Genomic DNA, 182540 nt, shown 5'->3' on the forward strand with positions numbered 1-182540 from the left:
GACCTGTTTCGCGCAGCCGACGTGCTGGTCACCGGCGCGCTCTGGATCGTGGCGATCTGGATGCTGCGCCGGGTTTGCCGTCAGGTCGCCTCACATCGACCCTTCGCGCCGGACACGACCCGGGGGCTGACCCTTGCCGGCGTCCTGATCCTGCTGGTTCCGGCCTGGCAGGCCGTGCGCGCGCTGGTCTGGCAGGTCATCCTGTTCCCGCACGCGCCGGCAGAGACGACCCTGATCCACACATTCGCCCGCGTGCCGGAAGGCGGCGCCTTGCGCATGATGCCGGACATCGATGCCGGTCTCCTGGTCGCGGGTCTGGTCCTGCTTGTGGTCGCCCAGGCTTTCCGCGTCGGCGCCGAGGTGCAGCGCGACAGCGACGAGATCGTGTGATGCGGATTGTCGTGCGCATCGACGAGATGATGGCCCGCCGCAAGATGTCGCTGAACCAGCTGGCGGCCGAAGTCGGCGTATCGACCACCAATCTTTCCCTGCTCAAGAACGGGCACGTCCGTGGCGTGCGCTTCAACACGCTCCTGGGCATCTGCCGCGCGCTGGATTGCCGGCCCGGCGACATTCTGGATATCGAAGAGGACGAAGAATGAACCGCACGCCTTCCATATGGGCCATCCTGGCCGCCAGTGTTTGCGTCGCCTGCGCACCGGCGACCGCCGAGGACGCCGTCCCGCCGGCCGTGGCTGCCAGCCTCGAGGCGGCGGTCGAGCAAGGCGGGCGGCCCGGCGTCGTGCTCGGCTATGTCCGCGACGGGGAGAGCGTCTTTCTGGCATATGGCCGCACGGGCAATCCGGCGTCCTCCGCGATCGGTCCGGACACGGTTTTCGAGCTCGGCTCCGTCACCAAGCTCTTCACCGCCGAAACCCTTGCCGGCCTGGCTGTACAGGGCGAGGTGTCGCCGGACACGCCCCTCGCGGCCATCTGGCCGGACCGCCTGGCCGGAAATCCGGTGACGCTGGCCCAGCTGGCGACACACCGCGCCGGCCTGCCGCGGCAGGTGCCTGGCGAGGTTCTGTCTGCCAATGATGCCAACGCCCTGATCGAGTTCGCCCGGTCGGCTGCGCCGTCGGAAGCGCCGGCCTATTCCAATACGGGCATGGCCCTGCTCGCGCTTGCCCTGTCGGAAGCGACCGGCCGGAGCGTCGCCGGCAATCTGGCAATCGCGGTCACCGGGCCGTTCGGTCTGACGGATACCGGTTATGAACCCGGCCAGCCGGAGCGCCTGGCGCATCCCCATGCGGGCAGTCGCGATATTTCGGACAGCCGCCCGCAGACGGTGAGCGTCGCTCACGGCACGGGCGGCCTCTATTCGACGGCGCGGGATCTCGCGCGGCTGGTCGAAGCGCATCTGGCACCTGAAGGAGACGCTGCTGCGATCATCAATCTGGCGCTCGCCGGCACGGATGGCGTGCCGCTGGGCTGGCAGGTGCATGACAATGGCCGGCGCCAGGTCTTCCATCACAGCGGCGATGCCAATGGCTATCAGGTCTTTGTCGGCTTCCGCCAGGACACGGCGACCGGTGTGGTGCTGCTGAGCAATGCCTCGGCCGATGACGGGCTGCAGCAGATCGCCCTGCATCTGCTCGACCCGTCCGTCCCGCTGCCGGTCTTCGGCTCGGGTGACGCAGCAGAGGGGCTGGCGCAGTATGAAGGCGAATACCGCTTTGCCAGCGAGCCCGACGGCAACCGCATCCGGATCGAGGTGGACGGGGCAGACCTGATCTATGTCGAAACGGCGTCGGACGGCACGCTTGTCCGCCGCACCGGCCTTGTCGAGCGCGAGCCCGGCCTGTTCCAGATCCGCGGCATCCCCGCCGGAATCCGGTTCGGCGATGCGGGCGCTGCCGAACTTCTGGCCGGCGAAGACCGCTATGAACTGGTGCGGGTCGACTGAGCCCGGCCGCCCTGCGATGTCCGCATGCCGGACACCGCAGGGCAGGGCAATCAGATCGCCACCTCGCCGGCCGGTTCGCGCATGTTGTAGCTGGACGACATGACGCGGCCATAGGCGCCGCCATTGGCGATCAGCATGACATCGCCTTCCTGCGTTTCCGGCATCAGGCGCTGGGCGCCCAGACGGTCGGCGGTTTCGCAGATCGGACCCACGATATCGGCGATCCAGGCGGCGTCCTCGTCAAGCCGGGTGAGATTGACGATCTCGTGCCGGGCGCCGTAGAGCGCCGGCCGGATCAGCGAGTTCATGCCGGTATTCAGGCCGATGAAGCGCGCATCCGGGGTCTGTTTGAGCTGGGTCACCCGGGCGAGCAGCACGCCGGCTTCCGCCGAGATATAGCGGCCCGGCTCGATCCACAGCTGGTATTGCGGATGGGCGGTCTTGAGATCGCCCAGCACGGCATCCAGCGCGGCCATGTCGATACGGCGCACGCCCGAGGCCTCGTCGACCGACAGGCCGCCGCCCAGATCGAGGATCTCCACGTCCGGCATCGAGCGTGCCGTCTCCACCAGGAAGAGGCCGACCCGGCGCCAGTGATCCGGGTCGGAAATCCCCGAACCGGAATGCACGTGCAGACCGTTGACGATCGCGCCAGCCTGGGCGGCGAGGGTGCGGGCCTCGTCCAGCTCGTCGGCATGCAGGCCGAACTTGGCTTCCGGTCCGGCCGTGCGGACATGCTTGTGATGGCCTTCCGGGCGCTGCGGATTGATCCGCAGCGTGATCTTGCGGCCCTTGAAGATCTCCGGCCAGGCGCGCAGCGGGTGCAGCCCGTCCAGCGTGACATGCACGCCCAGTTCCAGCGCCTCGGCGTATTCGGCCTTCGGCGCGAAGTTCGGCGTGAACAGGATACGGTCGGCCTCCAGGCCCGGCACCGCCGCACGGGCGGCGCGGACCTCGTTGATCGAGACGCATTCCACGCCCAGGCCTGCAGCCACGGCCGTGCGGATCATGTCCGGATGGCCGTTCGCCTTCATCGCATACCAGCCGCGGTCGAGATGCTTCAGCCCGGAGACCGCTTCGGCGCGGGTGCGCACGGTCTCCAGATCGTAGACATAGACCGCGCCGTCGGCCGGGCAGAGATCGAGCAGGGCCTGGCGCTTGTTGCGCCACCAGGTGCCCGCGCCGGCCGGTGCCGCCCCGGTCAGGTTCTCGCCGATTTCCCGCCAGGACGGACCGAAAGTCTTGTCGCGCGGTTTGGGCTGGATCAGCTGGTCGTGCAGGCGGCGGCAGAGCGGCCGGCCCTGATCGCCATCCACCACGACAGTGAGGTTGAGATCATTGGCCGCCTGGGAGACCAGCCGCACCGGATAGTGGGCGAAGGCCTCCATCGCCGGGCCGAGCTGGGCGAGCAGGGCGCGCACGCCGCGGCCGACCATCGAAACGGCGGCACAATCCTCGATCAGCTTGACGCTGGCGATCTGCGACAGCTCGTCCTCCAGCGCACCGAGCACGTCCGGCGTCAGGCCCGGATCATCGTCCAGCGACACGGTGACCGAGGTCTCCGAGGTGGAGACGAGGTCGATCGACACGCCATGCCGCGAGAAAGGCTCGAAGGCCCGCGCCAGGAAGCCGGAGGCGCGCCACATGCCGTCGGTCTCCAGCGTGATCAGCCGCACGCCGTGCTTCACCGACACCGCTTTCATGCGCGGCGTGTCTTCGGACGGGGTGGCCGAGATCGTGGTGCCGGTCATTTCCGGCCGGTGCGTGCACAGCACCTGCATCTCGATCCCGGCGCGGCGCACCGGGCCGATGGCGCGCGGATGCAGCACGCCGGCGCCCATCGAGGCCAGTTCCTGGGCTTCTTCATAGGCCAGCGAGCGGATCTGGCGGGCGGCGCCGGTCAGACGCGGATCGGCCGAGAAGAAGCCGGGCACGTCGGTCCAGATCTCGATACGCTCGGCGCCCAGCTTGGCGGCGAAATAGCTCGCCGACGTATCCGAGCCGCCGCGGCCCAGAAGGGCGGTGTCGCCATCCTCGCGCCGGGCGATGAAGCCCTGGGTGACGATCACCGGCGGCAGGTCTGCCAGCGTGCGCTGCAGATGCGCGTCGGCATCGAAGGGGCAGTCGCAGGCCAGATAGCCGCGGGCACCGGAGGCGTGGGCGGCGCTCAGATGCTCGCGCGCATCCAGCCAGGCCGAGGCTACGCCTTCGCGGGCCAGCCAGGCCTGACCCAGCGTCGTCGCCATCAGCTCGCCCTGGGCCATGATGCGCGCCTTCAGGCGCGGCGACACATCGCCGGTCAGCGACAGGCCGGCGCGCAGCCGGTCCAGTTCGTCGAAATAGGGCGCCAGCAGGGCCTCGCCCTCGACACCCAGCTCGGTCGCCAGCTCCAGATGGCGCGCCTTGATCGCCGCAAGCTCGGCCTCGCCCTCGCCGGCGACCGCGCGGGTCACCAGCGTGTCGAGCAGGTCGGAGATCGTCGCGACGGCCGAGTGCACGACGAAGACCCGTTTGCCCTCCGCCCGCACATCGGCGATCCGTTTGGAGATAACACGCCAGTCTGCCAGCGATTTGACGCTGGTGCCGCCGAATTTCAGTACGACCCAGTTCTGCGTGTTGCTCATGGCTATCTCCATTACGCCGCAGGGCCGGCGTGGCCCTCGGGGCGCGGCGTGCATACAGGCCCTGTTGCGGCGCAACAACAGATAATTGCGCGAATCTCAGTCCGCAGGGCCGTTGTGCGCATTTTGCGTGCTGGCTAGTCCCCGAATTGTGGCGTGCGCTTGTCCAGATTGGCCATCACGGCCTCCACCTGGTTGGGCTTGCCGATGATTGCCTGCTGCAGGCGGGACTCGGCGGCCAGGATCTCGCCGGCATTGGCGTCGTCCAGCCCGTTGAGAAGCACTTTGCAGGCGCGGATGGCCGAAGGGCTGCGATTGGCGATCTGCTGTGCGATCTCCAGGGCGCGGGCCTGCGGATCGGGATGCACTTCGGTGACAAGACCGGCCTCGCGGGCCCGGGTGCCGTCGATGCGTTCGGCGGTATAGGTCAGCCGGCGCAGGACATCGTCGCGCACCAGGCGGCGCACGCGGGCCATGCCCGACATGTCCGGCACCAGGCCCCATTGCGTCTCGGCGATGGCGATCTTCGCGTCGGGCGCGGCGATACGGATATCGCCGCCCAGTGCGATCTGCAGCCCGCCGCCCAGTGCGCCGCCCTGGATCGCGACGATCACGGGCACCGGCGCCTCATGCCAGGCCCAGGCGGCGTATTGCGGCGTGTTGCACAGGCCGTGCGTGCGCGGCTCGAGCGAGGTCGATGCCGCCCCGTCCTCGCCTGCCATCGCGGCGAAACTGCCGAAATCCAGCCCGGCGCAGAACATCCGGCCCCGGCCGGACAGGATCGTCACCCGCGCATCGCGCTGCTCGCGCAGCCAGGCCGCGGCCTCGATCAGCGCGTCGAACATGGCCGGGTCGAGCGCGTTCAGCTTGTCCTCGCGGATCATCTCGATCCGGGCGATATGATCGTCGAGCGAAACCGCAACGCGGTCGTGGAAGGTCCGGGGCTGCGTCATGACGCCATCCTTTTGTGTCAGGCGTCCGTGCTTAAAGCCATTGGCGGCGTCCGCCAACGGCCTGCGGTACAGTCTACTCGCGGCGGCGCTGGGTGTGGACGACGACAGGCCGGCCTGAACTGGCGCCCATAATGACGGGCCAGCTGATCCCTGCCATCACGCTACGGCAGGGCGCATCGGCGTGACAGGCCGCGGCGAATTCGGCCGAGGTCTCCATGGTCTCCGGCGTCAGGTCCGCCATGCCGAGATGGCCGGCGATCCGGGCGGGCACATCGATGCCATAGCGGTTGCGGACCTCCCGCGCAGCCTCGGCCAGCGTATCGGTATCGGCGCCGCATTGCCGGTCGCCCAGCACGCATTCGGCGTGGAAGGCCAGCCAGTCGCCCTCGTCCTGCGCGGCCTCGATATAGCGGTCGAACAGGTCGGCCGGGCTGATGCTGTAGTCCATCAGCTCGATGGAGTCGTAGCGCCTGCGGGCCCGGGAGCCGAAATTGTGGTAGGGGCGTTCATCAAGCCTTGCACCGTCCGTGACGGCCCGGATCGCTTGCGGCAGGATGGGGCGGAAGGTGACGCATTCGTCGCGGCACACCGGATAGGGGTAGATCGCGTCCAGGCTCTCCACCCACAGCACATTGCGCGGCGAGCCGAACTCGACGGCATTGGTGCGCATATTGTGGCCGATCACCATGACGCAAACGGCCATGGCCAGGCTGGCGATACCCAGCAGGGTTGCCAGCTTCATCTGCTTCTTCATCAGGGCGAAGAAGAAGCCACCCACGAGAAGGACCAGGCCGGCGACCAGATACCAGCCGCTCGATGTGGCCAGATAGATGAGCGTCTGCAGGAACCAGAACGGGAAGACGATGAAAATCATCGCGAGGATGAGCAGCTGTACCAGGGTCAGGACCGCATTGCTCAGATCCTTGAAGCTGAAAACCAGAAACATCGACGCCCCCGTGCTTGTTCCAGCCTCCACGATGAAACGGCAGAGCTGAACGCTTTGTGAATAGGCTCGCCTGCCAGGCGAGCCGGGCCCGATGCCCGGACCCGGCACTGTCGCCGATATTTCGTGATCTGGGAGATTTACCCCCCGCAAGAATTGGGGCATGAGGTGCGCGATGACAGTCTTTACGGTTGCGAACAGCCCCGAGGAAGCGGTGGAGCAGCTCGATGCGCTCTACCAGGCTTCCGTTGAACGTCTCCAGACAGCCCTGAGAAGCTTCCTGACCGGCGGAAAGCCGCCATCGGACCAGGACCGCAAGTCCGGAGCCTTTGTTTATCCCGAGCTGCGGGTCACCTATCTGCCGGACGGTCCGCCGCCGCCGGTCAGCCGCGCTTTCGGCAAATTCACCGATACCGGCGTCTATTCATCCACGATCACGCATCCGATGCTGTATCGCGCCTATCTGATCGAACAGCTCACCCTGCTGGCCGACCAGTACGAGATCACGATCGAGACCGGCCCCTCGCAGGTGGAGATTCCCTTCTCCTACGTGCTCGACGGCGCCGACGATCTGGACATGAATGCGGTGACGCCGGCCGAGCTGGTGCGCCACTTCCCCTATGCCGACCTCTCGCGGATCGATGACGACCTGCCCAATGGCCAGCGCCCCTCGGTGCCGGGCGAGGTGAAACCGCTTTCGCTGTTCGAGGCGCCGCGGGTCGACTACTCCCTGCAGCGGTTGCGCCACTATACCGGCACGCCCTACGAGGACACCCAGCAGTTCATCCTGTTCACCAATTACCACCGCTATGTCGATGTCTTCACCGCCTGGGCCATTCGCCAGCTGAAGGAAGACAATCATTACGAGGCCTTCTCGGCGGCCGGCCATGTGCGCGTCGATGCCGACACGCCCAATGCCCACGCCCTGGTGGAAGGTGCGCCCTGGCGGCGTTTCCAGATGCCGGCCTATCACCTGATCGCGCCGGGCGGCCGCGGCATCACCCTGGTGAATATCGGTGTCGGTCCCTCGAATGCGAAGAACATCACCGACCACCTGGCCGTGCTGCGCCCGCAATGCTGGCTGATGATCGGCCATTGCGCGGGCCTGCGTCATTCCCAGCGCCTGGGCGACTACGTCCTGGCTCACGCCTATCTGCGCTATGACGCCGTGCTGGACGAGGCGCTGCCGATCGAGATCCCGATCCCGCCGATCGCGGAAATCCAGATCGCGCTGGAAGAGGCCGTCGCCAATGTCAGCGGTGACAGCGGCGACGCGCTGAAGGCGCGCCTGCGCACCGGCACCGTGGCCACCTATGCCGACCGCAACTGGGAACTCACCTATGCCGCCCAGTCGCGCCGCATCAACCAGTCGCGCGCCATCGCGCTGGACATGGAATCGGCCACCATCGCGGCCAACGGCCTGCGCATGCGGGTGCCCTACGGCACGCTGCTCTGCGTCTCCGACAAGCCGTTGCATGGCGAGCTGAAACTGCCCGGCGCCGCCAATCTCTTCTACCAGCGCTCGGTTTCCGAACACCTCGCCGCCGGTCTCGAGACGATCGAGATCCTCAAGCGCGACGAGGGCGCGGCCCTGCATTCGCGCAAGCTGCGCAGTTTCGACGAGCCGCCATTCCGGTGAAAAGAGGGACATGTACCTGCGGTACGTGTCCCGGTAAAAGCGTTGGGTGAGGACGGGGACACGTACCCGAGGTACATGTCCCCATGCTTGCAAGGGGGCGCTCCATGTCGAAGACTTCTTCCGTCCAGGCCTGGCTGGGCCGTGCGGTCATCGAGGCCGCACTCATCGTGTTCGCGGTGGTGCTCGGTTTCGTCGTCAATGAATGGCGCGAGGACGTCTCCGACCGGCGTGCGGCCGAAGCGGCGATGGATCGCGTGGTCGCCGAGATCGAGACCAATATCGCCCAGCTCGAAGCCGTGGTGGGTTATCACGAGAGCGTCGTCGCGCGGATCGACGAACGTCTCGCCGGGATCGCGGCGGCCGGCGAACCCGTCCGCGGCGTTCCCTTCGACGAGTTCGGCAACCTCATGCCGCGCGGTGTCAATGCGCCGGGCCTGTCCAGCTTCGCCTGGCAACACGCCCAGCAGCACGGCCGGCTGGACGTGCTGCCCTATGCCATCGTGGCCGGAACGGCGCGCGTCTACGGCATGCAGGCCAGCGGCGTGGAGGCGACCTGGCGGCAGATCGTCGAGCTTTTGTTCGCCGGGCCGCAGGTGATGCGCGAACAGGATCTCGAGGCCAGCCTGCGCTTCACCCAGATCGGTTTCAGCGAGCTGGCCTCACAGGAACGCTTCCTGATCGACCAGTACCGCCGCCTGCTCGAAGACCTGCGCGAAGCCGGTCTGGACCGGGGGTAGGTTGAAGCGGCATCCCGTGCCTTCAAGGATGGACGGGGGACGTGGATTGCCCCCCGGTGACAGCGAGCAGGGGCGAACCGCCGCCATACTAGTCGCGGCCGGCAACCAGATTCTGGATTTCCTCCAGATCGGGCGACGGGAGCGGTGCGTTCCTGTCTCCGGGCATCACGAAGGTGTCGAACCACCGCATCATGCGGAGTGCGTAATCGTAGCGGACCGCCGACCGGCTCAACCGGTGCCCTTGCCCGGGATAGGTCACGAGACGGACCGGAGACTGGCCGACCCGCCGAAGATATCCGTAGAGTTCCAGCGACTGGCTGACATTGACGCGGGAGTCGCTTTCGCCGTGCAATATGAGCGTCGGCGTTCTTGACTGCGCGGCATGGAAAACCGGGCTCTGGTTGAGATAAAGCGTCCAGTCTTCCTCCGGCGCCACGCCGTAATGGTTCACAACCGTCTCTTCGGGGATGTCCGTCGTTCCGTGCGAGCTGACGAGGTTGGTGACCGGTGCTGCGGCAACGGCGGCCGCAAAATGCCCGGTTTGCGCCGTTGCGCCCCAGGCAGCGGCATAACCGCCGTGGGATTGACCGGTAATGCCCACCCTGGACGGGTCGATCAGCCCGCTGGCGGCCAGAAAATCGACCCCGTCCAGAATGTCGTTGAACTCGGCGGCGGGTGCGTCGGCACGATCAAGCGCGGCGAACGCTTCTCCGCGTCCGGTCGAACCGCGGTAATTGGGCAGAAAGACAGCATACCCTCTGCCGGCGCCGAACTGCACCGGCCGGTCGAAGTCCGTCGCCCAGGCGTTGAAATAGTGGCTCTCCGGTCCCCCGTGCGCCAGAACGATCAAGGGCCAGCCCGTCTCGGGCCGCACACCTTCCGGCGTGACCAGTATTCCTTCGATTTCCACCCCGTCCCGGGCGCGATACCGGACGGCTTCCTGGTTGCCCAGCTGCCGGTCGGACAGCCAGGGATTGCCGTCGGTGCGGCGGGACATGTCCCGCCCGGTCGCCAGTTCGTGGGCGTAATGGGGCGCACTGATCACGCCAGCGATACCATGGCCGTTTCCGTCAAACCGGTGAACGACGAACCCGGTATGGGATATCGCGCCGCTCCGGCTCCCCTCGACCGTCATGTTGAAGAGGCCGGATTGCGTGCCGCGATGCTGAAGCACCGTGAGTTCGTCATCGGCAGACCAGAAAAAGTCGACCTCGTCGGCATCGTCTCCATCCGTCAGGAAACGCAAGGTTTCCGCTTGTACATCGAAAACGGCAATCGCGTGCGGAGCCGAGTCCGACCGCGCCGGAGCCGCCATGAGAGCGAGGTAGCGCCCGTCCGGAGAGAAAGCGATATCGCCTGTCTTGCCATCGGTCGGGACTGTCGATATCGGCGCTCCGGTCTCGCCATCGAAGATGACGGTACGACTGTTCAGCATGTAATCGTCTGATGACGAGCCTGGCGCCAGGCTGACCGCCAGGAGGCGCCCGTCCGGTGAGGCTGCGAGATCGGAGATATACCCTTCGATCGGCAATACCGATTCCGTGACGGCCGGCCGTTCGATATTCACGCGGACAACATGGGACACAGGCACCGGCCGGTCGGTCACATTGACCAGAAAACCCATCTCCGCGCCGTCTGGCCCCTCTTCCTCTTGACGGGTCGTCGAGTAGAACAGCGCCGAAGCGCCGGGGCTCGTATCGTACATATCAATCGCGGAATCAGAGTTGAAAAGCGCAAACGGCTCTGATTGCGGCGCGCTGACATCGATCCCGAAAATCGTGCTCCCGCCGTCTTCGAGCCGGCCTGAGCGGAACGTCAATTCATTGTCGCTCATCCAGTCGAAGCTGTAAGCGCCCACCCGCTCATCGAGAACCAGCCGGTTCGTTCCGTCCTGCATCCAGACCCGGGTTTCGGATACGGCACCCCCGTCCTGTTCGCCCCGGATGATGTTGGGCCGCCGCCAGCGCGTATAGACCGTGTGCACGGCGTCCGGCGCCACCGACACCGTGCCGACCGAGCTCACGTCGAAGAGGTCTTCAATCGTGAAGGGCGTGCCCGCCGGGTCGGGGGAGGGCGCGGGTTGAGCCCCTGCCGGAACCGCTGTGAAGCCCGACAGGCACAGTGCTGACAGCCCTGTGAGAAGACGCTCGCGGACATTTTTCCCGAACTGAAGGGCCGGTCTCGCTTCGACGCGCGACGTGAGTGACATCATGACTTCCTTGCTATGACAAAAAGAGTTGTGTCCATTCGGCGCCTCCATCGCGGGCGCGCTCAAAAGTCCCGAACCTGGCGGCGAGGCCCTACGGCTCGGAGGGAGCCGTACCGTCCTCGATCGTGAACTGCGCCCGGTAGGTTGACGGGGAAATGGCGAACCGGCGCTCGAATGCGCGGCGAAACGTGTCGACGTTGCGAAATCCGACCGCCGCGGCGACATCGCTGATCCGCACCTGGCTTTCCGCCAGAAGAGCCCGTGCCTGATCGACACGAAGCCGCTCCACGAACTGGGCCGGACTGGCGCCTGTCGCCTTGCGAAAGACGCGTGCGAACTGGCGCGGGCTCATCGATGCCCGCGCCGCCAGGCTTTCCACGTCGATCGGCGAGGCCAGATTGTCGGCAATCCAGGCGATCACGTCTGCCAGCCGCCCGGTGGTGCCGGACTGGGCAAGCAGTGACTCGGAGAACTGCATCTGATTGCCCGGCCGGCGCATGTAGACGACGAGCTGCCGTGCAACGCCCGCCGATGCTGCCGGGCCGGCATCTTCGGCAATCATCGCGAGCGCCATGTCGATGCCCGCGGTGACGCCGGCCGACGACCAGATCGGCCCGTCACGGGTAAAGATCGCACCGGGATCGACCGTGACGCCCTCGTTCATCTGCGCAAGCTCGGCCGCGTGGCGCCAGTGCGTCGTCACGCGGCACCCGTCCGCAATACCGAGCTGTGCGAGAATGAAGCTTCCCGTGCAGACCGCCGCGGTGCGCCGGGCGGCAGTCGACAGGCGTCGCAATTCGGCCTTTTGCGCACCGTTGAGCGTGAGCTGCCGTGGTCCGGTACCGCCGACCAGGACCAGCGTATCGAGCGTCGCGATCGTGTCGATCGGTACATCGACGACGATTTTGGCGCCGGTTTCGGTGAGCGTGGGACCGGCGGTGAAACCGGCAATCTGCAGCTCGTAGCGGGGACATGACAGCGCATTGGCCGCTGCAAACGCTTCCAGCGGCCCGAACAGATCAAGCGGCTGGAACCCATCCACGATAAAGAAGACGATACGTCGCGTGTCGGCCATCATGCTGCGACGCTAGCCGCCGGCCGCTTCGTGCGAAAGGACAATGATCCGACGTTTTGGGACATTCCCGTCCAGTGCCGCCTGCTCGAAGAACTTCGCGCAGAGAAGCCGGACCAGGGTTGTTTCACGATTGCGCAGGCCTGACGGTTCCGGTCCGCCACCCTTGCGCTAAACTGGCGCGAAACGTCCCGGGGGTCCCCAATGCTCGGTCAGTATGTGCCGCTTGATCTGTCAGCGCTGGACTTCCTGCAGATCGTGATCGGCGCGATGACGGCCGCTATTGCGGTCTTTTCCGCGCTCCTGCTCCTGTCCCGCGACCATGACGCCCGGATGCGGGCTCTGGGACTGGCGCTTTTCTTCCTGGCGACCGCGGTCTCGGAGCTCGACGAACTCTACATGCATGCAGGCGGATACGCGCTGCATCCCTGGAGCATTGCCTTGGCCTGGCCGCTTATCGTGATCATCGGTCCGGCCATCCTGCTCTATGTCCGCGACATGACCGCCGCCGGGCGCCCGCCGATGACGCCGGCGCGCCTTGCCCGCTACGCCTGGCCGGTCCCGGCCGGCTATCTGATCGCGCTGCCCTTCTTCCTGCGCCCGGGCGAGGAGAAGCTGGCCATCCTAGCAGGCGCCGACATGCCAGCAATGTTTGCATCGGCGGTCCCGGCCATTCTGGGCGTCCTCTTCCTGATAATCGCGCTGGCCTCTCTGATGCTCGCCTTCCGGGGCCTTCTCGCGCACATGCGCAGCCTGCGGAACCTGTTCGCCAATATCGAGGACAAGTCGCTGAACTGGGTGCGCGCGGTCCTGCTGGTCCTGTCGGCCGCCTGGATCTGGGGCGCCGCCAGCACGCTCTGGCGGCTCGACGACCAGGTGCCGCAATGGCAGGGACCGCTGGCCAGTATTCTGGAAATGGGATGGGTGTTTGCCTTCGCCTTCTTCGGCATCCGCCAGGGCGAGATCTTTCCCGGCCGCACCGGGCCGGCTCCGGCAGAGGCGGCGAAATACACCCGCTCGGCGCTGGACGCACAGCGCATGGACCGGATCGCCGCCCGGATCGAAACGGCCATGCGCGAGCAGCGTCTCTACCGCAATCCGGCGCTCTCGTTGCGGCAATTGTCCGACACGATCCGGGTCTCCCAGAACTATATCTCCCAGACGCTCAATGACCGGTTGGGCCGGAACTTCTTCGACTACGTCAATGCCTGGCGGATCGCCGAGGCTTGCCAGCGCCTGGGGCAGGGCGCGCGCGTTCTGGACGTGGCGCACGAGACCGGGTTCAACTCCCGCTCCACTTTCAACGCCGCCTTCCGCAAGCACACCGGCACCACGCCCAGCGCCTGGCGCCGCCAGCCCGCCGCGGACTGGCCGGACGGGCTGCCGCGGATCGAGGCTTCACCGGCAGAATAGATCTGCCGGCGGTGTCCGGGCGTGAGCGTCCGGACATTTCCGCGTCCCGGCGTGACCGTCCGGACGACCCGGCCGCGACGGCGCGGCACAAGACGGGCGGTCCGCCGCACCGTTCAGCTCTTCATCCCCAGCCTGGTGCAGCGGGCCATCCCCGAACTGTATAAGGTGTATCCGATCATGAAATCCGCTTGCTTCCCGGCCATGGCCCTCGCGGCCGGACTGGCTTTCCCTTGCCTGGCGGCTGTGGCCTCTGCCCAGGACGCCGAACCCCGGTGGACGGCCGGTCTGGGCGTTGTCGTCAACTCCAATCCCTATCTGGGCGCCGATGACGATGTCGAAGCCACGGCCATCCCCTACATCGCCTACGAGAATGACTGGCTCTCGGTAAGTCCCGAGGGAGCCGCCGTGGCGTTCTACCGCGGTGAGGCGTTCCGGCTGGAAGCGCTGGTTGCGCCGCGCTGGCAGTTCGCCGAGCCGGGCGATGTGAGCGGGCTGGAAGATATCGAGCGCGACATTGCCGTCGATGGCGGTTTTCGTGTGTCCGCCGCCAGCGGTCCGGTGACCTTATCCCTGGCCTATCTCGCAGACCTTTCCGGCAAGCATGAGGGGCAGGAGGTCACCCTGTCGGTCGCAGCGGAAACGGCGCTGACCTCCCGTTTCGCGATCTCGGCGGAGGCCGGGGCCTGTTGGCGCGACAGCGATCTGGGCACCTATATGTATGGCATCTATGCCGACGAGGTCCGGCCCGGCCGCGCCGCCTATAGCGCCGATGACAGTGTTGCGCCCTTCATGGCGGCCATGGGGCGCTATGCCTTGACCGAGCGCGTCGCGATTGTCGGCGCGATCGAGGTCGAGGCCATCCCGGATACCGGCCGTGACAGTTCGATCATCGACGCGGATGCCCGCTATGGCGCCTTTCTCGGGCTGATGGTCCGCTTCTGATCCGCCGGGGCGGGGCCGGTCTGCGACCGCCCCCGCGCCGCTGGAGCAGGATCTTGAGTGGTCGCGTGATCGACAGGTGAACCGGTTTCCACCTCACCTGATCACGCTCGACTTGAGCGGTCGCGTGATCGAACCGGTGAACCGGTACCCACTTCACCTGATCACGCTCGACTTGAGTGGTCGCGTGCTCGAACCGGTGAACCGGTACCCACTTCACCTGATCACGCTCTGTTCACCGGAGACATAAATGTCCGGACGTTCCCGCCGCTATGTGCTCATGCTCGTCTTTCTGTCGGCGCTGGCCGTGTGTGCCGTGTCGATGCGCTATTTCATGGCTTCGGCCGATGCTTACCCGTTCGAGGAACAGGCCGCCGTCTACGCGGCCAATCGCACGGCGCTGCTGGTGCATGTGGCGGGCGGCATGCTGGCGCTGCTGGCCGGGCCGGTCCAGTTCCTGCGCGGCCTGCGTGAACGCCGGCCCGTCCTGCATCGCATCAATGGCTGGGTCTATGCGCTCGCCGTCGTCAGCGCGTCTGCAAGCGGATTGGCGCTGTCCGGGCATGCTTTCGGCCCGCCATCCAACAAGGCGGCCTTCGCGATGCTTGCGGTGCTCTGGTTCATCGCGACGGCGACCGGCATCCGCGCTGTCATCGCCGGTGATCTCCTGCAGCACCGCCGCTGGATGATCCGCTCCTATGCACTCGCCTTCTCCGGCGTGACGCTGCGAGCAGAAACACTTCTTCTGGCCGTCGCGGCAGATATGGAATTCGCCGCCGCCTACGGCATCGCCGCCTGGCTGTGCTGGGTCGGCAATCTCCTGGTGGCGGAATGGCTGATCCTGCGCTGGCCGCCTGGCCGGCGCGGATTGCACGCCTGATGCCCCTCTTGCCGCGGCGGTGCGGATTGCGTACCTCCATGGCATGACACGGATTACACCGCTTGAAGGCGTCCATAACTTCCGCCATTTCCACGGCTATGACGCCGCCGATGGCGCGAAAGTGCGCGGGGGACTCTACCGCTCCGGCCATCACAGCCGCGCCACGGCAGCCGATCTGGAGATCATGCGCAAGCTGGGTATCCGCGTCGTCGCCGATCTGCGCAAGGCACGCGAACGCACCAACGAACCCTCGGCCTGGCCGGAAGACATGGCCGTGCGGGTGATCGCCTCGGATCTGGGCGATGCCGGCGAACCGCCGCATCTCGCCTTCATGCGCAAGGGCGTCCATACGCCCGAGGCCGTGCGCGACTACATGCTGTCGGCCTACCGCCGCATCCCCATGGAGGCGTGCAATCAGGAGGTTTACCGCGAAGGCTACCGGGCGCTGGCCTCGGGCGAGGCGGATGGCGGTTTCCTGGTTCACTGCGCTGCCGGCAAGGACCGGACGGGGATATTCTGCGCGCTGATCCTGGAGGAGCTCGGCGTCGACCGGGATACCGTCATGGCGGACTATCTGCTGACGAATGAGGCGGTGGATTTCGAAAGCCTGATCCCGCGCATCCAGGAGCGCTCCGTGCAGCAGTACGGCCAGGCGATGCCGGCGGAAATCATGCAGGTCTTCCTGGGCGTGGATGCCGACTATCTCGCCGAGGCCTTTCGCACGATGGGCGATACCGGCAGTTATGTGACCGGTCAGCTCGGGATTACCGAAGCCGAGCGTCAGGCGCTGCGCGAACGCTGGCTGACGTCCTGAGAGCGGCCATGGCGCGCATGACATGACGGGCCAATCGATCGACCTGCCCTGGCGGGACCCGCTGGCGGCCTTCGCGCCGCTGGCCGGCGAGCCGCACGCCCTGCTGCTGCATGACGGCCGCAACGGCCGGGCGCGGATCTTTGCGTTTCCGGACGCCGTCTTCGATGGCGAGGGCCGGGCCGGGTTCGACGCGCTGGCTGACTCCGCGCGAACGCGGGGCGGGCTTCACGCCGGGCTTCTCGGCTACGACCTCGCTGCCGCCTTCGAACGCCTGCCGCATCTCGATCCGCGCTGGCCGATGCTGGCCATGGCCCGCTATCCCGCCTGGGCCGAGTTCGACCGGGAAGCCGGGACCTGCCGGGTTCACGGCGAAACCGCCGGGGCGGTCGACCGGCTGGCCGGCGCGCTGGGGGAAGGCGAACTTGCCTTGCCCCCCTCTGTCACCGGCGGCCGGCTGGAGCCCCGCTGGAGCCGCGAGCGCTATCTCGACGCCGCCCGCCGGGCCCGCGACTATGTCCATGCCGGCGACGTGTTCCAGGTCAACCTGTCCCAGGCCTTCGATATCGAACTGGCGGAAGACGACACGCCCTGGGCGGTCTTCTGCCGCCTGTGCGCGGACAGTCCGGCGCCGCATGCGGCCTTTCTACGGCTCGACGCCGACCGGGTGGTTCTGACCAATTCGCCGGAACGTTTCCTGAAGGTCCGGGACCGCCGGGTCGAGGCGCGGCCGATCAAGGGCACCCGCCGCCGCGCGGCCGATCCGGACGCCGACGCCGCGCTCGCCGCCGAACTGTCCGCGAGTGCGAAAGACCGCGCCGAGAACCTGATGATTGTGGATCTGATGCGTAACGATATGTCACGCGTATGTCGGTCGGGCAGTGTCGTTGTGCCACACTTATGTGACCTGGAAAGCTACGCAAATGTGCACCATCTGGTGTCCGTCGTCGAAGGCGAGCTGGCCGCGGATCACGATGTCTTCGATCTTCTGGCCGCCAGCTTCCCGCCGGGCTCGATCACGGGCGCTCCCAAGGTCCGGGCCATGGAAATCATATCCGAACTCGAGGGCGAACCGCGCGGTCCCTATTGCGGTGCGCTCGGCTGGATCGACGGATCGGCGGCGCTCGATCTCAACGTCATGATCCGCACGGCGGCACTGCGCCGGTCCGGCGGGCGCTGGCGGGCCAGTGTGCGTTCGGGCGGCGGCATTGTCGCCGACAGCGATCCGCAGGCAGAATACGAGGAAACCCTGACCAAGGCCTCGGCCCTGCGCCGGGCTTTCGGCGTGGAGGCGGAATGAGCGGTATCGCATTCAAGGATGGCGACTGGATCGAGGAGACCCGCAAGGCCTGGGCGCTCAATGACCGGGGCGCGCTGCTGGGCGACGGGCTGATCGAGACCATGCGCGTCATGCGCGGCCGGGTGCTGCGCTTTGACCGTCACATGGAGAGGCTGTCGCGCAGCTGTGCAGATCTCGGCCTGCCCGGTCCGAAGGACCCGGAGGGCATTGCCGGTCTCATTGCCGAGCTCGTTGCCGAGAATGCCCTGAAGGATGCGGTGGTTCGGCTGACACTCACCGCCGGGCCGGGGCCACGCGGTCTGGACCGGCCGGACGAGATCATCCCGTCGCTGGCCCTGTCGGCGGCGCCTTTCACACCGCCGCCTGCGCAATACCGCCTGGCGCTGAGTGAGATCCGGCGGTCTCCCGCGAGTATTGCGGCACGTTACAAGACGCTGAGCTATATGGACAATCTGCAGGCGCGGCGGCAGGCCCGCGGCGCCGGCGCCGACATGGCGCTTCTGCTCGACACCCGGGGTAATCTCTCCGGCGGCGATTGTGCCAACCTGTTCTGGACGCGCGGGGAGGATGTCTTCACGCCGGATCTGCGTTGCGGTGTGCTGGCCGGAACCGTGCGGGCCGAGATCCTCGATTCCATTCCCGTCGAGGCGGGAAACTACGAGCCGGGCGAGCTGGTGCAGGCCGATGCCGTCTTCGTCACCAATGCCGCGATTGGCGCAGTGCCCGTGGTATCGCTGGACGGGGTGCCGCTGGGCAGCGGGGATTTGCCGCCGCGGATTGCCGCGCTATTCGCGTGACACGACGAGCGAACGCCGCGGACGCAGATAGAAAGCCTCATTCAGGTTGAAGCGCGACAGGCCGAGCTCGCTGAACAGCGTCTCGTGCTCGTAATTCACTTCGACCATGATGATGGAGCGGTTCGGCTGCAGGATGCCACCGGGTATCGCCACACCGGCTCCTTCCGAATAGGGCGACATGCCTCGTGCGTCCGACCATTGCACCTCGACGTCTCCGCCAGTGTCCATCATCACGCTGGACACGCGGATCTGCATGGGCGTCGGGTCAAAGGGCGCAAGAATGACAGCGCCCGCATTGAGAATTTCACCCATTTCGTCGTCGGTTATGATGTCGTCCTGGGCGACGAGATCGGCAAGGGCGCTGGCCGCGCTCGTGACTTTCCGGTCAATCGACAGCACCAGGCTGAGATCGACGGCGCCGAGATAGAGCAGGATCATCACCGGTGCGATCAGCGCAAACTCGACGGCGGAAAGGCCGCGGCAGTCACGCCAGAAGCGGTGCAGGCGGTGCGTCAGCGAACTAGTCATCGAAGGGCTCGTTGCGGAAAACGGTGGCCGCCGTGATCAGGTGCTGGTTTCCGCTCATATTCGCCAGGGCACCGGTAAAGCCCGGTGTCAGCAGTTGCCAGCGATAGAAAACGCGGACCAGGACGATGTCACCGGCATCGCCGGGATCGAAGCCGAAATCATCCGTGTTGATGGCGCCGTCCTCGATCGGGCTGGACTGGTCGACATTGTCGAAGTCTTCGAAGACCCGCACGTCGATCTCGACATTGTCGCAGGTGCCCAGCACCACAATGCGGTCGCATACGGCCGTACGGAACGCGGCCTGGGACATGCCGGAAGACTGGGCGCGGCCGGTCCGGATGTCGCGGGCGGTTTCCAGTACTGCGTTCTCAAGGACCGAGCCGAGAAAGAACACGACCGCAATCTCGATCATCGCGAACAGCAGGAAAAAGAAAGGGGCGGCGATCAACGCGAACTCGACCGCTGCGACGCCGGAGCGGTTTCGGGCAAACCTGCGCAGCAATGCGCGCGTGCGGCTTGCCGCAAAGCCGGAACAGGTCGGGTGGCCAGAACAGGTCATGCTGCGCCTCCGTTCTGCGGTGCCACTATTGCGGTTGGCCGCCGCCATCACCCAGCCCGGCCTCGGCCGTTCTGAGGCGGGCTTGCTGGGCCGCGGTCAGCTGGTTGAAGCGTTCGTCCGCGTCGCCGACGCGCGGGACGTTTTCACAGACATCGCCGCAGGAGAGTGTATGGCGATCCGTGCCGCGGAAATAAGCGACCTGACCCTCGACCGGATTGGTCACCACGATCTCGCGCGAGTAGATAATGCGGCCGACGCGATCCAGGGCGATGACATTGGTGCGGCCCTGCAGGCGTCCGGTCACGACCAGGGTGCGGCCGTCATGGACCAGGGCATCCGCGATCGAGGGATTGCCGATCACAATCGCAGACGCTTCACCGGGCAGACGTACGACCTGTGCATGCTCGACGGCGACGGAGATCTCGCTGGCAGCGGCCGGCATCGTGCAGGCGATGGCCAAGGTGAATGCGGCGGCGGTCCTGTAGAACATGATGGGCACTCCGTCCCGGTCAGCTGAACATGGCCTCCAGTCTCGCGCGCGCGTCTGAATCTTTTCTAAACGGCGCTGCGCGTATTTGTTTTTGAAATCGGACGGTATTGTTATTTCAATGTTAACTATAGCGAAGATTGGTGTTCGTACAGATTTTGTTAAGCACGTATTTTTACTGAACTGAAAGCGTTCTCGTGTTTGATGGGCCTCGTTCAGGAGGGGTCGGGACGGATCGGCTCCTGATGGTGAGGTACCTACACGGGAGTAGAACAATGAAACTCGTTTCTCGCTTTTTCAAAGACGAATCTGGCGCCACCGCGATCGAGTACGGCCTGATCGCCGCGCTCATCGCCGTTGTCATCATCGGCGCCGTGACCACGCTCGGTACGGGCATCAACACCGGCTTCACGACGGTGTCGGACGCGGTCAACTAAGACGCGTAAAAACTGCCCTGTGCAGTGGAAGGGCCGCCCCGAAAGGGCGGCCCTTTTTTTTTACTTGTCTGGCCGTGACTTGCGCGGCCCTGTCGTAATGCCAACCCGATATTAAGGCCTTTGCGGCAGCATCGCTCTCGTCCAGGAGGGAAACCATGCTGACCGATATCCTGCTGCTCGCCTTTGCCGGCCTGATGGTGGCCGCCGCGTTTTCCGACGCGGTCCGCTTTACAATTCCCAACTGGCTGTGCGGCCTCATCGCCGCCGGATTTCCGCTTGTTGCCCTGGCGGCCGGACTGGGCTGGGCCGATGCCGGCCTGCATGTCCTTGCCGGACTTGTCGCCCTCGTCTTCGGGTTCGCGCTCTTTGCGCCGGGCTGGATCGGCGGCGGTGACGCCAAGCTGATTGCTGCGGCCGCTCTCTGGATGGGGTGGACGGATCTGGCGGCCTTTGCCTTCCACACTGCGCTCGCCGGCGGTGTTCTGGTTCTGCTTCTGATCGGCATCCGCCGCATGGTTCCCGTTTTCGACCTTCCGGCCGGATGGGTTGCGCGAACCGCGATCGCGGAAGGCGCCCCGGTCCCCTATGGAATCGCGATCGCCGCGGGTGCCTTGTGGACCTTGCCGGGAAGCGCGCTGTTTGCGGCCGTCTGAGTGCCCGGGACCGGGGGGCTTAAACCTTGCCGTGCAAGCGAATCATCCGGAATTACCGGCACATGCTGAAAAATCCCGAGTTCAAACGGATTGTCCCGATAGCATTAACGCGACTTTGAGGAATTCGGCTTCTCCTGTGGGGCGTATTCGTGCGCCCAAGAGGTTCGAAGCGTCCCATGAACGCGGTCCGTATTGCCATTCTTGCCGCCGCCGCGATCGCAGCGATCGCCGTGGCCTTCTTCGTAAAGCAGGCCATGTCGGGGTCCGACGCTCCGCAGGTCGTGCAGGTTCAGGAAGAGCGCCCGGCTGTTCGCATCCTTGCAGCGCGCAACGACCTGGCGACGGGCGCCCGTGTGGGCGCGGCAGATTTTTACTGGCAGGCCTGGCCCGAAGAGGCCGTTTCCAACGGCTATATCGTCGAAGGACAGGGGCAGGGCATCGAGGATTTTGCCGGTTCCGTTGTTCGCGCACCGATTGCCCAGGGTGAACCGATAACCGGCCGCCGCCTGGTGCAGCCCGGCGATGCCGGCTTCATGGCGGCGGTCCTGTCGCCTGGAATGCGTGCCGTGGCCGTGCCGATCTCGGCCGAGCGCGGCGCAGGCGGTTTCATTCTTCCCAATGACCGCGTCGATGTCATCGTCTCTTTCGAGGATGACGGGGAAGGCGCCCGCGGCGGCCGCCGGGCCTTTGTCGCGCGCACCATCGTGGAAAATGCACGCGTGCTGGCCATCGATGAGATGTTCGGTGATGGCGAGGGCGAGGAAAATGTCGTCGGCGATACCGCCACGCTCGAGCTGACCCCGGACCAGGCCCGTGCCGTCGCCGTCGCGGTTGCGCGCGGCGAGGTGAGCCTCGTGCTGCGCAGCCTGACAGACAATGAAGGCGGTCCTGTCCTTGTGACAGGCGGCGAAGTGGCTGACGCCGATGGGATGACCGAAAGCCTGTCACCGCGCACGAACCAGGTGACGCTGATCCGTTACGGCCATGCCCAGCAAATCGCGCTGGCCGGAGACGAGTGAGGACTGACGCGATGATCCGCTCCCTGATCCTTCTCGCCGCGATGGCGGTTGCCGCTCCGGTCCAGGCCCAGGCGCCCGGTACCGAACGCGGCAACACCATGCAGGTCTACATCCGAGAGCCTGGCGATGGTCCGGTATCGCAGAATCTGGACCTGCCGCTGTCCAAGGCTGCAGTGGTCCATCTGCCGGTCGATGTTGCCGATGTGCTCGTGACCAATCCCGAAGTCGTTGACGCCGTCGTGCGCACACCGCGCCGTGCCTATCTGATGGGCATGGGCATCGGCCAGACGAATGCCTTCTTCTTCGACGCGGACGGTCAGCTGATCCTCGATCTCAACCTGCGCGTCGAGCGCGATCTGGCGCCGTTGCAGGACGCGCTGGAGCGCTTCCTGCCGAATGCGCGCGTCCAGGCCGAGGCCATGAATGACCATATTGTGCTGTCCGGCTCTGTGCCGAGCGCTTCAGACGCCGACGCCGCCCTGCGCATCGCCCAGCGCTGGGTCGACGATCCGGAAAACATTCTGTCCATGATCTCGGTCCAGGCGCGCGAGCAGGTGATGCTGAAAGTGCGCATCGTCGAGATGCGCCGGACCATCGTTCGCCAGCTGGGCGTCAATCTGACTGCGGGCGGCAATACCGGCGAATTCGGTTTCCAGGTCGAGACGGAGCCGCAATTTTCGCAGGTCGGGTCCTTTCTGGGCGGAATGGGTGCCCTGCTGGAATGGACCAGCGGGAACCCTACCGGCGTAACCGATGTCTCGACTCTCTTGCAGGCGATGGAACGAGTCGGTCTGGTCCGCACGCTGGCCGAACCCAATCTGACTGCGATCACGGGTGAATCGGCCAACTTCCTGGCGGGTGGCGAATTTCCGGTTCCGGTTGGCCGCGATCGCGACGGCAACGTCATCATCGAGTTCAAACCGTTTGGCGTGGGATTGGGCTTTACGCCTGTGGTCCTTTCGGAAGGGCGCATCAGTCTGCGCATTTCGACGGAGGTTTCCGAACTGACGACGCAGGGCGCCCTGACGGCCCAGGAAAGCCTGGTCGTGAACGATGCCGGCGAAGTAATCGGCACCGTGCCCGGCCTGACCATTCCCGCACTGAATGTGAACCGGGCCGAGACGACGGTGGAACTTCCCTCCGGCGGCAGCCTCGTGCTGGCCGGTCTTATCCAGGAAGAGACACGGCAGAATCTCGACGGGGTCCCGGGTGTCCGTAATCTGCCGGTCCTGGGCACGCTGTTCCGTTCGCGTGACTTTGAAAACCAGGAAACCGAACTGGTCGTGCTGGTCACGCCTTATCTGGTCGACCCGGCCAATCCGAACCAGCTGAATACCCCGGCCGATGGCTATCGCACGCCGCACGAGGCGACGGCCTTCCTCTTCAACCGGATCAACCAGGTTTATTCCGTGCCCGGCTCGGATACCGGAGACCAGTCCTGGTCCGGTCCGGTCGGCTATCTGTTCGAGTAGGTGGAGTTGGTCATGACGGCGTTCCGTACAAGTTTCGCAGCCCTGGCTTTGCTTGCCGCTCTCACGGCTTGCGCATCGACCCCGAGTGCCGATGTCGGTCTGCCGCGCGCGACCGCCGTCGCGGAGACATTCCGCAGCGAGATGATGATCGATCCGCGCGACAATGGTCTGACATGGCAGCAACGCAGCCAGCTGGCGGCGATCGCCAGCGAGTACAAGGCGCGTGGCCATGGCCCGCTCGTGATCAGCTATCCCCAGGGCGGCAGCAGCCAGGACGCTGCGATCGGCGCCATCGCCGAGGCGCGGACCTTCCTCTACGAACAGGGCATTGACTGGCGCCAGATCGCCGGCGGTGCGTATGAGGCCCGGGGAGGCATGGACGGGCAGGTAATCTTCTCCTTCCGCCGCTATGCAGCGGTCGCGCCTGAATGCGGAACCAGCTGGGATAACCTCGCTGTCGAGCGCGACAATCAGGGACACAGCAATTTCGGCTGCGCGATGGCCGCCAATCTCGCCGCCATGATCGCCGATCCGCGTGATCTGGTGGCGCCGAGAACCATGGGGGTGCCGGATACGGGCCGGCGGCAGACCGTGCTTGATGCGTATCGGGCCGGGGAATCGACCGCGAGCGAGCGCTCCGATCACGAGAGCGGCGCGGTCTCGGAAGTCAGCGAAAACTAGGGGGCGAAAGGCGCGAATGATGAACGACGCAAACAGAGCCCTCAAGGCCGATCCGATGCTGGATGACGGGGATGATCCGTTCCTGGAGGCCGAGGACGTTGAGCGCATGCTGCTCGGCGAGTCGGCCCCGGCGCGTCCTGCACCGGCCATGAATGCGCCCCAGGGCGGGTTCGGTTCAGCCTATGACGACGAAGGCGATGATCCGTTCCTCGAAGACGAGGACGACTTCGAGGATGGCGACTATCCGGCCAGCCCCGCACCGCGCGCGCCCTTCGATCCGAGCGCGGCCGAGTATGAGGGCATGTACGACGAAATCGCGCCTGTCGGGGCAAGCGGTGCCTTCTATGGCGAGGTCGATGGCGAAGTCTCCGACCAGCCGGTGCCGCGCATCACGGTCGCTGCCTTCTGCGAGCGTCCGGAGACCGGCGCCCTGGTTCACAATGCGGGCAATGACCGCCGTCTTGCGAAAGCGCATGTCACCGTCGAACTCGGCGGTCTGCCGGCTGCAATCGAACGCTATCACGATGAATCGACACCCAACCTGCTGATTGTCGAGAGCGGCATGCGCGGGCGGGGCCTGTTCGACCAGCTCGAGGAGCTGGCCGGCGTCTGCGATGCGGACACCAAGGTGATCATCGTCGGTGCCGCGAACGATATCGGTCTCTATCGCGAGCTGATGAAGCGCGGGGTGAGCGAGTATCTGGTGCCGCCGATGACGCCGCTGCACCTGATCCGCACGATCTCGGAGCTCTTCCTCGATCCCGATCAGCCCTTCGCCGGCAAGTCGATCGCCTTCATCGGATCCAAGGGCGGTGTGGGTTCGTCGACCGTCGCGCACAATTGCGCCTGGGCCCTGACCGAAGGCATCCAGACCGACGCTGTTCTGGTCGACCTGGACCTGTCGTTCGGAACGGCGGGCCTGGACTTCAACCAGGATCCGGCCCAGACGCTGGGTGATGCCCTGGCCGAGCCCGATCGCCTGGACGATGCCCTGCTCGATCGTCTGCTGGTGCGCTGTACGGAACGGCTCAGCCTGTTCTCGGCGCCGGCCACGCTGGACAAGGACTGGGAGTTCTCGCCGGCCGAGTACGAAATGGTGCTCGACAAGGTGCGCCGCCAGGCGCCGTTCATGGCGCTCGATCTGCCGCACATCTGGATGCCCTGGGTCAAGCAGACCCTGCTCAGTGCCGACCAGGTCGTGGTCACGGTGACGCCGGACCTGGCATCCCTGCGCAATGCGAAGAACCTGTTCGACCTGATCACCAGCGCGCGTCCGAATGACGAGCCGCCGAAGGTCGTGATCAACATGGCCGGCATGCCCAAGCGTCCGGAGATTCCGGTCAAGGACTTCGCCGAAGCGCTGGGCACCCAGCCGGCCCTCGTCCTGCCGTTCGAGCCGCAATTGTTCGGAAAGGCGGCAAATAACGGCCAGATGATCACCGAGCTCGATGCCAAGTCCAAGGCGGCGGAAGGCTTCACCCACCTGGCCGGTCTGGTCAGTGGCCGTGCGAGTACGCCGCAGCGTTCGCGTTCCCTGTTCGGAAAGATGTTCGGAGGCTAGTCAGCCATGTTCGGCAAGCGCGCCGGAGGTCCCACCACCCAATCGACGACACCGGCCCCGCCGCCTGCGGAGGTCAAGGAGGCGCCTCGCAGCGATGCAGGCGCCGAACGTCGTCGTGCGCCTGCTCCCGCGTCCAAACCTGCAGCCAAGACTGCGCCGAAACCGTCTGTACAGACCTTCCAGGCCCCCAAGCCTTCCAGGCCGGCGGCTGTGGCCGCTGCAGCCGCCCGGGCCCGCCCGCCCGCCGATAATGGCCGGTCGGAAGAGTACTACGCGATCAAGACGACGATCTTCAATGCGCTGATCGACACGATCGATCTGGGCCAGCTGGCCCGCCTCGACAACGAGACCGCGGCCGAGGAAATCCGCGACATCGTCACCGAGATCATCTCGATCAAGAATGTCGCCATGTCGATCGCGGAGCAGGAACAGCTGCTCCAGGACATCTGCAATGACGTGCTGGGCTTCGGCCCGCTCGAACCCCTGCTGGCGCGTGACGATATCGCCGATATCATGGTCAATGGCGCCGACGACGTCTTTATCGAAGTGAACGGCAAGGTCGAGCGGACCAATATCCGCTTCCGGGACAACGCCCAGCTGATGAATATCTGTCAGCGGATCGTCAGCCAGGTCGGCCGCCGGGTCGACGAGAGCTCGCCGATCTGCGATGCGCGCCTGATGGATGGTTCGCGTGTCAACGTCATCGCCCCGCCGCTGGCGCTGGACGGTCCCACGCTGACCATTCGTAAGTTCAAGAAAGACAAGCTGAAGATGAAGAACCTGGTGGAGTTCGGCTCCATCACGCCGGAAGGCGCCAAGGTTCTCGAAATCATCGGCGCCAGCCGCTGTAACGTGCTGATCTCCGGCGGTACCGGTTCGGGCAAGACGACGCTTCTGAACTGCATGACGGGCTTTATCGAGGAAGACGAGCGCGTGGTGACCTGTGAGGACGCCGCGGAACTGCAGCTGCAGCAGCCGCACGTCGTGCGCCTGGAAACGCGTCCGCCGAATCTGGAAGGCCAGGGGCAGGTGACGATGCGCGATCTGGTGAAAAACTGTCTGCGTATGCGTCCGGAACGCATCATCGTCGGCGAGGTGCGTGGCCCGGAAGCGTTCGACCTTCTGCAGGCCATGAACACCGGCCATGACGGTTCGATGGGCACCTTGCACGCCAACTCGCCGCGCGAGGCCCTGTCGCGGATCGAATCCATGATCACCATGGGGGGCTACAGCCTGCCGACGCGGACGATCCGAGAGATGATCGTCGGCTCGATCGACGTCGTTGTGCAGGCCGCGCGCCTTCGCGACGGCTCGCGTAAAATCACCCACATCACCGAAGTGGTCGGTATGGAAGGCGATGTCATCGTCACCCAGGACCTCTTCCTGTACGAGATCCAGGGTGAGGACGAGCACGGCCGGATCATCGGTCAGCACGCCTCGACCGGTATCGCCCGTCCGAAATTCTGGGACCGCGCCCGTTATTTCGGTCTGGAGCGCGAACTCGCCAACGCACTCGACGCAGCGGAGGCCTGACGCATGAATCCGGACATGGCCTTCTTGCTTGCAGCCGTTGCGGCCTTTGTCGCCGTCGGCGGTGTCGGCTGGGTCGCCGTCGGTTCGATGGGCGATGCCCAGTCGAAAAAGCGCATTACCCGGGCGGTGGGCGACGGCCAGCTCGTGCGGGGCAAGCGCCAGACGGCAGCGCTCGACCAGGCTGCCCAACGTAAACGCCAGGTCCAGGAATCCCTTAAGGACATGGAGCAGCGCCAGCGCGACCAGCGCAAGAAGTCGCTGACCATCAAGGCGCGCATCCGTCAGGCCGGTATGTCATTCTCGCCGAGCGTTTTCTGGATGATCTCGGCCGGGGCCGCGCTCACCGGTGCGTTGATCGCATTCATCACCGGCCAGAACCTGCTGGTTCTGGCGGCGATCACGCTGATCAGCGGTTTCGGCCTGCCGCGCTGGTGGCTGGGTTTCCTGTGCGGACGTCGCCAGAAGAAGTTCACGGCGGAGTTCGCCAACTCGCTCGACGTTATCACGCGCGGTGTGAAATCCGGCCTGCCACTGAACGAGTGTCTGAAAATCCTGGCGACCGAGTCGCCGGAACCGGTCCGCACGGAGTTCGAGAAGCTGGTCGAGGGCATTGCAGTCGGCGTGACACTGGCGGACGGACTTGATCGCATGTGCGAGCGCATGCCGCTGCCCGAGGTGAACTTCTTCCGCACGGTGCTGGTGATCCAGCAGAAGACCGGCGGCAATCTTGCCGAAACCCTGGGCAATCTCGCCACCGTGCTGCGGTCACGCAAGATGATGCGCGAGAAGATCAGCGCGCTCTCGTCCGAAGCCAAGTCGTCGGCCTTCATCATCGGCTCGCTGCCGCCGGGCGTTCTGGGCATCGTCTATGCGACGACGCCGTCCTATATGGGGCAGATGTTCCAGCACCCCACAGGCCAGCTGATGCTGCTGGGCGGTGCTTTCTGGATGTTCCTCGGCATTATGGTCATGCGCGGCATGATCAACTTCAAGATCTGAGGGCGGCATGTTCGGGCTCGACTTCGCCGATATCCGTGACTTCCTGATCTCGCCGGAAAATCTGGTGATGATGATCTCTGCCGTTCTCGTGTTCGCGACCATCGTCACGCTGGCGGCGCCGGCCATGAACACGAACTCGCTCGACAAGCGGATCAAGGGCGTGCGCAATCGCCGTGAGGAGCTGCGCCGCAAGAGCCGTGAGGCGATCGAGCAGTCCAGCCGCAACAGTTCGATCCGCGGAGCCGAAGCCAAGGGCCTGATGCGCAAGGTCGTGGATGCGCTGAACCTGCAGAAGGCCTTCGAGGACCCCGATCTGCAGGACAAGCTGCAGCAGGCGGGCCTGCGTGGCAACAAGCCCGCCGTCGCCTTCTACTTCTTCCGTCTGGCTTCGCCGATCATCCTGTTTGCGGGCACGGCGACCTACGTCTTCATGATCAATGATTTCGGCCTTCCGACGATCACCCGCTGGTGTCTGGCCTTCGGTCTGGGCCTGCTGGGCTACTACGCGCCGAACGTGTATCTGAGCAACGCCGCCCAGAAGCGGCAGCAATCCATCATGGGGGCCTTCCCGGACGCGCTCGATCTGCTTCTGATCTGTGTGGAGTCCGGGATGTCGATCGAGGCCGCCTTCCACAAGGTGTCGACCGAGGTTGGATCCCAGTCCATCGAACTCGCCGAGGAACTCTCTCTGACAACGGCCGAGCTGTCCTATCTCCAGGATCGGCGCTCCGCGTACGAGAATCTCGGCAAGCGCACAAACCATCCCGGTGTGCGTGCTGTGTGTACCTCCCTGATTCAGGCCGAACGATATGGTACACCGCTCGGACAGGCCCTGCGGGTCATGGCGAAGGAAAATCGCGATATGCGGCTGGCAACTGCCGAGAAAAAGGCCGCCTCGCTGCCGGCCAAGCTGACCGTGCCGATGATCGTGTTCTTCCTGCCGGTTCTGTTCGTTGTCATTCTCGGACCGGCGATTATCCGCTTTAACAGCCTGTGAAAATTCGTTCTGGCGCGTTATTTGAGTGACTCGCCGCACGCTGCACAGGTGGACACAGCCCATGTTTTCGGGCCGCAAGACGGAAGAAGCCATCCGCGAGGACATCCGCGCTGCCGACCGCGCCGTTGGCGAGGCCATGCAGGCCCTGTCGGCTGACGATGTCCAGTCTGCCCGCAAGGCGCTGTCTGCCGCGCCGAAGACCCACTATGCCGATATGGGCTGGAAGGTTGGTCTCGCGACCGCGATGATCGAGCTGAAAGCCGGCAAGCGCCGCGCGGGGCTGCAGCGCCTGGTCACGATATGCGGACGTCTCGACGACACATCCCTGTCGCGCGACGACAAGAACTATCTCAAGCTCTTTGCGCTCTATCGCGGAACCGAGGCCTCGAAGACCGGCCGGGCGCCGACAGAGCTGCGGGACATGGTGGAAGACTTCCGCTTCGATCACACGCTGGTTTCGCCCATCCTGCGCAAGGACTTTCCTCTCAAGCATGTCGAGGACAATGAGGACGGGCCGCCGCCTCCGCCCCCTCCGCCGCCTCTCAGCGTTGGCTGACACGTGAAGGCGAAGACCCAAAAGGCGAGCGTTCGGGCGCAGTCGATGTCCATCCGGCGCTTTCTCGGGTCGAAGCGGGCCGATTGGGTCGTCTTCGCGATTGCGCTCCTTCTGGTGGGCCGACAGGCGCTGTCCTACGCGTTCTGGGGCATTGTCGATATTGCGGTCCGCCTGGAGATCTGGCCGCCGGACCTCATCGCTTTCGACGCCTACGGGTATTACAGCCAGACCACCCTGCTGCACGAGGCCGTGTTCGTTGCGGCATGTGCCAGCTTCATTGCGGCTTTCACCGCGCTGGTCCTGCGGGCTCGCCTGGCGCTGCCGCTTCTCGTCTTCTGCCTGGTGCCGGGCATCGCAGACTGGGTGATGATGACCTCGATCCCGCAAATGGCGAACGATCTGAGCGGCTACATCCATCTCATCGGCCATCTTGTGGCGGTATGCGCGCTCGCCTATCTGCACCGGCGTGGCTTTCTGCGCTAGCGGACAGCCGGATCCGGGACAAACGAGGGAACCGATCGCATGAGCCGGGAACACGTCTACACAACCCGAATCGTCTGGACCGGTGACCGGGGCGAGGGAACGCGGACCTACAAGGGCTATGACCGGACCTGGAATGTCGAGACGCCCGGCAAGCCGGTCATCCATTGTTCCAACGATCCGCTGCTGGGTGGCGACCCAGGCCTCCCCAACCCGGAAGACATGCTCCTCGGCGCGCTGTCGGCGTGCCACATGCTCTGGTATCTGCATCTCGCCAGTTCGGCGGGGATTGTGGTGACCGGGTATGAGGACAACCCGGACGGGGTGGGCGAGACGATGCCCGACGGGTCGGGCCGTTTCCTGAGAGCAACGCTGCGGCCGCGAATTTCGGTGGAGCCTGGAACCGACACTGCAAAAGCCGACACGCTGCACAAGGAGGTGCACCGTTTCTGCTTCATCGCCCGGTCGGTCAACTTCCCGATCGAATACGACGCTGAGTATGTCGAAGGCTGAGGTCTAGTCGGCGCGCACGGCGTCGTAGCGCCGGCGCGATGTCAGCATCGAGCGGATATAGGCCATGTTGGCCTCGGCCATCTGCGGCGAGACATCGACGCGCGCCATCGTTTCGGCTTCCTCGAAACGGCCTTGCAGGGCCATGGCGAGGGCGAGATTCTGGCGGACCGTCGGATCGGCGCCCGGACGGATCATCGCTTCGCGCAGCATCCGCTCGGCAGTCTCGGTCTCGCCGGCTGCCATGTAGGACAGCGCGATATTCGACAGGATGGACGGGTTGCCCGGCTGCAGCTCGAGCGCGGCCTGGAAGCTGGCCCGGGCGGGGCCCGGCTGGCCGGCCTGCTCCTGCGCTATACCGAGGGCGTTGAGATACTGCCAGTTGCCGGGATCGATCTGCGTCGCCCGGCGCAGGGCCTCCATCGCGCCCGCACCGCGTCCTGCGGCGGCCATGGCACTGCCATAGGCGAATAATAGCGGTGCATTATCGGGATAAAGCGCGAGCGATTGCTGCGCCACTTCGGCTGCACGGCGGTGATTTCCCAGCTGGCGCAGCGTGCCCGAAAGCTCGGTTGCGGCTTCCAGGTCCGACGGGTTCAGTTCGTGAGCCTCGGCCCAGAATGCGGCCTGGGTCAGAAGATCCTGGCTGCGGATAGCGTCGCGTTCGGTCTGCGAGGCCGGCACGATCGTATTGGCGTTCATCGTGTCGATGACGGCCTGTTCCTGTTCGGTCGGCGCCGTGGTGGTGGCACAGGCCGAAACGGCAAGGAAGACGAGCGGGGCAAGGGCGTAAATCGGTCGCATGATACGAATCGGTCAACTGTGGGCGTCTCTTGAATCTGCGCCTGCCCGGTCAAGAATGGGTTAATCGCAGTTCGGCCGCATCGCGGCACACGGGAAAGGTTGATCATGACTTCGATATTCGCGTCCGGCGGGACGGCGCTCACCCTGCGGCTCGTAACGGCGGAGGCCAGTGCGGACATGGCCGCGGCCCTGCCGGAGGCGCTGCGTCCCCTGGCGGCCGGTTTCGAAGGCAAGCCGGGCCAGGTCGTACGCTTTCCCTCCGGCAGCGACAGCGACGCCTGGCTGGGCATCGGCCCGGGCAAGGATGTCTTTGCGATCGGCGCGGCTGCGAAGGCGCTCGCCGGTGGCGACTGGCAGATCGAAGCCCTGCCCGAAGGCTGGGACCCGACCCTGACAGCAACCGCCTGGGCGCTGGGCGGCTACAGTTTCACGCTCTACAAGCCCGCAGATCGCGAACCCGCGCGGCTGGTCCTGCCCGAGGGGGCCGACGCTGCGGAAGCAGAAGCCGTGGTGCGTGCGGTGACGTTGACCCGCGATCTGGTCAATACGCCGGCCGACCGGATGGGGCCTGAAGGCCTGGAGAATGCGTTCCGCTCGCTGGCCGAGCGCTTCGACGCGACGGTGCGGGTTGTGCGCGGTGACGATCTTCTCGCCCAGAACTATCCGATGATCCATGCGGTCGGCCGGGCGGCCGGCGAGGCGCCGCGCCTTCTCGAGCTGGAATGGGGTGAGGAAAGCCATCCGCGTGTTGCCGTCGTCGGCAAGGGCGTTTGCTTCGACAGCGGCGGTCTGGATCTCAAGGCAGCCCAGTTCATGCGCCTGATGAAGAAGGATATGGGCGGCGCGGCGAATGCGATGGGTCTGGCCAGCATGATCATGGCGGCGGGCCTGCCGGTCCGGCTGCACCTTCTGGTGCCGGCCGTCGAGAATGCTGTCGGTGCCGGTGCCTTCCGTCCGGGCGATATTCTCACATCGCGCAAGGGCATCACCGTCGAGGTCGACAATACTGACGCGGAAGGACGGCTTGTGCTCGCCGATGCGCTGACGCGGGCGACCGAGGAAAAGGTCGATCTGCTGCTCGACTTTGCGACGCTGACCGGCGCGGCGCGCGTTGCGCTGGGGCCGGAAGTGGCGCCGTTCTACACCGATCAGGACGATCTGGCTGCCGATCTGGCCGGGGCCGCGGTGAAAGTGTTCGACCCGGTCTGGCGCATGCCGCTGTGGGATGGCTATGAGGGTGATATCGACGGCGAGATTTCCGACATCGTGAACTCGACCGCCATGCCAATGGCGGGATCGATCACGGCGGGCCTGTTCCTGCGCCGGTTCGTCGGCGATGCGGCCTGGATGCATTTCGACATCTTTGCCTGGAATCCGAAGGAGCGTCCGGGACGTCCCAAGGGCGGCGACATGCATGCCGCACGCGCCGTTTACCAAATGCTCAAGGAGCGCTTTCAGGATTAGCCGCGACTCCTTCGGGAGATTCGCAGGCTGAACGGGAGCGTGCCGGATGGCATCCCAGGCGATGACGTCGCTTGAAATGATGCGCCGCGTGTCGGCGGATGCGCTGCAGGGCGAAACGGCGGACCTCACGGCCCGCCAGTTCGCGCTGCTATTGTCAATCTTCATGCAGCCGGGCCCTCACGCTGTGCGGGATCTGTCTCGCTCGCTGGGACTGCCCAAGCCGGCCGTGACACGCGCCCTGGACGTGCTCGAGCGGCAGGGCTTTGTCCGCCGCAAGCGCGACCGTGACGACAAGCGCGACGTCTCGGTGCACCGCACTGTCAAAGGCGCAGTCTTCCTGTACGATTATGGCGAACGTGTTGCCGTCCGCGCCGAGGAAACCCGCACATGTCCCACCTGGATCCCCGTCTCACGCCCGCCAGGCCCGACCTCGCCGCCGCCCATCTGAAGGGGCAGGTCGAAGCGGCGCGCTTCGTGGAACCCGTCGACTATCAGTCCGTGATTGCCGCGGCGCCGATCCGGCGGGCGCCCGCGCCCGACGGCGCCATGGACGATCAGGTGCTGGCTGGCGAGGTCTTTGCGGTTCTGGAAGCGCGCGATGGCTGGGGCTGGGGCTTTTCGCGCGCCGGCGGCTATGTCGGGTGGGTCGACCTTGCAGGCTTCTCCACGACGGTCCGTCAGCCTGACCGGCGCATCACCGCATTGCGCACCTACGCCTTTTCAAAGCCCGACATCAAATCGGCTCCGCGCCATCTGCTCAGCCTGAATGCGCTGGTTTCCACAGGCGCACGCGAGGGCCGCTTTATCGAGGCCGAGGGGCTGGGCTGGGTCGTCGAGCCCCATACCGGCGCTCCGGACGACCATGCCGGCGACTTCGTCGCTGTGGCCGAAAGCTTTCTTGCCGCGCCCTATCTCTGGGGCGGCAAGGAGAGCCTGGGGCTGGATTGTTCCGGTCTCGTGCAGATGGCGCTCCGCGCCGCGGGCATCGATGTGCCGCGGGATGCGGATCAGCAGGAGGCCGCGCTGAAGGCCGCCTGGCAGGACGTCACCGGTGACGAGGCACGCGAACGGGGCGATATCGTCTTCTGGCCGGGCCATGTCGGCATCATGGTCGATTCCGAACACCTGCTGCACGCCAATGCCGGCTTCATGGATGTCACGCTGGAGCTTTTCTCTGAAGCCGAAGCGCGGATCCGGGAAAAGGAAAATCCGGTCCGCACGATCGTTCGCCCGCTCTGACACGCAGCAGAACCAACTGGTGACAAAAAAGCCCGGGTCAGGTGACCCGGGCTTTTCTGTTCGTATCGAAAGCAGCCTAGTGGCCGCCTTCCTGGGGCTCTTCGCCCGCAGTGTCATCTTCTGCCGGTGCGGGTTCCTCACCCTCAGGCGCCATCTCTGCAGCCTGTTCGCCGGCTTCTTCTGCCATGTCGCCCATGGCTTCACCGGCCTGCTCGGCCATGTCGGAGACTTCTTCCGTCATTTCGCCCTCTTCCGGCAGCGGGTCCGGGAAAGGCAGCGGGTTGTCCGACAGGCTGTGCAGATAGGCGATCAGGTCGAAGCGCTGGGCTTCATCGCTGAGGCCGCGGAAGGACATCGCCGTACCCGGCGCGTAGGAGGCCGGGCTCTCGATGAAGTGGTTCAGGGCTTCGTAGGTCCACTCGCCTTCCAGCGCCTGCAGGGCGGCGGAGTAGGAGAAGCCGGCATGGGTCGCGATGTCCGCGCCCACAACACCCCAGAGATTCGGGCCGACGCCGTTGGCGCCGCCTTGCTCGAAAGTGTGGCAGGCCGCACAGCGGCGTGCGACACGCTCGCCGTTGGAGATGTCCGCATTGGCCAGCAGGAGGCCGTAATCGGTCGGGCCTTCCTCGACCGGTTCGGCCTCGCCGCCGCCCGATTCGATTGCGGCCCAGTCAACCGGATACGAGGTGTTCTCGTCGGTCAGTTCGTGCGCGCCGTGCGAGGGAACCAGCAGGTGCCCAAGCTCGGTAATGGCCATCACAGCCAGCACTGCGCCGATCAGGACACCGGCCACCTTGTTCCAGAAGAGATCGCCCATGGACGCCCCCAAAATTAGTCAGGTCGAAAATCGTGGCCGTGTTTGGCATGCGCTGCGCGGACAGGCAACAGTCCAGCGCGTTCTTGTGCATGCGTTAACACGACGCATGACCGCAGGCTTGCAGGATTTTCATGTAACGGAAAGACCAAAAATCACAGTTCGCGCGTTGTGACGGGGCGATCCGGCTGCAGCCGGGATTGTCTGACAGGCGGGCCATGACGGGGAGGGCATGGTGCGGGTCAGACGGTCTGCAGACGGACGGCTTGAAACCCCCGACGCCCGTTCCCAGCTCTGGGACGGGCTGGGAACCCGCAACTGGCGCAACGACGCCAAGTACAGAGTAAGGTTGATAAAATGCTGCGTACCCTTTCCCTTGCCTCCCTTTCCATCCTTGCGCTCACTGCCGGTGCAACGGCCCAGCAGGGTGAGTTCCGCCTTGGCGGCGGCTATGAGCGCTTCGACTTCGACGATGTCGATGTGGACACGGCCGTTGTTCGCGGTGGCTACGATTTCAATCGCTTTTTCGGCGTTGAAGGCCAGGCCAATATCGGCATCAACGACGAGTCCGTAACGGTGGCCGGCGTGACCGGCGATGTCGGTCTCGACTATTCGCTCGGCGGGTTCGGTGTCGTGCGTCCCTGGTCGAACGAACAGGCCAATGTCTTCCTGCGCGGCGGCTACACCACGACCGAGTTCGATGCGGAAGTCGCCGGTCTGAACTATGACGGCAGCGATGAAGCCTGGGCCTATGGCGTCGGCGGCGAATGGTTCTTCGCCGGCGATAACGGCGTCCGCCTCGACTATACCCGCTATGACTACGACGATGGCGGTGAAGCCGACACCTACGGCATTTCCTACGTCCGTCGCTTCGGCGGCTAGATAAAGCCTGGAAATATCTGAAGAATCGAAAGGCCGCGCCCGCCGGGTGCGGCCTTTTCTTCATTGCGGACACGTAATCGAGATGAACGCCGCGTTCAGCCCGGGCTCACCCAGCCGGCGGCAATTTCCACGTGCGAGGGCATCAAATGCGAGGAAATACAAAATGTTCAGAGTGCTGAGTGCGTGCGTGCTGGCATGGGCGGGTCTGGCTGCGGCCGGCCACGCGCAGACGGCTGACAATGGCTTCAACCTGTCGGCCGGCTACAGCCGTATCGATCTCGAGAATTTCGATCTCGGCGCAGCAACGATTCGCGGCGGCTATGATTTCAACCGCTATCTCGGCGTCGAGGCCCAGCTCGATATCGGCATTGATGGCGACGACGCCAATGCCTGCCCTGTGGATGCCGTGTGCATCGCCGCGATCTCGACGCTGGACCTGGAATACTCCGTCGGTGCGTTTGCCGTCGGACGTTTTCCCGTCACCGACAGTTTCAGCGTCTTCGGCCGTCTGGGTTATGTGACGACCGAGTTCGACGCCAATTTCGCCTATGGCGGTTCCACGGACGACCAGGCCATCGCCTGGGGTGTCGGGGCCCAGTATGAGGTGTGGGAGAATGGCGCAATCCGGTTCGACTACACCCGGACCGATTATGACGATTTCGGTGAGGCCGACAGTTTCGGCCTGTCCTATGTGCATCGCTTCGGCGGCTGACAGCCGGATCAGGAATGCTGCGAAAACGAACGGGAGCTGCGGTGCGGCTCCCGTTTTCTTTTGGCCGGTGTTCGAGGGAGGACTCGGCGCCTTGGTTCGGGTGTGATATGGTTGCCTTACGGCACCATAGGGGGTGCGTAACTGCCCCATAAGTGCCCCATGCGTGTGACGCCGTGCCGCCTGCGAGAGCCATGAGCCCGCCGGACGGGCGGCGCTCCGGGCCGAACGGGCCCGGATCTGTTCTGACAGTTCCGACCCACACCGCCCGGCGGCGGTCTGCCGGGCGTCGCACGAAAGGCGATGCAATGACACAGTTCACGATCTTCGACGAAACGTCCGCACCCGCCGACTCAAAGCCGATCCTGCGTTCGGTGAAGGCCCGGCTCGGCTTCATCCCCAACATCATGGGCGAGCTCGCCGCCTCGCCCTCGGCGCTGGATGCCTATGCGACCCTGTCGGCCGTTTTCGGACGCAGCGGCCTGACGCAGATCGAGCGCAATGTCGTCCTGCTGACGACTGATTTCGAGAATAATTGCGGGTATTGCATGGCGGCGGATTCGACGATCGCCCTGAATACCGGGCTCGACCGCGAAATCGTGGTGGCCATCCGCGAAGGGCGCGTGATCCAGAGCGATGCGCGGCTCGAAGCGCTGCACCAGTTCACGCGTGCCATGGTGCGCGAGCGCGGCCTGGTGGAGCGCCATGATATCGACGCCTTCCTGCGCGCCGGCTTCACCAAGGCCAATGTGCTCGACGTGGTGACCGGCGTGACGCTGAAAACCATGTCCAACTACACCAACCACATCGCCGAGACCGAGCTGGACGACAGTTTCGCGCCGATGGCCTGGTCCAAACCTCTCCTCCAGCATGCCGACTGATCAGACGGAAGCCCGATTGGCGGACACCTGCGGGGCCGGATTGCCGGCCCCGTCTTTTTGCCAATTCACCTTTTTGCCGGCCGGTCTTCTTGCAGGACCTCAGATTTTCCGCTCGACCCAGAGCTCGGCCAGGCGCCGGGCAATCGCGATCGAGGGCGGCATCGCGGCCTCGGGGTGCGTCCCGGCCAGCATGTCGCGGACATCGTCCCGCGAGAACCAGCGCGCGTCTTCCAGCTCGTGGGCGTCGATGTTCAGCGTGGCATCGAGCACCGGCGCGACCAGGCCTACCATAAGCGAGGACGGGAAGGGCCAGGGCTGGGCCATGACATAGCGGGTGGCGGCGATGTCGGCGGTCACGCCGGACTCTTCCTTCAGTTCGCGCGCGCAGGCCTCTTCCAGCGTCTCGGCCGGTTCGACAAAGCCGGCGAGGGCCGACCACATGCCTTCCGGCCAGCTGGCCTGCCGGCCCAGAAGACAGCGCTCGCCGTCGGTGGCGAGCATGATCACGACCGGGTCGACGCGCGGGAAATGTTCGGCGCCGCAGCCGTCGCAGCTGCGGCGATTGCCGCCCGAGCGCATGCGGGTCGGCTGGCCGCAATTGGCGCAGAAGCCGTGCCGGTCGTGCCAGGCCAGGATGGACTTGGCATAGCCGTAGATCGCGGCCTCGTCGGACGAGAGCCCCATGGCGGCGCGACGGGCGTCCAGGCGCATCGTGCCCGCCGGCTCCGGTGCATCGGTCTCCAGCTGGGCGGCAAAACAGGGCGAACCGCGATAATGGCCCAGGAAGACACGCGGTCCCGTTGCCGGCAGGGCGGCCAGCTCGTCCGGCCGGAACCAGAAGATGGCGCCCTCCGGCGACAGCAGCGGATCGCCCGCCTGCAACACCATCCACCAGCCCTCATCGCCATCCATCAGCGCATTCAGCCTTGCCTCGTCGCGTCTGAGGACTTCACCGCGGTCCAGCGGAGCGCCGGCAAAGACGAGCGGGGCGGCATCGGCGAGCAGGGTTCTGTCATTCATGGGGAAATGTCCGGTCAGCGGCCCTGCAGGCTTAGCCGCATGCGGCGCGGGCATCAATCGGGCAGTGCGGGTGCTGCCCCCGCTACAGGGCGACCCGTTCGCCGTGGTCGGGGATGTGGCAGTCCCAGCCCAGCTCGTGCTCGATCCGGTCGCGCAATGCCCGCGAGGCCTGCGGCTCGCCGTGCACGAGGAAGGTCCGGCGGGGCGGCTGTTCGAAGCGGCGAAGCCAGCTCATCAGCCCGTCGGCATCGGCATGGGCCGACAGCATGGGCAGATCCGCCACCTCGGCCTCGATCGGAACCGTACGGCCATGCAGCCGGATCTCGTCGGCCCCGGCGAGGATCGCCGCGCCGGGCGTGCCGGGCGCCTGGAAGCCCGAGAACAGGATCGTGTTGCGCCGGTGCGGCGCATAGGCCTTGAGGTGATGCTGGACCCGCCCGCCGGTCACCATCCCGCTGGCGGCGATGATGATCTTGGGCATGGGGTCGGCAGTCAGTTCCTTGGACCGTTCGGTGTCGCGGACATATTCGATCATCCGGCCCATGGCGCGGGCGTCGGCGGCGCTCAGCTTGTGTTCGCCGACATGGCGGTTGAGCAGGATGCTGGCATCGATGGCCATCGGGCTGTCCAGATAGACCGGGATCGAATCCAGCCGGCCGGCACATTTCAGCCGCCACAGATGCCAGGTCAGCAACTGGGCGCGTCCGACCGCAAAGGCCGGGATGATCACGGTGCCGCCGCGCCGGACGGTGCGCTCGACGACATCGTGCAGCAGGTCGGCGACGTCGCGGCGTTCGTGCAGCCGGTCGCCATAGGTGGTTTCCAGCAGGAGGAAATCGGCGCGGTCCACCGGGTCGGGATCGGGCAGCAGCGGATCGTCCTCGCGGCCCAGATCGCCGGAAAACACGACGCGCCGGCCTTGCCAGTCGAGCGTGACGGTCGCGGCGCCGAGGATGTGGCCGGCCCGGCGGAACACCAGCCGCGCTCCGGGAACCGGCTCGACCGTCTCGCCGAATTCGACACTGTCGAACTGTTCCATCGCGGCCTTGGCGTCTTCTTCGGTATAGAGCGGCAGGGCCGGGTCGTGGCGCGAGAAGCGCTTGCGATTGGCGTATTCGGCATCGCGCTCCTGGAGATAGCCGCTGTCGGTCAGCAGGATTTCGCACAGGTCCAGGGTCGGCGGGGTGCACAGGACGGGGCCGCGATAGCCGTCCTTGATGAGGCGGGGGATATAGCCGGAGTGATCGAGATGGGCGTGGGACATGGCGATGGCGTCGATCCGCGCGGGATCGATGCCGAAACCGGACCAGTTGCGGGTGCGGATGTCGCGCCGGCCCTGGAACATGCCGCAATCGAGCAGGATGTCCCGTCCCGCCGAACTGAGAAGATGCCGCGACCCGGTCACCGTACCGGCCGCGCCGAGAAAGGTCAGCTCGAGCTTTTCCATCCGCATCCTCCTTGAACCACCTTTCCGGGGAATGCCCGCAAAGGCAAGCGTGGCGACGCGCCGCAGGGCGCGGGCTCATTTGCCACTTGCTTTTGCGAATGAGTCGCAATTATTGTCGTGACAGGAGGTGTCGAAATGGATCCGAAATCACAAAGATCGTCAGCCCTGTGCGCCCATCACGCCCAGATGGCTGTGCGCGACTGGCTGGAGACCCAGGCGCGGGTGACGGGATACTGGCGTGACGTCCTGCTGTCCTCGGGCGGCAGCGAGGAACTCATCGCCGTGCTCGATCATCATGCCGATGTCCTCGCGGCGGCGGCCCGCCTGGACAGTGCCGAACCCGTCTTCGCACACTAGCGGGGCCCCGCTCGCAATGCCGGGAACCTGCGCGCGTCCTGCAACGTTCCATTGAGAACCAGGCAGAGGCGCGCTGCACGGCAGCGCTCGGTATCGTGGCAAAAGCCAGACGGACAGTTCTGATCGCCGGAATGATTGCGGCCGCGCTCGTCGCGACAGCGGCCGGAAGCCTGTGGTTCCTGTCGTCTGCAGACCGGGCAACCGGTTTCATCGAGGCCCGGCTGACGGGCGCAGCCGGACGGACGGTGGAGCTGGGTGAAGGCTGGCTGAGCCCGGGATGGCAGCCGGTGCTCCATCTGCGCGGCCTGGCTGTCGAGAATGCGGGCACGGCACAGACCGTCGACATGCGCCTCGATCCGGCCGGTCTTCTGCCGGGGCGTCCGCTGATCGTCCATGCCGGCATCGACGAAGCGTCCTTCACCTACCGCATGCGGGGCCGCGACGATGCAGGAGGAGGGCTGCCGGGCTATCTCTCCAATGTGCGCGATGTCGACATCACGCAATTGCGGCTGCGCATCCGGCGGCCGGGACGCGAGCCTGCACTGCTGATCATCACCGAAGCGCGCGGCGATCTCGCCAGCGGCGATTTCCGTCTCACCGCGGCAGGCGGTCGGTCGGTGCTGCATCTCAACGGGTCGGCCGAAGGCCTGTCGCTGGACGGATTTTCCGGCGAGATGGAGATGCACGGGCGCAACTTCGCCGAGCTGGCGGCGGTCTTCGGCCTGTCGGCACCGGATACGCCGCCCTTCTCGCTGTATGGCGATGTCTCGCATGCAGACGGTATCTGGACCTTCAGCCCCTTCAACGGCCTGGTCGGCGACTCCGATCTGGCCGGCACCATGTCCGCCGATTTCGGACGCCCGCGCCCGCGGCTGACGGCGGACCTTACCTCCGACAATCTCGATTTCGACGATCTGGGCGTGGTGATCGGCGCGCCGTCCGACATCGACCGGACCACCGCCAATGACGAGCAGGAAGCGGCCAACCGGGCCTATGCGTCCAGCGGACGGCTGATCCCGAATGCGCGTCTGGATACCACGCGCGTGCGCACCGCCGACGCCCGGGTGCGCTTTACCGCCCGCAATGTGCAGGCCGGTGCCGTTCCGCTGAGCGCGATGGAGATCGTTTTCGAACTGGACAATGGCGTGATGACGTTCGAGCCGCTGGCTTTCGAGACAGAGGATCGGGGCCGCCTGACCGCCCATGCGACGATCGATGCCCGCACAGACACGGTGCGCACGGAGGCCGAAGGCGAGCTGGACGGGTTCGAGCTGGCCTCGATCGGCAATGGACAGCTGGCCCGTGGCCGGATGCATGTCGCCTTCGCGCTGGCCATGACCGGTGCGGACCTGCGAAGCGCCTTTGCCTCGGCCGATGGCGAGATCACCGCGCAGGCGGCGCCGGGGACCCGGATCCGCCATCTCGCCGTCGAGGGCGCCGGCCTCGATGTCGGCGAGATCCTGCTCCTGCGGTTGTCGGAAGACGAGGCCGATCCCGGCTTCATTCCCGTGAACTGCGCGGGCGGCGTGTTCCGCGCCCGGAACGGCCGGCTTCAGGCGGAAAACGTCTTTGTCGATACGGATGACAGTGTCGTCGCGCTCGACGGCCAGGTCTCGCTGGAGACCGAAAGGCTGGCGCTCGCTGTTGCCGCGGAGGCGAAGGATGTCTCCTGGGGCAATCTGCTGGGCGGTGTTGCCGTGAACGGAACCCTGCGCAATCCCGAAATCGATGTCGATGCGGCACCGTCTGTGCTGCAGGGCGTGCTGGCGGGACTTCTGGGCAGCGCAGCGGGTCCGCTGGCGGTGCTTCCCTTCACCGAGCTGGGCCTGGGTGAGGCGGTGTCCTGCGAAGACCCGCCAGGCCCGGCCGCCGGCTAGAGCAATGCCGGAAAAAGGCTGCAGGCCGCGGCTTGCATGACGCTGTCCGGCGGGCGATATAGGGGGCGGAAGGCCGGCGGTGGACGGGCACCTCGCCAACCCGGTCAGGTCCGGAAGGAAGCAGCCGTAACGAGTTTCGTCCGGGTCGCTGTCCGGTCTTCCACGCGCAATCGCGCCGCCCGGATCGGGGGACGCCCCCGGCACAGGGTCTGTCAGCCGCAGCCAGAAGAGCCCTCATGGACGATACGCCGCTCCCAGCTGACGATACCGCAGCGGGCGAAGCGTTGATGCCGGGTCTCGACCTGCCGCAGACGGCGCCGGACCCCGGCTACCAGGTGCTGGCCCGCAAATACCGCCCGTCCAAGTTTGAAGACCTGATCGGCCAGGACGCCATGGTGCGCACCCTGACCAATGCCTTCGCGGCCGGCCGTATCGCCCATGCCTACATGCTCACCGGCGTGCGCGGTATCGGCAAGACGACGACGGCGCGCCTGATCGCCCGCGCCCTCAATTATGAAACCGATACGGCCGACGGACCGGCGATGACGCTGTCCGAACCGGGCCGCCATTGCGAGGCCATCGCGCGCTCCGCGCATGTCGATGTGATGGAGATGGACGCCGCCTCGCGGACCGGCGTCAACGATATCCGCGAAATCCTCGACGGTGTGCGTTATGCGCCGGTCTCCGCGCGCTACAAGGTCTACATCATCGACGAGGTCCACATGCTGTCGACCTCGGCCTTCAACGCGCTTTTGAAGACGCTCGAGGAACCGCCCGAGCACGCCAAGTTCATCTTCGCGACGACCGAGATCCGCAAGGTCCCCGTGACCGTGCTGTCGCGCTGCCAGCGTTTCGATCTCAAGCGGATCGACCGCGAGGTGCTGACCGATCATCTAGAACGCATCTGCGGCCTGGAAAACGCGTCGGTCGATCGCGAGGGCCTGTCCCTGATCGCGCGCGCCGCCGAGGGCTCGGTGCGCGACGCGTTGTCGCTGCTGGACCAGGCGATCGTGCAGGGCAGCGAGGAGACCGGCCCGGTCACCGCGCCGCAGGTGCGCGACATGCTGGGCCTGGCCGACCGCGCCCGTGTGCTCGACCTTCTCGAACAGGCCCTGTCGGGCAAGACGGCGGATGCGCTGGACGAGATCGGCGCGCTCTACGATGCCGGCGGCGATCCGGTGGTGATCACGCGCGATCTGCTCGACTATGTCCATGCCCTCTCGCGGGTGAAGGCGGCCGGTCCCGGCGCCGATCTCGGCGAGGCGGCGGATACCGTCCAGCGCATTGCCGGGCTGGCGGAAAAACAGTCCTTGGCCCAGCTGACCCGGCTCTGGAAAATCCTGCTGACGGGGCTCGACGATGTGCGCAATGCGCCGGACGCGCTGGCCGCGGCCGAGATGACGGTGCTGCGCCTCGCCGCTGCGGCCTCGCTGCCGCCGCCCGAAGAGGCCGCGCGCATCCTGGCCGGACATCCGCCTGCCGCGCGCAGCGAAACACCGGCCGCCCCGCCTGCTTCAGCGTCCGCCTCTTCGCCTGCCTCTTTAGCCGGGGAGGCGCCGGGAAAGCCTGAGCCGGCGTCACAAGCGCCGGCGCACGCTGCCCGCCCCGCTGCGCCGGTTGCGCCTGCCGAGGCCGAAAGCGAACTGCCCGGTCCCCGGACGTTCGAGGCGCTGATCGCGCTGTTGCGCGAAAAGCGCGACATTGCCCTGCAGTCGGATGTCGAGCGCTATGTGCGGCCCGGCGCCTTCCGCCCGGGCTCCTTCACCTTCCAGCCGGTCGAGGACTGTCCGCCGGACCTGGCGCAGCGGCTGGCCAAGCGGCTGCAGGAATGGACCGGCGCGCGCTGGGCCATCCTGGCCGATCATGAAGTGCGCGGCGGCGAGACCTGGTCGGAACGCCGCCAGCGCGAGGCCGAGGAAAAGCTGGAGCGCGCGCGGCAGGATCCCGCTGTCGCGGAGGCCTTGCGTCTCTTCCCGGGCGCAGAGATTGTCGCCGTGCGCGAGGCGCCGGCCGCCGACGGCGATGCAGACGAGAAGACAACGGAGAGACGGGCATGAAAGACCTGATGGGCCTGATGAAACAGGCGCAGGCCATGCAGCAGAAAATGGCCGAAGCCCAGGCCAGGCTCGACGAGGCTGAGGTAACCGGTGAGGCCGGTGCCGGCCTGATCGCGATGACGATGACCGCCAAGGGCGATCTGAAACGCGTCTCGATCGACAAGAGCCTGATCGATCCGGACGAGCCGGAAATCCTGGAAGACCTGATCCTGGCCGCCCACGCCGATGCGCGGCGCAAGGCCGAGGTGCGCCAGCAGGAGATTCTCAAGGACGCCGCCGGCGGGCTCGAGCTGCCGCCCGGCATGAATCTGCCGTTCTAGGCATGGCTTTTCCGGGGACACCTACCCAAGGTACATGTCCCTCACACAGATCGAGACCTTCTGATGCGCACCGCTTCTGCCGGCCCGGAAATCGAGCGCCTGATCACGCTGCTGGCCAAGCTGCCGGGGCTGGGGCCGCGTTCGGCGCGCCGGGCTGCGCTGCACCTTCTGGGCAAGCGCGATGCCGTGATGCGCCCGCTGGCGGACGCGCTGGCCGATGCCGCCGACAAGATCCGCGCCTGCTCGACCTGCGGCAATCTCGATGTCACCGATCCGTGCGCGGTCTGTGCCGCGCCCAACCGGGCGGAGAAAGAAATCTGCGTCGTCGAGACGGTCGGTGATCTGTGGGCGCTGGAGCGCGCCGGGGCCTTCAAGGGCCGTTACCATGTGCTCGGTGGCGTCCTGTCAGCCCTCGACGGCGTGCGGCCGGACGATCTCAACATCGCAAAGCTGATCGAGCGGGCGAGCGACGAGGCGGTGACCGAAATCGTGCTGGCGCTCAACGCCACGGTCGACGGACAAACCACCGCGCACTACCTGGCCGACAAGCTGGAACCGTGCGGTGTGTCGGTGACGTCGCTGGCGCGCGGTGTGCCGGTGGGCGGCGAGCTGGACTATCTCGACGACGGCACGCTGGCCGCGGCTTTCCGCAGCCGGTCGGCGGTCTGAGCGCGCGCTTTCCCGTCAAGACTAGGCAAAGCGGCAAATCGTCCTAAACTGCCACCGGACGGCCGGGGGCGGCATGGGCGATACCGACACTTTCAGCGGGATGAATCCCGAACGGGTTACGCGGAAGGCTTTCGTGCTGTTCTTCTGCACGGGCCTGTTCATGGTCTCGCTGGTGATGGCCGCGCTGACGGCAATCAAGGTGCAGGTCGTCCATCTCGGCCCGCTCGACGTGCTGGTGCCGGCCGGCACGCTGGCCTTCTGCTTCACCTATCTGGCGACCGATGTGATCAGCGAGGTATGGGGGCGCGGCTATGCGCTGTGCGTGGTGCTGACCGGCGTCGCGATGCGTTTCGTGATGGCCGTGCTCATCCTCTACGCCATGCATCTGGAAGACATTGCCGGCTTTGTCTCGGCCGCGCCCAGCTGGACGGCCGAGCGCCAGGCCGAGTTCGTCTCGGTCTTCTCGTCAGGCATCCGCACCAATTTTGCCGGACTGGTCGCCTTCTTCGTGAGTGCGCTCGCCGACGTGCTGATCTTCCACCATCTGCGCCAGCGCGATATGGGCCGCAACCGGCTGTGGCTGCGCAACAACCTGTCGACCATGGTGTCGCAGATCCTCAATTCGACGATCTTCATCGCCGTGGCCTTCGGCGGGATCGAGAGCTGGGCCGCGATCGGCAGCCTCATCCTCGGCCAGGTCGTGGTGAAACTGCTCGCCGCCGCGGTCGACACGCCGCTGGTCTATCTGTTGCGCAATATCGCCGAAGGCCGGCCGCTGACCGACATGCGGGGCTAGCCGGCCATCAGGGAATGACCGGGTCCAGCCGCAGCACGCTGCCTTCCAGGTCGTCGGTCAGCAGGTAGATATGCCCGTCCGGGCCGGACTGCACGTCGCGGATCCGGTCGCCGCGTTCGGTCAGCAGCTCTTCCTCGGAAATGATCCGGTCGCCCTCGACCTCGTAGCGCACCAGCATCGAGCCGGCGAGCGCGCCGACAAACAGATCGCCCTGCCACTCGGCAAACGCCGTGCCCTCGTAGAAGGCCATGCCCGACGGCGCGATCGACGGCACCCAGTACCACAGCGGCTGTTCCATGCCCTCGGCCGCGCGGGCGTCGGAGACGGGCGTGCCATTGTAGTTGATGCCGTAGGTGATGGCCGGCCAGCCATAATTCAGGCCGGGGCGGATATCATTGATCTCGTCGCCGCCGCGGGGGCCGTGCTCATGCGCCCAGATGGCGCCGGTCTGGGGGTTGCGGGCGATGCCCTGCACATTGCGGTGGCCATAGCTCCAGATTTCCGGCTGGGCACCATCGGCGCTGACATAGGGATTGTCGAAGGGGACGGAGCCGTCGTCATTCAGGCGCACGATCGTGCCCAGATGATTGTCCAGGTTCTGGGCTTCCTGGAAATACTGGGCGCCTTCGCCCAGGGTGAGCAGCAGGGTGCCGTCGTCCAGGAACAGGATGCGGCCGCCGAAATGATAGCCGCGCTGCTTGTCGAAATTGACGCGGAACAGGGGTTCCACGCCTTCCAGTGCGCTGCCGTCCTCGCTCAGCCGGCCGCGGGCGAGCGCGGTGTGATTGGCGCGGGATGTGCCTTCGGCGAACGAGAAATACACCCAGCGGTTCTCTTCAAAATCGGGATGCAGCGCCAGTCCGAGAAGCCCGCCCTGATTGTCGACCAGGATGTCCGGCAGCCCCTCGACCGGCGCCTCGCGCAGCGCGCCGTCATCGATATAGCGCAGGCGTCCCTCGCGCTCGGTGACCAGCATGTCGCCATCCGGCAGGAAGGCCATGGACCAGGGAAACTCGAGACCGGTCGCGACGGTCTCGACGCGGAAATCGGCCTGTTCGGTCTCGTGGATCGTGTCTTGCGCCATTGCCGGTCCACCAAGGACGGCAAGGGCGAGCCCGGCGGCAGCAACGCGCATGCTCATCTCCCTCATTGCCGGACCAATCTAGGGCGATGCGGCGCATGAATGAAGGGGCGGGCGGCGTGTTGTCCACCGCCCGCCGCACCGGATCAGGCCGCTTCCACCTCGGCCAGATAGCGCTGGATGTCCGCCTTGATGGAATTGCTCCGGCGCGACAGTTCCTCAGCCGTCGAGGCGACCTGGCTCGCCGCTGCCGAGGTGCTGCCGGCCGCCGTTTCCAGCATGCCGATCGAGCGCGTGACCTCTTCCGTGCCCGTTGCCGCTTCGGTGATGTTGCGGTTGATCTCGTTGGTGGCAGCGGTCTGCTGTTCGGCCGTCGTGGCGACGGCGGTCGAAATCTCGTTCACATCGTTCACGACACTGTGGATGCCCTGGACCGAGTCGACGACGGTCTGGGTGCGCTGCTGGATGGTGCGGATCTGCTCGGTGACACTGGCCGTGGCCTGTTCGGTCTGGTTTGCCAGCGTTTTCACCTCGCTGGCGACAACACCGAAGCCCTTGCCGGCCTCACCGGCGCGGGCAGCCTCGATCGTTGCGTTCAGCGCCAGCAGCTTGGTCTGTTCGGTGATGCCGGCGATCAGGACGAGAATATCCTCGATCTCGCGGGCTGCCGTGCTCAGCGCATCGATCTCGGTCAGCGCGCCTTGCGTACGCTCGGTCGCGGTGTCCGAGATTTCGGCCGTCCGGTCGATCTGGCGGGCAACTTCGGCAATCGCCGTCGCAAGCTCCTCGCTGGCTGCCGCGACTGTCTGGACATTGGCGGACGTCTGGGTGGTGACCGACGACACGCTCTGGGTCTGGGCGCTGGTCTCCTCGGCGGTGGAGGACATGGAGTTCGCCGTCGCCGCAAGTTCCTCGGCCGCGCTGGCGAGTGTCGCCATGGCCGCCTCGATCTCCTCCTCGAAGGCATCGGTGAGGGCTTTGACGCGGGCCGCACGCTCGGTCTTGCGGCGGGCATCGGCCTGCTCGCGCTCGATCTGCGCGCGTTGCGCCTGGGCCGCTTCGATGAAGTGCTGCAGGGCCTGGTTGAGATCGCCGATCTCGTCCTTGCGGTCGGCGCCGGAAATGTCGACCTCCAGATCGCCCTTGGCGACGCGCTTGAGATTGCGCACGACGCGGGTGAGCGGCTGGACAATGCTGGTCCGGCTCAGGAAGAAGGCCAGGACAAACCCGCCGATCGTGAGCGCGAGGCCGGCGACCACCTGCACGCCGCGTACGGTATTGGACAGGGCCGCGGCCTCGCCGACGAGCGTATTCCCCTTTTCGTCCGTGAAATTCACATAGTCCGCGATGGCGGCACGCAGGGTTTCCATGGTCTGGCGAGAGGTCTGGATGGCGTCCATCGCAGCCGCTTCAGCTTCGGTCAGTTCGGTCTGTTCCAGCCGTTCGATCGCATCGAACGCCGTGGTCATCTCCGCGATGTAGGTCTCGTATGTGGTTTCGACCTCGCCGAGGAGACGGGCCTGTTCGGGGCCGGCGAGGGCGGAGGCGCGCTCGAGACGGTCGCGGAACTCCGAGCGGCTGTCGTCGATCTGACGGCGGACCTGCGCGATGACGGCTGGGTTTGCCACAGCGCGGTACTCTGCCCGGCTGAGTTCGAGCGCGTCCTGGCCCATGCGGCCGCCGATACGGATTTCGTTCGAGACACGCTCGATCGCTTCGGACGAGGCCTTGAGCTTCGAGATGCTCGCGACGCCGATCGCCGCAAGCGCAATTGTGCCCGCAGACAGCAGGCCGGCCACGAGAAGAATTTTCAGGGAAATGGAGAGGTTTGAAAGCTGGATCATTTTGGGGTCTCTCGAAACAACAGCACACGGCCGCTTTCTCCCGGCCAGGGTTTCGAGAAACTGAACCCGTGATTGTTATATATGAATACCGGGCGCTGGGTTGGGGGCGGATATCGGCCGGGGCGCCCCTCAGGGCAGGGATATCGATACGCTTGCCGTCGTCCACCGGGCGGCCGCCCGGCGAATTTGTCGCAGGTGCCGATGGCCTACCGCGAAATCGATCCGGCAAAGCTGGCCAGGCGCGGCGCCAGCCGGGGCTGGAAGGCGCTGACCTGGGACCAGCGGCGGCGCAGGCGGGCCGGCATCTCGGCGATGGACCCCGGCATCACGCCGGCGGCCTTCTCGGCGATTTCCCAGCTGCGGATCGCGGTCGAGGCGAGGCCGGGCACGAGGACGCGGCCCTGGTCGAGCGGCACTTCATAGCTGGCATAGTATTTCTTGTAGTGCAGACCGCCGCGGCCGAGATCGAGGCGTTCGATGCCGTGTTCCTCTGCCTGTTCGAACAGGCCGTGTAGCAGGAGGAGGCCCGGCGAATAGCGGGCCAGGTCCGGATCATAGGCCGGGAACCAGGAGTGATAGACGCCGCCGGCCCTGAGGCCGAACTCGACAGCGGCCAGCCGGTCGCCGAACCAGAGCGAGGCGGTCAGCCCCGAGAAGTCCGCCGTATCGAGCGTGCGCAGATCGTTCAGGGTCTCGCGCACCCAGTCGATGCCGAACACGTTCAGCTTGCCGGTCGTCTCGTACTGGGCCTGTTTCCAGGCATCCAGCCGGGCAAAGGCGCTGCCATCGGCATCGCCGACGACGACCCGTACGGGGCCGACATCGCGCTCGGCCGCGCGCTGGCGCCGGGCGGTCTTGCGGAAATGGTCGCGGTATTCGGCGCGCCGGGTGGCAAAATAGGCGTCGGAACCACCGGTCAGGTCGACAATCACCGATCCGTCGCGGCCGCGGCGGGCGCGGTCGCAGCCACCCCGGGCGCAATGCCAGTTGTCGAACACCATGGCGGAGCCGCCACAGGCGCGCACGATCCGTTCCAGCGGGATCTGCACATCCGGCCGGGCGATCACGCCCTGGTAATCGCTCATCGGTGCACCGACGGGGCGGATGACGCCGTCATGGGCCACATGGTGCGGGAAGAAGCCGGCGATCTCGCCATCCTGTTCCACAACGGCAATGCGGACGTCGGAACGGGCGCGGGCGATCGCGGCGGTGAACTCGTAACGGAAATAGGGGCTGATCAGGCGTCCCCGCGGGGCCGCCCAGGCGTTCCATTTCGCGACCAGCTCGCCGGTCATGTCTCCGATTGAAACGATACGCACGTGCATGCACGCTCTCCTACATCCCGTGGCGGGCGGGATGCAGGATCGGGGCCGTTTTCCCCTCCTGCGCGAGCGCTGCGGGCGGCCGATGGATGTGACAGCTTCTGTCGCGGCGGGCCGGCATTGTGGCCGCACACGACCGACTCACGCAGAATGACGTGCAAAGACAAGGCGACCCCATGATGCTGACCGAAATCGCTCCGGAAACCTGGCTCCTGCTTGGCGGGCTGGCGCTCGTCATCCTGCTCTTGGCCGTATTGCTCTTCCGGCGGCCGAAGGCACAGGACGGGTTTGCCGCCGACCAGGCCGAAACCCTGCGGGCCGAGCGTGACCAGTGGCGCGAAACCGCGGAACAGCGCGCGGCCGAAGCCGTGGAGGCGCGCGAGAAGCTGGCGCGCCTGGAAAGCGTCCGCGAGGAGCGCGACCGCCTGCTCAAACAGTCCGAGGAGTTGCGGGCCGAGCGGGACCGGCTGGCGTCCGACTTTGCCAGCCTGAAATCCGAGCACGACGCCACGCAGCGCCATCACGGGGAAAAGCTCGCCGAGCTCGAAAAGGCGCGCGAGCGGCTGAGCGAACAATTCAAGCTCACCGCAAACGAGATCCTCAAGGCGTCGGGTGCCGAGCTGAACAAGCAGAGCACGGAAAACCTGCAGACCCTGCTCAACCCGCTGCGCGAGCAGCTGAAGGATTTCCGCGAGAAGGTCGAGAAGGATGCGACCGAGCGCTCCGGACATGCCGGCGAGATCAAGCAATTGATGGAAACGGTGCGCAAGGACGCGCATCAGATGTCCGAGGACGCCAAGAACCTGGCCAATGCGCTGCGCTCTTCGTCCAAGGTGCAGGGCGATTGGGGCGAGATGGTGCTGGCCACCATCCTGGAACGCGCCGGGCTGCGCGAGAACGAGCACTATTTCACCCAGCAGACCGAGCGGAATGATGACGGCGCGCTGCTGCGGCCGGACGTGATCGTGGAAATGCCGGGCGAACACCGTCTGGTGATCGACTCGAAAGTCTCGCTGGTCGCCTTCGAGCGCTGCGTCAATGAAGAGGACGAAACCGCGCGCAAGGCGGCTCTGAAGCAGCACATCGCCTCGGTGCGCGCCCACATCAAGGCGCTGGGCGAGAAGGATTATGCGCGTCTCTATGAGGGGGTGAACTTCACCCTCATGTTCGTGCCGCTGGAGGGCGCGGCCTCGCTGGCGCTGCAGAACGATCCGGAATTGTCCAGCTATGCCTGGGACCGCAATGTGATGATCGCCACGCCGACCACGCTGATGATGGCCATGCGCACGGTGGGCAATCTGTGGACGATCGACCGCCAGAATCGCCACGCCATCGATATCGCCGACCGGGCCGGCGCGCTCTACGACAAGTTCGAGGGCTTCGTGTCGGACCTGGAAACCGTCGGCAAGCGGATCGACGGCGCAAAGGATGCCTGGTCTGCCGCCAAGGGCAAGCTGGTCGAGGGGCGCGGCAATCTGGTGCGCCAGGCCGAGATGCTCAAGACGCTCGGGGCGAATGCCCGCAAGGCCCTGCCGAGCGAGTATCTCGACGCCGCCGGGCTGGACGAGGATGACGCGTCCGGCGGGGCGCCTGCCCTGTCTGCGCCGGAAGCGGCGTCAGAAGCGGCGAATTCTTGAACCGTCAAGCCGCTGCGACTATTTTAGGGGCATGGCTATACGTGACATTCTTACCGTCCCGGACCCGCGTCTGAAGGAAGTCTCCCAACCGGTCGACCGGGTGGATGACGAGCTCCGTGCGTTGATGGACGACATGCTGGACTCGATGTACGCGGCCGACGGCATCGGTCTCGCCGCGATCCAGATCGGTGTGCCCAAGCGCGTGATCGTGATGGATCTGGCCGGTTCCGGCGAGGAGCCGCAGCCGCGCTATTTCGTCAATCCGGTTCTGTCCGACCCGTCCGATACGCTGCGTCCCTATGAGGAGGGCTGCCTGTCGGTACCGGCCGTGTTCGACGAGGTCGAGCGTCCCGACCGTGTCCGCGTGCAATATCTCGACTATGACGGGAATGAGCGCGACGAGATCGCCGAGGGCATGTTCGCCGTGTGCATCCAGCACGAAATGGACCACCTGGAAGGCATTCTCTTCATCGACTACCTCTCGCGCCTGAAGCGGCAGCGGGCGGTGCAGAAGGTGAAGAAGGCCGAAAAAGACAAGTCCCGCGACGCGGCTTAGGGGCAGGTTCTTTTCCTCCCCATGGAATGGGGAGGGGGACCCGCGAAGCGGGGGAGGGGCCGCGGCCGCAGGCTGCGGAATGTCCGTGCCTAGCGTCGCTGTCCTCCGGCGCTTCGCGCCGCCCCTTCAACCCGATGCTGCGCATCGGCCCACTTCCCCACTCACGTGGGGAAGAAAGAGAGTGTGGCGCTTTCCCCGGATTCATTCCGGGGTCTGGCGGCGTTTCAGATACAGGCTCAGCCGGGCCCCGGAACGGGGGCCAGGGGAAGTGGAGTCTGGGTGGGGAAGAAAACCACCAGACTCACGCGCAGAAGAAAACCACAAGCACCTACCCCCGCCCGTGCGGCCTCTCCAGATCCAGCACGGGGCCCGCCGGGACGATGCCGGTCGGGTTCACGCTTTCATGGCTGGCATAGTAGTGCGTCTTGGCATGGTCGAAATTGCACGTGTCCGCGATGCCGGGCCACTGGTAGAGCTCGCGCATGTATCCCGACAGGTTGGGATAGTCCTCGATCCGCCGGATATTGCACTTGAAATGCCCGTGATAGACGAGGTCGAAGCGCAACAGGGTGGGCAATAGACGCCAGTCGGCCTCGCTCGGCGTGTCGCCGGTCAAAAAGCGCTTCTCCGCCAGGATGCCCTCGATCCAGTCCAGACTGTCGAAGAGCGGGCGCACGGCCTCTTCATAGGCGTCCTGTGTGGTTGCAAAGCCGGATTTGTAGACGCCGTTATTCACTGTCTCGTAGATGCGGTCGTTCAGCGCGTCGATCTCGTCGCGCCTGTCCTGCGGATACCAGTCGCCCGGTTTCGCACCGGCACCGTCGAAGGCGGAGTTGAGCATGCGGATGATCTCGGCGCTCTCGTTCGAGACGATGCGGCCGGTCTGCTTGTCCCACAGCACAGGCACGGTGACGCGGCCGGAATAATCCGGCTCGCTCTCCAGATAGACCTGGTAGAGGAAGTCCTTGCCGAAGAGATCGTCGCCGGCAATGCCGTCGCCACGATCCTTGAAGGTCCAGCCATTCTCGCCCATCAACCAGTCGACGACGGAGACCGAGATCATGTCTTCCAGTCCCTTCAGCGCGCGGTAGATCAGCGTGCGGTGCGCCCAGGGGCAGGCATAGGAGACATAGAGGTGATAGCGCCCGGGCTCGGCCCTGAAGCCGCCGCGGCCGGAGGGGCCGGGTTCGCCATCCGGCGTCACCCAGTTGCGCAATTGAGAGGCGGAGCGTTCGAAGCGTCCGCCGGTCTTGTCCGTATCATACCAGCGATCCTGCCACTGGCCGTCGACGAGGAGGCCCATCGGGTTCTCCTTTCCTGATGTTGCGTGTGTGCCGGGTACCGGACCCGCAACGCATGCTACGGGTCCGGCCGGTATCGGTTCCGCCTAGAAGCGGCCCGCCTGGAAGTCGCGCACCGCCTGGTGCAGCTCGGCTTCGGTATTCATCACGAAGGGACCGTAGCGCGCGACCGGCTCGTTGATCGGCTTGCCGGCAACCAGCAGCAGGCTGGCGCCTTCAGGGCCGGCGGTCAGCTCGATCGTGTCACCGTCTTCCAGCACGCCCAGATCGGGATCGCTCACCCGGCCTTCGCCGGACGAGACCATGCCCTTGTAGACCGCGATGAAGGCGGTGTGGTCCGCATCGATGCTTTCACGCAGCGTCGCACCCGGCTCCAGCACGATGTCGATCAGCGTCGGCTGGATCGAGACCGATTTCGCCGGGCCTTCAACACCCGAGGCACTCTTGCCGGCGAGCACGCGCAGGGTCGCCCCGTCGCGGGTTTCCACCGGGATCTCGTCCTTCCCGAACTCCTGATAGCCCGGATCGGTCATCTTCATGTGCGAAGGCAGGTTCACCCACAGCTGGAAGCCCCACAGGCGGCCATCCTCCTGCTCGGGAATCTCCGAGTGCACGATGCCGCGGCCGGCCGTCATCCACTGGATGCCGCCGCCCTCGATCACGCCGGAATGGCCCTTGTTGTCGCCATGGCGCATCCTGCCGTCCAGCATGATCGTCACGGTCTCGAAACCGCGATGCGGATGGTTCGGGAAGCCGGCCATATAGTCCGCACTGTCGTCGGAGCGGATCTGGTCCAGCATCAGGAAAGGGTCGAGATCCATCAGCCCGCGATGGCCGAGCATGCGGGTGAGTTTCACGCCGGCCCCGTCGGAGGTCGGCAGGCCGCGCGAGACCTTGGTGATCTTGCGCGGACGGGTCAGGGTATCGGTCGCAGTCATGGCGATGCGCTCCTTGTCTTGTCGGCCATTGAGGCCTTGGCTTGACCCCAAGATAGGCATGATCGGCCGCGCGACCCACCTCAGCGGACGAAAAGGATTGTTTCCACTGCGGCAAGGATCGGGCAGGGTAATTCGCGATTGGGGAGAGAGATTGCCAATGAAACACCTGATGACCGGCCTCGTGCCGCTGGCCCTGGCGGCCTGTTCGCAGCCTGCAGACCAGGCCGGCCTGTTCGATCGTCTCGGCGCCTATTGCGGCCAGGCGTTCGGGGGGCATGTCGCCAGCGACGATCCGCGCGATGCCGACTGGGCGTCGCAGCGTCTCGTGATGCATGTGCGGGAGTGTTCGGACACGGAAATCCGCATTCCGCTGCATGTCGGGGAGGACCGGTCGCGGACCTGGGTGATCACGCGCATGGATGATGGCCATCTGCGTCTCAAGCACGATCACCGTCATGAGGATGGCAGCGAGGATGTGCTGACCCGGTATGGCGGCGACACCGTTTCGCAGCCGTCGGACGGCCGGGCCGAGTTTCCCGCCGACGGCTTTTCGCGCGAACTGTTCGAGCGCGAGGGTATTCCGGCCTCGATGGAGAATGTCTGGTCGATCACGCTGACGGAGGACAGCTTCACCTATGCGCTCGACCGTCCGGAGCGGCATTTCGCGGCCGCGTTCGATCTGACCCGGCCCGTCGACGCTCCGCCCCCGCCCTGGGGCTTCGAATAGGGTTCAAGAACAAGCCCGAAAACAAGACGGGCCGGTCGTTGGGAAACCGGCCCGTCAGCTTCTCGATGTATAGAGGCGCCCGGAGCAGGATCGTTTCCTGCGAAATCGCTCCTGCCCCGGAATCCCGGGTGGTTGCGTGGTCGAACCGGTGAACCGGTTCCCACTTCACCTGACCACGCTCTAGTTATGCGGCTCTTCGTCGGTGTGGCATTCGCCAGAGGCGGCCACGTCCACGCCGGCGAGTTCGGCTTCGCAGGCATTGCCGTAGGTTTCGCCGTCGGAACCGCACACCGGAGCATACTCCTGGGTGCAGACCGCTTCGGCTTCCACCGCTTCGGCCGGGGTTTCAGCATCGACCGTCGCGTCGGCCGGCATGGTATCCGTACCGGTATCCTCGACGACCGTTTCGGCCGGGGTTTCGGTGACGGTTTCGCTCGCGACAGACGTGTCTTGCTGGGCAGCGTCCTGGGCTGCGGAGACGTCTTCGGGAGCCGTGCAGGCCATCAGAAGCGCGCCGCCCAGGAGGGCAGCGGAAATTTGCATGCGCATGTATGGTGTCCTTGACCCTCGTGCCATGATTGGCACGCGGGTGCGATTTACCATTATGCCCGTTATTGGGGTAGCGGGACGTTGATCGCCGGCCATCACGAATTATTGCGTGGCTGAAGCAAATCCCGTCCCGCCGTGATTGCTAGTCCGCGCGGCATTCGCCTTCGTGGACAACGCTGACGCCTGCCGAGGCGGCAGTGCAGGCATTGCCGTAGGTCTGGCCGTCGCAGCCGCAGACCGGGCGGTATTCCCGGGTGCACATCTGCGGCCTGGGCTGGCAGGTGCCGGGCGCGTCGGCCGCACCGCACATGGCGGCCTGTTCATAGCGGCAGTAACTGGCCTCCGGCGCACCGCCGCAGATCCGCTGGGGACGCGTGTTGCCGCCGCACATCTCGCCGATACCGACGACGACCGGGTCCGGACCGCCATGGCCGGGCGGCGGGCTGTCAGTGGCGGCGCAGGCGGCGAGCAGGGTCAGGGGCAGGACAAGCCAGGCGAGTTTCATGGGTGACGCTTCCTCTTGGCGTTTCATTGCCGGGGACGATATCACACCCCAAGCCCAACCTCAGATGAATGTTGATCGACAATGACGCTCCGCCTCGCCTTCATGGGAACGCCCGACTTCGCCGCCCGCTCGCTGGCCGAGATCGCTGCCGCCGGGCATGAGGTCGCCCGGGTCTATACCCAGCCGCCGCGTCGGCGCGGCCGCGGCCAGGCCGAGCAGAAGACCCCGGTCCATCAACTCGCCGAGGTGCTGGGCATCCCGGTCTCGACGCCGGAGAGTTTCCGCGACCCGCAGGTGATCGAGGAATTTGCCTCGCTCGATCTCGATGTCGCCGCCGTGGTGGCCTATGGCCAGATCCTGCCGCAGGCGGCGCTGGACGCGCCGCGCCTGGGCTGTCTCAACCTGCACGCCTCCCTGCTGCCGCGCTGGCGCGGGGCGGCGCCGATCCAGCGCGCCATCATGGCCGGCGACGCGACGACCGGCGTGCAGATCCAGCAGATGGAGGCGGGTCTGGATACCGGTCCGATCCTGCTGTCGGAAACCGTCGCCATCGCCCCCACCGATACCGCGGCCAGCCTGCACGGCAAGCTGATGGAGACGGGCGCGCTGATGTGGCCGCGCGCCCTGTCGGCGCTGGAGCGCGACAGCCTGGAAGCGGTGCCGCAGTCGGAAGAGGGCGTCACCTATGCAAAGAAGATCACCTCCGAGGAAGCGCGGCTCGACTGGACGCGCCCGGCGGATGAACTGGCCAATCATGTGCGCGGCCTCTCCCCCTTCCCGGGCGCCTGGTTCGAGCTGGATACCGGCAAGGAGGCCGTGCGGGTGAAGGTGCTGATGGCGAAGGCCGAGACAGGCTCGGGCGCGCCGGGCGAAGTGCTCGACGGCAATCTGCTGATCGCCTGCGGTGAAGGCGCGCTGCGTCTGGTCCGCCTGCAGCGGGCGGGCAAGGGCGCCATGGATGCCACCGACTTCCTGCGGGGCAACAGCGTCGAGCCCGGCACGGTGCTCGCCTGATGCCGCGCTACAAGATCACCATCGAGTATGACGGGACGCCCTTTGCCGGCTGGCAGCGCCAGGACAATGCCCCCTCCGTCCAGGCCTCGCTGGAACGGGCGGCGGAGCGGCTGGATGGCGCGCCGGTCCTGGTCTATGGCGCCGGCCGGACCGATAGCGGCGTGCATGCGCTGGGGCAGGTCGCGCATCTCGATCTCGTCAAGGATCTGGCCGCCGGCAAGGTGCGCGATGCGCTGAACTATCACCTCAAGCCCGACCCGGTGGCGGTGCTCGAGGCGGAACGTGTCGACGATGAATTCCATGCCCGCTTTTCGGCCACGAGCCGGCATTATCTCTACCGCATGATCGACCGCCGCCCGCCGCTCACCCTCGATCGCGGCCAGGTCTGGCGGGTGCCGCGGCGTCTCGATGCCGAGGCCATGCATCACGCCGCCCAGGCGCTGCTGGGCCAGCATGATTTCACGACGTTTCGCGATGCCCAGTGCCAGGCGGAAAGCCCTGTGAAGACGCTCGATGCGGTGCAGGTTTCCCGCTATGGCGAGGAAGTGCAGCTGACCTGTTCGGCCCGCTCCTTCCTGCACCGCCAGGTGCGCTCCATGGTGGGCTCGCTGGTCGAGGTCGGCACCGGCAAGTGGAGTGCGAAGGATTTCAAGGCGGCGCTGGACGCCGCCGATCGCAGCCGCTGCGGCCCGGTCGCGCCGCCGGACGGGCTCTACCTTGTTGCCGTGGACTACCCGCCGGACGCCTGAGGCGCGATCAGGGTGGCGAAGTAGACGGCGACCGCAATCTCGATTGCCAGCACCGGCACGGCGGCGGCCAGGGCCGAGGTGATGGTCGGCAGGCCCAGCGAGACATAGGCGATGCGCCAGTGCACGAGCACGCGCAGATAGGGATAGACGAACAGCGCTATCCGCATCAGCTCGACCGGCAGCAGCCCGGCGGTGAACACGGTCCAGAACACGAAGAGATAGGCATACAGCCACAGGACCGCCCAGTTGTGCACCACGATCCAGCGCACGAAGCCGGCGCGGGCACCGGTGACGTGGGCGGCTGCGGCGGCCGCAATCGGGAACAGCACCCAGGACAGGCCCTGGATCAGGAATTCGTCGGTCCAGCTCAGTTCGCGGCCGACGGCCTGACCGGCGACATGGATCATCAAGATCATCGGCACGGCGAAGAGAATCGCGGCGAAGGAGCGCCAGAACCCGCCCATCGACACATCGAATCCGGACTGCCAGTCCGGCCGGAAGGTGAAGATGCGCCAGCTCGCGCCCAGCGCGACCCAGGCTTCCGCGACCAGGCGCATCATTCCGGCGTATCCCTGAAATAGCGATCCAGGATGCGTGCATAGATGCGCGTCAGGCTCTCGATATCGCTGACGGGCACGCGCTCATTGACCTGGTGCATGGTCGCGCCGACGAGGCCGAACTCGGCGACGGGTGCATAGGCCTGGATGAAGCGGGCGTCGGAGGTTCCGCCGCCGGTGGTCAGGGCGGGCCGGCGCCCGGTTTCCGCTTCCACGCAATCCTGCAGCAGGCTGGTAAAGGCGCCGGCCGGCGTCAGGAAGGCTTCGCCGGTGACATGGATATCGGTCTTCACCTGCCCGTCGAAATGCAGGTTCACACCGGCCGCCTCGTCCTCGATCCAGCGGGTCAGACCGGCGCCGGTATGGGCGATGTTGAAGCGGATATTGAACCGCGCCCGGGCGGTGGCGGGAATGACATTGGTGGTCGGATTGCCGACATCCACCGTGGTGATTTCCAGATTGGACGGCTGGAAGTGCGGCACGCCGCTGTCCAGCGTCCGCGCACGCAGCCGCGCCAGCAGGTCGAGCAAAGGCGGGATCGGGTTCTCCGCCCGTTCCGGATAGGCGACATGCCCCTGGCGGCCGGTGACGGTGATCTCGCAGTTCAGCGATCCGCGCCGGCCCGACTTGATCGTGTCGCCCAGCGCATTGGGATTGGTGGGCTCGCCGACCAGGCAGTGGTCGAAGGTCTCGCCCTCCGCTTCCAGCGCCTTGAGCACGGCCTTGGTGCCATTGATCGCCGGACCTTCCTCATCGCCCGTGATCAGGAAGGCGATCGAGCCGTCCGGCGTGCCGGACGCGTCGAGATGGCGGCGCACGGCGGCGACCATGGCGGCGATCGCGCCCTTCATGTCGGCCGCGCCGCGTCCCCACAGAACCCCGTCCGCTTCCTCGGCGGCAAACGGTGCGCGCTGCCAGCCGGCCTCGTCGCCGGGCGGCACGACATCGGTGTGTCCGGCAAACAGGAAACAGGGCGAGGCCGTGCCGAGGCGGGCATAGAGATTGTCGACCTCGCCGAAAGGATAGCGCCGGCAGTCAAATCCCATCGCCTCCAGCATGCCCTGCAGCACGTCCAGCGCACCGGCATCGGCCGGGGTGATCGACGGCCGCCGGATCAGCGCCTGGGCGATCGGGACTGGATTGGCGAGATCGAAGCCGGTGTCAGAGGTCAACAATAAGATCCTTGCCGAACATCAGGCCGGCATGCCGGCAGGCGGTCTTGAGACGCGAAAGCTTTTGTTCCTTCGAGAGGTTCACATCGACATACCAGTCATCGATCAGCTTTTCAGCATGTTTGGCCAGCGCCGGCGATCGCGGATAGAGCGCGTCCGGGGAATGCGCGACAATCCGGCGGTTTCGCGTGCCGGCACGGGCGAGCGCGGCCAGCAGGCCCGGACGGGTTTTCTCCAGCCAGATCAGCCCCAGCCGGTAGGCGGCTTTCTGGCTGGAGGCGAAACAGGCTTTCTCCCCGAGCTGGACGAGATAATTGCCGGTTCGTCTTTCCGTCTCGTCATTCGGATCCTGCCAGTCGAGCGGCAATACCGAACTCATGCGATCCGGCGGCAAGGTCGAGCCCGTCCGGTCGAGCGGCGAAGTCGGGCTCAGGCGAGCCGGCGGCAAGGTTGGGCTCGTACGATACGGCGCGCCACCGCCGATATTCCCTTCCTCGTTTCCGGCAGGCGCACGCCGCTCCACAGGGCCTGCGGAAATTCCCTTATAAGTGCTATCAGCGCTTAGAAGGATGCGGCGCAAGATGTCCAGTGCGCTTTCGTCCAGCGATTGCCGGTGTGATTCCAGTGCCTTGTAGCACTCCAGGTCCAGTTCGATGGTGTTTTGTGCCGACATATCTGTCTCCGGAGGTCGCCTTATATTTTGTTATAAGAATTAAAAGGGGGGTGGCAACGCTCACGATGAGAGGGTGCGCGCGGTTCGTCTGAGGTGTCACTGCGGCGTTGCGGGCCGCCGGTGCCGGCCGCCGGTGCCGGCCGCCGGTGCTGAGATCGCGCAGGGCGTTGCAGAGGGAGACCGTCGCGGAGAGAGATCATAGCAGAGGGCATCGCGGAGAAGGGGGCAATGAAGGGGGCGGTGCAGGGAAAGGCCGGATCAGGGGCGGATGCAACGCGGTCGGCGCAGGGAGATCGGCGCAAGGAGATCGGCGCAGGGAGGCCGTCGCACAGACCGGTGCAGGGAAAGGTCGTCCGCACAGGGCGGTGTAAAGAGAGGCGGTGTAAAGAGAGACCGTCGCGCAGGCCGGTAGCGGGGCAGTGGAGGGCGGCTGATGCAGGAAGTCCGGCGCAGTTGGCGGCGCAAGGATGCCGGAGCCGGAAAGGCTGGTGGAGAGGGCGGTCCGACGAGGCCGGCGTAGCGAGAGGCCGTCGCGGAGACTGGTGCCAGGGCGGTGGAGGGAGGCCGGTGCAGGAGTCGCTGTAGGGGCTGGTGCAAGGCGGCTGATGCGGGTGGCGGTGCGGGGGCGCCGGAGCCGGAAACGGCCGGGGCTGAGGGACATCGTGTCGGGAAGTCGACAGCGCACGCCAGAGGGGGCTCTGCCGGCGCGCGTCGCGCCCGGACAATCCGATCATGCTGATCATGGGTGGGCCCGCTGCGCCGATGAGGCCTGAACAGGGCGGGAGAGACCGGCCGGCGCCGGCGTTCATTCGCGCCAGTATTGGTCACAAGGGATTGTCAGGCTGACCGGCTTGCGGTGGCGTACGGGCGCGCATGGGGGCGGTATCCCTGTCGCCAATATCGTCGAGGGCACCTATATCGGATGTCCTGGATCGGGTGCCGGACCGGAGAGGGAGATCATGGTGAAATTTGCTGTCGAGGATATCGGGGAGGCCACGGGTACGGGCTATCCCGCCGAGTATGCCGGCGTCGTGAAGGGCCGCCATGCGCGGCGACTGGGCATGGCGGCCGGGCTGACCGGCTTCGGCGTCAATCTCGTGCGCCTGGAGCCGGGGGCCTGGTCGTCGCAGCGCCACTGGCACACGCATGAGGACGAGTTCGTCATGATGATGGAGGGCGAGGCCGTCCTGGTCACCGATGAGGGCGAGACCGTGCTGCGCGCCGGCGATTGCGCGGGCTTTCCGGCCGGGGTCGAGAATGGTCACTGCCTGCAGAACCGGTCCGGCGCCGATTGCGTCTTCCTGGTCGCCGGCGGGCGTTCGGACGCAGATGCGGCCTTCTATCCCGACATCGATCTGGAGGCGAAGCCGGGCCGCTATTCCGACCCGGACTGTTTCCGCCGCAAGGACGGATCACGCTTCTAGCTTGAAAGCCGCTTCTCCATCGCGAACCGGTCGAGCTGTTCGCCGCGGACCTCGACCGTCTCGCGCTGTGTGATCGCGAATCCCATGGCCGAAAAGGCCGGCTGGGCCATCAGGCTGGCATGGACGATGAGGCGGGTCTGGCCCGTCTCGAGCGCCACTTCCTCGATCGCGGCGTAGAGCCGGCGGAACAGGCCCGAGCCCTGGAAGCCGGGGCGGATATAGGCGAAGTCGACATACTCCGGCGGTGCCAGCGACATGAAGCCGGCGGCATGACCGTCCTGCTCGGCGATGAAGATCACCTGTCCGGCCAGGCGCGTATTCCAGTCCTCCCCGCGGCGCGGTTCCGGCACCCAGGCCTGGCGCTGCTGCGGCGTGTAACGGCTGGGCGCATTGTGGACCGCGTCGAACATGATCTCGCCCAATAGCGCGAAGTCCGCCGGGGCGGCCCGGCGGATCATGACAGTGTCGCTCATGAGCGTGGCCAGCGGGCTAGTGCGAGCGCCCGTGCGTCTCGCGATAGCGTTCCATCGAGACCGAGATCTTGAAGGTTTCGCGGTATTTCGGCGAGCCGACCGGGCGGGGCGGGTGCTGCGAGGTGAGGGCCAGGATGCGTTCCAGCGTGTCGTGCGCCGCACCGGACTGGCCGGCGCCGATATAGGCGTGCAGCTCGACCAGCGCGTCGGACAGCGGATCGCCGCCACGGATGATGAAATAGGGCTCGTCCTTGCCCAGCTTGTTCAGCACGTCGAATTCCGACGGATTGTTGGCGGAACCGTAGGGTGCTGCCGGGTCGGCCACCGCCGGACGGTCTGTCTTGGTTTCGTCGCTCATGACGCGCCCCTTCCTGTTCGAACCGGCACATCCCATCAGATTCGAGCCGCAACGGGTAGCGGCACGTCAGCGCAGGGGCTGTTATAAACGGGGCAGCAGATCAGGGAGGCGCCGTCATGATCGGTGCGGCAAGGCTGGCAGGATTGGCAATGGCGATGGTGGTGACGACAGCAGCAGGCGCAGCCCAGGAGCGCGGGCCGGACCAGGTGCGGGCCCGCGAGATCGGTATTGCGCCCGGCGTGCTGACGCCCGGTCCGCTCAATGCGATCACCGATGTCGAGGGCGTGCGCGTCGGCCAGGTGACGCTGACCGACGCCGAGGCCGCGATCCGCACCGGCGTCACGGCCATCCTGCCGCATGGCGGCGATCTTTATGCCGACAAGGTTCCGGCCGCCCTCGCTGTCGGCAACGGATACGGCAAGCTGATGGGCGCGACCCAGATCCGCGAGCTCGGCGAGATCGAGACGCCGATCGTACTGACCAACACGCTGGCCGTGCCGCGGGCGGCGGACGGGATACTCGACTGGTCGCTGGCGCTGCCGGGTCATGAGGGCATCCGTTCGCTCAACATGGTGGTCGGCGAGACCAATGACAGCCGGCTCAACGATATCCGCGCCCGGATTGTCACACCGGAACATGCGGTGGAGGCCATCGAGAGCGCTTCGGACGGGCCCGTCGCCGAAGGCAATGTCGGTGCCGGCAATGGCACGGTGACCTTTGGCTGGAAGGGCGGGATCGGCACGTCCTCGCGCCGCCTGCCCGAAGCACTGGGCGGCTGGACGCTGGGCGTGCTGGTGCAGACCAATTATGGCGGCATCCTGCAGATGGACGGCCTGCCTGTGGGTGAGACGCTGGGGCAGTACTATCTCTCCGACCACGTTGCGGATGATCGCGCCGACGGGTCGATCATGATCGTCCTTGCCACCGATGCGCCCCTCTCCGACCGCAATCTGGAACGTCTTGCCCGGCGCACATTCGCCGGCTTGGCACGCACCGGAGCATCGATCACCAACGGCTCGGGCGATTATGCCCTTGCCTTCTCCACCCATCCCGATGTGCGCCGCACGCCGGAGCGCCGCTCGGACGTTGCGACGATCTCCGACCTGCCCAACGGCCAGATGTCGCCCCTCTTCCAGGCTGCGATCGAGGCAACCGAGGAAGCCATTTATAACGCCCTCCTGATGGCCGAGGATATCGACTACCCGGTTGCCGGCTCGGACGCCGTGGTGCACGCCCTGCCGGTCGAACGGGTACGCGCGATGGTGGAGCAACGCCATCCTCGCCCTTGATGGGCGAGGGGGACCGCTGCGGAGCAGCGGTGGAGTGGGTGGGAGCCAGGTGTTGGCCAGCTTGCCACCACCGGGGTTCACCCCATCCGGCCCGAGGCTTCGCCTCGGCCCACCTTCCCCATCAAGGGGAAGGATGACGCTTGTCTCGACCGCCTTGTCTGCTTGGCGGCATCCCCCGCTTCGCGCTACCACCCTGCCATGACCGCTTCCAGATCCATCGCCATTATCGGAGCCGGGCCGGCCGGGCTGATCGCTGCGGAGTATCTGTCCGCGGCGGGGTTCGGCGTGGATATCTTCGAGAAAATGCCGACGCCGGGGCGCAAATTCCTGATGGCCGGGCGCGGCGGTCTCAACCTGACCCATTCCGAACCGCTGCCGGCCTTTCTGGGCCGGTATCGCGCGGCGGCGGACTGGCTGGGACCGGTTATTCTCAAGCACGATCCGGCAGCGCTGCGGGCCTGGTGCGAGGGGCTGGGCCAGGCGGTGTTTACCGGCTCGTCGGGCCGGGTGTTTCCCGAGGCGATGAAGGCGTCGCCCTTGCTGAGAGCCTGGCGGAAACGGCTGGACGATCAGGGTGTTGCCCTGCATGTGAGACATTGCTGGACTGGCTGGGACGAAGAGGGTGCGCTGGTGTTCGATACGCCGGACGGAGCGGTCACGCACCGCGCCGACGCGACGCTTCTGGCGCTGGGCGGGGCGAGCTGGCCGAGGCTGGGATCGGACGGACATTGGGTGGACATTCTGTCACGTGAGGGCATCACAACAGCCCCGTTCATGCCCTCCAACTGCGGCATGGAAGTAACATTCAGTGACATCACGAAGGAGCGGTTCGCCGGCACGCCGCTGAAGACGATCGCGCTCGCCCTGGGCGGGGAGCGCGTCGCCGGCGAGGCGGTGATCGCCCGCTACGGTCTGGAAGGCGGCGCGGTCTATGCGCTCGCCGCACCCATCCGCGACGCGCTGGCGCAGGGACCGGTGACGCTGCATCTCGACCTGCGCCCCAACCAGACCGCCGAAGCCCTCGCGGCGATCCTGGCGCGGGCGAAAAAGGGCCAGTCCCTTGCCAACCGCCTGCGCAAGGCCGGCCTTGCGCCGGCCGCCATCTCCCTCCTGCGCGATGCGGTGGCGGACGTGCCGTCAGATCCGGCCGCGCTCGCGGCGCTGATCAAGGCCGTGCCGCTGAGTGTCACCGGCCAGCGCGGTCTCGATCGCGCGATTTCCTCGGTGGGCGGTATAACACGCGCGGCGGTGGGTGAGGATTTCATGCTGACGGCAAAGCCCGGCGTTTTCGCCGCCGGCGAGATGCTGGACTGGGATGCCCCGACCGGCGGCTACCTCCTGCAGGCCAGCTTCGCAACGGGGATAGCCGCCGCGAAAGGCGTGGAGGCCTGGCTGGGGAAGTAGGGGAATTGCACCATCCTCCCCCTTGATGGGGGAGGTGGGCCGAGGCGGAGCCTCGGCTCGGAGGGGGTGGGGGCGAGGTGTTGGCGAGCTCGCAGGCACCGGGATTCACCCCATCCACCACGCCTTCGGCGCGGTCCCCCTTCCCCATCAAGGGGAAGGATGGGAGGTAGCCCTACCGCAACAGCTCGTTGATCGCGGTCTTCGCCCGCGTCTGCGCATCCACGCGTTTCACGATGACGGCGCAGGCGAGCGAGGGGCCGCCCTTGGGGTCGGGCAGGGTGCCGGGCACGACGACGGCGTATTCGGGGACTTCGCCGCGGGTGATCTCGCCGGTAGCGCGGTCGACGATCCTGGTCGACTGGCCCAGGAAGACGCCCATGGAGATCACGGCGCCGGTGCGCACGATGACGCCCTCGGCCACTTCCGAGCGTGCGCCGATGAAGACATCGTCCTCGATGATCACCGGCCCCGCCTGCAGCGGTTCCAGCACGCCGCCGATCCCGACACCGCCGGAGATGTGGACGTTCTTGCCGATCTGGGCGCAGGAGCCGACCGTCGACCAGGTGTCGACCATCGTGCCCGCGTCCACATACGCCCCGATATTCACATAGGAGGGCATCAGCACCGTGCCCGGTGCGATATAGGCACCGCGGCGCACGGCGCAGGGCGGCACGGCGCGGAAGCCGGCAGCGGCGAAATCGGCCTCGTCCCAGCCCTCGAACTTGGAGGGCACCTTGTCCCACCATTTCGAGCCGGCGACGCCGCCCTCGACCAGACCCATCGGATTGAGCCGGAAGCCCAGCAGCACGGCCTTCTTGAGCCACTGGTTCACGACCCAGTCGCCATTGCCGGCGCGTTCGGCGACGCGGGCCTTGCCGGCATCGAGCAGGCCGATCGCCGTTTCCACCGCCTCGCGCACCTCGCCCTTCGTGTCGGCAGACACGCTGTCGCGATTGTCCCAGGCGGTCTCGATGGCGGATTGCAGGGCGTCGGTCATGGCTCGCTCGTCAGGCTGATACGGAGGAAGAGCGCGACTTAGCACCGGTGCGGGAGAGGGGGAAGTGCGCCGGTGCGGGCGGGGCCGGTTTTACGTTTTCGGTAAAGCCATCCGCGACGGGCCTGGAAATCCGCATTTTTTATCGTTTTCAATAAAATTCTTGTTCCCGGCGTCGAAATAAGGCATGATTTATTGAATTCGATAAAATGGAGTTCCTCATCAGCGATCAGCGCGACACATCTCTCGTTCAGCTCGGTGGACGCATTCGCAAGACCCGTGAGGCGCGCGGGCTCAGCCTGCACGAATTGGCGCGCCTCAGCGGCATAAGTGCGCCTGCCCTGTCCCTCATCGAAACCGGCAAGCGCGACCTGCGCGTGACCAGCCTCTACCGGATCGCCGGAGCCTTGCGCATTCCGGCCGGCGATCTGGTCGAGCCGCCATCCGAAGGGACGCCCGGCCGCGCGGCAGACGAGGGCTATGATCTCGGAGACTATGCGTGATCCAGCGGGTTCCGGTCTGGTTCGACACGCTGCGGGTCGGCGATATCGGTGTGGCGGACGATGGCGCGCTGAGTTTCGCCTACTCGCAGAAGTGGCTGGCGACCGACGGCGCCTTTCCCCTGTCGCTGACCTTGCCGCTTCAGGCGGAACATCATCCGTCAGTGGTGATTTCGCCCTGGCTGGCCAACCTCCTGCCGGAAGAGGACCAGCTTCTCGTCCTGACCCGATCTTTGGGTCTGGACCGGACGGATACGCTGGCCGTGCTGCGCGAGATCGGCGGCGACACGGCAGGCGCGCTCTCCTTCGAGACGCCGTCCGTGCCGGCGGACTGGCGCTGGACGCCGCTGACCGATTTCTACGAGGTCGATGATCCTGAAGCCGCACTCGAACGTCATTTCGAGGATCTGCAGCGGCGCCCCTTCCTGGCGGGCGAGGAGGGTGTGCGTGTCTCGCTCGCCGGCGGGCAGAGAAAGTCGGCGCTTGCTGTGCTGGACGCCGCGGGCAAGCCGGTGCTTCGCTTGCCGGGCGACGGCGACAGGCTCGCCGTTCCGCGAAACGGCGCGCCCTCGACAGTGATCGTGAAGCCGGACAATCCACGCCTGCCCGGCATCGTGGAGAACGAGGCCTATTGTCTGCATCTGGCAAGCGCAGCCGGGATCGCCGCGGCCGAAGTGTCCATCCTGCACGCCGGTACCCGCAAGGCGATCTGTGTGCTGCGCTACGACCGCCGGGTGGGCCGTACGGGGCGGCTGCAACGGATCCACCAGGAAGACTTCGCCCAGGCCAACGGTATCCCGCCGGGGCGCAAGTATGAGCGCGGCACCCGTCCCGGCCTGTCCCTGCCGCAGCTCCTGGGCACCGGGCGCCATCTGCCGCCGGCCGGTGCGCTGGCCCTGCTCGACCAGCTTATCTTCAATATTCTCGTCGCCAATACCGACGCGCACGCCAAGAACTACTCCGTTCTCCTGCCCATCGGCGGCGATCCGCAGCTGGCGCCGCTCTACGATGTCTCCAGCGTCCTGCCCTGGCCTGATGTGGCGCAATACTTTGCGCAGAACATCGCCGGCAGGAAGCGAAAGCCCGCCGATATCACCGCGGATCACTGGACCGCCATCGCCAAGGCCGGCGGCTACCGCGCCGGCGATGTCCGACTGCGGGTCCAGGAGATTGTCGACGCCCTCGTGGCGCACCGCGTCGCAGCCACGAACCATGTTGCGGCGCTTGCGGGCAGGAGTGCCGGATATGCCGAACAGGCCGCAGACCTGATCGAGCAAAACGCCCTGCGCATCGCGGGACGGCTGCGGGGGTAGGGGGCCGGACGGCCTGGGTTCAATTCGCGCTTTTGCGTTAACTTTTAATTTTGTCTGCCGCTCACAAAATCATTGATTGTATCCCGCGGCTGTGCCGTACTCGCCTTGAACGCGAAATTTTCGAGTCCCTGTCGCGTGAGGACGGGGGCGGTTCCGGCCCGCCGGCCGGCGCGTAGCGGAGGGACATATCATGCGAAAATTCTTGCTGGGCTCTGCCCTGACCGGGGCGCTGGGCGCTCTGGTCCTTCCGCTGGGCGCGGCCGCCGCCCAGGAAACCGTCACCTACACCTATGACGCCCAGGGGCGTGTGGTCGAGGTGCAGCACTCCGGCGGGCCCAATCACGGCGTGAAGCGCGAATACGAATACGACGACGCGGACAACCGCACGCGCAAGAAGACGACCGGCGCCTGACCGGCGCTTTTTCCTGCCCGCCTGACGTCTCTTCCAGGATCCGATTTCCGGAGTGTATCCATGCCGTTCGTCCGTCTGCTGTCCGCCGGCCTTGCCGCCTGTCTGCTTGCAATTTCAGCGTTTGCAGCGCCGTCCCTCGCGCAGGGCGGTGCGGCCCTGCCGCTGGTCTACCCCGCGGTCGACGGCAATGGCGTCAACCTGCCATCGGGCACGCCGGTGGTGAGTTCGCCGGGGATCAGTATCGGCGATCCGGCCAATGGCGGCCTGAGCTATTCCCAGAACTATGTCGGCAATGACTGGCACCACAGCGTGATGGGCGGGATCGCATCGAACGGCTCGACCGTCATTGTCACCCTGCACAGCTCGGCCGAGACATTCACCGTCTCCGGGACGACCTATACGCCGGAGACACCGTCCGGTTCGACCCTGGTGCAGAGCGGGACGACCTATACCTACACCACGGCGGACGGCACCGTGGTGACCTATCAGCACCAGGATATCGGGCATCAGGCCTTCTACGGTGCGGACAGGGCCGTCGTGCGGTCCATCGCCTTCCCGAACGGGGAGGAGTGGACCTATCACTATTCGGTCGCGTTCGAAAAAACCTATTGCGGCGGCCTTCCCTGCATCGATCCGGACCATGGCTATTCGCGCCTGCAGGCGGTAACGACCAATCGCGGCTATCAGCTGCACATCCGCTACGCCCTGGACGGCGGGTCGATCTTCCCCGCCGAAACCGTGTATTGGGCGCGCCCGCTCGAGGCCGTCCTGTTCAACATGGCGGAAGAATACTGCGCTCCGATCGCGTCCACCTGTTCCTTTTCCCAGGACTGGCCCTCGCTCTCCATCGGTCTGTCGGGCAATGACTGGCTCTACACCGACAGTGAAAGCCGGGTCACACGTTTCGTCCGCGACGGCTCCGGCCGCGTCACCGGGATCCGCTTTCCCGGCAGCGCCGCCAACGATATCACCTACAGCTATACGTCCGGCCGCGTCTCGTCGGTCACGGCCAATGGCCTGAGCACGTCCTACACCTATGCCGACAGCGGCGGGACACGCACGACGACGGTGAATGCGCCCGGCGCGGCCGGCAACACCAAGGTCGAATCCAGCCTGTCGACCGGGCAGATCACAGCGGTGGAACTGCCCTCCGGAGACCGCACCGAATACACCTATAATTCCAGCCGCCAGCTCACCCGGATCACGGCGCCGGAAGGCAATTATGTCAGTTATGGCTATGACAGCCGCGGCAATGTGACCTCGGTGGTCGAGCACGCCAAGAGCGGGTCGGCCACCGTCACGCGGATGACGGCATCCTACCCCGCCAGCTGCACCAACCGCTTGACCTGCAACCAGCCGAGCTGGGTCAAGGATGGCGCCGGCAACCAGACCGATTTCACCTATGACAGCACGCATGGCGGCGTGCTGACGGTGACGCAGCCGGCCCCGGCGGGCGGTCTCGCCCGGCCGCAGGTCCGGGTCACCTATGCCGGGCTTTATGCCTGGTATCACAAAGGCACCGGGTCGGTGCTCGCCGGTCCCGGCCCGATCTATCTGCCGACACAGGTTTCCACCTGCCGTCAGGGTTCCGGTCCCAGCTGCACCAGCTCATCCTATCGCATCGACACCACAATGGTGTACGGCGCGTCCGGTGTGGCCAATAATCTGCGCCTCACCGCGCAGACCGAGGCCGCCGGCAATGGCGCGCTCAGCGCGACCAGCACGATGCAATACGATGCGGTGGGCAATCTGGTCTCGCTCGACCCGCCCCTGCACGGCACGAATAATCGCACCGTCTTTGCCTATGACGCGCTGCGCCGGCCGACCGGCCAGATCGGGCCGGACCCGGACGCCGGCGGTCCGCTGACCCATTCCGCACAGCGCACCACCTATAATACGCGCGGCCAGGTGACCCAGGTCCAGTTCGGCACCATGCCCGGCTATACCAGTGCCTGGACGAGCTTCTCCGAGATCGAGCGCCAGACCGTCACCTATAATACCTCGCACCGCCTCTCGGCCTCGCGCCTGATCACCGGTTCGACCACGCATGCGCTGGTGCAGTATTCCTACGACAATGCCGGGCGGACCCAGTGCGTGGCCCAGCGGATGAACCCGGCCACCTTCGCCAGCCCGCCTTCCTCGGCCTGCACGCCGGCGACGGCCGGCAGTTACGGGCCCGACCGGATCACCCGCACCGATTACGACACGTCCAGCCGCCGCACCCAGGTGACGACGGCCTACAACACCTCCGCCGCCGCCGTGGAGGCGGCCTGGACCTATACCGCCAATGGCCGGGTCGCCAGCCTGACCGATGGCGAGAACAATCGTATGACCTATCACTACGATACGTTCGACCGGCTGCAATACACGCGCTATCCCTCCTCGACCCAGGGGGCGGGCACGTCCAACAGCGGCGATTACGAGCAGCTGACCTATGACAGCGTTGGCCGTATCTACCAGCGGCGTGTCCGGACCGGGCAGAATTTCATCTACACCTATGACAATCTCAACCGGATCACCAATGTCGATGCCCCGGCCGGCACGGCGGATACCAGCTATACCTATGACAATCACGGCCGCATCCTGACGGTCTCGAACGGGTCGCAGACGATCACCAACACCTATAACGGACGCGGCTGGCTGGCCTCGCAGAATGACGGGGCAAACGGCACGGTCAGCTATCTCTACAATGAGGCGGGCCAGCGCACGCGCATGACCTGGCCGGACAGTTATTACGTCACCTATGCCTATACGCGCGGCGGCCAGCTGGCCTCGATCTTCGAGAATGGCGACACGACGGGTCTCGAACGTCTGGCGGACTTCACCTATGACCAGCATGGCCGGCGCACCCTGCTGACGCGCGGCAACGGCGTGACGACGGATTATGATTACGACGCCGCCTCGCGGCTGGACGCGCTGGTGCAGAACCTGGCCGGCACATCCGACGACCGCACGCTGAGCTTCAGTCACAATCCGGCGGGCCAGATCACCAGCCGGACGGACAGCAATACCGGTTATGCCTGGACCGACTTCGTCAATTTCGACGAGACGGCGAGCTATAACGGTCTCAACCAGATGCTCTCGGTGACGGGCCAGTCGACGGCGCCGCAATATGATGGCCGGGGCAATATGACCCGGGATCACCAGGGCCAGACCTATCAATACGATCACTATAACCGGCTGAGCGGTGTCGGGACGTCGATCGATCTGGCCTATGACCCGGCCGGGCGCCTGCAGGAAACCTCGGGCACGGGGATCACCTTCCGCGAGATGCAGTATGACGGTCTCGACCTGATCGCGGAATACAATGGCTCCGGCACGCTGACGGCGCGGTATGTCCACGGGCCCGGGGCGGACGAGCCGCTGGTGCAATATGCCGGCGCCTCGGTGTCGACGCGGCAATGGCTGCTGGCGGACGAGCGGGGATCGATTGTTGCGGTGACCGACTGGTCGGGCGCGGCGATCCAGATCAACAGCTATGACGAATACGGCGCTCCGGCGCCGGGCAATGCCGGCCGCTTCGGCTATACCGGCCAGGTCTGGCTCCCCGAAACCGGCCTCTACCACTACAAGAACCGGGCGTATAATCCCGAGCTGGGACGGTTCATGCAGACGGATCCGATCGGGGTGAATGGCGGGATGAATCTCTATGCCTATGTAGGCGGGGACCCGGTGAACGCGACCGATCCGTTGGGGTTGGCTTCAATTTGTACACATTGGTGGACGTTCTGCGGCGGATGGAGCCGGGGAAGCACGGGTTGGCGGGGTGGAAACCTATGGGGCGATCCGGACCGTGGCGGACGGCCGCGCTCTGTCAATGAGGGCGCGGAGCAGGGCGGACGGACGGGCGATCGAAGGGAGCCCGAGGCCCCGACAGTGGCGTGCCCCACACAAAATGAAATTAATGACCAGGACTACGCTGACGACAACCGCTTCGCCGAAGAGTTCAACGGTGAGTTAGACGAAAGTTATTTCGTTCTTGGCTCAGCGGCGCTTTTTGGCGGATCTATGGGTGCGTCAGGCGAAGATACCGTCTCCTCAATGGGGGGTGGGTTGGGTGCATTTTTTGTCTGGGGACAGGCTCGCCACCCGCAAACGGCGCTAGAGAGAACCTATCACCACGGCGTCGGTTTTCGAGTGTGCACCCTCTTTTGTTGGGCTGTTCCTGAAATTGGTGGAGGCGATACGTCGTTTACGAGCGACGATTACTCCGAGCTTGTGTTGGGGTTTGGGGTGGCATACAATCAACCAGTATCCATAAACAGAAGAACGGATTGTTTCGATGGCGGCGGCGATCAGTAAAAAGCCGGTTTTCTGGGCTATATTTATAGGGCTGATTTTTTTGGTTTCATTGACAGCTGTGCCATTTTATATAAATGGTGTTGTGAATCTATATGTTGTTTTTTCAATATTTATGTGGTTTGTTTATTCTGTGTTAATTTTTGTTTTTTCATACCGATTTATTTTTCAAAAAATTGGAGTAAATTTTCTAGTATTCGGGTTTTCTTACATTTTGTTGTACTCAATTTTTATTTTTTGGAATGTGGCCTCTCTGTTGCTGGAATCTAGCTAGCCTGCCGCTTCGCCTCGTGATCGGACGACCGCACGCTGAGCTTCAGTCACAACCCGGCCGGTCAGATCACCAGCCGGACGGACAGCAATACCGGTTATGCCTGGACCGACTTCGTCAATTTCGACGAGACGGCGAGCTATAACGGTCTCAACCAGATGCTCTCGGTGACGGGCCAGTCGACGGCGCCGCAATATGACGGCCGGGGCAATATGACCCGGGATCACCAGGGCCAGACCTATGAATACGATCATTATAACCGGCTGAGCGGTGTCGGGACGTCGATCGATCTGGCCTACGACCCGGCCGGGCGCCTGCAGGAGACCTCGGGCACGGGGATCACCTTCCGCGAGATGCAGTATGACGGTCTCGACCTGATCGCGGAATACAACGGCTCCGGCACGCTGACGGCGCGCGTCGCCTGCCCCGGACCTGTTCCGGGGTCCATGGCCCCGGCGCGGACGAGCCGCTGGTGCAATATGCGGGCGCCTCGGTGTCGACGCGGCAATGGCTGCTGGCGGATGAGCGGGGCTCTATCGTCGCGGTGACCGACTGGTCGGGCGCGGCGATCCAGATCAACAGCTATGACGAATACGGCGCCCCGGCACCGGGCAATGCCGGCCGCTTCGGCTATACCGGCCAGGTCTGGCTCCCCGAAACCGGCCTCTACCACTACAAGAACCGGGCGTATAATCCGGAGCTTGGACGGTTCATGCAGACGGATCCCATCGGGGTGAGCGGGGGCATGAATCTCTACGCCTATGTGGGCGGGGATCCGGTGAACCTGGTGGATCCGTTGGGGTTGGAGTGGGTTCAGAGAGATCGACGCATAAGCGTGTGCTCTGTCTCCGACGGCGTAGAAACATGTACGCGGAGTACTATGTGGTATTGGGTGTGGGTTCCTGATCCGACCGACGGCACGCCGAGCGGGGGCGGGCGCTGGCTTATCAATCCAAATCAAATATTGGACCGCATGACTAGGGAGAGGAGTGAGGAAGAGACGTCTGACTGTATAGAGGGTCTGGTTAGAGCTGCGAATTTGATGGGTGCCGCCTCGGAGGTTGCTGGAGATACGAGTGATGCTCTTGGGGTGATCGGCACTGGTCTGGTCGTTGTGTCGCCGGCTACGGGTGCAGGTGCGCCAGAAGTCGCTGGGGCGGGCGGGACGCTTATCGCGGCTAGCGGCGGGTTCGGCTTGGTGTCTGTTAGCCTAGACGTTGGTGCGGAAGGGGCCGCTGCATATGCAACGGGTCGGTGGGGGGGAGTCTGGCGAGCTTTTGCTGTCACCACTGCCGGGCAGGCGTTTGATAGATTCCTACGGTTGTTCGATAGTAGGGTCCCGGGGGTCGCACGAGCCTACAATTACGCTAGCACGGTTGTGTCTTATCAACCTGCCGATAGGGCAAGTGAATACACTTGCAGCACCAACGAGGGCTGATATGTACATAAATGAAATCATTGTAACTACTATTATAATATTTGTCTTATCAATATCTTTTTTTGGTGCTATGATTGCAATTAGAAAAATTAATAAAATTGAACACGATACTACTGCGTATGAAATTATGCTTAGAAATGTTTGGATTATGGTCGTTGTGGCCTGTTCTTCATTTATAGTCGTTTCTGGGGTGTTTTTTTTATTGGTTGTTCATAGCATTTTTTTTGAATGAGGGTTTCGTAACCAGATGTATTTTCAGGATGTTTGGGGTGGTGCTAGGTTCGGCGGTGTTACGGTCCCACCGGGAGGTGTGATTACGACGCCGCCTCGCGGCTGGACGAGCTGGTGCAGAACCTGGCCGGCACGTCCGACGACCGCACCCTGACCTTCAGTCACAATCCGGCCGGCCAGATCACCAGCCGGACGGACAGCAATACCGGTTATGCCTGGACAGCAATACCGGCTATGCTTGGACAGACTTCGTCAATTTCGACGAGGCGGCGAGCTATAACGGTCTCAACCGGATGCTCTCGGTGACGGGCCAGTCGACGGCGCCCATCCGGGATGACAGGCATGGGCGGTCGCGGCGTTAGCTGCCCTTCACCCGCACACCCCCCAGAAACGTACTCAGACAATCCACCGCATAGTGGACATGCTCGGGGTGTTCGTCCGGGCCGGCGCTTTCCTCGTCCCGGGGGCCTTCCTTGGCGCGGACGAGGACGGTGGTGAAGCCCATTTCGTGGGCGGTCTTGAGGTTGCGCACCGAGTCCTCGAAGAAGACGGATTGTGCGGCGGGGACGTCGAAGCGGGCGGTGAAGCGGTCGAAGCCCGCGCGATGGGGTTTGGGCGTGAAGCCGGCGGCCTCGACATCGAAAATATCGTCGAACAGATGGGTCAGGCCGAGGCGGCCGAGAATATTCTCGGCATGGCGGCGCGAGCCGTTGGTGTAGACGAGGCGCGTGCCGGGCAGGGCGGCGATGCGGCCGGCCAGGGTGTGGTCGGGATCGATCACGCTGGCATCGATATCGTGCACGAAGTCGAGAAAGGCGCTGCGGTCGATCTCGTGATTGGCCATCAGCCCGTTCAGCGTGGTGCCATAGGTGCGCCAGTAGTGCTTCTGGACCTGGTAGGCCTCGTCCTCGGGCAGGGCGAGCAGCTGGGCGACGAATTGCGTCATCCGGCGGTCGACCTGGCTCATCACCGGCGCGCTGGAGGGGTAGAGCGTGTTGTCCAGGTCGAACACCCAATGGGTGGCGTGGGTGAGGTCGGCGCCTTGCGGCCCGTCTTCCTTGCCGTCTTCCTGGCCGTCCTGGATACCGGTCTGCGTTTCGCTCATTGCCGCAATCCCTGGAAATCGGCCTCGGTGAGGGTGACGCGCACGCCGCCGTTTTCCGGCTGCGGCACGCGGCGGAAGCCGGCGGCGGTATAGCCGCGCTCGGCGCACTCGGTGCGGCCTTCCGAGACGAATCGGGCCGGGGCGAGGCAGAAGCGCTCATTGCCGCCGCTCATCGGCCGGCGGCCCTGGCCCGAGACACGCTCGGCATAGACGAAGGCATTGTCGGTCTCCAGCCGGCTGGCGAGCAGGCGGGCGCATTCGCCCGCATGGATGCGCCACCAGCCGCGCGACTGCCAGATCTCGCCGGCGCGGTGACCGATCGCCGTGGCGATATCGCCGTCGGCCTCGTTGCACACGATCAGACCGGAACCGGCATTGCGCTCCAGGGCGCGTGCCTCGAGGGCGTCGATCAGGGCGGCATCGCCGGGATTGCCGGAAATGCCGGCCTCGGACTGGAAGCGCGCGACGGCACGGCGCGTGGAGCGGCCGTCATAGCCGTCGATGCCGGTCACGGCATAGCCGGCCGATTGCAGGAGGCGCTGGATGCCGGCGACCTGGGCGCGGCGGCCGAATTCGGACGGTTCGACCAGCACGGTGCGCTCGCGCGCATCGCCCTCGCGCATGAAGAAGTCGCGCGAGGCCAGGCCGAGGGCGGCGCAGCGCGTATTGGCGACAACCTGGAAATCCGTCTCGTCGACGCACAGCGGCACCGTGCCGCGCCATTCGCGCACGCCGCCGAGATAGGCCGTGGTGGACTTGGCGTAGAAGAAGAGGGGCTGGGTGCTGGCGTCCAGATCGACTTCCTGCGCCACCTCGGCGCATTCACCCGGGCGCACGCGCGTCCAGCCCTCGATGGCGACACCGCCCTCGACCGCCCAGGCCGCGGCGATATGCGTGACATAGCTGGTCTCGTTGCAGATCTCGGCGGCCCCGGCGCGCGGCGCCGCAAACGCGGCAAGGCCGAGGAGGGCGAGGCAGGCGGCGATCCGGACCGGCAGGCGCATCATCGCATCAGAACTCCGGCAGGAGGGCGGCGATCTCCGCCCGCAGCACATCGATCCCGTCGCCCTTGGCGCTGGTGGTGGCGACGACGCGCGGGAAGGCCGCCGGGCGTTTCATGATCGCCTGCAGCGTCTCCTCGGTGATGCGTTTCACCGCCGGCGGCTTGATCTTGTCGGTCTTGGTCAGGACGATCTGGTAGCTCACGGCCGCCTCGTCGAACACGTCCATGATCTTCTCGTCGACGGTCTTGAGACCGTGACGGCTGTCGATCAGGAGGTAGACGCGCTTGAGATTGACCCGGCCGCGCAGGAAATTGCGCGTCAGCCTGGTCCACTTCTCCACGACGTCCTTGGGCGCCTTGGCATAGCCATAGCCCGGCAGGTCGACGATGCGCAGATCGGTGTCGTCGACATTGAAGAAGTTCAGCTCGCGCGTGCGGCCGGGCTCGCCGGAGGCGCGCGCGAGATTGTTCTGCCGCGTCAGGGCATTGATCAGCGAGGACTTGCCGACATTGGAGCGTCCGGCAAAGGCGATCTCGGTGCGGTCGGGCTCGGGCAGCTGCTGCAGGCTGACCGCGCCCATGATGAAGGTGCAGGGCCGCGAGAAAAGCCGCCGCCCCGCTGCCAGATCGAGATCGTCGTCGCCCGTCAGGACTGGTCTCCCGAAGCCTTGCCCTGCAGCCGCTTGATCAGCTTGTCCAGCTGGGTCTCGTTCCCGTGGCGGCGCATGATGATGTATTGCTGGGCGACCGAGAGGAAGTTGTTCCACGCCCAGTAGATCACCAGGCCGGCCGCGAAGGGCGCCAGCACGAAGGTGAAGACGATCGGCAGCATGGCGAAGATGCGCGCCTGCATCGGGTCCGGCGGCGGCGGGTTCAGCGCCTGCTGGGCGGCCATGGTGATGCCCATGATGATCGGCCAGGCGCCGATGCCCAGAACCCCGCCGATCAGCCAGATGCCGGACGGGTCGTAGGGGATGAGACCGAACAGGTTCCACATATTCGTCGGATCGGGTGCCGACAGGTCGCGGATCCAGCCGAAGAAGGGCGCGTGGCGCATCTCGATGGCGTTGAACAGGGTCTGGTAGAGCGCGAAGAAGATCGGGATCTGCGGCAGGATCGGCAGACAGCCGGCCAGCGGATTGATCTTCTCCTTGCGGTACAGCTCCATCAGCGCCTGCTGCTGCTTCTGGGTATCCGCAGCATAGCGCTCCTTGAGCTCCTGCATTTTCGGCTGCACCGCCTTCATCTTCGCCATCGAGGCGTAGGCGCGGTTGGCCAGCGGGAACATCACCAGCTTGATGATCAGGGTGAGAGCGAGAATGGCCAGGCCGAAATGCCCGGTCACGCCTTCCAGCAGGTGCAGCAGCCAGACGAAGGGCCGGGTGAGGAACCACAGCCAGCCCCAGTTGATCGACATGTCGAAGCGTTCGATGCCGTAGTCTTCCTCGACCGCGTCGAGCACGTCCAGCTCCTTCGCGCCGGCGAAGACATAGGCCGTCGAGGTCATCGAGGCGCCCGGTGCAAGCTCGCGCGTCGCCTCGATATAGGTCGCCTCATAGGCGTCGACGGCGCCGCGCTCGCGGATGCGGAAATTGGCGGTGAAGGCGACGTCCTGGTCGGGAATGGCGGCGGCCATCCAGTAGCGCTGGGTGATGCCGACCCAGCCGCCGGTGCCGGAGACTTCTTCTTCGCCCTCGCCCTTTTCAAGGCGCTGGAAACTGGTGCGCGTCACGGCGCCGTCGACGACCGCCAGCGGGCCCTCGAACACGGCGATATTCTTCACCAGGTCTTCGGGAATGCCTTCATGGCGCACCAGGCCGTAGCGGGCCAGGTCGACCGGCTGGCCGGAATTGTTGGTCACCGTGTCGGCGATGGTGAACATGTAGTTCTCGTCCAGCGAGACGGTGCGTTCGAAGCGCAGGCCCGAGGCGGTCTCGTGGACCAGCACGACGGGCGTCTCCGGCGTCAGGCGGCTGCCCGAGGCCAGCGTCCATTCCGCCGCATTGCCCGGCAGGTCGGAAAAGCCCGGCGTGGCCGACTGCCAGCCGTCGCGGGCGTAGAAAGTGTGTTCGGTACCGATCGGGTTGAGCAGGGCGATCGGGGTGTCGTTGTCGACGGTGACCGTGTGGCGGCGCAGGCGGATATCGTCGAAGCGCGAACCGGTCAGCGACAGCGAGCCGAGTACGGCCGGACCCTCGATCTCCACGCGCTGCACATCGCCCAGCGCGTCGTCGCGCGTTTCATAGGCGGGCGCCGCTTCGGTGTCGGGCAATTGCAGGTCGGGATCGGCCTCGGCCAGCTCGCCGGCGGCTTCCAGGGCTTCCTGACGCTCGGCCTCGCGGGCTTCCTGGGCAGGGCGCAGGAAGAAGAACTCATAGCCCAGCATGATGGCCAGGATCAGACCCAGCGCGATAAACAGATTGCGTTGTTCTTCGCCCATGAAAACTCGGCCTTTCAGGCTGTTTGTCCCTTGCCACCCGGAGCCGCGTCTTCGGCGAGGCTCACCAGTGCGCTTTTGACATCCCCCATCAGACGCGGCCAGTCCCTTGCGGACGTGGACGCACGCGCGATGAATACATAGTCAAAGCCGGGCTGTCCGTGGAGGGGGAGTAGCAGCCTTGCGGCCTCGCGCAAACGGCGTTTGCAGCGATTGCGGACGACTGCGCCGCCGATCTTGCGCGTGGCGGTGAAGCCTGCGCCGACCGTATCGCACAAACAAGAAGAGCCGTCCCGTCTTCGCGCCTGGATAACGACGCTGGACCGGACGGCTTTCTTGCCTTGGGCGACGAACAGGAATTCGCGCCGCTTTTTCAGCCGATTAACGGCCAGCGGCTGCGTGTCCATCGGATTTAGGCGGACAGGCGCTTGCGGCCCTTGGCACGGCGGCGGGCCAGAACCTGACGGCCGTTTTTCGTCGCCATGCGCGCACGGAAGCCGTGCCGACGCTTGCGGACGAGCTTGGACGGTTGAAATGTGCGTTTCACGGTCGCGCTCCATCGGCGTTCAATTCGAGAGCGGCGGCTAATACGCGGCCCATCCGGCCACGTCAAGGGCGGGTGCCGCAGATTGCGCAGGCAAAAACGCTGTTTGCCAGCATGACCCAGGCAGGCCGGCCGCTCATCGCCTTCCGCTTGCCGCGCCCGGACGCCTAGGCTATTCGGCCTGCCAGCTCATGGTCAACGATCCGGACACCGATTCTTCCCGCCCGAGCGAGGAAGGCCAGCCGCCGCCCCGCCGGGGTGTCAGGCCGTTGATCGACAGCCTGCCCGGGCAGTTGCTGATGGTCACGCTGGGCCTGATCGCGGCGGGTGTGGCGCTGATCTATTTTCCCGCCGCCGCCGGCTTTCGCATGCAATGGATGAGCGACCGTGCCGAGGCGGCGCACCTGGCCGCGCTGGCGGCCGATGTGGCGCCGGGCGGGGCGCTGGGCGAGGACGAGGTGCGGGCGCTGCTGATGGGCGCCGATGCCGTCGCCGTGTCCCGTGTGCGCGACGGCATGAACGAGCTGGTGCTCTATTCCGGTCCGATCGGCGAGGGGCTGGTGGAGACGGATCTGCGCAAGGCCGGCTGGTTCACCCATCTTCGCGACACGGTCGATGTGCTGTTCGCCCCGCCGGGCCGGCTGCTGCGCATCCGCGCCGAGCCGATGGGGGCGCCAGGCGAGACGATCGACGTGATTGTGCGCGAAACGCCGCTGCGGGCAGAATTGCACGCCTTTTCGCGCTGGCTGCTGGTGTGGGCCAGTATCGGTGCCGCGATCGCCGGAGCGGTGATCTATGCCGCGCTCTTCTATCTCTTCGTGCGCCCGATGCGGCGGCTGGCGGCGGCCATGACGCATTTCAGCGCCGACCCGTCCGACCCGGCCCGGGCGATCCGGCCGTCCGGCGCGCGCACCGAGATCGGCCAGGCCGAAGCGGAGCTGGCGCGCATGCAGGCGGATATCCGCCAGGCGCTGCACCAGCGCGAACGCCTCGCCGCGCTCGGCGGGGCTGTCGCCAAGATCAATCACGATCTGCGCAATGTGCTGGCCAGCGCCCAGCTGGTCTCCGACCGTCTGGCGACCGAGAGCGACGGGCGGGTGCGCAAGATGGGCGAGCGGCTGGTGCGCGCCGTGGATCGCGGGATCCGCCTGTGCGAGGCGACGCTGCAATACGGCCGGGCCGAGGAAACACCGCCGGTGCGGGCTGCCGTGCCGGCGCGGGCACTGCTGGACGAGGTGGTGGCCGATGCCGGTCTGGCGGGCTCCGGCGTCAGCTGGGACAACCGGGTCGCGGACACGCTGCTGCTGGATGCCGATCCGGACCAGGCGCACCGCCTGTTTCTCAACCTGTGCCGCAACGCCATCCAGGCGATGCAGGAACAGGCCGGTGAGCGCGCGCTTGCCGCGACTTCAAGCCTTGTGGACGGCCAGGCCGTCATCGAGATCCGCGATACCGGCCCCGGCCTGCCGCCCAGGGCGCGCGAGCGGCTGTTCGAGGCTTTCTCCGGCTCGGTCCGCAAGGGCGGCACCGGTCTCGGCCTCTCCATCGCCCGCGAACTCGCCCGCGCCCATGGCGGCGATGTCGAACTTGTCGGGAGCGACGAGGCGGGAACGGTCTTCGCCGTGCGGCTGCCGGTGGTTTAGGGGGGCGTGGGCTACATGCACTCCAGCACCGTCATCCCACGGGCCCTGCGTCAGCAGGGATCCGGGGGACCTCGTCCATCACGTGAGCCATGATCCAACCGGCCGGCGTCACATTCAGGACGCCGGGTGGTTGAGGTCCCCCGGACAAGCCGGGGGATGACGATGGTCTTGGGGCGGTAGGGTCCCTAAACCCGCTCGGACACCCTGATCGCGATCCTGCACCCCGCCTGGATGGCGCGGGAGAGGAGGGCGTAGCCGGGGGCTTCCTTTGCACCTTCCCCGACGGCGAGGTCGCGGTGCTCGATCTCTTCCAGACGGAATTTCTCGAACAGCTCGGCCAGCTCGTCCTCGCCCATCGCCTTCAGCTCGGCGACCTGGCCGGCATAGTGGCGCTCGATGACGGTCTCGACGGCTTCGGTGCAGGCATGGGCCGCCTTCTCGCCCATCAGCGCGGTGACGGCGCCCAGAGCGTGGCCGGCGACGTCCCAGACGGGGGCCAGCGCGGTGGGGCGGGCGTCGTGTTCGAAGATCAGCCGGTCGAACGTGTCGAGATGGTGCTGTTCGTCGGCCTCCATCTCCTCCAGCTGGGCCGCGATGCGGGCCTTGTGCGGCAATTGTCCGAACACGGCGCGCTGGCCCTGGTAGATCGCCACGGCGCCGTATTCGCCGGCATGGTCGACGCGGACCATCTGCTCGATACGCGTCCGGTCGCGGCGGCGGCCGGGCAGGGGCGGGCGCGGTGCGCGTTGCGCGGTCATGATTTCAGCCCCCGGATGCCCACGGCGATCGACAGGCCGGCCATCGCCGCCGAGATCAGCGCGTTATAGCCTGCCATCGAGATGCCCAGCAGCGTCCAGGCGGCCTCGTCGCACATCACGACAGGGCGCTGGCCATCCAGCGCGGCAAGCACGTCGGAGACCGACACGCTGCCGCCGCCCGAGGCGGTGCAGGTTTCCGGACCGGCCCACCACTTGTACTCGATCCCCGCATGCCAGGCCGAAAAGCCCGCCGAGAACAGCAGCACGGCCGCGACGGCAAAGATCATGAAGGGCGCGAAACGGGCGAGGCCCGGCCGCGCGATCATCAGGCCGCCGAAGGCCAGGCCCAGCGCGATCACCGCCATGTGGATATGGCGCTGGTCGTAGCACAGGGCACAGGGGTCGTAGTGGCCGATATACTGGAAGCCCCAGGCGCCGAAGAGCAGCAGAAGCGAACCGCCTGCCATCAGCAGGGGCCAGCGCGAAAGGGGGAACTGGGTCAGAACAGGTGTCATGGTGTCCATTGTTGCAAGTACCGGGCAATCTAGCGGCCGGGCCCGAAACATGTACCGCGACCAATTCGCACAGACCTTCCGGCCCGCTAAACCAGGGACCGCAGGAAGTCCTTGGCTATATCAATCATGGCATAGCCGAAAACCAACAAAAGCGTGATCCACACCAGTCCCAGGATCAGGCCGGCGATGATCAGCAGCCCGTCGCGGGTAAGAAGGCCCAGCGCGGCGATGGCCAGCGCGATGCCCGGCGTGGTGTTGGTGGCCGGCAGCGGCACCAGGATCGAGGCGCAGAAGATCATGAAGATAACGCCGATCGCGCGCTCGGCGGACGGGCCGGAGAGAAAGCTCAGGCGCGGCCGGGCGAGCGCTTCCAGCCAGCCGAACCATTTGCGGCCACTGCGTGCCATGCGGTCAAGTCCGGCCTTGGACAGGCGCCGCGCCTTGAAGCGTGCCGGCAGCCAGGGCTCGTCGCGGCCCATCGCCATCTGGGCGGACAGCGCCATCATCGGCAGCGACATGATCTGCGGCACGCCATAGAGGAAGGGGATGGAGACAGGCAGGGCCATGGCGAACAGGATGATGCCGAAAGCGCGCTCGCCGAGGGCATCGACAAATTCGCCAAGCGTGCAACCCTCCTCGCCCGTGTCTGCGGCAATGGCCTCCAGGGCCGACAGGAGCCCCCGGTTTTCGGCTGCATCGGTCATGCGGATGGTGTCCTGACAAACGGTGTCGAGATACGCGGACACTAGCCAGCGCGGCCCGTCCCGTCGAGCGCAATGGCTTGTTGACTTGCCGGGGCTTCGCGGTCAGCTTGCGGCGCGCTCGGGCGGCGGCTCTCGCCCCGCCCCGAAAGCCCCTGTGGCGGAATTGGTAGACGCGACGGATTCAAAATCCGTTTCCGCAAGGAGTGTCAGTTCGAGTCTGACCAGGGGCACCACCCTTCGCCCTTCGGGCTTCGGGTGGCAAGCCACCCGCAGCGCGAATGCGAGCGACGCGAGCGGGCGAAGGCGGACTGCTCCTCACAAGCGCCATCCCCCCCCCTCACGCCATCCACCACCGCCAGCCAGCGCTTTCACGCTACCAATTGCAACTTTTGATCGGCGGACGTGTTCGCGGCCTCGTCAGATGCGGTCCGGAGTGCTAGCGTCCGGTCACGGCCAGCTGGACGGGGTGAGTTTGAGGAGGCGGGCCTTGCTGTCACCGGGTAGTGCGTTGATTTTCGCGCGTTTCGCGCTGGCGCTGACTTTCTTGTGGTTCGGCGCCATGGACTTCACAAGTGTCGGCACGGCGATCACGGCGGGCTGGCTCGACGGCCATGCCATGCTGCCGGACGTGTCCGACCAGGCCTCCTCCGCGGCGCGGGCGATCGGCGTGTACCAGATCGTCATGGCGGTGCTGATCGGCCTGCCCATCCCTTCCGGCGGTTTCCGGCGCATCGGCTTTGCGATGCTGGGCCTGTTCTGCGCCGGTGCGCTGACGCTGATCGCGACCAATCCGGTCTGGAGCGCGGCCGAGGGCGGCTTTCCGGCGATCGGCGCGGGGCAGGACATCATCAAGTATCTCGCCATTCTCGGTCTCGCCCTGTGGTGCGGCTCCTTCGACAATACCCGCATGTTCTCCAACCGGTATTCGCAGATGCGGGTGTGGGCGCAGCTGGTGATGTGGGCCGGGCTGGTGCTGGTGCTCGGCTGGATCGGCGCGATGAAATTCACCGCTACCGAGGCCGCCGGTATCGAGCCGCTCGTGCGCTCGCACCTCTTCTTCTACTGGATGCCCGGCCTGATCGGTGTGCAGGGCACCTCCTATGCGATCGGCGCGATCGAGCTGTTCACGGTCGCGGCGCTCGCCGGCTACTGGTTCTCGACCCGCGCCTACCGGACCGGTCTCTTCCTGGCCGCGGTGACCTTCTGTGTGACACTGTCCTTCCTGGTCACCTTCTCCGGATCCTGGGAGAGCCAGCTGGGCGGTTTCCCGGCGCTGGCGCCGGCGGGACATTTCCTCCTGAAAGACCTTCCGCTGCTGGCGGTCTGCCTTGCGCTCGCTGCTGAAACCGGCCGCGCCGGCACGCGCTACCGGCGCTGACCGGCCGGTTGACGCGGAAATTCCCGGACATGTTCTGAAACACGTTTCACACTTGCCGCCGCAGTCGTCCTGTTGTGCTTGACCGGGTGGGGGCCCTACCTACTCTGCTGGGCAAAACGGGAGGAAATCGATGGGCGTTTTCGGCGCGATCAAGCGCGAGTTCGACTATGTGTCGGGCATGCTTCGCGTGCTGCGCGAGATCCGCAAGGTGGGCTCGGGCTCCGGCGTGCGCGTGCCGGACAAGATCGAGGCGACCGTCGACCGCTATCCCGACCGGCCCATGGCCCTGCTGGACGATGGCGAGATCTCCTACCGCCAGTTCGACGCCTATGCGAACAGGGTCGCCCACTGGGCGCTGGACCGGGGCCTGAAGCCCGGCGACACGGTCGCCCTGTTCATGAGCAATCGCTGGGAATACATCGCGATCTGGTTCGGCCTGTCCAAGGTCGGCATCGTGATCTCGCTGATCAACAACCAGCTCACCGGTCATTCCCTTGCCCACTGCCTGACCATCGGCGAAACGAAGCATGCCATCGTCGAGGGCGAGCTGGCCGGCGCCTATGAGAGCGCCCGCGGCTGCGGTATCGGCGAGATCGGCGCCTGGGTGTTCGACGGCGAGCTTGACGGGGCGCAGTCCTTCGACGCGGCCCTGGCGGCGCAGTCGTCGGAACGGCCCGATCCCATCCTGCGCGACACGGTGAAGCCGGAAGACGCGGTGCTGAAAATGTTCACCAGCGGCACGACCGGCCTGCCCAAGGCGGCGCTGATGACGCATATCCGCGCGCTCTACTATCTCCACGTCTTCGCCATTGTCGCCAAGGCGCGAGAGACCGACCGCATGATGATGGTGCTGCCGCTGTATCACGCGACGGGCGGGCTGTGCGGTGTGGGCTGCGCGATCTGTTTCGGCGGGGCGCTGATCATCCGGCCGCGTTTCTCCGCGACGAATTTCTGGCCCGACGTACAGCGCTTCGGCGCCACCATGTTCATGTATGTCGGCGAGCTGTGCCGCTTCCTGGTCAACTCGCCCGAGACGCCCGAGGAAAAGCAGCACAAGCTGCGCGTCGCCATCGGCAACGGCATGCGCCGCGAGGTCTGGGAGGAGTTCCAGGACCGGTTCGATCTGCCCCAGATCGTCGAATTCTACGGCTCGACCGAGGGCAATGTCGGCCTGGTCAACACCGACAACACGCCCGGATCGATCGGCCGCGTGCCCGGCTATCTGAAATCCCGCTTCAATATCGATCTCGTCCGTTTCGACATGGAGGCGGAAAAACCGATGCGCGGCGAGGACGGGTTCTGTATCCAGTGTGCGCCCGGCGAGGTGGGCGAGGCGATCGGCAAGATCGACACCGACGACGCCCGCTTCCGCTTTGACGGCTATGGCAGCAAGGAAGACACCGAGAAGAAGATCCTGCGCAATGTCTATGAAGAGGGCGATGCCTGGTTCCGCACCGGCGATCTCATGACGCGCGACAAGCTGGGCTATTACTATTTCGTCGACCGGGTCGGCGACACCTTCCGCTGGAAGTCGGAAAACGTGGCGACCGGCGAGGTGGCCGAAGCGCTGAGCGTGGCGGGGGTCGAGCAGGCCAATGTCTATGGTGTCGAGGTCAACGGCCATTCCGGCCGCGCCGGCATGGCCGCGCTGGTCCTGTCGGATGGCGGGGTCGACTTCGACGCGCTGCACGCCCATGTGCACGCCGAGCTGCCGGCCTATGCCTGCCCGCTCTTCCTGCGCCTGCAGCCGCAGACCGACACGACCGGCACCTTCAAGTTCCGCAAGGTGGATCTGGTGAAGGAAGGCTTTGATCCGGCCGCGATTTCGGACACGATCCTGTTCGACCATCCCGGCGAGGGGCGCTATGTCACCCTGACCCCGGAGCTGTATGAGCAGATCCAGTCCGGAGCCCTTCGCGTATGAGCCTTTCCGAACCGACGCCGCAGGACATTATCGATTTCTGGTTCGAGGACGCCGGTCCGGCGAAATGGTATGCGGTCTCCGCCGCCTTCGACGCCGTGCTGCGCCGGCGCTTCGGCAAGACGATCGAGCGCGAGGCCGTGCGCTATCGCACAGGTTCCCATCCCTGGCTCGACGATGCCGAGGGTGCGCTGGCGCTGATCCTCTTGTTCGACCAGTTTCCGCGTAATGTCTGGCGCGGTTCGGGCAAGGCCTTCGAGTTCGACCCGCTGGCGCGCGATATCGCCGAGTCGATGATCGCCCGCGGTCTCGACTGGGCCATCGCCGAGGATCGCCGCGCCTTCGTCTATCTGCCCTTCATGCATTCCGAAGCCCTGGCCGATCAGGATCGCTGCATCGCGCTGGCGCAGGAGCGGCTGGAGACCGGCTCCACCCTGCACCATGCCCGCAAGCATCGCGAGGTGATCGAGCGGTTCGGGCGCTTCCCCTATCGCAATGAGGCGATGGGGCGGACCTCGACCGCGGAAGAAATCGCCTATCTCGACAGCGGCGGATACGCACCCGGTCGGAACGACTCGGCAAAATCGTCCGGAGGGCAGGGCTGACCCCCGGGCGGTTCGGGTGAATTTGATCTAACTATCAGATATTGTTATATGTAATCGGAGTTCCGATCTGGCCCCGCCCTTGCTCTTGTGTCTGGCAGACCCGTCCACAGGAGCCCGTTGCATGACCCCGCGCGTCCACATCACCGTCGAAGATATCCGCCAGATCGCCTGGACCATGGTCGATCTGCACGGCCCCCAGGCGATCGGCTATGCCGACGAGGCGGTGACGGATCTGGACGAGCAGGGCCAGCCCGAGGGCGCCGATGCCTGGCGCGCTTTGCGCTCGGTGATGGAAGACGCGCTGGCCGGCCGTCTTGCCCGTGAAGGCGATATCACGGTGCACTAAAATGGTTTGCGGGCGCACCGCTGCCGGTACGCCCGCACGGCTCTTCCCGCTCGCCTACTGGCAGACCTGCGCACTCGTATTGCTGCCGCTCATCACGCAGTGGGCATAGCGATAGCGGTCCCGTGTCGCAGCAGAGATATCCGCGGCGCTTGCCATCGGCGGCGGCGTGGAGCTCGCGCTGGACGATGTATAGGTCGGCGCGCTCGAGCCGTAGAGTTCGCGCCAGCGTGCATCGGCGGCGCCCGGCGAGTTGGTGCCGGTGCCGAAACGGCCCTCCAGCCCGGTTCCGCGCGCCGCGAGTTCCGCATCGGCGGCCTGGCGTACCGGGCCCGACGAGAACCACAGCGCAGCAGCATAAAGATCATTCGTCGCGATATCGCCCATCCGGCCGGCCTGCCGGGCGGCAAGGATGGCGCGCTCGGCCAGATCGCGCGAGCGGGCGGTATTGATCGCGGCCGACACGGCATCGCCATAGCGGCCCTGGGCCAGCGGCGCCTCGATCTGGGCGTTCAGTGCGGCCATATTGGCTTCATAGGCGGCCTGGTCGCGGAAATAGGTCTGCCACTGGCGGGCCATGTCGCAGGAATTGGCATGACCGTTCGAGCAGGCCCGCTCGTAATAGGTCGCGCCCAGCCGGTATTCGTCGATACTGACATACACGGCCGCCACATTGCGGCAGTCGCCGCCGCTCTGCTGCTCGTCGCAGCGGATCATGGAATAGCGCAGGCCCTTTTCCGGATCGAACGTCGCGGCTTCCGGATTGGCATAGACGCGGGCGGCGACGTCGCAGCCCTTGATGTCGCGGTAGCGGTCGCAGGCGCGTTCGGCGAACCAGGCGGCATTTTCCAGATTGATCATGTCCGGATGGTCACCGGAATCGCCGTCCCAGCTCCAGTCCAGCCCCCAAAGGCACGGATTCCGGACACCCGCCTCGCACCCGGCCCGGGCCGTGGCGACGGCGCGGCCGTAATTGCGTGCCGGAGAGCTGGCGCTGATGAAATGGCCCAGCGAGCGGCTGCAGCCATCCTCATGCCCCATCGTGCAGGCCTGTGCCATGTATTCCACGCCCAGTTCGACATTGCGCTCGAGATTGCCCTCGCCGACGCTCATCAGATAGCCGGCCGTGTTGCAGCCATCCGGCACACCCAGATTGCAGGCGCGCAGGAAGTAGTCGACCGCGCGCTGCTTGTTTTCCGGCACGCCCTGGCCCTGCGCGTATTCGGCGCCGGTATAGAAGCAGGCTTCGCCATCGCCGGCGGCACACGCGGCCTGGGATGGCGATTGCTGGGCCTGGACGGCCGGTGTGAACCCCAGGGCGAGCCCCAGGATGACAAGCGTTCTGAACATGTATTTCTCCCGTCCGATCATGGTCTTCGGGAAAACTAGGCCAAGCGCTGGACAATCGGTCTCCCCGGTTCAGGGGAGGCGCGGCCAGCGGCATCCCGCCACACCGCAGTTGCGCTGTCACGGGCCTGTGCTAACTGCACATCCATGGACACGACCCAATGGCCCGAGGCCCTCGTCAAATTCGGTATTGAAGACCCGTTCGAACCGGCCCGTACGGCGCCGCGCATGCGTCAGGCCCTGCGCAACGCCACGCCGCACATGGATGTGAAGGCGCCGGATCTCGAAGCGGTCGAGGACTTCGCCATTCCGGGGCCGGCGGGCGATATCCCGGTGCGTCTCTACATTCCCTTCGGGTCAGAGGGGCCGGCGCCGCTGACGCTCTACATGCATGGCGGCGGCTATGTGATCGGCGATCTGGACACGCATGACCGCGAATGCCGGCGGCTGGCCGCGCACAGCGGCGCACGCCTGATGGCGATCGATTACCGCCTGGCGCCGGAGCATCCCTTTCCCGCCGCGATCGAGGACACGCTGGCCGCCTTCGACTGGCTGGTCTCGGATGAGGGCCAGACGCGCGCCGGCGCCGACCCGCAGCGCATCGCCGTGGCCGGTGACAGTGCGGGCGGTGGCCTGGCCGCCATGCTCACCCAGGCGCGGCGCGAGCAGATCCGCTTCCAGCTGCTGATCTATCCGCTGCTGCAGCTGGTTGAACGGCGCAAGCCGCGGCTGAAGGCGCTGGAGGGCCACCTGCTGGCGGCCTTCACGCTGGAGAAGATCGCGCTGGCCTATCTGCCCGATCCGGAGCTGGCAAAGGATCCGCGGGTCTCGCCCCTGTTCGAGAGCGATCTGGCCGGCCTGCCGAAGACGCATATCTTTGCGGCAGAGCTCGACCCGCTGCTGGATGAGGGCAAGGCCTATCGCGACCGGCTGATCGCGCTGGGCCTGCCGGTCGACTACACGCTGGGCAAGGGATTGCCGCACGGCTATTTCAATCTCACGGCCGTGCTGCCGGGCGCCAAGGCGCTGGTCGATGCCGCCGCCGTGGCGCTGGGCGACGGGCTGCGCGGCTGATCCGTTTGCATTCGGGCGGGCAAGCGCCTAGCTCGGTAGCATGACCGTTTCCGCGACCTACCGCCCCGATCCGCGCTTCGCGGCCCTCGGCGAAGACTTCTCCGACCCGGTGCGTCCGGCCGGTTTCCCCGAGGCGCATCTGCGCTTCTGGAATGACCGCTGGTCCGGGCCTGTCGGCCTCGACGCGCTGGATGCGGCCGAACGCGCCGCGCATTTCCACCGCTTCGAACCCCTGCCGGACAACCAGCCGCAGCCGCGCGCCATGCGCTATCACGGCCACCAGTTCCGCACCTATAATCCCGATCTCGGCGACGGGCGCGGCTTCCTGTTTGCGCAATTGCGCGACGACCGGGACCGCCTGCTGGACCTGGCGACCAAGGGCTCGGGCACGACACCCTGGTCTCGGTCCGGCGACGGCCGGCTGACGCTGAAAGGCGCCATGCGCGAAGTGCTGGCGGCGGAGATGCTGGAGGCGCTGGGCGTCTACACCTCCAAGGCCTTTGCCGTGTTCGAGACGGGCGAGGCCCTGCAGCGCAATGATGAGCCCTCGCCGACACGCTCGGCCGTGCTCACCCGGCTCGGTCATTCCCACGTCCGTCTCGGCACGTTCCAGCGTCATGCCTTCGAACACGCGTCCGAGCGGGTCGAGGCCCTGATCGGGCATGTGATCGAGAGCTATTATCCCGGCCTCGCCGAGGCTGAAGACCGCCCTGCCGCGCTGCTGGAGGCGGTGATTGCCGCCAACGCCCGGATGACGGCGGGCTGGATGGCCGCCGGCTTCGTGCACGGCGTGCTCAATACCGACAATATCAATGTCACCGGCGAGAGTTTCGACTATGGCCCCTGGCGTTTCCTGCCGCACTACGAGCCCGGCTTCACGGCGGCCTATTTCGACCATTCCGGGCTCTATTGCTTCGCGCGTCAGCCGGAGGCCGTGTACTGGGCGCTGCAGCAGTTCGCCGGCGCATTGTCGCTGGTGGGCGACCGGTCCAACCTGGAGACCGCCCTGGCCGGCTTCCCCGCCATCTACCGCACAGCCCTGCTGGAGGCTTTCCTGGCCCGCTTCGGCCTGGCGTCGGCGGGAGAGGCGGCGGACGAGGCGCTGCTGCGGGCGTTTCTGGCCTTCATGGAGGGTTCGCAGTTGCCCTGGGAAGGCGTGATCTTCGACTGGTTCTGCGGCGAAGCCTCGGCAGAGCGGGCAATGTCGGGGCCGCGGGCCTCGGCCTATGCCGGCGACACATTCAACGCCTGGCGCGCAGCGATGGCGGCGCATGATCCGGTGCGTCCGGAACGGCTCGGCCATGCCGTGTTCGGGCAGGACGAGCCGGTCGCGATGACGATCGAGGTGGTCGAGGAGACCTGGTCGGCGATCGACGCGGCCGATGACTGGTCGCGCTTCGAGCAGCGCATCGCGGACATCCGGGCCGCCGGCGAGGGCTATGATCTGGGCCGGGGACGGCTAGGATTTCGTCCATGACGCTCGATCTGATTCGCATGCCGGTGCTCGACCGGCCCGGCATCGTCCACGCCTTCACCACGCGTACGGGCGGTGTCAGCGAGGGCCCCTATGCCTCGCTCAACCTCACCCGGTCGCGCGGCGACGATCCGGCGCATATCTCGCAAAACCGCGAGCGCGTGCGCGCGGCGTTGGGGCTGGATCATCTCGCCTTTGCCGTGCAGGTGCATGGCCGCGATGTCGTTGCTGTCGAGGGCTGGCCGAAGGGCGATCAGCCGGCGGGCGAGGGCGATGCGCTGATCACCGACAGGCCCGGCCTGGGTCTGGTCTGCCAGACAGCCGACTGCACGCCCATCCTGCTGTTCGATCCCGTGCGCCGTGCCGTCGCGGCGATCCATTCCGGCTGGCGCGGCACGGTGGTCAATGTCGCCGCCGCGACGATCGATGCCATGACGGATCGCTATGGCACGCGTCCCGCCGACCTGCTGGCCGCCATCGGCCCGTCGATATCGCCCGCGAATTACCGCGTCGGACCGGAAGTCGTGGCCGCGTTCGAGGCGGCGTTCGAAAATACCGGTGGCATCGTCTCGCCGCGCGATCCGGAAGGCGGCGCCCAGCTGGATGTCGCCGAGGCCTGCCGCCGCCAGCTGGTGCTGGCCGGTGTGCCGGAGGGCGCGATCGAACGCTCCCCCCTGTGCACCTATGGCGAAGAGGCCCGCCTGTTCTCCGCCCGCCGCGCCCACCATCGTGGCGAGAGCGGGCTGTTCGGCGGTCAGGCGGGCATTATCGCCCTGACCGGGGCTTGAGCCGTCAGGCGTTCTGGACGGCCCGCGGTTTCGGGAGCAGACGGCAGGCGAGATCGCCCGAGGCCGCGCTCCACACCCGCAGCGCCCATTCCAGGGGACCCTGTTTCGACACCGACAGCCACAGCCGGGCGAAGACGATCAGCGCGACGGCGCCCAGCAAGGCTGCGGCCGTGATGCCGTAGCGGTCGAACGGGCCCAGCGCCAGGCCGGCACCGGTGAAGACGAAGAGCGCGATCGCCGTGCCGCCCAGATAGAGCGTCAGGGCCAGGCGTCCGACCGGCGCCAGCGTCGCCATCAGCGCCGGGCGCAGGGCCGGGGCCCGCATCGCCAGCATGATCAGCGCGGCATGGCCCAGCACGATGAAGGGCTTGCCCAGCGTGGTCAGCGGATGGGATTTCACCACGATCTCGAACCCGCCGGCAGCCGCCATTGCGGCGACACCGCCGCACAGGGCGAAGCCGATGCCATAGCCCGCGGCCAGCAGGGCCGTCAGGCGTCCGGCCGGCCAGCCGGTGAAGGCGCCCAGACGGAACAGGCCCAGGCCCAGCAGCATGTAGCTGCCCGCTTCCAGACATTTCCAGACGATGCCCGTCGACAGGCTCCAGGACTGGAATTGCACCAGGGAGAGGCGGACATGATCGAGATAGGAACCGGCATGATAGGCCGCCGCGTCGGCCAGGCTGGCCCCGGTCACCGGCGCGGTGGTCAGTTCATTGGTGAATTCGTGCAGCGCGAGCAGGCCGAACCCGCCCAGACCGCCCAGCACCAGAAGGCGCGGATCCAGCCGCGACAGGGCCAGGGCGACGACACCGGCCAGCGCATAGACGTGCAGGATGTCGGAGGCTTCGGCCAGCAGGATCACGTGGAAGACCAGACCGAAGGCGAACAGCCCGGCGGTGCGGGCCAGGTAGCGCGTATAGGTCTCGGTGAGGGCGACGCCTTCGCGCGGCCGCGTCATCATCCACAGCGAGACGCCGAAAAGCAGGGCGAACAGGCCGCGCATCGCATCGTCGACCAGGACCGAATTGAGGAACCAGATCACCTGTTCCCCGATGGACCAGCCGAGAATGTCCGGGTGTTCGATTGCGAGAATGGATCCGCCCTTGGCCGGGAAGCGCGCAAACAGGAGACCGATCACGGCCAGGCCGCGCAGGACGTCGAGATGATCAAGCCGTTCGCGCTTGGCGACATGTTCGGCAGCGATGGATTGGGTCATGGCGCGCTGTCTCCTCCCGGGATTTCCCCTGCGAGGCGAGCAAGAAGAATGCCAGATCGGGCGTCCGCGCAGCGGACTGCCGTGAGATCGAAAGACTCTGGTGACCCCGGCGCGATTCGAACGCGCGACCTACGGATTAGGAATCCGTTGCTCTATCCTGCTGAGCTACGGGGCCGCCAGACGAGCGTCTTAGCCGGTTTTTCCGGACGGCTGAAGCCTGCGATGCGGGGATGGTGTGCGGACACAAAAAAACGGCGAGCCTGAGCCCGCCGCTTCTTTGCGTTCAACCTGGCGGATGCCTAGCCGATGGTCTGGCGCAGCGTGTTGAGCTGCTGGGCGACTTCCTGGGTTGCCTGGGTCATCTGGTCGACGGCGGCCTTGCCGCGGGCGACCGACTGGCCCGACCCGCGCACACCGTCGAGGATTTCCTTCACTTCGGTGTCCAGGGCGGCGATGCGCGAGGCAATGTCCTCGGTGGCCTTGGCGGTCTGGCCGGCCAGTGCCTTCACTTCGCCAGCGACAACGGCAAAGCCGCGGCCGGCTTCGCCGGCCCGGGCAGCCTCGATCGTCGCGTTGAGAGCGAGGAGGTTGGTCTGGCTGGCGATCGCCTCGATGGTCGACAGGATCGCATTGATGCGCTGGGACGCGTCGGTCAGTGCCTCGACGCGGCGCTCGAGAACCTGGCTGGACTCTTCCACCTGGTTCATGGCGTCGCGGGCGATCTGGGCTGCCTCGGCGCCCTGTGAGGCGCGGGCGGCCGTCTCGCCGACCGCTTCGGCGACCGCGCGGGAATTGCTGTCGGACGCGCCGGCCGGATGGGTCATCGCGTCGTCGGAATAGGCATAGGCGTTCATCGTGGGAGCGTCCCTGATTGTTGGCTGCCCGGATCATTACGCGCAGATGGTAAACGGATTGGTAAACACGCGGGACGCAAGCGGGGCTTGCAATGCAATTACAAGTAGTATAGCCATGGAGTGAACGGAAAGCCGGAAAGCGATGCGCGCGATCATGCCCCTCCTGTTTCTACTGGCCCTGGCGGCCTGCTCATTCGGTGCCGACCCTTTCACACCGGGTGAAAGCGGACAAGTCACTGAAGTTTCGGGTGCGTTGACGCTTGCCGTGGACACCGGCGACAACGTGCTGGAGGTGCGTCTGGCCGAGCTGGATGCGCCGGACGAAGCCTTGAGCCGCTCGTTGCTGGAAGCGGAAGCGGCGGGTCATGCGGTGCGTCTCGCCTATGCGGGTCAGGAGCGCGATCGCTATGGCCGGGCGCTGGCGCAGGTGCATGTCAGGAACGAGGGCGGGGCGGACTCCTGGCTGCAGGCGCGTCTGGTCGAATCGGGGGCCGCCCGCGTGCTCAGCCACGCAGACAACCGGGCGGCGGCGCGCGACCTTCTGGTGCTCGAAAGCTTTGCGCGGGACCAGCGGCGCGGGCTTTGGGCGGACCCGGCCCATGCCGTGCGCGACACCCATCCCGATGCGCTGGCCCAGGACATCGGATCGGTGCAGCTGGTCGAGGGCCGGGTGGTGGAGGCGACGCAATTACGCTCGGGCCGCATCTATCTCAACTTCGGGGCCGACTACCGCACCGATTTCACTGTCATGATCGAGGCGGAGGACGCGCCGGCCTTTCTCGAGGCCGGTCTGGGCCCGGATGCGCTGGAGACGCGCCGCATCCGGGTGCGTGGCTGGATCGAGGACGAGAACGGTCCGATGATCCGCATCGATCATCCCGAACGGATCGAGGTCCTGGTCGATTGAGCCGGCCGGCCGTGTGCGGCCTGTGAAAGACCAGCCGTCCGCCTGCCGTCTCCGGCAGGCGTGGCCGGGATCAAATCCGGGTTCAGTTCGGGATCAGTCCGCAGGCAGCCGGATCGCCGTGACGCTCGGTCAGGGCGCGGCGGATCTTGTCCAGCGCCGCATTCTCGATCTGGCGGACGCGCTCCTTGGAAATGCCCAGGCGGTCGCCCAGCATCTCCAGGGTCGAGCCCTCTTCGCTGAGACGGCGTTCACGGATGATCAGCTGTTCGCGCGGGTTCAGCGTGTCGATGGCCTGGCCCAGCCAGGCCTTGCGGCGCTCGCTGTCGGTCCGGTCCATCACCTCGTCCTCCGGCGCACAGGTCTCGTCCACCAGCAGGTCCTGCCACTGCATCTGGTCCTCTTCGCCGACCGGCGCATTGAGCGAACGGTCGACGGCGCTCAGGCGCGAGGCCATCATGTCCACATCCTCCTCGCGCACCTTCAGCTCCTCGGCGATCAGGCGGCGATTCTCCGGCGTCAGCCCGCCGCCATCGACATCGCCCGTGCGGGCCCGGATGCGGCGCAGGTTGAAAAAGAGGGATTTCTGGGCCGAGGTCGTGCCGGTGCGCACGATCGACCAGTTGCGCAGCACATAGTCCTGGATGCAGGAACGCACCCACCAGGTCACATAGGTGGAGAAGCGGACATCGCGGGAGGGATCGAACCGCTCCGCTGCTTTCATCAGGCCGATATTGCCTTCCTGGATCAGGTCGGAGAAGGGCAGGCCGTAGCGGCGGAAGCGGGCGGCCGTGGCGACGACGAGGCGCATATGAGCCTCGGTCAGCCGGTGCAGGGCGGCTTCGTCGCGATGCTCGGCCCAGCGGCGGGCGAGCTCCTGCTCCTCCTCGCGTGACAGGAGCGGCACCGCCATCGCGGCTTTGACAAAGCGCTGTTCGCCGGCATCGCGCTGGCGCGGGGCGGCGGTCGTCTCGGGGGCAGTCCGGGTTGCAGGCATCCTCACATCCTCCTCACCAGCTCATACGGCGGGCAGGGCGGAGCGGATCACCGGGCGGGGCAGGGGGCAGTGCTGCCGCAACGGATGCATAAAGAAAAACGCCCGGCCGGAGCCGGGCGTCTGTCTGGGCGTTGCAATGCGTGACGGATCAGGCGGCTTTCTTGGCCAGCGAGACCGACAGCATTTCACGCGCCTTGTCGTGCTCGATATTCTCGACGGCGGCCAGTTCGCGGACCATGCGGTCCAGCGCGGATTCATAGAGCTGACGTTCGGAATAGGACTGCTCGGGCTGGTCTTCTGCACGGTGCAGGTCGCGAACGACTTCGGCGATCATGATCAGGTCGCCCGAATTGATCTTCGCTTCGTATTCCTGTGCCCGGCGGCTCCACATGGTGCGCTTCACCTTGGCCTTGCCCTTCAGCGTCTTCATCGCGTCCTTCACGATACGATCGCTGGACAGCGGGCGCATGCCCGACGCGTCGGCCTTGGCGGTCGGCACGCGCAGCGTCATCTTATCCTGTTCGAACGTGACGACGTAGACTTCGATGTCGAAACCCGCGACTGTATCCTTCTCAACGCCCGTGACCTGACCGACACCGTGGGCCGGGTACACGATAAAGTCGCCTTGCTTGAAAGACTTGTTGTCGTTGGCGGTTTTTTTCGTCATGGATGCTCTCTGGTTGGGCCTTCCTCGCCGGTGGTACCCAATAGCGCGCAGATCGCTCCCGAAGTTGTTCCGGCACCCACCCGGCTCCGAGATCGACTAATCCTGCGTGCAAGCCACCGCACAGAAAAGCGGGCAGCGCCACATGCACTGCCCATCAATCCGTGGAACATATCACAAACTACGGAAATTTCCAAACGGTAGCGTTTGGTTAACCCGGCGCGGCTAGTCGCCCGATCCGGGTTTTTCTGAGAAGTACTTCTCGTACTTGCCGTCTTCCTCGGCCATGGCATCGGCATCGGCGGGCGGATCCTTGCGCACCGTGATGTTCGGCCAGATCTCGGCGAATTTCGAGTTCACGGCCAGCCACTTGCCGTCCGGATCGTCCTCGGTGTCCGGCTTGATCGCCTCGACCGGGCATTCCGGTTCGCAGACGCCGCAATCGATGCACTCGTCCGGATGGATGACGAGGAAATTCTCACCCTCGTAGAAGCAGTCGACGGGGCAGACTTCGACACAATCGGTATATTTGCAGCGCACGCAGGCGTCAGTGACGATATAGGTCATGGCAGCCGGATTTCTTGGACGGGGCAGGTATGCCGGCGGGACATGGGCCGCAGGCGCGGTTTTGTCAACGGGGCCGCATGTGCGCTTCTGCACGCGAGCGGGCGAAGACGCGCTCCCGGTCGCCGACGGCGAGCAGGGGCGTGATGCGCCGGATGAAGGCATCCTCGAAGGGCGATTTCTCGCCATCGGCCAGCGCGACGCGCCACAGCTGTTCCACCAGGGCGACGCGTTCCTGCTTGTCCAGACAGGCCTTCACCACCTTGGTGAAGCTGTGATGATCGACCGCTGTCTCGGCCAGGCTCTCGGCCTGTTCAAGCACGCGGGCCGCCTTCTCGTCGGACATGGAAAAGGCCGCCGACAGGATGGCGCGGATCTGGTCCTGTTCGCAGTCGGCATAGATGCCGTCAGCCAGTGCGGCCTCGACAAGCAGGGTCGTCGCCGCGACGTGCGGATCGAGTTCGGGATGGGATTCGCCCGTCTCGGCAGTGAAGAGACGCTTGATGGATTCGAACATGGCCGGGTCCTCTAAGGTCCGGGTTTATCGGCATATTTACGCGGCGGGCTCGGCCGGCTCCCCGGCCTCGTCGAGCCGGCGATAGAGCAGGCGGGCTTCCGCCGCCGGGCCGCGCCGTTCGCCCAGGCCCAGGATTTCGAGCCGGACAATCTGATTATTCAGGGGGAGCGTCAATGTGTCGCCCTCACGAACCAGCGCCGAAGCCTTGGTAATGCGGCGTGTTGTCCCGGCGGTCTCGATACGAATCTGCCCCTTCGTCACGATACGGGTGGCCAGGGTGCGGGTCTTGAACAGGCGGGCGTGCCATAGCCAGACATCCAGCCGCTGTGCGTTGCCCGCCTCGCTCACGGCTTGGAGGCCTTGCGGCTGCGCTTGCGGCCCGGCTTGCGGGCATTCCCGGCACCGGTGCCGGCGACATTCAGCGCGGCCAGTGCGGCAAACGGGCTGTCGGCGGGCGGCGGTACCGCCGCGGCCGGTTTCGGCCGGGGGCGGGCCTGGGGACGCCGCTTGCGCCGGTCCCAGCGCTCGCCTTCGGCCTTCTCCGGATCCGGGCCTTTCTGGATGCGCTTGTAACCCAGCGTGGTCAGCGTGCCGCGCAGATCCTCGACCGAACAGCCCAGCAGCGCCGTCATGTCGGCGGTCAGCGGAAAGCCGGGTTCCTGATCCGCCGCGCGGGCATCGCGCAGCGTGTCGGCGAGGCGTTCGAGCATGTCGAACCGCACGGCGCGCGGACCGCAGGGATAGAAGCCGACGGTCGCATAGTCGGCGCGCGAGCGGCCGCGGTCATTGGCGATCGAGGTCAGGCCGGGTGCCGGCAGCCAGCTGATATCGGTCGATCCGGCGGCGATCGCCTGCAGGAGGGCGTTCAGCCGTGCCGGGGCCGGTTTCACAAGTTCGGGCACATAGACCATGTGCTCGCCGATCCGCACGCCGACAGCGCGCAGGGCACGGCGCTCGTCCTGGGTGAGGGCACGCACTTCCTCGGAGATCGTCAGGCGGGCGAGGGCGCCGCCGGCCTCGTGCAGGCGCCAGGCGACGCCGCGCGCCGGGCCGGTCAGCTCGTCGGACTGGCCGGCCTCGCGCAGCTTGAACAGCGGCGCCAGAACTGTCTCGATATGCTCGCGCACGCGGGCTTCCAGCGTCGACTGGGCTGCCGCCTGGGCTTCCGTGGTGCCCAGATCGCCGCCGACCAGCTTGATCGCCGGCTTCAGCGGGCCGGGACCGGGGATCAGCTGGGCCACGGTCTCGCCGTTCCAGATGATCTGGCCATCATCGGTGAAGGTCAGGTCTGTCATGTCTGTCCTAGCCAGGGCGCCGAGGCGCCGGTTGATTTCGGGTCGCAACGCTCTGAGCGCCGCGGACTTCAGGGTGCGGGCGGCCAGCTCGCGGCCTTCTGCATCGGGCCTGAAGGTCAGTCCGTCAAGCCGTCCGACGAAATGACCCTCAACCGTCACCTCGCCCGTGTGCGATACGCCGGCCAGCAGGTCGCGCTCGTCGCGCAGGCCTTTTACCAGCGCGCTGGTGCGGCGATCGACGAAGCGTTGCATCAGCCGTTCATGCAGGGCGTCGGACAGGGCGTCCTCGATCTGGCGTGTGCGGCCGCGCCAGTGATCGGGGTCGTGTGTCCAGTCGGCGCGGTGTGCGGCATAGGCCCAGGTGCGCACATAGGCGAGCCGCGAGGCCAGCGCATCGACATCGCCGGACGTCTTGTTCAGCCGTTCCAGATGACCGGCCAGCCAGTCGTCGGGCAGGCGATTGCCGGGGCCGGTCAGGTGCAGGTAGATCGATTTCACCAGCCGGGCATGGGCGTCCAGCGTCGCCTTGCGGAAATCCGGCAGGCGGCAGGCATCCCACAGCCGGCTCACCCCGTCGCGGCCGGTCGCGCGCTCACGCACTTCGCGATCGGCAGCCAGCACGCCCAGGGCCCGCTCGTCCATCGCTTCGCCGACCCGCTCCAGCGCCGGGTGGCGCGAAGGTTTGCCGAGCGAGAATTGCAGCGCGTCCAGCGAGCTCTCGTCGAGATCGGGATTGCGCCAGCGCAGGCGTTCGACGGGTGCGAATGTGTGCGCTTCCACAGCCTCGACGACATCCGGTTCAAAAGGCCGGCAATCGGCGGTTTCGCCGAATGTGCCGTCGGAGCGGAAGCGGCCGGCCCGGCCGGCGATCTGGCCGAGCTCGGCCGGGGTCAGCCGGCGCCGGCGGCGGCCGTCGAACTTGCGGCTCTCGGCAAAGGCGACATGGTCGATATCCATGTTCAGCCCCATGCCGATGGCATCTGTGGCGACGAGGAAGTCCACTTCGCCGGACTGGTAGAGCTCGACCTGGGCGTTGCGGGTGCGCGGCGACAGACCGCCCATCACGACCGCAGCCCCGCCGCGCCGCCGGCGCAGGAGTTCCGCGATGGCGTAGACCGCCTCGGCCGAGAAGGCGACGACGGCCGAACGGCGCGGCAGGCGGGTCAGCTTGGCGGGGCCGGAATAGCTCAGCTGTGAGAAGCGCTCGCGATGCTCGGTATCGGCGCGCGGCACGAGTTCGCGGATCAGCCGGGTCATCGTGCCCGAGCCGAGGATCATGGTCTCTTCGGTGCCGCGGGCGCGCAGGAGGCGGTCGGTGAAGACATGACCGCGCTCCGGATCGGCAGCCAGCTGCACCTCGTCGATGGCGACGAAGGCGACACGTTTCTCCACCGGCATGGCTTCCGCGGTGCAGATGAAATAGCGCGCCGAGGCCGGCACGATCTTTTCCTCGCCGGTAATCAGCGCGACAGCGGCTGGACCCTTGGCTTTTACCACCCGGTCATAGACTTCGCGCGCGAGCAGGCGCAGGGGCAGGCCGATCATCCCGGAGGACCGGCCCAGCATCCGCTCGACGGCGAGGTGTGTCTTTCCGGTATTGGTCGGTCCGAGCGCGGCCGTTATCTGGCCGGGACCGTCATTGCGCGCCAACATGACGCCCCCTCCTTAGGCCGGACGCCGGGGGCAGCGCAAGGCTGCTCACCGGCACCCGGCATGCAGGATCAGCTTTCCTGGATCGAGCGGGCGGTGATCGTCACCCCGCCAAAGCCGGCGTTCGTCCGGATGCGCACGGGGACATAGAGATCGCCACCATGCACCGGCGCCATCCAGAAGGTGATCGGATGGGAGATGGTGTCATCGTCGGGGAATTCATCGGCTTCATAGCCCGAAACCGGTTCGTAATAGGCGTGGCAGATCTGGGCATCGCCCGACCAGGCCCGGGTGCGGATCCGCTCGGTACCGCCATCCTCGAAGCGCAGATTATAGCGGGCGCGTCCGTCGAATACCGGCAGCTGGCCGTCACACAGCGAATCGCTGCTGGAGGCAGCGCCCAGCCCGATGGCCAGCAGGGTCGAGAGCGGATCGGCGGCGCCGGCACGCTCCTCTGCCGTCGCCGGCGGTTCGCCCATATTGCCGAAGGGCGGTTCGATATCCGGCGTCGCGACTCCTTCGGGGAAGTCGATGCCGACCGTGCGGTTCTTCGAGCTGGCATGATTGTAGTGGCTGTAGCGCCAGGGCTGCAGCCGGGGGCCGAAGCGATAGCCGGACACGCCGGCCTCGATATCCGCATCGGAGAACAGCGCGGCCAGCCCGGCCGTCGTCAGCCGCGCCGAGGCGCTGTAGTCGTCATTCGCGAACTGGCCGTTCACGACGATATCGGCGACCTGGAAGATCATGACCGAGCCGGAATACTGCACGGTGATGCCCAACGGCCCGCTGCCTGCAGCGCTGTCTGCTGCATCGTCGGCCGCAAGGACCGGCACGCCGCCGGTCAGGCCCAGCGCCATGGCTCCGATAACCCACGCGTTTTTCACTCGAAACTCTCCTCGGCTATGCACCGCCGCCAGCTTGACCCCGATATATCAACTGCAATAACCGAACAAAACCGGCTGCAAGATGAACGGTGCAAGCTTGACGCCGTGGCCTGGCTCCTTTATCTCGCCCGCTCTCGCACTGGTCGCAAGGCCGGTGCGCACGGATTATTCTATTTGAAAGGTGCGACTATGGCGCGTCGCTGCGAACTGACCGGCACGGGCGTGATGACGGGGAACAATGTGTCCCACGCTCAGAACAAGACCCGCCGCCGTTTCCTGCCGAACCTGTGCGATGTCACGCTGGCTTCGGAAAAGCTGGGTCGTAACTTCAAGCTGCGTATCGCTGCGAAGGCGCTGCGGTCTGTCGACCATGTCGGCGGCCTGGATGCCTTCCTCCTCAAGGCCCGCGACGAGAGCCTCTCGGACCGCGCCCTGAAGATCAAGCGCGACCTGAAGAAGGCTCTGGCAGCCTGAGCGCTTCCGGACCTGACCGAATTCGATCAACGCCCGCTGTTCCTGCAGCGGGCGTTGTCGTATGCGCGGCATGCCGCTAGCTTCCTCGCGGATTTCGGACGTGAAGATCCGGGGGAGGCCGTCATGACAAACAGGATTTCCGCAATCGCCGCAGCGTTCGGCGCACTCGCACTGGCCGCCTGCGGCAGCGGCGAGCCCGCCGCCGAGGCGCCGGCCACACCCCGCCCTGCCGAACCGGCACCGGATGATGGCGGCATTCCCGCTGCCGACATGGTGTTCTTCGGCGGCCCCATCTACACCGCCGATGATACCCGCCCCATGGTCGAGGCCGTTGCTGTCCAGGACGGCCGCATCGTCTTCGCCGGACCGCGGGCAGGCGCGAATATCTGGGTGGGACAGGCCACGCGCCTCGTCGATCTGGAGGGCGCCGCGATGTATCCGGGCTTTACCGACAGCCATATCCACGTGCTCGGCGTCGGCCAGCGCGAACGCCTGCTCAATCTGGACGATGTGCGCTCGGTCGCCGAACTGGTCGAGCGCGTCTCCGGCGCCGTCGAGGCGGCCCGGCCGGGCGATGTCGTCTTCGGGCGCGGCTGGATCGAGACACACTGGCCGGAAGGCCGTTTCCCCACGCGGGACGATCTGGATGCCGTGTCGCCGGACAATCCGGTCGTGCTGGTCCGGGCCGACGGCCACGCGCTGGTCGCCAATTCCGCCGCGCTGGAGGCGGCCGGGATCGATCGCGATTCGATAGCGCCGGAAGGCGGGGAGATTCTGTTCGGCGAGGCCGGCGAGCCGACCGGCATGCTGATCGACACCGCCATGGGCCCGGCCCAGGCACTCGTCGCCCAGCCGTCCGGAGCCGAGCGCGCCGACACCTATGCCGAGGGCGCGAACCGTCTCGCCAGCCTGGGCTGGACCGGCGCACACGACATGTCGGTGCCATGGTCCGACGTGGCGATGATCGAGGGTCTCGCCCAAGCGGACCGCCTGCCGATCCGCGTCTATGTCTCGATCAATCCGGAAGGCTATGCCGATCTGGCGGCCGGCGATGTGCCGCGAGTGGCCGATGACGGCCGCGTCATCACCCGGGCCGTGAAACTCTATATGGACGGCGCCCTGGGCTCGCGCGGTGCGGCGTTGCTGGAGCCTTATTCCGACCGTCCGGACACATCCGGCCTGCGCATCGCGGAAGCGGACGAGACGACGGGCATGATGACCCAGGCCCTGCGTGACGGCATCCAGATGAATGTCCACGCCATCGGCGACCGCGGCAATCGCTCGCTGCTCGACTGGGTGGGCGAGGCGCTGGACCAGGTCCCCGCAGAAGAGCGCGCCCTGGCCGAGCACCGCTGGCGCGACGAGCACAGCCAGATCGTCCACCCGGACGATATCCCCCGCTTTGCCGAACTGGGCGTGATCGCGTCCATGCAGCCCTCCCACGCGATCGGCGACCTGCATTTCGCCCCGGACCGGCTGGGCGATGCCCGGCTGGAAGGGGCCTATGCCTGGCAGAGCCTGCTGGACGCCGGCGCACACCTCACCGGCGGATCGGATGCACCGGTCGAGCAGGGCGATCCGCGGATCGAATACTATGCCGCCACGGCACGCGCCGATCTGTCCGGTTTCCAGGGCGAGAACTGGCATGCCGAGGAAGCCCTGTCGCGCAGCGACGCGCTGAAACTCTTCACGCTGTGGCCGGCCTATGCTTCCTTCCGCGAGGACGAGCTGGGCTCGATCGCGACCGGCAAGCGGGCCGATTTCACGGTCTTCTCCGCCGACATCATGACCATCCCCGAAGCGGATATCCTCGAGGTGGAACCGGTGATGACGGTGGTCGAGGGGGAGATTGTCTGGGAGCGCGCGGAGTAGGCGGCACAAGCGGTCCTTCCCCTTGATGGGGAAGGTGTCCCGAAGGGACGGAAGGGGTGAATCCCGGTGTTTGCCTTTTCGAAGACCTCGCTCCCACCCCATCCACCACGCCTGCGGCGTGGTCCCCCTTCCCCATCAAGGGGAAGGATGGCGGTGTGGCCCTACTCTCCCACCGCAAATGCCATCAGCAGGGTGCGCTGGCGGTTGGAGAAATTATCGTCGGAGATGATCAGGACCAGCGTCTCGCCGCCGCGTTCGATCACGGCGATGCCCTCGAAATTGTCGACGGGCAGGGGCGGGTCGATCCGGCCGAGCGTTTCCGGCGTGATCGCGGCCGGTGCGCCGGTTTCGGGCACGGGGAAGGCGATGATGCCGATGCGGTTGCCGGCGGCGCGCGAATAGAAGCGCTCCACGGCGTAGATCGTGCCGTCGTAGGCGGCCATGCCGGTGAGCCCGAAAGAGGGGCGCGAATGCAGGCTGTAGCGCTGCCAGCCGGTATCGCCGCCCACCCACAGCGCATGACCCAGACCGAGATCGGTCGGGTACTCCACACCCATCACCAGGCGGCCCTCGTCTGTGAGGGCCAGGGATTCAAGGCCGCGATTGTCCGGCAGGCCGGACAGGGCGTCCGGGATATCCAGCGGTTGCGGCAGAGCCGTGTCGCGGGCCGACCAGTCCTCGCCCAGCGCATAGGTCAGCACGCGGTGGCGGCGCTCGAAACTCACCGCATAGCGGCCATCGCCCAGCGCCGTGAGGCCCTCGCTGTCGCCGGAGCGGCCTTCGAAATGACGGCCATCGCTGTCGCGCACGGGTGAGATCGAGAGGTCGCTGAAACCGGTCAGCGTGTTCGTGGCATCGTCCCAGGCCAGCGCACCGGTAACCCACCAGGCGCTGTCGGAGAGCGCCAGCAGGCGCGTGCCATCGGCCGAGACTTCCAGCGCCGACAGGCCCCCGAAGCGTTCATCGTCAGATGCCAGGACGAGCCCGCCGCGATAGGCCAGCCGGCCCAGCGCGGCCTGTTCCTCGGGACCGGCCTCCAGCGGCAGGGCGGCCGCCGTCACCGGCTGGGCATGGGATGCCGGCTGCAGCGCCAGGAAGAGGACGGCTGCAACAAGACTGAAACGCATCATGTAAAACTCCTCAGCGGCCGCCGGCCAGGGAGGCCCGGTCGCCGCGTTTGAGACCCGATGTCGCACTCTCGTTCCGGCTGGAGAAGCGGGTCCCCGGACGGCCATCCTCTTCGAACAGGGCCGCCAGCTGGTCCGTCATGGCCCCGCCGAGCTGTTCGACGTCATTGATGGTAACCGCGCGGCGATACCAGCGTGTGACATCATGGCCGATACCGATCGCCAGCAGTTCGATCTCCGAACGGTTCTCGATCAGGGCGATGGTCTCGCGCAGATGGCGTTCCAGATAGCCCGGCGAATTGGCCGACTGGGTGCCGTCATCGACCGGTGCGCCATCGGAGATCACCATCATGATGCGGCGTTGCTCCGGCCGGGCGCCCATGCGTTTCCAGGCCCACAACAGGGCTTCGCCGTCGATATTCTCCTTCAGGAGGCCCTCGCGCATCATCAGGCCCAGATTGGTGCGGGCGCGGCGCCAGGGCGTGTCGGCGGACTTGTAGATGATGTGGCGCAGATCGTTCAGCCGGCCCGGATGCGGCGGCTTGCCCTCGGCCAGCCATTGCTCCTTCGAGCGGCCGCCCTTCCAGGCCTTGGTGGTGAAGCCCAGGATCTCCGTCTTCACGCCGACCCGCTCCAGTGTGCGGGCGAGAATGTCGGCGCAGGCCGCGGCGACCATGATCGGCCGGCCGCGCATCGAGCCGGAATTGTCCAGCAGCAGGGTGACGATCGTGTCGCGGAATTCGGTATCGCTCTCCTGCTTGTAGGACAGGGGCAGGGTGGGGTCGGCGATGACCCGGGCCAGGCGCGAACCGTCCAGCACGCCCTCCTCGAGGTCGAACTGCCAGGCGCGTTCCTGCTGCGCCATCAGGCGGCGCTGGAGGCGGTTGGCCAGGCGGCCGACGACCTGGTCGAGCCCTTTGAGGGCATTGTCGAGATATTTGCGAAGCCGCTCCAGCTCGTCCGCATCGCACAGATCCTGGGCCTGGATCACCTCGTCGAATTCGCGGGTGAAGACCTTGTAGGCCTTGGCATCGCCCTCGCCGGAGGGCTGCCAGTTAGGACGCATCGCGGTCTGGGCGGCGCCTTCGTCATCCATGGCGTCGACGCGGGTATCGGCGTCCTCGCCCTCGGCATTGATCTCTTCCTCGTCGCCGGCCGTGCCCGAGGCGTCCGGCGTGTCGGGCTGTTCGCCGTCCTTGCCGTCATCCTGCTCGTCCTCGCCGGTACGCTGCTCGCGGTCGACGCCCTCATCGTCATCGTCCTGGTTTTCCGACTGTTCCGGATCGCCGCCCAGCTCGTCGGCCAGGTCGAGATCCTCGATCACGGTGCGCAGGAGATCGGCAAAGGCCTGCTGGTCGCCGGCATTGCGCGCCAGGGCGTCGAGCGATTTGCCGGCAACGGTTTCCAGCTGGTCGCGCCACAGTGTCATCAGCCCGTCGGCTTCCGGCGGGGTCGGACGCCCGGTGATCCGCTCGCGGACCAGCATCGCCACGGCCTCTTCCATCGGCGCGGCCTGACGGTCCTCGACACGCTGCCAGCCCTTCTGCCGGCAGCGGGCGATGAGGGCGGCATCGAGATTGTTCGCCATGCCGCGCATGTCGCGGGCGCCGAGGCTTTCCACGCGCGCCTGCTCGGCCGCATGGAAGATGGCGCGCGCCGTCGCGCCGGGCGGCAGGGCGCCGAGATGGGCTGCTTCGTCATGGTGAGCCAGGCGCAGCGCCAGCGCATCGGCGCGTCCGCGCACGGCCGCTGCGGCCGCTGCCGACGGCTCCGGTCCGGGATTGGGCAGCACGATGCGGCCGCCGGACAGGCCGGCAATCTCGCCGCCATAGCGGACGTCGAGATCCTTGTCGCCGGCAATGGCGCGGGTTGTGATGGCGAGGGCGCGCTTGAACGCGTCCGGGTCTCTGGGCGGCTGGCTCATAGCTGCAACCTAATCCATCCGCACGAAATTGCGAGGGCGGCAAAGCGTCCGCCTGCATGGGATTTCAGCGGAACCGGCACGGCCGCCACGCGTTTTAGGAGTACCGGTTGTTTCACAACCTGAAAGGAGGCCCGGTCATGACCAAGGTTGATTTTGAAAAAGCCCTTCTGGACCCGGCAGGCACGTTCGACGAGCCGGAAGATGTCGTGCGCAACGACGCCCTCTCGCGCGAACAGAAAAAGGAAATCCTCGAACGCTGGCAGCATGATGCCGAGGAGCTGGTCGTCGCGTCCGGCGAGGGCATGCCCGGCGGCGGCGAGACCCAGCTGCGCAAGGTCGGCAAGGCGCTGGACGCCGTCTGACGCGTTATTCCAGCACGCCGATGGAGACCAGCCAGTCACGCGAGATCGCCGCGATATCGTAGCGCTCGCCCGTGACGGTGTTTGTGAAGTTGTGGTCGCCAAAGGGCAGGATATGGACGGTGTGGTGCGTTTCGCCGTTCTCGATGCGCGCCCCGATCAGGTCGATCGAGGGCAGGACGGGGATGACACCGTCGCTCAGTCCGAAGAACCAGAGCGTGGGCGTGTCACTGTCGTCCAGGACAGGCGCCGGATCGAAGCCCGGCTCGCCCTCGAACGCGATGGCGGCTGCCTCGGCGGTCAGCATGTCTGTGCGGGTGATGGTGTCGCGCGCGCCTACGGACTGCATCAATGCGGCTTCGTGTGCCGCTTCTGCGCCCGCCGACACCGAAACGCCCTCACCTATGATGATGAAGCCGATCTCGATTTCGGTGTTCTCGCGCAGGAGGCTGTCTGCCAGGGGCATGATCCAGCCGGCCTGGCTGCCGCCGAACAGGCCGATGCGCGTTTCGTCGATGCCGTCCTGACCGGCCAGCCATTGCACCGAATGGGCGACGTCCCAGGCGAGGTCGTGGAAGACACGATCGCTCGTTTCTACCGAGAAGCGTTCGTATTCACCGGTTGATTCGCCCGTGCCGCGCTTGTCGAAGGAGAGGACCGCAAAGCCCATGGCCAGCGCGGCATTGGTGTAGAAGCCGACACCGTCGCGCGTGGTCGCTGCCGAGCCGTGCGCGGTAACGATGGCCGGCAGCTCGCCGGACGCGCCGGCCGGCCGGTAGAGCGTGGCGCCCAGTTCGACATCACCCGCCGGAATGGTGACGCGCACGGTTTCGGCCTCGCTGAGCGGTGACGCATGAGCGGGGGAGCCGGCCACCAGGACAAGGGTCGCGACGAAAAGGCAGACGGTCTTCCGCCATCCGGGGGTGTTGCGCATGTGCTTGGTCTCCTGACGCCCGATATTGCAATCAGACCTGCCTGCCGATTTCTGATCAATTCACAAGGGGTTGATCGACGAATGACGTCCTCAGCGCGGCATAATCCATGAGCAGGCCGGAAAGGAGTTGATAACCACATCACGGCATCATGGCCGGTGGAGCCAGGAAAAGCGGGCCCGACAGGTGGCGAGACAAAAGGCTGGATGACCTATTCGGTCCACTCCATGGCCAGCGTGAACTCTGCGCTGCAGCATATGGACATGCTGCAACGGGATAGTGTGAAAGTGCACACCCGTATCGCGACAGGGCTCAAGATTGGCAGCGCGAGCGATGGCGGCGCGATCTGGGCCCTGGCCCAGGGCATGCGCGCGTCCAACGGTGCGCGCGGCGAGGCGCTGACCTCGATGGATCTGGCCACCGGCGTCGTGGAAACGGCGCTCGCCGCCGCGGAAGGCATTTCCGATCTGATGGTTGAAATGCAGGGCAAGCTTGTCGCCGCCACCGACACTTCGCTCGACGAACGGGGCTGGCGCACCCTGATGAATGATTTCGTCGCCCTGGGTAATCAGGCCCAGCACCTCGTCGCCAACGCTGCCTTCAACGATATCAATCTCCTGGAAGCCGGGGCCGCCGATATCTCGGTGCTCGTTTCGGAGAACCCCAACGCCCAGATGGCCATTGCCGCGGAAGACCTGAGCGATGGCGGCGGGATTTTCGATTCCACCCTGCCGGCCAGCCTGCCGCAAACCGATGCCAGCGGTCTCGCCACCCGGCCGGACGCGACCATGGTGGCAGATTTCGAAGCCTCGATGAACGCGGTCAATGCCGCGATCTCGCGCCTGGGCGTCAGCCTGAAGACGCTGGAGATCCAGCGTACCCTCCTGGTCAAGCAGATCGATGTGACCGATGCCGGTATCGGCAATCTGGTCGACGCCGATCTCGGTCGGGAATCGGCCAAGCTCAAGGCGCTGATGGTGCGTGAGGATCTGGGCCTGCAGGCCCTGGCGATCGCCAATGAGGCGCCGCGCACCATCCTGCGCTTCTTCCAGTAGATTTCGCTAGCCGTCGACCCGGGCGCCGCTTGCGTCGATCACGGGCGTGCCGTCTTCCAGTTCGAACGGGCCTGAAGGCCAGGTCTCCAGAAGGTCGAGCACGCCGGGGCTGGGCCGGCACAGGCGCACACCGCGGGGCGTGCACACGATGGGCCGGTTCACCAGAACGGGATGCTCCAGCATGGCGTCCAGGATCTGCGTGTCGGACACGCCGGGTTCGAGCAGGCCCAGCTCCGCCGCCGGTGACTTGGTCTCGCGCAGCGCCTGGCGGGGCGTCAGGCCGGCGGCTGCGAACAGGCCGAGCAATTGCGGCCGCGTCCAGCCGGTTTCCAGATACTCGATCACGACCGGGTCCTCGCCCGCCGCCCTCACGATGGCGACGACATTGCGCGATGTGCCGCATTCCGGATTGTGATGGATGACGATCATGGCGCGGGTGTCTCCGGTCCGGGGAAATGGCGGCGGGTGCGGTTGGCGAAGGCGACCAGCGACAGCATGACCGGCACTTCTACCAGCACGCCGACGACGGTCGCCAGCGCGGCGCCCGAATTGAGGCCGAACAGGCTGATCGCGACGGCGACGGCCAGTTCGAAGAAATTCGATGTGCCGATCATCGCGCAGGGGGCGGCGACCGGGTGCGGCACGCGCCAGGCCCAGGCGGCGCCATAGGCGAGGGCGAAGATGCCGTAGGACTGGATCAGGATCGGCACGGCGATCAGGGCGATCAGCAGCGGTCGCTCCAGGATGACATGGCCCTGGAAGCCGAACAGCAGCACGACCGTGCCCAGCAGGCCGAGGATCGAGGCCGGTTTGATGCGGCCGGTAAAGCGCGTGACAGCCTCTTCCCCGCCCTTGCGGACGAGGAGGGTGCGCATCGCAATGCCGGCAATCAGCGGGATCACGACATAGAGCGCGACCGAGAGGATCAGCGTTTCCCAGGGCACCGCGATATCGGTCACGCCCAGCAGCAGGGCGACGATCGGCGCGAAGGCGAACACCATGATCGCATCGTTCACGCTGACCTGGGCGAGGGTATAGGTGGCGTCGCCGCGGGTGAGTTGCGACCAGACGAAGACCATGGCGGTACACGGCGCCGCGCCGAGCAGGATCAGGCCGGCGATATAGCCGTCGGCCTCGGCCGGCGGGATCAGTCCGGCGAAGATGTGCTTGAAGAAGACGACGCCGAGAAAAGCCATCGTGAAGGGTTTGACCAGCCAGTTCACCACCAGGGTGATGACCAGGCCCTTGGGCCGCTCGCCGACGCGCTTGAGACTGCCGAAATCGACCGCGATCATCATCGGCCAGACCATCGCCCAGATCAGCACTGCCACAGCAAAATTGACGTTGGCGTATTCCAGCGCGGCGAGGGCGGCGAACACACCGGGCACGATTTGCGCCAGCCCGATCCCCGCCAGGATGCACAGCGCCACCCAGACGGACAGATAGCGTTCGAACGTGTTCATCGATCCCGCTTCCTCAGCCGCAGCAGGCTTTTCCGGCGGGGCGGGGTGCGGCCTTGGGCGTGCAGCAGCCACCGTCTCCGGCTTCGTGGGGGGCGTTGGCGATGACCGCCGTTTCGGGCGCCTCGCCGAGATCGTGCCCGTAATCGGTGCTTTCGCCCATCGTGCGGAAGACTTCCCAATTGGTGCCGACGGGATCGGCGACCCAGCTTTTTTCCGACCGCGCATAGCAGCAGGTCGTCTCGCCCTCTTCGAGGGTTTGCGCTCCTGCCCGCGAGAGGCGTTCATAGACCGCGTCGAGTTCGGTCTTGTCCTCGGCCTGGATGCCCAGATGCTGGATGCCCGGACGGCCGCCGCGCGCGCTGATCGCGAAATTGACCCGCGGATCGTCGAGCATCCATTTGGCGTAGTCGGGCTTGGTGGTCGTCGGACTGGCGGCGAACAGGGTCGAGTAGAAGGTGATGGCCTTTTGCAGGTCGTCGACGGCAAGATGGACGTGCAGACGCTTCATGACAGGGACTCCTGGGGGGTGGGGCAGCAGGCGCCGCGTGCGGCAGCCTCGACAACCGGGGTGCAGATCTCCGAATGACCCAGGCAGCAATCCTCCATCAGATAGAGGAGGAGTGCCGACATGGTTTCGAACTCGACGCTGTAGATCAGCGATCGGCCGTCGCGGCGCTGGCGGACCAGTCCGGCCTGCGACAGCAGGTTCAGCTGGGCCGACAGCGTGTTGGGCGCGATATCGAGTGCGCGGGCGATCTCGCCCGCGGCCATTCCGTCGGGCCCGGCTTTCACCAGCAGGCGGAAGACGGCAAGGCGGCTGGGCTGGGCCAGGGCGGCGAGGCGGCGGACGGCGATTTCTGATTCCATATTTCAACGATAATTGAATTATGAGGTCGCGCAAGCCGGTTTTGCAGCGATGTTCAGCCGGCCGGAGATCCGCCGCCAGCAGACCTGCCGCCGGTAGATCAGCTCGCTGGCGCGGTTCCCGGGCGCAGATAGGCAAACATGTGCGCTACATAATCGGCCTTGCCCAGCTCCACGCCTTCACGGCGCAGGATCGCGTAGGCGGTCATGATGTGGAAGTAGAATTGCGGCAGGGCCCAGTCGCGCGCATAGCGTCCGCCATCGTCCAGATCGAAGGCGATGCCCATCGGCAATTCCAGTGCCAGCGGCTGGCCGGCGCCGTCATCCAGCGCATCGGCGGACAGGCTGTCGAGATAGGCCAGGGCCTCGTCGATCCGCGCGAGAGCCTCGGCCAGCGTGCCGGGATTTTCGCCGCCCTGCCGGCCTTCGTTCAGCAAGGCGTCCATCGCGTCGGGGAAGGCTTCGTGGCGCAGCCGGCGGCCGCCCTCATGGACCTGCAGGCAGGCAAAGCGGATCTGGGTCGACAGGGGGAACATGTCCGGGGCGAGCCGCGCCGCGAGCAGGGCGTCGGCATTGCCCGTCTGCTCCTCGGCCTTGCGCAGCCAGGCCGCCAGCGCGGTGAGCATCTGCCGGTAGGTCGGCAGCAAGAGATCGCTTAACGTCATGCCCGGCTCCCCGCCATTGGTGGCCATGCCTCGGTCGTCCCCGGTCAGGCCGCCGAGCTTTCCGCCTTGATCGGCGCTTCCGGCAGGTCCTCGCCGAAGACGCGCTGGTAGAATTCCGCGATGGTCGGACGTTCCAGCTCGTCACACTTGTTCAGGAAGGTCAGGCGGAAGGCGGCGCCGAGATCGCCGAAGATCTCGTAGTTCTCCGCCCAGGTCAGCACGGTCCGCGGGCTCATCACCGTGGAGATGTCGCCATTGATGAAGGCGTCGCGGGTGAGGTCGGCAACCTTCACCATGTCGGCGACCATCTTCTTGCCGTCCTCGCTTGCGGAGAGCTTTTTCATCTTCGCCAGCACGATGGCATTCTCGGTCTCGCGCGGCAGGTAGTTCAGCGTCGAGACGATGGACCAGCGGTCCATCTGGCCCTGATTGATCTGCTGGGTGCCGTGATAGAGGCCGGTCGTATCGCCCAGGCCGATCGTGTTCGTCGTTGCGAACAGGCGGAAGAAGGGATGCGGCCGGATCACCTTGGTCTGGTCCAGCAGCGTCAGCGAGCCCGAGGCTTCCAGCACGCGCTGGATCACGAACATCACGTCCGGACGGCCGGCATCGTATTCGTCGAACAGCAGGGCGACCGGGCGCTGCAGGGCCCAGGGCAGGATGCCTTCCTGGAACTCGGTGATCTGCTTGCCGTCGCGCAGCACGATGGCGTCCTTGCCCACCATGTCGATCCGGCTGACATGGCTGTCCAGATTGACCCGGACCATCGGCCAGTTCAGCCGAGCGGCAACCTGTTCGATATGGGTCGACTTGCCGGTACCGTGATAGCCCTGGATCATCACGCGGCGATTGAAGGCAAAGCCCGCCAGGATGGCCCGCGTCGTCGCCGGATCGAACACATAGTCCGGATCGATCTTCGGCGTGTGTTCGTCCGCCCTGGAGAACATCGGCACCTCGAAGCCGGCATCGAAGCCGAACAGGGCCTTTGTGTCAGCGGTCGTATCGGGGGCAGCCAGGGGGAAGTCTTCGCTCATCGAACCGGTCTTTATCGTTGCGCGCCTTGCGGCAAGGATTGCCTGACGCCTGGATTTGATATCGACAGGTATTGCAAGGCCGCACCGGCTTCAAGTCAATGCGGCGAACACAGCCGGGGCGGCAAATTGCCCCGGCTGTCCGATGTGCGCGGATAACGGGGTCAGGCGATCTGGCGGGCGAGTTCCTCGACGCTGCGGGTCGAACTCTCCACCTCGCGGGTGGCGGCGTCGATTTCCTGGATCGCCTTCGAGATGTCCGTCACGCCCTGGGCGACGTCCTGCATGTTGCGGGACATGTCCGAGGTGACCGATGTCTGTTCCTCGACGGCGGCGGCAACAGCCGTCGACATGCTCTCGACTTCCGAGATCGTGTTGCGGATCGAGGAGATGGCATCGGCGGCGCGTTGCGTTGCGCCCTGGACTTCGGAGACCTGCGCCGAGATTTCCCCGGTCGCCGCAGAGGCCTGGTTGGCCAGGCCCTTCACTTCGGATGCAACGACGGCAAACCCCTTGCCGGCTTCACCGGCGCGGGCCGCCTCGATGGTCGCATTGAGCGCGAGCAGATTGGTCTGTTCGGCGATGGCGGTGATCAGGTTGACGATCTCCCCGATACGCTGAGCCGCCTCGGAGAGCGTGCGGACCGTGGCGTCGGTCTTGTCGGCCTGCTCGACGGCTTCCCGGCTGACCTGGGATGCACGCGACATCTGCTGGCTGATCTCGGCGGCCGAAGCGGACAGTTCTTCCGCACCCGAAGCGATCGATTGCACACCGGTCGAGGCCTGCTGCGCGGCCGCGGCCACGCTGGCGGTCTGCGAGGAGGTGTTCGAGGCGGACCGGGAGATCTTCTGCAGATCGGCCGCGATCGAGCGCTGGGCGTCGGCGCGGCGATGCCGTTCGCTCACCTCGGCGGTGATGTCGGTCGCAAACTTCACGACCTTGAACGGCTTGCCGTCCATGTCGAGGATCGGGTTGTAGCTGGCCTGGATCCACACGTCGTGCCCGTCCTTGGCGATGCGGCGGTATTCGGCGGTCTGGAATTCGCCTCGGGCCAGTTTTGCCCAGAACTCCTTGTAGGCCGGTGTGTCGCGCTCGCCCTTCGCGACAAACAGCCGGTGGTGCTGGCCGCGGACTTCGTCGAGCGTATAGCCGAGCGTCTTCAGGAAATTATCATTCGCCGTCAGAATGGTGCCGTCGAGTTCGAACTCGATGATCGCCTGCGACTTGTCCAGCGCGGCCAGCTTGCCGTTCATATCGGCATTGGCCAGCTTGCGCTCGGTGACGTCGGTCGCGAACTTGACCACGCGATAAGTGCGGCCCGATGCATCTCTTACCGGATTATAACTCCCCTGGATCCAGACGGGCCGGCCGCCCTTGCCGATCCGCTTGTACTCGGCAGCCTGGAACTGGCCGGCGCGCAGCGTATCCCAGAATTTCCGGTATTCGGGAGACGCAGCGTAATCGTTCTCGACGAAAAGCGCATGGTTCTGGCCGACGATCTCGTCCAGCGTATAACCCATCGCGTCGAGAAAATTCTGGTTGGCCGTGAGGATTTTCCCGTCCGGCGCGAATTCTATCACGGCCTGGGAGCGGGTTACGGCGTTGTACTTGTCGGCAATCTGGCTTTTGTCCGAATTCAACAGGTTCAGCATGGCGAGTCCCGTCGCTATCTCGTATTGGGCCGGGGAGGCTTGTTGGCGAGAATTCTTTTATTCGAATTTGAATCGATTTCACGCTGCACCTGTGAACAGAAAGTTAATGTCGGAATGGAGTACAAATATTCAAGGCTTGGTTTCTGAAGTGTTCACGAAAAAATCAGATAAAAATCAACGAATTACTATTTTATTAGTCAACGGTCTCGTTTTGAAACAAGTATAATAATAGATTAGCAAGAGCGCTTTGATCTATTTTGTGGCTATTTGAGGCTGTTTTATGAAATAGGCGCAAACAAGGATTGCGCGGCTGGAGCGCTGTGGCTCAGGCCATGCCCGCATTCTTGAGGATCTGGTAGGCGGCGATCACGCGGCCCAGCTGTTCCTCGCTCGAGCGGTCGCCGCCATTGGCGTCCGGGTGGAAGCGCTTCACCAGTTCGGCATAGCGCCGGCGCACCCTGGCCGGTTCGACATCGGCATCCAGCCCCATCGTCTCCAGTGCCTTGGACTGGAGACGGCCCATCGATTTCTCGCGCGGGGCTTCCTTGTGCGGATCGCGCCGGTCACCGAACATGCCGAAGGGATCGGTGAAACCGTCAGCAAAGTCGCGGCTGGCGCGCTGGGCCTTCGAGCTTGCCGAATGCGTATTGCGCCAGCTCCAGGTCGGGCGGTGGCCATAGGCAGCGCTTTCCCGGAAGGACTGGGCGGCGTGTTCGCTCATGCCCTCGAAGAAATTCCAGGACTTGTTGTATTCCGACGCGTGCGCCTGACAGAACCAGTAGAACTCGTTCAGCCGGTCCGTCGACTTGGGTGCGCGGCTGTCGCCATGCTTGCGGCAACCGGGCCATTCGCACACGCGTTCTTCCGGCGCCGGCTCGTCCCGGGGCGGTTTGATGCGGATATCCTTGAACCGCGGTTTGTAGTCGTAGGCGCCGGACATGGGGCCGATTATGGGCATGCGTCGGTAAAGCGGCAATGAAATGCCTGTTGAAATTTGTGTCAGCGCGCAGCCCGGCCGCTGCGAAAGCCGTTCACGCCAGATTGACAGGCGACAGGGGCTCGGCTCCGCTGTCGCCAGAGCCGGGGCGTCGTGATCCGGCGACAGCGCCGGAGACCGCCATGACCCTTCACCTCCGTTCCTTCCTGGCCGCCCTTGCGGCCGGCGGTCTCGGCCTGACCGGTTGCGCCACCCTGCCGCAGACAGAAACCGCGGCCCTGTGCCGGGCCGAGGGGGTGAGCCTTCATGCCGACTTCCCCACCGCCGGCCAGCACCGCTGCCTGGCGCGTTCGGCCGAGACGGTGATCGTGCGCACCGATCCGGAAGTCGCGATCGCCCCGCGCATCAATCCCAGCCCCTGGTTCGCCTTTGACATCGAGCGCGAGGAAGCGGGCCCCATCGAGATCGTGCTGGATTATGGCGGCTATCGTCATCGCTACGAGCCACGCATCCGCCGGCCGGGCGAGGACTGGCAGAGGGTGGATCCGGCGCATATCGAGGTTCTCGAAGAGGAAAACCGCGCACGTCTCACGCTAGACCTGCCGGCCGGCCGGACGCGGATTTCCGCCCAGCCCACCTATACGCCGGCCGATGTGGCCGGCTGGTCGGCGGCCTTCGCGGATGCGCATGGCTTCACCGCAATCGAATATGGCCGCTCGCTGGAAGGCCGGCCGCTGGAGGCGCTGGTCGCGGGCCCCGCCGATGCCGGCCGCCTTCTGGTCGCGCTGACCCGCCAGCATCCGCCGGAATATTCCGGCGGCCGCGCTTTCGAGGCCTTTGCAACAGTGATCGGCGAGGCGCATGACGGCGGCGCTCTGGCCGGCTATCGCCTGGTTCTGGTGCCGCTGGCCAATCCTGACGGCATGGCGAACGGGCACTGGCGCCTCAATTCCGGCGGCATGGACCTCAATCGCGACTGGTTCGAGGCCGAGCAGCCCGAAATCGCCGCGCTGCAGGCGCTGATCCGCCGGGAGGCCGAGGGCCGCGATGTCGAGGTTTTCCTCGATTTCCACTCCACCCGCCGCACCCTCGTCTACAATCCGCCCGCCGGCATTGCCGCGCGCGGTGACGCACTGATGGCCGAGATGGCAGCGCGCTTCGAAGCCGCGCTCGACCCGCAGCCGGAGTGGATCGAAGGTCACAACGCCGAGGCCGGCACGTCCAAGGCCTGGGCGCTGCAGACTTTCGGCGTGGCCGGGCTGACGGTCGAACTCGCCGACGAGGCCTCCGTCGAGGAGAGCCACGCGGTCGGACGGCTGGCCGCCGAGGCGGTGCTGGCGGTTGCGGCAGATCACTGACACCGCGCATGGCATCGGTGCCGTCTACGCGGTTATGGTCGGGCGCATCCAGACTTGCGGAGTATTGCCATGTCCATGAGGGACACCATCCAGGCCCGGCTTGAAGCGGCCCTCTCGCCGCAGCAGCTCGATGTGCGCGATGACAGCCATCTGCACGCCGGACACGCCGGCGCGCGGCCGGGCGGGGAAAGCCATTTCACCGTCGAGATCGTGGCGGAGGCCTTTGCCGGCCGCTCGCGGGTCGAACGTCACCGCCTGGTCAATGAGGCACTCTCGCACGAACTCGCGCGACAAATTCATGCCCTGGTCATCCGCGCGCGTGCACCTGGTGAATAGCGGCTGCGGCGGGCAGGGCACGATGTTGAAATGACATGCGTGCGCGCTAGCTTCCCGGCCGATAGTGAGAACAGCGAGGCGTGCCTGCTCCATGTACAAGTCCCGAACGGTCCTGCCGGCAATCGGCAGCCTGGCAATCCTGCTGGCCGGCTGCAGCACGGCTTTTGAAACCCCGACCACCCTGTCGAGCGATGCGCAGCTGGTTCCGGGCGAACGCCGCCTGGTGCCGGTGATGGAGTACGCAGACGGTGAAGCGCTGGCCGGGCTCTCGGCGCTGCACCTGCCGCTGGTGGAAATCGCGCCCGGAGCCGAGGTCGATGGCGATCTGGACAGCGCGCGCCTCGATCGCCTGCGCGCGGTTCTCTCGAAGGAGATCTGCCAGCGGTTCGCGCGCGGCGGGTTCTCAGTGCTGCCGGAACCGGAGGAAGGGGCGGCAACGGCGCGGTTGAGTGCAGCTGTGACGGGGCTGCGTCGCAATAATGTTGCAACAACGGGGCTGTCACGGGTCATCGGTACAGCCGTTCCGGGGCCGCTCAATCCGCGCGTGCCGATCGGTATCGGCGCGCTGGGGGCGGAAGGCGAAATTCTCGCCGAGGACGGCACCCAGCTCGCCGCGATCCGCTGGGCGTCGCAGAACCACCTCGCCTCCGGCGGCGGTTTCACCACCGTGCTCGACGGCCCCGCGGCCTTCGGCGACCTGGCCGACGCCAATGAACTCGCCAGCATTTTCGCCGATGCCTTCGGCGATCTCGTCGTCGAGGCCAGGGCCGGCTACGAGGTCAGCGAAAGCGAGACGCCGCGCGGCACGTGCGACGCCTATTTCGACCAGATCGGCCAGGACGAAGACGCCGAAGAAGCCGCCGGCTAAAGCGCGTCCAGCTCGTCCGGGCTGACCGAAACCCGCAGCCTGGTGATCTGGTTGCGGCGGCGCTCGACGACTTCAAAGCGGGCGCCGTGGAACTGGAAGACCTGGCCGCGCTCCGGGATCGTCTGGGCCTCGTGGATCACCAGGCCGGCAATGGTGACGGCCTCCTCGTCGGGAAGCTCCCAGTCCAGCGCGCGGTTGAGATCGCGGATCGGCACCGCGCCGTCGACCAGCCAGGAGCCGTTCTCGTTGTCCGGCTGGATGCCCTCGACGGCGATGTCATGCTCGTCCTCGATGGCGCCGACGATCTCCTCGAGAATGTCCTCCAGCGTCACCAGACCCATCAGCGCGCCATACTCGTCGACGACCAGGGCGAAGTGTTCGCGCTTTTCGCGGAAGGCGTTGAGCTGATCGAGCACTTCGGTGGTTTCCGGCACGAACCAGGGTTCGCGGCGCAGCGCGTCGATATCGATCACCGACGCATCGCCATCGGCCTCGTGCAGCGCGCGGGCAATGTCGCGCACATGCAGGATGCCGACAATATTCTCGGTGTCCTCGCGGTAGAGCGGCAGGCGGGTGTGCGGGCTGTGCAGCGCTTCGGTGACGATCTCTTCCGGCTTCTTGTCGGCATCGATCATCAGGATCGACTTGCGGTGAACCATGATGTCGTCGACCGTCAGCTCGCGCAGGTCGAGCACGCCGCCCAGCATGTCGCGGTCATCCTTCACCACGCCGCCTTCCTCGTGATGCAGGGCGATGGCGCCGCGCAGCTCGTCATGGGCGGACAGGACCGGGCCTTCCACATTGGCGCCGAAGATGCGCAGCGTACCGCGCACCACGACCTGAACGGCCCGCACCACCGGCGCGAAAACCTTCACCGCCAGAAGGATCGGCCGCGCCACGGTCAACGCGAAACGGTCGGGATTGGACAGGGCGTAGGTCTTGGGCAGGACTTCCGCGAAGATCAGCACCGTGAAGGTCATGATCAGCGTGGCCCAGAGCACCGAATTGCCGCCCAGCAGGTCCTCGAACAGCTGACCCGCAATCATCGAGGCGGCGATATTCACCAGATTGTTGCCCAGCAGGATCGAGCCGAGCAGGCTTTCTCCGTCGCCGATCAGCTTGTTGACCACAGCGGCCCCGGGGTGCTTGTCGCGCTCCATCTGCAGCATGCGGGCCCGCGAGGTCGCGGTCAGCGAGGTTTCTGATCCGGAAAAGAAGGCGGACAGGCACAGAAGGCCGATAATCATCAGCACCGGGCCGATCAGGGTCCAGTCGAGGCTCATGAGAGCTGGGTCTCCAGAAAGTGTTGCAGGTCGGTCTCGTCGGTATCGCGATCGATGAAGGCCTCGCCGATACCGCGTGCCAGGACGAGGGCGATCCGCCCGTCCCGGTTCTTCTTGTCATCGCGCATGCGGTCGATCAAGCGTTCCGCATCCCAGCCGGTATGGGCCAGCGTTTGCGGACCGTCGGGCAGGCCGGCTGCGCGCAGGTGCGCCCGTACACGTTCGGCATCCCCGGCCGGGCAAAGCCCTTTGTGAACCGAAAAGCCGAAGGCCAGCGCGAGACCCGCGGCGACGGCTTCGCCATGGCGGATCCTGTCCTTGGGCGCTTCGGCCTCGAAGGCGTGGCCGAAAGTATGGCCGAGATTGAGCAGGGCGCGGGCACCGGCCTCGCGCTCGTCCTCGGCGACAATGCGCGCCTTGAACGCCACGGCCGCTGCCACGGCTTCGCTCAATGTCTCACCGTCGAGGGCCGTCTCGGCTGCTGCCTCCAGCCGGTCGAACAGCGGCCGGTCGCCGATCAGTGCGGCCTTGACGATCTCGGCATAGCCGGCCCGGCGTTCGCGCAAAGGCAGGCTGGCCAGCAGGTCGGCATCGGCGATCACCAGGCGGGGCTGGTGGAAGGTGCCGACGAAATTCTTGCCATGGCTGGTATTGATGCCGGTCTTGCCGCCGACCGAGCTGTCGACCTGCGAAAGCAGCGTGGTCGGGATCTGGATGAAGTCGACGCCGCGCTTGGCAATGGAGGCGGCGAAGCCGGTAAGATCGCCGATCACGCCCCCGCCCAGCGCGATGACCGCCTCGGAGCGTTCGATATTGCGGTCGAGCAGCGTGTCGACGAGGTGTTGCAGGCCGGCCCAGCTCTTTGTCGTCTCGCCCGGCTCCAGCACGATCGGATCGGCGCGCAGCCCGGCGCCTTCCAGCCAGTCGGATACGGTCTTCAGATGCAGGCCGGCGACGGTGCGGTCGGTTACCAGGATGGCGCGGCCGCGCGGGAAATGCGCACCCAGCCGAGATTGTGCCGCCTTCAGCGCACCGGCGCCGACCAGCACATCATAGCTGCGCGCACCCAGCCCGACGGAAACGGAAAGTATGTCGCTCACGCCTCGGCCTCCCGGGCTTCCAGCGCCCGCATGATCAGGTCCAGTGTTGTCTGATGCGATCCGGCGGATGCATCGACATGGATATCCGCCTCTGCATACGCGGGTGTGCGGGCTTCGAGCAAGCGCTGCAGGACGCTGCGCGGGTCCTGGCCGCGCAGGAGCGGGCGGGTGTCGCGCCGGGAGACGCGTTTGACCAGCGTGTCGACATCGGCCTGCAGCCAGACCGACACGCCCTTTTCCTTGATGCGCGCACGCGTTTCCGGGTCGACAAAGGCACCCCCGCCCAGGGCGATCACCATGGGCGGTTCGTCCAGCAGGCGTGAGATCACCTTGCGTTCGCCATCGCGGAAGGCCGCCTCGCCGAAATCGTCGAAGATCTCGGAAACCGAACGTCCTGCAGCGCGTTCGACTTCCTCGTCGGCATCCCGGAAATTCAGGCCGAGCGCCTTGGCCAGCCGGCGGCCGACCGTGGTCTTGCCGACCCCCATCAGGCCGATCAGCACGATGGGGCGGTCCGTTTCGAGAGATCGCGTCATGCCTAGCGGTATAAACGGTCTGGAAATCGCCGCAATCACGGTTAGGCTCCGCACGGAGGTCCGGTGCAGCCGATCGCACCGGTTTCAGACGTCATGGAGTAGGGCGAATGCGGGGTTTCCTGATTGGAGTGCTGGTTGTCGGCGTGCTGGTTCTGGCCGGCTTCGGGACGCTGGCCGTGATCGCGAATGGGCTGGAGCCCACCCGGGAGAGTGTACGTGTCGAGTTGGAAGACAATTTCCCGCGCTAGCCTGCTGGCAGCGCTGCTGGGCGGCACCGCCCTGGCTCAGGATCCGATCGAGGTGGAGCGTCTGGATGCGCTCGATCCGCTGGAAGTCGGTCTGCCCGGCGCAGCGATGAGCAACCGCCTGTGGGCGGGCACCGACCGCGTGATGGCACAGGCCGTCCTGTCGCGGCTGCCGGCCGCCGAAGGGGACGGCTATACCAGCGAAACCCTGGCCGAGATCGCACGTTCCGTCCTGGTCTCCGGCGGCCGTCCGCCCGCCGGCGGGCGCGGTGATGCCGAGCTTGCAGCGCTGCGGATCGACCGGCTGCTGGCCGCGGCCGGTGCCGATGACACCTTCGACCTGCTCGAGCGCACACCGGGTATCAACCGTACACCGGCCCTGGCGCGCTGGCATGCCGAGCTTGCCTTTGCCACCGGCAATGCCGGACGCGCCTGCCGCACGGCCGATGCGATGACCCAGGGCCGCGAAGACGCCTACTGGCTGCGGGTGCGGGCCTATTGCCTCGCGCTCGACGGCCGGGATGGCGCGGCCGAGCTGACCGCCGAACTCGCACGCAGCCAGGAACCGGATGCCGGTTTCGAGGCGCGCCTGTTCGCGATCATGCTGGACACGCCGCTGGATGCGGATGCGCCCGCAGCCGACAATGGTCTGGAATGGGCGATGAGCCGGGCTCTTCATACGCCGGGCGAACCGGCACCCGCCATCGGCGAGACTGCGCCCGCCTGGCTGCGCGAAGTCGCCCGTCACGGCATGGAACGGCGCGCATCCTCGAGCGAGGATCCGATGGCGCTGTTTGTCGCCGCAGGGTCGATGGACGGCATGGAACGTCACCATGCGCTCGAGGAGGTCATCGCCCAGGGTTATGACCGCGAGCTCGCGGGTCAGGCGCTGGGGCTGATGCTGGCGGATACGGGCGGTGGTGCCCGCTTTGTCCATGTCGCGCGTCACCACGGCCGCGAAATCGAGACCGTGCCGATCACGCGCGTGACGCTGGAACATGGCTACGAGATCGCGCTGGCCGCGCTGCTGGTCGGCGAGACCGGTCTGGCGCGTGAATGGCGCGATGCGCTGGTCAATGGTCCCGCCCGTCCGCAGCCTGTACCGGGTCTTGTTCCGGCCGGACCGGATATGGACGGCAAACCGTCTGTTGCTGGCGCTGCTGAGCCGATGTCTCTGCCGCCGCAGCCGGAATGGGTGCCGCCCAGCCCGCGCCGCATGGTTGCGCTGGACATGGCCATCGCGATTGCCGGCGATGACTTGCGCGGCGGCACATATGAAGCCGTGCAGGCGGCCTGGTTCGAGGCCCATGGCCCGGCCGTGGCGACCGATATGCTGGCCCTGACGCGTCTGGGGGCGCGGATGCCCGAAGGCTTGCGTCCGATGCTTCTGGCGCAGGAACCGGCGGCGGCGCCAGCTGGTCTGGCGGCCATGGATGCGGCCGTGCGGGCCGACGCCCGGGGCGAGGCCGCCTTGCTGGCGATTTCGGTCCTGGCCGATCCGGCTGCGGCCGGCAATGCCGATGCAACGGCGCGGGCGATTGCCGCGCTCGATGCAGCAGGATTGCGCCGGGCGGCCCTGTCGGTCTTGCTGGAACGGGTCGTCGGGTCGGCCCTGTGAGCGCCAACCGGGACATCGCGCTTTTCCTGGACATGATGGCCGCCGAACGCGGTGCTGCATTCAATACGCTGGAGGCCTATCGACGCGATCTCGACGATATCGCGGGCCGTCTGGCGGCCCGCGGCACGGCCCTGGCCGACGCTTCGACGGCAGACCTCGAAGCCGTGCTGGCCGGGCTCGCCTCTGACGGGCTGTCGGCCTCCACCGCGGCGCGGCGCCTGTCGGCGATGAAGCGCTTTTACCGGTTTCTCCTGTCCGACGGACGCCGGGGGGATGATCCGGCCGCGGCGCTCAAAGGGCCGAAGAAGGGCCGCAGCCTGCCAAAGGTGCTCAGTGAGGCGGATGTCGACGCGCTGTTCGATGCGGCCGGCCGTATCGAGGGCGCGAATGGTGTGCGTACCCGCGCGCTGATGGAAATCCTCTATGCCGGCGGTTTGCGGGTCAGCGAACTGGTCTCGCTGCCGCTCAACGCCTTTGTGCGGGCCGAGCGCTGTATCCATGTCACCGGAAAGGGCGGCCGCGAGCGCCTCGTCCCCCTGACGCCGAATGCGCTGGAAGCCGTCGATGCCTACAGGGCGGTGCGCGAGACGCATCTGCCGCCCGAGGCCGGGCGTGCCAAGCGGGCCCAGCGCTTTCTCTTCCCGTCCCGGACCGCGAAGAGCGGCCATATGACCCGCGAGCGTTTCGCCCAGATTCTCGGCGATCTGGCTGTTGCGGCCGGGCTCGACCCGGCCAGGATCTCGCCGCATGTGCTGCGCCATGCCTTTGCCACCCACCTCCTGGCGCGCGGGGCCGATCTGCGCAGTGTGCAGATGCTGCTGGGTCATGCGGATGTGTCGACGACACAGATCTACACGCATGTGCTGGACGAGCGGTTGAAGACGCTGGTGCAGACCTCGCACCCGCTGGCACGCGGCTCCGGCGGCGACTGACTGAGTTGACGTGTGCGTAAGCACGGTCACGAAGGCTTGTGACCGTGTCGCTAGCTGGCTAGGTTGCCGGCTCCTTTTTGCGTTCACAGGCGTTGGCAGGGCATGTCCGACCCCACACGTACCTATCTCGATTTCGAGCGGCCGCTGGCCGAACTGGAAGCCAAGATCGAAGAGCTGGAGTCGCTGGCCGGATCGTCCGGCGAGGATTCGCCCGATACGGCGGAAGAGACGGCGCGCCTGCGTCACAAGGCGAATGAGCAGCTCGCCGCGCTCTATTCCAAGCTCGATCCCTGGCGCAAGACGCAGGTCGCCCGCCATCCGGAACGCCCGCATTTCCGCGATTACCGCAAGGCGCTGATCGAGGATTTCGAAGAGCTCTGCGGTGACCGCCGCTTCTCCGAGGACGCGGCCATTGTCGGCGGTCTCGGCCGGTTCCGCGGCCGGTCGGTCATGGTGATCGGGCACGAGAAGGGGCACGACACCGAAACCCGCATCAAGCACAATTTCGGCATGGCGCGCCCGGAAGGCTATCGCAAGGCGATCCGCCTGATGGACCTGGCGGAGAAGTTCGACCTGCCGGTGCTGACCTTCGTCGATACGGCCGGTGCCTATCCGGGGCTTGGCGCGGAAGAGCGTGGCCAGTCCGAGGCGATTGCCCGTTCGACCGAGCGCTGCATCAATCTGGGCACGCCGCTGATCTCAACCGTCACGGGCGAGGGCGGGTCCGGCGGCGCCGTGGCGCTGGCCTCCGGCAATGTCGTGATGATGCTGGAACACTCGATCTATTCGGTGATCTCGCCGGAAGGCTGTGCCTCGATCCTGTGGAAGGATTCGGCGCGCGCCAAGGACGCCGCCGTCGCCATGAAAGTGACGGCGCCGGATCTTCTGGAGCTGAAGATTGTCGATGAGGTGATTCCCGAACCGATCGGCGGTGCACACCGTCATCCGGCCGAGATCATGCGCGCGGTCGGCAATGCGATCGAGAAACACCTGATCGCGCTGGAAGGCCTGTCCCCGGATGCCCTGCGCAAGCAGCGCCGCGAGCGCTTCCTCGCCATCGGCCGCATGGAGAATGGCGGCTAAATCGGGGTGATTGCTTCCCCTCAATTTGTCATCCCGGATGGATGCCCGGCCTTGGGGCGGGCGTAAGTCCGGGACCCATAACCCCGGTGCTTATCCAGCTGTCGCTGACATCCAGCCTGTTTGCGGGCGGCATTGGCGCGTATGGGTCCCGGCTCCGCGCCCCGCCTGCGCGGGGCATTTGGCCGGGATGACAATGAAGGACCTCAAGATATCCGCTCGTCCTAGCCACGTCGCGAAACCCGCATCGGAACTTCATTGTCCGGCTGCAGGGTGATGCGCATGACCGGGCGCGGATCGCGCGGGCCGTCGAATTCGAAGCGCACCCGCCGCAGAAGGCAGGCGAGCACGATAACCATTTCCATCATCGCGAAACGCGCGCCGATACATACCCGCGGGCCGAGGCCGAAGGGCAGGTAGGCGTCGCGCGGGATCGCCTTGCCGGCCTCGCCCAGGAAGCGCTCCGGCCGGAAACTGTCGGGCTCGGCCCAGATGTCGCGCTGGCGATGCAGCAGCCAGGTCGACACGAGAACGTCGGTCCTGGCGGGCACCGGCAGGCCGGCGACGATATCCCACTCCCGCGAGGTGCGCGCCAGCATCGGGGCGGACGGGTAAAGGCGCAGGCTTTCCTTGATGACGGCCTCGGTCCAGGGCAGCGCCTGCGACCATGTTGCCGGGTCTGTGTCGTCCAGCGCGGCGGCGTCGATTTCCGCTTCCAGCCGGTCGCGTACATCGGGCGCGCGCGACAGCAGATAGAGCGTCCAGGCCAGCGAACGGGCGGTCGTCTCGTGTCCGGCGGCGAGGAAGGTCAGGAGATTGTCCGTCACGGCGGTATCGTCCAGCCCCGCGCCCAGCAGCAGGTCGAGGAAGTCCGGGGCGCGGCCGCTTTCCTCGGGCGAGGGCGCCTTGCGGCGCTGTGCGGCGACGCCGGAGACCTGTCGCCGCAGATCGGCGATCACCCGCCGCGACTTGCCCTGGCCGATCCGCGGGATCCAGCCGGGCAGGTGCGCGAGATCGAACGGATGGGGGATGCCGCTGATCTCCAGCAATTGGTGGATGCCGGCCGTGAAGCGGGCCTTGTCCAGCGCCTCGTCGCCGGAAAACAGGGTCTCGATCAGCACGTCCAGCGTAAGATCGACCATGGCGTCGGAGACCGGGATGGTGCGCCCGTCGATCGCTTCGAACGCCGCGGCAGCGTCTTCGCATACCTGCCGGATCTGCGGTGCGAAAGCGTTGACCTTGCGCGGGGTGAAGACGGGCGAGACGGCCTTGCGCGCCTTGCTCCAGGTCTCGCCCTCGGCCGTGAGCAGCCCGTCGCGCAGGAAGGGTTTCAGCACCGCCTGGCGCAGCGGGTTCATGGTGAAATTGTCCGACCGTGTGACGAAGCAGTGATGAATGGCGTCCGGATCGTTGACGATCAGGCTGGACCGGCCGAGGAAGCGGAAGGGCGCGAGGCGGATCGAGAAATGATGCTCGCCCCACACTTCCAGCGGATTGCGGCGCATGGCCCGGAAATAGGTCCAGTAGTCCGACGGGCGCAGCTTGCCGACGCCGCTGTAGACGGCATAGGGCGGTTTGGGCGGCTGGAAGACCTGGTTCATCGCGTTCTCGCCTGTCATTTCCCTCAATCTAGTGCAGCAGGCGCGTGCCGCCCATGCGCGAAAGGTCGCGGCTTGCTACTGGCTGGCCCAGACGATGCGCGCCATCCAGTCCAGTTCGCTCAGGGCCAGCTTGCGGTCCGGACGCGCGGGATTGAGGGCGTGCAGGGTCAACGTCTGGACGGTCCGGACGCCCAGCCTCCAGGCGCAGATGGCGCCGCTGCGTTCACGCACCACGACCCGGTCGCCCTCGCGCGGCGGATCGTCCGGGGTGATGACCAGGCGATCGCCGGCCCGGAAGACCGGTTCCATCTCGTCACCCTCGACGGTGAGTGCATAGGCCTTGTCAAACGCCAGGCCGGGGAAGGGGATGCGCGCCCAGCCTTCGCCGCGCGGCAGGCCGCCGGCATCGAAAGCGCCCGCGCTGTCGGCCAGGCTGCGGGTTCTCAGATTGTCAGCCCGGGACCGGCCAGCCACCAGATCGGCGAAGCCGGTGAAGTCCATGTGTGCCGCGGCGAGGGCCTTGGCGAGGCTCTCGGTCGAGGGCCAGCGCGGTTTTTCGCCGTCGCGTGAGAAGCGTTTGGACGGGTTGAAGGTGGTGGAGTCCAGCCCGGCGCGTCGCGCCAGCCCGGAGGGGCTGGTCTGGGCGTGGGCGGCCAGGCGGTCGATCCCCCGCCAGATTTCTTCGTGCGTGAACATGGCCCGAGTTTAGTGCGACGAGCGGGTTTGGGAAAACGCGAAGCGGCTTGCAACCGGAGAGCGCTTGCCCGGATTAATGTACACGTAAGAGATGCATTATATGGTATATGTACGCAATACGGGTGTTCATGAGTGCGGATTGCGGATCGGTTTGAAGGTGAAAGCAGCAGCGCCGGGCCAGCGGCGCGCTCGGGGAGGATGGGCCACCCCGACCGAGGTGCCACCTGTTTTTAAAGGAGGGCCTCGCCTTCGAATTGGAGTGATGTCATGTGGATTTTTCCACTCCGCATCACCTTGGTCATTAAAAAGACCCGGACGAGCTGGCACGTTCGAATCCGGGTCTTCATCATAGCCTGAGGAAACGGGGGCGGGCCGGGAGGCCTGTCCCCACTCCAATTCCCAATATAGCATCTGGGAACCGGATCGCAATTGCCGCCCGGCCTTGCCACGTCTGGCGGGCAGGGCTACCCCGTCAGGCATGACACCGAAAACCGCATACCGACTCGCCGTGCCCGAACGCTGGGCCGCCGTCATGATGGAGGGCGTCTTTTCCGGCGACCCCCACGACGTCGCTGACGGTTTCATCCACCTGTCTGCCGCCGACCAGGTCGAGGGCACGCTGGTCAAGCACTATAACGAGCATGAGCGGCTGCTCCTGGTCGAGATCGATCTGGAGGCGCTGGGCGATACGGTGAAGTGGGAAAAGTCGCGCGGCGGCGCGCTCTTCCCGCATGTCTATGGCGACATCCCGGCCAGTGCGGTGCGGGGCCTGCGTCATGTGCGCCGCAATGACGAGGGCGACTGGGTGCTGCCCGCCGAGCTGGAGCGAGACTGATGCTGCACGACAGGGCGACACACTGGCTGAAAGGGCTGGATCCGGAGCGTGCCCACAGGCTGGGCATTCTCGGTCTCAAGGCGGGACTGGGACCGCGGCAGCGCGGCGCGGACGATCCGCGCCTGGCGACCCGCCTTGCGGGGATCGACCTGCCCAATCCGGTCGGTCTTGCGGCCGGCTTCGACAAGAATGCCGAAGCGCCGGACGCGCTGCTCGCCATGGGGTTCGGCTTTGTGGAGTGCGGCGCTGTCACGCCGCGGCCGCAGGACGGAAAGCCGCGCCCGCGCATTTTCCGGCTCGAGGATGACCAGGCGGTGATAAACCGCATGGGCTTTCCCAATCAGGGGCTGGCGCGCTTTCGCAGCAATCTGGCCCGCCGCGCCCGCCGGGGCGGTGTCGTCGGCGTCAATATCGGCGCCAATCTCGACAGCGAGAACCGCATTCCCGACTATGTGACCTGTCTGGAGGCGCTGCAGGGGCTGGCGCAATTCTTCACGGTCAATGTCTCCTCGCCGAACACGCCCGGCCTGCGCACGCTGCAGTCGTCCGGCGCGCTGGACGAACTTCTTCATGCAGTGGCAGCCGTCGGCAGCTCGGCGCCGGTCTTCCTGAAAGTGGCGCCGGATATCGATGACAGCGAGGCCGGAGTGATGGTCGAGGCCGTCGCGCGACACGGTCTGGATGGGGTGATTGTCTCCAACACCTCCATCCTGCGTCCGGAAAGCCTGAAAAGCGCGAATATCGGCGAAGCCGGTGGGTTGTCGGGGCCGCCGATCTTCGAGCGCTCGACACAGCTGGTGCGCCTGTTCCGCGAGGCAGCGGGGCCGGATCTCGCGATCATCGGTGTGGGCGGTGTCGACAGTGCCGAAGCGGCCTATGCCAAGATCCGCGCGGGCGCCAACGCGATCCAGCTCTATACCGGGCTGGTCTATCACGGACCCGGCCTGGTGCAGCAGATCAAGGCCGGCCTGGTCGAGCGGCTTCAGGCCGACGGCTTCGCTTCGGTGTCCGAGGCTGTCGGCGCAGGCTGAAGCCGGCGCTCCAGCGCCGGATAGGCAGCAGCGAGTGTGGCGCCGCGCGCCACGTAGAAGATCAGGAAAGCGGCCCAGACGCCGTGATTGGCGAACATCGGCGACAGGATCGCATCGGCGGCCAGGTAGACGGCAACCGCGGCCAGGCCGGCATTGCGCAGGATCCTGCCGCTTGTCGTGCCGATGAACACCCCGTCCATCAGCCAGGCGCCGGCGCCCAGGAAGGGCACTATGGCACACCAGGGCAGATAGGCCTGGGCGGCGGCGAGTGTGTCCGCATCCTCGATCACCAGGGCCAGCGCATCGGCGCCGAACAGGAAAGTCGCGACCGCAAACACCGCGCCCGCGGCGAACATGGGCTCGCCGGTCAGGCGTACCGCCCGGCGCAGGGCAGGCAGGGATCTGCGTCCGAAGGCGCGCCCGGCCTCGGCTTCGGCCACGAAGGCAAAGGCATCCAGCACGAAAGCCCACAGCGAGATGATCTGCAGGAGGACGTGATTGCCGGCCAGCGGCGCCGTGCCCTGGCGGGCCCCCGCATTGGCGAACCAGGTAAAGCCGATCACCAGCGACCAGGTGCGGATCATCAGATTGATATTGACCTGGAACATCTCGCGCAGCGCGCCCGGCTCCATCAGGCGGGCGCGGCCGGTTGCGCCCTCGGCCCAGCCGCCCTGCTGCCGCAGTGCCAGCGCCACGAAGACCAGGCCGACGGCAAGACCGACCCATTCGGCAATCGCCGTTGCGGCGCCAACACCGCCGGGACCATAGCCAAGCCCCAGGACGAACCAGAGGTCCAGTCCGATATTGGTCAGTGAGAAAACGACGTAGAGGGCCAGCGTGGCGCCGTTGCGGCCCAGCCCGATCAGCCAGCCGGACAGCGCGAAGGCGCCCAGGGCCGCCGGTGCGCCCCAGGCCCGGGCGAGCAGGTAGTGAGCCCCCTTCTCCTCGACGTGGGCCGTGCCCTGGAGAACGGCGAAACCGCCCCAGGCGATCATGTCACGCAGGATGAAGAGTGCGAGGCCCAGCAGGCCGGCGATGGCGAAAGCCCGTATCAGGATGCGCTGGGTTTCGGCAGTATCGCCTGCGCCGTCGGCCTGGGCGGTCAGCCCGGTCGTGCCCATGCGCAGGAAATAGAAGCTCCAGTAGAAGACCGAGAAGATCGCGCCGCCCAGAGCGACGCCGCCCAGATCGGCGGTCTCTCCGGACAGGCCGAGAACGAAGGTATCGGTAACGCCGGCCAGCGGTACGGCCGCATTGGCAAAGACCAGTGGCCAGGCGCGTTTGAGAACATCGGTGCGGGTGAGGGGCGCGATCGACATGCCGGGCACCTAGCGTGTTTCCGGCGTGAGGGAAACGTCTTTCGCGGGAAATGGCGTTGCCCGGCCGGGAGGGGCCGGGCAACGAACGGGCCGCCTAGTGTTCGGAGCTGGCGACCTGGTTTTCGGCTGCCGCCAGGGCGGTGACGCCGCGGCGGGCATCCAGCTGGGCCATGGCGTGTTCGGTGGTGGCTTCGATGCAGTCACGCAGCGTGTAGGCGCGCAGCAGGTCGGACATGACCTGTTCGCGGCACACCTGTTCGGCAGCTTCGCCGATGCGGGTTTCAATCCGGGCGAGGCGGGCGGCGTCGTTCAGGTCGGCATCGGTGACCTCAATGGCGATGCCGGACACCGGCTGCGAAGCAAAAGCGGCGGGCGCTGCGAGGGTGATGGCAAGGGCGGCGATGGCGATGCGGGTCATGAAGGAACTCCAGTCGGGATAGCGCTATGCGCGTATGAATGGGGCTGATGGACTAGACATTATTGCGCTCATGGCGATTGTCCACGGCGATGCAGCGAAAAATGATGCAGCGCAGCAATTCAATGATGCATGAGCGCTTGGTCGCTGCGGGGTGTCGTGGGTTCGGCCTAGTTGGCGGCTCTCAGCGCCTCGAGCTGGTTCATGGCCTGTGCTGTCGTGGCCTCGATGCAGTCATGCAGGGTGTAGGTCCGCAGCAGGTCGCCGATGACATATTCGCGGCAGACGCGTCTTGCGGCATTGCGGATTTGCGATTGCAGGGCGGACAGCCTGTCCGGATCGGCGAGCTCGCGATGGTCGACCGTGATCTCTATGGACGGGGGTGGTGCAAGGGCGTGTGACGCGGGTGCGCAAAGCAGGGTCAGCGCCGTGGCGGTAGGGGAAAATCTGGGCATTGGGGCCTCCGTGAAAACGACATTCAAATATGAATGCTCGCAGAGGTCATATAAAATTGGAAAAATTGAATGCCAGAAGAAAATAACCCTGTGTCGTGTTGATTATATATACAAAATTGTATGACCTGTTGCCGGGCGACGGTATCCCTTTGTTTCTTCTTCCGCCCGGTGACGGACCGTGCGAGCCCCAGCACGAGTCGATCACTGACAGGGTCAGTGGGAGGTCAGGTGAAGGGCGAGCTGCCGGTCAAGGTGCCGGTCTTTCAGTTCCGCGATCGGGAAGCCGAGCTGGGATTCGACACTTTCCCGCGTTTCGGTCCGGCACCGCCGCCGATTGTTCAGGCTGGCAAGATCGCGCTGGCCGCTGAAGCGACAGACGGATTCAATTGCATTTTCGATCCGGACCTGGAGTTCTTCGCGCGCGACTGGATCGGCCAGCTCGAACGGACGGACGGTGATGACCTGCGAACGATGGTCATCGTCGTCGGTCCAGGCTGCGGAGCCGGCGGCCAGGACGACCGATACGGAAACAAGTATGCGAGCGAGCATGGTGGAAACCTCCCTTGGCACGGCTGGCTCACCCCTTGTGAACCACATGCCGCAGGAGGATGGTCGCAATTGGCATCTGACCGCTCGGTGACCTGCGTCCTAAAACTGCGCAAGCTCGTGTTCACAAACTGTCGTCGCGGTAATGAGAACGTCGGCCGTGCCGGGGCGGTCTGAAGGCCAAAAAGCGAGCCGCACGAAGCGGCCCGCTTTCCGCAAACGGCCTTAGTTCGCAGAGGCTTCGGCCGATGCCGGACGCAGGGCCGGCTCGCCGGCCTTGGCACGCACCGAGGCCAGCGCTTCGGCGATGGTTTCGGCTTCGCAGCGGCGTTCGGCCTGGCGGTCGGACAGGCGGCGCGAGTCCAGTTCGCAGACATGTTCAGCGGCGTCGGCGATACGGGCTTCGAGCTCCCGGATACCTTCCGGGCGGGTCAGATCGCGGACATCGTAACGGATCTCGACAGTACGGGTGTCGTTGGCGAAAGCCGGGGCGGCAGAGGCGGTCAGAAGGGCGGCGGCGAGCAGAACGCGGATCATGTGGGGTCTCCAGGACGGGTCGGTTCGGGGCCAGGCGCAGGCGATTGCCGGCGCGGCGTCCTCTTCGCGCAGCTGCGTCTCAGGGGCGTGACAGATCGCGCCTCACGCGTGCAGGCCCGCCATGCGGAAGCGCTGTGTCGGGTGACATGGCGCCGTCATCGAAGCCTGTCTTGCATGTCCGGATGGATCCGCGTCAGCGCTGGACTGGTGCGGGATCGCTGCTTTCCGGTGTGATCAGGAAATGGCCGTGCAGGGTCGCGACCGGTGCGTCGGTACGGCCCTGCCACGCCTCTGCGCGGACATTGGCCACCCGGCGGCCGGAGCGTGCGACGATCGCCCGGGCATAGACATCCTGGGCCCGCGCCGGGCGCAGGTAGTCGATGGCGACATCGATCGGCTTGGGCAGCTTTTGCAGTGGCTGGCTGAGCAATAGCGAGCCCGACGCCACGATCTCCAGAAAGGCTCCCACAGCGCCCCCATGCAGCGCCGGGATGAGCGGATTGCCGACCAGGTCATTGTCAAACGGCAGGACACCGGTCAGCTCGGTGCCCTTCACTTCCAGGCGCACGCCGAAGCGGGCGACATAGGGCGCTGTCATCAGCGTGTCGAGCAGGGCGCGGCTCACAGCGGATGCTCCCCGCGCATGGCTTTCATGGCGCGCTCCTGGGCGGCCTTGGAGGCGCGGGTAATCATGAAGGCGGCCTGGGCGATGGCGACCGGATCCGCGATGTCGCCGTCATGGGCCGTGGCGCGCACGAAGGCGACAAGCCCGTGCGATTTCAGGCATTCCGCCTCTGCATGAATGTCCTGTCCCGGTTTGGCGGGGCGCATATAGTCGATCCGCAGGTCCAGCGTCGCCGGCGTATCCCTGGCGCCCAGCCCGCCGAAGGCGGCCATGCCGCATACATGGTCCAGGAGGGCAGTGATCACGCCGCCGTGCAAGGTGCCGGTCTCGGGATCGCCGATCAGGGCTTCGCTGTAGGGGGCGCTCATCGCGGCCTTGCCCGGCGTCAGACGGTCGATGCGGAAGCCCAGCGCCACGGCGTGGGGAGATCCGTCCACGATCAGCGGAGCGATCGTGTCGAGGCGGTGCTGAATATCGTCGTCCATGGCGGTTCCGTATCCGGTTTGTCCGGTGATACGGCAGGGGCGTGCGGTCTGCCAGACTTGTTTTCACAGCGGGAAGGTCCCGGCCCGGAGCGTCAGCGCTGCATCCGCTTGTCGACCACCTGTTCCAGACCGGTCACCACCGGCTCGCGCAGCGGATTGCCGTCTTCCGCCATCCGCGTCAGCTGCGCCAGTGCAGCCCGGTGCATGTTGGCGACCTCGGCCTCGACGGAGGTGTAGTCGCGAATATGGGAGATGAAGCGCTGCAGCGACCGCCCGACCCGCACGGCAAGCGGATCGCCGCTGAGCTGGGTCTCGTTGACCAGCGCCACGGCGGCGGCACGGGCGGCGGCCATCGGCGTCGTCAGACCGGCATCGACATCGGCCGTCCGCTTGTAGCTCGGGCCCGCAGCATGGCGCTTGCGGCGCCGGCGATCCGGCCCGTTGAAGCGCGGCGAGGCGACGAATTCGCGCGGCGCGTCATAGAGCGAGCGGATACGCGTCTGCAGGGTGACCGGGGCGATGGGCGTGATGATGAACTCGGTCACGCCGGCATCGCGCGCCGTCTCGATCTCGCGGCGCGAACGCGGCTGCGAGACCATGATGATCGGGGTGCGGCGGTAGAGGACGCTTTCGCTCTCGCGGATCCGTCTGACCAGGCGCAACCGGTCCTCCGATGCCTCTTCCTGATCGTTCCAGTCGGAAACGATCATGCTGGGCAGGCTCTGGTTCATCACGGCCAGGGCGCTGTCGGCACAACGTGCGACCAGCACGTCCGTCGAACCGGCATCGCGCATCAGCGAGATCAGGATGGACCGCAGGAACGGGTTGGACTGCAGCAGGAGCGGCCGTCCCCTGGAGGGCGGCGCGGCCGGTTCGCTCGACGTCATGTCGATGCCGAGAATATCGTGGGCTGCAGCGTTCATGCGCCCGGTCCTAGCAAGTCAATCTTGCCAAGTCGCAAAACAAACCGGTTAACAGGTGGTTGATTTCAGGGCGCTATTCGCGGCCGAGCGTGCGCAGGAGGCGGAATACGATCCAGATCGGGATCACCAGAACGGCGCCAAGCAGGAAGTATTCGATGGCCCAGCCGGCACTCTCCGTGATGAAGCGGATGAAGCGGCCCCAGCTCTCGGCCAGCGTGCCGAAGAAATCGACCCACAGATCGCGCGGATTGACGTTGAGCGCGGCCAGCAGGAAGCCGGCAAGGACGCACAGGAAGACCAGGCGCAGGATGTCTGCGGTGGACATTCTGACAAGGCGCTGCACGAAGCTGCGGCGCTGCGGTGTCGAATTCTCGCTCATGGGCTCACTCTACGTCCAAATGCGGCGCAATCGGGGCCGCTTTGACCCCGATTGCCAGAGGCCGGTCAGTCTTTCTTCTCGACATTGACCTGGTGCGGGTAGGGGATGGAAATGCCGTTCTTGTCGAAGGCTTCCTTGACGCTCTTCATGGCGTCGAAATGCACACCCCAATAGTCGCCCGTATCGACCCAGACCCGCGTCACGATATCCACCGAGGACGAGCCATGGGCTGCGACCGCGGTGAAGATTTCCGGATCCTTGTGGATGCGCGCATCGGCGCCCAGCGTCGACTTGATCACGTCCATCGCCTTGTCGATATCGTCGGAATAATCGATCGAGAAGGTGAAATCGACGCGCCGGGTCGGGTTGGAGGAGTAGTTGGTGATGATGTTGCCCCAGGCCTGGCCGTTGGGGATGATGATCTTCTTGTTGTCTGCTGTCGCCAGTTCTGTGGTGAAGAGATTGACGTCCTTCACGCTGCCCGACACGCCGGCGACCTCAACCCAGTCACCGACCGAATAGGGGCGGAAGGCGATGATCATCACGCCGGCGGCAATGTTCGACAGTGTCCCCTGCATTGCCAGACCGATCGCCAGGGTCACGGCACCGAGCGCAGCCACCAGGCTGGCGGTCTGCACGCCGAAGCGGGCCAGGACCGCGATCAGGACGACGGCGATGACGGCGTAATAGGCGATCGACGAGAAAAAGCCCGCCAGCGTCGCGTCCATGCGCCGCGACCGCCCGACCGCCTTGCGCACGCCGCCCTTCACCATGCCGGCCACGGTGAAGCCGATGATCAGGATCAGGATGGCCAGGACAAGATTCGTGCCGGCAGCGATAGCGCGCTCGGCGAGAACCGCCATGGTTTCCGGATTGACGAATTCTTCGACGTTCATGCTCTCGCTCTCCGCTTGCAGATCGTTCCGTATTCGCTCCTATCACCCTTGGGGGAAGAGGGGAATGCGGTTGCAGCGGGCAGCGGGCGGGCCTGTCAGCTGGCCGCGACGACGGCGGCCGAGGTGGAGGCGGTTACAGCGGCGATCATCGCGGCCTGCGCCGCCAGGATGGCGGCGAGATCCCGTGCGGCGGCAATCGGTGCGGTCTCGCCGGTCTGGGCCTGGGCCAGGCGCATGGCGAGCTTCGCCGCCACATCGCCGGACGGTTTCGGCCGGAGCGCACGCACGGCTTCAAAGCTGGCGACGAGCGCATCGGCCGTGGCGCGGCCATCGCCGTGAGCGGCCAGCACGGCCAGCCCGGTCTTGCCGATGCCGTGACGCAGGCTCGAACGGCCGCGCACCGCGGTGTTCAGCGTGGTCCAGGCCGGGGCGATGGCGGACGGGTCGAAGTCGAAAAAGGCGATCTCGCAGGCAGCCGCCTCGGCATGGCTTTTCGGCACGCCGGCGGTGCGCAGGGCCTGCCGGGCCGTGTCGAGCCGCTCCAGCGCCTCGTGCGGCATCTCGCCCATGGCGGCAAAGATGGCGGCGACCATTTCCTCGCGCGCACTGTCGCGGCGCCACCAGGGCGCGGCGATGGCTTCGAGAATGTCGTAGAAAGCGTCGACATGGTGCGGCAGGCCACCGGCGGACACCAGGGCCAGCGCCGCGCAGGAGCCGCCATGATTGAGACCGCGTCCGCCGCGTTCCTTGCGGCGGCGGTTCAGCGCGCCGCGCGTGTCGAAGAAGTGCGGTGCCGTACGGCCGGCGGCGGCGAGCGCGGCGGCGAAGACCAGGCGCATCGACTTGCCCGGCTCCTTCCACGCACCCAGGCCCGCATTGAGTTCGTCGCGGATGGCGATGGCGCGGGAGACCAGCAATTCAGGCGGCACATCGCTCGACAGGCCCGACAGGGCCGCAAAGCGTGCATACATGCGTTCGCCGCGGCGTGCATGCTCGCGGAAGGCGCTGTCCAGCGCCACAAACCGATCGATGACGGAAGCCGTCATGGTCCCAAATCCCTCGCTGCCTTACTCTACGCCTGCAAGCATGGCGAAAACGGGGCAGGCTTTGCAGGGGGACGCTCTGCGGATTTGTCCCCCGCCGGATGTTCCGCCTCGCGGCTCGCGCAGGCGTCTGCAATGCGCTAGATCACCGATCCAGGAATTCGACGCCTCATATACCATCATCCCGGCGAAAGCCGGGACCCAGGTCCTAAAGCTGAATCGGGCCAGTTTTGGCTCAAGGCGGCCTTGCGAACTGGGCCCTGACCTTCGTCAGGGTGACGGTTTGGGTGGTCGGCCGCATACACCTTGTCGCCCGAAGCGCCAGCGAACCCTCATGCCCGATATGCAAGGCCCCGTCCTCCTTCCCGCCCGCTTCGCCGACTGGTTCGCCAGCCGCGGCTGGGCGGCGCGTGCGCACCAGCTGGAGATGATCGCCGCAGCGCAGGCCGGCGAGGATGCCCTGCTGATCGCGCCCACCGGCGGCGGCAAGACGCTGGGCGGTTTCCTGCCCAGCCTGATCGAGCTTGCGGAGACCGTCTCGCAGCGTCCCGGCAAGCAGCGCCCGCACCGTCTGCACACGCTCTATATATCGCCCTTGAAGGCGCTCTCGGTCGATGTGGCGCGCAATCTCATGACGCCGGTCAGCGAGATGGGGCTGGATATCCGCATCGAGACCCGCACCGGCGACACCTCGCCGTCCAAACGCCAGCGCCAGCGCGCCCACCCGCCGGACATCCTGCTCACCACGCCTGAACAGCTCGCCCTGTTCTGCGCCACGGCGAATGCCGAAGCCTTCTTCCGCGACCTCAGGCGCATCGTCATCGACGAGATCCACGCCATCGCGCCGCAAAAGCGCGGCGACCTCCTCAGTCTGGGGCTCGCGGCGATTGCACAATGGGCGCCGGATGTGCGGCGGGCCGGCCTGTCCGCGACGGTGGCCGATGAGGGCGGGCTGGCGCGCTGGCTGACGCCGCAGGCGGGAGAGGCGCCCCGCTTTGCCCGCATCGTGCGCGGCCAGGCCGGTGCCCGGCCGGAGGTGGAAATCCTCGATCCCGGCGAGCGCATTCCCTGGGCCGGCCATTCCGGCCGTCACGCCATGGCCGACGTCTATCAGCGCATCAAGGCCGCGAAGATGGCGCTGGTTTTCGTCAACACCCGCTCCCAGGCCGAGATGACCTTCCAGGAGCTCTGGAACATCAATGCCGACAACCTGCCCATCGCCCTGCACCATGGCTCGCTCTCGCCGGAACAGCGCCGCAAGGTCGAGGCGGCCATGTCGGCCGGCAGGCTCAAGGCGGTGGTGTGCACCTCGACGCTCGATCTGGGCATCGACTGGGGCGATGTCGATCTCGTCGTCCAGATGGGGGCGCCGAAAGGCTCCTCGCGCCTGATCCAGCGTCTGGGCCGTTCCAACCACCGGCTGGACGCGCCCTCGAAAGCCCTGCTGGCGCCGGCCAACCGGTTCGAGCATCTGGAATGCCAGGCCGCCCGTGAAGCGGTGGCGGCCAATGCGCTCGATGGCGAGCCGCTGAAGGCCGGCGCGCTGGACGTGCTGGCCCAGCACATCATGGGCCGCGGCTGCGGCGAACCCTTCGACGAAGACGAACTCTATGACGAGATCCGCAGCGCGGCGCCCTATGCCGAGCTCGATCGCGAGACCTTCGACAAACTGCTCGATTTCACCGCCACGGGCGGCTACGCGCTGAAGACCTATGAGCGCTTTCGCCGTCTCGTCAGGCGCAGGGACGGGCGCTGGACCGTGCGTACGCCGCAGATCGCCCAGCGCCACCGGCTCAATGTCGGCACCATTGTCGAGGCGCCCATGCTCGACGTCGTCGTCTCCTCGAAAGGGCGTGGCGGCTTCAAACTCGGCCAGATCGAGGAATGGTTCCTGGAACAGCTCGTGCCCGGCGACACCTTCCTGTTCGCCGGCCAGGTGCTGCGCTTCGAGGGGATCGAGGAGATGACCGCGCGCGTCACCCGCTCCAGCGATACCGATCCGCGCATCCCCTCCTACCAGGGCGGAAAATTCCCGCTCTCCACCTATCTGGCCGCCCGGGTGCGCGACATGGTTCAGGATCCGGGCAAATGGCACGCCCTGCCGGACCAGGTGCGTGACTGGCTGGAGCTGCAGAAGCGGCGCTCGCGCCTGCCCCGGGCCGACGGCCTGCTGGTGGAGACCTTTCCGCGCGCCGGCCGCTACTATCTTGTCTGCTACCCGTTCGAGGGGCGGCTGGCGCACCAGACGCTGGGCATGCTGCTCACCCGAAGGCTGGAGCGCATGCGGCTTCGCCCCATGGGCTTCGTCGCCAATGAATACGCGCTCTCGGTCTGGGGGCTGCGCGACCTGTCAGGGGTCGATCTCGACGCCCTGTTCGCCGAGGACATGATGGGCGACGATCTCGATGCCTGGCTGGCGGAAAGCCAGCTGATGATGCGCACGTTCAGGAATTGCGCCGTCATTGCCGGCCTGATCGAGCGCCGCTTTCCCGGCCAGGAAAAGACCGGCCGCCAGGTCACCATCTCCACCGACCTGATCTACAATGTGCTGCGCGAGCACGAGCCCGACCACATTCTCCTCAAGGCCGCCTGGGCCGATGCCGGCACGGGCCTCCTGGACATCCACCGTCTCGGCACCGCCCTGGCCCGCATCCGGGGCCATATCGAACATGTCGATCTGGACCGCATCTCCCCGCTCGCCGTGCCCGTCATGCTCGAGATCGGCAAGGAACCGGTCTATGGCGAGGGCCATGAAAGCATTCTGGAAGACGTCTCCTCCGAAGACCTGATCGCGGAGGCGATGCGGCTTGATTAGGGGCGGGCCAGATCAGGCGTGTCGTGGGCGAGGGAGAGGCCGGGCCGGTGAAACCGTCATCCTTCCCCTTGATGGGGAAGGGGGACCGCCGCGAAGCGGTGGTGGAAGGGGTGAATCCCGGTATCGGATCGCTTGCGAACACCTCGCCCCCACCCACTCCACCGCGCGTTCCGCGCGGTCCCCCTCGCCCATCAAGGGCGAGGATGGCGCGGCGCCATCGCCGAAACAGGCGTGCAAAACCTGCGCCCCGCCCTTACCCCTGCGTCGGCCCTGCGCGATAACATCGTCATGCACGACGTGACCGCCCCCGGCCATGTGGACATCCGCATCCACGAAACACGCGTCCTCGCCGATCCGGCGGGCCTGCTCGCCGTCCCGGATGCGGGTATTCTCGTTGTCTCGGACCTGCATTTCGAGAAGGGGTCGGCCTGGGCGGCCGGCGGCCAGCTGATGCCGCCCTACGATACCCGCGCCACGCTGAAACGCCTTGCCGCCGGTATCGCCCGCCACACCCCCTCCACCGTCATCGCCCTGGGCGACAGTTTCCACGATCTCCGCGCCGCCGGCCGCATGCACGCCGACGACACTGCCGCGCTCGCCGCCCTGGTGGCGTCGGTGCCGCGCTGGATCTGGATCGAGGGCAATCACGACCCCGCCCCGCCGCCGCAATTCGGCGGCGAAGTCCATGAGACCGTTGAACTCGCCGGCCTCGTCTTCCGTCACGAACCCTCAGAGGGCGAAGCAAGGGGCGAAATCGCCGGCCACCTCCACCCCGCCGCCAAAATCCGCCGCAATGGCCGCGCCCTGAGACGCCGCTGCTTCGCCACAGACGGCAGCCGCCTCATCATGCCCGCCTTCGGCGCCTTCACCGGCGGCCTGAATGTCTGCGACGCGGCTTTCGCCCGCTGTTTCGGCCGCGTACCCGACGCGCTGGTGATGGGCCGGGAAAAGGTCTGGCCTGTGGCGGGGGCGAGGTGTGTGGGGGATGGGTGATCCCCTGGATGCCCAAATAGCCCTCCGCATTTCTCCCGGCGCAGGCCGGGCGAAGCGCCGGGATCTGCGGGAAGCTCATCGCTTGAAGTGATCTTCGGTAGATCCCGGATCTGCGGCCTGCCTGCGCAGGCCTCCGTCCGGGAAAAGTGAGAGCGTTGGAAGAGAAGGCACCAACGCTCCAACAAGCACCGTCACCCTGACGAAAGTCAGGGCCCAGTTCATAGAGCGCGGTGGCCGCGAATATGCACTTATCCCGCACATCGCCGCCGCTCAGACCGAGCCCGCCTGGCCAAAATCTCCCTTTACGATCTGGGTCCTGACTTTCGTCAGGATGACGGAGTGTGGGGGCGGGGCCGGAAACTTATCCCCGCCCGCTCATTTGCCCTTAACATCGTCATCGGTTTCCGGGATGGGAGGCATGAGCTCAGTCCCTTGTGCCCGGGAGCGTGCGGAGCTCGTCCGCGCCTGGTGGGTGACAGCATCAGGCTCCGGCGTGGCCATCTGCGGGGACACCGGCACAAAGCTCGACCGGAGCGTGCCTGCAGGTTTCGAGACGGGGCCCGCAAGGGACCCGGGTAAATCTCCGCGTGCGGGATGCCTCGGGCATCACCACCAAACCTTCAAATCCGGACACGATGTCCGCCGCGCATCCCGCACCCCTCTCATAGCTCCAGGGCGCAAGCTCGTGGAGGGTTTCGTGCTGAGTGAGGGCCACAGAGTACCGCTTTCCCCGGACTTGTTCCGGGGCCCAGTGGCATTTCGGGAGGAGGCTCAGCCGGACCCCGGCACGGGGCCGGGGGAAGTGGAGCGAGTGGGGAGAGCGGAGAGAGAGCGACGCCACGCCCGCTTAGCGGCGGTTGAAGGCGAGATAGCCGGCATAGCCGGCAAGGACGGCCAGGACGACGCAGAACAGGCCGTAGAGCCAGGGCCAGTCATGGGCGAATTCGTAGACGAAGCGTTCCAGGCCGGCCTTTTCCACGCGCAGGCTGGCCGAGCGGCTGGCCACGGCGCGGCCGTCGCGGAAGAGATAGACCTCGGCGACGTAGTTGCCGACCGGGGTCAGGGGCGGCAGGGAGATGGTGGCGCGGAACAGGCCGCCATCGAGGATTTCCACGCCGCGCTGGGCTTCGGCATAGAGATTGTTGCGGCTGCCGGCGCGGCCGATCGCGTCGAGATAGGGGCGGATGTCGCGCTCGGTTTGCGCGGCGGTCGGTGCGGCGCGGATGGCGAGGGTGGCGGGCAGGCCGATTCCCGACCCGGCGAGGCTTTCCGGCGTCGCGATCTCGTCCAGCGGCAGCGAGGTCGCGATGGCGTAATAGCTGGGGATGTTCTCGAATTCGAGCGGCGCCGAATTGATCCAGATGCCGAAGGTGCGCTGCTTTTCCATCACCCGCAGATCGCGCGCCGGGCCGCGCAGCACCACGACGATCTCGTCCTGGATGGTCATGCCGCGCGTGGCGCCGTAGAGCACGAGTTCCTGGCCGGAGAAGTCCTCGCGGATCTCGACGGTCTCGTGGGTCAGCGCCGCCACGATGCTCGGCGGTTCGCTGGTCAAGAGGGTGGGCTGGCCCTGAAGGGCGAGCGAGACAAGGAGGGCGCCGATCATCTCACAGCCCCCCGCGTCCATGCTGCATGACCTCGAACAGGTCGGCCGGGGTGACCACCAGGTCCCAGCCCAGTTTCAGGCACACCGCGATGACCATGAAGGCCAGCAGGGCGCGCAATTCCTCGGCCTTCAGGTGACGCCCGGCGCGGGCGCCGAACTGGGCGCCGACCACGCCGCCGACGGTGAGCAGCATCGCCAGGACGATGTCGACCGTCTGGTTCTGGCCGGCCTGCAGCACGGTGGTCAGGGCGGTGACGAACAGGATCTGGAACAGCGAGGTGCCCACGACGACATTGGTCGGCATGCGCAGGATGTAGATCATTGCCGGCACCATCACGAAGCCGCCGCCCACACCCATGATGGCGGCCAGCGTGCCGACCAGGAAACCGATCGCGACAGGCGGAATGACGGAAATGTAGAGGCCCGATGTCGGGAAGCGCATCTTGAAGGGCAGGCGGTCGATCCAGGTGCGGCGGCGGCGGCCGCCGCCGGTGCCGGCGCGGCGGCCGCCGCCGGCATTGCGGCGCAGGATGGCGCGCACGCTCTCCAGGAACATCAGCCCGCCGATAATGCCCAGGAAGCCGACATAGGAGAGCGAGATGAAGAGGTCGATCTGGCCCAGGCTGCGCAGATAGGCGAACAGCTGGACGCCGAGGATCGAGCCGGCCGAGCCGCCTGCGAGCAGGAGGAGGCCCATTTTCAGGTCGAGCGTCTTGCGCTTCCAGTGCGCCAGGGCGCCGGAGGCCGAGGAGGCGCAGATCTGGTTGGCCTGGGTCGACACGGCCACAGCCGGCGGAATGCCGATGAAGAAGAGCAGTGGCGTCATCAGGAAGCCGCCGCCCACGCCGAACATGCCCGACAGGAATCCGACCCCGGCCCCGAGACCGAGCAGCACGAAGACGTTGACCGAGATTTCCGCGATCGGGAGGTAGATCTGCACCGCCGGACTAGCCCGCGGCCGCACGCTCGAGCCGTTCGATCAGAACGGCATCGACACGTCCGGTGCGGGGCAGACCCTGATCGGCTTCGAAAGCCATGATGGCGTCGCGGGTGCGGCCGCCCATCTCGCCGTCTATCGGACCCGGCGCATAGCCGAGCACGGACAGGAAGCCCTGGGCGCGGCGGACCTGGGCGGCGTCGGTGGTTACCGTGCGGTCCCAGGGCAGATTGTTGTAGAGCCCGTTGGCCTCGGGATCGAGCGGGCGCGGCGTGAAGCCGTCGGCCGTTGCCTGGGCCTCGGCGAGGGCCGCCGGGTCGAGCTGTTCGGACACGGCGCGGGCGCGCTCGCCGGCGGTCGGGTCGCTGCCCGTCATCGAGGCGATGGTGAACCAGGCATAGGCGTCCGGCAGGCTCAGCGGCACGCCGTCGCCGGACTCGTATAGCAGGGCAAGATTGAACTGGGAATCCCGCAGCCCGAGCAAGGCGGCCTCCTGGAACCAGCGCGCCGCGGTCTCGATATTCTCCGCAACGCCGGTGCCATAATAGTACATCACACCCAGATTGTGCATGGCGCGGCGATGGCCGGCATTGGCGGCGCGTTCCGTCCAGCGGCGGGCGTCTTCCAGATCCTGTTCGACGCCTTCACCGGTTTCCAGCAGTTTGGCGTAGCGGTACTGGGCCGCCGGCACGCCCTGTTCGGCGGCGCGGCGCAGCAGGATGGCGGCGGTTTCGGCATCGCCGTTTTCCAGCGCCTGCAGGCCCAGCTGGTAGCGGGCGACGGGATGGCCTTCCGAGGCGGCGCTTTCCAGCGTCATCCGGCCGGTGGCACTGCCTTCTGCGGGAATTGCAGCCGGTTCCGGCGCGCTCACCGGCTCGCTGGCGGGCATGACAGAACCGGACGCATCCGCAACGGCATTTGCCGGCGGCGTCGCCGGTTCACGAGTGGCGGGTTCACGGGCGGGCGGCTCGCTGGCCACAGGCGCTTCGGCCGGCGGCGCGACGGCTTCGGACGCGTCGGCGGTCTGCATTCCGGCGGGCGGGGTGTCGGCCTGCTCCGGCCCCGTTGCAGTCGTGGCGGCGCCGGCCTCGCTGGAGAAGCCGGCCTCGACCTGGGCGATGAAATCGCTTTCGACCGCGGCATTGGCGGTCTCGCGTTCGCTGTCACCCTGCATCGCTTCCCAGACCAGGATCACACCGGCGCCGGTGAGCATGACCAGGGCGATCACGGGCAGGGCATAGAGTGCCAGACGGCCCGTGCGGGACTGGCGCTGCGGCGTGTCGGTGCCCGGATAATAGGCGGTCGAGCGGGTGCGTTCGCGGGCGGCGGCGAGGAAGTCGGCATCGGCCGTGGCGCCCAGGCGTCCGGACGGACGCGGCCGGCGGGCCGGCGGCTGTTGCGGCTGGACCGGGGCAGGCTGGGCAAGCACGGCCTCCGCCGGAGCGGCCTCGGCACGGGCGCGGCGGCGGCGCGGACGCTCCGGCTGCGGCAGGGCTTCGGCCGGGCGCTGCGGGCGTGGTGCCGGCTGGGTGTTCATTTCGGCCAGGAAGGGATCGCTCTCGCCATCGTCGAAATCGCCGGCCGGCGTTTCCGCCTGCGGCGGCGGGCCGAGCGGTGTGTCGAAATCGAAGTCCTCGTCCGCATCGTCAGCGCTGTCGGCGGGCGTATCGGCAGGTTCGGACTTCGGCGCCTGACGGCCCTCGATCGCTTCGAGGCGGTCGGCGAGTGCCGACATCGCACGCTGTACCGGGGAGAGGGCCTCCTCGGTCTCCGAGCGTACCGATGCCATGCGTTCCTGGACGCTGCCCAGCGCATCCTCGATCCGCTTGGCGGTGCGCTCTTCGGACTGGCGCAGGCGGTCCTCGAGATCTTCCTCGCGGGCCGTGCGGTGGGTGTCGAACTTCTCGATCATCTCCGCCATGCGGTCGGTCGCGGTCTCGACGACGGCATTGGCACGGCGTTCGGAATGCTCGATCCGGTCGGCCAGCGAACGGCCCAGACGGGTGACTTCCTCGCCCATCTGCTTGATCGCGTCGCGGCTTTCCTGGCGCACCGCATCGAGGCGGCGGTCCAGCTTGCTCTCGGACTGGCTCTCGCGCAGGGCTTCGGCCGAGCGGCGTTCGCTCTCGCTGAGGCGGCGGTCGATGGCACCGGCCAGCTTGGTGATCTCGCGGCCCAGCCGGGACATGTTGTCGCCCTGGCGGCGCTCGGCCTCGTCCATCCGGGTCATCGCCCGGGTGAGGGCGTCCTCGAGACGGTCGATCCGCGGCTCGGAGGCCGCGCCGGAGACGGCCTGGGCCACCTGGCTGCGGGTTTCGGCAATGATCCGCGCGACATCGTCGGACAGGCGTTCGAAACGGCGTTCCAGTTCAACCGTGTCGCCGGAATTGCGGGTCTCCAGATTCCGCATGCGATCGTCGAGACGCGCGACCGAGCTTTCCAGCGCACGCGCGGCGTCATTGGTGATGCGTTCGGCGCCTTCGACGCGGGCCTTCAGGGTCTCGGTGACGGTGCGCAGGCCGTTGATCGTGCGGGCGGTTTCGTCGTCGCGCTTGCGATTGCGGTCGACCGTGTCCTCGGCGCGGGCTTCCAGCCGGGCAAGACGCGCTTCCAGCGTTTCGGAGACGGAGCGGGTGTCCTCGTCGACGGCGTGCAGCCGCGCGGCGGTGTCGTTTTCATGTTCATAAAGCCGGCGCGCCAGCTTCATGATCGTGGTCTCGACCGCACGCACGTCCTCGGTGGAACCGGAGCCCGGCGGTGTGCTTTCCAGCGAGCGGACGCGATCGCCCAGCTCGTCCTGGCCCTTGCGGACGCGTTCGAGGCTTTCCTGGGCCGCGGCCAGTTCGGCGCTGTAGCGCTCGCCATTCTTGCTGATCTTGTCCGCCAGCTGGGTGATTGCCTTGTCGATGCCGGACAGGGTGCGGGCGGAGAGCTTTTCGGAGGATTCCACGCGCTCGGTGAGACGGTTCACCATGGCGCGCAGAAGACGGTCGTCCTCCTCGCTCAGGGCCGAGCCGCCGCCGAAGCCCGGATAGGCTTCCAGCGCATCGTCCCATTGCGGGTTGGACGGGTCGGAACCGTCGAGGATGACACGGTTGATCCATTCGCCCAGCGTCAGTCCCTCGCGACGCGCCGCGGTTTTGGCGCGCGCCCGGGCGCGGGGATCGATCCCTTTCACGCTCCAAGGACCACTGGACGACATTCCGAATCGCTCGCTCAAACCTAACCGCTCCACGCTATTCTGCGGTTAATATTGTGTAAACCGAAGCCCGGGACCCAAGATGTAGTGTTTCCACACCGAATCGCAGGCGTTGACCCACAAGCCAATTTCCTGAGTCAACACAAGGCTCTGACTCGGTTAACGCGCCGTAAAATGTGTGGATTGCCGTATTAACGCTGAGCGGCGGGACCGAAGAAACCGGGCGCAAGTGTCCGCAATTGTTCCTGCATTGCCGTGGCTTCCCGGGTGATGGGAAGCGGGCCGTCGGCGGGCAGGGCGCGGGCGAGGTCGAACAGGAGCCAGGCCGACTCGACATCGCCGGAGCCGGCGGCATACCGGCCGGCATGCCAGTAGGTCAGCGGGGCGTGGGGGTCGTCCTCTGCGCTGTCGGCAAACAGGGCGAGCGGATCGAGTTCGGATGCGGCTTCACCATCCGTCGTGCGCAGGGCGGCCACGGTCTGGGCGGCGAGCGCATGGGCAGCCGCACCGGCAAAGGCATCGCGATGCAGATGGGTGCGGAAGGTCTCCAGCGCGGCGGCCGGGTTCTCGCTCATATCCGCCATTGCCGAGGACAGGGTCTCGAACTCGGCATTGCCGATGCCGGCGGCCGTGATCTGGCTGAAACGGTTGCACAGCGGCCGGGTGGAGCGGGGCTGGCAGGGGCCGGAATGGTGGCCGGACTGATAGAGCGCGAGATAGGCGCCGGCCATGTCGGCGCGCCGCTGGGCGGCCTGGGACGCGGCGATGAAGGTGGAATCGGTCGGCCGGGCTGCAGCCGGCGCGCGCATGGCTTCAAGCCCCGCCGCCAGCAGGCGCGTTGTCGCGGGGTTGGTGACCTCATATCCCTCCGCCGGGGCCGGCGGGACATTCTCGGGCCAGGGGAAGGCGGCTTCGCCCGAGCTGGCATTGAGCCGGGTCCAGGTCTCGCGCCGGCCCGCCGGGCTGGACGGGCTGAACACGACAAAGCTGAAACGCTCCGGGATGCCGAATTCCGGGTCGAGTTCGGCAAGGGCGTCGGGATGGATCGCCAGGGCGTGGCGCATCCAGGCGCGGAACAGTTCGGCCTGTTCGCGCGTGCCGGTATTGTCGGTGTCGAAGCCGAAAATCTCGCTGCCCAGTGCCGAGCGCCGCACGCCGGTATGGCCCTCGTCATCGATATCGACGAGCAGGTCGACGCTGGACAGGCGCACCCCCATGGCGGCCTCGATCCAGAAGCGTTCGAACTGGATGCCGCCCGGGCCGGTCACCTCGTTGAGCTCGCCGCCCTGGGTGTAGAAGGCGAATGTATTCATCTGGCGATGGACGTGAGCGACGATCGGCGTATTGCGCATGACCGGACCGTCCAGCGACTGGATCCGGGTGAGCGTGCGTCCGGTCGCGAAGTCCTGGATCGTGCGGTCCTCGCTCGATCCCGGCTCCGTGGCGTAGCCGTCGCCGACAACGATCTCGCGCTGTTCGGTGCCGATCCGTTCGCCCTCGACCGAGACGGTCTCGACCCGCCAGCGTGTGCGGATCACGGCGTCGCTGCGATTGCCGCGTGCCTGGAGATACTGTTCGCGATCCAGCCATGGGCCCGCGATGGCGGCCTGCATGGCTGCCGGGGCATCGTCCGTGGCGGTAGACGTTGCCTCTTCCTGTTCCGCATCGGGATCGAGAATGGAAAAGCCAGGGTCAGGCCGGGGATCGTCGGTCTGTTGCGCCAGCCCGGACGGGGCGGCGGCAAGCAGGGTGGACAGGGCCCCGAGGGCATACACGAAAGAGCGGTCAAGGATCGGCATGGCGCGACTTTGCCGCGAGTGGCGCCGCGATGGAAGGGCAAAGGCGGGTCTGCCACAGAATTGCCCGATGTCACAGATTTGACGTTGACGTTCGCGTAAGTTTGTGAACACCATTCACTCCATGGTCAAACCGGTCGCTCCCGATTCCGAATTCACCATCCGCGAGCTCGCTCACGAGTTCGGCGTGACCCCGCGCACCCTGCGCTTTTACGAACAGAAGGGGATGATCAATCCGGACCGTCGCGGCGCGGCGCGGATCTATTCCGCTGCCGACCGGGCCCGGGTCGAACTCATACTGCGCGGCAAGCGCGTCGGCTTCGCCCTCGACGAGATCAAGGAAATCCTCGATCTCGAGGCGATCGACCGCGGCGGCCGCGAGCGCCTCGAGCCGGCGATCGACCGTTTTGTCGGCCGCATCGAGGTGCTCAAGCGCCAGCGCGAGGATGTCGAGCGCGCCATTGCCGAGCTTCAGGCCGGCCTCGACTGGATGCGCGAGCGCCTGGAAGACCGTACGCCGCCGGACGATGTCCGCCGCCGCGCCCGTGCTTTCGAGGCGCTGGCCCAGGCGCGCCTCGACCCCTGGTCGGGGGTGAGCGCCGGCTGACCCGAACAACAACCCGTTCCGAGAACCACACAACGCCCCTTCGGAGACCTTGATCCATGACTGCCTCCTACCGCGCCCCGGTCCGTGACCAGCGTTTCGTCCTGCACGACGTGCTCGATATCGCCCAGTATTCCAGCCTGCCCGGCTTCGCCGATGCCGACGCCGACACGGTCGACGCCATCCTCGAGGAGGGTGCCAAGTTCACCGAGGGTGTGCTTGCGCCGCTGAACAAGGTCGGCGATGTGGAAGGCTGCACGCGCGATGCAGACGGCAATGTGAAAACGCCGACCGGCTTCAAGGACGCGTTCAAGCAGATGGCCGAAAGCGGCTGGACGGCCCTGTCGTCCGATCCGGAGTATGGCGGGCAGGGCCTGCCGCACGTGCTGAACCTGGCGGTCAACGAGATGGTGTCGTCGGCCAATATGGCGTTCGGCATGTATCCGGGCCTCACCCTGGGCGCCGCGGCCGCGCTGGCGGCTGCCGGCACGGACGAGCAGAAGCAGCTCTATTTGCCCAAGATGATCTCCTGCCAGTGGGGCGGGACGATGAACCTGACCGAGCCGCATTGCGGTACCGATCTGGGCCTCCTGCGCACCAAGGCCGTGCCGCAAGCCGACGGTTCCTACAAGATCACCGGCCAGAAGATCTGGATCTCCTCCGGCGAGCACGACATGGCCGAGAATATCATCCACCTCGTTCTGGCCCGTATCGAGGGCGCGCCGGACGGCGTGAAGGGCATCTCGCTCTTCGTGGTGCCGAAATTCATTCCCGACGAGAACGGCGATCCCGGCGAGCGAAACACGCTGAAGTGCGGCGGCCTGGAAGAGAAGATGGGCATCCACGGCAATGCCACCTGCGTCATGGACTATGACGAGGCGACGGGCTGGCTCGTGGGCGAGGAAAACAAGGGCCTCAAAGTCATGTTTATCATGATGAACGAGGCCCGGCTCGGCGTCGGCCTGCAAGGCTATGCCATTGCCGAGGCCGCCTATCAGCAATCCCTCGCCTTCGCGAAGGACCGTCTGCAGGGCCGCTCGCTCACCGGTCCGAAAAACCAGGACGGTCCGGCCGATCCGATCATTGTGCACCCGGACGTGCGCCGCATGCTGATGGATCAGAAGTGCTTTGTGGAAGGTGCGCGCTGCTTTGCGCTTTGGACTGCGCTGCAGGGCGATCTGGAAGAGAAGTCCGACGATCCGGCCGTGCGTGAGAAGGCCGGCGACTACATGGCGCTGCTCACCCCGATCGTGAAGTCCTACCTCACCGGCAAGGGCTATGACATGGTCTCCAACGGCCTGCAGGTGCATGGCGGCTCCGGCTTCACCGAGGAGTGGGGCGCGTCCCAGCTTCTGCGCGATGCCCGCATCACCATGATCTATGAAGGCACCAACGGTATCCAGGCGCTCGATCTTGTGGGCCGCAAGCTGGCGATGAACGGCATGCGCCCGATCACCTCCTTCTTCGCCGAGATCGACGCCTTTGTCGCCGAAGGCGGCAATGACGAGACGCAGGCCTTTGTCGATGCCGTTGCCGGCTGCAAAGGCAAGCTGAAGCAGGCCACAGACTGGCTGATGAACAATGCGCTGAACAATTTCGACCATGCCGGCGCAGGCAGCCACGATTATCTCAACCTCTTCGGTCTGACCTGCCTGGCCTATATGTGGGCTCGCATGGCCAAGACGGCTTCGGCGAAGATCGCGGCGGGTGACACCGATCCGATCTATGCCGCCAAGCTGAAGACCGGCCGGTATTTCCTGGACCGCTGGGTTCCGGAAGCGGCGATGCACCTGGCCAAGGTTGAAGCCGGCGCCGACTCGATGATGGCGCTGGAAGAAGAGGCCTTCTAGGCAAACGGCCTGACCGGGCGGGACCGTTCGTGAAGAAACGGCCCGCCTGCCGCACCGCCGATGTACGGCGCCGGCATACAACAATGACAAGAACGACCCCTGGGGAGGATGGTTGATGTTTCAGGACCCGCTCAACGTACCGCGGCCGGATTTTCTCGAACGCGAGGATGTGCGCATCTTCGAGGACGCCGTGCGCGGCTTCATGGCGCGCGAATGCGTGCCCAATGCCGAGGCCTGGGAAAAGGCCGGCATGGTCGATCGTGAGATCTGGACCAAGGCCGGCGAGGCCGGGATCCTGTGCCCGTCCGTGCCCGAGGAATATGGCGGGGCCGGCGGCGACTGGGGCCATGAATACGTCTTCCACACGGCCGGAGCCGAAGTGGGCGCGTCCGGCTGGGGCGTAGGCCTGCACAATTCCATCATTGCGCCCTACGTCATCCATTACGGCTCGCACGAGCAGAAGGCATCCATCCTGCCGCGCATGGTCTCCGGCGAGCTGATCGGTGCGATCGCGATGAGCGAGCCGGGCACCGGCTCGGACCTGCAGAACGTCAAGACGACGGCCGTCAAGGACGGCAATGGCTACCGTATCAACGGCTCCAAGACCTTCATCACCAATGGCGGCTCGGCGAATTTCGTGATCGTCGTCGCCAAGACCGACCCGTCCAAGGGGTTCGACGGCGTCTCGCTCTTCCTGGTCGAGACCGACAAGGTGGAGGGCTTCAAGCGCGGCCGCCTCCTGGACAAGGTCGGCATGAAGGCCCAGGACACGGCCGAGCTCTTCTTCGAGGATATGTGGGTGCCGGCGGACGCCCTGCTGGGTCCGGAAGAAGGTCAGGGCTTCATCCAGCTGATGCAGCAATTGCCGCAGGAACGCCTGCAGATCGCGGTGCAGGGCGTCGGCGCCATGAAGCGTGCGCTCCATGAGACGATCAATTACGTCAAGGAACGCGAGGCTTTCGGCCGGCCGGTGCTGAAATTCCAGAACACCCAGTTCAAGCTCGCCGAATGCAAGACCAAGGCGACCCTCGCCGAGGTCTTCGTCCATCACTGCTCGGAACGCCTGATGAAGGGCGAGCTGGATGCCGCCACCGCCTCGATGGCCAAATACTGGGTCTCGGACGCCCAGAACGAGGTGATCGACGAATGCGTGCAGCTGCACGGCGGCTATGGCTACATGAATGAATACCCCATCGCCCGCATGTGGCGCGACAGCCGCGTCCAGCGCATCTATGGCGGCACCAACGAGATCATGAAACTGCTGATCGCGAGGACGCTGTAGGGATGAGCGAGGTGGCCGCCAACAGAGCAACTCCGGCCGCGAGTAACCGCGTCCTGTCGGTCTTCGCAGGTTTGGCGCCACTGACCCTGTTTGCGGTGATCGATGGCACGATGATGTCTTTTTTCGGTGGGCTGGGGATTCTTCAGGGCCTGGATCCCGAAGCGGCTGCTCGAGTGATGGGAAACCTCCGACTGATTGCGTTTGGCCTCGCTGCGCTGGGGACAGTTGCCGTCGGATGGTGGCTCAGGAAACAGGGCTCCGTGTCATGGGGCGTCGCCATCCTTGCAGTCGCGGGCATTGCCGACGCGCTCGCCCGGACGGCGACATGGTTGCGCGCAATGGAGCAGGCGCAGGGTGATAACCTTATGGGAGGGGGGGCTATTATTATAGGTGGAGTTTCCGTGAGCTATTTCCCGGCGATGGTGCCGGTCGCCGTTCTTGTTTTTCTGGTGCTGCTGGGCGCAGGCGCGCAGAAACTGCGGAGCAGGAGGGCGCAATGAGTGAAGCGGTCCCATTTTTTCTCTTTCAGCAATGGGGAAGAATGACGGTGTTGGAGCTCACCTGATGTACATCCCGCCCGCCTTCCGCATGACCGATGAGTCCGAGATGCGCTCGGTGATGCGCACCTATGACTTTGCGCTGGTTTTGGTGCCGGGTATGCCGGACCTGGCGGCGACGCACATGCCGCTGAAGCTGGCCGATGAGCGCCAGGTGCTGATCGGGCATGTCGCGGCGGCCAATCCGATGGCCGACGCCATCCGCCAGGGCAAGGAGGCGATCGCCGTCTTCTCCGGCCCGCACGCCTATGTCTCGCCGACCTGGTACGCCAATCCGTCGGTCAATGTGCCGACCTGGAATTACGTCGCCGTCCACGCCTTCGGCACGCTGGTGCCGCTGGAGGGCGAGGAGGCCGAGCGGGCGCTTTCGTCGCAGGTCGCCGACTTTGAGGCCGAGTGGCGCATCACCCATATCGATCCCAAGCGCCGGGCCCGGCTGGAGGCCGCCATCCAGGTCTTCGAATTCGAGATCCACCGTCTGGAGGGCAAGGCCAAGCTCTCCCAGAACAAGCCCGTCGAGGAACGCCTGCGCCTGGCGCACGCCCTCAACGAACGCGGCGAACACGCCGTCGCCTTCCACATGGTCGAAGACCAGGAGGACGATGAGGATGAGTAGCGAATGGAATTCATCCTTCCCCTTGATGGGGAAGGTGGGCCGGCGCGTAGCGCCGGGTCGGAAGGGGTGAAGCCCGGTGACGAAGAACAAGCAAAGACCTCGCCCCCACCCCCTCCACCACGGCTGCGCCGTGGTCCCCCTCCCCCATCAAGGGGGAGGACGGAAGTGCGTCCAGAGTCGATAAAGGAAACCAGCCCGCAAAGGGAAAGGAAGCCAAGATGACCGAAGCCTATATCTACGACGCCACGCGAACGCCGCGGGGCAAGAAGAAAAACGGAGCGCTCAACGAGATCACCGCGCTGCAGCTGGCCACCCAGCAGCTCGAGGCGATCCGCGACCGCAACAATCTCGACACCTCCCTGGTCGACGATGTGATCATGGGCGTTGTCTCGCCGGTCGGTGAGCAGGGTGCGAACATCTCGCGCTCGGCCGTGATCAACGCCAACTACGCCGAAACGACCGCCGGCTACCAGATCAACCGGTTCTGCGCCTCGGGCCTGGAAGCGGTGAATGTGGCGGCGGCCAAGGTGATGTCCGGCGAGGCCGATTTCGCCATCGGCGGCGGTGTGGAAGCCATGTCGCGCGTGCCGATGGGTTCGGATGGCGGTGCGATGGGCGCCGATCCTGAAATCTCCTTCGACCATTATATCGTGCCGCAGGGCGTTTCGGCCGACCTGATCGCCACCAAGTACGGCTTCTCGCGCGACGATGTCGATGCCTATGCCGTGGAAAGCCAGAAGCGCGCCGCGCGGGCCTGGGCCGAGAAGCGGTTTGCCAGATCGGTCGTGCCGGTGAAGGACCAGCTTGGTGTCACCATTCTCGACCATGACGAGCATATGCGTCCGGACACCGACATGCAGGGCCTGGGTTCGCTGAAGTCGGCCTTCAAGGATCTCTCCGATTTCGTCGGCTTCGAGGCCGTCGCCACCCAGCGCTATCCGGAAGTGGAATACCTCAACTGGGTCCACACGGGCGGCAATTCCTCCGGCATCGTCGACGGCTCCGGCATGGTGCTGGTCGGCTCGAAGGAAGCCGGCGAGAAGGCGGGCCTCAAGCCGCGCGCCCGCATCCGCGCCATGGCGTCGATCGGTTCGGAACCGACCATCATGCTGACCGGCCCGGTCCCGGTGACCGAGAAAGTGCTCAGGAAGGCCGGCATGAACGCGTCGGACATCGACCTGTGGGAGCTGAACGAGGCGTTTGCCGCCGTCGTTCTGCGTCTGATGCAGGCCTACGAGATCGACCACGACATCATGAACGTCAATGGCGGCGCCATCGCCATGGGTCACCCGCTGGGCGCCACCGGCGCGATGATCCTGGGCACCGTGCTCGACGAGCTGGAGCGCTCCGGCAAGTCCACCGCGCTGACCACGCTCTGCGTCGGCGGCGGCATGGGCACCGCGACGATCATCGAGCGGGTGTAGGCCGGTGAGCGGCGACAAAGACGAAACCCCTCAATCCGGGGACAACGTCCTCGCTCTGGGTCTGCCCCTCGGCCTGCCGATCGGCCTGGCCCTGGGCGTATCCCTGGGTGTGGCGCTGGAAAGCCTCGCGATCGGGATTTCTCTCGGTGTCGCCTTCGGCATGTCACTCTCTCTCGCCTTCGGCGCTGCCAAGGCAAAGGAATTGAAGAACAAGCGGGACGCCGCCAGCGACGGCGATGCGTCCGACGAGGAGAAATCCTGATGTCCCTGAAAAATTTCACACTGGAAACCGATAAAGACGGCATTGCCCTGGTCACGTTCGACAGTCCGGGCAAGTCGATGAATGTCATCTCCGCCGATGTCATGGACGACTTCGACGCGCTGACGAAGACCATCATCGAGGACGACAGCATCAAGGGTGTCGTCATCACCTCCGGCAAGGACGCCTTCTGCGCCGGCGCCGACCTGTCCGAGCTGGGCGGGGCGAATGACGCGCTGGCCAAGCTGCCGGAAGAGGAGATGAAGCAGAAACTGTTCGAGCAGTGCTTCCGTCTCAACAAGACCTTCCGCGCCCTGGAAACCTGCGGCAAACCGATTGCCGCGGCGATCAACGGCCTCGCCCTGGGCGGCGGTTTCGAGATCGCGCTGGCCTGCCATTACCGGGTCATGCCGTCCGACAATCCCAAGGCCAAGCTCGGCCTGCCGGAAGCCATGGTCGGCGTGCTGCCGGGCGGCGGCGGCACCCAGCGCCTGCCACGTCTCGTCGGCGTGATGAATGCCGCGCCGGTCCTGCTGCAGGGCCAGCAGCTCGATGCGGCCAAGGCCCAAGGCCTCGGCATCGCCGACGCCGTGGTGCCGCTGGCCGAGCTGGTCGCGAAGGCCAGGGAGATCGTCAAGGAAGATCCCAAGGGTGCGAAACAGCCCTGGGATGGCGACAAGTTCAAATTCCCCGGCGGTGGTCCCTACCATCCCGCCGGCGCCCAGGTCTTCGGTGCCGCGTCGCCGATGCTGCGCAAGAACACCTACGGCAACTATCCCGCCCAGCGCTATATTCTTTCGTGCGTCTATGAGGGCTCCCAGGTCTCCATGGACCAGGCGATCCGCATCGAGAGCCGGTATTTCACCAAGCTTTTGCTGCGCCCGGAAAGCCGCAACATGATCCGCTCCATCTTCCTGTCCAAGCAGGATCTGGACAAGGGCGGCCGCCGTCCGGCCAGCCAGTCCAAGGCGGATATCAAGAAGATCGCCATCATCGGCGCCGGCTTCATGGGTGCGGGCATCGCCACGGTCTCCGCCCAGGCGGGTATCGAGATCGTGCTGATCGACGCCACCCAGGAAGGCGCCGAAAAGGGCAAGAAGCACTGCACCGATCATTTCGAGAAAGGTGTCGCACGCGGCAAGCTGACCCAGGACAAGGCCGACGCCCTGGCGGCCCTGATCACGCCGACCACCGACTACACCCTGATCAAGGATGTCGATCTGGTCGTCGAGGCCGTGTTCGAGAATTCCGAACTCAAGGCCAAGATCACCAGGATGGCCGAGGAACAGATCGGCGAGACGGCCGTGTTCGGCTCGAACACCTCGTCCATTCCGATCACCGATTTGGCCAAGGCGTCGGCCCGTCCGGCCAATTTCATCGGCATCCACTTCTTCTCGCCGGTCGAGAAGATGAACCTGGTCGAGATCATCATGGGCGGCGAGACCGGCGATTATGCCCTCTCGCGTGCGATCGATTTCGTCACCAAGATCAAGAAGACCCCGATCGTGGTGGCCGATACGCGCGGCTTCTACGCCAATCGCTGCGTCATGCGCTATGTCGGCGAAGGCCTGAAAATGCTGGGCGAGGGCGTCAAGCCGGCGCTGATCGAGAATGCCGCCAGGATGGCCGGCATGCCGGTCGGCCCGCTCTCCCTGCAGGACGAGGTTGCGCTGGATCTCGGCGTGAAGCTGATCAAGCAGACAAAGGCCGATCTGGGCGACAAGTATCAGCCCAGCGGCACCGAGCCGATCCTGTTCAAGATGGTCGAGGACTATGACCGTCTGGGCCGCAAGAACGGCAAGGGCTTCTACGACTACCCGTCCGAGAAGGGCCAGCCGAAACGCCTCTGGCCGGAGCTGGAGCAGTTCGCGCCGGGCGGCCAGTACGCCGCCGAACAGCCGACGGCCGACGAGGTCAAGGACCGCATCCTCTACACCCAGGCGCTGGAAGCGGCGCGCTGCATGGAAGAGGAAATCGTCGCCGATCCGCGTGAAGCCGATGTCGGCTCGATCCTGGGCTGGGGCTTTGCGCCCTATACCGGCGGCACGCTGTCCTTCATCGATACGGTGGGCGCCAAGGCCTTCGTGAAGCGCGCCGAAGAACTCGAAGCCAAGTATGGCGACCAGTTCAAGGTGCCGGCCCTCCTCAAGGAGATGGCCGAGAAGGGCGAGACCTTCTACGGCCGCTTCGGCACCAAGGAAGCCGCAGCCGCCTAGGGCGCGACTGCATAAAGACTGTAGAAGCCGGTGCAATGCGAGTTGCGCCGGCTTTTCTTTGCCGCTATTCGGGGCGTGTTTTCGGGGTGTTGGAAGTTTTCACCAAGATTTCCACAGAAAGCGAAAACCTTTCCACCGATTGAGCCGACTTGTCCACGAAACGGGGTGTTTCGTGCGTTGCCGGGACGGCGGTCCGGTGGTCTACTCATGACATCGACAGCGACCGAAGCGGGCCTCCGGGCCCGGGGGATCGCCGGGAAAGAAGGCTCCAGGGGAGACGGTCCGCAAGGACCGGCGACCGGACGAGCGGCCCCGGAACAGGCCCGAAAGGGCGGGTTCCCCCAGGCCAGGACGACAGCAAGGATCCGCAAGGACACCCGGCTCGACGCCCTTCCTCTCCGGAGAGACTGATCTGCCTGCAAGGGCGGTGACCAGGAAGCCGCGATTACAGCAGACCCTTTCGGGGGTTCGCTGGCCCCGGTCCGCCGATCGGGGTGTGCCGAAGGACAGGGTGTCAAAACCCGACCCGGAAGCAACACGGCCGCCCGCCTCCCTGCTCCTTGCGAGCCGGGGACGGGCGGTTGGTGCTTTTGGGGGATGCGCAGCCGGACCCTGCGCGCGGTCCCGGCGCCGGACGGACAAGCCATACGCTTCTGGAATACGACGCCTCTCCGGAGAAAGGTCCGGCTTTGTGTGCAAGGCCTGCAAGGCGGGTTCAAGTCCTTGTTCCTGTTCGAAAATTCGACATTAAAGTTTATTAAGACAGGATTAATACAATATTCGGTGCGTTAACCATGCGGGGCGTCACTATGCAGGCCGACAAGCGCTTGGGGCGCTGCCGGGGGCAGGACTACACCCGATGTTGCAGAGAACCGGATATCACTGGCCGTCGCGGATACGCTCTGTCGCATTCGCGATCTGGGCTGTTGCCTTCGCATTGACCGGTGCACTCGGCTGGGCGGCGTGGAGCAGCTATCAGACCGCGTCCGAGACCGCAGACTATGTCGCGTGGCGGCAGGAGGCCGGGCTGGTGGTTCCGGTGCTCAAGACGATCGTCAAGGACAGCGAAACAGTTCGCTGAACCGGGGGCGCCGGGGGGCGCAGTTTCCGGGCGGCCGCAGAGGCCGCATCGGTCCCAGAGCCATTTCATCGCGATCGATCACGATGAAATGGCTCCGGTCTTTTGAGCGGTCGCGTTTTCGGACCGCAAAACCGGTCCCCACTTCTGCTGAAAATACTCTAGTCTTCTTGCGCTCGACGCAGGAGACCGAGATGTCCGACGCCCGCCTGGAAGACGATGACTACATCATCGGGACCGATGCCGTGGAAATTGCCCGGCTGGGTCAGCAGCATGCGATCTGGCGCGAAACGGCCCTTGCCGGCTGGCGCCGCGCGGGTTTGCGGCCGGGCATGACGGTGATGGATGTCGGGGCCGGCCCCGGCTACGCCGCTTTCGATCTGGCCCGGCTGGTCGGACCCCAGGGCCGCGTCATCGCGGTCGATCAGGCGCCGGCCTTTCTCGCCGCACTGCGTGACGGTGCCCGTCAGCGCGGCCTTTCCAATATCGAGACCATCGAGAGCGATCTGGCCGATGTCGACTGGCCGGAGGCGGTCTGCGACGCGGTCTGGTCGCGCTGGTGCCTGTCCTTCGTGCCCAACGTGCCCGGCGTGATCGCCGGCATCGACCGGGCACTGAAACCCGGCGGTATCTTCGTTGCCCAGGAATATGTCGACTATCGCAGTTTCCGCATTGAGCCGTGCGAACCGGTCTTCGAGCGTTTCATCGAGGCGGTGCGCCAGAGCTGGCTGCATTTCGGCGGCGATCCCGAGATCGCGCGCCGCCTGCCGGCCATCGTGTCCAACCAGGGCTGGGAGCTCGGGCCGATGACGCCGGTCATCCACGCTGCGCGCCCCGGCGACTGGATCTGGAGCTGGCCTATCGCCTGGCTCGAACAGGCTCCCGACCGCCTCGTCGAACTCGGCTTTCTCTCGCCGGACGATGCCGAGGCTTTCCGCCTCTTCCTGCACGCCCGCCAACAGGACCCGGTCTCCCTGATGACGACGCCGATGGTGCTTGAGGTGATCGCACACAAGCCGGCCTGACGGTACCGCATCACTGAAATCGCGGTTCAATCTGCCGCCAACAAGGCTATTCTCGCCATACTCATACGGGGAGACAGCATGACCTATACGCTCATCGGCGCGGCCGTATCGCTTTATACCGGCAAGGCGCGCGGCTATCTGCGCTGGAAGAATGTGCCGTTTCGCGAAGAGATGTCGACGCGCGAGGTCTACAAGAGCGAGATCCTGCCGCGGGTCGGCTGGTCGGTTATTCCCGTGGTCGTGCACCATGACGGCTCGGACACGGGCGTCACCCTGCAGGACACGACCGACATCATCGATTATGTCGAGCAGCACGAGCCGGGACCGTCGGTCTATCCGGACGGTGTGCGCCAGCGCCTGGCCGCCCTGATCCTGGAACTGTTCGGCGACGAATGGCTGGTGATCCCCGCCATGCACTATCGCTGGGCCTATAATCGCGACTTTGCCCATGGCGAGTTCGGCGCTTTCTCCTTCCCGGATCTGTCACCGGAGGAGCAGCGGGAGCGGGTTGCAAAGCCGGTGGCGTATTTCTCCGGCGCCCTGCCCGGGCTGGGCATCAATCCGGACAGCGTGCCGGCGGTCGAGGCCGCCTATGAGGCCTTCCTGGCTGCGTTCGAGGCACACCTGGCCCGGCACGGCTTCCTGTTCGGTTCGCGGCCCTCGATTGCCGATTACGGCTTCCTCGGGCCGCTCTATGCGCATTTGCTGCGCGACCCGGCGTCCGGCGAGATCATGCGCCGCCTGGCGCCGCGCGTTGCCGACTGGGCGCAGCGCTGTCACGCGCCCCAGCATGCGCTGACCGGCGACTTCCTGCCGGACGATGATCTGCCTGCAACCCTGCTGCCCATGCTGCGCATGTTTGCTGCGCAGCAATTGCCCGTTCTCGTCGACACGGCGGACCGCCTCGCGGTGTGGGCTGACGAGAACCCGGATATGGCGGAAGTACCGCGTGTGCTGGGCTTCCACAAGGCCCGGATCGGCCATGGCGAAACGGTCGTGGAGACCGACCGGGCGGTCATTCCCTATCCGCTGTGGATGCTGCAGCGCGTGACCGATTTCCTGGCCTCGCTTGACGGCAAAGCGCGTGCGCAAGCGGAAGAATTGCTGCGCAGCATCGGCGCGCAACAATTGCTCGATTTCGACATGCCCGTGCGGCTCGAGCGCCGGCATTTCCGCGTCTGCGTCCAGGGGCGTTAATTGCTGAAAATGCCTTAGCCGCCGAACCGCCAGATATCCATCGCCAGGGCGCTGCGGCTCCAGGAGGTGTGGATCAGTTCTGCGGCGGTTGATCCCGCGGCGGCCATCGCCACGAGCAGCGGGCGGAAGTGTTCCGGTGTGGGATGGTTGAAGCCGGCCAGCGGTGCGTCCTGCCAGCCGGCCAGCGCCTCCACCTCGCCGCTCTCGATCTTGGGCACAACCCAGTCGCGGAAGGCCTGGGCACCGGGATGGGGCGCTGCCGCCTCGGCCGCGGCGAGCGATGCGCGCAGTGAATGCGTCAGCGAGCCCGAGCCGATGATCTGGACGCCGCGGTCCGCGAGGGGCGCCAGCGCCCGGCCCAGCGCGACGGCAGCTGTGTCGCTGCCGGGCAGGCTGATCTGGAAGACCGGGATATCGGCTTCCGGCCGCATCAGGGCGAGGGGTATCCAGGCGCCGTGATCGCGCCCGCGCTGCCGGTCGGCTTCCGCTTCGATACCGGCCTCGCGCAGGAGATCCAGCGTGATCGCGGCGAGGCTGGGCGATCCGGGGGCGGCATAGACCGCGCGCTCCAGCACCGGGCCGAAGCCGCGGAAGTCATGGATCGTGTCCGGTGTGGCGGCCGACTGGACCCGCACGGGCGCGTCCGCTTCCCAGTGCGCCGAGACCACCGCGACCGCGTGCGTCCGCGGCGCCAGGCCGAGCGCTTTCAGGGCGTCGTGGGCGGGCGAGGGCACGGTCAGCACGTCGGGGGCGCCGTGCGAGATGAAGAGCGGGCCGAGGGGCATGAGGGGTACTCCGGAAAGTCGAGCCCGCAATCTGGTATTTTCGCCCGCAAGGGATAAGTATGCCGGATCGAAGCTTTCTCTTTCTGGTGAGGAATAAATGGACCGGATCGATGCCCTGCGCCTGTTCTGCTCGGTGGCCGAGCTGGGCAGTTTCACCAAGGCGGCCGACCGTGAGGCGATGACGCCCGGCGCGGCCTCCAAGCAGATCACGGCCCTGGAACAGCGTCTGCAGGCCCGCCTGTTCGAGCGCACGACACGCTCTGTCCGCCTGACCGATGCCGGCGCGGCCCTGCTCGACCGTGTCCAGCCCTGGCTCGATGAGTATGACGCAATGGAAGAAGGCGTTGCGAGCGCGCGGCTGGCACCGGCCGGCGTGCTGCGCGTCACCGCACCGGTCGATTTCGGCGCCCGCCGCCTGATCCCGATCATTGCCGACTTCATGACCGAATGGCCAAAGGTCGATGTGCGCCTGTCGATGGCCGACCGCATGGTCGATCTGGTCAATGAAGGGTTCGATGTCGGCGTGCGGATCGGCAATCTGCCCGACAGTGCGCTGATCGCCCGCCGTCTGGCGCCGGCCTGCATGTCCTGCGTGGCATCGCCGGCCTATGTCGAGCGCAACGGCATGCCGCACCATCCCGACGATCTCGCCCGCCACGACATGATCATCGACCGCAACAAACCCAGCCCGCAATTGCTGAAGTTCGAGCGCGAGGGCGAGGAGGTCGAGGTCCGCGTCAATGGCCGCCTCTCCCTGAACGGTGCCGTGGCGGCCGTGTCAGCGGCCAAGGCCGGTCTGGGCGTGGCCTGTTCGCCGCGCTGGGCGGCGGTCGATGCACTGGAGCGCGGCGAGGTGATCGATGTGCTGGCGGACTGGTCGCCAGAACACCGCTTCCTCTGGGCGGTCTTCCCGTCAAACCGCTACATGACGCACCGGGTGCGCGCCTTCGTCGACTATCTCGCCGGGCGGTTTGACGGTGTCGTCTAGCCGCACAGGCGCTATAAGGATGCGTGTGGACCAGGCAGGGGGTACGGCATGAGACGGCAGGTCACGGGACTTCTGGCGATGGCAGCGCTGGTGCTGCTGGCAGGCTGCGCGACGACCGGCAGCGACATGATGGGCGTGGGCGGCGGACCGGACGATGTTGCCGGTTCCGTCTTCGACCATCCGCGGGCCGACCGGCGCGGTGCACCGCGCGGCTTTGGCTATCAGCTTACCGGACAGTCGGGCTGGTCGGGCGATCTGGTTTATGAGGACGATAGCGGCGGTGCCATCCGGGTCGCATTGCTTCTCGCCGATGCCGATGGTGCGGAACAGGCTGCGGATCTGCAGATCGCCATGCCCTATCTGGAAGGCGGCGTCCGGCGTTTCCACGGCACAGCGGCTTCGGGCGAGCCGGCGGAGCTGCAGCTGCAGGCCGGCCCCTGCGAGGTGGCGGGCGAGACCGGCTTCACGCATTTCGCGGCGCTGCGGATCGGCGAGACGGTCCAGGCCGGCTGCGCCCGGGAGCAGGCGCAGGACGATCGCTGGTCGAACTATATCATGAGCTATCTGCCGGCCATCGATGCCTGCCTGGCCGAGTTCGGCGACCGGCCGGCCCATGTCTCGCTGGCCTATACGATGAGCGGCGGTGCGACGGGGGTGCGGATCGTCGATGCCGGCACGCAGACCTGGGAATGCGCCACGCGGGACGAGGGCCGGGCGGTCAATTCGCTTCGCCAGATCGATTCGGCGGACGCGCTGTTCGGGGAAGGTGATCCGATATTCGTGCGCGGTGTCTTTCCCGACTTCGGCGAGGGCTGTTATGTCTACGAGTCGGTTCGCGAAGCCGACGGAACGCTGATCGGGGCGCTGGGCTATGACGCCTGCAATGCGGTGCCGGTAACGACGGCGCAGGCCGCCGCTGCGGGCTAGCCCGCCAGACGCGGCATTGCGGCACGCGCCAGCGCGACAGGTTGAGGACAAGACGCATGCACCGAGCCTTGCTGATCTCCACGCTCTGCACCGGTCTGATCGCCGGCCCGGCAAGCGCCGAACTGCGCGATGTGCTGACCCGCGCCGACGGCTTGAACGGTCAGGTCTGGCTCGCCTTTGACGAACAGCCGCGATCGGCGGAACTGTCGCGGACGGCCGGGAGTGTCAGTCTGATGATCGGTGGTGTGGAAGTGCGCAACCGGGAGGTGTCGCCCTATCGCGCCGACCTCGTCAGCCGTGTCTCGATCACCCCGGTGGCCGATGGTGCCCTGGTGGAACTTGGCCAGGCCGCCGGCTGGCAGGATGTCCGCGCCGAACTGCGCCAGGGCGGTGTTCTGGTGAGTTTCAGTCTGGATGCACCGGTCGCCGCGACGTCCCGGCCTGCGCCTTCCGGTCCGTCTGCGACGGGCGAGGCGAGGACCGCCCCTGCAACGGACAGTCAGAGCGCATCTGCCGCTGCCACTCATGGCGAGCCGGCTGCTAGTGTCGGCGGTCAGGCGGCCTCGGGCGAGGCTGGAACGACGGGGCATGCCCCCGCCGATCCCGCACCGGCCGACGAGGCCGGGCATGAGCCTGCCGCGGAGCATAGTCCTGCTCCTGGAAGCCATACGTCCGCGCCTTCCAACTCGGCGGCGCCGGTCAATCCGGTTGCGGCCGCTGCGTCCAGTGCGACGGGCGAGTGTGCCGAGACCGGCGCGGCCGTTGCCGAGAACCCGTGGGATGATGAAAGCCTGCACCGCCACGCAGCCTGCCTGACGCAGACCGGCGAGCTGCAGCCGGCGGCCGTCATCTATGAACAGATGCTCGCCTTCGCCCCGGACGATTTCAGGGCGCTGATCGCCCTGGCGGAGGTGCGGGCCGAACAGGGCGAAACCGCTGAAGCGCGCGAGCTTTATTCGCAGGCGGCGTCCTATGCCATCTCCGATGCCGAGGCCGCCCGGGCGCGGGCCCGGCTGCGCGAACTCCAGCAGCGCTGATCCTTCCAGCCAGTCAGGACATCCATCATGCAAGCAGACGAACCGGCCGGCCGGGTGCTCGTCATCGCCGGCTCAGACAGTGGCGGCGGTGCCGGTATCCAGGCCGACATCAAGGCGATCTCGGCGATGGGCGGCTATGCGGCGACGGCAATCACGGCGATCACCGTCCAGAACACGCTGGGCGTCAGCGCCATCCATCCCGTGCCCCTTGCCATCGTCGAAGGCCAGATCCGCGCCGTGCTCGACGATATCGGTGCCGACGTGGTGAAGACCGGGATGCTGGCCACGGTGGAGATTGTCGAACTCGTCGCCGCTGTCCTCGAGGCGGCCGACCCGGCCATCCCGCTGGTGCTCGACCCGGTGATGATCGCCACATCCGGCGATCGTCTGGTCGATGACGGTACCGAGGCCGCGATCCGCGAGCGTCTCGTGCCGCTGGCCACACTGGTCACCCCGAATGCGGCCGAGGCGGCCCGCCTGACCGGCCTGACGGTGGAGGATGTGCAGGGCCAGCTGGCGGCGGCCGAAGCGCTGGTCGGCATGGGCGCCAGGGCGGCGCTGGTGAAGGGCGGGCATCTGGGCGGCGATGCCGTCACCGATGTGCTCGTCTCTACCCGCGGCATGGAATTGATGGAACGCCCGCGCATCCGCACCAAGCATACCCATGGCACCGGCTGTACCCTGGCCTCGGCGATTGCCGCGCGGATGGCCGGCGGCGAGCCGCTGCCGGAAGCCGTGCGCAAGGCCGGGGATTATCTGCACGAAGCCATCCGCCGCGCGCCGGGGTTCGGCGCCGGCCACGGTCCGGTCGATCACATGTGGGTGGTGCGGCCGTAACTCAGCGGCCTGGCCTAGCGAGCGGGATCCGCCGCCCGTTTCCGGGCCAGCCACACGCCCGTCAGGATAACCGCCAGGGCGAGCACGGCGTGCCAGCCGATGGTCTCGCCGATCAGCACGCCGGTGATCATCGCGGCGATCGGGGTGAGATAATTGGCGATGGCGAGGAAGTTGGGTCCTGCCGTGCCCGCCACCTGCATCAGCACGACCGAGGCCAGCGCCGTCGGTCCGGCGGCCAGCCAGATGACCGCCAGCCAGGCGGTGGGAGCGACCGGTCCGGCCTGCGCCAGTTCGAACAGTCCCACAGGCAGGGCGAACAGCGCACCGCAGATCAGCATGCCGGCGCCGGAGACCGAGGGCGGGGTCGGCGGGATCAGCCTGGCCAGGATCGCATTGATGCCATAGCAGACCGCCGCCGCGACCACGCCCAGCTGGGCCCAGACATCGGCGCCGCCCAGATCGGTCAGCGCGGCCGGTCCCAGCAACAGTACGACACCGGCAAACCCGGTGAACACGCCGGTCAGGCGCCGCAGGGTGAGGTGTTCGCCAGGCACGAGGACATGCGCCATCGCCACGGTCGCCAGCGGCATGGTGGCGACCAGAATGCCGGCGAGCGCGCTGTCGATATATTGCTGGCCCCAGCTGACCAGGTAGAAGGGCAGGGTGTTCCCGAAAAACCCCAGGCCCGCGAACCACAGCCAGCGCTTGTCGTTGAGTGCCGGCAGGCGATGACCGCGCAACAGCGCCCAGCCGGCCAGCAGGATGGCCGCGAGAGCGATACGCACGAAGATCAGCCCGCCGGGCGGCAGGGTTTCCACCCCGTGCTTGATGAAGGCAAAGGCCGACCCCCACAGCACGGTGAGCAATAACAGCGCAGCCCAGTCCATCAGACCCGGCAGGTGAGCATGGGCCGGCTTCACGGGAGGCTCCGCGACATTGCGGCTCCCGCACAAACCCCCTTCTCCCCGGGGAGAAGGTGCCCCGAAGGGGCGGATGAGGGGAAAATCCCGGCGTCGGCGCCCAAAGCGCCAGGCGCGGTGTCTTCCCCCTCTCCCTCGATCCCTCTCCCGCGGGAGAGGGAGGCTGGCGCTGAGCCCGGCACCACCCTCACAACACAGCCCTCAGCCCGCCGGCGAAGGCGGCGATATCGGTGTCGTCATTGAACAGGTGCGGGGTGATGCGCAGGCGGTCGCCGCGCTGGGAGATGTGGATATTGCGCGCGGCCAGGCGCGCCGGCAGATCGTCCGGCGCACCGGCGGGAAGGCCCAGGGTGAGATAGTGCGGGGCGCGTTCGATCATGTCGTCGGCAAGGCCGAGCGGCGCTGTGGCCTCGGCGATGGCGGCCGTGCGTTCTGCCAGCGTTTGCGAGATGGCATCGACGCCCCAGTCGAGCACCTGGTCGAGACTGGCCAGGGCTGCCGGCGCGAGCTGCATCGCCGAGCGCTCGCCCATGTCGAAGCGCCGGGCACCGGGGGCGTAGGCGTCGGTATAGTCGATCAGACGGGTGAAATTGTCCGCGCCCTTGCGGGCGATCCAGTTCTGCTCCAGCGGTTCGCCCTCGGCGTGGTGATGCGGGGCAACGTAGAGCAGGCCGGTGGAATAGGGCCCCAGCAGCCATTTATAGCCCGCCGCGACGGCGAAATCGGGCTGGATCGACGGCATGTCGAAGGGCAGGGCGCCCAGCGATTGGGTGAGATCCAGCACCAGGGCGGCGCCCTGGCGGCGGGCCGTGTTGGAAATATGGGCGAGGTCCAGCTGGCCGCCATCCAGCCAGTGTACATGCGGGCAGGCGACGATCGACGTCGCCGGGCCGATGGCGCGGATGAGGGCTTCCGTCCAGCCCTGGCCGGGCTGGCGTTTCACCGTGACGAGTTGCGCACCATGCTGCGCAGCAAGCGCCTGCCAGACATAGACATTGGAAGGAAACTGGCCGTCCAGCACCAGGATTTCCGAGCGTCTCTGCGGCGCCAGATTTCGCGCTGCCGTGGCCAGGCCATAGGAGGCCGACGGCACAAGCGCGATATCGGCGGCTTGCGCGCCGAACAGACGCGCCGCGCGCTCGCGCAGCTGTTCGGGCAGGCCGAAGAAATCCTGCTGCACGTCATAGGCCCAGGGCTGACCCTTGGCGGCATAGCTTTCCTGGCCGGCCGCGATGGCGCTTTTCGGCATCGGCCCCATATAGGCCGTGTTGAGATAGACGCGGTCGCGCGGGATGTCGAAAAGGTCACGCTGGGACGGGATCATGGCCTAGCCTCTTGCCCCGGCGGGAAGAGGGCGTCAACGTGCAGCCCGTCACGAATACACCCTTGTTTCCCGCTGCCAGGAGAGCCCTGTGGCCGATGATACGCTGACCGCCCCCGCCCGCACCGACAATCCCAAGCCGATGCTGCGCCCCGCCGATCCGCGTTTTTCCTGCGGTCCGGTGAAGAAATATCCCGGCTGGAGCTGGGAAGCGCTGGCCGATGCGCCGCTCTCGCGCACCCACCGGGCCGGTACGGCAATCCAGCGGATCAAGGAATCGCTCGAACGTACCCGCGCCCTGCTGGCACTGCCGGACGATTATCATGTCGCGCTGATGCCGGGCTCGGACACGGGTGCGATGGAAGCGGCGATGTGGTCGCTGCTCGGCGCGCGCGGCACGGACGTCTTCTCCTGGGATGTGTTCGGCAACAAGTGGACGAGCGACGCGCGCGACGAGCTGAAGCTGGACGATCTGCGCACTTTCCAGACCCCGGCCGGCACCCTGCCGGACCTCTCGAAATATGACGGCAAGCGCGACGCGGTCTTCACGCTCAACGGCACGGCGGCCGGTGTGTGCATTCCGGATTATGACTGGATCGATGCCGACCGTGAGGGCCTGACCCTGTGCGACGCGACGTCTGCCGCCTTCGCCGTCGATATCGACTGGTCGAAGATCGATGTGCTCACCTTCTCCTGGCAGAAATGCATGGGCGGGGAGGCCCAGCACGGCATGCTGGTGATGGGGCCGCGGGCCATCGACCGGCTCAACAGCTTCCGGCCGGACCGGCCGATCCCGGCAATCCTGCAGCTGCACAAGAACGGCAAGGCCGATATGGCGCTCTATGAGGGCTCCACCCTCAACACGCCGTCCCTGATGGCGGTCGAGGACTATCTCGCCGCGCTGAAATGGGGGTCGCGCATTGGCGGCCTGCCGGAACTGATCCGCCGCAGCAAGACCAATTTCGAGACGCTGGACGCCTGGGTGCGCCAGTCCGACTGGATCGATTATCTGTGCGAGGACGAAGGCGCGCGGTCGCCGATCTCGGTTGCGCTGAAATATGTTGCGCCGGAGGCCGCAGCGCTGGATACCGAACAGCAATGGGCGCTGACCAAGGGCATCACGACGCTGCTGGAACGCGAGAATGCCGGTCTGGACGTCAACATGCACCGGGCCTCCGTGCCGGGGATTCGCATCTGGTGCGGCCCGACCATTGAGGCCGACGATCTGGCTGCGCTGGGGCCATGGCTCGACTGGGCCTATCGCGAAGCTCTGGACGCACTCTGACCGGCGCTGTATCGCTGCGCCGGCACACTCTTGAGCGAGGGGGACATCTATGACGCGTTTGGGACTGGCCGCACTGGCCGCTGCATGCTTGGCTGCTCCGGCCATTGCCGATGATGAGCGCGGGACGGAAATCCGCCTCGGCGTCACGGCCCACGATCTGGCCGACCATGTCGAGGACGGGCCGAACATCACGGTCGACGCGCTGTTCGCGTCGCCGGACTTTCTCGAGGCGATCTGGTCGCCGCGCCCCTATCTCTACGGTTCGTTCAACACGAACGGGCTGACCAATTTCGGCGCGACCGGTCTCGCCTGGAACTGGGCGTTCTCCGAGAACTGGAATTTCGAATTCCGCACCGGGCTGAGCTATAATGACGGTGTCGAGGATATCGACCCGAACTCCCCGCCGGACGATCCGACGCGTATCCGCCTCGCCACGACGCGCTCCCTGATGGGCAACGAGATCCTGTTCCACAATGCGATCGGGCTCGATTACGACCTCAATGACCACTGGTCGGTCGGCGCGTATTACGAACACATCTCCCACGGCCAGATCCTGGCCTCCGGCCGCAACCAGGCGCTGGACAATGCCGGTATTCGTGTCGGCTATCGCTGGGGACGGTAGGGATTTTCCTCCCCATGTGAGTGGGGCGCTGCAGTCTTCAAGCTGTACCGCGATCCGCCACATCTGCCGTCACCCTGACGAAAGTCAGGGCCCAGTTCATAAGGCTGGGTCGTCGCGATCTCGCACTTGTCTTTACGATGCGAACTCGCGCCGGACCTCATCCAGCCCAAATCTCGCTTTGTGATCTGGGTCCCGACCTTCGTCGGGATGACGGTTCAGGGGCATGGGCTCTGACAAATGCTCAACCCGCCCGCGCCGCTTCCGCCTCATCCGCCCGCGGATCCTCTTCCACGCGGACATAGATGCCGGTGAACCAGTCGGTCCATTCGCCGTCTGCGCCCTGTTGCTGGAAGTGCTGGCGCACCGTGCCGTCGTCCCGGAGCGTCCAGCTGCCGCGGAAGGCCGCGCGCGTGCCATTGCCGGGGTAGAAGATCTCGCCTTCCAGCACCATCGTGCCGGCCGCGTCGAGCCCACCGGTATAGTCGATGAAATTGCCGGGGCTGACCCAGACCTGCCGCCAGGCACCGGCCAGCGGATCATAGGCATTCAGGCTTTCGCCCGTAGAACCGCCGGCACCCTCCCAGCGTTCGGTGATCAGGCAGCCGCCCTGGGATTTCACGATCGTGTTGCGGCCCTGATAGGGGCCGTCATCGGGCGCGTAGACATTCCACGTGCCCAGCCAGAAATCGAAATCGTCGTGCTGCGCCTCGGTGCAGCCCGGCGGCGGACCGGATTGTGCCCATGCTGCCGGGACCGGCGCTGCAGCCAGCGCAGCCGCGGCCGCCAATGTCCGAAAAATCGTCATGCCGTGCCTCCCCCGCTTGCCATTATGGCAGGCTGGCACGCGGGCCGGAGACCGGCAAGCGGGTGCCCGTCCGCTTGCCGGCAAATCCACGCGTTCCGGAATGACGAAGATGTCATCATCCAATCAGGGCTTGGCGAGCATCCGGTTGCTATACCGAAGAACAAGACGGGCGGGATGGGCTGCATGTTCCGGACACGGCGGGTCTACGAGACCGACGCGCTCAATGTGAAGCTGAGCTATTACGGCCCCGGCCTCGGCATGGGCGCGCACAGTCATGATTTCGACCAGGTCTCCTTCCTGCTGGGCGGCGGGCTGAGCGAGGGGCATGGCGGGACATCGCGTGAAATGCATCAGCGCGGCATCGGCCTGAAACCGGCCGGCTTCGAGCATGACAACCGCTATCACGGGCGCGACGGAGCGCTCATCCTGTCCATCAATCTGCGGCCGGGCGCGGATGCCGCGCTGGCCGGCCTGGGTCCGGACGACTGGCACTGGTCGCCGGATGCGCCGCCGGACCGGATGTGCGAGCTTCACGCGCTTTTGGCTGCAGACGGGGATGCGGCCGGCGATGCGGTGGCCGATCTCTTGGCCCGCCTCGGTCCCGGCCGGAAGACGCACCGCACATCGCCGCCGGCCTGGCTGAAGCGGATCCGCGACCGGCTGGACGATCCTGCCGATCCGGCCGGGATCGCCGCCATTGCCGAAGAGGCCGGTGTGCACCGTGTCCATCTCGCGCGGGTGTTTGCGGCCCATTACGGCGTGGCTCCGACGGCCTACCGGCTGCAGCGCCGGGTGGGACGCGCCGTCGGTCTGCTGGCCACCGGATCGGCGCCCGGCGATGCGGCCGCCGAGGCCGGGTTCGCCGACCAGGCGCACATGACGCGCTGCCTGAGACGCCAGACCGGGCTGACGCCCGGCAGCCTGCGCCGTTTTCTCCTCGCCGCCTGACCCGGATCAACCGGTTGCATCCGTTCAAGACCGCCGCTTGCCGGCCGGTTAGGTGTGGAGCGGACTGACAGGAGACACAGATGCGTTTTTCTTCCCCGCTGGCCGCTGCTGCGGCCGCCCTTGTTGCCGCAACTGCTGCCCAGGCCGAGACACCCCGGGGCGCGGCCGACCGGCTGGACGCTTTCCTCGACCGTTTCGAGGGCATCGAACCGGGTTATGCCGTGGTCGCGGTGACGGCCGACGAGGTGTTGCTGAACCGGGTGGAAGGCGTGCGCCGTGCGTCAACCGGCGATCCGCTGACCACCGGCACGCCGCTCTACATCGCCTCGCAGACCAAGGCCTATGTCGGCCTGCTGGCGAGCTGGCTGGATGCGCAGGGCATTCTCGATCTCGATTCCACCATCACCGATCACTGGCCCGATGTGGACTTCCCGGACGGCGTGGACCCGTCCGCCTGGACGCTGCGCGATCTCCTCACCCACCAGGTGCCGATCTCGGTCGGACAGCTCACAATGCTGGAAGCCTATGTCACGCGGGTCGATCCGGCAGACTATCCCGCCCTGATCGCGCAGTATGGCGAGGCCCGCGAGCCCGGCTTCGACTACGACAATCTGGGCTACAACATCTATGGCGCCATCCTGGAAACCGCGACCGGCCGCACCTGGCAGGACTGGCTGGACGAAGTGATCTTCGAGCCGACCGGCATGACGCGCACCTCGGGCCGCACCTCCGATTTTTCGCTCGAGGAACAGTCCTGGAACCACATCTGGCAGGGCGAAGCGGCCGGCTGGTATGAAGTGCCGCCCAAGACCGACGGCATGATGCAGTCGGCGGGCGGTCTGGTGACCTCGACGACCGACATGGCGGCCTGGCTGCAGCTGCAGCTGCGCGGCCACGGACCGGACGGCAGCGGGCTCACCGATGCGGTGGTGGCCGAGGCACACGCGTCCGGCGTGGCCACGCACATGGAAGACGGCCGGAACCCGTATGAACTGCCCTGTTCGGGCTATTCGCTGGGCTGGAATATCTGCGATTTCGACGGCCACACCCTCTACATCCACGGCGGCGGTTATACCGGCGCGCGCACGGCTATGGCTTTCTCGCCGGATCTGGGCGTCGGCATCGCCGCCTTCTCCAATTCCGACAACATGACGGGCTGGCTGTCGGGCCGGACCATCGTGATGTTCCTGCAATTCCTGACCGAACATCCCGATGCCGAACGCTGGGCAGATACGCGGGTGGCGTATTATCCCCAGCAGATCGCCCGCTATCTGGAGCGCCGCACCAATCGCGAGGCGGAGAACCGTGCCGACGAGGCCTGGGGCGGCTGGACCTGGCAGCCGGATGCCGCCGCGCGGGCCGGATATGCCGGCACCTATTCCTCCGGCGAGCCCTATGGCGTCGTGACGATTGCCGAGGAGGGCGGCGGTCTGGTCGCCAGCCTCGGCGACATGCGGCTGCAGCTGGAGCCGGCGAGTCCCGACCTGTTCGGCGGCGTCGCCCATGCCTTCTACGGACCCGACCGTTTTGCCTTCGAGCGTGACGCCTCCGGCGCCATCGTCCGGCTCGACTGGGACGGGGATGTCTACGAACGTGTGGATTGATCCACGGGACACCGGTTGCGGGGCTGATCCCTCTCTTGTGAGGCCCCGCAATCTGTTCTAAGCCTGCCGCCCGTTCGAGCCCGCCGTTTCATTGATCTGACGACTGACATCTGCCGCCCTGCGGCCCCCGTCCGGACCCCGCGGTCCGGCAGGCGATGTCTCTCGGGCGGCGGGCACAGTCGCGGAGGCAGAAATGGCCAATGTTACCGTCGTGGGCGCCCAGTGGGGCGATGAAGGCAAGGGCAAGCTGGTCGACTGGCTGTCGCACCGCGCCGATGTGGTGGCGCGCTTCCAGGGCGGCCACAATGCGGGCCATACGCTGGTCGTCGGCGACAAGGTCTACAAGCTCTCCCTGCTGCCCTCCGGCGTGGTGCGCGGCAAGCTCTCCGTGATCGGCAATGGCGTCGTCGTCGACCCCTGGGCCTTCGTGGCCGAGGTCGACCGCATCGCCGAACAGGGCGTGAAGATCACCCCGGAAGTCGTGAAGATCGCCGAGACCGCCGCGCTGATCCTGCCGATCCACCGCGAACTCGACGCCCTGCGCGAGAACCGCGATGACGGCGAAGCCATCGGCACCACACGCCGCGGTATCGGTCCGGCCTATGAGGACAAGGTCGGCCGCCGTGCCGTGCGTGTCATCGACCTGGCCGACGAGGCGGCGCTGCGCGGCCGTGTCACCGAAATCCTGCACCATCACAACGCCCTGCGCCGCGGCCTGGGGCACGAGGAATATCCCGCCGGCAAGCTGGTCGCGGAACTGCTCGATATCGCGCCGAAAATCCTGCCCTATGCGGCACCGGTCTGGCGCGTGCTGAAGAATGCCAACGATACCGACCAGAAAATCCTGTTCGAGGGCGCCCAGGGCGCTCTGCTGGACGTGGATCACGGCACCTATCCCTTCGTGACCTCCTCCAATACCGTCTCCGGCCAGGCCTCGGCGGGCACGGGCGTCGGTCCCAAGGATGTCGGCTATGTGCTCGGCATCGCCAAGGCCTACATGACCCGCGTCGGGTCCGGACCCTTCCCGACCGAACTGTTCGACGAGAACGGCCAGCGGCTTGGCGAGCGCGGTCATGAATTCGGCGTCGTCACCGGGCGCAAGCGCCGCTGCGGCTGGTTCGACGCCGTGATCACCCGCCAGACCCTGCAGGTCGGCGGTGTCGACGGTGTCGCCCTGACCAAGCTGGACGTGCTGGACGGGTTCGAGACGATCAAGGTCTGTGTCGGCTACGAGCTCGACGGCCGCCGCCTCGACCATCTGCCCGCCGGCAAGGAAGCCCAGGCGAAGGTGAAACCGGTCTATGAAGAGCTGGAAGGCTGGCAGGGTTCCACCGCCGGCGCCCGCTCCTGGGCCGACCTGCCGGCCGAAGCGGTGAAATATGTCCGCCGCCTGGAAGAACTCATCGAATGCCCGATCGCCCTGGTCTCCACCAGCCCCGAGCGCGAAGACGTCATCTTGATGCAGGACCCGTTCAGGGGATAGGGCAGCACCACTCGTTGTCATCCCGGATGAACGCCCCGCGCAGGCGGGGCAAAAGTCCGGGACCCATAATCCCGGTGATCATCCAGTTGTCGCTGACGGCAAGCCTGCTTCTGGCCAAAAGCGAGCGTATAGGTCCCGGCCCTGCTGCCCGCCTGCGCGGGCCATCCGGCCGGGATGACAATCGTTTGGGATCAAGCCACGTCCCTAACCGCCGCCGCACGCACTTCCCGCCGCGGCTGCAGTCTGTCCTTCCAGGCCAGCGCCGGCTTCTCGACGGTTTCGCGCAGGACCCAGCCGGCGAGGATGGCGGCGGGGGCCATGATGAGGGCGAGCTGGGTCGTGTTGAGGCCCGGCATCAGGGCGAAGGCCACGAGGCCGATCGGCCAGTGCAGGATGTAGATGCCGTAGGAGACGTCTTCCACATTGCGCACGGCATGGCCGATCCGGCCGCCGATATGCGCATGGCCGAGCCACAGGAAGGCCGAGGCCAGGAAGATGTCGAGCATCATCCAGCCGATCGCCAGCTCGTGGGCGGCCAGCGCGGCCACGCCCGCCAGGGCGATGAAGGCCGGGGTGATGCGTACCATCTCGCGGGCGGCGAAGAAGAAGGCGCCGATCATGAAGGCCGGGCCGAAGCGCGCCAGCGTGGTGATCGTGCCTTCGCCGATGCCGCTATAGCCGAAGGTGGCGACCAGGGCGCCGAAGACGCAGGTCAGTGCGGCCCAGAACACCACCAGGCGCCGGTCGGAATAGAGCCCGATCAGGGCCAGGATGCCGACACCGAGATAGGCCATCAGCTCGTAGCGGATCGTCCAGAGCGGACCGTTGGCGCTGTGGCCGACGGGCGAGTTCTCGAACGTGCCCGGCAGGCCGGCCAGCGGATCGACCTGGCCGATCAGCTTCAGCGGGAAGGCCCAGGTTTCAGCGCTCGACCAGTATTCCGCCTGCGAGAGCGAGGTAAAGAAGGGGTAGACCGCAAACACGATCAGCACGGCGGCAATCAGGCCCGGGAAGATGCGGAAGATGCGCGCCGTGGCATAGCGCGAGATCTCTTTCGTCTTCATCGCACTGGCCGTGATCATGTAGCCGGACAGGATGAAGAAACCGTCCAGCGCACACTGCACGACGAAGTCGACGGTCAGGCTCCAGGTGCCGGTATAGGGCTTGCCCAGCGGGATCAGGATGGCGTGTCCGTACAGCACCATCAGCGCGAAAACGATGCGCATCGCGGTGAAATTATTGGACTTGTCTTCAAGACGGCCAAGGCCGTCGCGGAACAAAAAAGCGAACTTGCTCATATGATCCCACTCCCGGTTATCCCCGGTCGCGGTGCAAGCGGCGTGCGGACCGGCGGGGCTCGCCAAATCCGTAAACGAAACATGAAGATAGCCCGGCGTATTCGAGGCTTTCCGGTAACCGGCTCTCAAAACAGGTCACCGCGCTGACCCAAAACGGGATGGAATGCCAAAGGCTTGGCCTTGCCTTCGCCTCGCAGGCCCCTAGACTTCGCGTCAACGTTTTGAAGAGGGGATATGTCATGCGGGTTGATCGTTCCGGAGTGTCTGCGCTGGTTCTGGCTCTGGTCCTGGGGGCGTGCGCGCCTGCCGGCGAGGAGCAAGCCGAAGCGCCGGCCGCTGATACGCCTGCCGCGGCGCCGGAAAGCGTCCAGGACAGCGCCACCACGGACACGGCGATGGGGCAGGACGATTATCCCGTCTCTTCCGCGGCGCAGATACACGACCGCACCTTCACCCTCGACACCCATGTCGATATCGGTCCGGGCTATGGCACCGACGCGCTCGATCCGGGTGAGCACACCCATGCCCAGGTCGATCTGCCGAAAATGGTCGAGGGCGGGCTCGATGCGGCTTTCTTCATTGTCTATGTCGGCCAGGGCGATCTGACTGAAGAGGGCTATGCCGCGGCGCGCGAGGCGGCCGAGGAGAAGTATCGCGGCATCTCGCGCATGCTGGCCAATGATCCCGACCGTATCGCCCTGGCGACCACCGCCGACGAGGTGGAGGCGATCGCCGCGTCGGGCCGCCTGGTCGCCCTGATCGGCATGGAAAACGCCTATCCGCTGGGGCCGGGCATCGACGACGTGCCCATGTGGGCCGAGCGCGGCGTGCGCTACATGTCGATCACCCATTTCGGCAATAACCAGTTCGGCGGCTCCTCCAATCCCGATACCGGGGCCGGCGAGCCGGCAGAGGATCCGGGCTTGAGCGATCTGGGCCGCGAACTGGTCGCCTCGCTGAACGATCACGGCATCATTGTCGACGTCTCGCATGTCGGCAAACAGACCATGCTGGACGCGATCGAGCTGTCGCGCGCGCCGGTCATGGCCTCGCATTCCGGCGCCCGCGCCGTTTACGACAATGCCCGCAATCTGGACGACGAACAGCTGCGCGCGATCCGCGACAATGGCGGTGTGGCGCACATGGTCGCCTTCCGCCGCTATATCGGCGAGATGCCGCAGGCCGTGCTCGACGGCCAGCGTGCCCTGGCCGCCGAGCTGGGACTGGACACGCCGGAAGGCCGCGAGGCGGCGACGCCGGAAATCATCGCCGCCTATCGCGAAGGCCTGGCCGCGCTGCGGGCCGAACATGGCGATGTCGATATTTCCGTGCTGGCCGACCATATCGACCACGCCGTCGAGGTCGCCGGGATCGAGCATGTCGGCATCGCGTCGGACTTCGATGGCGGTGGCGGTGTCGGCGGCTGGGAAGATGCCAGCGAGACCGCGGCCGTGACCGAGGAACTCCTGCGCCGCGGCTACACGCCCGACGAGATCGAGATGATGTGGTCCGGCAATATCCTGCGCGTGATGCGGGCCGTTGAGGAGGCGGCTGCGACGGCGGAGTAGGGCGAAGGCGCGCGATCCCCGGCTTCCCCCGCGTGCGGGGGAAGCGGCCGAGCGAAGCGAGGCCGATGGGGGAAGTCAGGTTCGGCGCCAAAGTGCGCGCTTCGCGCTCCGCACCGCTGCGCGTTGCCCCCTCAGCCGGCGTCGCCGGCAGCTCCCCCGCAAGCGGGGCGAGCCCGGCGTCAGGGCCCCGGTGAACCCTGACCGCCCGCGCCGAGACGCGCGAACAGGCGGGGCAATTCGCGTTCGCCCTCCAGCGTGACCCGCAGGGCGCGGCTGGTCTGGCGCGGCCTGAGCCAGCCGAGCTCCTGGAAACGGGTCAGCAGGGCCGCGCCTGCCCCGCCGGCGAGGTGATGGGTGCGTTCGCTCCAGTCCAGACAGGTACGGCAGGCCGGGCGGCGTGCCCGCATGAGGGCCGGCATGTCCAGGCCCAGCCCGTCCAGCAGGCCGTGCCCGCGATCGGTCAGTGCGACCCCGTCCGGGGCCAGCGCAAGGGCACCGCCCGCATGCAGGGCGCGATAGAGCGCGATGCCCATCTCGCCGGCGAGATGGTCGTAACACACGCGCGCCCGGCGCATGGCCTGGTCGTCGGGGCCGGGGCGGAAGGGCAGGTGGCCGCGTGACTGGGCCAGCCCCAGCAAGGCTTCCAGCGCCTCGGCGACCTCGGCGCCGGCCAGCCGCACATAGCGGTGACGGCCCTGTTTCTCGGCCGCGATCAGCCCGCCTTCGGCGAGTTTGACGAGATGGGCCGAGACCGTTGGCGCACCGATGCCGGCCACACGCGCCAGCTCGCTGGCTGTCAGCGCCTTGCCGCTCATCAGCGCGGTCAGCATGGCGGCCCGGGCGGGGTCGCCGATCAGGGCGCCGATGCGGGCAATGTCCGGTCCGTGGCTCATGGCGGCGACGCTAGCATGATTGCGGCGGTTCCATACTTCGTTCCCGGGCGAAGCATTGCCGGTGCGCCGGCCCTAGTCTCGCTTTGCACAAACACGAAGGAGTGGGGCTATGAGCCTGCTATGCTGCATCCGCTATCGGATCGATCCGTTCAAGCGGGAGGCGTTCGAGACCTATGCCCGCGAATGGCTGCGCGTCATCCCGGCCTGCGGCGGCCGGCTGCTGGGCTATTTCATGCCGCACGAGGGCACGAATGACGTTGCGCTGGGCCTGATCGAGTTCGACAGCCTGGCGGACTACGAGGCCTATCGTGCGCGGCTGCGCAGCGATGAGGGTGGCCGGGCCAATTTCGAATTTGCCGAAGCGGAACGGCTGATCCTGGGCGAGGCGCGCAGCTTTCTGCGCCGGGTGGAAGCATGATCCTGGTCCTGTTCGAACTCGACCCGGCGGAAGGGGGCCGGGAGGCCTATTTCGACCTGGCTGCAGCGCTCAAGCCGGAGCTGGCGCAAATCGACGGCTTCATCTCGATCGAGCGTTTCGAAAGCCTGGCCGTGCCGGGCCGCTATCTCTCCCTGTCGGCCTGGCGTGACGAGGCGGCCGTGCGCGACTGGCGCAACCGGACAAGCCATCGCAAGGCGCAGGCGGCCGGGCGTGGGGGCGTGATCGCCGCCTACCGGCTGCGCGTGGCACAGGTCATCCGCGATTACGGCCTCGACAACCGGACCGAAGCACCGGCCGACAGCCGGGCGCTTCATGGCTAGCGGGGCTACACGGAACGGTCCGCCGCGACGGCCGCCGCCTGTCCCGTCCGCCGCGGCAGGGTGAGGGCGGCGGCAAGACCGAGGACAATCTGGAGCGCCAGGATCAGGAGATCGATCTGCAATTGCACGACCCCGGCCGCCGGGGCGATGTCTTCGGTCACGCCGGCGAAGATTCCGTTCACCGATCCGTGGAACAGGACGGCAGGCCAGAAGCTGCGGGCCCGGAGCGTCAGCCAGGCGAGCACGTAGGAATTGGCCACTAGCGCTACGGGAAAGAGCACGAACCCGCCAAGGACCGGCGTTTCCGGGTAATTATAGCCGGCGAGGATGGACGGCAGGTGCCAGAAGGCCCAGACCAGGCCCAGCAGGACGATGCCGGCATGCAGGCCGAAACGGTCGATGACATGATCCTGCAGCACGCCGCGCCAGCCGAATTCCTCGCCCACGGCGACCACGCCGTTCATGGCGGCGAAGAGCAGCGCGGTGAGCGCGACATTGGCGGAAAAATACAGCCAGCCCTGTTCACCCGGCCCCAATTGCCAGGGGCCGCGCAGCACATCCACGCCGCTGCCGTCGAAGGCGAAGAATGTGCCCTCGCCCCAGCCCAGCATGCGCACCAGGCCCAGCGTGACCAGGGCGAGGGCGGCCGGAAGCAGGCCCGCCAGGACCAGCCAGACCGGATTGCCCGGCCAGAAGCGGATGCGCCGGAAGGCGGCCCGGTTGAACAGGGCCAGATAGCCCAGCGCCCACAGGCCGGGCATGAACATGATGACGATCAGCCAGGGCGCGGCAGCCCCGGATTCCAGATCGCCCACCACGGCGATGGCGGCGGACTGGATCGACCAGCTGGCCAGGAAGAGGCTCAGAATGAAGACAAGGATGGTGCGTTTGCTCATCGTCATGACAAGCACTCCTTTAAAAAAAAGCAGGCAGGGGGTTGGGGCTCAGCCGCGGCGGGCGATCCGCCTGAGCGTCCAGATCGCCAGCGCCCGCGTGGCCAGGAAGGCCAGGGCCAGCGCGAAAAGCGTGAGGGGGAAGATCCACACGCCCAGCAACTCGTCGGCCGTCGACGGGTCGTCGATCAGGCCGATGAAGAACTCCGTCTCCGATCGCCACAGACCGGCATGCAGGGGATCGGCGATCTTGAAGGCGGCAACGCTGGCGACCAGACAGGCCGCGGCCCAGAGAACCAGGATCGCCGCGCCTGCCAGGACAGCCAGGCCGTGACCGGCTGCCGTGCGGATCAGCGCGTCCAGCATGTCGCCATAGCGGCGCGTGGTGATGGCGGTTTCCAGCCGGTGGGCGTCATACATGGCGCGGGCGTATGCATCGGCGGGGCCGAGGGCGGCAACGACGTCCTGTGGCGCGGTGCCGGCTTCGACGCGTTCGGCGATATGGCTGTCCAGTTCGGCCAGAATGTCGTCGCGTACGCTGCCGGGCAGGCTGGCCAGCCCGTGCCGGACTTCGCGCAGCCAGACCGTGGCGGCGGTGCTGTTATCGGCGCTGTTTGTCATCGCCGGTCTCCTCGATGAGCGCGTCGAGCCGCGCCCGGGTCTGTTGCCATTCCGCGACCATCGCCGTGGCAGTGGCCCGGCCGGCCGGCGTGATCGCATAGTATTTGCGCGGCCGGCCGTTTTCGGTCTCGGTCCGCCATTGCGCTGCCACATGGCCGGCAGCCTCGAGCCGGTGCAGCAGCGGGTAGATCGAGCCTTCCGCGACGTCCAGACCGGCCTCTCCATTGAGACGGTCGAGGATTTCCAGTCCGTAGAGCGGGGCGGGCCGCAACAGGCAGAGCAGCGCCATTTCGGCGAGACCCTTGTTCCATTGCGCCCGCCGGTTCGCCTCGCGGCGCGGGTCGGCTTTCTTGTTCATGCTTTGCTTTATATCTTGCAATACAAGATATAGTCAATATGAATTTCTAAAGACCGGCGGGATCCGGATTCTGAAGAAAAAGTGCATATAAAACATTGTTTTGGTACGTTTTTGAGGCGGTGGGCCCGAGGAGCGGGCCGCCGTGTTGCCGGTCGGTCTCTTCAGCGGGTATCGCCCGGGTGTGGTGCCGCAGCGCGTGAAACCCGGTGCCTCCCGCAGTCCGGGGATGGCGGGCGGCGGGATGGCGTGCGAGGGTCCCGGCCAGCAAAAAGGGGAGGGGCGGAATGCTCCGCACGATCCGGACACTGGCCGCCAGTCTCGCGGCGATCCCGCTGATCGCCGCCGCCGCGCCGGCTCAGGGCGGTACGACGCCGCTCGACCGGGCGCTTGCGGCGCAGGATGGCGCGCCTCTGGAGCGCCGGGTGGAAGCACGCCGGGCGGTCGAAGACGCCCTCATGGACAGCACGCTCTACTTTGTGCGCCTGCCGGGGGCGGAGCAGGGCAGCCGCTTTCTGGTCGGCCGGCAGGGCGATCTGCCGGCCCTGTCTGGCTTCGATACGCCGGAACGCCTGCTGCGCTGGGCCGAGGCAAATTTCACCGAAGAACAGCGCGAGCCGATGGGCGAGTTCAGCGGGCCGGCCGGCGGCTTCCTGGTCCTGCTGGACCGGCAAATGGACGGCGAAGCGGTGCTGTACATCAATGCGAGTTACGACCAGCCGCTGGTGATCGATCCTGTCTTCTTGCGCTTTCTCGCCGCCCGGGCGCGTCAGGCGCGCCAGGATCTTCCCCTGGCCCAGGGCGAGCCGGCGCCGGCGACGCCGCTGGAGCGCCACGCCCATGCCCGGGCGCAGGCTGCCGGAACGGTTGAGGTGGCGCCGGAGGATCTGCGCTATCTGGTCGACGGGCAGCTCTTCTATGTGCCGCTGTATGACCAGGCGAATGCCGGCAATGTGCAATCCCTGCCGCAAGCCGAGAATGCGGTTTCGGGCGGCGACCGTCTCGCGCTCGAAGGCGAAACCCGCCCGGACGGCAGCCAGGTCTTCCGGCTGGCCGTGTTCGACCGGCGCGCTCTGGCCGATGGCTATGCCCGTGCTTTCGAGGCACAGCACGACACTGTGCTGCGCTACCGGGTCATGCGCGGGATCGATCTCATGCAGGCGCTGCCCGCGAACATCCCTGTCGCTATCAATCCGGGCTCGCCCTACATGCTCGTCATCGCACCGGATGGCGCGTCCGCGGACGGCGCCACCGACTAGCGTCCCCTCTTCAGGGGAGGGTGCCGCACCGGCCTGGCGGCTAGGACACAGACTCATAATTTCTGAGCCATATCTGGATAGCGGCGAGTTTGACGAGGGCAAGGTAGTTATCGGCGTGTTTTTCGTAGCGCGTTGCGA

At 66.2% G+C, this 182540-nt stretch carries 182 protein-coding genes, 2 tRNA genes, 1 other RNA gene and 1 pseudogene (1 of these 186 only partly in view); 101 read left to right on the top strand and 85 right to left on the bottom strand.

Annotated features, from left to right (window positions below; translation table 11 throughout):
- The 3 genes in view from PKE71_RS07455 to PKE71_RS07465 are tightly spaced (each overlapping or abutting the next) and all read left to right on the top strand, a layout consistent with a single transcriptional unit that may run on beyond the window.
- Window positions 1-390 carry the 3' portion of a DUF2975 domain-containing protein gene (locus PKE71_RS07455; protein WP_271186324.1) on the top strand. It extends 231 nt beyond the left edge of the window, so 390 of the gene's 621 nt are visible here — the last part of the coding sequence; the start codon falls outside the window, past its left edge; its stop codon occupies window positions 388-390.
- Window positions 390-602, top strand: coding sequence for a helix-turn-helix domain-containing protein (locus PKE71_RS07460; protein WP_271186325.1), 213 nt, complete (start codon window positions 390-392; stop codon window positions 600-602). The genes PKE71_RS07455 and PKE71_RS07460 overlap by 1 nt, the downstream gene beginning before the upstream one ends.
- On the top strand, window positions 599-1906 hold the full coding sequence (locus PKE71_RS07465; RefSeq protein WP_271186326.1) for a serine hydrolase domain-containing protein: 1308 nt from the start codon (window positions 599-601) through the stop codon (window positions 1904-1906). Before PKE71_RS07460 ends, PKE71_RS07465 begins: the two co-directional genes overlap by 4 nt.
- Before the next feature lie 50 nt (window positions 1907-1956).
- On the opposite strand, the gene PKE71_RS07470 is transcribed toward PKE71_RS07465, so the two are convergent.
- The 3 genes from PKE71_RS07470 to PKE71_RS07480 form a co-directional block, all read right to left on the bottom strand.
- Entirely contained in the window at window positions 1957-4530 is a 2574-nt protein-coding gene (locus PKE71_RS07470; protein WP_271186327.1) for a bifunctional aspartate kinase/diaminopimelate decarboxylase, read from the bottom strand.
- A 134-nt stretch (window positions 4531-4664) separates the two neighbouring features.
- On the bottom strand, window positions 4665-5480 hold the full coding sequence (locus tag PKE71_RS07475) for a crotonase/enoyl-CoA hydratase family protein (RefSeq protein ID WP_271186328.1): 816 nt from the start codon (window positions 5478-5480) through the stop codon (window positions 4665-4667).
- Between the two features lie 73 nt (window positions 5481-5553).
- A complete protein-coding gene (locus PKE71_RS07480; RefSeq protein ID WP_271186329.1) occupies window positions 5554-6426 on the bottom strand; it encodes a DUF308 domain-containing protein in 873 nt (290 codons plus the stop codon).
- Window positions 6427-6598: 172 nt separating this feature from the next.
- Here PKE71_RS07480 and PKE71_RS07485 point away from each other — a divergent pair, with 172 nt between their 5' ends.
- Window positions 6599-8062 (top strand): AMP nucleosidase, encoded by a 1464-nt coding sequence (locus PKE71_RS07485; RefSeq protein ID WP_271186330.1) that lies wholly within the window; start codon window positions 6599-6601, stop codon window positions 8060-8062.
- Window positions 8063-8166: 104 nt separating this feature from the next.
- Window positions 8167-8799 carry a hypothetical protein gene (locus PKE71_RS07490; RefSeq protein WP_271186331.1) on the top strand — a complete coding sequence of 211 codons (633 nt, stop codon included), beginning with the start codon at window positions 8167-8169 and terminating at the stop codon, window positions 8797-8799.
- A gap of 88 nt (window positions 8800-8887) precedes the next feature.
- Here PKE71_RS07490 and PKE71_RS07495 read toward each other — a convergent pair whose 3' ends face one another.
- Both PKE71_RS07495 and PKE71_RS07500 read right to left on the bottom strand, forming a co-directional pair.
- A complete protein-coding gene (locus tag PKE71_RS07495; protein ID WP_271186332.1) occupies window positions 8888-11011 on the bottom strand; it encodes a S9 family peptidase in 2124 nt (707 codons plus the stop codon).
- Between the two features lie 88 nt (window positions 11012-11099).
- Window positions 11100-12086 (bottom strand): GlxA family transcriptional regulator, encoded by a 987-nt coding sequence (locus tag PKE71_RS07500; RefSeq protein ID WP_271186333.1) that lies wholly within the window; start codon window positions 12084-12086, stop codon window positions 11100-11102.
- A 198-nt stretch (window positions 12087-12284) separates the two neighbouring features.
- Here PKE71_RS07500 and PKE71_RS07505 point away from each other — a divergent pair, with 198 nt between their 5' ends.
- The 6 genes from PKE71_RS07505 (at window position 12285) to PKE71_RS07530 (ending at window position 18220) form a co-directional block, all read left to right on the top strand.
- A complete protein-coding gene (locus PKE71_RS07505; protein ID WP_271186334.1) occupies window positions 12285-13493 on the top strand; it encodes a helix-turn-helix domain-containing protein in 1209 nt (402 codons plus the stop codon).
- A gap of 177 nt (window positions 13494-13670) precedes the next feature.
- Entirely contained in the window at window positions 13671-14435 is a 765-nt protein-coding gene (locus tag PKE71_RS07510) for a MipA/OmpV family protein (protein WP_271186335.1), read from the top strand.
- Window positions 14436-14682: 247 nt separating this feature from the next.
- The gene (locus PKE71_RS07515) at window positions 14683-15312 is read left to right on the top strand and encodes a DUF2306 domain-containing protein (protein WP_271186336.1); all 630 of its coding nucleotides are present in this window, start codon (window positions 14683-14685) and stop codon (window positions 15310-15312) included.
- 43 nt (window positions 15313-15355) lie between these two features.
- Window positions 15356-16126 carry a tyrosine-protein phosphatase gene (locus tag PKE71_RS07520; protein ID WP_271186337.1) on the top strand — a complete coding sequence of 257 codons (771 nt, stop codon included), beginning with the start codon at window positions 15356-15358 and terminating at the stop codon, window positions 16124-16126.
- Window positions 16127-16148: 22 nt separating this feature from the next.
- Window positions 16149-17423 (top strand): aminodeoxychorismate synthase component I, encoded by a 1275-nt coding sequence (pabB, locus tag PKE71_RS07525; protein ID WP_271186338.1) that lies wholly within the window; start codon window positions 16149-16151, stop codon window positions 17421-17423.
- Window positions 17420-18220 carry an aminotransferase class IV gene (locus PKE71_RS07530; RefSeq protein ID WP_271186339.1) on the top strand — a complete coding sequence of 267 codons (801 nt, stop codon included), beginning with the start codon at window positions 17420-17422 and terminating at the stop codon, window positions 18218-18220. Before pabB ends, PKE71_RS07530 begins: the two co-directional genes overlap by 4 nt.
- Here the strand turns inward: PKE71_RS07530 and PKE71_RS07535 are convergent.
- From PKE71_RS07535 to PKE71_RS07545, 3 genes are read right to left on the bottom strand one after another with little or no spacing between them, the layout of a single operon-like run.
- Window positions 18209-18748 (bottom strand): TadE/TadG family type IV pilus assembly protein, encoded by a 540-nt coding sequence (locus PKE71_RS07535; RefSeq protein WP_271186340.1) that lies wholly within the window; start codon window positions 18746-18748, stop codon window positions 18209-18211. The genes PKE71_RS07530 and PKE71_RS07535 overlap by 12 nt on opposite strands.
- Window positions 18741-19307: a TadE/TadG family type IV pilus assembly protein gene (locus PKE71_RS07540; RefSeq protein ID WP_271186341.1), complete on the bottom strand. Its 567-nt coding sequence runs from the start codon at window positions 19305-19307 to the stop codon at window positions 18741-18743. Before PKE71_RS07540 ends, PKE71_RS07535 begins: the two co-directional genes overlap by 8 nt.
- A 25-nt stretch (window positions 19308-19332) precedes the next feature.
- On the bottom strand, window positions 19333-19797 hold the full coding sequence (locus PKE71_RS07545; protein ID WP_271186342.1) for a pilus assembly protein N-terminal domain-containing protein: 465 nt from the start codon (window positions 19795-19797) through the stop codon (window positions 19333-19335).
- Between the two features lie 272 nt (window positions 19798-20069).
- Here PKE71_RS07545 and PKE71_RS07550 point away from each other — a divergent pair, with 272 nt between their 5' ends.
- From PKE71_RS07550 to PKE71_RS07605, 12 genes and pseudogenes are all read left to right on the top strand, one after another.
- The gene (locus PKE71_RS07550) at window positions 20070-20231 is read left to right on the top strand and encodes a Flp family type IVb pilin (RefSeq protein ID WP_271186343.1); all 162 of its coding nucleotides are present in this window, start codon (window positions 20070-20072) and stop codon (window positions 20229-20231) included.
- A 155-nt stretch (window positions 20232-20386) separates the two neighbouring features.
- Entirely contained in the window at window positions 20387-20884 is a 498-nt protein-coding gene (locus tag PKE71_RS07555) for an A24 family peptidase (RefSeq protein WP_271186344.1), read from the top strand.
- 176 nt (window positions 20885-21060) lie between these two features.
- Complete coding sequence (gene cpaB / locus PKE71_RS07560) at window positions 21061-21903, top strand: Flp pilus assembly protein CpaB (RefSeq protein WP_271186345.1); 843 nt, start codon at window positions 21061-21063, stop codon at window positions 21901-21903.
- Between the two features lie 11 nt (window positions 21904-21914).
- A complete protein-coding gene (locus PKE71_RS07565; RefSeq protein WP_271186346.1) occupies window positions 21915-23375 on the top strand; it encodes a type II and III secretion system protein family protein in 1461 nt (486 codons plus the stop codon).
- Between the two features lie 12 nt (window positions 23376-23387).
- Complete coding sequence (locus PKE71_RS07570; protein ID WP_271186347.1) at window positions 23388-24056, top strand: CpaD family pilus assembly protein; 669 nt, start codon at window positions 23388-23390, stop codon at window positions 24054-24056.
- A 712-nt stretch (window positions 24057-24768) separates the two neighbouring features.
- A pseudogene (locus PKE71_RS17630) lies at window positions 24769-25314 on the top strand (AAA family ATPase); the annotation flags it as partial.
- A gap of 309 nt (window positions 25315-25623) precedes the next feature.
- Complete coding sequence (locus tag PKE71_RS07580) at window positions 25624-27150, top strand: CpaF family protein (RefSeq protein WP_373878797.1); 1527 nt, start codon at window positions 25624-25626, stop codon at window positions 27148-27150.
- A gap of 3 nt (window positions 27151-27153) precedes the next feature.
- Window positions 27154-28149: a type II secretion system F family protein gene (locus PKE71_RS07585; RefSeq protein WP_271186350.1), complete on the top strand. Its 996-nt coding sequence runs from the start codon at window positions 27154-27156 to the stop codon at window positions 28147-28149.
- Window positions 28150-28156: 7 nt separating this feature from the next.
- Window positions 28157-29146, top strand: coding sequence for a type II secretion system F family protein (locus PKE71_RS07590; protein ID WP_271186351.1), 990 nt, complete (start codon window positions 28157-28159; stop codon window positions 29144-29146).
- A gap of 61 nt (window positions 29147-29207) precedes the next feature.
- Window positions 29208-29702, top strand: a complete 495-nt coding sequence (locus tag PKE71_RS07595; RefSeq protein ID WP_271186352.1) for a hypothetical protein — start codon at window positions 29208-29210, stop codon at window positions 29700-29702.
- Between the two features lie 45 nt (window positions 29703-29747).
- On the top strand, window positions 29748-30185 hold the full coding sequence (locus tag PKE71_RS07600; RefSeq protein WP_271186353.1) for a hypothetical protein: 438 nt from the start codon (window positions 29748-29750) through the stop codon (window positions 30183-30185).
- Window positions 30186-30224: 39 nt separating this feature from the next.
- Complete coding sequence (locus PKE71_RS07605; RefSeq protein ID WP_271186354.1) at window positions 30225-30695, top strand: OsmC family protein; 471 nt, start codon at window positions 30225-30227, stop codon at window positions 30693-30695.
- Between the two features lie 3 nt (window positions 30696-30698).
- Here the strand turns inward: PKE71_RS07605 and PKE71_RS07610 are convergent, their stop codons facing one another.
- Window positions 30699-31496, bottom strand: a complete 798-nt coding sequence (locus PKE71_RS07610; protein ID WP_271186355.1) for a tetratricopeptide repeat protein — start codon at window positions 31494-31496, stop codon at window positions 30699-30701.
- A 105-nt stretch (window positions 31497-31601) separates the two neighbouring features.
- Here PKE71_RS07610 and PKE71_RS07615 point away from each other — a divergent pair, with 105 nt between their 5' ends.
- The 3 genes from PKE71_RS07615 (at window position 31602) to PKE71_RS07625 (ending at window position 34199) form a co-directional block, all read left to right on the top strand.
- On the top strand, window positions 31602-32960 hold the full coding sequence (locus PKE71_RS07615) for a leucyl aminopeptidase family protein (RefSeq protein ID WP_271186356.1): 1359 nt from the start codon (window positions 31602-31604) through the stop codon (window positions 32958-32960).
- Between the two features lie 61 nt (window positions 32961-33021).
- A complete protein-coding gene (locus PKE71_RS07620) occupies window positions 33022-33408 on the top strand; it encodes a MarR family transcriptional regulator (protein ID WP_271186357.1) in 387 nt (128 codons plus the stop codon).
- Window positions 33348-34199, top strand: a complete 852-nt coding sequence (locus PKE71_RS07625) for a C40 family peptidase (RefSeq protein WP_271186358.1) — start codon at window positions 33348-33350, stop codon at window positions 34197-34199. Before PKE71_RS07620 ends, PKE71_RS07625 begins: the two co-directional genes overlap by 61 nt.
- Window positions 34200-34275: 76 nt before the next feature.
- Here PKE71_RS07625 and PKE71_RS07630 read toward each other — a convergent pair whose 3' ends face one another.
- Complete coding sequence (locus tag PKE71_RS07630) at window positions 34276-35016, bottom strand: c-type cytochrome (protein ID WP_271186359.1); 741 nt, start codon at window positions 35014-35016, stop codon at window positions 34276-34278.
- On the opposite strand from PKE71_RS07630, the gene PKE71_RS07635 reads away from it, so the two are divergent.
- The 4 genes from PKE71_RS07635 to PKE71_RS07650 all read left to right on the top strand — a co-directional run bounded on the left by PKE71_RS07635 (window position 35015) and on the right by PKE71_RS07650 (window position 37485).
- Window positions 35015-35188: a hypothetical protein gene (locus PKE71_RS07635; protein ID WP_271186360.1), complete on the top strand. Its 174-nt coding sequence runs from the start codon at window positions 35015-35017 to the stop codon at window positions 35186-35188. The two genes, PKE71_RS07630 and PKE71_RS07635, sit on opposite strands and share 2 nt — an antisense overlap.
- Window positions 35189-35370: 182 nt before the next feature.
- On the top strand, window positions 35371-35895 hold the full coding sequence (locus PKE71_RS07640; RefSeq protein WP_271186361.1) for a porin family protein: 525 nt from the start codon (window positions 35371-35373) through the stop codon (window positions 35893-35895).
- A gap of 163 nt (window positions 35896-36058) precedes the next feature.
- Window positions 36059-36607 (top strand): porin family protein, encoded by a 549-nt coding sequence (locus PKE71_RS07645; protein WP_271186362.1) that lies wholly within the window; start codon window positions 36059-36061, stop codon window positions 36605-36607.
- 305 nt (window positions 36608-36912) lie between these two features.
- Window positions 36913-37485, top strand: a complete 573-nt coding sequence (locus tag PKE71_RS07650) for a carboxymuconolactone decarboxylase family protein (protein ID WP_271186363.1) — start codon at window positions 36913-36915, stop codon at window positions 37483-37485.
- 99 nt (window positions 37486-37584) lie between these two features.
- Here PKE71_RS07650 and nudC read toward each other — a convergent pair whose 3' ends face one another.
- Window positions 37585-38505: an NAD(+) diphosphatase gene (nudC, locus tag PKE71_RS07655; RefSeq protein WP_271186364.1), complete on the bottom strand. Its 921-nt coding sequence runs from the start codon at window positions 38503-38505 to the stop codon at window positions 37585-37587.
- A gap of 82 nt (window positions 38506-38587) precedes the next feature.
- Entirely contained in the window at window positions 38588-39952 is a 1365-nt protein-coding gene (locus PKE71_RS07660) for an MBL fold metallo-hydrolase RNA specificity domain-containing protein (protein ID WP_271186365.1), read from the bottom strand.
- 135 nt (window positions 39953-40087) lie between these two features.
- Between PKE71_RS07660 and PKE71_RS07665 the strand changes: the two genes are divergently transcribed.
- The 7 genes from PKE71_RS07665 (at window position 40088) to PKE71_RS07695 (ending at window position 46028) form a co-directional block, all read left to right on the top strand.
- Complete coding sequence (locus tag PKE71_RS07665) at window positions 40088-40309, top strand: hypothetical protein (RefSeq protein ID WP_271186366.1); 222 nt, start codon at window positions 40088-40090, stop codon at window positions 40307-40309.
- 131 nt (window positions 40310-40440) lie between these two features.
- Entirely contained in the window at window positions 40441-42186 is a 1746-nt protein-coding gene (locus PKE71_RS07670) for an AsmA family protein (protein ID WP_271186367.1), read from the top strand.
- A gap of 68 nt (window positions 42187-42254) precedes the next feature.
- An RNA gene (ffs, locus tag PKE71_RS07675) (signal recognition particle sRNA small type) lies at window positions 42255-42350 on the top strand.
- Window positions 42351-42422: 72 nt separating this feature from the next.
- Window positions 42423-44243: a DNA polymerase III subunit gamma/tau gene (locus PKE71_RS07680; RefSeq protein WP_271186368.1), complete on the top strand. Its 1821-nt coding sequence runs from the start codon at window positions 42423-42425 to the stop codon at window positions 44241-44243.
- Entirely contained in the window at window positions 44240-44563 is a 324-nt protein-coding gene (locus PKE71_RS07685) for a YbaB/EbfC family nucleoid-associated protein (protein ID WP_271186369.1), read from the top strand. Before PKE71_RS07680 ends, PKE71_RS07685 begins: the two co-directional genes overlap by 4 nt.
- Before the next feature lie 63 nt (window positions 44564-44626).
- Window positions 44627-45232, top strand: a complete 606-nt coding sequence (recR, locus tag PKE71_RS07690) for a recombination mediator RecR (RefSeq protein ID WP_271186370.1) — start codon at window positions 44627-44629, stop codon at window positions 45230-45232.
- Between the two features lie 73 nt (window positions 45233-45305).
- A complete protein-coding gene (locus PKE71_RS07695) occupies window positions 45306-46028 on the top strand; it encodes a queuosine precursor transporter (protein WP_271186371.1) in 723 nt (240 codons plus the stop codon).
- A gap of 7 nt (window positions 46029-46035) precedes the next feature.
- On the opposite strand, the gene PKE71_RS07700 is transcribed toward PKE71_RS07695, so the two are convergent.
- The 3 genes from PKE71_RS07700 to PKE71_RS07710 all read right to left on the bottom strand — a co-directional run bounded on the left by PKE71_RS07700 (window position 46036) and on the right by PKE71_RS07710 (window position 50278).
- Window positions 46036-47163 (bottom strand): PQQ-dependent sugar dehydrogenase, encoded by a 1128-nt coding sequence (locus tag PKE71_RS07700; protein WP_271186372.1) that lies wholly within the window; start codon window positions 47161-47163, stop codon window positions 46036-46038.
- 92 nt (window positions 47164-47255) lie between these two features.
- A complete protein-coding gene (locus PKE71_RS07705; protein WP_271186373.1) occupies window positions 47256-48953 on the bottom strand; it encodes a methyl-accepting chemotaxis protein in 1698 nt (565 codons plus the stop codon).
- Window positions 48954-49159: 206 nt separating this feature from the next.
- On the bottom strand, window positions 49160-50278 hold the full coding sequence (locus PKE71_RS07710; RefSeq protein WP_271186374.1) for a GNAT family N-acetyltransferase: 1119 nt from the start codon (window positions 50276-50278) through the stop codon (window positions 49160-49162).
- A 173-nt stretch (window positions 50279-50451) separates the two neighbouring features.
- Here PKE71_RS07710 and rmuC point away from each other — a divergent pair, with 173 nt between their 5' ends.
- Together rmuC and def are read left to right on the top strand one after the other, a co-directional pair.
- Window positions 50452-51912 (top strand): DNA recombination protein RmuC, encoded by a 1461-nt coding sequence (gene rmuC / locus PKE71_RS07715; protein WP_271186375.1) that lies wholly within the window; start codon window positions 50452-50454, stop codon window positions 51910-51912.
- Window positions 51913-51943: 31 nt separating this feature from the next.
- Window positions 51944-52468 carry a peptide deformylase gene (def, locus tag PKE71_RS07720; protein WP_271186376.1) on the top strand — a complete coding sequence of 175 codons (525 nt, stop codon included), beginning with the start codon at window positions 51944-51946 and terminating at the stop codon, window positions 52466-52468.
- A 328-nt stretch (window positions 52469-52796) separates the two neighbouring features.
- Here def and PKE71_RS07725 read toward each other — a convergent pair whose 3' ends face one another.
- Together PKE71_RS07725 and PKE71_RS07730 are read right to left on the bottom strand one after the other, a co-directional pair.
- Window positions 52797-53771, bottom strand: a complete 975-nt coding sequence (locus PKE71_RS07725; RefSeq protein WP_271186377.1) for a glutathione S-transferase family protein — start codon at window positions 53769-53771, stop codon at window positions 52797-52799.
- An 84-nt stretch (window positions 53772-53855) separates the two neighbouring features.
- Window positions 53856-54707 carry a pirin family protein gene (locus PKE71_RS07730; protein WP_271186378.1) on the bottom strand — a complete coding sequence of 284 codons (852 nt, stop codon included), beginning with the start codon at window positions 54705-54707 and terminating at the stop codon, window positions 53856-53858.
- A gap of 157 nt (window positions 54708-54864) precedes the next feature.
- Between PKE71_RS07730 and PKE71_RS07735 the strand changes: the two genes are divergently transcribed.
- A complete protein-coding gene (locus PKE71_RS07735) occupies window positions 54865-55434 on the top strand; it encodes a hypothetical protein (protein ID WP_271186379.1) in 570 nt (189 codons plus the stop codon).
- A gap of 180 nt (window positions 55435-55614) precedes the next feature.
- Here the strand turns inward: PKE71_RS07735 and PKE71_RS07740 are convergent, their stop codons facing one another.
- Both PKE71_RS07740 and PKE71_RS07745 read right to left on the bottom strand, forming a co-directional pair.
- Window positions 55615-55983 (bottom strand): Kazal-type serine protease inhibitor family protein, encoded by a 369-nt coding sequence (locus tag PKE71_RS07740; RefSeq protein ID WP_271186380.1) that lies wholly within the window; start codon window positions 55981-55983, stop codon window positions 55615-55617.
- Window positions 55984-56125: 142 nt separating this feature from the next.
- The gene (locus PKE71_RS07745) at window positions 56126-56488 is read right to left on the bottom strand and encodes a Kazal-type serine protease inhibitor family protein (RefSeq protein WP_271186381.1); all 363 of its coding nucleotides are present in this window, start codon (window positions 56486-56488) and stop codon (window positions 56126-56128) included.
- Window positions 56489-56569: 81 nt separating this feature from the next.
- Here PKE71_RS07745 and fmt point away from each other — a divergent pair, with 81 nt between their 5' ends.
- Together fmt and truA are read left to right on the top strand one after the other, a co-directional pair.
- Window positions 56570-57502, top strand: a complete 933-nt coding sequence (fmt, locus tag PKE71_RS07750) for a methionyl-tRNA formyltransferase (RefSeq protein ID WP_271186382.1) — start codon at window positions 56570-56572, stop codon at window positions 57500-57502.
- The gene (gene truA, locus PKE71_RS07755; RefSeq protein ID WP_271186383.1) at window positions 57502-58251 is read left to right on the top strand and encodes a tRNA pseudouridine(38-40) synthase TruA; all 750 of its coding nucleotides are present in this window, start codon (window positions 57502-57504) and stop codon (window positions 58249-58251) included. Before fmt ends, truA begins: the two co-directional genes overlap by 1 nt.
- On the opposite strand, the gene PKE71_RS07760 is transcribed toward truA, so the two are convergent.
- From PKE71_RS07760 to PKE71_RS07770, 3 genes are read right to left on the bottom strand one after another with little or no spacing between them, the layout of a single operon-like run.
- Window positions 58233-58811 carry a hypothetical protein gene (locus PKE71_RS07760; protein WP_271186384.1) on the bottom strand — a complete coding sequence of 193 codons (579 nt, stop codon included), beginning with the start codon at window positions 58809-58811 and terminating at the stop codon, window positions 58233-58235. The genes truA and PKE71_RS07760 overlap by 19 nt on opposite strands.
- Complete coding sequence (gene dapE, locus PKE71_RS07765) at window positions 58808-59980, bottom strand: succinyl-diaminopimelate desuccinylase (RefSeq protein WP_271186385.1); 1173 nt, start codon at window positions 59978-59980, stop codon at window positions 58808-58810. The genes PKE71_RS07760 and dapE overlap by 4 nt, the downstream gene beginning before the upstream one ends.
- Window positions 59970-60653 carry a hypothetical protein gene (locus tag PKE71_RS07770; RefSeq protein WP_271186386.1) on the bottom strand — a complete coding sequence of 228 codons (684 nt, stop codon included), beginning with the start codon at window positions 60651-60653 and terminating at the stop codon, window positions 59970-59972. Before PKE71_RS07770 ends, dapE begins: the two co-directional genes overlap by 11 nt.
- 959 nt (window positions 60654-61612) lie before the next feature.
- On the opposite strand from PKE71_RS07770, the gene PKE71_RS07775 reads away from it, so the two are divergent.
- The gene (locus tag PKE71_RS07775; protein ID WP_271186387.1) at window positions 61613-62077 is read left to right on the top strand and encodes a cupin domain-containing protein; all 465 of its coding nucleotides are present in this window, start codon (window positions 61613-61615) and stop codon (window positions 62075-62077) included.
- Here the strand turns inward: PKE71_RS07775 and PKE71_RS07780 are convergent.
- The gene (locus PKE71_RS07780; protein ID WP_271186388.1) at window positions 62074-62550 is read right to left on the bottom strand and encodes a GNAT family N-acetyltransferase; all 477 of its coding nucleotides are present in this window, start codon (window positions 62548-62550) and stop codon (window positions 62074-62076) included. The two genes, PKE71_RS07775 and PKE71_RS07780, sit on opposite strands and share 4 nt — an antisense overlap.
- 16 nt (window positions 62551-62566) lie before the next feature.
- Window positions 62567-62908 carry an aspartate decarboxylase gene (locus PKE71_RS07785; RefSeq protein ID WP_271186389.1) on the bottom strand — a complete coding sequence of 114 codons (342 nt, stop codon included), beginning with the start codon at window positions 62906-62908 and terminating at the stop codon, window positions 62567-62569.
- Between the two features lie 116 nt (window positions 62909-63024).
- Here PKE71_RS07785 and PKE71_RS07790 point away from each other — a divergent pair, with 116 nt between their 5' ends.
- The gene (locus PKE71_RS07790; protein ID WP_271186390.1) at window positions 63025-64197 is read left to right on the top strand and encodes a DmpA family aminopeptidase; all 1173 of its coding nucleotides are present in this window, start codon (window positions 63025-63027) and stop codon (window positions 64195-64197) included.
- 198 nt (window positions 64198-64395) lie between these two features.
- Entirely contained in the window at window positions 64396-65601 is a 1206-nt protein-coding gene (locus PKE71_RS07795; RefSeq protein WP_271186391.1) for a TIGR03862 family flavoprotein, read from the top strand.
- A 172-nt stretch (window positions 65602-65773) separates the two neighbouring features.
- Here the strand turns inward: PKE71_RS07795 and dapD are convergent, their stop codons facing one another.
- Window positions 65774-66598 carry a 2,3,4,5-tetrahydropyridine-2,6-dicarboxylate N-succinyltransferase gene (gene dapD, locus PKE71_RS07800; protein WP_271186392.1) on the bottom strand — a complete coding sequence of 275 codons (825 nt, stop codon included), beginning with the start codon at window positions 66596-66598 and terminating at the stop codon, window positions 65774-65776.
- Window positions 66599-66804: 206 nt separating this feature from the next.
- On the opposite strand from dapD, the gene PKE71_RS07805 reads away from it, so the two are divergent.
- The 7 genes from PKE71_RS07805 to PKE71_RS07830 all read left to right on the top strand — a co-directional run bounded on the left by PKE71_RS07805 (window position 66805) and on the right by PKE71_RS07830 (window position 75060).
- A complete protein-coding gene (locus PKE71_RS07805) occupies window positions 66805-67098 on the top strand; it encodes a helix-turn-helix domain-containing protein (protein WP_271186393.1) in 294 nt (97 codons plus the stop codon).
- Window positions 67095-68408, top strand: a complete 1314-nt coding sequence (locus tag PKE71_RS07810; RefSeq protein ID WP_271186394.1) for a HipA domain-containing protein — start codon at window positions 67095-67097, stop codon at window positions 68406-68408. Before PKE71_RS07805 ends, PKE71_RS07810 begins: the two co-directional genes overlap by 4 nt.
- Window positions 68409-68598: 190 nt before the next feature.
- Window positions 68599-68820, top strand: a complete 222-nt coding sequence (locus tag PKE71_RS07815) for a hypothetical protein (protein WP_271186395.1) — start codon at window positions 68599-68601, stop codon at window positions 68818-68820.
- Window positions 68821-68880: 60 nt separating this feature from the next.
- Window positions 68881-73122, top strand: coding sequence for an RHS repeat domain-containing protein (locus tag PKE71_RS07820; RefSeq protein WP_271186396.1), 4242 nt, complete (start codon window positions 68881-68883; stop codon window positions 73120-73122).
- A gap of 426 nt (window positions 73123-73548) precedes the next feature.
- A complete protein-coding gene (locus tag PKE71_RS07825; RefSeq protein WP_271186397.1) occupies window positions 73549-73938 on the top strand; it encodes a hypothetical protein in 390 nt (129 codons plus the stop codon).
- Window positions 73935-74828: an RHS repeat-associated core domain-containing protein gene (locus PKE71_RS17635; protein ID WP_373878798.1), complete on the top strand. Its 894-nt coding sequence runs from the start codon at window positions 73935-73937 to the stop codon at window positions 74826-74828. Before PKE71_RS07825 ends, PKE71_RS17635 begins: the two co-directional genes overlap by 4 nt.
- Window positions 74797-75060, top strand: coding sequence for a hypothetical protein (locus PKE71_RS07830; RefSeq protein WP_271186398.1), 264 nt, complete (start codon window positions 74797-74799; stop codon window positions 75058-75060). The genes PKE71_RS17635 and PKE71_RS07830 overlap by 32 nt, the downstream gene beginning before the upstream one ends.
- A 357-nt stretch (window positions 75061-75417) precedes the next feature.
- Here PKE71_RS07830 and PKE71_RS07835 read toward each other — a convergent pair whose 3' ends face one another.
- The 6 genes from PKE71_RS07835 to rpmH form a co-directional block, all read right to left on the bottom strand.
- Window positions 75418-76164, bottom strand: coding sequence for a pyrimidine 5'-nucleotidase (locus tag PKE71_RS07835; protein WP_271186399.1), 747 nt, complete (start codon window positions 76162-76164; stop codon window positions 75418-75420).
- Window positions 76161-77171, bottom strand: coding sequence for a DUF1036 domain-containing protein (locus PKE71_RS07840; RefSeq protein WP_271186400.1), 1011 nt, complete (start codon window positions 77169-77171; stop codon window positions 76161-76163). Before PKE71_RS07840 ends, PKE71_RS07835 begins: the two co-directional genes overlap by 4 nt.
- A gap of 4 nt (window positions 77172-77175) precedes the next feature.
- Window positions 77176-77748 (bottom strand): ribosome biogenesis GTP-binding protein YihA/YsxC, encoded by a 573-nt coding sequence (gene yihA / locus PKE71_RS07845; protein WP_271186401.1) that lies wholly within the window; start codon window positions 77746-77748, stop codon window positions 77176-77178.
- Between the two features lie 65 nt (window positions 77749-77813).
- Complete coding sequence (gene yidC / locus PKE71_RS07850; protein WP_271186402.1) at window positions 77814-79607, bottom strand: membrane protein insertase YidC; 1794 nt, start codon at window positions 79605-79607, stop codon at window positions 77814-77816.
- A gap of 14 nt (window positions 79608-79621) precedes the next feature.
- Window positions 79622-80011 (bottom strand): ribonuclease P protein component, encoded by a 390-nt coding sequence (rnpA, locus tag PKE71_RS07855; RefSeq protein ID WP_271186403.1) that lies wholly within the window; start codon window positions 80009-80011, stop codon window positions 79622-79624.
- 5 nt (window positions 80012-80016) lie between these two features.
- Window positions 80017-80151 carry a 50S ribosomal protein L34 gene (gene rpmH / locus PKE71_RS07860; RefSeq protein ID WP_271186404.1) on the bottom strand — a complete coding sequence of 45 codons (135 nt, stop codon included), beginning with the start codon at window positions 80149-80151 and terminating at the stop codon, window positions 80017-80019.
- A gap of 188 nt (window positions 80152-80339) precedes the next feature.
- Between rpmH and PKE71_RS07865 the strand changes: the two genes are divergently transcribed.
- Window positions 80340-81791 (top strand): sensor histidine kinase, encoded by a 1452-nt coding sequence (locus tag PKE71_RS07865; RefSeq protein WP_271186405.1) that lies wholly within the window; start codon window positions 80340-80342, stop codon window positions 81789-81791.
- 185 nt (window positions 81792-81976) lie between these two features.
- Here PKE71_RS07865 and PKE71_RS07870 read toward each other — a convergent pair whose 3' ends face one another.
- The 3 genes from PKE71_RS07870 to PKE71_RS07880 form a co-directional block, all read right to left on the bottom strand.
- Window positions 81977-82549, bottom strand: coding sequence for a demethoxyubiquinone hydroxylase family protein (locus PKE71_RS07870; RefSeq protein ID WP_271186406.1), 573 nt, complete (start codon window positions 82547-82549; stop codon window positions 81977-81979).
- Complete coding sequence (locus PKE71_RS07875) at window positions 82546-83064, bottom strand: disulfide bond formation protein B (RefSeq protein ID WP_271186407.1); 519 nt, start codon at window positions 83062-83064, stop codon at window positions 82546-82548. The genes PKE71_RS07870 and PKE71_RS07875 overlap by 4 nt, the downstream gene beginning before the upstream one ends.
- Before the next feature lie 86 nt (window positions 83065-83150).
- Window positions 83151-83768 carry an exopolysaccharide biosynthesis protein gene (locus PKE71_RS07880; protein ID WP_271186408.1) on the bottom strand — a complete coding sequence of 206 codons (618 nt, stop codon included), beginning with the start codon at window positions 83766-83768 and terminating at the stop codon, window positions 83151-83153.
- A 148-nt stretch (window positions 83769-83916) separates the two neighbouring features.
- Between PKE71_RS07880 and PKE71_RS07885 the strand changes: the two genes are divergently transcribed.
- The 5 genes from PKE71_RS07885 (at window position 83917) to PKE71_RS07905 (ending at window position 88018) form a co-directional block, all read left to right on the top strand.
- Window positions 83917-84001, top strand: a tRNA-Leu gene (locus tag PKE71_RS07885).
- A 254-nt stretch (window positions 84002-84255) separates the two neighbouring features.
- Complete coding sequence (locus tag PKE71_RS07890; RefSeq protein WP_271186409.1) at window positions 84256-85146, top strand: DUF417 family protein; 891 nt, start codon at window positions 84256-84258, stop codon at window positions 85144-85146.
- A gap of 130 nt (window positions 85147-85276) precedes the next feature.
- The gene (locus PKE71_RS07895) at window positions 85277-87070 is read left to right on the top strand and encodes a long-chain-acyl-CoA synthetase (protein WP_271186410.1); all 1794 of its coding nucleotides are present in this window, start codon (window positions 85277-85279) and stop codon (window positions 87068-87070) included.
- Window positions 87067-87672, top strand: coding sequence for a DUF924 family protein (locus PKE71_RS07900; protein ID WP_271186411.1), 606 nt, complete (start codon window positions 87067-87069; stop codon window positions 87670-87672). The genes PKE71_RS07895 and PKE71_RS07900 overlap by 4 nt, the downstream gene beginning before the upstream one ends.
- A gap of 121 nt (window positions 87673-87793) precedes the next feature.
- Entirely contained in the window at window positions 87794-88018 is a 225-nt protein-coding gene (locus tag PKE71_RS07905) for a hypothetical protein (protein WP_271186412.1), read from the top strand.
- A gap of 54 nt (window positions 88019-88072) precedes the next feature.
- Here PKE71_RS07905 and PKE71_RS07910 read toward each other — a convergent pair whose 3' ends face one another.
- Window positions 88073-89365, bottom strand: coding sequence for a tetratricopeptide repeat protein (locus tag PKE71_RS07910; RefSeq protein ID WP_271186413.1), 1293 nt, complete (start codon window positions 89363-89365; stop codon window positions 88073-88075).
- Between the two features lie 144 nt (window positions 89366-89509).
- Between PKE71_RS07910 and PKE71_RS07915 the strand changes: the two genes are divergently transcribed.
- Genes PKE71_RS07915 through pgeF form a run of 3 tightly spaced genes read left to right on the top strand, consistent with a single transcriptional unit; the run spans window position 89510 to window position 92698 of the window.
- Window positions 89510-90436: an alpha/beta hydrolase gene (locus PKE71_RS07915; protein WP_271186414.1), complete on the top strand. Its 927-nt coding sequence runs from the start codon at window positions 89510-89512 to the stop codon at window positions 90434-90436.
- Between the two features lie 40 nt (window positions 90437-90476).
- Window positions 90477-91913: a protein adenylyltransferase SelO family protein gene (locus tag PKE71_RS07920; protein ID WP_271186415.1), complete on the top strand. Its 1437-nt coding sequence runs from the start codon at window positions 90477-90479 to the stop codon at window positions 91911-91913.
- Window positions 91910-92698, top strand: a complete 789-nt coding sequence (gene pgeF, locus PKE71_RS07925) for a peptidoglycan editing factor PgeF (RefSeq protein WP_271186416.1) — start codon at window positions 91910-91912, stop codon at window positions 92696-92698. Before PKE71_RS07920 ends, pgeF begins: the two co-directional genes overlap by 4 nt.
- A gap of 4 nt (window positions 92699-92702) precedes the next feature.
- Here pgeF and PKE71_RS07930 read toward each other — a convergent pair whose 3' ends face one another.
- From PKE71_RS07930 to PKE71_RS07940, 3 genes are all read right to left on the bottom strand, one after another.
- Window positions 92703-93914, bottom strand: coding sequence for a DUF418 domain-containing protein (locus tag PKE71_RS07930; protein WP_271186417.1), 1212 nt, complete (start codon window positions 93912-93914; stop codon window positions 92703-92705).
- A 98-nt stretch (window positions 93915-94012) separates the two neighbouring features.
- Window positions 94013-94089: transfer RNA gene (locus PKE71_RS07935), tRNA-Arg, on the bottom strand.
- 124 nt (window positions 94090-94213) lie between these two features.
- A complete protein-coding gene (locus PKE71_RS07940; RefSeq protein ID WP_271186418.1) occupies window positions 94214-94768 on the bottom strand; it encodes a methyl-accepting chemotaxis protein in 555 nt (184 codons plus the stop codon).
- Window positions 94769-94922: 154 nt separating this feature from the next.
- Here PKE71_RS07940 and PKE71_RS07945 point away from each other — a divergent pair, with 154 nt between their 5' ends.
- Window positions 94923-95675: a thermonuclease family protein gene (locus PKE71_RS07945; RefSeq protein WP_271186419.1), complete on the top strand. Its 753-nt coding sequence runs from the start codon at window positions 94923-94925 to the stop codon at window positions 95673-95675.
- Window positions 95676-95757: 82 nt separating this feature from the next.
- On the opposite strand, the gene PKE71_RS07950 is transcribed toward PKE71_RS07945, so the two are convergent.
- The 7 genes from PKE71_RS07950 to PKE71_RS07980 all read right to left on the bottom strand — a co-directional run bounded on the left by PKE71_RS07950 (window position 95758) and on the right by PKE71_RS07980 (window position 102243).
- Window positions 95758-96669, bottom strand: a complete 912-nt coding sequence (locus PKE71_RS07950) for an RNA polymerase factor sigma-32 (RefSeq protein ID WP_271186420.1) — start codon at window positions 96667-96669, stop codon at window positions 95758-95760.
- 148 nt (window positions 96670-96817) lie between these two features.
- On the bottom strand, window positions 96818-97336 hold the full coding sequence (locus PKE71_RS07955) for a CarD family transcriptional regulator (RefSeq protein WP_271186421.1): 519 nt from the start codon (window positions 97334-97336) through the stop codon (window positions 96818-96820).
- A gap of 222 nt (window positions 97337-97558) precedes the next feature.
- Window positions 97559-97900, bottom strand: coding sequence for a ferredoxin FdxA (gene fdxA, locus PKE71_RS07960; RefSeq protein WP_271186422.1), 342 nt, complete (start codon window positions 97898-97900; stop codon window positions 97559-97561).
- 64 nt (window positions 97901-97964) lie between these two features.
- On the bottom strand, window positions 97965-98414 hold the full coding sequence (locus tag PKE71_RS07965) for a tellurite resistance TerB family protein (protein ID WP_271186423.1): 450 nt from the start codon (window positions 98412-98414) through the stop codon (window positions 97965-97967).
- Between the two features lie 36 nt (window positions 98415-98450).
- The gene (locus PKE71_RS07970; RefSeq protein ID WP_271186424.1) at window positions 98451-98762 is read right to left on the bottom strand and encodes an RNA-binding S4 domain-containing protein; all 312 of its coding nucleotides are present in this window, start codon (window positions 98760-98762) and stop codon (window positions 98451-98453) included.
- Complete coding sequence (locus PKE71_RS07975; RefSeq protein WP_271186425.1) at window positions 98759-101362, bottom strand: helicase-related protein; 2604 nt, start codon at window positions 101360-101362, stop codon at window positions 98759-98761. Before PKE71_RS07975 ends, PKE71_RS07970 begins: the two co-directional genes overlap by 4 nt.
- A 68-nt stretch (window positions 101363-101430) precedes the next feature.
- Window positions 101431-102243, bottom strand: a complete 813-nt coding sequence (locus tag PKE71_RS07980) for a DUF3108 domain-containing protein (protein WP_271186426.1) — start codon at window positions 102241-102243, stop codon at window positions 101431-101433.
- 189 nt (window positions 102244-102432) lie between these two features.
- On the opposite strand from PKE71_RS07980, the gene rpmB reads away from it, so the two are divergent.
- Complete coding sequence (rpmB, locus tag PKE71_RS07985) at window positions 102433-102717, top strand: 50S ribosomal protein L28 (RefSeq protein ID WP_271186427.1); 285 nt, start codon at window positions 102433-102435, stop codon at window positions 102715-102717.
- Between the two features lie 123 nt (window positions 102718-102840).
- The gene (locus PKE71_RS07990; protein WP_271186428.1) at window positions 102841-104589 is read left to right on the top strand and encodes an amidohydrolase; all 1749 of its coding nucleotides are present in this window, start codon (window positions 102841-102843) and stop codon (window positions 104587-104589) included.
- A 161-nt stretch (window positions 104590-104750) separates the two neighbouring features.
- Here the strand turns inward: PKE71_RS07990 and PKE71_RS07995 are convergent, their stop codons facing one another.
- Together PKE71_RS07995 and cobT are read right to left on the bottom strand one after the other, a co-directional pair.
- Window positions 104751-105719, bottom strand: coding sequence for an esterase-like activity of phytase family protein (locus tag PKE71_RS07995; RefSeq protein ID WP_271186429.1), 969 nt, complete (start codon window positions 105717-105719; stop codon window positions 104751-104753).
- A gap of 10 nt (window positions 105720-105729) precedes the next feature.
- Complete coding sequence (gene cobT / locus PKE71_RS08000; protein WP_271186430.1) at window positions 105730-107640, bottom strand: cobaltochelatase subunit CobT; 1911 nt, start codon at window positions 107638-107640, stop codon at window positions 105730-105732.
- A gap of 137 nt (window positions 107641-107777) precedes the next feature.
- On the opposite strand from cobT, the gene PKE71_RS08005 reads away from it, so the two are divergent.
- A complete protein-coding gene (locus PKE71_RS08005) occupies window positions 107778-108002 on the top strand; it encodes a hypothetical protein (protein ID WP_271186431.1) in 225 nt (74 codons plus the stop codon).
- A 4-nt stretch (window positions 108003-108006) separates the two neighbouring features.
- Here PKE71_RS08005 and PKE71_RS08010 read toward each other — a convergent pair whose 3' ends face one another.
- A complete protein-coding gene (locus PKE71_RS08010; protein WP_271186432.1) occupies window positions 108007-108933 on the bottom strand; it encodes an alpha/beta hydrolase family protein in 927 nt (308 codons plus the stop codon).
- Window positions 108934-109137: 204 nt separating this feature from the next.
- Between PKE71_RS08010 and PKE71_RS08015 the strand changes: the two genes are divergently transcribed.
- Window positions 109138-109986 carry a flagellin gene (locus tag PKE71_RS08015; RefSeq protein ID WP_271186433.1) on the top strand — a complete coding sequence of 283 codons (849 nt, stop codon included), beginning with the start codon at window positions 109138-109140 and terminating at the stop codon, window positions 109984-109986.
- Window positions 109987-109992: 6 nt separating this feature from the next.
- Here the strand turns inward: PKE71_RS08015 and arsC are convergent, their stop codons facing one another.
- From arsC to PKE71_RS08055, 8 genes are all read right to left on the bottom strand, one after another.
- Entirely contained in the window at window positions 109993-110415 is a 423-nt protein-coding gene (gene arsC / locus PKE71_RS08020; RefSeq protein WP_271186434.1) for an arsenate reductase (glutaredoxin), read from the bottom strand.
- Window positions 110412-111449, bottom strand: coding sequence for an ACR3 family arsenite efflux transporter (gene arsB, locus PKE71_RS08025; protein WP_271186435.1), 1038 nt, complete (start codon window positions 111447-111449; stop codon window positions 110412-110414). The genes arsC and arsB overlap by 4 nt, the downstream gene beginning before the upstream one ends.
- Before the next feature lie 13 nt (window positions 111450-111462).
- Window positions 111463-111957, bottom strand: coding sequence for an ArsI/CadI family heavy metal resistance metalloenzyme (locus PKE71_RS08030; protein ID WP_271186436.1), 495 nt, complete (start codon window positions 111955-111957; stop codon window positions 111463-111465).
- Window positions 111954-112316 (bottom strand): ArsR/SmtB family transcription factor, encoded by a 363-nt coding sequence (locus PKE71_RS08035; protein ID WP_271186437.1) that lies wholly within the window; start codon window positions 112314-112316, stop codon window positions 111954-111956. Before PKE71_RS08035 ends, PKE71_RS08030 begins: the two co-directional genes overlap by 4 nt.
- A 98-nt stretch (window positions 112317-112414) precedes the next feature.
- Window positions 112415-112978, bottom strand: a complete 564-nt coding sequence (locus PKE71_RS08040; protein ID WP_271186438.1) for a DUF1993 domain-containing protein — start codon at window positions 112976-112978, stop codon at window positions 112415-112417.
- 44 nt (window positions 112979-113022) lie between these two features.
- The gene (gene cobS / locus PKE71_RS08045; RefSeq protein ID WP_271186439.1) at window positions 113023-114012 is read right to left on the bottom strand and encodes a cobaltochelatase subunit CobS; all 990 of its coding nucleotides are present in this window, start codon (window positions 114010-114012) and stop codon (window positions 113023-113025) included.
- A gap of 161 nt (window positions 114013-114173) precedes the next feature.
- Window positions 114174-115661, bottom strand: coding sequence for a methyl-accepting chemotaxis protein (locus tag PKE71_RS08050; protein WP_271186440.1), 1488 nt, complete (start codon window positions 115659-115661; stop codon window positions 114174-114176).
- Between the two features lie 325 nt (window positions 115662-115986).
- Window positions 115987-116601: a J domain-containing protein gene (locus tag PKE71_RS08055; protein WP_271186441.1), complete on the bottom strand. Its 615-nt coding sequence runs from the start codon at window positions 116599-116601 to the stop codon at window positions 115987-115989.
- A 179-nt stretch (window positions 116602-116780) separates the two neighbouring features.
- Here PKE71_RS08055 and PKE71_RS08060 point away from each other — a divergent pair, with 179 nt between their 5' ends.
- From PKE71_RS08060 to PKE71_RS08070, 3 genes are all read left to right on the top strand, one after another.
- Window positions 116781-117956, top strand: coding sequence for a M14 family zinc carboxypeptidase (locus PKE71_RS08060; RefSeq protein WP_271186442.1), 1176 nt, complete (start codon window positions 116781-116783; stop codon window positions 117954-117956).
- Between the two features lie 69 nt (window positions 117957-118025).
- On the top strand, window positions 118026-118292 hold the full coding sequence (locus tag PKE71_RS08065) for a BolA family protein (protein WP_271186443.1): 267 nt from the start codon (window positions 118026-118028) through the stop codon (window positions 118290-118292).
- A 91-nt stretch (window positions 118293-118383) separates the two neighbouring features.
- On the top strand, window positions 118384-119160 hold the full coding sequence (locus PKE71_RS08070) for a DUF3313 family protein (protein WP_271186444.1): 777 nt from the start codon (window positions 118384-118386) through the stop codon (window positions 119158-119160).
- Here the strand turns inward: PKE71_RS08070 and PKE71_RS08075 are convergent.
- From PKE71_RS08075 to PKE71_RS08085, 3 genes are read right to left on the bottom strand one after another with little or no spacing between them, the layout of a single operon-like run.
- Window positions 119157-120443, bottom strand: coding sequence for an HlyC/CorC family transporter (locus PKE71_RS08075; RefSeq protein WP_271186445.1), 1287 nt, complete (start codon window positions 120441-120443; stop codon window positions 119157-119159). The two genes, PKE71_RS08070 and PKE71_RS08075, sit on opposite strands and share 4 nt — an antisense overlap.
- Window positions 120440-121543 (bottom strand): 3-dehydroquinate synthase, encoded by a 1104-nt coding sequence (aroB, locus tag PKE71_RS08080; protein ID WP_271186446.1) that lies wholly within the window; start codon window positions 121541-121543, stop codon window positions 120440-120442. The genes PKE71_RS08075 and aroB overlap by 4 nt, the downstream gene beginning before the upstream one ends.
- Window positions 121540-122079, bottom strand: a complete 540-nt coding sequence (locus PKE71_RS08085) for a shikimate kinase (protein ID WP_271186447.1) — start codon at window positions 122077-122079, stop codon at window positions 121540-121542. Before PKE71_RS08085 ends, aroB begins: the two co-directional genes overlap by 4 nt.
- Window positions 122080-122186: 107 nt before the next feature.
- On the opposite strand from PKE71_RS08085, the gene PKE71_RS08090 reads away from it, so the two are divergent.
- The 4 genes from PKE71_RS08090 to PKE71_RS08105 all read left to right on the top strand — a co-directional run bounded on the left by PKE71_RS08090 (window position 122187) and on the right by PKE71_RS08105 (window position 125957).
- Window positions 122187-122327: a hypothetical protein gene (locus PKE71_RS08090; protein ID WP_271186448.1), complete on the top strand. Its 141-nt coding sequence runs from the start codon at window positions 122187-122189 to the stop codon at window positions 122325-122327.
- Entirely contained in the window at window positions 122296-123942 is a 1647-nt protein-coding gene (locus PKE71_RS08095) for a hypothetical protein (protein WP_271186449.1), read from the top strand. Before PKE71_RS08090 ends, PKE71_RS08095 begins: the two co-directional genes overlap by 32 nt.
- The gene (locus PKE71_RS08100; protein WP_271186450.1) at window positions 123939-124874 is read left to right on the top strand and encodes a site-specific tyrosine recombinase XerD; all 936 of its coding nucleotides are present in this window, start codon (window positions 123939-123941) and stop codon (window positions 124872-124874) included. The genes PKE71_RS08095 and PKE71_RS08100 overlap by 4 nt, the downstream gene beginning before the upstream one ends.
- 102 nt (window positions 124875-124976) lie before the next feature.
- A complete protein-coding gene (locus PKE71_RS08105) occupies window positions 124977-125957 on the top strand; it encodes an acetyl-CoA carboxylase carboxyltransferase subunit alpha (protein ID WP_271186451.1) in 981 nt (326 codons plus the stop codon).
- A 221-nt stretch (window positions 125958-126178) separates the two neighbouring features.
- On the opposite strand, the gene PKE71_RS08110 is transcribed toward PKE71_RS08105, so the two are convergent.
- Window positions 126179-127573 (bottom strand): cytochrome P450, encoded by a 1395-nt coding sequence (locus PKE71_RS08110; RefSeq protein WP_271186452.1) that lies wholly within the window; start codon window positions 127571-127573, stop codon window positions 126179-126181.
- A 57-nt stretch (window positions 127574-127630) separates the two neighbouring features.
- Window positions 127631-128251, bottom strand: coding sequence for a S24 family peptidase (locus tag PKE71_RS08115; RefSeq protein WP_271186453.1), 621 nt, complete (start codon window positions 128249-128251; stop codon window positions 127631-127633).
- 478 nt (window positions 128252-128729) lie between these two features.
- Between PKE71_RS08115 and PKE71_RS08120 the strand changes: the two genes are divergently transcribed.
- Complete coding sequence (locus PKE71_RS08120; protein ID WP_271186454.1) at window positions 128730-129086, top strand: DUF952 domain-containing protein; 357 nt, start codon at window positions 128730-128732, stop codon at window positions 129084-129086.
- Window positions 129083-130117, top strand: a complete 1035-nt coding sequence (locus tag PKE71_RS08125; RefSeq protein WP_373878802.1) for a quinone-dependent dihydroorotate dehydrogenase — start codon at window positions 129083-129085, stop codon at window positions 130115-130117. Before PKE71_RS08120 ends, PKE71_RS08125 begins: the two co-directional genes overlap by 4 nt.
- Here PKE71_RS08125 and PKE71_RS08130 read toward each other — a convergent pair.
- From PKE71_RS08130 to PKE71_RS08180, 11 genes are all read right to left on the bottom strand, one after another.
- Window positions 130069-131436: an MATE family efflux transporter gene (locus PKE71_RS08130; protein WP_271186456.1), complete on the bottom strand. Its 1368-nt coding sequence runs from the start codon at window positions 131434-131436 to the stop codon at window positions 130069-130071. The two genes, PKE71_RS08125 and PKE71_RS08130, sit on opposite strands and share 49 nt — an antisense overlap.
- 94 nt (window positions 131437-131530) lie before the next feature.
- Window positions 131531-131854, bottom strand: coding sequence for a UrcA family protein (locus PKE71_RS08135; protein WP_271186457.1), 324 nt, complete (start codon window positions 131852-131854; stop codon window positions 131531-131533).
- 167 nt (window positions 131855-132021) lie between these two features.
- On the bottom strand, window positions 132022-132306 hold the full coding sequence (locus PKE71_RS08140; protein ID WP_271186458.1) for a UrcA family protein: 285 nt from the start codon (window positions 132304-132306) through the stop codon (window positions 132022-132024).
- 213 nt (window positions 132307-132519) lie between these two features.
- On the bottom strand, window positions 132520-132903 hold the full coding sequence (locus tag PKE71_RS17640) for a UrcA family protein (protein WP_373878799.1): 384 nt from the start codon (window positions 132901-132903) through the stop codon (window positions 132520-132522).
- A 174-nt stretch (window positions 132904-133077) separates the two neighbouring features.
- Window positions 133078-133389, bottom strand: coding sequence for a UrcA family protein (locus PKE71_RS08150; protein WP_271186460.1), 312 nt, complete (start codon window positions 133387-133389; stop codon window positions 133078-133080).
- A 193-nt stretch (window positions 133390-133582) separates the two neighbouring features.
- Entirely contained in the window at window positions 133583-134014 is a 432-nt protein-coding gene (locus tag PKE71_RS08155; protein WP_271186461.1) for a PaaI family thioesterase, read from the bottom strand.
- Window positions 134011-134499 (bottom strand): PaaI family thioesterase, encoded by a 489-nt coding sequence (locus PKE71_RS08160; protein WP_271186462.1) that lies wholly within the window; start codon window positions 134497-134499, stop codon window positions 134011-134013. Before PKE71_RS08160 ends, PKE71_RS08155 begins: the two co-directional genes overlap by 4 nt.
- A gap of 92 nt (window positions 134500-134591) precedes the next feature.
- Complete coding sequence (locus PKE71_RS08165; protein ID WP_271186463.1) at window positions 134592-135422, bottom strand: response regulator; 831 nt, start codon at window positions 135420-135422, stop codon at window positions 134592-134594.
- Window positions 135423-135495: 73 nt separating this feature from the next.
- Window positions 135496-135801, bottom strand: coding sequence for a DUF6460 domain-containing protein (locus PKE71_RS08170; RefSeq protein ID WP_271186464.1), 306 nt, complete (start codon window positions 135799-135801; stop codon window positions 135496-135498).
- 65 nt (window positions 135802-135866) lie between these two features.
- On the bottom strand, window positions 135867-136697 hold the full coding sequence (locus PKE71_RS08175) for a mechanosensitive ion channel family protein (RefSeq protein ID WP_271186465.1): 831 nt from the start codon (window positions 136695-136697) through the stop codon (window positions 135867-135869).
- A gap of 95 nt (window positions 136698-136792) precedes the next feature.
- Window positions 136793-137743, bottom strand: a complete 951-nt coding sequence (locus PKE71_RS08180) for a hypothetical protein (protein ID WP_271186466.1) — start codon at window positions 137741-137743, stop codon at window positions 136793-136795.
- A 331-nt stretch (window positions 137744-138074) separates the two neighbouring features.
- On the opposite strand from PKE71_RS08180, the gene PKE71_RS08185 reads away from it, so the two are divergent.
- Both PKE71_RS08185 and pdeM read left to right on the top strand, forming a co-directional pair.
- Window positions 138075-140555: a ligase-associated DNA damage response DEXH box helicase gene (locus tag PKE71_RS08185; protein ID WP_271186467.1), complete on the top strand. Its 2481-nt coding sequence runs from the start codon at window positions 138075-138077 to the stop codon at window positions 140553-140555.
- A 288-nt stretch (window positions 140556-140843) separates the two neighbouring features.
- Window positions 140844-141548, top strand: coding sequence for a ligase-associated DNA damage response endonuclease PdeM (gene pdeM, locus PKE71_RS08190; RefSeq protein WP_271186468.1), 705 nt, complete (start codon window positions 140844-140846; stop codon window positions 141546-141548).
- Between the two features lie 847 nt (window positions 141549-142395).
- Here pdeM and PKE71_RS08195 read toward each other — a convergent pair.
- The 4 genes from PKE71_RS08195 to PKE71_RS08210 all read right to left on the bottom strand — a co-directional run bounded on the left by PKE71_RS08195 (window position 142396) and on the right by PKE71_RS08210 (window position 149089).
- The gene (locus tag PKE71_RS08195) at window positions 142396-143154 is read right to left on the bottom strand and encodes a TIGR02186 family protein (protein ID WP_271186469.1); all 759 of its coding nucleotides are present in this window, start codon (window positions 143152-143154) and stop codon (window positions 142396-142398) included.
- A 1-nt stretch (window position 143155) separates the two neighbouring features.
- The gene (locus tag PKE71_RS08200) at window positions 143156-144094 is read right to left on the bottom strand and encodes a sulfite exporter TauE/SafE family protein (protein WP_271186470.1); all 939 of its coding nucleotides are present in this window, start codon (window positions 144092-144094) and stop codon (window positions 143156-143158) included.
- Window positions 144095-144101: 7 nt separating this feature from the next.
- A complete protein-coding gene (locus PKE71_RS08205) occupies window positions 144102-147269 on the bottom strand; it encodes a peptidoglycan-binding protein (RefSeq protein WP_271186471.1) in 3168 nt (1055 codons plus the stop codon).
- 212 nt (window positions 147270-147481) lie between these two features.
- On the bottom strand, window positions 147482-149089 hold the full coding sequence (locus tag PKE71_RS08210) for a hypothetical protein (protein ID WP_271186472.1): 1608 nt from the start codon (window positions 149087-149089) through the stop codon (window positions 147482-147484).
- Between the two features lie 121 nt (window positions 149090-149210).
- Here PKE71_RS08210 and PKE71_RS08215 point away from each other — a divergent pair, with 121 nt between their 5' ends.
- From PKE71_RS08215 to PKE71_RS08265, 11 genes are all read left to right on the top strand, one after another.
- Complete coding sequence (locus PKE71_RS08215) at window positions 149211-149693, top strand: MerR family transcriptional regulator (RefSeq protein ID WP_271186473.1); 483 nt, start codon at window positions 149211-149213, stop codon at window positions 149691-149693.
- A 56-nt stretch (window positions 149694-149749) separates the two neighbouring features.
- Window positions 149750-151540: an acyl-CoA dehydrogenase C-terminal domain-containing protein gene (locus PKE71_RS08220; RefSeq protein ID WP_271186474.1), complete on the top strand. Its 1791-nt coding sequence runs from the start codon at window positions 149750-149752 to the stop codon at window positions 151538-151540.
- A 115-nt stretch (window positions 151541-151655) separates the two neighbouring features.
- Window positions 151656-152822 carry an acyl-CoA dehydrogenase family protein gene (locus PKE71_RS08225; protein ID WP_271186475.1) on the top strand — a complete coding sequence of 389 codons (1167 nt, stop codon included), beginning with the start codon at window positions 151656-151658 and terminating at the stop codon, window positions 152820-152822.
- A 2-nt stretch (window positions 152823-152824) separates the two neighbouring features.
- On the top strand, window positions 152825-153322 hold the full coding sequence (locus tag PKE71_RS08230; RefSeq protein ID WP_271186476.1) for a hypothetical protein: 498 nt from the start codon (window positions 152825-152827) through the stop codon (window positions 153320-153322).
- A gap of 64 nt (window positions 153323-153386) precedes the next feature.
- Window positions 153387-153995 (top strand): FMN-binding negative transcriptional regulator, encoded by a 609-nt coding sequence (locus tag PKE71_RS08235; RefSeq protein WP_271186477.1) that lies wholly within the window; start codon window positions 153387-153389, stop codon window positions 153993-153995.
- A 218-nt stretch (window positions 153996-154213) separates the two neighbouring features.
- Window positions 154214-155419 carry an acetyl-CoA C-acetyltransferase gene (locus PKE71_RS08240; RefSeq protein WP_271186478.1) on the top strand — a complete coding sequence of 402 codons (1206 nt, stop codon included), beginning with the start codon at window positions 154214-154216 and terminating at the stop codon, window positions 155417-155419.
- 4 nt (window positions 155420-155423) lie between these two features.
- Entirely contained in the window at window positions 155424-155681 is a 258-nt protein-coding gene (locus tag PKE71_RS08245; RefSeq protein ID WP_271186479.1) for a hypothetical protein, read from the top strand.
- Window positions 155681-157894 carry a 3-hydroxyacyl-CoA dehydrogenase NAD-binding domain-containing protein gene (locus PKE71_RS08250; protein ID WP_271186480.1) on the top strand — a complete coding sequence of 738 codons (2214 nt, stop codon included), beginning with the start codon at window positions 155681-155683 and terminating at the stop codon, window positions 157892-157894. The genes PKE71_RS08245 and PKE71_RS08250 overlap by 1 nt, the downstream gene beginning before the upstream one ends.
- A gap of 859 nt (window positions 157895-158753) precedes the next feature.
- On the top strand, window positions 158754-158975 hold the full coding sequence (locus tag PKE71_RS08255; protein ID WP_271186481.1) for a hypothetical protein: 222 nt from the start codon (window positions 158754-158756) through the stop codon (window positions 158973-158975).
- Window positions 158976-159166: 191 nt separating this feature from the next.
- Window positions 159167-159997, top strand: coding sequence for a methyltransferase domain-containing protein (locus tag PKE71_RS08260; protein WP_271186482.1), 831 nt, complete (start codon window positions 159167-159169; stop codon window positions 159995-159997).
- A 78-nt stretch (window positions 159998-160075) separates the two neighbouring features.
- Window positions 160076-161194, top strand: a complete 1119-nt coding sequence (locus PKE71_RS08265) for a glutathione S-transferase family protein (protein ID WP_271186483.1) — start codon at window positions 160076-160078, stop codon at window positions 161192-161194.
- Window positions 161195-161208: 14 nt separating this feature from the next.
- Here the strand turns inward: PKE71_RS08265 and PKE71_RS08270 are convergent, their stop codons facing one another.
- A complete protein-coding gene (locus tag PKE71_RS08270) occupies window positions 161209-161979 on the bottom strand; it encodes a DODA-type extradiol aromatic ring-opening family dioxygenase (protein ID WP_271186484.1) in 771 nt (256 codons plus the stop codon).
- 97 nt (window positions 161980-162076) lie between these two features.
- On the opposite strand from PKE71_RS08270, the gene PKE71_RS08275 reads away from it, so the two are divergent.
- From PKE71_RS08275 to thiD, 4 genes are read left to right on the top strand one after another with little or no spacing between them, the layout of a single operon-like run.
- A complete protein-coding gene (locus PKE71_RS08275; RefSeq protein ID WP_271186485.1) occupies window positions 162077-162967 on the top strand; it encodes a LysR family transcriptional regulator in 891 nt (296 codons plus the stop codon).
- A 48-nt stretch (window positions 162968-163015) separates the two neighbouring features.
- Window positions 163016-163894 (top strand): hypothetical protein, encoded by an 879-nt coding sequence (locus PKE71_RS08280; RefSeq protein ID WP_271186486.1) that lies wholly within the window; start codon window positions 163016-163018, stop codon window positions 163892-163894.
- Window positions 163895-163950: 56 nt separating this feature from the next.
- Window positions 163951-164931, top strand: coding sequence for a tetratricopeptide repeat protein (locus PKE71_RS08285; RefSeq protein WP_271186487.1), 981 nt, complete (start codon window positions 163951-163953; stop codon window positions 164929-164931).
- A 27-nt stretch (window positions 164932-164958) separates the two neighbouring features.
- Complete coding sequence (gene thiD / locus PKE71_RS08290) at window positions 164959-165768, top strand: bifunctional hydroxymethylpyrimidine kinase/phosphomethylpyrimidine kinase (RefSeq protein ID WP_271186488.1); 810 nt, start codon at window positions 164959-164961, stop codon at window positions 165766-165768.
- 14 nt (window positions 165769-165782) lie between these two features.
- On the opposite strand, the gene PKE71_RS08295 is transcribed toward thiD, so the two are convergent.
- Both PKE71_RS08295 and PKE71_RS08300 read right to left on the bottom strand, forming a co-directional pair.
- Complete coding sequence (locus tag PKE71_RS08295) at window positions 165783-166688, bottom strand: DMT family transporter (protein ID WP_271186489.1); 906 nt, start codon at window positions 166686-166688, stop codon at window positions 165783-165785.
- A 187-nt stretch (window positions 166689-166875) separates the two neighbouring features.
- A complete protein-coding gene (locus PKE71_RS08300; protein ID WP_271186490.1) occupies window positions 166876-168012 on the bottom strand; it encodes an aminotransferase class V-fold PLP-dependent enzyme in 1137 nt (378 codons plus the stop codon).
- Window positions 168013-168100: 88 nt separating this feature from the next.
- On the opposite strand from PKE71_RS08300, the gene PKE71_RS08305 reads away from it, so the two are divergent.
- Together PKE71_RS08305 and PKE71_RS08310 are read left to right on the top strand one after the other, a co-directional pair.
- Window positions 168101-169294 carry a phosphoserine transaminase gene (locus PKE71_RS08305; RefSeq protein ID WP_271186491.1) on the top strand — a complete coding sequence of 398 codons (1194 nt, stop codon included), beginning with the start codon at window positions 168101-168103 and terminating at the stop codon, window positions 169292-169294.
- A gap of 49 nt (window positions 169295-169343) precedes the next feature.
- Entirely contained in the window at window positions 169344-169916 is a 573-nt protein-coding gene (locus PKE71_RS08310) for an acyloxyacyl hydrolase (protein ID WP_271186492.1), read from the top strand.
- A gap of 241 nt (window positions 169917-170157) precedes the next feature.
- Here the strand turns inward: PKE71_RS08310 and PKE71_RS08315 are convergent, their stop codons facing one another.
- Complete coding sequence (locus tag PKE71_RS08315; RefSeq protein WP_271186493.1) at window positions 170158-170721, bottom strand: hypothetical protein; 564 nt, start codon at window positions 170719-170721, stop codon at window positions 170158-170160.
- 183 nt (window positions 170722-170904) lie between these two features.
- On the opposite strand from PKE71_RS08315, the gene PKE71_RS08320 reads away from it, so the two are divergent.
- The 3 genes from PKE71_RS08320 (at window position 170905) to PKE71_RS08330 (ending at window position 174756) form a co-directional block, all read left to right on the top strand.
- Window positions 170905-171669, top strand: coding sequence for a helix-turn-helix domain-containing protein (locus PKE71_RS08320; RefSeq protein ID WP_271186494.1), 765 nt, complete (start codon window positions 170905-170907; stop codon window positions 171667-171669).
- Window positions 171670-171749: 80 nt separating this feature from the next.
- Window positions 171750-173273 carry a serine hydrolase gene (locus tag PKE71_RS08325; RefSeq protein WP_271186495.1) on the top strand — a complete coding sequence of 508 codons (1524 nt, stop codon included), beginning with the start codon at window positions 171750-171752 and terminating at the stop codon, window positions 173271-173273.
- A gap of 193 nt (window positions 173274-173466) precedes the next feature.
- The gene (locus PKE71_RS08330) at window positions 173467-174756 is read left to right on the top strand and encodes an adenylosuccinate synthase (protein WP_271186496.1); all 1290 of its coding nucleotides are present in this window, start codon (window positions 173467-173469) and stop codon (window positions 174754-174756) included.
- Between the two features lie 191 nt (window positions 174757-174947).
- Here PKE71_RS08330 and PKE71_RS08335 read toward each other — a convergent pair whose 3' ends face one another.
- Window positions 174948-176054: an acyltransferase family protein gene (locus tag PKE71_RS08335; protein ID WP_271186497.1), complete on the bottom strand. Its 1107-nt coding sequence runs from the start codon at window positions 176052-176054 to the stop codon at window positions 174948-174950.
- Window positions 176055-176293: 239 nt separating this feature from the next.
- On the opposite strand from PKE71_RS08335, the gene PKE71_RS08340 reads away from it, so the two are divergent.
- Window positions 176294-177622, top strand: a complete 1329-nt coding sequence (locus tag PKE71_RS08340; protein WP_271186498.1) for a dipeptidase — start codon at window positions 176294-176296, stop codon at window positions 177620-177622.
- Between the two features lie 179 nt (window positions 177623-177801).
- On the opposite strand, the gene PKE71_RS08345 is transcribed toward PKE71_RS08340, so the two are convergent.
- Complete coding sequence (locus PKE71_RS08345) at window positions 177802-178515, bottom strand: ArsR/SmtB family transcription factor (RefSeq protein ID WP_271186499.1); 714 nt, start codon at window positions 178513-178515, stop codon at window positions 177802-177804.
- A gap of 109 nt (window positions 178516-178624) precedes the next feature.
- On the opposite strand from PKE71_RS08345, the gene PKE71_RS08350 reads away from it, so the two are divergent.
- Window positions 178625-178933: an NIPSNAP family protein gene (locus PKE71_RS08350; protein ID WP_271186500.1), complete on the top strand. Its 309-nt coding sequence runs from the start codon at window positions 178625-178627 to the stop codon at window positions 178931-178933.
- Window positions 178930-179274 (top strand): antibiotic biosynthesis monooxygenase family protein, encoded by a 345-nt coding sequence (locus PKE71_RS08355; RefSeq protein ID WP_271186501.1) that lies wholly within the window; start codon window positions 178930-178932, stop codon window positions 179272-179274. Before PKE71_RS08350 ends, PKE71_RS08355 begins: the two co-directional genes overlap by 4 nt.
- A 5-nt stretch (window positions 179275-179279) precedes the next feature.
- On the opposite strand, the gene PKE71_RS08360 is transcribed toward PKE71_RS08355, so the two are convergent.
- Genes PKE71_RS08360 through PKE71_RS08370 form a run of 3 tightly spaced genes read right to left on the bottom strand, consistent with a single transcriptional unit; the run spans window position 179280 to window position 181146 of the window.
- Window positions 179280-180176 carry a CPBP family intramembrane glutamic endopeptidase gene (locus PKE71_RS08360; RefSeq protein WP_271186502.1) on the bottom strand — a complete coding sequence of 299 codons (897 nt, stop codon included), beginning with the start codon at window positions 180174-180176 and terminating at the stop codon, window positions 179280-179282.
- 42 nt (window positions 180177-180218) lie between these two features.
- A complete protein-coding gene (locus tag PKE71_RS08365; RefSeq protein WP_271186503.1) occupies window positions 180219-180788 on the bottom strand; it encodes an HAAS signaling domain-containing protein in 570 nt (189 codons plus the stop codon).
- Window positions 180769-181146, bottom strand: a complete 378-nt coding sequence (locus PKE71_RS08370; protein ID WP_271186504.1) for a PadR family transcriptional regulator — start codon at window positions 181144-181146, stop codon at window positions 180769-180771. Before PKE71_RS08370 ends, PKE71_RS08365 begins: the two co-directional genes overlap by 20 nt.
- A 284-nt stretch (window positions 181147-181430) precedes the next feature.
- On the opposite strand from PKE71_RS08370, the gene PKE71_RS08375 reads away from it, so the two are divergent.
- A complete protein-coding gene (locus PKE71_RS08375; RefSeq protein WP_271186505.1) occupies window positions 181431-182402 on the top strand; it encodes a hypothetical protein in 972 nt (323 codons plus the stop codon).
- Window positions 182403-182540: the final 138 nt, after the last annotated feature.

The sequence above is a fragment of the Maricaulis virginensis genome (assembly GCF_027922185.1).
Taxonomy (GTDB): Bacteria; Pseudomonadota; Alphaproteobacteria; order Caulobacterales; family Maricaulaceae; genus Maricaulis; species Maricaulis virginensis.

Excerpts from the sequence above, each read along its gene's own strand:
- cobS (WP_271186439.1), bottom strand. The coding sequence starts at position 114,012 with ATGAGCGAAGACTTCCCCCTGGCTGCCCCCGATACGACCGCTGACACA.
- PKE71_RS08070 (WP_271186444.1), top strand. The coding sequence starts at position 118,384 with ATGTACAAGTCCCGAACGGTCCTGCCGGCAATCGGCAGCCTGGCAATC.
- PKE71_RS08005 (WP_271186431.1), top strand. The coding sequence starts at position 107,778 with ATGACCAAGGTTGATTTTGAAAAAGCCCTTCTGGACCCGGCAGGCACG.
- PKE71_RS17640 (WP_373878799.1), bottom strand. The coding sequence starts at position 132,903 with ATGTGGTTCACAAGGGGTGAGCCAGCCGTGCCAAGGGAGGTTTCCACC.
- PKE71_RS07815 (WP_271186395.1), top strand. The coding sequence starts at position 68,599 with ATGCGAAAATTCTTGCTGGGCTCTGCCCTGACCGGGGCGCTGGGCGCT.
- truA (WP_271186383.1), top strand. The coding sequence starts at position 57,502 with ATGCCGCGCTACAAGATCACCATCGAGTATGACGGGACGCCCTTTGCC.
- PKE71_RS08280 (WP_271186486.1), top strand. The coding sequence starts at position 163,016 with ATGAGACGGCAGGTCACGGGACTTCTGGCGATGGCAGCGCTGGTGCTG.
- pabB (WP_271186338.1), top strand. The coding sequence starts at position 16,149 with ATGACGGGCCAATCGATCGACCTGCCCTGGCGGGACCCGCTGGCGGCC.
- PKE71_RS08375 (WP_271186505.1), top strand. The coding sequence starts at position 181,431 with ATGCTCCGCACGATCCGGACACTGGCCGCCAGTCTCGCGGCGATCCCG.
- PKE71_RS07895 (WP_271186410.1), top strand. The coding sequence starts at position 85,277 with ATGGGCGTTTTCGGCGCGATCAAGCGCGAGTTCGACTATGTGTCGGGC.
- PKE71_RS07545 (WP_271186342.1), bottom strand. The coding sequence starts at position 19,797 with ATGTTCTACAGGACCGCCGCCGCATTCACCTTGGCCATCGCCTGCACG.
- PKE71_RS07585 (WP_271186350.1), top strand. The coding sequence starts at position 27,154 with ATGAATCCGGACATGGCCTTCTTGCTTGCAGCCGTTGCGGCCTTTGTC.
- PKE71_RS07680 (WP_271186368.1), top strand. The coding sequence starts at position 42,423 with ATGGACGATACGCCGCTCCCAGCTGACGATACCGCAGCGGGCGAAGCG.
- PKE71_RS07805 (WP_271186393.1), top strand. The coding sequence starts at position 66,805 with ATGGAGTTCCTCATCAGCGATCAGCGCGACACATCTCTCGTTCAGCTC.
- PKE71_RS08330 (WP_271186496.1), top strand. The coding sequence starts at position 173,467 with ATGGCCAATGTTACCGTCGTGGGCGCCCAGTGGGGCGATGAAGGCAAG.
- PKE71_RS08115 (WP_271186453.1), bottom strand. The coding sequence starts at position 128,251 with ATGTTCACGCACGAAGAAATCTGGCGGGGGATCGACCGCCTGGCCGCC.
- PKE71_RS07480 (WP_271186329.1), bottom strand. The coding sequence starts at position 6,426 with ATGTTTCTGGTTTTCAGCTTCAAGGATCTGAGCAATGCGGTCCTGACC.
- PKE71_RS07730 (WP_271186378.1), bottom strand. The coding sequence starts at position 54,707 with ATGACTGCGACCGATACCCTGACCCGTCCGCGCAAGATCACCAAGGTC.
- PKE71_RS07520 (WP_271186337.1), top strand. The coding sequence starts at position 15,356 with ATGACACGGATTACACCGCTTGAAGGCGTCCATAACTTCCGCCATTTC.
- PKE71_RS07685 (WP_271186369.1), top strand. The coding sequence starts at position 44,240 with ATGAAAGACCTGATGGGCCTGATGAAACAGGCGCAGGCCATGCAGCAG.
- PKE71_RS07500 (WP_271186333.1), bottom strand. The coding sequence starts at position 12,086 with ATGATGGCCGACACGCGACGTATCGTCTTCTTTATCGTGGATGGGTTC.
- PKE71_RS07990 (WP_271186428.1), top strand. The coding sequence starts at position 102,841 with ATGACAAACAGGATTTCCGCAATCGCCGCAGCGTTCGGCGCACTCGCA.
- rnpA (WP_271186403.1), bottom strand. The coding sequence starts at position 80,011 with ATGGACACGCAGCCGCTGGCCGTTAATCGGCTGAAAAAGCGGCGCGAA.
- PKE71_RS07555 (WP_271186344.1), top strand. The coding sequence starts at position 20,387 with ATGCTGACCGATATCCTGCTGCTCGCCTTTGCCGGCCTGATGGTGGCC.
- PKE71_RS08060 (WP_271186442.1), top strand. The coding sequence starts at position 116,781 with ATGACCCTTCACCTCCGTTCCTTCCTGGCCGCCCTTGCGGCCGGCGGT.
- PKE71_RS08165 (WP_271186463.1), bottom strand. The coding sequence starts at position 135,422 with ATGAACGCTGCAGCCCACGATATTCTCGGCATCGACATGACGTCGAGC.
- PKE71_RS08235 (WP_271186477.1), top strand. The coding sequence starts at position 153,387 with ATGTACATCCCGCCCGCCTTCCGCATGACCGATGAGTCCGAGATGCGC.
- PKE71_RS07505 (WP_271186334.1), top strand. The coding sequence starts at position 12,285 with ATGCTCGGTCAGTATGTGCCGCTTGATCTGTCAGCGCTGGACTTCCTG.
- dapD (WP_271186392.1), bottom strand. The coding sequence starts at position 66,598 with ATGACCGACGCCCTGCAATCCGCCATCGAGACCGCCTGGGACAATCGC.
- PKE71_RS07610 (WP_271186355.1), bottom strand. The coding sequence starts at position 31,496 with ATGCGACCGATTTACGCCCTTGCCCCGCTCGTCTTCCTTGCCGTTTCG.
- PKE71_RS07725 (WP_271186377.1), bottom strand. The coding sequence starts at position 53,771 with ATGGGCCTCCTCGTCGACGGCCAGTGGCAGGATCGCTGGTATGATACG.
- PKE71_RS08345 (WP_271186499.1), bottom strand. The coding sequence starts at position 178,515 with ATGAGCCACGGACCGGACATTGCCCGCATCGGCGCCCTGATCGGCGAC.
- PKE71_RS07485 (WP_271186330.1), top strand. The coding sequence starts at position 6,599 with ATGACAGTCTTTACGGTTGCGAACAGCCCCGAGGAAGCGGTGGAGCAG.
- PKE71_RS08105 (WP_271186451.1), top strand. The coding sequence starts at position 124,977 with ATGTCCGACCCCACACGTACCTATCTCGATTTCGAGCGGCCGCTGGCC.
- PKE71_RS07615 (WP_271186356.1), top strand. The coding sequence starts at position 31,602 with ATGACTTCGATATTCGCGTCCGGCGGGACGGCGCTCACCCTGCGGCTC.
- PKE71_RS08325 (WP_271186495.1), top strand. The coding sequence starts at position 171,750 with ATGCGTTTTTCTTCCCCGCTGGCCGCTGCTGCGGCCGCCCTTGTTGCC.
- pdeM (WP_271186468.1), top strand. The coding sequence starts at position 140,844 with ATGCACGACGTGACCGCCCCCGGCCATGTGGACATCCGCATCCACGAA.
- PKE71_RS08175 (WP_271186465.1), bottom strand. The coding sequence starts at position 136,697 with ATGAACGTCGAAGAATTCGTCAATCCGGAAACCATGGCGGTTCTCGCC.
- PKE71_RS08010 (WP_271186432.1), bottom strand. The coding sequence starts at position 108,933 with ATGCGCAACACCCCCGGATGGCGGAAGACCGTCTGCCTTTTCGTCGCG.
- yihA (WP_271186401.1), bottom strand. The coding sequence starts at position 77,748 with ATGGGCGCGGTCAGCCTGCAGCAGCTGCCCGAGCCCGACCGCACCGAG.
- PKE71_RS08110 (WP_271186452.1), bottom strand. The coding sequence starts at position 127,573 with ATGACAGGCGAGAACGCGATGAACCAGGTCTTCCAGCCGCCCAAACCG.
- recR (WP_271186370.1), top strand. The coding sequence starts at position 44,627 with ATGCGCACCGCTTCTGCCGGCCCGGAAATCGAGCGCCTGATCACGCTG.
- PKE71_RS08320 (WP_271186494.1), top strand. The coding sequence starts at position 170,905 with ATGTTCCGGACACGGCGGGTCTACGAGACCGACGCGCTCAATGTGAAG.
- PKE71_RS07570 (WP_271186347.1), top strand. The coding sequence starts at position 23,388 with ATGACGGCGTTCCGTACAAGTTTCGCAGCCCTGGCTTTGCTTGCCGCT.
- PKE71_RS08335 (WP_271186497.1), bottom strand. The coding sequence starts at position 176,054 with ATGAGCAAGTTCGCTTTTTTGTTCCGCGACGGCCTTGGCCGTCTTGAA.
- PKE71_RS07620 (WP_271186357.1), top strand. The coding sequence starts at position 33,022 with ATGACGTCGCTTGAAATGATGCGCCGCGTGTCGGCGGATGCGCTGCAG.
- fdxA (WP_271186422.1), bottom strand. The coding sequence starts at position 97,900 with ATGACCTATATCGTCACTGACGCCTGCGTGCGCTGCAAATATACCGAT.
- PKE71_RS07760 (WP_271186384.1), bottom strand. The coding sequence starts at position 58,811 with ATGATGCGCCTGGTCGCGGAAGCCTGGGTCGCGCTGGGCGCGAGCTGG.
- PKE71_RS07605 (WP_271186354.1), top strand. The coding sequence starts at position 30,225 with ATGAGCCGGGAACACGTCTACACAACCCGAATCGTCTGGACCGGTGAC.
- PKE71_RS08220 (WP_271186474.1), top strand. The coding sequence starts at position 149,750 with ATGACTGCCTCCTACCGCGCCCCGGTCCGTGACCAGCGTTTCGTCCTG.
- PKE71_RS07920 (WP_271186415.1), top strand. The coding sequence starts at position 90,477 with ATGACCGTTTCCGCGACCTACCGCCCCGATCCGCGCTTCGCGGCCCTC.
- PKE71_RS08140 (WP_271186458.1), bottom strand. The coding sequence starts at position 132,306 with ATGCCCAGATTTTCCCCTACCGCCACGGCGCTGACCCTGCTTTGCGCA.
- PKE71_RS07735 (WP_271186379.1), top strand. The coding sequence starts at position 54,865 with ATGAAACACCTGATGACCGGCCTCGTGCCGCTGGCCCTGGCGGCCTGT.
- PKE71_RS08035 (WP_271186437.1), bottom strand. The coding sequence starts at position 112,316 with ATGGAATCAGAAATCGCCGTCCGCCGCCTCGCCGCCCTGGCCCAGCCC.
- PKE71_RS07475 (WP_271186328.1), bottom strand. The coding sequence starts at position 5,480 with ATGACGCAGCCCCGGACCTTCCACGACCGCGTTGCGGTTTCGCTCGAC.
- PKE71_RS07910 (WP_271186413.1), bottom strand. The coding sequence starts at position 89,365 with ATGTTCAGAACGCTTGTCATCCTGGGGCTCGCCCTGGGGTTCACACCG.
- arsB (WP_271186435.1), bottom strand. The coding sequence starts at position 111,449 with ATGAACACGTTCGAACGCTATCTGTCCGTCTGGGTGGCGCTGTGCATC.
- PKE71_RS08275 (WP_271186485.1), top strand. The coding sequence starts at position 162,077 with ATGGACCGGATCGATGCCCTGCGCCTGTTCTGCTCGGTGGCCGAGCTG.
- PKE71_RS07875 (WP_271186407.1), bottom strand. The coding sequence starts at position 83,064 with ATGACACCTGTTCTGACCCAGTTCCCCCTTTCGCGCTGGCCCCTGCTG.
- PKE71_RS07770 (WP_271186386.1), bottom strand. The coding sequence starts at position 60,653 with ATGTCGGCACAAAACACCATCGAACTGGACCTGGAGTGCTACAAGGCA.
- PKE71_RS08210 (WP_271186472.1), bottom strand. The coding sequence starts at position 149,089 with ATGCCGATCCTTGACCGCTCTTTCGTGTATGCCCTCGGGGCCCTGTCC.
- PKE71_RS08255 (WP_271186481.1), top strand. The coding sequence starts at position 158,754 with ATGTTGCAGAGAACCGGATATCACTGGCCGTCGCGGATACGCTCTGTC.
- PKE71_RS08120 (WP_271186454.1), top strand. The coding sequence starts at position 128,730 with ATGACACCGAAAACCGCATACCGACTCGCCGTGCCCGAACGCTGGGCC.
- PKE71_RS07820 (WP_271186396.1), top strand. The coding sequence starts at position 68,881 with ATGCCGTTCGTCCGTCTGCTGTCCGCCGGCCTTGCCGCCTGTCTGCTT.
- PKE71_RS07470 (WP_271186327.1), bottom strand. The coding sequence starts at position 4,530 with ATGAGCAACACGCAGAACTGGGTCGTACTGAAATTCGGCGGCACCAGC.
- PKE71_RS07650 (WP_271186363.1), top strand. The coding sequence starts at position 36,913 with ATGACACAGTTCACGATCTTCGACGAAACGTCCGCACCCGCCGACTCA.
- PKE71_RS07945 (WP_271186419.1), top strand. The coding sequence starts at position 94,923 with ATGCCCCTCCTGTTTCTACTGGCCCTGGCGGCCTGCTCATTCGGTGCC.
- PKE71_RS07465 (WP_271186326.1), top strand. The coding sequence starts at position 599 with ATGAACCGCACGCCTTCCATATGGGCCATCCTGGCCGCCAGTGTTTGC.
- PKE71_RS07915 (WP_271186414.1), top strand. The coding sequence starts at position 89,510 with ATGGACACGACCCAATGGCCCGAGGCCCTCGTCAAATTCGGTATTGAA.
- PKE71_RS08065 (WP_271186443.1), top strand. The coding sequence starts at position 118,026 with ATGTCCATGAGGGACACCATCCAGGCCCGGCTTGAAGCGGCCCTCTCG.
- PKE71_RS08350 (WP_271186500.1), top strand. The coding sequence starts at position 178,625 with ATGAGCCTGCTATGCTGCATCCGCTATCGGATCGATCCGTTCAAGCGG.
- PKE71_RS08050 (WP_271186440.1), bottom strand. The coding sequence starts at position 115,661 with ATGCTGAACCTGTTGAATTCGGACAAAAGCCAGATTGCCGACAAGTAC.
- PKE71_RS07635 (WP_271186360.1), top strand. The coding sequence starts at position 35,015 with ATGGACGCCCCCAAAATTAGTCAGGTCGAAAATCGTGGCCGTGTTTGG.
- PKE71_RS07595 (WP_271186352.1), top strand. The coding sequence starts at position 29,208 with ATGTTTTCGGGCCGCAAGACGGAAGAAGCCATCCGCGAGGACATCCGC.
- PKE71_RS08285 (WP_271186487.1), top strand. The coding sequence starts at position 163,951 with ATGCACCGAGCCTTGCTGATCTCCACGCTCTGCACCGGTCTGATCGCC.
- PKE71_RS07865 (WP_271186405.1), top strand. The coding sequence starts at position 80,340 with ATGGTCAACGATCCGGACACCGATTCTTCCCGCCCGAGCGAGGAAGGC.
- PKE71_RS07530 (WP_271186339.1), top strand. The coding sequence starts at position 17,420 with ATGAGCGGTATCGCATTCAAGGATGGCGACTGGATCGAGGAGACCCGC.
- PKE71_RS08030 (WP_271186436.1), bottom strand. The coding sequence starts at position 111,957 with ATGAAGCGTCTGCACGTCCATCTTGCCGTCGACGACCTGCAAAAGGCC.
- PKE71_RS07710 (WP_271186374.1), bottom strand. The coding sequence starts at position 50,278 with ATGCACGTGCGTATCGTTTCAATCGGAGACATGACCGGCGAGCTGGTC.
- PKE71_RS08310 (WP_271186492.1), top strand. The coding sequence starts at position 169,344 with ATGACGCGTTTGGGACTGGCCGCACTGGCCGCTGCATGCTTGGCTGCT.
- PKE71_RS07840 (WP_271186400.1), bottom strand. The coding sequence starts at position 77,171 with ATGATGCGCCTGCCGGTCCGGATCGCCGCCTGCCTCGCCCTCCTCGGC.
- rpmB (WP_271186427.1), top strand. The coding sequence starts at position 102,433 with ATGGCGCGTCGCTGCGAACTGACCGGCACGGGCGTGATGACGGGGAAC.
- PKE71_RS08015 (WP_271186433.1), top strand. The coding sequence starts at position 109,138 with ATGACCTATTCGGTCCACTCCATGGCCAGCGTGAACTCTGCGCTGCAG.
- PKE71_RS07870 (WP_271186406.1), bottom strand. The coding sequence starts at position 82,549 with ATGACCGCGCAACGCGCACCGCGCCCGCCCCTGCCCGGCCGCCGCCGC.
- PKE71_RS08055 (WP_271186441.1), bottom strand. The coding sequence starts at position 116,601 with ATGTCCGGCGCCTACGACTACAAACCGCGGTTCAAGGATATCCGCATC.
- PKE71_RS07965 (WP_271186423.1), bottom strand. The coding sequence starts at position 98,414 with ATGTTCGAATCCATCAAGCGTCTCTTCACTGCCGAGACGGGCGAATCC.
- PKE71_RS07940 (WP_271186418.1), bottom strand. The coding sequence starts at position 94,768 with ATGAACGCCTATGCCTATTCCGACGACGCGATGACCCATCCGGCCGGC.
- yidC (WP_271186402.1), bottom strand. The coding sequence starts at position 79,607 with ATGGGCGAAGAACAACGCAATCTGTTTATCGCGCTGGGTCTGATCCTG.
- PKE71_RS08215 (WP_271186473.1), top strand. The coding sequence starts at position 149,211 with ATGGTCAAACCGGTCGCTCCCGATTCCGAATTCACCATCCGCGAGCTC.
- PKE71_RS08250 (WP_271186480.1), top strand. The coding sequence starts at position 155,681 with ATGTCCCTGAAAAATTTCACACTGGAAACCGATAAAGACGGCATTGCC.
- PKE71_RS08225 (WP_271186475.1), top strand. The coding sequence starts at position 151,656 with ATGTTTCAGGACCCGCTCAACGTACCGCGGCCGGATTTTCTCGAACGC.
- PKE71_RS08150 (WP_271186460.1), bottom strand. The coding sequence starts at position 133,389 with ATGATCCGCGTTCTGCTCGCCGCCGCCCTTCTGACCGCCTCTGCCGCC.
- PKE71_RS07950 (WP_271186420.1), bottom strand. The coding sequence starts at position 96,669 with ATGCCTGCAACCCGGACTGCCCCCGAGACGACCGCCGCCCCGCGCCAG.
- PKE71_RS08265 (WP_271186483.1), top strand. The coding sequence starts at position 160,076 with ATGACCTATACGCTCATCGGCGCGGCCGTATCGCTTTATACCGGCAAG.
- PKE71_RS07590 (WP_271186351.1), top strand. The coding sequence starts at position 28,157 with ATGTTCGGGCTCGACTTCGCCGATATCCGTGACTTCCTGATCTCGCCG.
- arsC (WP_271186434.1), bottom strand. The coding sequence starts at position 110,415 with ATGATCGTCATCCATCACAATCCGGAATGCGGCACATCGCGCAATGTC.
- PKE71_RS08240 (WP_271186478.1), top strand. The coding sequence starts at position 154,214 with ATGACCGAAGCCTATATCTACGACGCCACGCGAACGCCGCGGGGCAAG.
- PKE71_RS07580 (WP_373878797.1), top strand. The coding sequence starts at position 25,624 with ATGTTCGGCAAGCGCGCCGGAGGTCCCACCACCCAATCGACGACACCG.
- PKE71_RS07995 (WP_271186429.1), bottom strand. The coding sequence starts at position 105,719 with ATGATGCGTTTCAGTCTTGTTGCAGCCGTCCTCTTCCTGGCGCTGCAG.
- PKE71_RS08365 (WP_271186503.1), bottom strand. The coding sequence starts at position 180,788 with ATGACAAACAGCGCCGATAACAGCACCGCCGCCACGGTCTGGCTGCGC.
- PKE71_RS07625 (WP_271186358.1), top strand. The coding sequence starts at position 33,348 with ATGTCCCACCTGGATCCCCGTCTCACGCCCGCCAGGCCCGACCTCGCC.
- PKE71_RS07660 (WP_271186365.1), bottom strand. The coding sequence starts at position 39,952 with ATGGAAAAGCTCGAGCTGACCTTTCTCGGCGCGGCCGGTACGGTGACC.
- PKE71_RS07645 (WP_271186362.1), top strand. The coding sequence starts at position 36,059 with ATGTTCAGAGTGCTGAGTGCGTGCGTGCTGGCATGGGCGGGTCTGGCT.
- PKE71_RS07825 (WP_271186397.1), top strand. The coding sequence starts at position 73,549 with ATGCTCTCGGTGACGGGCCAGTCGACGGCGCCGCAATATGACGGCCGG.
- nudC (WP_271186364.1), bottom strand. The coding sequence starts at position 38,505 with ATGAATGACAGAACCCTGCTCGCCGATGCCGCCCCGCTCGTCTTTGCC.
- cobT (WP_271186430.1), bottom strand. The coding sequence starts at position 107,640 with ATGAGCCAGCCGCCCAGAGACCCGGACGCGTTCAAGCGCGCCCTCGCC.
- thiD (WP_271186488.1), top strand. The coding sequence starts at position 164,959 with ATGCAAGCAGACGAACCGGCCGGCCGGGTGCTCGTCATCGCCGGCTCA.
- PKE71_RS07835 (WP_271186399.1), bottom strand. The coding sequence starts at position 76,164 with ATGAGCGAAACGCAGACCGGTATCCAGGACGGCCAGGAAGACGGCAAG.
- PKE71_RS07795 (WP_271186391.1), top strand. The coding sequence starts at position 64,396 with ATGACCGCTTCCAGATCCATCGCCATTATCGGAGCCGGGCCGGCCGGG.
- PKE71_RS07630 (WP_271186359.1), bottom strand. The coding sequence starts at position 35,016 with ATGGGCGATCTCTTCTGGAACAAGGTGGCCGGTGTCCTGATCGGCGCA.
- PKE71_RS08170 (WP_271186464.1), bottom strand. The coding sequence starts at position 135,801 with ATGAGCGAGAATTCGACACCGCAGCGCCGCAGCTTCGTGCAGCGCCTT.
- PKE71_RS07670 (WP_271186367.1), top strand. The coding sequence starts at position 40,441 with ATGATTGCGGCCGCGCTCGTCGCGACAGCGGCCGGAAGCCTGTGGTTC.
- PKE71_RS07510 (WP_271186335.1), top strand. The coding sequence starts at position 13,671 with ATGAAATCCGCTTGCTTCCCGGCCATGGCCCTCGCGGCCGGACTGGCT.
- PKE71_RS08040 (WP_271186438.1), bottom strand. The coding sequence starts at position 112,978 with ATGACGTTAAGCGATCTCTTGCTGCCGACCTACCGGCAGATGCTCACC.
- PKE71_RS08340 (WP_271186498.1), top strand. The coding sequence starts at position 176,294 with ATGCGGGTTGATCGTTCCGGAGTGTCTGCGCTGGTTCTGGCTCTGGTC.
- PKE71_RS07495 (WP_271186332.1), bottom strand. The coding sequence starts at position 11,011 with ATGATGTCACTCACGTCGCGCGTCGAAGCGAGACCGGCCCTTCAGTTC.
- PKE71_RS07975 (WP_271186425.1), bottom strand. The coding sequence starts at position 101,362 with ATGTTGGCGCGCAATGACGGTCCCGGCCAGATAACGGCCGCGCTCGGA.
- PKE71_RS08360 (WP_271186502.1), bottom strand. The coding sequence starts at position 180,176 with ATGACGATGAGCAAACGCACCATCCTTGTCTTCATTCTGAGCCTCTTC.
- PKE71_RS08090 (WP_271186448.1), top strand. The coding sequence starts at position 122,187 with ATGCGGGGTTTCCTGATTGGAGTGCTGGTTGTCGGCGTGCTGGTTCTG.
- PKE71_RS07540 (WP_271186341.1), bottom strand. The coding sequence starts at position 19,307 with ATGACCTGTTCTGGCCACCCGACCTGTTCCGGCTTTGCGGCAAGCCGC.
- PKE71_RS07930 (WP_271186417.1), bottom strand. The coding sequence starts at position 93,914 with ATGACCCAATCCATCGCTGCCGAACATGTCGCCAAGCGCGAACGGCTT.
- PKE71_RS07600 (WP_271186353.1), top strand. The coding sequence starts at position 29,748 with ATGTCCATCCGGCGCTTTCTCGGGTCGAAGCGGGCCGATTGGGTCGTC.
- PKE71_RS08315 (WP_271186493.1), bottom strand. The coding sequence starts at position 170,721 with ATGACGATTTTTCGGACATTGGCGGCCGCGGCTGCGCTGGCTGCAGCG.
- PKE71_RS07695 (WP_271186371.1), top strand. The coding sequence starts at position 45,306 with ATGGGCGATACCGACACTTTCAGCGGGATGAATCCCGAACGGGTTACG.
- PKE71_RS07705 (WP_271186373.1), bottom strand. The coding sequence starts at position 48,953 with ATGATCCAGCTTTCAAACCTCTCCATTTCCCTGAAAATTCTTCTCGTG.
- PKE71_RS07640 (WP_271186361.1), top strand. The coding sequence starts at position 35,371 with ATGCTGCGTACCCTTTCCCTTGCCTCCCTTTCCATCCTTGCGCTCACT.
- pgeF (WP_271186416.1), top strand. The coding sequence starts at position 91,910 with ATGACGCTCGATCTGATTCGCATGCCGGTGCTCGACCGGCCCGGCATC.
- PKE71_RS08195 (WP_271186469.1), bottom strand. The coding sequence starts at position 143,154 with ATGATCGGCGCCCTCCTTGTCTCGCTCGCCCTTCAGGGCCAGCCCACC.
- PKE71_RS08130 (WP_271186456.1), bottom strand. The coding sequence starts at position 131,436 with ATGTCGATCGCGCCCCTCACCCGCACCGATGTTCTCAAACGCGCCTGG.
- PKE71_RS08075 (WP_271186445.1), bottom strand. The coding sequence starts at position 120,443 with ATGAGCCTCGACTGGACCCTGATCGGCCCGGTGCTGATGATTATCGGC.
- fmt (WP_271186382.1), top strand. The coding sequence starts at position 56,570 with ATGACGCTCCGCCTCGCCTTCATGGGAACGCCCGACTTCGCCGCCCGC.
- PKE71_RS08370 (WP_271186504.1), bottom strand. The coding sequence starts at position 181,146 with ATGAACAAGAAAGCCGACCCGCGCCGCGAGGCGAACCGGCGGGCGCAA.
- PKE71_RS07740 (WP_271186380.1), bottom strand. The coding sequence starts at position 55,983 with ATGCGCATGCAAATTTCCGCTGCCCTCCTGGGCGGCGCGCTTCTGATG.
- PKE71_RS07665 (WP_271186366.1), top strand. The coding sequence starts at position 40,088 with ATGGATCCGAAATCACAAAGATCGTCAGCCCTGTGCGCCCATCACGCC.
- PKE71_RS08230 (WP_271186476.1), top strand. The coding sequence starts at position 152,825 with ATGAGCGAGGTGGCCGCCAACAGAGCAACTCCGGCCGCGAGTAACCGC.
- PKE71_RS07700 (WP_271186372.1), bottom strand. The coding sequence starts at position 47,163 with ATGCGCGTTGCTGCCGCCGGGCTCGCCCTTGCCGTCCTTGGTGGACCG.
- PKE71_RS07490 (WP_271186331.1), top strand. The coding sequence starts at position 8,167 with ATGTCGAAGACTTCTTCCGTCCAGGCCTGGCTGGGCCGTGCGGTCATC.
- PKE71_RS08135 (WP_271186457.1), bottom strand. The coding sequence starts at position 131,854 with ATGACCCGCATCGCCATCGCCGCCCTTGCCATCACCCTCGCAGCGCCC.
- PKE71_RS08185 (WP_271186467.1), top strand. The coding sequence starts at position 138,075 with ATGCCCGATATGCAAGGCCCCGTCCTCCTTCCCGCCCGCTTCGCCGAC.
- PKE71_RS07880 (WP_271186408.1), bottom strand. The coding sequence starts at position 83,768 with ATGACCGATGCAGCCGAAAACCGGGGGCTCCTGTCGGCCCTGGAGGCC.
- PKE71_RS07785 (WP_271186389.1), bottom strand. The coding sequence starts at position 62,908 with ATGAGCGACGAAACCAAGACAGACCGTCCGGCGGTGGCCGACCCGGCA.
- PKE71_RS07535 (WP_271186340.1), bottom strand. The coding sequence starts at position 18,748 with ATGACTAGTTCGCTGACGCACCGCCTGCACCGCTTCTGGCGTGACTGC.
- PKE71_RS07515 (WP_271186336.1), top strand. The coding sequence starts at position 14,683 with ATGTCCGGACGTTCCCGCCGCTATGTGCTCATGCTCGTCTTTCTGTCG.
- PKE71_RS07900 (WP_271186411.1), top strand. The coding sequence starts at position 87,067 with ATGAGCCTTTCCGAACCGACGCCGCAGGACATTATCGATTTCTGGTTC.
- PKE71_RS07780 (WP_271186388.1), bottom strand. The coding sequence starts at position 62,550 with ATGAGCGACACTGTCATGATCCGCCGGGCCGCCCCGGCGGACTTCGCG.
- PKE71_RS08160 (WP_271186462.1), bottom strand. The coding sequence starts at position 134,499 with ATGGACGACGATATTCAGCACCGCCTCGACACGATCGCTCCGCTGATC.
- rmuC (WP_271186375.1), top strand. The coding sequence starts at position 50,452 with ATGATGCTGACCGAAATCGCTCCGGAAACCTGGCTCCTGCTTGGCGGG.
- PKE71_RS08085 (WP_271186447.1), bottom strand. The coding sequence starts at position 122,079 with ATGACGCGATCTCTCGAAACGGACCGCCCCATCGTGCTGATCGGCCTG.
- def (WP_271186376.1), top strand. The coding sequence starts at position 51,944 with ATGGCTATACGTGACATTCTTACCGTCCCGGACCCGCGTCTGAAGGAA.
- PKE71_RS07790 (WP_271186390.1), top strand. The coding sequence starts at position 63,025 with ATGATCGGTGCGGCAAGGCTGGCAGGATTGGCAATGGCGATGGTGGTG.
- PKE71_RS08355 (WP_271186501.1), top strand. The coding sequence starts at position 178,930 with ATGATCCTGGTCCTGTTCGAACTCGACCCGGCGGAAGGGGGCCGGGAG.
- PKE71_RS07905 (WP_271186412.1), top strand. The coding sequence starts at position 87,794 with ATGACCCCGCGCGTCCACATCACCGTCGAAGATATCCGCCAGATCGCC.
- PKE71_RS07565 (WP_271186346.1), top strand. The coding sequence starts at position 21,915 with ATGATCCGCTCCCTGATCCTTCTCGCCGCGATGGCGGTTGCCGCTCCG.
- PKE71_RS07460 (WP_271186325.1), top strand. The coding sequence starts at position 390 with ATGCGGATTGTCGTGCGCATCGACGAGATGATGGCCCGCCGCAAGATG.
- PKE71_RS08260 (WP_271186482.1), top strand. The coding sequence starts at position 159,167 with ATGTCCGACGCCCGCCTGGAAGACGATGACTACATCATCGGGACCGAT.
- PKE71_RS07550 (WP_271186343.1), top strand. The coding sequence starts at position 20,070 with ATGAAACTCGTTTCTCGCTTTTTCAAAGACGAATCTGGCGCCACCGCG.
- PKE71_RS07745 (WP_271186381.1), bottom strand. The coding sequence starts at position 56,488 with ATGAAACTCGCCTGGCTTGTCCTGCCCCTGACCCTGCTCGCCGCCTGC.
- PKE71_RS08270 (WP_271186484.1), bottom strand. The coding sequence starts at position 161,979 with ATGCCCCTCGGCCCGCTCTTCATCTCGCACGGCGCCCCCGACGTGCTG.
- PKE71_RS08180 (WP_271186466.1), bottom strand. The coding sequence starts at position 137,743 with ATGACGGCTTCCGTCATCGATCGGTTTGTGGCGCTGGACAGCGCCTTC.
- PKE71_RS07955 (WP_271186421.1), bottom strand. The coding sequence starts at position 97,336 with ATGACGAAAAAAACCGCCAACGACAACAAGTCTTTCAAGCAAGGCGAC.
- PKE71_RS07775 (WP_271186387.1), top strand. The coding sequence starts at position 61,613 with ATGGTGAAATTTGCTGTCGAGGATATCGGGGAGGCCACGGGTACGGGC.
- cpaB (WP_271186345.1), top strand. The coding sequence starts at position 21,061 with ATGAACGCGGTCCGTATTGCCATTCTTGCCGCCGCCGCGATCGCAGCG.
- PKE71_RS08300 (WP_271186490.1), bottom strand. The coding sequence starts at position 168,012 with ATGATCCCGTCCCAGCGTGACCTTTTCGACATCCCGCGCGACCGCGTC.